Raw genomic sequence first — 224,449 nt, forward strand, 5'->3', positions numbered from 1 at the left:
GCGTCGCCGCCTTCGAGGCCCTCGCCGCGCTCTCGCTTCCCATCCTCGTCACCGCACTCGCGGGCGTCGTCGCCATGGTCGTGGCCGGCGTCATGGAACCGACCGAACTCTACGACGCCGTCGAGTGGGACGTGATCTTCCTCCTCGCGGGCGTCATCCCCCTCGGCATGGCGCTGGAACAGACCGGCGGGGCCGACCTCCTCGGCGCGCTCGTCGCCGCCACTGGCCTCTATCTTCCCGCTATCGGCGTTCTCTGGGTGTTCTACATCGCTACCGGCCTCATCACCGGCGTCATCTCGAACAACGCGAGCGTCGTGTTGATGCTCCCCGTCGCCGTCGAGGCCGCGACCCGCATCGGCGCCGACCCCTTCTCCTTCGTCCTCGCGGTGACCTTCGCGGCCTCCACGGCCTTCCTCACGCCCGTCGGCTACCAGACCAACCTCTTCGTCTACGGCCCCGGCGGCTACAAGTTCTCAGACTACGTCCGCGTCGGCGCGCCGCTTCAACTGTTCCTCTCCGTGGTGACCGTCGCGGGAATCGTGGCGCTCTGGGGGCTGTGAGTTTTTGCCCGCCGCACAGTCCGCCGACGCGCTGGTGAACGCCGCCGGGACGAGCCTCCGGATGGGGAGTGGCGTCACCGGCGCGTAGCGCCGGTTGCCAGAGTGATCTCCGATCCCCCACTGTCGCGGGAGCGCTCCGCCGTGGTGCCAACGGCCCGATCAACGAGGAAGCTATGTCGAAAGGCCCGGTCGACCTCGGCGCGTCGCCGCCGACGTTCGGGGCTGACCCGGCCCGATCACCGCACCGCGTCCGCGGCCTCGACCAGCCGTTCGACGCGCTCGACCGACACCGGATTCCCGACCTCACCACCCGCTTTCAGCGCACTCCCCACGATCACGCCGTCCGCCACCGAGAGCGCGTCGCCCACGGTGTCGGCGGTGACACCGCTCCCGACGAACACCGGCGCGTCGAGACCGCGGTCGTCGCGGGTTGCTACCGCCTCTCGCACCGTCTCGTGCTCCGTCGCGTCTCCGGTCCCCGCACCGCTCACGACCACGCCGTCCGCGAGGCCACGCTCGACGGCGTCACCGAGCATCCCCTCACCTCGTTCCCGCCCCAGCGGCACCGAGTGCTTCACGTCCACGTCCGCGAGCACCCGCACGTCCGCGTCGAGGCGCTCGCGCAGGCGCATCGTCTCGTGGGCATGCCCCTCCAGCATCCCCTGATCGGCCACCCGCGCCCCGACGTGGACGTTGACGCGGACGAACGCCGCCCCCGTCGCGGCCGCCACGGCCACCGCGCTCGGCCCGTCGTTGCGGAGGACGTTCACCCCGACCGGCCGATCCGTCGCGTCCCGCACCGTCCCGACGAGCGCCGTGAGGTCCGCGACGACGTGTCGGGGAACCGAGTCGGGATAGAACGGGGCGTCGCCGAAGTTCTCCACCAGCAGAGCGTCGACACCGCCGGCGTCGAGGCGTTCGGCGTCCCGCCGCGCCGCCGCGTGAATCGCCTCGCGACCCTCCTCGCCGTCGTATCCGGGTGCGCCGGGGAGCGCCGGCAGGTGGACCATCCCCACGACCGGCCGCTCGGCGCCGAAGACGGCCTGAACGTTCACGCTACACCAGCCCCGCCGGCTCCGCGTCCAGAATTGCCCACTCGTGGCCCGGCAGAATCCGATCCGCCCGATCCAGCACCTCGCCCGCGCTCTCCCACCACTCGAAGTCGTTCATCGCGATCCCTCTGATCCGCTCGCCGTCCGCGGGCACGTTGTCGAAGGTCGGCACCGCGTCGACGGCGACGACCGTCGTGCCGTCCGCGCTGTCGACGGCGACCGACTGGTGTCCCACCGTGTGCCCCGGCGTCGGAAACGCTGTGACGCCCGGGCAGAGTTCCGTCTCGCCGTCGAGTGGCGTCAGATCCACCGTCAGCCACGGCGGCTCCCGACCCAAGGACTTCGCCTCGTAGCGGTCCGCGTGCATCGGGTAGGGCGCGATGGCGTACTCCAGTTCCCGGCGCTGGACGTAGATGTCCGTCTCGCCCTCGTCGAAGGGGCCGAGGTTGTAGCAGTGATCCCAGTCGAGGTGGCTGAGGACGACGGCGTCGATATCGGCAGGGGCGTACCCCTCGCTGTCGAGGATGGATTCGAGATTCTGACCCGGTTCGCGGTGGCATTCGTAACTCGGGTGGCGGCGGTCCATCAACTCCACCGGGCCGAAGCCCGTGTCGACGAGGATGGTCTCCTCGGCCTCGATCAGGTAAGTGATCGAGGGCGCCTCGACGACGCCGCTCCGGGTCCCGACGAGGATGCGCTCGTCGACGAGGAAGGAGCCACAGCAGTGAGGGGTGACCGTCGGTGTCATGGTCGGTGGTGACGTGGGCGAGACATAAACGCCTCGTACGGATTATTGTAACTGTGTACCGGTGGGTCGCCGAGACGGGCCGGCGCGTCACCGGTACTGGCGTACGATAAACCGTATCACTCCCGCATCGGCGACTGTGAGAGCGCGAGGGTGTCGCCGTCCGACAGCGCCGCGTCGGCGTCGGCGTAGCTCCCGTTCACCAGCACGACGAGGCCGCCGGAGAACGACTCCGTCGCGATGGAGAGGGCCGCGCGAGCGTCGCCGACCGTCGCGTCGTCGGCCAGCGACAGGGTCCGGGTACGACCGCCGACCGCCGCCGCTACCTCGCCGTAACACCGAACCTCGATGCGCACGAGCGACGGTTGGACGCGGGACACAAAACCGCACCGGACGGACAGCTACAAGCCGCCGCGGCCGTCTTCTACCGACGATGGAGGTCCACTTCGACTTCTTCGGCCCGATGCGGGACGCTGTGGGACGAAAGCGCGTCACCCGGACGTTCGACGGGACGACGACGGTCGACGCCGCCCTCGAGTCGCTGTGTGCGGCGTTCGACGGCCTCACGGATCACCTCCGCGACGACGACGGTGGCTGGACTCGGCAGGTGACGGTGACGGTCGACGGAACGAACGTCCGGCAGTTGGACGGCTACGGGACGACGCTGTCCGACGGCGACGTGGTGCGTCTCGCCCCGCCGGTCGTCGGCGGCTGAGCCGTCGTACGGTTTGTTGTACGTCAGTACCGGTGGTTCGCCAAGACGGGTCGGCGAACCACCAGTAAACAGTTACAACGATCCGTATCAGTCGTCGGCGACGGCGTACTCGCCGACGGTGTCGTCGGAAACCGTTCCGTCCGCGTTCCACCCGCGCAGGGCGTAGTATTCGTCCAGCGCGTCCTCTATTCCCGGGAGGTCGTAGGGGAGCGTGTCGGCCTCGCGGTCCATCCCCCGCTTGTTGTTGAAGTGGCGTTCGAGTTCGACAGTCCGGGCACCGACCGCCTGCAGGTCCTCGTAGTCACACTCGAACAGCGCCTCCAGAGTCTCCTCGGTCACGTGATCGGTGCCGCCGGCGAAGGCACAGACGATCCCCGAGTCCCGGAAGGCGGCGTGATTCTCGCGTCGCATCACGAGTTCCGGCTTTCCCTCCAGCGTTTCGGGGTCGACCTCCCCGGCGTACTCGACGCGGAGCGTCGTGGAGTACATGTGGTCGCCGCCACGGTTGGCAACCGCGTAGCTGAGCCCCTGACCGTGGAGGACGCGACCGTCGTGGGCCGCGAACTCCATGTCCTTGACCGTGTAGTTCCGCACGCCGAGTTCGTCGGCGGCCCGCGAAATTCCCTCCGCGAGCAGGTCACCGACGCCCTCACGGGCCGCAATCTTCTCGACCGTCTCGTGGACCAGGTCGGCGTTGCCGAACTCGTCTTCCGACGCGAGATAGGCGGCGACCACGTTGCCACAGGAGATGGTGTCCAGCCCGTAGACGTCACAGAGCTCGTTCGACTTCATCACGTCGACGATGTCGCCGATTTCGCAGTTGCTTCCGAAGGAAAACACCGTCTCGAACTCCGGCCCCTCCGTCTCCAGCCCCGTCGCCTCGTCTCTCGTGGGCAGTTTACAGGCGAAGGCACACACCGAACACGACCCCTTCCGGTACTTCTTCTCCTCGACGGCGTCCCCGCCGATCGCGTCCGCGTGTTCGAAGCTGTACTTCTCGAAGTACCGCGTCGGTAGCGAGAAGTTGTCGTTGATGAACTCCGTCCCGCCAGTGGTCCCCTGTCGCCGCATCAGATCGTCGGACGTAGCCGCGGCGCTGTGGACCTCTCGCTGGACGTTTTCGGGAAGATCGAGATCCGGTGCGGCGTCGCCCTCGAAGGTGATCGCCTTCACGTTTTTCGACCCGAGGACGGCCCCCATCCCACCCCGGCCGAACGCCCGGCTCTCGTAAGTCATCACGCACGCGAACCGGACCTGGTTCTCGCCCGCCGGGCCGATACAGAGGACGTTTTCGGCGTCCAGATCCCGCTCTCGTTGCACGTACCCCGTCACCTCGGGCACCGTCGCGCCCCGGAGTTCGGGAGCCTCGACGAACTCGACGCCCTCGTCGGTCACGTGGATCACGAGTAACTCGTCGGCCGCGCCGACGACTTCGACCGCCGAATGCCCCGTGTCGACGAAGTTCCGCGAGAGATACCCGCCGGCGTTCGTCGAGAGGAGGCCGTCGGTCAGCGGCGACAGCCCCGTGCAGTTCATCCGACCGGTGAACGACATCCCCGACTGCTGGAGCGGGCCGGACGCGAAGTATATCCGATTTTCCGGACCCAGCGGGTCCGCATCGAACGGGATTCGATCGTGTGCGAGCTTCGTACAGAGCCCCCGGCCACCGACGAACGACCGTCGCTCCTCGGTCACGTCGACGGTCGTCGCCTTCCGGTCGCCTGCGTCTATCTCGAGCAGTGGCCCCTTGACGTGGTTCATCGCACCTCTCTACCGTCTCGGTGGTAAAAAGAGTGTTTCGACGGGAGGTGTGTGCCGGCGGGCGTGCGCCGCCGGCAATCGTCGGTGTGAGCGTTACTCGGAGCCGAACATCTGGCGCATCATCGGATGCATCTCCATCAACTGCTCTTCCGCAATCTCCTCGTACAGCTTGTACGTGATGGAGACGGTGAGCAGGAGGCCGGTCCCGGAGACCTGCCCGATGGTACCGAGCATGTTGGCGCCGACGGCGAGCAAGCCGACGAGGGCGCCGCCGATGACGGTCACTTGCGGGATGTACCGCTCCATGACCTTCTCGATCACCTGCGGGTTGCGCCGGAAGCCGGGGATCTGCATCCCGGAGTTCTGGATCTGCTGGGCGGTCGCTTCCGGGCCCATCCCGGTCGTCTCCACCCAGAAGATGGCGAAGATGGCGCCGCCGACGACCATGATGAACAGGTCGAGGCCGACCCGGATCATGATCTGCCACGGCTCGGCGGCGGTGCCAGCGAGCCACCACATCCAGTCGCCACGCGTCTGGATCGGGGCCAGATAGTAGAAGATCCCGGAGACGGGCTGGCCGTTACTGTACGTCCCCAGCCAGCCCGGCATCGCACTCCACGTGCTGTTGAGGATGCGCCCGGCGAACTGGATGTTCGCCTGCAGGGCGCGCACGAGGATCATGGGCAGGACGCTGGCGTAGATGAGCTTCACCGGGAAACGCCCTCGCGCACCCTTGACGCGGGCGTGCGAGAGCGGGATTTCGACCCGGACACTCTCGGCGTAGACGACGATGGCGAAGATGAGCACCGTCGTCACCAGCGCGAGCAACTGCCCCTGTCCGAGCAGGAGCGCCTGAAGCCCCTCGGCAGTGAGCGGCGAGGCAATCTCCTGTGCGCCGGTCAGGATGGCGAACCACGTCGGGAAGAAGCCGGCGGTACCGCCGAGGCCCTCCCACGCGAACAGCCCACCGACGAGCTGCTGGCTCACGCCAGCGATGATGAAGAGGCCGACACCGGAGCCGACACCCCACTTGCTGACGATCTCGTCCATGAACAGGATGAGGATACCGCCGACGGCGATCTGGAAGAACAGGAGGGACTGCACGCCCCTGAGCCCGATCCCCAGCGCCTCACCGACCGCCGTATCGGCCGGCAGGAAGTTCCCGGCGAACACCATCGGCAGCCCCGTCAGACAGATCATCACGACCACCAGCAGCTTCTGGAGGCCCTGATACAGCACCTGATCGCGGGGGTCGTTCGTGTCCAAGCCGAGCAGGTCGGCCCCGCCCAGCAGTTGCAGGACGATGCTCGCCGTGACGATGGGCCCGATCCCCAGCTGGAGGATCGATCCCTGCGATCCGGCGAGGATCGACCGGAAGCGACCGAACAGGTCGCTCTGCGTGCCGGCGTCCAGCCCGAACAGCTGGATGTTCGTCAGGAAGAAATACAACACGAGGACGCCTGCGGTCCAGCCGAGCTTGCGCCGGAAGGGGACGTGCCCCTCCGGCCGCGTGACTGACGGCATCCGCGTCAGCACCGGTTCGGCGGTCTCCTTCCATCCCATTGGTTTACTCCTCGGCCGACTCCTCGGTCTCGGATTCGTCCGCCTCGGACTCGGCCTCCTCGGCCCGTTCCGAGAGGTCGGCGCTGCCGCCGGCGGATTCGAGCTTTTCGACCGCGCTCGCGGTGAACGCGTCGGCGACGACGGTCAGTTCGTTGCGAACCTGCCCGTCGCCGAGCACCTTCACCACGTCCGCGTCGTAGCCGTCGTCGGCCACGTCTCGGGCGTCGATGCGGTAGCCGTCACCGGTCTCCTCGGCGAGTCCCTCCGCCACGTAGAGGGCGGCGTTCTCGTCGAGTTCCTGGACCGTCACCTCGCGCACCTCGTCCTGAACGGTCTCGGGGCGGTTGAAGCCGTGTTTGCCGAGCGGTTCGTAGTTGTGGAACTCGTGTTTGTCGCGTCCCGCGCGGCCGCGGCCGCCACGGTGACCGGCACCGCGCCGGTTCTTGTGCGTGCCGCCGCCGTGCGTGCGCGAGCCACGCTGTCGCTTTTTCTTGTTCGTCATCGCATTGCCTCCAGCAGTCGGTCGATCTCCTCGGTCGAGTGCTTGCCGAGCTGGCCGCTCTCGACGGTCGGGTGCTTGACGCCGTCGTGGCCGCCACGCGGCGGGTGGAGCCGGATCGACGGGGCGAGCCCCGCGTCGCGGAGCGTTGTCTCCTCGTCGACCAGCGCCTGCGCCAGTGCGTCCACGTCGGCGTAGTCCGTGTTGTCCGCGACCCACTCGTCGTCGACGTCGGCCGACCCCTCGAGGGGTTCGCCGCGGCGACGGACGAGCGTCGCGACCACGTCAGCCGACGGTTCGCCGTGGGCGACGTAGTCGTTGACCTTCGTGATCATGCCACGGTAGGTGTCCGTCTCGGGCACCAGCGTACACTGGTTGACGGCGTGCAGGTTGAGCATGTTGAGCGTGTCCTGCACGTCGCCGGCGATGTTCACCTCGCCGCGAATCTGGACGAGCGCTTCCATTACTCGTTCACCTCCGCTTCGTTCTCGCGTCGCTTGCGTCGCGCCCGCTGGGGCGTCCGCGACTGCGACGCGTTCTGGAGCGCGTTATACGTCGCTTTCGCGAGGTTGACCGTCGTCCGGGTGTTGCCGTTGGACTTCGTCCAGGCGTCCTGGACGCCCGCGAGTTCGAGGATGTTCCGAACCGTGGGCGCGGCCGCCAGTCCCAGCCCCTGCGGAGCGGGGATGATTTCGACCGTCACCGAACCGGCTTTCCCCGTCGCCTTCCGCGTCAGGGAGTTGACGCCGCCGGCGCGGTCCTCCCAGGACCCGGAGCCGCGGTCGACCTCGATGATGTTCAGTTTCGCCACGTCGATGGCCTTCTGGATGGCCGAGCCGACCTGATCGTCGCGGGCCTCGGCGTAGCCGAGGTAGCCGTCACGGTTCCCCACCGCGACGACACACCGGAACTTCACCCGGCGCCCGGAGTCGGTCATCCGCTGGACCATGTTGATGTCCAGCACCTCGTCGTCCAGCCCCGGGAGGAGCTGATCGACGATTTCGGCCTCCTTCAGCGGGAGGCCGGATTCGAGGGCCGCCTTCATCGACGTGATGTCGCCGTCCTGTACCTTGCGGCCGAGCCGCGTGCGCGGTTCCCAGCCGTCGCCGTAATCGTTACTGCTCATTGTCCTCCATCAGTCGTTCGCGCACTTCGTCGAAGTGCTCGGGGAGCTCCGTCGCGTCGAAGTCGCCGCCGTACAGCGGTTCGTCGAGCTGTTCGGCGTACTCGGCGATATGCTCGCCGCGGTTGCGCGACCAGTCCGCGAGGACGCTCTCGCTGTGCGGGATTTCGAGTCCCGCGTCGATTGCGCCTTCCTGTACTGCGAACACCTTGTTGCCCGGTGTCGCGGTGTTGAGCCCGATATCGAGGACGGCCTCCGTGAGGCCAGCCTCGAGCGCCCGCATCCCCGCGAGATACCCCGTGAGGTACGCGCTGGGGAGGTTGCCCGTGGGGGCGTCCCAGCCGTACTCCGCGAGGTCCTCGGAGGAGGCGGCCGCGTGCGTCTCGTCACCGTCGGGACCGGGGGTGATCAGCTGCGCCCTGACGTGCCGGTTGCTCACGCGAGCGACCAGGCGGGGCTTGCCGGATTTCAGCAGGCGCAACCTCTGGTGGTAGTCGGTTCGGTCCTCGCGGCGACGCCGCATCGGGACCTTGTATCGTGGGCCTGTTGCCATCAGTCGTTCACCTCCACGTCGTAGTTGTTCTCGATGTACGCTTCGAGTCGCGCCACGCTCTCGAACTCCCCACCGCCAGCCTTGTTGTAGAGCTCGCGGTACTGGGAGCGGTCGAGGGGGCCGTCGTCGCGCAACTCGCGCAGACGACGCCGCTGGGCGCGGATGCGACTCGTCCAGTTCTCCTTGCTGTTCTCGCGCGCACCGGCGGTCCCGCGACGGGAACCAGCGCCGGTCCGGTGGCCGTAGGCCTGTTTGTCGGCTCGTTCGCGAGCGCGACCGCGCGAGTTGTTCGAGGAACCCTTCTGCTGGATCGTGCCCTCGTCGACGAGGTCACGGATGTCCTCGCGCGTGATCGCTTCCGCGATCTCGCTCTGTGCTTCGGGGTCGAACCACACGCGGTCCTTGCCCACGTCGAGCACGTCGGCCGCGAGCCGTTTCTGAGCGCTCAGATCCGTCATGCTTCTTCCTCCACTTCGACCTCGATGTACGTCGGGTTGAGGACGCGAATCTCGCGGTCCTCACAGACGTCCTCGATGCGTTCGCGCTTGCGCGCGCCCACGCCGCTCGCGATGCGGACGGCCTGACTGTCGGGGTCGACCCCCTCCAGATCGTCCGTGTTGTGGACGCGCACTTCTTCGAAGCCGCTGGGGTGCAGGCCACGAGCGGCCGTGGGCGAGCGGTAGCCCGCCTCGACGGTCGCGCCCTTGCCTTTGATCCCTCGGCGCTGCTTCGAGAGCTGTCCTCGGGGCTTGCGCCACGAGGGGTCGACGCGCTTTTTCTTGTGGTGGTCCTGCCGGTTGAACTGCGGCTTGCCCTCCCGGCGCTTCTGGACGAGCGCACGGGCGGCCTCGTCGTCGAGGTCCGGCGTCTTGTCGGCGTGACCGCGCGGGCGGAGTTCCGTCTCCACCTCTTCGGTCTCCTCGGCTTCTTCCGGCTCTTCCTCTTCGACTTCGGCTTCCGTCTCCTCGCTGACTTCGAGGCCACCGACGTCGGCCTTGATTCGCGCGGCGAGCGCGTTGCCGATGCCGTCGATGTCGGCCAGTTCCGACTGGCTGGCGGCCTTGAGGTCCTCGATGGACTCGTAGCCGGCCTCGCGGAGCGCTTCCGCCTTCGACGGACCGACGCCACCGATGTCTTCGATCTCCTGAATTTCGTTCTCGTCTTCGTCGCTCATCTACGCCCCACCTGCCTGCGGTTTCTGTGTGATGTAGACGCCGTCCTGGAAGACGCGGGTGTCCTTGTCGGGCACGCGCGTCAACTGTTCGATGTCGGCGGCGGTCTGTCCGACGGCTTCCTTGTCGGGACCGGAGAGCGTGAGCTCCTCGCCGTCGACCTGTACCTCCGTGTCGCCGCGGATCTGCACTTTCCGCGGCGCGCGTTCGCCGAGGAAGTTCTCGATGACGACCTCGTCGCCCTCGACGGTGACCTGCATCGGGAAGTGGGCGTAGAAGATCTCCATCTGATACTCCCATCCCTCGGTCACGCCGTGGATCATGTTGTTGACGTGGCTCTCGAACGTGCCGAGCGTCGCGCGCGTGTTGGCGTCGTCGGCCTCGCTCTCGATCACCACGTGGTCGTCTGCCACGTCGACCGACACGTCGGGGTACCAGAGGCGTCGCGTGACGCTCCCGTTCGGTCCCTCGACGGTCAGATCGAGATGGTCCACCTCGGCGGACACGTCGTCCGGAATTTCGAGTTCTATTCGGTTCATGGTTCTAGTAGACGTACGCGATCACCTGGCCACCGATGCCCTGTTCGCGGGCCTCGTAGTGGCTCATGACGCCGTGACTGGTCGTGACGACGAGTGCCCCGTAGTCGCGGGCGGGGAGATACCGCTTCTCCCACTTTTCGAACTCGTCGGCGCCCGCGGAGTAGCGGGGCTTGACGACGCCACACTGGTTGATCGCACCTTTCAGTTCGATCTCGAAGCGACCGGCCTTACCGTCGTCGACGAACTCGAAGCCGTCGATGTACCCGCGGTCGTAGAAGACCTCGAGTACGGAGCCGATCACATTCGAGGCGGGCTGTACCGTGTGGGACAGATGTCCCACGCTCTCGGCGTTGTCGAGTCCCGAGAGCGCGTTCGAGAGGGGGTCGTTCCCTGCCATTGTTATCGATACTTCTTGAAGCCCATGTCGCGCGCGACCTCGCGGAAGCACTGCCGACACAGGAAGATGTCGTACTTGCCGACGAGTCCCTGCTTGCGCCCGCACCGACGACACTGGTGGCGGTCGTCGGTCCGCGGCGAGGCGTGCTCACCGGTCACGTCGCGCTCGTTCTGTGATTCACTTTCGCTCATTGCGTGACCTCCACGTCGAAGTTAGCTTCGAGGAAGGCAATCGCGTCCGCGGCGTCGAGGCGGTGCCCCGACGGGATCGACCGAGAGACCTTGTCGCGCTTGGCGACGCGGTAGCCCGGTCGGACCATGTTGACCGTCACGTCGAGCCCGTAGATGCCGACGTTCGGATCGTACTCCTGACTCGGGAACTCCGTGTGTTCCTCGATGCCGAAGCTGAAGTTGCCCGTCTCGTCGAACTGCGCGGCCGAGAGGTCGACCAGCGTGAGGGCGGTGTCGAGGAAGTCCGCGGCGTCGTCGCCGCGGAGCGTCACCTTCGCACCGATGGGATCGCCCTCGCGGATGTTGAACTCCTGAACCGTGCGCCGGGCCTGCGTCCGCACGCTCTGCTGCCCCGTCACGTCTTCCAGGATCTCCTCGGCGTCCGCGAGTTCGCGACCACCTTCGCCGACGCCCATGTGGACGACGACCTTCTCGATCCGCGGTTCGCGCATCTCGTGGAAGTCCGCCGATTCGGCGTCGCTCATTCGTCATCACTCTCCGTGAAGTTCTCGTCGATCACGACGACGTACTCCTCGATGGTCTCGAAGGCGCCGTCGTCCTGGGAGACGGTGACGACGTTGTCGCCGCTCCCCGGCGTGACCGTGATATCGTCGATCGTGCCGATCTCGCCGGCGTGGCTGCCGGCGACGGCCGTCACGAGCGCGCCCTCCTCGTAGACGAAGTGGGCGACGATGTCCTTGGTCTCGTTGTCGATGACGAGCGAGTCGCCGGTGGCGTACTCGGCGTCCGCGTCGACGCGAACGTTCGCGCCGTCGTGGAGCGTGAGCTGCACGTCGCCGCCGGTGACCTGCGTCTTGCGGACGATCTTGCCGAGGCGGCTCTCGGCCGCGTCGGCGTCGATGGGGGTCAGCGAGAGCCGACCGCCCTCGTCCGGGAACACCCGGTAGAACTCCTCGCGCTCGACGAAGGAGAGGATGTCGAACATCCCGATGGGGCGCTCGACGCTCGACGGGACGTCCCCGTTGACGAGCACGCCGTTCTGGTTCAGGGCGTAGTTGGCTTCCTTCCGCGAGTCGACGTAGCCGAGCACGTCCCGCAGGACGATGAGCAGGGGAACCCCTGCCTCGCCGTGCGGGCCGGCACCGGCTTTGACCGTCCACGTCGCAGTCTTCCGTTCGACCGGCCAGGACTTCGGTACCGAGAGTCGTTTCTGATGTCGCGTCATTCGCTATCCGCCTCCAGTCGCTCCTGCCGGCGGCCGTCTTCCAGATCGAGGTCCGTCACGCGGAGGTTGCTCGCGTCGAGTGGCCGCGGCACTTCTTCGCCGTCGGCCTTCTCGACGGTCACACCCTCGACGTGGACGACTTCGTCTTTGAGATCCACTGCGAGCACCTCGGCTTCCTCGCCGGCGTGGTCGCCGCGGAGCACTTCGACGGTGTCGCCCGCGTTGACGCGGACGCTCCGCTGGCCGTACTCCTCGCGGAGGTCGTCGGCCAGCGTGGCTCGAACCTGGTCGTGTCGCTCGTGCAGGGGCGCGTTCCGTTTCTGTGTGCGCTGTTTGCGTGGCTGTCGAGTCATACGATCATGGTCGCTGTCGATGCGATGCTCCCGAAGCGTTCGGCGACTTCACGCGCCACGGGACCCTTGATTTCGGTCCCGCGAGGCTCTTCCATGTCGTCGATGACGACGGCGGCGTTGTCCTCGAATTTGACGCGCGTGCCGTCGGGGCGGCGAATGGGCTTGCGCTGGCGGACGACGACCGCCTCCAGCACCTGCCGGCGCATTTCCGGCGTACCCTTGGTGACCGAGACGGTCACCTTGTCGCCGATTCCCGCTTTGGGGTGTCGATTCTTGGTTCCGGAGTAGCCCGCAACGCTGATGACCTTCAACTGACGTGCGCCGGTGTTGTCGGCGCAGTTGATCAGCGACCCCTTGGCGAGGCCACGGGTGATGTCGGCTTTCAGGGCCTCCATCACGCGTCACCTCCCACTTTCTCGACGACCACGTGTGATTTGGTCTTCGAGAGGGGTCGGGTCTCCGCGATGCGGACCGTGTCGCCTTCCTCGAGGCCCAGACACGGGGGTGCGTGGGCCGGGATGCGACTCCGGCGTTTCATGTATCGGTCGTACTTCGGAACGCGAACGTCGTACTCGCGTTCGACGACGACCGTCTTTTCCATTGCTGTGGAGGCGACGGTGCCCTCCAGCGTCTGGCCGCGCACGGATAACGATCCGTGGAACGGACAGTGCTGGTCGGAGCAGGCCTCCTCCGGTTCGGTTACGTTCAGTCCTATCGCCATGTGGATACACCTGCCTTCTCGGTTCGCAAGGCGGGTCGTGAGAGCAGTCGTGTGCCATCCACCGTAACGTAGGCCACGTCCTCGCAACCGTCAGACTGACCAGTTCGGCTGGCAGTTTCCGACGGAAGTTTGGGCGCGGTCCCCGACGCCTTCGCGGCGTCGGCGGCTTCATCTGTGCACGGAAGGGCAAATTCGACGGTCGTCCCCTGTTTGGGGAGTTGCCACACCCGATCCCCATCGCTCAGCGTCAGCGTCCGCATCGTCTCGCTAACGACGCGGCCGCTGATCCCGACGGCGTCGGGATTGGTCGACTCGACGACCCGCGCGTGCAGGCCGACGAGTTCGTGTCTGAGCAGGGTCTCGGGTGTGAGCGCCATCAGATATCGCCCTCTTCGCGCTGGATCGTCTTGATCCGCGCGATCGTCTTTTTCAGTTCGCCGACGCGCGACGGGTTCTCCGGCATCCCGCCAGCGGCCTGGACGGCCTTGGCGTTCAGCAGTTCCGTCTCGAGGTCCTCGAGTTCCGCCTCGCGTTCGGCGGGCGTCATGTCGCGGATCTCTTCGGTGTGCAGGATCGCCATCTACGCGTCCTCCTCTTCGTCGTCTTCGTCGGCGGCTTCCATCTCTTCGACGAGATCGGCCGCCTCGTCCATCGTCTCTTCGTCGACGTCCTCGTCGAGGTCCTCGGCCTCGTCCTCCTCGTCGGCCTCCGCGTCAGCCGCCGCCTCGGACGGACCGCCTTCCTCGTCGGGGAGTTCCTCCTCGACGACTTCCTCGACGATCTCCTCGTCGAGACTCTCCTCGATGTCTTCGGGCGTCTCGGTCGGCACTTCGACTTCCTCGCCCTCGCCGACGTCCGGGATCTCCTCCGGTTCCTCCTCGAGAAGTTCCTCGACGCCGCCGCCGGTCTCGGCCGCCTGCTCGACGGGTTCGACGTCGGCGTCCTCGGCGATCTCGAAGTCGTCCGGGAGTTCGGCGCCCGGCGGGATGATCTTCACCGTCACGCCGATGGTGCCGAGTTTCATCACGGCGACGCCCTGGCCCTCGTCCACGATGGACTCGGCGGGTTCGCCGTTGTGCTTGATGTAGCCCCGGTTGAACTTCTCGACGCGCGAACGCGCGCCGGTGACCTTCCCGGACAGGACGATCTCGGCGCCGAGGGCGCCGGCCTCCATGATCCGGTCGATGGTCGTGTGGCCCGCCTTGCGGAAGTACCAGCCACGCTCGAGGGCGTTGGCCAGTCGGTCCGCGACGATGCGGGCGTTCAGGTCCGGTTCGTCGACCTCCTGTACGTCGATCTGAGGGTCGTCGAGGTCGAAGCGCTCCTCGAGTTCGGTAGTCACCTTGCGGATGTTCTTCCCACCCTTGCCGATGACCATCCCGGGCTTCTCGGCCTTGAGGACGATCTGGGTCCCCATCGGGGTCTTGGCGACGTCCATGCCGCCGTAGCCCGCGCGGCCGAGTTCGTCCGCGAAGAACTCGTCGATCTGGGAGCGCTGAAGTCCGTTCTCGATGAACTGGTGTTCGTCAGCCATTATTCGTCACTCTCCTCGATGATGAGTTCCACGTCACAGAGCGTGGTGTTCCACGGGTCCGCGCGACCGAACGCACGGGGCTTGCGACCCTGCCGCTCGCCGACCTTGTGGGCGGCGACGTGCACGATCGTCATCGCCTCGCCCTCGAACCCCTGCTCGTCCGCGTTGTTGCGGGCGTTCTCGATGAGTTTGAGGAAGTCCTTGCTGGCCTTCTCGGGGTAGCGACCGGCGTCCCAGCCGTCGATGTCGCTCCGGTGACCGACGCCCGAGTTGTGCTGTTTGAACGGGACCGACTGCTTCTCGTCGATCACGTCGTTCAGGTACTCCTCGGCGTCGGCGACGGTCATGCCCTTGATCGCGCGGGCGATGGCCTTGCTGTGCTTGATGCTGATGGGCCGCTCTCGGAGCATCGCCTTGGCGGTCGTCTCCGGGTCGGCCTCGACGCTGTAGTTGATTCCCATGTGTTACTTGAGTGGCACGAACTTCGAGGACCGGGTCGCGCCGATGCCGGCCTGGCCGTGCTCGACCGAGTTTCGGGTGAGCTGGAACTCGCCGAGGTAGTGACCGATCATCTCAGGGTCGACCTCGACGCGGTTGAACTCCTGGCCGTTGTAGACCGAGAAGGTCAGCCCGACGAACTCGGGCACGATGGGCATGTCACGGAGGTGCGTCCGGATCGGGTCGTTCGCCGTCTCCTCCTCGCCCGCGTCACGCGCCTTCTCGAGCAGCTTCTCGTGTTCGACCGAGAGCCCTCGGGTGATGGTTCGCCGCATTCGAGCGGGGAGCAGTTCCGCGACCTCGTCGAGCGACAGGGACTGCAACTCGTCGAGCGTGTGACCGCGGTAGGTGAACTCACCCTCGCGGCCGGTTCGGTATTCCGAGCTCATTATTTGTTACCTCCGCGTCCGGTGCGTTTCGAGGCGATGTCACCCACCTTCCGTCCCGGCGGGGCGTTCCGCGAGACGGATTTGGGCTTGCCGGGGTGCTGACGGCCGCCGCCACCGAACGGGTGGTCGACGGCGTTCATGGCGACCCCACGGACCCGCGGCCACTTCGTGCCGCGCGCCTTCATCTTGTGGTGCTTGTTGCCGGCCTTGACGAACGGCTTCTCCGTTCGGCCGCCACCCGCGACCACGCCGACCGTGGCGCGACACTGCGGGTTGAGGCGCTTGACCTGCCCACTCGGCAGCTTCACGACCGCCACGCGCTTGTCGTGGGTCATGAGCTGGGCGCTCGTCCCCGACGCGCGGGCGAACTTGCCGCCGTCACCCGGGCTACTCTCGACGTTACAGACCGGGACCCCTTCCGGAATCTCGGCCAGCGGGAGCGTGTTGCCCGGCTTGATCTCGGCGGAGACGCCCACCTGGATCGTCTCGCCGACCGTCACGCCCTCGGGGGCGAGAACCAGCCGCTGGTCCCCATCCTCGAACTCCACCGCGGCGATCGGCGCCGAGCGAGCCGGGTCGTGTTCGATGTCGACGATCTCGCCGCTGATCGTATCGCGCTCTTCGTCCTTCTTGTGACTGAGTTCGGCCTTGTAGCGGTGGCTGGGGGCACGGAACGTCGGCCCACCGCGACCACGCCGCTGGCCCTGAATGCGTCGTCCCATCGTTAGAACACCCCGATTCGCGAGGCGATTTCCTGTGCGTCGTCGTCCGGCGACAGCGTCACGACCGCCTTCTTCTCGCCGCGGGCGGTGATCTGCGTGTTCACCTTCTCGATCGACACGTCGTAGCGCGACTCGATAGCGTCGGTGATCTCCGCCTTGGTGGCGTCGATGTCGACGATGAACTGGAGCTTGTTGTCGAAGTCCATCTGGTCCATCGCCTTCTCCGTCACCAGCGGGTGCTCGATGACCGAGCTCATCGCTCGTTCACCTCCGCGACCGCGCTCTCGGTCCAGATGGTCAGTCGACCGGCGTGCGTGCCGGGCGCCAGATCCTCGGCGTTGACCTCCGCGGCCGTCGTCACGTCCGCGCCGGCGAGGTTGCGCGCCGCCTTCGACGGCTCCTCGCTCGTCACGAACAGGATCGACTTCGGCTCGCGGTACTTCCGACCGCGGGTCTTGCCACGTCCGGCCTTCACCGATCGGCCGTCGTCGGCGCGTTCCACGTCGGCGTGGACGCCGAGCGCTTCGAGCAGATCGACAACCTCGCGGGTCTTGACCAGATCCTCGAAGTCGTCGCTGACGACCAGCGGAAGGTCGAGATCCTCGTCGAACTCGTGACCGCGCTCGGCCACGCGCTCGGCGTCGGTCGTCGCCGCGACGGCCGACCGGATCGCGAGTTTGCGCTCCTTGTCGTTGATTCCTTTCCCCTGGTCCTTCTCGGCTTTCGGCGGGTGCGCCTTGCGCCCGCCGACCGTCTGGGGCACGCGGCGGCCCTGCCCGTTCTCGCGGGGGACGTGGGCCATGCCGCGGCCGCTGCCGAAGGACTCCGCCGGGGTTCGCAGCCCGGCGTAGGGATCGGCACCGTACGCCTGCTTTCGGTTCGCCTGTGCGGCCAGGACGGCACGCTTGATGAGGTCCGGCCGGTAGGCCGTCTCGAAGACCTCGGGGAGGTCCACCGTGCCCGCATCCTCGCCGTTCAGATCGCGTACTGTTGCTTGCATTGGTTATCCCTGGTTGGATGCGGTGGAAACGTAGCGCACCTCGGGGTCGAGGCGCGGCTGGTCGGTCGGTCGGACGGCCGGACGGAAGCGCAGGAGGCGCTGGTCCGGGCCGGGCAGCGAGCCCTTGACGAGCGCGTACGGCCCGTCGACCTCGCCGTAGTTGACGAAGCCACCGTCGACGGTGGGCTCGTCGCCGTCGCCCATGTCGATCAGGCGCTTGTTGAGCTCCGTCCGCTGGTGGTAGCCCGTCTGGCCCTGCTGGGGGACGGTCGAGCGCACGCGGGACGGGTTCCACGGCCCGAGGTTCCCGATGCGTCGCCGCCAGCCCTGGCGGGCGTGCTTGCCTTTCCGCTTCTGGACGCCCCAGCGCTTGACGGGACCCTGGGTGCCCTTCCCCTTCGTGATGCCGCTCGCGTCCATGTACTCGCCGGCGCGGAACACGTCCGACATGGCGTGTTCGCCACCCTCCTCGAGGAGGTCGAGCGCGAAGTCGATGCGCTCGTCGAGCGAGCCACCGCCGACGCGCGTCTCCATCACGTCGGGCTTTTTCTTCGGGACGTTCGCCAGTTCGCTCGGCACCGTGTGGGTGATCATCCGCAGGTCGTCGACTTCACCGGCGTCGACGGCCTCGCGGAGCGCCTCGGCGTCCGCCTCGAAGCTGTCTTCCGCCGGCAGGTCGAGCGTGCGGTCGAGTTCCGGGTGGAACTCGTCGGTCCACACTTCGGTTGCCGGCTTCAGTCCGTACGACGTCTGTTCGTAGGCTCGCAGGGCGACTGCCCGCATCGGTGGCGTCTCGACGACGGTCACCGGAACCGACTCCTCCATTCCTTCGCGGGGGGAGTTGGCCTCGTCGTTGACCATGACGACGTGCGTCATGCCGGCCTTGTAGCCAGCGAAGCCCTGCAGCGCAGGGGCACCATCGTCGTCGGGCCACGAGCGGATACGCGGGACTTCACTGGCCGCGCGGGTGCGCGGGCCGAATCCCATCGAGCCTTTTCGTGGTCTGCTTGGTTGTGGCATGGATTTACTCCGTGAGTGTCAGGGGCGCGAGCGACGCGAACATCGCTTCCTCCGTTCGCACCGTCTCGCTTCCCTGTCGCGGAATCGTATTCAGCCAGAGGTCGAACCCCGGATCGGGTTCGACGCCCTCGCCGCCGCGTGCGGCTACGTCCTCGACAGCCACGTCGAGGATGGCCGGAAGGCCGCGCCCGGGCGCCCCAAAGGCGACCGTCAGATCGCCAGCGTCGTCGATCCGCCCGACCAGTTCGGTCAGGCGACCGACCGACAACTCCGTCCCGTGGACGGACGTGGCGATCCGAACCCCGGCGTCGGGGCGGGCCAGCGCTTCCGGCAGGTCCGCGCGTCGGATCTCGAACCCCGGCAGGGGTTCGTCGACGATCCGGGCGCGGACGGGTTCTCTCGAAGAGATCCTGATGGCGACGCGCTCCCCCTCCTCGGCCGACATTCCGTCGGGGACGAGGAGAGAGATTGGGTGTTGCAGTCCGCAATTGACCCGGACGCGGCCGTCAGGTCCGACCTCGGTCACGATTCCCTCTTGTAACGACCCCGGACGCTCGGGTCCGGAGCCGGTCCGTGACGAGACGCGAAGGGGCGGCAACACGCCGACGTACTCCAGTTCGTCCCGCGTGCCCCACACCTCGGTTTTGAGGTAGGGGGGCGTCGCGGCGTACCGCAGGACCGTCTCGACGAACCCGCCTCCCCATCGGCGCTCGCCTTCCGAATCGGGGAAGACGACCAGCCGATCCGCCCGGAACACTGTCGCCGCGCGGGCGACGTAGCCGAGTTTGCGAGTTGCCTCGCGTTTGTCCTCGGCTTCCCGGACGAGGGAAGACGGCACGAGCACGCTGAGCGTCATGCCGGGCCTTTCCGCGTCACGTCACTAGACTGTGCAAGTCGTACCGTATCCTCCGGTAAAAGGGTAGCGAAACTCGTGGCGGGCTGTGAGGGCCTGACACGCCGCAAAACGGCGTTTCGTGGGGACGAATCGCACGGCACTGATCCCCACGCGGGCAGCGAGTTGGCCTGGATTTCGGAACGCTTAATTATCCATCCCGGTTTGGTTAGGATGCGAAGGGCGCTGGTAGTGTAGTGGTATCACGTGACCTTGCCATGGTCACAACCTGGGTTCAAATCCCAGCCAGCGCATTTTCGGACTGATACAGAACGACGAGCGAAGCGAGTCGTTTCTGCAGTCCGAAAATCATCTTCTGTGGATTTGAACGAGAGAAGACGCAGCGTCGAGCGTAGCGAGACGACCGTCTTCACGTAGTTCAACATCCCAGCAACGCCGCAACCCGCCGATCACTGCGACGGATGCGCGATAATGTGGTCGCCCTCCGCGAACCCGACCCGGTAGTACGTCTCGCCCCGCCGGAGATACACCTCAAGCCCGCCGTCCGCGCGACGTTCGATCCGATCCCGGAGGGATTCGAGCGCCGGCGACGCCTCCTCACTGTCGACCGTGTACTCGCCGTCCTCGATCGCTGTCTCGACGATCTGCTGTTCCTCGGGAGGAAGATCCGCGAACACGATGGGGTCGATCTCCTCCCGCTCGGAGCTAGAGAGGTCGACACGTTCGAGCCAGAGTCGGGTCGGCAGGTCGGCGGTGCCGGGCGAGTCGCTGCCGCCGCTAGCGCCGAGACAGCCAGCCACGGAACCCACGAAAGCGACACCGGCGCCCACGAGGAGCCGGCGGCGAGCCGTCATGGCTCACGGCACGGCCGGTACCAGTAAAACGTCTTTGCCGTGTGAGCAGGCACAGGGTCTATGCCGCTTCTACTCGAAGCATCCCCCATGCCCCCCACCGTATCGCGCCGTCGACTGCTGGCGTCGAGTGCGGTCACGGTCGGGTCGCTCGCGGGATGCCTGTCAGCGTCGCCGGAGTCGGAGCCGACCACGTCACCGTCGCGCTCGCCGGACCGAACGCCGACCCGCACCGACACCGACGACGGCACGCTCCGAATCGACGCGCTGTCCGTCGCCGACTTCGTCGTGTACCCGCTCGCGGGCAACCACCCGCACGTCCACCGCCGAACGGGGACGCAGTACGTGATCGTTCGCGTCGCTACCTCGCTGGACGAGACGGCGGTCCGCGAGCGCCTGACGCTCGAACTCGACGGCGAGTCGGTGCCGCTGGCGGAACGCCAGCCCGTCCCCTGGGAGCGAGAGACGGTCGACCTCGCCTTCGCCGTCTCGAAGACGGCGACGGTCGACGAGGGGCGCGTGCTGTTCGACGGGACGGCAGTGCGGTCGCTCGCGGCCGCGACCGTCGAACGGCTGAACGACCCGCCGGTCTTCGAGGTGGCCGAGCCCTCGGTGTCGCCGACGGAGATCGAAGCGGGCCAGCGCGTCGACGCGACGGTGCGAGTCGACGTGACGAACACCGGCGGTGCCGGAACGTTCGGCGCCAGCCTCGGGAGTAGCTACCTCTCGGGATCGAAGACGCTGACGGCGACGCTCGATGCCGGCACGGAACGGGAACTGACGGGAGAGATCAGGATCGTCGGCGGGGACGACGCACCGACTGTCAGTCTGGACTGGGGCACGGACGAGTGGACGACGACGGTGCCGGTCGTGGGCACGGCGACCGCGGGGAGTCCCAGTCCGACGCCGACGCCGTGAATCGATTCTCTCACGGTTTCGCCTCGCGATCTGAGCTGCCACTCCAAAACCCCGACACGACGGCGAGACGCGGCGACCGTCGCTGTATGACGAACCCTTTTCATCCTGACTCCCTCACCGGAGGCCATGGATCGACGCGCGTTTCTGGCGGCCGCGGGCGCCAGTCTTTCGGGGCTCACTGGCTGTGGGTCGTCAGGGTCGTCTCCGTCGACTGACGAGGCGACGAGGACGGGAACGAAGACGGTGACGAGGACGGCGACACCGGAACCGACGCCCACGACCACGCCGTCGGACACGACGACGCCGTTGCCGACGCGGATACCGCCGGATCAGCGGTACCGGCCGCAGTTACTCGACGTGGTCCTCGTCTCGACGTGGTCGGAGCCGGGCGATCTGACTGCCAATCGGATCGAGCGCGTCCAACGCGGTCAGCCGGCCGTCGTCGCGTACCGATACCGGATGCGCATCCCGCAGGGGACGGTCAATCTCAAGGAGGGGATCGACGTGCTCGACGGCGACGACCGGATCGCCCGTCGATCCCGAGACATCGACCGGTACGTCGACTCGGCGGGACTCCACACGTGGGAGGACGCGATGACGTTCGAGACGGGAAACTGGCCGGCGGGCGAGTTGACGGCGACGGTGGCTATCGGCGAACTCCAGCTTCACCGCGTCTCCAACCGCGTGTCGACGACGTTCGAGGTTGCCGCGCCCTGAGCCTCGCCAGTCCCGACCACCGGTGCGCTTTTGCCCGAAGCTCACCCAGATTCGGTCGATGAAGAGATCGTCGGTGGTGCGAGATGACTGACGAGGGTGGTGGCGGCGACGGTGCCGATGGGAGCCGCCTCGAACACCTTCTCGACCGCATGACCGACGGGATCTTCGGCCTCGACGCCGACTGGCGATTCACGTATCTGAACGAGACGGGGCGGTCGGTCATCTGTGACGCCGCCGGCGAGACGTTCACGGCCGACGAACTCGTCGGGCAGAACATCTGGGACCTCTTGCCCGAGGCTCGCGAAACGACGTTCGAGGAGGAGTACCGCGAGGCGATGCGGACACAGGAGCAGACCGCGTTCGACGAGTACTACGAACCGCTCGACGTGTGGTTCGACGTGCGGGTGTACCCCTCTGAGACGGGGCTCTCGGTCTGTTTCCGCGACGTGACCGAACGTCGGCGGCAACGCGAACGGCTCCAGACCCGCGAGGCTGTGTTGCGGGAGATGTACGACGCCATCGCCGACCGCGACGCCGCGTTCGAGGAGCGGGTCGACGACCTCCTGCGGATCGGTCAGCGCGCCCTCGGAACGTCCTACGGGACGCTCTCGCGCGTCGAGGGCGACGAGTACGTCTTCGAAGTGGTTCGGTCGCCAGGCGACATCGAGGAAGGCGACGTGGTCGACCTGTCGGCGACGAACTGCGAACAGATCGTACTCGACGAGGAGACGCTCGTCCTCGAGAACGTCGCCGAGGACGCGCCGGATCTCACCGACAAAGCAGGGTACGAGGAGTGGGGCATCAGTTGCTATCTCGGCGCGCCAGTGATCGTCGACGACGAGGTGTACGGGACCTTCTGCTTCTACGACACCGAACCCCGGACGGAGCCGTTCTCAGACTGGGAGATCACGCTCGTCGACCTGATGGGTCGGTGGGTGAGCGTCGCGCTGGAGCGCAAACTCGCTCAGGAACGCCTCCGCCACCAGAACGACCGACTCGAAAAGTTCGCGACGCTTGTCTCGCACGACCTCCGGAACCCGCTCAACGTCGCGGACGGGTGGCTCGACATCGCCAGCGAGGACTGCGAGAGCGAGGCGATCGCGAAGATCGAGGCCTCTCACGACCGGATGCGGGCACTCATCGACGACGTACTGGCGCTGGCGCAGGCGGGGCGCACCGTCGACGAACCGACGGAACTCGACCTCGGACAGGTTGCAGCCGACGCCTGGCAGCAGGTCCGAACCGGGAACGCCACGCTCGCCGTCGACCTCGACCACACCGTCAGCGGCGACCGATCGCGGCTCCAGCAACTGTTCGAGAATCTGTTTCGGAACAGCGTGGAGCATGGCTCCACGACCGACCGACCGGCGACGAGCGGTATCGCCGTCGAAGTCGGCACGCTCCCCGGTGGCTTCTACGTCGAGGACGACGGCGTCGGCATCGACGCCGCCGACCACGAGCGCGTCCTCGAATTCGGCTTCTCGACGGCCGAGAACGGGACGGGTGTCGGCCTCGGCGTCGTCGAAGATATCGCCACCGCACACGGCTGGACGGTGGCCGTCACCGAGAGCGACGCGGGCGGCGCACGCTTCGAGTTCGCGAACATCACCTGACGACCGCGAACCGAAAAAGACGGATTTATCAATAGCCCCCCCTTCGTCGAAGATGCGGCGCTCGGTTGGTGTAGTCCGGCCAATCATGTTGGCCTTTCGAGCCGACGACCAGGGTTCAAATCCCTGACCGAGCACTACAGCGAGCGAACGTTAGTGAGCGATCGAAGCGCACAGGGAAGGGATTTGAAGTAGAGAAACGCGAGCGGCAGCGAGGTTTCGCGTGGTTCAACTCCCTGACCGAGTACGAGCGTCTGTCCGTGCGGCCGTCCGAGACGGCCGATTTCTCGTCTCAATTTTTTAACTCTGAAAATAAAGGCATGACTTTATCACCCGAACGGACGCAGTGCTTATCGAGTGGGTGGCCGGAGTGGCGCACCGGCCCGGTAGCGACCACGAAAGGGGGGCTCCGGACTGTCGGTCTCACTCTCGCGGCCATCGAGTCCACTGGCCAGACCAAACTCCATGTCGACCCAACGATCACGCTCCCACGACCGCTCGCCGCCGGAGCGGCTATCGAAAGATACGATCTTCTCGATGCTGAGCAACCAGCGACGGCGGTACGTGCTCTACCACCTCAACCGGGAGCCCGGACCGGTCGCCTTGCGCGACCTCGCCGAACAGATCGCGGCGTGGGAGAACGACGTGGACGTGGCGGATCTGGACTACAAACAGCGCAAGCGAGCCTACACCTCGCTCCACCAGACACACCTCCCGAAACTCGACGACGTGGGGATCGTCGACTACGACCGAGACGGCGGGACGATCACGCTCGCGGATCGGGCGAACGACCTCGATATCTACCTCGAACTCGTCGGCGAACACGACGTGCCGTGGTGTGACTTCTATCTCGGCCTGTCGGTGGTCGCGTCGCTGTTCGTTCTCGCGGCGTGGCTCGGCGTGTTTCCGTTCGTGCCGGAGTTGGCACTTGCGGGTGGGGTCGTCGTCGTCTTCGCCGCCGTCGCAGGCGTCCACTCCCATCTCGCCCGCCGAAACCACATCGGCGGCGACGACGCGCCCATCGAGGGCCCGGAGGATTAGGCCAGCCAGTCGTCCGGTTTCGTGTCGTAATCGATGTCGTTAGCCGCGATTCGCTCCTCCAGGTCGGGGTCGAGGTCGTGGGTCTCGAACCGCTCACCGTCGTAGCGGATGCGCTTGCCGACCTCCGTCGGCGTCGGTTCGCGGTTCCGCCGCCGTGCGATTTCCAGTTCGTGTTCGTCGTACTCCTTGACGATGGTCATGAGGTTGACCGGGCGCCCCCAGAGATTGTAGGTGCGTTCGAGCACGCGTTTCGCCTGCTCGATATCGAGGCTGATGCCGTTGTACTGGTGGCCCAGCAGGAGTTCGTTGCGGTTGTCGAAGTTGCCGTCGTACACCGCGACGGTGGGTTTGCCGAAGTTGGTGAACTGCAAGAGCAGTTTCTTCTTCACGTCGTCGGGGTCCTCGGAGGCGACACGGAAGTCGCCGGTCGCCTGTGAGAACTCGTAGGTGAAGTAGTCGTTCTCCTTCACGAACTCCTCGGAGAGGAAGGCGTCGATGAAGGTCACGTCGTTGTGGCTCTCGCGGAGTTCGCGCATCCGCCGCCAGCCCACGCCGTAGTCCACGTCGTCGATGGCGTCGGCAACGGTGTCGTATTTCGCGTCGTCGAACATGTACCGCGACAGGCGTTCGAGTTCCGACCGTCGGATGCGACGGAGGAAGCCGCGGTTCTGTGGCTTGCACAGCGAGAAGTGACGTTCGGTCAGGCCCTCGGTCGTGAGCACCTTCCACGGGTAGCGTGTCACGTCGACGTCGCCGTCCAGCGCGCGCTGTAGCGCCTCGGCGTCGACCCGCGGGTCGTCGGGGTCGAGGTCGTCGAGCGTCTCGGGCGTGATCGACGCGATGGCGGCGTCGGGGGCCAGTAGCTCCGCTACCTCGTCGAAGTCGATCACGTCGTGGAAGTTTCGCCACGAGATACCCTCGACGCGCAGGAGGTGGTCGGCCACTTCGCGCCGGTTGGTCACGTTCTCGATGTACTCCCAGAGTTCCATCCCGAGTTTGTAGGGGTTGAGCCCGGGCGAACCGAGCACGCGCGCCATGTGGTCGGCGTAGGTGACGAACTCGTCGTCCTCGGCGAAGTTCTCGTCGCTCATCATCAGCGACTCCCAGAAGGCCGCCCACCCCTCGTTCATCACCTTCGTCATCTTCTGGCCCGCGAAGTAGTAGGCCTCCGTCCGCAGGATTTCGAGTACGTCCTTCTGCCACGGTTCGAATGCCACCGCTTTCCCCGTCTCCTCGTCGTACTGTCGGCCGTGTTCGAGGAGGAAGGCCAGCACGTCGGTGTGGGGGTCTTCGAGGCGCGCCTTCGCCCGCTCCGATTCGGCGAGTTCGTCCAGCCACTCCTCGTCGAAGGCGTGCCGGCGCACGTCGTCGGACACGTCGAGTTCGTCCAGCCGCTCGCGGAGGTCGGACGGGGCGTCTCGCTCCCGGCGCTGGCCCGCGCGGGCGAACGCGCGGTGCTGGTCGATCGTGTCCTCCAGACAGAGGACGGCGTCGATGAACCGCTCGACCTCGTCGCGGTCGATTTCCGGGTCCTCGACGTACCCCTTGATCGTCTCGGCGTGGCGTTCGAGCATGGCCGCGGCGTCGAGGTCGGATCGATCGTCGCCCTGTCCGTCGCCGAACAACCCGAACCACTCGTTGTTGGCGAAGAAGTCGGCGTGGGCCTCGACGTGCGTGATGACCGCCTTCTGGTCGGCCAGCGAGTTCGATTCCTGCAGGAAGGCGTGGGAGGGGTTGTCGTTGTTGACGATCTCGAACGCCTTGCCCATGCCGAACTGGTCCTGTTTGCGCTGGCGGTCGTAGGCCATCCCCCACCGCCAGTGGGGGTAGCGCCGCTGGAACCCGCCGTAGGCGATGAGTTCGTTCATCTCGTCGTGGTCGACGATCCAGTAGTTGACCGGGTAGGGGTCGAGCCCCAGTTTCCGGGCCAGATTCCCCGCCTCCTCGACCGGTTCGGTGAGGCGCGTCGCTTCCTTCCGTGCGCCGATGCGGTCGTCTCTCATTCCTGATCCTCCGTGCTCAGAATCTCGTAGATGGCGTCGGTCACGTCCGCGGGGTCGGAGACGTAGGCGACGACGACGCCGTCGTGTTCCTCGAACGCCCGTTCCACTTCCTCGGCGTGGGTGGCGTTGATGGCCGTCCCGCCCGGTTGCGTCTCCACGTACGCGTGGAGGTTGGCCGGGATGGACTCCATCAGCGGCACCACGTTCTCGCGGGTGTCGTTACTCGAGTTCTCGCTGTCGCCCGCGGCGAAGACGTAGCGGTTCCACTCGCTCCAGGGGTACCGCTCCTCCAGAATCTCCGCGGCGAGTTCGTACGCCGAGGAGATTCGCGTGCCGCCGCCGGAGCGGATGCCGAAGAAGTCCCCGCGCTCGACTTCCCACGCTTCCGCGTCGTGGGCGATGTAGACGAACTCCGCGCGGTCGTACTTGCCAGTGAGATACCAGTCGAGCGGCGTGAACGTCCGCTCGACGAGTTCGCGTTTCTGCTCGCGCATGCTCCCCGACACGTCGCGGATGTTCACCACCACGACGTTTTTCTCCGTCTTCTCGACCACCTCGGGGTGGCGGTAGCGCTCGTCCTCGCGGCGGAAGGGCACCTCTCGCAGCCCTTCCCGACGGATGCGTTCGAGCGTCGTCGTCCGGTCGACGTTCTCGGCCATCTCCTCGAAGCTCTCCCAGCGACCCCGTTCGTCGTCGGGAATCGTGTCCCACTGGTCTTCGATCCACGCGCGCGAGACGAGAATGTTCTCCTCGCGACACCAGCGGAACACGTCGCCCGGCGTCGCGCCCGCGACCCGCATCGCCTCGCGGACGTACTCCTCGTCGAAATCCATCGCCAGCTTGCGCTTCAGCCCCTGCTTGAACAGGCGCTCGAAGTCGAGCGTGCTGTTCGGGCCGGCGCGGGTGAGTTCCGTGAAGTCGCCCTCGACTTCCTCGACGACTTCCTTCCCCTTCGGCTCCAGATCCAGCCCGAGTTCCTCGTCGAGTTCCTCCGCGAACTCCTCGGGGTCCATCTCGTAATACTCGTGCTCGCCAGCCTCGTCGCCGGGGTCGCCGTCCTCGTCGCCGTCGCCGTCGTCGGCGGGTTGGGGCGGGCCGACCGGCTGCCCCACGTCCGGCGTGCCGTCCTGTCCCTGACCGACGCCGCCGCGGTCCCGGGGGTCGTACGCGAACTCCGGCAGGTCGACCACCTTGATCGGCACCTGAATGCTGTCGGGGTCGCTCCCGCCGAGGTCACCGTAGCGGATGAACTCCTTCAGGTCTTCACGGCGCCGTTCGCCGACTTCGCGGAATCGGTCCAGATCTTCTCTCAGTCCCATCGGTAGCTCACCTCCCGCATCACTTTCCGGCTCGTCAGTTCGGCGGACGCCGGCGAGTAGCCCTGCGTCTGCAGGTGGTCGAGCGTCCGCTCCTTGCGGCGCTCGGTCTCCGTATCGGAGGGCGGGTCCGTCCACTGGGCGGGGTCGAACCCCTCGAACAGCCGCTTCACGTCGCCCCAGTCGTGGGCGTCGAGGACGGCCCGGATGACCGGAATGTCGCTCACGTCGACGTTCTCGATGGCGAAATCCTCGTCACGGTTCTCCCACGCGTAGCGGTTGATCGCCGTGATGACCTTCTCGCGGCGGAACTCTTCGACGCGTTCGGCGGGGTCGGCCCCGCTGTAAGCGTCCTCGCCGAACCGACCCAGATGCTCCGTCTCGAACACCTTCATCAGCAGGGGGTCGGGATCGACGGGGCCGCGGTCGGTGTCGATCTGATCCTCGTTCGCCCACGCGAAGACGTGTTCGACGTACTCCGCGACGGTCTCCTCGTCGACGCCCTTCTCGGCCAGTAGGGCGTCGAGGACGTCCGCCTCCTGCCGGTCGTAGATGTGGCTCTTGACGATGGCGAGGCGGTTCTCGTACTCCGCGGCCTCGGCGCGCGAGAAGACGGGCGCCTCGGTGAGTCCGTCGGCCATCGCGTCGAGTACGTCGTCGGGCATGACGACCCGTTCGACCGGCAGGTCGGGATGCTGGCGGTCGGCGTCGGTCTGGAGCAGGTCGGCGATCACGTCCCGGGTGTAGGTGACGGGGATGCCGTGGCTGCCGTCGTCGCCGTCGAAGTCGAACTCGTCGGCCTCGACGCGTTCGTCGCCCTCCTGTAAGTAGCCCTGATCGAACAGGAGCGCCTTCTCGACGAGGCCGTGATTCCCCGGCGTGTCCTCGCCGTCGAGGCGGGTGACGACGCTGTACAGCGCCGCCGCCTCGACGGTGTGGGGCGCGAGTTCCCGGTCGACGGCGCCGCCGCGCCCGTCACGCATCGACAGCGTCAGCCCCTCGCGAACCCGTGCTTCGAGGTCGGCGTAGCCCTCGGCCTCCCAGACGGCCGTCTCGCTCGTCAGTTCGCGGCGGATCAGTTCCGCCTCCAGCGAGAGGTTGGTCAGGTAGCCGAACTCGTGTTTGTCGAGGCGGCGCTTCAGCGCCTTCAGCGGGTCGCGCCCGTTGCGGTCGGCGTACTTGTCGAGTTCCACGTCGAGGTCGGGGTTCGAGATGATGAGCAGTTGGGTGTCGATATCCATCCCGATCCCCTTGTCCAGTTTCACGCGCCCCTCGTCGGGAACGTTCAGCAGTTTGCGGAGCAAATCGGCGTGCTGGGCCGCGTCCTCGACGATGGTCAACAGGCCGTTGCCCTGCGAGAGGACGCCGTCGTAGGAGAACGCCTGCGGATTCTTTCGCCCCCGCGAATCGAGTTCGCGGAGCATCCCCGGCATCCACGACCCGACCAGTCGCTCCTTGGGCGTGCCGTCGTCCTCCGAGTGGAGGATGCCGATGCCCCGCCCCACGTCGACGACGTAGTTTTTCACCCGGAGGTGGCGCGGATCGGTAATGGAGGAGAACAGGTTCGTCCCCCCGTTCCGTCGGTAGCGCTCCTCGAGAACGTCGTACGCCTCCCGACAGAACGGATCGAGGCTGGCTTCCACGCGCGTCGGCACGTGGTCGCCCTGATTGAGGTCGTCGAGGATGGCCGACCGGACGCCCTCGGGGAACACCGAGAGCGGATGTGACTGGACCGGACTCTCGTACCAGTCGTCTTCGCGGTCGATCTCGTCGCCGTAGCTCAGCCCGCGGTCTTCGGTCGCGCTGGCGACGTTCCACTCGACCGTGTAGCGCCGGCCCGCTTCGGTCTTCGAGTACTCTCGGAGGCCGTTGATGAGACACCGTTTGAGCTCCGACTTGCCCGTCGCCGTCGGCCCGTCGAACCAGATGATCTTCTCCCGTTTGCCCCGGTCCGCGGCGATGGTCCGGAGGTCGTCGACGAAGCCGTTCAACACGTCCGTGTTGCCGAGGATGGCGTGTTCGCCGCCGTTGGCAGGGTCGTCGAAGAAGCGGTAGCGCTCCCGCTTCTCGCCCTCCTCGACGACCGTCCGCGTCCCCATCGACTCGATGGCTTCGAGCAGGTACTTCGGGGCGTGGGAGGCGATCGAGGGGCGTTCGAGCGCCCGTTCGACGTACGCCTCCAGACTCATCGGCTCCTCGTACGCGCCGGAGAGTTCCTCGTCGCCGGCGCGGATGTAATCCGTCATCCTTCCAGTTCGCTCTTGGCGACCTCCGCCCCGGCGAACTCGAGGACCTCCTGGGCGCCCTCGCGGGAGTAGCCCTGTTCGATCAACGCGTCGACCCACGCGCTCCGCTCGTCGTCGTCGAGTTCGTTCGCCGACACCAGCGCGGAGAAGTTGATGTTGTGTTTCTTGTCCTCCCACAGTTTGCGTTCGAGGGCGCGGCGCAGGCGGTCGTTGTCCTGCGGGTCGAACCCTTCACCCTCGCGGGCGCGGCGGCTGACCCAGTTCGACACTTCCTGCCGGAAGTCGTCTTTCCGGTCGCTCGGAATCTCCAACTTCTCCTCGACCGAGCGCAGGAACGTCTCGTCCGGTTCCTGCTCCCGTCCGGTGAGTTCGTCCGTCACCGTCGCGTCGTCGATGTACGCCATCACGTGGTCCATGTACTTCTCGCCCTGCCGCTGGATCTCGTCCACGTCGTAGGCGAGGGCGTGGCGCACGTCCTCGATGGCGCGTTCCTTGTACTCCTCGCGCACGAGTTCGAGGTAGCGGTGGTAGCGGTCGACGTTCTCCTCGGGGATGGAGCCGTGATTCTCGAGGTTGCGCTCGAAGTGGGTGAACACCGAGAGCGGCGAGAGGTAGGCGCGGTCGCGGTGGGTGGCGTCCATGATCGCCTCCGCAATCTCGTCGCCGATGAACCGGGCAGAGACGCCGTCCATCCCCTCCGCGATGTCGGCGTTCTGCTCCCCCTCCTCCCGTAACTTCTTCACGTCGATATCGTCGGCCTCGTCTATCTCGCCGTTGTAGGCCTTGGCCTTCTGGACGAGCGTGACGTTCTCGCCGTTGGGCTCCGTGATGCGGGTGAGCACGCCGAACAGCCCCGCCATCTCCATCGCGTGCGGTTCGATGTGCATGTCCGGCACGTCCGCGTTCCGGAGCATCTTCCGGTAGATTTCCGCCTCCTCCGAGTATTCGAGGACGTACGGGAAGTCGATCCGTTTCGTCCGGTCGTTGAACGCCTCCATCTTCTCGTCGCCCTTCTTGTCCCGGTATTCGGGCATGTTGGTACGGCCGACGATCACCTGATCGATGTCGATGCGAGGGTTGTTCTTCGGCTTGATCGTCTGTTCCTGCGAGGCGTGCAGGAAGTCGTAGAGGAACTCCCGCTGGAGTTTCAGCAGTTCCTCGCCGCTGAACAGGCCGCGGTTGGCGTTACAGAAGGCGCCGGAGTAGTCGAACGCCCGGGGGTCCGACTCGCCGTAGATGGCGATTTTGGAGTAGTTGACGTCGCCGGTCAGTTCCGTCTCGTCCTGATTCTTCTTGTCCTTGGGCTCGAACGTCTCGATGCACTGGCGCTTGTTCTCGCTCGCGACGAGACGGACGATTTCGACGTGGTTGTCGAGGACGGCTTTCAGGTCGTCGTCGTAGTGGGCCAGCAGGCGATCCATGTAGAACTCGCTGGCGGGGTCGAGCGACTGCTCGTTGCGGACGGTGTAGGGCGCGTCGAGTTCGTCGTTCAACCGTTCGAGCACCCGGTCGCGCTGTTCCTGCGGGAGGAGAACGAGCGGGTCCTGACTCATCGGGGAGACGACGGTGTCGTCCGCGGGGTCCTGATCGCGGACGATGTCACAGAGGTTGGTCCACCGGAAGGTGTACATCCGGCCCTCGTCGCTCATGGTGTAATCCTCGAAGTACCGCCGGACCATCCAGTCGAAGTGTGACTTACCGGACCCGACGGGACCGAGCAGCAGTTTGATACGTTTCTCCGGGCCGAGTCCCCGGGCACCGCTTTTCACCTTGTTGACGAATTCGTGGATCGACTCGTGGACCTCGCGACCGTAGAAGGTGTTCTCCCCGTCGTGTAAGGGATCTTCCGAGGCCATGAGGTACTCGACGACGCCGGCATCTTCGTCGTACTCCGTCCCGTAGTAGTCGAACATGTCGGCGACGCGCTGGTGAGCGTTGCGGGCGATCCGCGGATCGTCGTACACCTCGTCCAGATACCAGTCGAAGCGCTTCGCTTCGCGGAGGTCCGCCGGAACCGATTCCTTGTAATGCTGGCTGAGGTCTTCGAGGGTTTCCTTCGTCATTGTCTCATCGGGGTCTCGGGCCCGAGCGCCGTCCGATCGCCCCGCCACCCGGTCGTCGCGTGGTGTGGGCACACGTACCACACCGCGGCTCTGACCGCGGGATCATCGTCGTGGGAACGGCGGAGGGGTGGCGGGGCGTTCGACCGACGGCTGCTCGGTCCGCTGGTAACCGAGACTATAAACACTGTCAGTAGTACATATACATAAGCCTTCCCCCAATGTCCACGGTAGGCACTCCTTACCCGATCCGACGAATTCCGCCGTTGGCAGCCGTTTCCGATCGTCGATAGGCCGATTCGACGAACCGCTAGAATGGGGACGAACGGTTAGGGAACGGACGCACGATACTCGGTGGGAGCCGTCGACGAGCGTGCGGCGTGTCTCGCCGCCGTCGGCCGCTGTGTCACGACGCACAGACTATAGGGCCGCCGTGCCGAGGGTCGGTATATGAGCTTCGACGACCTGCCGGACGGGTGGACCGTCTGGCACGAGGAGGCCGGCGGGCGAGCGATCCTCGCCTATCGGCCGGACGTGTTCGACACGGACGCGTTTCCGGCCGCCTGCATGCCCACCATCTACCTCTCGCCCGGATCGCCGCGGCGCCGTCCCGGCGCGCGTCGGGCCGACGGCTGGACGATCACGCTCTTTCTCGAACCGGAGATCGACGCACGCGTCGAGACGGCGGACACCCGCGAGGCGGGCGTCGAGGCGGCGCTCGATCTCGCCCACGCGTTCGCCGCCGGGAAAATCGACTACCGCGCCGCCTACCAGATTCCCCGCGAGGACTACTTCGACCGTCTCGACGAACTCGTCGGTCGCGAGGCTTAACCTCCCTGGCCGAGAACGGCTATCCATGTCCGAGGTCACGCTTATCGGGACGCGCCTCGCCGAAGTCGGTCGCGAGTTCGTCTTCCGGGGCGAATCCAGCGCGTGCGAGGGCTGTCCGTATCGCGGCCAGTGTCTCAATCTCTCACCAGGGACCCGCTACCGGATCACGGACGTGCGCGAGAACGCCCAGACGCTCGACTGTGCCGTCCACGACAGCGGCGTCCGCGCCGTCGAGGTCGAACCCGCGCCCATCCCCGCGAACGTTCCATCCAAGGTGGCGTACGCCGGGAGCAAGGCGAAACTCGCCGGCACGTGTCCGTACACCGACTGTCCGAGTCACGCCTACTGCGTCCCCGACGGCGTCGACTTCGACGCCGAGTACCGCATCGACGAGGTCCTCGGCGACCCGCCCCACGACTACTGTATGCTCGACCGTGACCTCACGCTGGTCGAACTCGCGCCGCGCGACGACTCCTCCTGATCGGTCTCGAAGTCCGCCAGCCGACCCACGCGCTCGCCCGCGTATCCAAACACGCCCTCGTAGCCCTCAGCCGACATCAGAATGGGATAGAAGGGCTCTTCGGCCACGTGCTCTACGCCGTCCGCCGAGGCGAAGGGAACGCCAGCTTCGACGCGTTCGAAGTTCTCGACGAACACCTCGTAGTCGTCTGCTGGCGCCTTCGACACCCGACCGGTGAGACGGAAGACGGGTGCGTCGGCCGCTTCGGGTTCGTCGGCCGCGGGCAAGACGCCCGTCGCCGCGAGGAACGCCCGCACGAGTTCCCGCGCGTTCTCCGCCGCCGTCTCCGACCACTGGAGCCCACACTCCACCTCGAATACGCCGGGGTAGTCGATCAGTCGCCCGCCGGCGTACACCGCCGTCTCGACGACGGCGTCGATCGGTAGCCGCGCACAGATATCCGCCGTCGTGGGGTCGACGGTGTCGACGAGCGCGAACGGGGACGCGTACGACTGCGTCGAGTGGAGCGCCAGCGTCGTACAGCCGTCGAGTTCGGCCAGCAACCGCTGGGCCAGTCGCCGTTCGTGACTCTCCGCCTCGGCGTCGCCGGGGAACGCGCGATTGAGGTCGTCGTCCAGATATCGGACGCCGCGTTCGAGCGCTTCCTCGTTGGCGATAACGAACTTCACCGGGTGCTGGAAGGTGGGTGGATCGTCGAGCAACGTCTCGACCGCGTCGGGCCCACAGGGCTCGTCCCCGTGGATCCCCGCGACGACCGCCACCTCGGGGTCGTCGCCGAACTCGCGAATTCTCATTGTCCGTGTCTAGCCGTCGGCGTTGAAGTGGGTTCCGTCCTCGCCTCGTTCCGCGAGCGCCGTGTAGAAGCGCTCGAAGTAGGCGTCGGTCGTCGGCACCGCGACGGCGACGGCGTCGTACGGCATCGTGACGGGACGCCGGTCGGCGTGCGACTGGCCGAATTTGAGACGGAGCGTTGCCTCGTCGGTCGTCAGTGCGTAGGCGTCGTACCCGTCCGGCAGGCCCGAGAACACGCTCCCGGGAAATCGCCGTTTGAGCGCCGCCAGATCGTCCGAAACGTAGCACGTCGCCGCGTGCAGTCGGTCGATACCACGTGCGAGGTCGGCGTACGTGTCTTCCGCGAGTTCGAGAGTGAGTGACTCGTCGTACCGACGACAGATCCGATCCAGTTCCGCGAACGCGGTGTCGACGGGACTACCCGTGATCGTCGCTCGGACCGTCGCCGGATCGGGGGCGTCCGGGGGCACGGGATGGCGGTACGCGTGGGCGGGACTTGGGGGTTTGGCCCCGATCCCCGTACCGAGTAAATCGACGCGAACCGCCGACCGACGTCCTCCCGCCGGCTACTGTGGAAGCTTGACGACCATGTTCAGCGCCTGGGGTAAGAGAACGCTGAGAAAGATCTGTGACCACATCGTGAACGTAGTCGGGTACGTCTTCGTCCGCTTGACCTGTTCGAGGCTCTCCTGTGCGTTGTCGTATTTGGCGCGGTCGTCGATGTTGGTCGGGGTCGCGTCGTACGGGTCCGCGAGTGCGTCCTTGATCTCGGCTTCGAGCGTTCGGAGCCGTGCCTCCTTTTTCGACTTCATCAGCCTGTGAATCCGGAACATCGAGTAGCCGATGGTCACCACACCTACGAACCAGATGCCGGAGAGGACGACCTGAAAGATCGGTCCGGGGGCCGGATACGGTGAGTCGACCACACTCGCCAGCAACACGGGTGCGTGTGTCTGAAGAAACCACAGCAGCAGGATCGCCGTGTAGATGTAGTACGAACGTTTGAGGAGTTCGCCGATCGGTTCGAATCCGCCGAGATTCCGAGGATCGTAGAAGAACAGCCCGAGATCGGCGTTTTTCAGCCGCCGCGGCACCAGAACGTGTACCGCGACGTAGGAAACGGCGAGTTCCGTGAGCACGGGAACGATGATGAGCGGAAACGTCACTAACTGGGCGTACAGCACGAGGCCGATACCACTAATTTCGACGAGTTCCGGAATGCCGAGGACGAGCGTGACGAACGCGTAGTAACAGACCAGTGCCAGAGCGTACGCGCCGAGGCGCACGCGGAACGAGACGAGTCCCTCGAAATTGCGTCGGACATCCCGATCCAGACCAACGTGTTCGTCCTCGATGCCGAGACTGACGACTGCCCTGGCGTACTCGTCGTGAATGTACCGCAGTCCGACGAGACCGAGAACGGTCATCGCCGGAATCGCCAACGCGTTCGGTGACGTGATGAACGAACTCTTCCCGGTGACGAGATAGTTGTACACGTCGAACAGTCCGTATTCGATCAAGAGGCCGACAGCGACGAACAGATAGGATCCGTACGCGGCCGACCCGAAGAGCCACGTTGCGAGGTGGTCGAATCCAGCCAACTCTGCGATGCGTTCGATAAGGAGCGTATCGCGGTACCGTCCTCGAACAGCCTCCGACATATCTGTTCGCACGCATACAGGCCCGTCTATTGGATGTGTCGCCTCGTGGAGACGACGTCGAGTGACGGGCCGCACGCACCGCAGACGTTACACCCGTGGGACGACTGACGACAGCCATGGACGACCACACCCGCGATTACACCGTCGGGCCGCCCACGTCCGGCGATCCGACCGGGTGGCAGGCCGACCGCGGCGAGTCCAACGGGTGGGAACACGGCACGCTCCGGCGGGCGGTGGTCCACGGCGTCCGCCTCTACAACGCGGGCGCATTCCACGAATCACACGACTGCTTCGAGGACGAGTGGTACAACTACGGGAGCGGGTCGACCGAGAGCGCCTTCCTCCACGGGATGGTGCAGGTCGCCGCCGGCGCGTACAAGCACTTCGACTTCGAGAACGACGACGGCATGCGCTCGCTGTTCGAGACGGCGCTCCAGTATCTCCACGGCGTCCCCGACGACTACTACGGGGTCGACCTCGTCGACGTGCGCACGACGCTCCGCGAGTCGCTCGACGATCCGACGGCGCTGCACGGCTGGGCCATCTCGCTCGACGGCGACCGCCACGAGGCCACCGACGCCGACTTTCGCTACGCCGAGCGACTCGACTGAGCGGAGCGATTACCTCGGCGCAAGATACAGCATCGGGCGGCCCGACGGAGTGTGTATGGACCGCCCCGACGCCGAGACCGACGCGAACGAGGACGACGAAGAGCGGATCAACGAGCGCCTCGACCGCCTCGTGAACTTCCTCGCGACGTACCTCCCCTAGACGCGTCGAGACGGGGATGCAGAGCTGGGAGGGTCGTGGCGGTCGGTCCCGACAGCACGATTGTACACGCCGAGCGACGAGCGTTACCGTCGGCGCCGCCGCGGGTACGGAAGTCGGGTGCGCAACAGCCAGCCGAGTGCGCCGAGGACGATCAATACGACGCCCGTCGCCACGAGGGCCAGCGCACCGTCGCGCCCGCCGTCGAGCAGGAGTCGCCACGCCGGACGGGCGACGCCAGCGGCCTTCGCCGCCGTCACCAGCGCGAGTACCGGCGGGACGACGTACCGGACGACGGGATAGAGGCGGCCCAGTTCCGCACGCACGGGAGCGAGGTCGGCGGCCCAGCCGAACACGAGTGCGATGCAGATGGCCGAGAGCGGGAGGGCGTACGTTCCCACGGACTCGTCGACGAGGTCGAGGACGGGCGTGCCGACGACGGTGAGGTCGAGGGGGCTGTAGCTCAACGCCGAGGGGACCCCGACCAGAAAGACGCCGGCCGTCAGGAGGTACGTCGCCCGCGTCCGCCCGAGTCGCGTCGTGTTCGTCGCGGCGGCGACGCCCACCTCCAGCAGCGAGACGGACGAACTCAGCGCCGCGAAAAAGAGGAGGCCGAAGAAGGCGACGGCGACGACCCGACCGAAGCCCATCGAGGCGAAGGCCGTCGGAAGGGTAGTGAAGGCGAGTTCCGTCCCGAGCGTCGGCTGGAGGCCGAAACTGAACACGATGGGGAAGATGACGAGGCCTGCGAGGAGCGCCGCCGAGATGTCGGAGACGGTGATCACGAGCGACGAGCGGAGCAGGTCCGTCTCCTCGTCGGTGTAGCTCCCGTAGGTCAGCATGATGCCCTGCCCGACCGAGAGCGAGAAGAACACCTGTCCGAAGGCGGCGCTCCAGAGCGCGGGATCGGTGAGCACCGAGAGGTCGGGCGTGAACAGGAACTCGACCGCCCGGCCCCATCCCGAGAAGGTGACGGCGTAGCCGGCGAGCGCGACGAGGAGGACGAACACCGTCGGCATCACGATTTTCGACATCCGCTCGATGCCGCCCCGAACGCCCCTGGCGACGACGGCGCCCGTGACGACCGTCGCGACGACGAAGTAGCCGACGGGCAACCACCCTTCGGTGAAGGTGGCGAACGTCGTCCCCGACCCGCCGAGCCACGAGAGGAGGAAGCCGAACACCCAGCCCGTGAGGACGAGGTAGTAGCTCAGGATGAGCAACACGCCGCCCACGACCAGCCAGCCGAGTGCCGTGTACGCCGTGTCGACGCTCCGGAACGCGGAGACCACGTCCGAGCGGAGCGTCCGCCCCACCGCCAGTTCGAGGACGAGCATCGGGACGGCGAGACTAAAGGCCGCGAGCAGGTAGGGGACGAGATACGCGCCGCCGCCGTTCGCGCCGAGGACCGCCGAAAATCGCCAGATGTTGCCCAGTCCCACCGCGGCGCCAGTCGTCGCCAGCAGGAAGCCGAGCCGCGACGACCATCGGTCGGAAGCCATGCAGGTCGTTGGACAGGTCAGCTACTTATAACGAGGCGGCTGGGCAGACGCGGGACGCCGATTGCCTCACCCCCGACGCCCACCAGTGTCGTTCGAGTGACAGGTCACTCACCGATGCCCTCCCTCTCCGTCTCCGGCCACGTCGCGCCGACCGACGCCGACGCTATCGAGGAGTTCGACCGGGTCGACGCGCCGACACCCACTCGGTCGCTCGAAGCTCGCGCCGCGTCGGCGGTGGAGACGGGATACTGGTCCCTCCGAGCGTTCGGCCGGGAACTGCGCGCCCACCCGCGGGCGACGACCGTGTTCGGCGCGTTCGTCCTCGTCGGCGGCGGGTGGCTGTGATCGTCCACAGCCGTTTTCCGTCGCTCCCGAGTGCTACCGAACGTCATGCCCTCCACGGACGGACACCGACCGCCGGACGCAGTCGCCATCGCCAGTCGGTATCGACGCCTCGAACGACCCCTCAGCGGCGCCGTCGCCCTCCTCGTCGGCGTCGCCGCCGCCGTCGCGATGCTGTCGTTTCCCCTCCTCGCAGCACTCGGCGTCGTCGCCGTCGTCGTCCTCGTAGTTCGGGCCCCCCTGTTCACGAGTCAAGGGACCGCCCGCCTCGCTACCGAGGCGAGCCCCGAGGCGGTGCGGGCGGACTTCGCCGGTCCGACGCCGCCGTCCCTCGCGTTCCAGTGGGGCGTCGCGGACGCCGTGCGCGAGACGGAGTCGGGGGCGACCTACGAGTTCTCCTCTCTCTTCGGCCTGCGGTCGACGACGATGGCCGTCGAGACGCACCGGGAGGCGGGCGGCGACGTACGACTGGTCGTGACCGCGGGCGGACGACCGTGGGCGACGTACGAGGTGACGGTCACGGGTGGAGGTGAGGATACCACCGTCGGCCTGACATGGTCGTCCGACCGCCGGTTCGGCCTCAACCGGCTGCCGCAGTGGGCGATTGCGGAGCGGTATCGTGCCGATGCGCTCGGTGCGCAGGGGTACACGGTCGTCGACCGGGAGGCGACGCTCTCGCTGTCGGGGTGATTCCCGACCGCCTCGACGCGCGACCACCGTTTTGATATACGCGCGGGAATTGGGTCGGGTATGGACGACGCCGACGACGTCAGCGACCAGTACGCCCCCGAGGACGTGGAGTCCTCGGTGAACGCGTACTGGGACGAACACGACGCCTACGAGGCGGCGAAGGAGGCCCACGCGGACGACCCGCCCTTCTTCTTCGTCGACGGCCCGCCGTACACGAGCGGCCAGATGCACCTCGGCACGGCGTGGAACAAGACGCTGAAAGACGCCATCCTCCGCTACAAGCGGATGTCGGGGTTCGACGTGACCGACCGCCCCGGCTACGACATGCACGGCCTCCCCATCGAGGTGAAAGTCGAGGAGGAACTCGGTTTCGACTCCAAGAAGGACATCGAGGAGTACGGGATGGAGGCGTTCATCGAGGAGTGCAAGTCGTTCGCCGAGGAAAATCGGGAGAAGATGGACGAGGACTTCCAATCCATCGGCGCGTGGATGGACTGGGACGACCCCTACCGCACGGTGTCGCCGGAGTACATGGAGGCGACGTGGTGGGCGTTCCAGCAGGTCCACGAGAACGGCCTCGTCGAACGCGGCAAGCGCGCCATCAACCAGTGTCCGCGGTGTGAGACGGCCATCGCCGACAACGAGGTCGAGTACCACGAAATCGAGTCCCCCTCCATCTACGTCAAGTTCTCCCTGCAGGACCGCGAGGGCTCGCTCGTCATCTGGACGACGACGCCGTGGACCATCCCGGCCAACGAGTTCGTCGCCGTCGACCCCGAGATGACGTATCAGGCCGTGGAAGCGACGAAGGACGGCGAGACGGAGACGCTCTACGTCGCCGAGCCCTGCGTCGAGGACGTCCTCCGCGAGGGCCGGTACGAGGACTACGAAGTCGCCGCGGAGTTCACGGGCGAGGAACTCGTGGGCTGGCAGTACGATCACCCGCTGGCCGACGAGGTGCCGGATCACGCCACCGGCGAGGGTGTCGGGCAGGTGTACGCCGCCGACTACGTCGAAGCCGACCGCACCGGTCTCGTCCACTCCGCACCCGGCCACGGGCAGGAAGACTTCGAACGCGGGCAGGAACTCGGTCTGCCCGTCTTCTCGCCCGTCGCCGGCGACGGCACCTTCACCGACGAGGCCGGGGCGTACGCCGGGCAGTTCGTCCGCGACGCCAACGACGACATCATCGCGGATCTGGAGGCGAACGGCCGCCTGCTGTCGTCGGGCACGCACTCTCATCGCTACGGACAGTGCTGGCGGTGCGATACGGACATCGTCTACCTCGCCACCGACCAGTGGTTCATCACCGTCACCGACGTGAAAGAAGAGCTGTTGGAAAACATCGAGGACAGCGAGTGGCACCCGCAGTGGGCACGGGACAACCGGTTCAAGAACTTCGTCGCGGACGCCCCGGACTGGAACGTCTCGCGCCAGCGCTACTGGGGGATTCCGCTGCCCGTCTGGGTGCCCGAGGACGACCCGAACCCGAGCGCGGAGGACATCCTCGTCGTCGGCACGCGCGAGGAACTCGCGGAGCGTGCGGATGGGGAGGTCGACCCCGAGACCATCGACCTGCATCGCCCGAGCGTCGACCCCATCACCATCACGGAGGACGGCACCACCTACGAGCGCGTGCCGGACGTGTTCGACGTGTGGATCGACTCCTCGGTGGCGACGTGGGGTACCCTCGACTATCCGGGTGAGACGGAGGCGTTCGACGACCTCTGGCCCGCCGATCTGATCGTCGAGGCCCACGACCAGACCCGCGGCTGGTTCTGGTCGCAGTTGGGCATGGGCACCGCCGCCCTCGGCCAGATTCCGTACGAGGAGGTCGTCATGCACGGCTTCGCCAACGACAGCGAGGGCCGGAAGATGTCGAAGTCGCTCGGCAACATCGTCACGCCACAGGAGGCCATCGACCGCTTCGGGCGTGACCCCCTGCGCGCCTACCTCATGAGCCACGATCAGCACGGCGTCGACCTCTCCTTCGAGTGGGAGGGGCTGGGCGAGATGCAGTCGACGCTCAACATCTTCTGGAACGTCTTCCGATTCCCCCTGCAGTACATGGCACTCGACGACTACGACCCCGCCGATGCCGACCTCTCCGATGGGGAACTGACCGTCGTCGACGAGTGGGTGCTCTCGCGCCTGCAGTCCGTCAAAGCTGAAGCCAGCGAGGCGTGGGACGACTACGCCGTCCACGACGCACTCAACGCCGTCCTCGAGTTCGTCACCGAGGACGTCTCCCGCTTCTACGTGAAGGCCATCCGGGAACGGATGTGGGAGGAGGCCGACTCGGCCTCGAAACGCGGCGCCTACGCCACGCTCGCGACGGTCCTCGACGAGACGATTCGCCTGCTGGCTCCCGTCACCCCCTACCTCGCGGAGGAGATGTACCAGATCCTCGACGGCGAGGCGACGACGGTCCACCAACTCGCCTATCCGACCGTCGACGACGACTGGCACGACCCCGACCTCGAAACCGACGTGGCCGTCCTCCGGGCGGTGGAGGAAGCGGCGGCGAACGCCCGCCAGCAGGGTGGTCGCAAGCTCCGCTGGCCCGTCCCGCGCGTGATCGTCGAGACCGAAGACGCCGACGTGGCCGACGCGGTGCAGTCACTCTCCGACCTGCTGGCCGACCGGGTGAACGCCCGCGCCATCGAGGTGGTCGACGCCTTCGACGAACTGGTCGAACGCGCCGAACCCGAGATGGGCGTGATCGGTCCCGCCTTCGGCGGCGACGCACAGGAGGTCATGGCGGCGGTCGAGGGTCTGCGCCGTGAGGACCTCGAAGCCGACGACTTCGTCGTCACCGTCGACGGCGAGGACTACGAGTTGACCGACGAGATGGTGTCGTTCCGCGCCGAACCGCCAGAGAACGTCGCCAGCGCCGACTTCGACCTGACCCTCGACGGCGACCGCACGGGCGGCACCGTCTACGTCGACACGTCGCTGACCGACGACATCGAGTCGGAGGGCTACGCTCGCGACGTGGTCCGGCGGATTCAGGAGATGCGCAAGCGACTGGAGCTGGACGTGGACGAGCGCATCCGCACGCGGGTCGACGTGGACGACGACCGGGTCGCCGGCTTCGTCGACGAACATCGCGACCTGATCGCCGAGGAGACGCGAACGGCCGAGTTCGCCGCCGACGCCGACGGCCTCGTCGAGGAGTGGGAGGTCGAAGGCGTCGGCGTCACCATCGGTATCGAGCGCTTGGAAGCGGAACAGCGGGCGGCCTGACTTCGTCGAGTCGAGGGTGATTCCGGCGGCCACCGCTTCGGACGTGGGTGGACGGTAAACGAGGAAGCGACAGCGAAGTGGTGCAAAAATCGGGTGAAGCGGTACGGCTCAGCGTGCCCGGTCGGACATCCGGGACACCTGCGGGGAGCCCTCGTGTCCGAGCGCCATCAGATTGTAGACGGGCGAGCGGGTGACCCACTCACCGACTCGGTCGACGATGTCGTCGCCGAGGTCCTCTCCGCTGACCTGAATGTCGATCCGGAGATCACCGTACATGTTCGTGGGGGTTCCGTCGGCGTCTCGGGGCGCTTCCAGACCGAGGAAGACCGACGGATCGAAGTCGACCGAAACCGTCGTCTCGAGTTCGTCGATGTCGACGCCGGCCTGTGCCGAACTCAGCGAGATTGCTCCGTTGATGCAGGCGGTCAGGGACGCCAGGGCGACCTCGATGGCCTCCTCTCTGTCGGTCGGATCGACGAATCCGACGGCCTCCTCGACTTCTTTGTGGCCGCCGAAGTGCTGGGTGTACCCGCGAGCGACGCGGTCGAACTCTTGACCGCCGAGCATGTACGACTGCGTCTGCGAGCGGGTGTGTAGCACGCGACCCTCGTCGGTACCAACCGCGCTCAGTACGAACTGGACGGCTTCCGGGTTCTCCTCGGCGTACGTGAGGAACTCCTCGTGGGCCGCCATATCGATGCCGTGGACTGGTCGCTTCGCTTGGGGTTGTGTGTTTGTTGACATTGTTCTCTCCATAGCTTCTCAAGGAATCGTCGCCCAGCCCCGCCAGCGGCTCCGAGGTGCGGTCCGCTGAGAATCGTATATATATATATATATATACGCGAGAAGAGTATATATACTCCTCTGACACACCTGCAGTACCCACGACACGTGCCGTCCGTGAGATTCGTTCGTATCCGGGTACTCCTCGAACGGAAGCCGACGTGGTGCGATGAACACGGCCGCCCCTAGTCATAGGGATTCTCGGAAGTCATCATAGAGTCTCGCCGGACCGACTCGGCGAGACTCTATGGACCGTTACGATACTCCCTATCAGCACGCGAATTGTGTCGGTTGTTGAGGATGTCACCGAGGAGGATTGCTGTATTGCCGGCACTACGTCGACCGTTCGGCGGCGCACCGGTACCGACCTCCAGCAGGGCCGACAACCGCTCCGCCTACCACGTCAGCCCTTCGTACGTGATGCCCTCCCGACGCTCGACGATCCGGCGGCCGTCGATCACGACCGAGTTCGACATCAGGTCGAACTCCCGATCCAGCTCGCCGAACTCCGGCCAGTCCGTGACGATCAGCGCGGCGTGGGCGCCCGACAGCGTCGGCGACGGCGAGGCGAGATACTCCACGTCGGGGAAGTGTTTGGCCATGTTGTCCCGCGCGGCGGGGTTGGGGTCGTAGGCGATGACGTCCGCGCCGCGTTCCTGTAGCCCTTCGATGATCGGAATGGCCCGCGAGTTGCGCACGTCGTCCGTCCCGGGTTTGAACGCGAGGCCGAGGACGGCCACCCGTTTCCCTTCTACGTCGACGTGGTCGTCCATCAGATCGAGCATGCGCTGGGGTTGGCGGTCGTTCACGTCGATGGCCGCCTGCAGGAGTTCGGGGTCGTACCCCTGCTCCCTGGCGGCGGCGACGATGGCGTTCACGTCCTTCGGGAAGCAACTGCCGCCCCAGCCGACACCGCTGCGGAGGAACTGCTCGCCGATGCGGTCGTCGAGGCCGATAGCGTCGGCCACCTCGTAGGCGTCGACGCCGTACTCCTTGCAGATGTTCCCGAGTTCGTTGATGAGGCTGACCTTCGCGGCGAGGAAGGCGTTGTTGGCGTACTTGATGATCTCGGCCTCGCGGAGGCCGGTCTCGACGACGGGCACGTCGTCGTCGTCGTCGAGGAGGGGTGCGTACACTGATTCGAGCGCCTCGCGGGCGCGATCGTCGTCGTCCGTCCCGAAGACGAGTTTGTCGGGGTCAGTGAAGTCGGACACGGCGCTGCCCTCACGCAGGAACTCGGGATTGACTGCGAGGCCGAAGTCGACGCCGATCCGGCCGCCGGATTCGAGTTCGAGCGCCGGCCCGATCACGTTCTCGGTCGTGCCGGGGACGACCGTACTCTTGACGACGACGGTGGGGTAGCCCTCGATGTCCGCGAGGACGCCACCGAGCGCCTCGGCGCCGGCTTCGATGGTCGACGTGTCGATGCTCCCGTCGTCGTTCGAGGGGGTGGGGAGCGCGAGAAAGATCACCTCGGGACGGAAGTCGACGAGGTCCTCGTACTCGGTCGTCGCGAACAGCGATTCGCCGGCGTACCGGCCGAGCAAGTCGTCGAGGTCGGGTTCGGATATCGGCGCCGCGCCGTCGTTCAACTTCGTGACGACCGCCTCGTCGACGTCGACGTTCATCACATCGTGGCCCAGATCGGCGAAACAGGCCGCGATGGTCGTTCCCACGTAGCCGCTTCCGACGATACCGATCTTCATCGTGTACGGATGGCGAGGCCGGCACAAAGAGGGTTCGGATGCCCACTCGGCCGAGACGGTGGCCGAATCCCCACGAGGGCTTATTAGTAGTCATTCCGAATACAGGTTCATGCAACTCGACTCCGCGGTCGTTCTCGCGGCCGGTGAGGGGACACGTCTCCGGCCGCTGACGAAACACCGGCCGAAGCCGTTGCTCCCCGCCGCGAACCGCCCGATTCTGGCGTACGTCCTCGACGCGTTGATCGACGCCGGAATCGACGACCTCCACCTCGTCGTCGGCTATCAGCGCGACCGGGTGCAGGATCACGTCGGACCGACCTACCGCGGCCGCACCGTCACCTACCACGTGCAGGAGAAGCAACTCGGCACCGGTCACGCGGTGTTGCAGGCCCGCGACGCCATCGACGCGGACTTCCTCGTCGTCAACGGCGACGAGGTGGTGACGGCGGCGATGGTGGAGGCGGTGATGGACGCCCACTCCAGAACCGACGCGGCGACGCTCGGCATCGTCGAGAGCGACCGCGCGGCGGAGTACGGCGCCGTCCGTCTCGACGGCGACCGGATCGTCGAACTCGTCGAGCGGCCACAAGACGACACCTACCGCCTGCTGAACGCCGGCATCTACGCCTGCGGCCCCTCGCTCCTCGCCGACATCGAGTCCACGGAACGCCGGGCGGGCGAACTCCACCTGACCGACGCCATCGCGGATCAGATCAGGGGGGGCAACGCCGTCCGTGGCGTCCGGATCGAGGGGCTGTGGTCCACCGCGACCTACCCGTGGGACCTGCTGACCGTGGCGCGCGACCTGCTGGCGATCGGCCACGTCGACGAACCCGAACGCTCGCGGGGCGTCTACGTCGACGAGACGGCGAGCGTCCACGACGACGCCACCCTCCGCCCGCCGGTCGTCGTCGGCCCGGACGCGGTGATCGGCCCCGGCGCCGTCGTCGGCCCGGACACCGCGCTGGGGCGGAACACGACCGTCGACGCCGGCGCCGTCGTCGAGGGGTCGGTCCTCGACATCGACAGTCGCGTCGGGTCGAACGCGACGGTCGTCGACGCCGTCACCGGGCAGGGCGTGACCGTCGGCCCCGGCGCGACCGTCCCCGGCGGCGACGCCGACGTGCGCGTCGGCACGACGATCCACGAGAACCGCCGACTCGGCTGTGTCGCCGCCGATCGTGCCGAAATCGGCGGCGGCGCCACCGTCGCCCCGGGGACGCTCATCGGCCCCGACGCGAGCGTGGGCACCGGCGCACACGCGAGCGACATCGTCCCCGGGAGCACGGAGGTGCGGCGATGACGCGACCACCGACGGTAGCGAGGAGGTGCCGCTGATGTGTGGCATCATCGGCTACGTCGGCGACGACGACGAGACGCTCTCGGTCCTGCTCGACGGCCTCTCGAATCTGGAGTACCGCGGCTACGACTCCGCCGGCGTCGCCGTCGGCGGCGACGGCCTCCGCGTCGAGAAGCGAGCGGGACAACTCGACGCGCTGGAGACGGCACTCGACGGGGACGGCGGCGCGTTCGCCGGTCCCGTCGGCATCGCGCACACCCGCTGGAGCACGCACGGCCCGCCGACGGACGCGAACGCCCACCCACACACCGACGCGTCGGGGCGGGTCGCCGTCGTCCACAACGGCATCATCGAGAACTACCGCGACCTCCGTGACGAACTCGAAGCCGACGGCGTGACGTTCGCCTCCGAGACGGACACCGAAGTCGTCCCGCACCTGGTGGCGCAGGAACTCCGACGTGGCCGCGACCCCGAAGCAGCGGTGCGGGCGACGACGGATCGGCTCGAGGGGAGTTACGCCCTCGCCGTCGTCGTTGCGGGGACAGACGCGCTGTTCGCCGTGCGCCACGACTCCCCCCTCGTCCTCGGCGTGGGCGACGGCGAGTGCTTCGTCGCCAGCGACGTGCCCGCCTTCCTCGAACGCACCCGCGACGTGGTGTATCTCGACGACGACGAGTTCGTCCGCCTCGACGCCGAAGGGTGGACGGTGACGGACGCCGAGGGTTCGGTGGTCGACAAAGACGTACGCACCGTCGAGTGGGAAGCCGAACAGACCGGCAAGAGCGGGTACGACCACTACATGCTCAAGGAGATTCACGAGCAGCCCCTCTCGCTCCGCCAGTGTCTCAGCGGCCGGATCGACGAACTCGACGGCCGGATCACGGTCGAGGAACTCGACGACCTGAGCGACCACGAGACGGTGCAGTTCGTCGCCTGCGGCACCTCCTACCACGCCGCACTCTACGGCGCGCAACTCCTGCGGGCGGCCGGCGTCGCCGCCAACGCCTACTACGCCCACGAGTACGCCACGTCGCCGGCGCCCGTCTCCACGGCGGACCTCGTGGTCGGCGTGACCCAGAGCGGCGAGACGGCGGACACGCTGAGCGCGCTCCGGGAGGCCAGCCGGCGGGGTGCCGAGACGCTCGCGCTCACGAACGTCGTCGGCAGCACCGCCGCCCGCGAGGCGGATCACGTCCTCTACATCCGCGCCGGCCCGGAGATCGGCGTCGCCGCGACCAAGACGTTCTCCTCGCAACTGATCGGCGTCAACCTGCTCACGTCCCATCTCACCGACCGCGGAGTGAAACGGCGGCGTGACTTCGTCGACGACCTGCGGGGGATCGCCAACGACGTGCAGGCCGTCCTCGACGAGTCCGAGGCGGCCGCCGTCGTGGAGGAGTTCGTCGACAGCGACGCCTTCTTCTTCCTCGGTCGGGGGCTTGACTACCCCGTCGCACTGGAGGGGGCGCTGAAGTTCAAGGAGATCACGTACGAACACGCGGAGGGGTTCGCAGCCGGCGAGTTGAAACACGGTCCGCTAGCGCTCGTCACCGCGAACACGCCAATCTTCGCCGTCATCACGGGCGAGGGCGAGGCGGCGAGAAAGACCATCGGCAACGTAAAAGAGGTGGAGGCGCGGGACGCGCCGGTCGTGGTGGTGACCGACGGCGTCGCGGAGGCGGGCCGGTACGCCGATCACGTCCTCGAAATCCCGACGACCGACGAACGGCTGGCGCCCCTGCTCGCGAACGTCCAGCTCCAGCTCGTCGCCTACCACATGGCCGCACACCTCGACCGGGAAATCGACAAGCCGCGGAATCTGGCCAAGAGCGTGACGGTGGAGTAGGGGCGGGAAACTCTCGACGGGGCCGGGACTCACGATACGGGCACAATCCCTTTGTCGGCCCTCGTTCTCTCCACGCCCATGCAGACCGTCGTCCTCGCGGCCGGGGAAGGAACGCGCATGCGTCCGCTCACCGACCGCCGTCCGAAACCCACCCTGCCCGTCGCGGATCGGACTCTCGTCGAACACGTCGTCGACGGCGCCGTCGACGCCGGCGCGAACCGTGTCGTCGTCGTCGTGGGCTACGCGGCCGACGCCGTCCGCGACGCCCTCGGTGACCGGGACGTGGCGTTCGCCGTTCAGGAGCGCCAGCGCGGCACGGCCGACGCCGTTCGCGCCGCTCGCGACGAACTCGACGACGCCCCCTTCGCCGTCCTGAACGGTGACGTGCTCTACGACCGCGACTCGCTGTCCCGCCTGTACGACGCCGGCCCCGCGGTGGGCGCGTACCGCGTCGACGACCCCGAAAACTACGGTGTGCTGGAGCTAGAGGACGACCGCGTGCGGGGTGTGATCGAGAAGCCCGCGAATCCGACCTCGAACCTCGTCAACGCCGGCGCGTACGTCTTTCCCGCGGTGGCCCGCGACTGGCTCGACGTGGCCGAGAGCGACCGCGGCGAGTACGAACTCACGGACGTGCTGACGCGCGCCTGCGAGACGGGTGAGGTGCGAGCGGTGCCCGTGGACCGCTGGCTCGACGTGGGACGGCCGTGGGAACTCCTCGCCGCCAACGAGTGGAAACTCGGTGATCTGGAGCGCCGGATCGCCGGCGACGTGCATCCCGACGCCGACCTCCGCGGGGCGGTCGTGGTCGAGGACGGGGCGACGGTGGACGCCGGCGTCGTGATCGAAGGCCCGGCGCTCGTCCGGTCGGGTGCGAGCGTCGGGCCGAACGCCTACGTTCGGGGCGCGACGCTGATCGGTGCGGGCGCGAAAGTCGGCCACGCAGTCGAGATCAAAAACAGTGTACTGATGGCGGGTGCGACGGTCGGCCACCTCTCCTACGTCGGTGACAGCGTGCTGGGACGCGACGTGAACTTCGGTGCCGGCACGACCGTCGCCAATCTCCGCCACGACGACGGCGACGTGATCGTCCGGGTGAAAGGCGATCCCACCTCGACGGGACGCCGCAAGTTCGGCGTCGTCTGCGGCGACGACGCAAAGACGGGCATCGACACGGCGCTGAACGCGGGCGTCGTCCTCGGGACCGAGGCACGGACGACACCGGGCGAGACGGTGACGCGGGATCGCGGCCGGTCGCCCTGACTCCGGACGAACGTTTTTGATAGTCGACCGATAACTCGGCGTGAGAGCCGACACGTCAGCGCATGGCACAGTACGAACCGTTCGAGGAGGGGGTCGAGGCCCGGGGGAGAGTCATCATCGCCATCGAGGAGGGACTCTCGCGGTTCCGCGAGACGTACCGGACACGGGTGCAGGCGGTGCTGTCCGAGAAAGATATCGACGATCCCAATCCGGACGACTGGTACGCGCAGACGGCCGAACTCGGCGTACTGGAGATGATCGCCGAGGAACTGGAGCCACACCTGCTGGATCGACTGGGCGAGCAGATTCCGGCGGTCGCCAAGTGGCCCGAAGGCGTCTCGGGCGTCGCGGACGGCCTGCGCTCCATCGACGACGCCTATCACCGCAATCACCGCGGCGGCGACATCGGTCACTACCACTTCGAGAAGATCGAGGACGGCCGCGGTCGAGTCGTCTGTCGGAACCCCTACCCCTGTCCGTTCGACCGCGGCCTGATCCGGGCGGTGGCGAAACGGTACTCGCCGGTCGAGTCCTTCGTCTTCGTCGAGGAGCGTGGCGAGACCTGTCGGCGCGAGGGCGGGGAGCGGTGTACGTACGTGGTTCACTGGTAAACGCGTCGGCTACCGCCCGTCCGCCGGCGCGTCGACGCCGAATTCGTCGAGTAGCCCGTCGAGTTCGGCGGGGTCGTCCGCGCCGGGAAGCGGCCGCTCCGCCGTCCGACAGGCCGCCGAGACGCCCAGTCGATCACACACCCGGTCGGCCGTCGCCTCGGCCATCCGCCGGTAGGTGGTGAGTTTGCCGCCGACGATGGTGTAGAGGCCGGCCGCACCCTCGTCGCGGTGGCCGAGCAGGGCGAAGTCACGCGAGATAGCGCGGGCATCGCCTCGCGCCGCTTCGTCCGGCGCGTAGAGCGGGCGGACGCCCCAGTAGGTACGCCGGACCGGGGCGTCGACGCCGGGACACATCGCCGCACACTCCGCGACCGTTCGCTCGACTTCCGCATCCGTCCGCTCGAAGTCGTCCGGATCGCCGACGGCGACGCTCGTGGTTCCGAGGACCGCCTCGTCGGCGCGTGGAACGACGATGTCGCCGTCCGCGGGCGGGCGACACCGGTTCAACACGGCGTCGACGCCGGGGTTCGGAACGGCGACCATCACGCCGCGGGTGGGGCGCATGGGCACCGAGACGCCGGCGAGCGCGGCACACTCCTCGGCCCACGGACCGGTGGCGTTGACGACGGTGTCGGCACGGATCGTCGCGTCGAGGCGCCCGCCCACGTCGACTCGGTCGATCTCGCCGCCGTCGACGTGGATGTCCTCGACCGGCGCGTGGGTGTGGAGCGTCGCGCCCGCGTCCCGGGCCGCGTGGGCGTTGGCGACGACCAGTCGTGCCGGGGAGACGACGGCGTCGGGGACGGCGAGAGCGCGCTCGACCGCCGGACTCGCCTCGGGCACGCGCTCACGGAACGCGGCGCCCGAGAGCGTCTCGACGGCCATCCCCAGTTCCTCGCAGGCCGTCCGCTTGCGCTCGAAGTAGTCCGGGTCGTCGCCGTCGAGGTGGAGGAAGTAGCCGCCCGTCTCCTCGATGCAAGCGGGGGCGATGTCGCGGAGAATCCGGTTCTCGGCGAGACAGGCCGCGGCGTCGTCGGAGTCGGTCTCGGCGTACCGAGCGCCGCTGTGGAGAACGCCGTGCGAGCGGCCGGTGGTGCCCGCGGCGAGGGCGCCGCGTTCGACGAGCGTCGTGTCGACGCCGCGGAGCGCGAGGTCACGGGCGACGCCGACGCCGGTCGCGCCGCCGCCGATCACGAGGGCGGTCGTCCGCATAGCTCCGAGTGTGCGAGCGGGTCACTTCACGGCGTCGGTTGCGGGGACGGGTGTGACGCTCGTCCCGTGACGCGGCGTTTATCACGCCCGACCCGCTGGATCGGGGTATGGTGCCGCCGCTCGTGCTCGACATCGACGGAACGCTGACCACGCCGACGGGCGGGATCGACCCCCGTGCCTTCGAGGCGTTGCCGGCGTGGGACGCCCCCATCGTCCTCGCGACGGGCAAGGCGTTTCCCTATCCGGTCGCGCTCTGTCACTTTCTCCAGATTCCCGAGCAGGTGATCGCGGAACACGGCGGCGTCGTCTACGCCGACGACGAGGTGCGGGTGACGGTCGACTCCGAGCGGCCGTGGCAGGCGGCGGAGGCGTTCGTCGACCGCGGCGGCGACCTCGGGTGGGGCGCCGCGGATACGGTCAACCGCTGGCGGGAGACGGAGGTGGCGGTCAACCTCGACGCCGACGAGGCGCTCCTCCGCGCCGTCGCCGAGGAGTTCGACCTCGACGTGGTCGATACGGGTTACGCCTACCACCTCGTGACGCCGGGCGTCGCGAAGGGTGACGGGCTCCGGTCAGTGGCGACGGCGCTCGGCCTCGACCCCGCCGACTTCGTCGCCGTCGGAGACAGCGAGAACGACGTGTCGACGTTCGAGGCGGCCGGCGAATCCTTCGCCGTCGCGAACGCGGACGACCGGGCGCGTGCCGCCGCCGACCACGTCACCGACGGGGCGCATATGGACGGCACGCTGGAGGTCCTCGCGGCGCTACAGTGATCAGTCGCCACCGCCTCGGGACGAGCTGCTACGCGGGCGTCCTGTTTACCGTCCTCGGCGCCGTCGCGTGGCTCAGCGGCCAGCCGTTCGTCTTCCCGAGTCTCGGCCCCTCGGCATTCCTGCTCGCCTTCGAGCGGCGGGGCGACCGAAGTCGGCTGTTTCGCGTCGTCGCCAGCCACGCCATCGGCGGCGTCGCCGGCCTCCTCGCGTACACCGCACTCGGCGCGGGCGCGACGCTCACCGCGACGCCGCCGGGGTCGGCCGCCGGCCTCCACCTCGTCGCCAGCGGCATCTGTTCCATCGTCCTCACCAGTTGGGGGATGATCGCCACCGACACGAACCACGCGCCGGCGTGTGCGACGACGCTCATCGTCTCGCTCGGCCTGCTGTCGACGCCGATGCAGGTGGCCACTATCGTCGTGAGCGTCGTCGTCCTCGTCGTCGTCCACGGCGCCGTCGTCGCGGGATTCGAACGCGTCGTCGGGGACACTCACCCGCGCTACGCGGACTAATCCGAGACGGCGTCCGCACACCACGCCGCGAACGGGTCGTGGGCGTCCGCGGCGTCGATCCGTTCGATACAGGGCACCCCGTGGGGATGCCACTCGACGATTCGGTCGGTCAGATCCGCGTAGCGCTCGGCCGTCGTCTTCGCCAGCAGAATCGACTCCGCGCCCTCGTGAACGGCGCCGTCCCAGCGGTAGGTAGAGGTGCAGTCGACGACGTTGACGCAGGCGGCGAGTCGCGCGTCGACGAGGCGGCGCGCGAGGTCGGCCGCGGCGTCGCGGGGAGCGGTAACGTAGGCCGTCACCGGCGCGTCCGCGTCGGCGCTTGCGTCGTCGGTCATCGCTCGGCTACGCGTCGGCGTCGGCCGCGTCCCCGTCCATCTCGATGGGGACGAACGTACCGTTGATGTCCCACTCGTGGATGCAGTACACGTTGCCGGCGATTCGCTCGCCGTCGTCGCGCGCGACGCGCCAGGTGCTCGTCGCGTCGTTCCAGACCTCCTTCCGCCCGCAGTCCTCACACTGCCGGGCGGTCGGCTTCCTGATAGTGACGCCCATGACTGGGAATAGCACCGGGTGGGGATTTAACGTTGTCTCAAGCGCGCGAGCCACTTATCACGGCTCGCCGGCACATCTCGGTATGGGCTTTCACACGTTCGACAGCGACCGGGCGGACGCCTTGGAAGACGCCGCCGAGCGGTATCGCTACTGCTCCCGCGAGGAACTCCACGGCCTCGTCGCGCCCCACGCGGAGATGCACCTCGCCGACATCGGGAGCGGCACCGGCTTCTACACCGACGATCTCGCCCCCCATGCCGGGACCGTCTACGCCGTCGACGTGCAGGCGACCATGCACGACCACTACCGCGAGAAAGGGGTGCCCGACAACGTCGAACTCGTCGAGGCCGACGCCACGGACCTCCCGTTCGCGGCGGACGAACTCGATACGGTCGTCTCGACGATGACGTTCCACGAGTTCGCGGACGAGGCGGCGTTGCGGGAGGTGGCCCGCGTCCTCCGCCCCGGCGGCCGACTCGTCACCGTCGACTGGGACCGCGACGGCGCCGGGGACGCCGGCCCGCCACGCGACGAGACGTACGGCCTCGACGACGCCGTATCCCTCCAGACCGACGCGGGCTTCGTCGTCGAACGCGCGGAACGCCGTCCGGAGACGTTCGTGACGGTGGGACGGCTCGACGAGTGATCGCCGTTCGTGCGGAACGCCGCCCGGAGACGTTCACGAGAGCGATGCTCTCGTGAGCCGACCAGAACGCGAAGCGTTCTGGTGCGGTTCGTGACGGTTGGGCGGCTCGACGGCTGAACAGGGTCACGCCGGTACGGATCCAGAAAGACCATATTCGAGGGTCGGTTCTACGGTACGTAGCATGGGCCTGGCTGACGGACTCTATCGCCGCATCCGGTCAGACGGCGTCGTCGGAGGGGTGAAGCGAGCGGTTGTCGACGGTGTGAACATCTACTCCGGGAAAGCTGGTCGACATATCAACTACGGCCAGCGACCACTCGACGAGGAGTGGGATATTCTCGTCTTACTCGACGCGTGTCGCTACGATCTGTTCACGGAGTTCGCACCGACACACGCGGTGCAGGAGCGATTCGAATCGGTCGACAGCGTGTATTCGTGTGCCAGTACGAGCAAGGAGTGGATGCGGAAAGTGTACGAGGAGGCAGAAGCCGAGACGTTGCAGGACATCCACCTCGTGAGCGCGAACGGTTGGGAGCCGAAGGAGGTCGACCTCTCGAAGTTCGGGGCGGTGACGCCGGTCTGGGAACACACGGATTTCGATATCGGGACCATCCGCCCACAGAAGGTGACGGATGCTGCCGTCCACGCCGGTCGTTCGTCGGACTGTGAGCGGTTCATCGTCCACTACATGCAACCACACGCCCCGTTCATTCACTGTGCGGGGAAATACGACAGTGTCAACGATCACCCCGGTCAGGGACGGAGTCAGAACGTGTGGGAAGGCCTCAAAGAAGGCAAATACGACAGGACAGAGGTGTGGAACGACTACGGGACGAATCTCCTATCGGTACTCGATCACGTCGAGACGCTCGCGGAGAACATGTCCGGCCGGATGGTCGTCTCCGCCGATCACGGCAACGCACTCGGGGAGTGGGGCATCTACGGCCACCCGGGCTACGTCCCACTGCCAGCACTGAAACGCGTTCCGTGGGCGACTATCGACGCGTCCGACGAACACACCTACGAACCGGACGATCCGCTCGAACCCGGGCTAGCCGAGTCCGATGTCGACGAGCATCTCCGGGCGCTCGGCTACAAGATGTGACGACAGGGCCGACGATCGTAGACCGAGCCACTCGATTTTGCGGCACCGAAACAGTCATCTATATGAACATTGTACGCACGTCACGAGTATGCGTCACAATCTCATAGATCCGTACAGTCCGGAGGGTGGGTACTACGAGTGCCGGTCCTGTGCGCACCGTGAGGCGAGCGACGAACGGGTGACCGCCTGTCCGGAGTGTGGGTCGGACGTGCGGAACCTCGCCGTCCCGCGGGAGTAACGCTACACCGACGAGATGGCGATACTGTCGGTGTAGTACTCGAGGAGGGCGACGGCGACGGCACCGACGACGGCCGCGAGTCCGAACGCCAGGAGTGCGTCGCCCGTCCACCCGGCAGCCAGATTCTCGCCCGCTTTCACTACCGGGGCACGTAGCGCACCCACGACCAGACTCACGAGGAAGGAGAGCGTCGCGTAGCGATACCGGACGAGCGCCCAGCGGACGGCGTGGGCGACGGTAAAGAGGCCGATCACGGCGCCGACGAGGAAGGCGATCACGGTCGTCGCCGGATCGAGGAGCGTCTCGGCCGAGCCGCCGACGAGGAGGCCGACGAGGCCGTCGACGAAGGCGGTCAGCCGGGCGACGAGGAACTGGTACTGCCCGAGGATGACGAGGATGAGCGATCCCGAGATGCCGGGGAGGACCATCGCGCTGATGGCGACGGCGCCGACGCCGACGGTGACGAGCGGCGAGGAGGGCAGGGCGGCGGCGGCGCGGCCGGCCGAGAGGTAGGCGAGGAGGAAGCCGGCGACGGCGGCGCCGACACGGCCCGGCGTGTCGAGCGACGCCTGCCGCGCGAGGACGACGGCCGACGCGGCGATGAGGCCGAAGAAGAATCCGAACGTGGCGACGGGTTCCGAGGCGAGCGCGACGTGGAGGATGCGCGTCACGACGAGGACGGCGGTGAGGATGCCGGTCCCGAGCGCGAGGAGGAAGGGACCGTCGACGGCGAAGAAGGCCTCGCGGGCGTCGTCGCAGTGTCCCGGAACCGGTGCGGCGAGCACCTGCACGATCCGCTCCGGCGTGACCGCGGTGATGGCGCCGATGAGGCGCTCGTAGATGCCGGTGATGAGCGCGATAGTGCCGCCAGAGACGCCGGGGACGGCGTCGGCGGCACCCATACAGACGCCTTTCAGGTAGACGACGAGCAGGGAGCGGAGGGCACGCATGCGGAGTTAGTTACGGGCGACTGCCGCGGCGGGGGCGCGAACGGCCGCCGTACCGTCGGCGACGGTCGCCCCCGACGAGGCGTCGTCGGTCGGCGTGGAGTCGGTTGTCGCGGAGTCCGTCGTGGGCTGGACCGGCTGGAGCGACTCCGACTGGTTACCACCACCGAGGGTCAGGTTCTGGAAGGGGTTGGTCCGGTTCAGCTCCACCTCGCGCTCGCCGGAGCTGTCGCCGTTGACCCGCCCCTCCTGAATCTGGATCTCGCCGCGGTACTGCACGAGCGTGTCGTTCTGGACGGCGAGCGCCGACTCGACGACGTAGGGGCCGGTCGCCCGAACGGCCACGTTCGTGTAGCCGTTCGACGGGCCGTACTCGTCGTACCCCGTCGTCGAGTAGGGGAGCGTCATCGTCAGTTCGCCGTCCTCGGTGGTTCGGGCCTCCTGCGTGTACGTGAACGTCTCGCCGGTCTCCGGAACCCGCATCGGCACGCGAGCGCGCACCGACGTGTTCGGCGGCAGGTCGTCGGCGGTGATGGTCGCGCCGGGCACCTTCTCGAAGGTCTTCACCCACGAGGGCTCGTAGAGGGTCTGACTCGACGGCGGCAGACCCGTGGCCGCGAAGGTTCGCCGCGCCGAGACGCGGTACTGCGAGGACTGATTGGCCGACGCCTCGCTCACCTTCACGAGCCGGTAATGTTCGAGCGCGGAGACCCGTTCGGCGGGGAACTGACCGATGCCACCGATCTGTGACGTGCTGTCGTTGGCGACGTACGCCCGCGCCGCGGACAGGTTGTCGAACTGCCGGACCATCCGGCCGTCCTGCGGGCCGGCGCGGATGGTGATCGTCTGCCCGCTCTGGGTCTGGGCCTGCCGGCGCTCCCAGTCGACGACGACCGGTTCCGGGGTCATCGCGCTCCCGTGGTAGGCGTACAGCCGCACCATCAGGCTCTCGTAGTAGCGCTGGTTTCGGAGCAGGAAGTTCGTCCGGAGGTTGCTGGTGTACACCGGATTGTAGAAGTCGGACTGCGTGACGTTCGCCCGGTCGTAGAAGACGGTCGGCGCGGCGAACTTCGCCCGCGGGTTGACCATCTGCCAGTCGACCATCACGTACCGTGTGCCCGCAGCCTCTTGGTCACGCTCACCGAGGGCGTTCTGGGCCGCGGACTCGTTGGGTGCGAGCAGGAAGTTCGCGGCGTCGGTCGACCCCTGCTGGAACGGGTTGGCGTTCGGAATACGGTGGCCACGCACCGTGATCCAGTGCCCGTAGTCCCACCACGACTGGACGCCGTAGGCACCGGCCGGGTAGTCGTAGTCCTGTGTCTGCTGGTACGTGCCGTAGTACTCCATCTCCTCCCCCGCGCCGCCGAGCGTGCCCGGCGCAGGCGTGTTCGACTCCATCCACTGGAGCGAGCCGTCCCACTCGGTGACCGCACCGGGCCCGGTCGACTCCGCGGACTCCCACGCCGTGTTACTCTGGTCGAAGGAGGGGTTGCCGCTGTTGCGGACGCTCATCGGGACGAGCAACACCGGCGTCACGATCAGCATGGCGGCGGCGAGGACGGCGAGCACCTGATACCCCTGTAGGTCGCGGACGGCTTCGATCGAGGCTCGATCCAAGTCGAGGTAGGCCAACACCTGCCCGAGCAGGTAGGCGTTGGCGATGGCGACGACCGGCGCGAGGTAGTAGTGGAACCGGATCTGTGTGAACGCCGCCATCGTCACGAACGCCGCCCACACCACGAACAGGAGTTTCTCCGCGTCGTAGTTGGTCTGGAGGACGGCGCCGAACAGGATGGCCGCGACCAACACGATGCCGATAATCTCCGAGACCACGCCGAAGGCGTCACCGATGGCTCGGAACGGTCCGGGCACGAGGAACAGGAAACCGAGGAGCGCGAGGCTCCCGACAGCGTAGCCGATCCGTTCGGTCTCGCCGTCACGCACCAGCGGTTTCGCGAGCATCCAGATGACGGCCGCCACGCCGGTAAAGAGCGTGAAGCCGTAATCGGAGAGGATGCGACCCGTGGCCGTCGTCAGGTTCTGCTGGAGGCTGGACGGCGAGAGGTAGGGCTGGGCCTCCGAAATCGTCCGCAGGCCGGCGGTGGCGCTGAATCCGACGAAGCTGAACACGTTCGACTGAATCGTCCCGAACAGCGACGGGAGAGCCACGGCGATGGCGCCGAGACCGACGAGAATCAGGCCGACGACGGCGACGGGATACAGCGAGCGGTCGAAATCCTGTCCGTCGAACAGCCGGGCGAGCCACGCCATGAACGCCGCGCCGGCGGCGACGGCGAGGGCGAGGACGGGCTGGAGGAGCGAGAAGTCGGTTGGCCCGAAGCTCATCGTGTCGAGCTGGAACAGCATGAGGAGGGCCGTGACGACCATCGAGACGACGCCGACGAAGGCGATGGGTTCGGGCGAGCCGCCGGTGACGTAGTCGCTGGAGAGCTGATAGACGAGGTAGACGCCGAAGATGCCGACGAGCAGGACGCCCGGCGGCCACACCCACATGTAGAGGGCGACCGCGACGCCGGCAACCCCGCTCCACAGCAGGGGATCACGGAGCGCGTCGATATCCCGGTCGAGGACGAGCTCCCACACCGGCGTCTCCCGCCGCGCGACCGCCAGCGCGACCATCAGGGCGAAGATAGCGATCACCTGGAAGAGCGGCTCGGCGATGTTGTGGTCGGCGAAGCCGACGAGGCCGCGCTGGAGGAACTGCCCCGGGAGGAGCAGGAGGACGACGGCACCGAAGAGGCCGGCGACGCGTCCGGCGAGGCGCTTGCCCACAGCGTACACCGGCACCGCGACGAGGGCGCCGAACACCGCCGGGGCAACCAGCAGCGTCTTCGCGACGGTGGTCGAGGAGGGACTGCCGAGGCCGACGACGAGCGCCGCCGTCGCGACCAGTTGGTCGTACAGCGTGCCGAACTGCCCGGCGTTCGTGCCGTACGGGAAGTTCGTCCACGGATCGTACGGCATCGTGAACGGCCAGTGTCGCACCGTGTACTCGACCTGTCGGAGGTGATACCAGGCGTCGTTGCCGGAGAAGTACACCATCCCGTTCTGGACGAAGTTGTCGTACGCCTGCAGACGGATGGCGAGCATCGCGGCAACGACGAGCACGAGCGCGGGGACGTGATACCAGTCGAAAAAGAGGTCTACGACCGACGAGGACCCCTGACTCTGATCGTCGCTCATTGGCCGAACGGACTGGGATTATGGGCATAAACCTTGTTATCTATCGATGGCCGGAACGGCTTTCCGGGCCGCGACGACGCCCAACGAAAACGCTTATTCGCGCCTCGGCGGAAGGTCGGAGCCATGCAGGTGTCGGTCGTCGTCTGTACGTACGCGATGGAACGATACGAGGCCTTCTCCGAAACCGTCGAGAGCGTCCTCGCCCAGACGTACGACCCGATGGAAGTCGTCCTCGTCGTCGACGGCAACGACGCCGTTTACGAGCGGGTACAGGAGGATTTCTGTCACATCGACCGCGTCGTCTGCCACAACAACGACGAGAACCGCGGCATCTCCTACAGCAGAACGAAAGGCGCCGAACTCGCCAGCGGCGACGTGGTGGCGATGATCGACGACGACGCCGTCGCCCACGCGGACTGGATCGAGAATCTGGTCGCGGTGTACGAGACGACGGACGCCGTCGCCGTCGGCGGCGACGTGCGCCCCGACTGGCAGACGGAGCGACCAACGTTCTTCCCCGAAGAGTTCTACTGGCTCGTTGGCTGCGTCGAACCCGGCTTCGCCGACGACGGCGAGGAGATTCGCAACGGCTACGGCTCGAACATCTCCTTTCGCCGCGACGCCTTCCTAGAGGCCGGCGGCTACGACACCCACACCGGCCGCCGCGGCGACAAACACATCCAGGCCCACGAGGCGCCGGTCTGCATCCGTATCCGCGAACAGACGGGCAAAGGCGTCATCTACACCGACGACGCCGTCGTCGATCACAAACTGTTCGACTACCGCGGCGACTTCGGCTGGCTCGTCGCTCGCTCGTTCTGGCAGGGGTATTCGAAGCGCGTGATGGCCCTACTCTACCCCGACGAGGACGGCGACGAGACGGACTACCTCCGATTTCTCTTTCTCGACCGAGTGCCGCGCCGGCTGAAAGGATGTGTGACCGCACCCTCTGTGGCTGCGGTCCTGCAGGTTCTGGCCATCGTCGTCTTCACCGGCGCCGTGGGGCTTGGCTATCTCTACGCACTCCTGACGCCAGGACTACTGGAGAAAGTGCAGACTGTCGAGGATCAGTAAGTCCGAACCCGGAGGTCCGGCACCGACTCGAATCGGAATCGCTGGTGACGAGTTTCTGTCCGTGTTCGAGAGCGGTTGCGGCAATCACGCAGTCGTTGAATCCGAGTGGTGACCCCGACTCCATCAGTTCCGCCTGAAGCCGACCCGCACGGCGAGCACACCCTCGACCGAACTCCAGCCACAGCAACGATTCGAGGAGTTCCTCGGTTCGACGGTACTCCTGAACCGAGCCCAGATTCGCCCCGATCCAGAGTTCTGCCGCGGTGACGGGAGCCACCGCGTGTCGCTCGGCTCGCTCGTCGAGATCGGTCATCACCGCTCTGGCCCCCTCATCGCCGTCGAGAACGTCGATCAGGAACGACGTGTCGAGACAGGCCCTCAGTCGTAGAGTCGGTCGAGTCGGTCGGCGTTCCGCTCGCGCCCCGCCTCGATGGCCGCTCGCGCTCGGTCTGTCGTCTCGGCGTTCCACGCACCCCAGAACTCCGACAGCCGTCGACGCCCCAGTAGCCGGTCGATGGCCTCACCGAAGCTCTCGTCTGGACGGCGTTCCTCCCGCAGTTTCTCGTACACGTCCTCGGGGATCGAGATGTTCTTGCTCCCCATACCTACCTGTGTGTGCTATGTGTGTAAAAATGTAGCCGCGCCGACCATCGTACTCGTCTGCTACAGCGACGGCGGCCCGTCCATCTCGGCGCCCGTCTCGGTAGGCGACAGCAGTTCCCGTGCGTACCCGCTCGCCCGCGCCGCCGTCATCGCCGTCCCGAGCGCCCCGAACGCGAGGCGGTCGGAGAGAGGGAGGTCCGGCGCGTCGGTGTCCAGCGGTTCGTGTCGTGGCGGGATCGGCGGCTCTCCGTACCGCTCCGGGTAGTACCGCTGGAGCTGGCAGTGGCCCCGGCCGACCCGGACGTTCTTGTCGTACAGGGATCGAAACGAGTCGCGGACGGGATGGGTGGCGACGGCGTCGGCGCAGTAGCCCAACTCGTAGCCCGCGGCGTCGACACGGTTGCCGAACTCCATGTCGCCGCCCGAAAGCAGGCGCGGGTCGAACAGGCCCACGTCCTCGAACACCTCGCGGCGGACGAGAAGCGAGCAGGTGGGGGCGTAGCGGTGGCGCTCGACGTACTGCTCGATGGGAAAGCCGGTGTGGGCGTTGTAGCGGGCGGTGAGGGTGCGGTCGCCTTCGATGGAGAGGTCGACGTGGCAGCCGAGGTAGTCGCAGTCGTCCAATCGCGCGAGCGCGCGGTCGAAGTAGTCCTCGGCGACCGTCACGTCCGCATCGACGAAGGCGAGCACGTCGGCGTCGTCGCTGGCGCGGATGCCCGCGTTCCGGGCGGCGTAGGAGGACTGGATCGCAGTCTCGGAGCGAAGCCGGACGTCGACGTGCGTCGGCTCGAACGCCTCGACGACGCGCCGGGTGTCGTCGGTGGAGGCGTTGTCGACGACGGTGACGGTCATGGGGCGTCCGGCCGCATCGAGGGAGCGAAGGGTCCGTGTGATCCCGTCCGGGTCGTTGTAGACGGGGACGACGACGGCGAGGGTCGCCTCCGATGGGGCGTCTTCGGGTTCGGATGGCGTCGTCTGGTCCATCAGTCGGAACTCGCTCCTCGATTCCGGCGAGACACTTATCACGTTGCTGGTCGACGGGCACGCCGGATTCCGTGCCTCGATGCCCGTCTCGGTGGACTTAAACGCCTCCTGGCGGCTACGTCACTACGATGGAACTCGGGAACGTCCCCGGTCGTGCGTACCGGAAGTTGCGGGCCGACGGCCCGGCCGCCCTCGCCCACGAGGGGCGGGAACTGCTCGTCACCGACCTCTGCTATCACTCGCTGTGGTACGACCGCTTTCTCCATGACCGACTCGACGTTCTCGACCGGGGCGAACTGCGATCCATGCCGACGACGCACACGTACGACCGGTTCGACGGATCGATCCGGTACAAAGGCCCGGGTTCGGTGCGACATCTGGACAACCCGGCGCGCTACGAACCCGGCGACCGATTCGTCGCCGACCTGCCGAACGCGACGATACTCGGTCCGGCGGGGCCGGGGCTGACGGCGGACGGGCGCATCGTCGGCGACACCGTCGGCATCCCGGCGCTGGTGCGGCGGCGAGCGGGTGCCGGCGTCGCCAAATCGATGGCGTCGAACGGGCCCGTGCGGACGATGCGCGCACTCCGCGGCGACGCCACGCCGGACGAGCGGTTCGGGACCGTCGCGCTCGCCGTCCCGACGTGGGGAAACTACTACCACTGGACCGTGGAGTGCCTGATCCGCATTCGACTGCTCGAACGCTACGGCGCGGAGACAGGAGAGTATCCGACGCTTGTAGTCCCCGCCGACCGTGCCTCGTGGATGGACGAATCGCTCGCAATGGCGGACTACGCCGGTCCGGTCGAGGGGTGGGACGGCGGTATCGCCCACGCCGACCGACTGCTCGTCCCCACCTTTCCCGACCCCATCCCCACCGAATGTCGGTGGCTCCACGACCGAATGCGGAAGGCAGCCGGGGTGATCGGTGAGGATGACGGCGACGGCGCCGACGAACGAATCTACGTCTCCCGGGCCGACGCGACGGTCCGTCGTGTCTCGAACTGGTCGGCCGTCCGTCGGGTACTTGGGGAGTTCGGAATCGAGCCGTACACACTGAGCGACCTGAACGTCAGGGAACAGATCACCCTGTTCTCCCGGGCCGAACTCGTCGTCGGCCCGCACGGTGCGGGGTTGACGAACGTCGTCTACGGCGACAACCTCGGAGTCGTCGAACTGTTCGGCTCGAAGCAGATGGCCACGTTCGACCGTCTCGCCGAACTGCTGGGGTATCGGTATACGGCCGTCCAGTGCCAGTCAGACGGTCTGGACGTGCGTGTCGATCCGGAACAGTTGCGCACTACGATCCGGGAGACGCTCGCCGCGCGGTGAGGGCGGTCACGCGATAGCGTCGAACAGCGTCTGCAGCCGTCTCACGTACCCGTGGTCCTCCCGGACGCGCTCGGTGTAGGTCCGGAACGTCTCCAGCGTGCCGTCCGGATCGGATAGAATCTCGTCCACGAAGTCTGCCGTCTCCTCGGCGTTCGACACCTGATACGGATACTCGAAGCCGAGGACGTCGTCGATGGTGGGATGTTCGGGGATGATCAACGGCGTCCCCGATGCCAGCGACTCGAACACCCGACTGTTCACGACGCCCCACCGTCGCTGCCCCTCCTTCGTCAGTCCGAAGGTGACCAGCCGCGTGTTGTACCAGAGGTTGAGTTCGTCGATGGTGGTGAAGTGATCGACCCACTCGAAGTCCTCCCGGTCGGCGTACGGCCCCATCAACATCGCCACCTTCTCGTCGTTCTTGTGGTTTTTCGACCCCGCGTAGCCCATCCCCGACCGCTCGACTCCAAGGGGTTCGTAGCCGTAGACACCGATGGGGAAATAGAGGGTGTCGTAGCCGGCCTGTCGCGCTTCCTCCTGGATGCGCTCCGATCCACAGAGGAGCAGGTCGAACTCCACGTCTGCGCAGGACTCCAGCACGTCGTCGAGGAATCGCTCCGGCGTGTCGTCCATGGGGCCGAACGAGTACCACCAGAAGACCGTCGTCTCACCCGCCTCGATGTCGCTGAGGGGCATGAAGCCGCCGGCGGAGAGGGAGACGATTCCTGCCTCCGGGTCGCCGTACTCGCGGAGGTACGCCCCGAACGCGGCGGCCATCTGACGGGCCATCATCACGTCGCCCAGCCCGTAGGCGTGGACGTTCAGCGTCGTCCGCGGGGCACAACACTGGATCGTCGTGTGCGAATCCTTGCCCAGAACCTCGCGCTCGATGGCCCGCTTCCGCTTCCGAAGCCGCAGTTGGGTCGCGGCGTCGATACCCGGAAAGATTCGCATCAGTCGAGTCGCTCCTCGTAGTACGAGAGCGTCTTCGCGAGGCCGTCGCGGTAGGGGATCGTCGGCTCCCATCCGAGTTGCTCTCGGGCCTTCGAGATGTCCGGCTTTCGACGCATGGGGTCGTCCTCCGGCAGCGGTTCGTAGGCGATGCCGCTCTCGGTGGCACACATGTCGAGAATCGTCTCGGCCAGCGTCTCGATGGTGATTTCGTTCTCCCGGCCGAGGTTGAACACCGACCCTTTCGTCCCCTCACTGTTCATGAGCGTGACGAGGCCGTCGACGAGGTCGTTCACGTAACAGAAACTCCGGGTCTGCGTGCCGTCGCCGTAGATGGTCAGGTCCTCGCCGCCGAGCGCCTGCCGGATGAACGTTGGGACGACGCGGCCGTCGTCCGGGCGCATCCGCGGGCCGTAGGTGTTGAAAATGCGCGCCGTCCGCACGTCCACGTCGTACTTCCGCTCGTAGGCGACGGTCAGCGTCTCGCCGAAGCGCTTCGATTCGTCGTAACAGCCGCGCGGCCCACGGATGTTGACGTTCCCGGTGTACGTCTCGGGCTGGGGGTGGACCTCCGGGTCGCCGTACACTTCACTCGTACTCGCGAAGACCATCTTCGCGTCGTAGTCCCGGGCGAAATCCAGCAGGTGGCGCGTCCCCTCCGTGTTCGTGAGCGCGATGCGGACGGGGAATTCGGTGAAGTCGGCGGGCGAGGCTCGGGAGGCGAGGTGAAACACCTCGTCCGTGGGCGGAAACTCCGGATTACTTCGGATGTCCCGTTCCATGAGCTGGAATTCATCGTCGTCGAGCAGATGGCGAATGTTCGACCGGCGGCCGCTTCCGAGGTTGTCGACACAGATCACCTGGTAGCCGTCCGACAGGAGTCGCTCACACAGATGACTGCCAAGGAAGCCGGCGCCACCGGCGACGAGGGCGGACCGTTGAGCCATGGCTACGCTGTGCGAGACGGCACAAGTTAGTCTATTGGATTCGATGGCGACAGGATGGAGCGATCACCTCATCTCCAGCGAGAATCTGTTCTACGATGGCGTCGTAGGGTTGGCTCCCAGGCTCGAGATCAGCGTGTTCGACGACGTTCGCCGACCGGCCACCGGGATCGGTGTCCTGGATCGAGAAATCGAGATGTTTGCAGGCGAAAAAGAAGTGGGCGTAGCGTTCGGCGCGGCGCTGTTTTTCGTCCGACAGCTCCAGTTCGTCGAGACGACCGAGGAGATTCCGATACGCCGGTTTGGAGTCCGAATCGTACGTGAAGCCGAATCCCAGATAGTGGGGATAGCCGGCGGTGACGACCGGCTTCCCCTCGAAAGCCATCTCAAGGCCGACCGTGGAGTTGAAGACGATGCCCACATCGAGCGTCTCGATCAGAGCGTAGGTATCGACATCCGTGTCGGGTAGTAGATGCGTGACGTTGTCCGGCAGTTGGTCGTACGTGTCCTGTAACCAACCCGAGACGCTCTCCCGTGTACCGAATTTGGCCTCGGCGGGATGGGTCTTGATCACGGCGTGGATGTCCGATTGTCCACCGAGTTCGGAAATCGTATCGGATAACCACTCGTACACGTCGTCGTACACCGCACCCTCGGGAATCAGCGATGCGTCCCAAAGGAGGTTCGTGAACACGCCGACGAGGGTGTCGGCATCGGGGTCGAGTGACTGGTTGGTTCCTGAGGAGTACCGCTGTCGGACGATACGCCCGGATTTTCGCCCCTCCATTACCGTCTCGATAGTCGCCCGTTCGTCGTCGGAGAGCGGCATCTCGAGAGCCGCCTCGACCACATCGGGATTGGTAAACTGTGGCATCGGCGACCGATTGTCTCCCCGTCCGAACATGATCGTAGCGTCGAAGTAGCCGTTCATCTGGCTGTAGCAGCCGATACCGGCCTGCCGGCCGGCGGCAATCGGGACCGCCCCCTGTAGATAGTAGGGTTCGTTGACAACGATCAGTTCGGGGTCAACCGTCTCAGCAAGTGCGTAGATGGCATCGGTGAGAACCATCGCATCGAGGAGGAAGTCCGTGTAAGCCGACCTTGCGTTCGGGTCCGACAGATCGAGCGTGTATCGCTTCAAATATTTCTTGACCGACGTTGTCGCGATTCTCGACACTGGTACACCGCGATACGTTGCTGACTCGATGTCATTCGGAAGCGACGGTTCCCGATACTCTGCCGGGAGCGCGTCACTGACCGAGACGGTATCGAGGCCGAACATCGACGAGACGCGCTTGGCCCGAAACCGGCACAGCTCCGTCGTCGTGCTTGGATGTGGGGAGTCGACTGTCAGTTCCGGGCTCGAACGGAGATCGTCGTCGTCGTAGAGAATCAGCGGTCGATGCCCCCGCGTTCGGAACGCGTGCCCGAGGGCGCCGAATCGATAGCAGAGCGTCGAGTAGCCAGGAATAAGCGGGAAGAGAACAGTTCCTGCGGAGTCGTTCTCAAGGGAGTAGGATGCAATGCTGTCGTCGACGCCGATACCGATCCCCGGCGCTTCGGCGACCCGGTCGTGCGCGGCGAGGGCGACCTGTCCGAGGCCGAATCTCGAGAGAGCCGCCAACACGCCGTGTTTCAACTCCATATGATGATCGGACGACGGTCAGCCGACATTAGTCTTGTGTGATGAGTGACGGCGATACTGCCTGGGCAGCGAGCAGGTCTATACGTCTCGGCTCACTACGTCGGTCTGGATGCACGTAGCGCTTCGAGCAGACGGGGGCAGCGACATCGGAATGGGCCATCTCGTTCGCGTCGCGACGCTCGCGACGGCGATGACCGACCGCGGTCACGACGCGATGCTACTCACCGAGACGCCCGAGGCGGCAGCGGCCGTGTCACCCGCGTCGCTTCCCATCGACACCGACATCGACGCCGCGCTGAAGACGACGGCGTTCGACGCACTGATCGTGGACTTGCCGGCCGAGTCGCGAAGCCCAACAGTCGAACTTGCGTCGCTCGACCTGTACGAACGGCTCGCGGCCCGTGTTCCGGCGCTCGTCGTAATCGAAGACTACGTCGACCGGACGGTCCACGCCGACCTGCTGATCAACGGCCACATCTACGCTCATCGAGCCGGATATCGGTGGACGGGTACGGAGCCGAAGTGGTTGCTCGGCGGTAACTACGTGATCCTGGACGAGGAGATACGGACCCTCGCTGCACGGACGCCACCGTGGCGTGACCCACCCGAGCGCTGTCTCGTCTCGATGGGTGGCTCCGACGTAGCGTCCGTCACGCCGACGGCGATGCGTGCGTTCGGTGGCCGGAGCGTTTCGGTCGACGTCATCGTCGGGCCGGGGTTCGACGAGGCAACTCGGGAGACCATCGAGGAGGCCGCCAAGGCGGTCGATTGCCAGTTCACCCTCCACGAGGATCCGGAGGACCTCGCGACTCTGATGTTCGACGCCGACATCGCCGTCTCTGCGCTCGGTCTCATGACGTACGAATTTCTCGCGCTCGGGACGCCGATAGTCGGCGCCGTGACCGCCCCGGACCAGCGCCCGAAGGCACGTGCGTTGCGCGACGACGACGCCGGTGTCGTCGTTGACGACCTCGAGGCGTCGTCGTTTCGTGACGCCCTCGATTCGTTGCTGTTGGACGCGGATCGGCGGCGAACCGTTCGGGACCGAGGCCGAGAACTCGTCGACCCCGACGGAGTCAAACGGATCGTCGACACGATAGCGGACCTACCGGACTAGCCCGAGTCGGTCGCCGCGCGTTGTTCGACGTGCTCGTTGATCGACGCCAGTTCGTGGCTGTCGATGTAGTCGACAGCGTCGCGGAGTGCGATGATTCCCTCGAAGTCGAGTTCGTCGTACACGCGGCGGAAGAGTTCGTAGTCCGCGGCCTCGTCTAGCGTCAGTCGAAGGCCCGGCCGATCCACCAGCGTGTCGTCGTCGAACACGTTCGCGGACGTAACCGTCTCGAGGTCGAACTCGGACGAGTGTTCGCGGTAGTAGACGGTGACGTGTTCTCGCTGGTGCGGTTGGTCGGCACGGTCGGCGACCTGCTCGAAACTCCGAGCCGAGAACGCCTCCACGTCGAGGCCGCGGGGGAACGTCCGCGGCTCCATAGTGTAGACGTAGTCGGCGTCGGTCGCCCATAGCCGTTCGACGACGGCGTCGACGACGGCGGGCGAAAGGAGGGGCGTATCCCCACAGATTCGGACGATATCGTCGGCACCGGCGTCGACGGCCGCGTCGTAGATGCGGGCGAGGACATCCTGCTCGCTCCCACGGAAAGTGGTGACACTGAGGTCGTGGAGTGTCGTCTTGAGGACATCGTCCGACGGATGTTCGGAGATGGCGACGACGAGTTCGTCGAGCGTCTCGGCACGCTGAACACGGCGGACGACGTGTTCGACCACGGGGCGACAGGCGAGCGGATACATCATCTTACCGGGCAGACGCGACGATCCCATCCGCGCCTGCAAGACACCGACAGTCGTCATATCCGCCACTCCTCGCGCCCGCGACTTATGTTAGTCGGTGACGAATCGGGTCATCCGAATCGCCGTAACTGTTTCTCGTCCGTCGCCGACCACGGGGGTGGCGACGGCCGGAACTGACGTACAACAGTCCGTATCAGTCGCGGAGTTTCTCCCACGTCAGCGGCTCGCCGGCGTCGAGGGCCGTCGCCGTCGTCCGACCGATAACATCATCGTAGAACGACGGGTCCAGTCCCCGCTCCCGCTGACCAGGTCGTCGAACCGCGATATCCGTTGTGTCGAGTGTCGTGTCCGCGGGCACGTCCCGAACGACGTGAATCCCGCGTTTCGCGACCGACACCACGTCCTGTTCTACGTCCAAAACTCGCTTTTCGGGCGAGCCAAGCGCCTGTTCCGTCTTCCGGATGGCATCGACCATCGCTTCGAGTTCGTCCGGTTCGAGCGCGAAGCTGTGATCCGGCCCCTCCATCGAGTTGTCGAGCGTGAAGTGTTTCTCGACGATAGTGGCACCGAGCGAGACGGCTACGGTGGGAGCAGTGGTCGGGTCGAGGGTATGATCCGACAGCCCGGCGAGACAGTCGAACTCCTCACGGAGCGTCTCGACGACGCGAACGTTGCTTCGATCCAGCGGTGCGGGATACGCAGCAACACACTGGAGGAGAACGTATTCGGACACGTTCGCGTCGTCGAGTGTCTCGACGGCCGTCGCGATGTCAGTGAATTCGTGGCCACCCGTCGAGAGCACGAGGGGCACGTCGAACTCGCCCAGCGACCGCAGGAAGGGAAGATTCGACATCGACATCGAGGCAATCTTGAACGCGGGAACGTGCTCCGCGAGTTCCGCGGCCGACTGTTCGTCGAATGGTGTCGAGAGGAACTGGACGCCGCTTTCACGGCAGTAATCGGCAAGAATCGGAATCCAGTCGTACGGCATCTCCAGCGACTCGAACTGTTCGAGCAGGTCGTCGGACTCCTCGTCCTGCTCGGCGTACATGCTGTCGACCCGAAAGGTTTGGAATTTCACGGCATCGGCACCGGCGTCGGCCGCAGCGTCGACAAGCGACTTCGCAGTTTCGAAGTCGCCGTTGTGATTCGACCCCGCCTCCGCGATGACGAACGTCTCGTGGCCGGGGCCGATCGGACGGTCCCCAATGTCGAAAGTCTCCATGGCCGCACATCGAGTGGGCGGATTAAAGGCGTTCCGTGCGGGCGTTCACGTCCAAATCCACTTATATCCCCGCGACGTGCCAGCGGTATGGAACAACTGGCTCGTGACGGCGGCGACGCCGTCCGTCCGGACGGCATCGCGCTGTCGAAGCCGGTGGTCGGCGACGAAGAGATCGACCGCGTGGGCGACGTACTCCGGTCGGGGTGGGTCACGACCGGCGACGAGACGGAGGCGTTCGAAGCGGCGATTGCGGATCGTCTCGGAACCGATCACGCCATCGGGACGACCAACTGTTCGAGCGCACTGGAGATCACCTACCGGGCGCTGGAACTCGACGGGGACGTACTCACAACGCCGATGACGTTCGCGACGACCGTCTCCGGCCTCGTTCGCGCGGGGGCGAATCCCATTCTCTGTGACGTGCGTGCCGATACCTTCACGCTGGACATCGAGTCGGTGAAGGAGGCGATTACGCCCCAGACGACAGCCATCGTCCCGGTCCACTTCGCGGGGCAGGGCGTCGAGATGGATGCGATCCTCGATCTCGCAGCCGATCACGATCTGACCGTCGTCGAGGACGCTGCCCACGGTCTGGGTGCGTCGTACGAGGGGACGCCACTCGGGACACTCGGCGATGTCGGCTGTTTCTCCTTCCACGCGACCAAGTCGATCACGACAGGTGAAGGAGGGATGCTCGTGACCGCCGACGAGGCGGTCGCGGAACTAACCCGACGGCTCCGGTTGGCCGGCGTCGACAAGGACGCCACCGCACGAAGCGACGGGGAGGCCCCGAACTGGGCGTACGACGTGACGGCCGTCGCCGGGAAATGCAACATGAACGACGTGCGGGCGGCAATCGGGATCGAACAGCTCTCGAAACTCGACGACTTCGTCGCCGCCAGATGCACTGTCGCGGCCGCGCTGGACGATGGACTGACCGACGTGCCGGGGGTGACGCCGTTGACCGTCCGCGACCCGAGCGAACACGCCCGCCACCTGTACCCGGTTCTGCTTGACGAGGAAACGCTCGGCGTGGATCGTCGGACCTTCGAAACGGCGCTGAACGCGGAGGGCATCGCCACCGGCGTTTACTACATCCCGATCCACCATCACTCGGCGTTTGACGACATCGACCGGATGGACCTCTCGACGACCGAGGACGTGGCGAGTCGGACGCTCTGTCTTCCGATCCACCCGGGGATGGACAAGAGAGACGCAGCGGACGTGATCCGAGCGGTCGAGAAGGTCGTCGACCTGCTCTAGAGGAGGCGGACGTTGTCGGCGTCGATGCCGTCGGTCGCGTTTCGGGTGTCGAACACGAGCGACGCGTGTTCGACGACGAACTCCATGTCGTACTCGGAGTGATCGGTGACGACGAGTACGCAGTCGGCATCGGCCAGGCGCTCGGCGGTGAGAGGTTCGGACGTGTACGTGCCGTTGTCCGGCGTCTCGAATACCTCGACGTACGGATCGTGGTAGGAGACGGTTGCGTTACGCTGTTCGAGTTGGTCGATGATGTCGATGGCAGGGGAGTTGCGCACGTCGGGCACGTCGGGCTTGTAGGCGACACCGAGAATGAGAATGTCCGCGTTCGGGAGTGGTACGCGACGCTCGTTGAGGTGTTCGGTCGTCCGCAAGACGATATACTCGGACATCTCGCGATTCGTCGAATCCGCCAGATCGATCAGCGGCGTGTTCAGCCCATCTTGCCGGGCCTTCCAGGAGAGATACAGCGGGTCGACGGGAATGCAGTGCCCGCCCAGTCCCGGACCGGGATAGAACGGCATGAAACCGTACGGTTTCGTCTTCGCCGCGTCGATGATGCGCCAGAAGTTGATGTCGAAGTTGTTCGCAACTTTGACCAGTTCGTTCACCAGCGCGATGTTGACGTTACGGAACGTGTTCTCGAGAATCTTCGCCATTTCGGCCTCGGTGGCGGAGTCGACGCGGACGAGCGACTCGAATACGTCACCGTACAGCGCTTCGACGTTGTCAGCGCACTGCTCGGTGACGCCGCCGACCACCTTCGGAATCTCGGTGAGGTGGTAGTCCTCGTTCCCCGGATCGACGCGCTCGGGCGAACTCGCCAAAAAGATGTCTTCGCCGACGATGAATCCGTGTGTCTCGAACACTTCGGCGATCACGTCCTCCGTCGCGGTCGGATAGACCGTACTCTCGATGATGATCGTACACTCCGGCCCGACGCGTTCTGCGAGGCTCTCGGCGGCAGCGAGCACGTACGAGATGTCCGGCTGTCCGGATTTCTGGAGCGGCGTTGGGACACAGATGGCGACGTGTGAGACGTCGTCCAGTTCGTCGTAGGTCGCGTGGGCTTCGAACCCGGCGTCGCGGAGCGTCGCGATATCGGCGTCCGGAATGTCACTGATGTACGACTCGCCCTGCTCAAGTTGTGCGACGCGCTCTTCATCCACGTCGATGCCGACCACGTCGACGCCAGCGTCGGCAAACGAGATGGCGAGTCGAAGTCCGACTTCACCGAGACCAACGACACAGAGGGACCGCTCGGAGTTCATTACTCACCGCTCCGAAGCCCAGCGTGAAATACGAACTGTTTCGAGTCGTGTGTCGAGTGGGTTGCGGCGTGGTGGAACCCGAGAGTGCTGCACACCGAACAGTAAGCCTTTATCCGCGGTGTGTGGAACGTGCGGGTGATCGAAACAATGGGCGAGCACATTCTAGTCACGGGCGCATCCGGATTCGTCGGCCAGCACCTCGTGCGCCGACTGGTAGCCGACGGTCACGACGTGACCGCCGTCGACATTCGGAATCAGCCGCCGGAGTCGTTCGCGGAATACGTCGGTGACGAGGTAGACTACTATCACGGAAGCGTCATCCATGAGGACTTCGTGGAGAACGTCCTGTTTCCGACGCCGAACACGTACGACCGCATTTTCCACCTCGCGGCAGTCGTCGGCGTCGACAACTACATCGAGACGACGGAACCGCTCTACCCCTACGAAGTCAACTTCAACGGGACGAAGTACCTGCTCGAACAGATTCACGGGTCGCGGACTAGGTTCGTCTACACGAGTACGAGCGAAGTGTACGGGAAGAATCCCGAGGTGCCGTGGGCCGAAGACGACAATCAAGTTCTCGGACCGCCGACCACGCCACGCTGGAGTTACGCGGTGTCGAAGAGTCTCTGTGAGCACATGATCCACCAGTTCAGCGAGGTGGACCTCGGCGCCTCGTCGGCCGTCGTCCGCCCGTTCAACCTCTACGGTCCGTATCAGCGCCCCGACTTCGTCATCCCCAAGTTCATCGAGATGGTGCTCGACGGCGAGGCGCCGACAGTCTACGACGACGGGACACAGAGTCGCTGTTTCACCTACATCGACGACTTCGTCGAGGGCATCGTCAGAGCATCCGAGGCGGAGCACGACGGCAGTGCGGTCTACAACCTCGGTGGGACGGACGAGATTCAGATCAAGGAACTGGCGAACCGCATCATCGACATCGCCGACGAAGACGTTGACGAACCGCGGTTCGTCAGCCGCGAGCAGGCGACCGGCCGCGACTTCGACGACATCGAGACCCGCATCCCCGACGTGTCTCGTGCGAAGCGGGAACTAGACTGGGAAGCAACGACGCCGCTGACGGAAGGGATCGAAGAGACGATCGAGTGGATGCGCGAGACGGAGTCGTAACGCTGGCCGAGACACGGCCATTCAGTGGACGAACACCTTCAGATATCGACCGTCGACGACGCTCCCGTCCGTCGCGAACTCGATGGCGAGCGTGTGGCTGCCAGGGTCGGTCGGGTCGTACGTAATCAGACATGACTCCCACCCCGTCGTCGACACGCGGTCGCCGAAGATCCGGTCTCCATCCAGAGTCACCATCACGTCGACCGCGCGGTCGGCACCGCCGGATCCGACGACGGCACGGATGGTTCCCGTCTCTCCGACGGCGAGATTGGTCGCACTGGTGAAGTCAGTGCCTCCGTCACGGTCGCGAATGCCGGTGTACCGCCACGACGGGGGTGCGTGGTGGCGACCGAATGTGTCGCCGACGGCGACGCCGAATCGGTCGGTGAAGGCATCCGCCCACATCCGCGGCCGGTCGCGGGGCTGGACGCGTTCCACGCGGAGGACGCCCTCGGCCGTCGCAACGTCGATTCCGTCGCCGGGGTGGACGGCGACGACCGTGCCGGGATCGGCGCCGACCGACTGGGTCGCCACGGCGCGTGCGGTCCAGATAGTCAGCCTTCTGCCGTCGACAAAGGTGTACGCCCCCGGATACGGGTCCGTCTGGGCGCGAACCCAGTCGCTGAGGGCGACGGCCGAGCGTGTCCAGTCGACGAGTCCGTCCTGTGGCTGTCGGCGGGGCCGATACGTAGCGTCGGCCACCGACTGCGGTGTCGGATCGAGAGTTCCGTCCTCGAAGTCGGTCCGAACGGAGTCGAGTGCGTCACAGGCCGCGACGGCGAGCTTGTCGAGGATGGTCTGTACGTCGTCACGTTCCTCGACGACGACGGACTCCCGGACGACGATATCGCCGCCATCGACGGCAGGCACGTACCGAAACAGACAGATCGGCACGCGGTCGTCGCCGTGAATGAGGCTCCAGTTGATCGGTGCCCCGCCACGACCACGGGGCAGGTCGCTCGAATGGAATCCGAGGAATGCCTGGGTAGGAATCTTCAGGACTGACTCGTCGATGACCTGATGCCATCCAGGACAGATGCAGTACGCTGGGTTCAGTTCTGCCAATCGGTCCCTAACCGACGGGGCGTGAATGTCCGCAGCTTCGATCAACGCGATGTCGTGGGCGTCGGTTATCGCGTCGAACGGTTCGAAGCCGGCCTGCTTGCGGGCCTGCTCGCCAGTCGTGGCGACAGCACCGACAACGTTCCAACCCGTTTCGAGCAGGTGGAGGAGGACGTGGCGGGCGAGCGCGCGGTTCCCGACGAGGACGACCCGTGGACCGTCGGCAGTCACGCAACCACCTCGGCGATCATTGGCTGTCGCCCACGTACGCGTAGACGTACCAGTCGTCCTCACGATTGGTTCGTTCGAATCCACAGCGTTCGAAGAGCCGCTGGGATCGCTCGTTGTTGGCGTGAATCTCGGCCTGCAGATCACGCATCGAGTGGAAACGGGTAGTGAGCCAGTCAAGCAGTCGTGTGGCGAGGCCCTCGCCCCACAGAGTCAACTCGGCGATGTAGATGGAGACGAAATCCGACGCGTCGACGGCGACGACGCCAATACGCCGACCGTCGTAGCTGGCGACGTAGTCGCGGCGGGTGGGGGGACGACTCTCGAACCAGTCGACGTGATCCGCCCACTGGATCGGACCGTCCTGTTCGGCGAAATGCTCGTAAATAACGGGGTTGTTTCGCCACGCGAGGACGAGTTCCAGATCCGCCCGTTGTATCGGGCCGACGGTCAAGCTGGCGGCGTCAGTCGACGGTTCGGCCAACTCGTAACACGCCGGGCACACGGGCGACGACGCCCCGTCGAGCGATAACAGTTCGTCCGGTGAGAACGTACCGGAACAGAACGCACACGAACTGGACATGCGCCCCATTTTCAGTTGAGGCTTAAGAACGTTAGCGTCGCTCCCGGAGCAGTTCGAACGCCTCGGCGGCGGTCATTCCGCTCTTGTGCCCCCAGAGACGGGCGTTCCCTTCGAGGGCGTCCACGGATCGAGGATGTGGCGGGTCACGCACCTCGTCGGCGTACGCCTCCATCGCCGCCACCTTCGTCTCCAGCGTATCGCCGATGTCGACGAACGTGGTCGGCTGGAACACTGCATCGACCGAGGGAACGCTCCACTCGGTGGCGGAAAGGGTTTCGAACGCTAGGATTTCGTCAACAGGCGAGTCGGACAGTGGCCGGGCGGCGGTCATCGTCGCCCGGCACGTGCGCTCGTGGTCGACGTTCAAGTCACCGTAGTGGTGCGTGTACAGCGTGACGGGATCGTGCCGGTCGAGGGCCGTCTCGACGCGTTGGGTCAACTCGAGGAGCGGAAGCGAATCGAAGGCGTTGTCCGGGAAGTCGTCGAACGTAATCGAGTCGACGCCCAGCGTTTCGGCCGCCGAGCGCGCCCGGTCGCGCCGGCGTTCGATCTCTGCCTCGGCGGCCGGCGTTCGCTCGTCGTATCGTGAGGTCACGCCATCGCCGAGAACGAGGATGTGGACATCGTCGCCAGCGGCGGCGTGTCGGGCGAGGGTCCCGCCAGCGCCGATGGTTTCGTCGTCGGGATGGGCAACCACAGCGAGAACCGTCGACATGGGCGGTAGTTGTGTCTCTAGGAATTAAATGTAGCAGGTGGCGTGGTTCGACATCAAGCGCGGTAATTTACACGAAGTCTTAATACCTTCCCTGAGATTATTCCGCCCGAAGCGGAGCAATCACGAACATATCGATCCGATGAAACAATTAACACGGCGGGCTCTACTGGCAACGAGACGGGCGTACGGCGACCGGATAAGACGAACGATGGAGCGGCTAGGTCTTCAACAGCACGTCACGGGTCTCTACGACCGGCTCGACCGTGCGACACAGCCCGACACGTACACGAAAGAGTTTCAGGGAGTCGAGGCCACCTTCCATACGGCGACGCGGCTCCAGTACCGACGGGCGACATCGATCAAAACGGAGTTGATGTCGTCGTTGTTCGACGAAATACGGCCTGACGACGTCTTCTACGATATCGGTGCGAACGTCGGTAGCGTCTCCTGTCTGGTCGGACAGACACTCTCGACCGGAGAAATCATTTCATTCGAACCCCTGCCGGTCAACGCCGACGCGCTCCGGGCAAATCTGGAACTGAACGACATCTCAGGAATGGTCCTCGAGTACGCGCTCTCGGACGAGAACGGAGAGATCGAATTCCGAGTTCCGGTGGACGAGGTGGAGGCCGGATCATCGAACGCCATCGCGCCAGAGAACGAAGCCTCCAGATTTTGGGAGGAGCGCCAAGAGCGCGTCATGGTCAAAACACGACGAGGTGACGAACTGATCGAAGAAGACGACCTTCCAATCCCGAACGTCGTCAAATTCGACATCGAAGGTGCAGAGTTGAAAGCGATTCAGGGGCTCAAGGAGACGCTGTCCCATCCGGAGTGCCGGACCGTCATCTGCGAAGTCCACGCGTACTTGTTGGAGGATTTCGGCGGCTCGGCCAACGAACTGGAAGCCGAGTTGCAGGAGTGCGGTTTCGAACTAGAGCGGTTCGACGAACGGAAATACGAAAAGCGGGGTGAGTCAGTCCACCTCTACCGGCTGAAGGCAACGAAATAAACAATGCTCTCGACAGCACAGAAAGTCGTCAACGACCCTATGAGCGTCGTCCGCTTCGCGCGAACCATGACCAAGCGTGCCGATTACCGCCTCGGGCGCGACGTGTTCGGCCACTCGAACAAACTATCGAGTTCACTCGCTGGCAACCTCGCGATCAAGCGAGCGCAGCTATCGGGGTCAAACGGCCAGTCGTCGATCCAGTCGGAAGCACGGAGGCTCCGAGAGGCAGGGATCGCCGAACTCGGGCAACCGTACGATCAGTCGACGATCAGCGAAATAAAGTCTCGATTCGACGAAATTATCGGCGAAAAATCGTACACGTACACTCGGGGCGCGAACGGCACCGACTACTCGTTCGGTATCGACAGTACGACGTTCGATCTCGCCGAGGAGTTTCCGGCAGTGGCGAACGTCGTCACATCGGACATCCTTGAGGTTCTCCACGGCTACTACGGCACGTGGACCAAGCCTATTCGCGTCAACATGTGGCGAAACCACCACGTTCCTCCCGAAGTCGTCGAGTCGTCGGAGGTGTTCTCCAACTACTGGCACACCGATCCCCACACCACGGATCACGTCAAACTGTTCGTCTACTTGACCGACGTCGACGAGAATAACGGGCCGTTCCACGCGGTGTCGACGGCCGACTCGCTCAGCATCACGAATGACTACAAGCGGAGTCGTGACGGCGTCCCGAACGGACGGGTGCGAGCCGAAGCGAGAGAGATTCACAAGTTTACCGGGCCGGCCGGAAGCGCCGCGCTCTGTAACACGAACACGAACCTCCATCGGGCCGGCATCCCGGCCGAGGGAAACCACCGCGACCTGCTCCAAGTCGTGTTCGCTCCTTCGTCGGAACCCCTTGGCGACGATTGGATCGAAGACCGAGAAAGCTACGCATTCGAGGGAAGCGACCACGACGGGCTTCGGAGATTGTTCCGCTATTGACGGCGCGACCGCCACTCACCGAAGCGTCCCGCGATACCGTTCGCGGAGCCCGGTCAGTAGATCACCGCTACGAGTTTTGCCGGCAGGTTGTCTCGGATCGTGGAGCGGAACTCCGCCGAGATACCGAACAGCACCGCGAAATACGCGCCTGCACCGAGACAGACCAGCAGGAGGACGAGCGCAAAGTTGTGCTGGAGGAGTTTGTAGGTCTCCTCGATCCAGAGGCCACCGTACGCGACGGCCCCACACACCGCCGCGGCGACGACCTGTTTTCCGATCGTACGGTAGGGAAAGTCGAAGTCGATCAGCCGCATGACGTACTGGTACGCGAGTAACGTCCCGATGCCGGCCGAGAGGGCGGTGGCGACCGCGGCGCCGACCCATCCGTAGAGATACACGAGCCCCAGATTCAACAGCGTGTTCGTGCCGATGAAGGCTGCATTGACGTTGAACGTGAGGTCGGGGCGGTCGATGGCACCGAGCGTCGTGATGAGTTGTTTCTGGTATGAGCGGAGCAACACGGCTGCGACGAGCAGTGTCAACACCGTCTCACCGACGGTGAATTCGGTGCCGTAGATGCGGAGGATTCGGGAACCGAGAATGACCGTCCCGACGAGACCGGGAATGAGTATCAGGCCGGCGTAACGCAGAGAGTCTTCGAGAATCGGCGCGGCGGCCTGGTTCGCGGCGTCGGCAGTAGTGTTGCTGATCTCGGGGAACGTCGCGCTACTGATCGAGGTGCCGAACGTGAGCAGGAAGGTGCTGATCGTCCACGCGACGGAGTAGACACCGATGAGGTCGGAGGTGACGAACAGGCCCAACACCGCGACGTCGACCCAGCCGAACGTCCGCCGTTCGACCGAGCCGAGCCACGCGAACTTGGCGTACGAGAACAGTTCGGCGAAATGATGTCGGGCGGGAAGCCGGAGCGACGGACGGGCGAGCCAGACACCCACAGCCCCGATGAGTGCGTAGCCAACCGCGTGACCGGCGAGCATTCCGGTCAGCCCAAGGCCGAGAAACACCAGTCCGATCTGCGTGAGGCTCCGGACCGTCATCCGGACCGGCGTCAGCACGCCCTGCACGTGGACGAGATGACTGCCGGCGAGCGTCGCTCCGCTCATCGAATTCAGGAGCGTGGCGAACAGGATGAGGACGACGAACCCGGTCACTGGCTCTCCGATGTACATCGCCACCGGGTTACGGAGGAGATACAGGACCAGCGACAGCACCGCGAACATTCCGATCATCAAACACAGGCCGGCAGTGAAGAACTCGGCCTGATCCTCGCCCTCGCTCATCCGCTTTCGAATGGCGGCGGTGACACCCACTTTCCCGCCGATCCCGACCCACGCCACCACCGCGAGCACCAGCGAGTAGGTGCCGAGAACGCCAGCACCGAGTTCGCGGGCGAAGTAGAGCGTCGCGACGAAACCCGCGATCGACCCGGCGATCTTCGAGACGAAGACTATCAGCGAGGTTTGGCCGATTCTCATTGGTGTCGCTGCCTCCCGCTCGGTCGGACAGGGTGGCGAATCGTTCGGATCACGGCGTCCGGGCTACACGTACCCCAAGTCCCGCAACTGTTGTTCCACGTCGCCGGACAGATCGCTCTCTACGTCACCTTGGACTGCCGGGAACCGCGATACTGCGTCCTCACAGGCGGCGCGCAGGTCGGCGGGGGCGGCCGCCACGTCTGCCGGGTCCGACCCCCGATACGCGTCCACTTCGCCCCGCGAGTCCGCGACGACCTTCCACTCCCCGTCGAACCCCATCACAGTGTGCGTCAGCGACTCCCGTTCGACGAACCAGTCCTCGAAATGGTCGTAGTTCCGCATCGACTCCTCGTGGTAGGGGTTCGCCGGAAGTTCGAAGAACACGGGGTCGTCGTCGAAGTAGTCGGCCCACATGGCGCCGCCGGCGTCGACGAACGTACCCAAGTCGCCTGTGAGCAGATCGTAGAGCGCGCGGAGCGACACCCGATCCTCGACGGTTCGGGCCTCGATGTCTGGGTGTGCCACGATCAGCGGCACCGTCCAGAGGTGTTCGTTCAGGGCGTCCAGATGGCCCATGCTCCGCTCGCCGCGCAGGTCGGTCTCGCCCAGGCCCTCGCCGTGGTCGGACGTGATGACGACGACCGTCTCGTCGCGGATGCCTGCGTCTTCGAGCGCTCGGAGCAGGTGGGCGATCTGTTCGTCGACGCTCCGAACCTCGGCGCGGTAAGCGGCACGCACGAGTTCGACGGCTTCCTCGTCGACCTCGCCGGCGAAGAAAGCGTTCCGGAACTGCCGAGCGTTCGAGAAGTTCGGCGACATGGTTCGCAGGTCGTCGAGGGTCCACCGGCCGTCCGTCACCGCCCGGAAATGCGCTTCGGGCGGTTCGTAGGGGTAGTGGGGGTCCATGTAGTTCGCGAACGCGAACAGCGGGGCGTCGCGGTCGGCGGTCCGCGCGAACTCGTCGGCGAGGAGGTCGGTCGACCGGTCCGACGCCCGCGTCAGGAAGCCGTAGGAGTCGGTGTCGACGAACGGGAGGTGGTCGCTGTATGCGTACCGCCGGTCGAGTTCGAGCGCGACGGCGCGGGCGAAGTTGTCGAGGCTGGCAAGCGGCCGGTCGTGGGTCGCGGCGTCGACGAGGGTCTGCACGTAGTCCCGCGGGCGGGGCGTGCGGTCCTCCTGAAGCTCCCGGACGTTCGCGAAGGGATTGAGACCGCACGGATTCAGGGGGCGGCGCGTCTCGTAGAAGCGGTCGAAGCCGTGGTCGAACCCGTGGGAACTGGAGGCGTAGATGTTGGCGGTGACGCCGACGGTGTCGTAGCCGTCGGCGGTCAGCGATTCGATCAGCGGCAGGTGATCGAGGTGGTGTTCGCGATGGTAGTAGCCGTGATCGTGGGGCCACTCGCCGGTGAAAAGCGAGGCGTGCGCCGGAAGCGACCAGTTCGCGGGGGTGACACAGGCGTCGAAGGAGAGGTTCTCCTCGGCGAGGGCGTGGATAGTGGGGGCATCGGCCTCGGTGATCGCGTCGAGTCGCAGGCAGTCGAGGACGAGACACAGGACGTTCGGGTTCCCCATCTCGCCTACACCCACCGCCGTCGGCTTCAAATACGTATCGTTTGGGACTAGAGATAGCCTAACTCTTTCAGGTGGCTCTGTACGTCCGCGTCGAGGTCGCGATTCCCCGCCGCGACGGTCGGATCGGGCTCGATAGCGTCGAACACCTCGCTCGTCACGTCCTCGTCGCGTTCGATCACCTGCCGTTCGAGCGCATTCGGAATCACCTGCGTCAGCGCGCTGTCGCCCCGCCGGGAGAACTTCCACACCGCGCCGTCGCGCCACTCGTAGACGGCGCGCCACGGGCCGGCGTACCGCTCGGGGTTCGGGCAGGCGTCGGGGAGTTCCTCGCTCGGCGACGTGACGCGCTCCGTCGAGACGAGGACGGGGCCGTCGGGGGCGAACGAGCGGTCGCCGTCGGTCGCGTCCGCTTCCGCCGCACCCTCACCGTCGACGGCGGCCCGCACCACCGCCGGGAACCGCGTCAGTGTGGCCGGGCGGTCGACCGTCCGGCCCTCGGTTTGGCCGGGATACTTGACTACCAGCGGGACGTGCGTCACCTCCTCGGAAATTCCCCAGCTATGATCGACGAGTTCGACCGTCGGCTCCAGTTCGCTCGGCTCGCCGAACCCTTCGCCGTGGTCGCTGGTGACGACGACGAGCGTGTCGTCCAACTCGCCCCGCTCTCTCAGCGCCCCGAGCAGGCGGTCGACGTGTGCGTCGGCCTGTCGGATCGCGCCGTCGTACAGCGCCTCGAACGCGCGGAGTTTCCAGAGATACTCGCCCGAGAGAAAGGTCGTGGAGTAGGGACCGCGAGTCTCGCGGTGGAGGCGCTGAAGGTACGATCCGCCCCAGCGGTCGTGTTCGTCGTCCGGGACGTACGGGTAGTGAGCGTCCATCAGGTTCAGACAGGCCGCCCATGGCCCCGAACGATCGGCGTGCCAGTCGAGGAATTCGGGAACGTACGTCGCCCCGGATTCGTCGACAGCGAAGCGATCCAGCCGGTCGTAGGCGAGTTCGGCGGCGCCATTTACGAGCGAGCGAATCGGTCGGCCGCTCGTGAGCGACAGGCGGAGGTAGTCGACGTAGGACGTGTCGTTGATGTTCTCGACGGTCGAGGGCGAGAGCGCGTCGGGGAAGGGTGCAGACTGGCGTTCTTTCGGCCCGACGACGGTGTCGAACGCGTCGCCGAAGTTCGAGGAGCGCGTGACGACGGCGTTGGGGGTGAAAAAGCCGGTGTCGTAGCCGCGGTCGGCGAGGTCGGCCCAGACGGTTCGGCCGGGATCGATCTGCGCGCCGTGGCTCGTCAGGCCGTGGGCCGCGACGTGGGCGCCCGAAAAGATGCTGGCGTGACTGGCGAGGCTGTGGATGCCCGGCGCCCGCGCCTGCCTATACGTAGTCGCCCGATCCGCGAACGCGTCGAGTCGCGGGGTGGTCTCCCGTCGGTAGCCGTGGAGGCTCGTGTTCCGGGCACGAACGCTGTCGAGGACGACCAACAGGACGTTCGGATTCGCCGTCGCCATCTCGCCTACACCCTCCGCCGTCGGCTTCAAATACGTATCGTTCCCCGGGTCGGGTGGGACCGTCCGGTCCGGCGAGCGCCAGTAATCGAACGAGAGAACCGGAGCCGAAAGTATTTGGCTCCGCGGCGGTCACTGCCGAATCATGAAAGCCGTCATCCTCGCCGCCGGCAAGGGCACCCGTCTCCGCCCGCTGACGGAGGACAAACCGAAGGTGCTCGTCGATGTGGACGACAAACCACTCATCGAGTACGCCTTCGACGCCCTGATCGACATCGGCGTCGACGAGTTCGTCGTCGTCGTCGGCTACAAGAAAGAACAGCTCATGGAGCGCTACGACGACGCGTACCGCGACGTGCCGATCACGTACGCCCACCAGCGCGAGCAGTTGGGGCTCGCCCACGCGCTCCTGACGGCGGAGCCGTACATCGACGACGACTTCATGCTCATGCTCGGCGACAACGTCTTCGACGCGAACCTCGGCGACGTGGTGAACCGACAGGCCGAGGAGCGCGCCGACGCCGCCTTCCTCGTCGAGGAGGTGCCGTGGGACGAGGCGTCCCGGTACGGCGTCTGTGACACCAACGAGTACGGCGAGATCACACGTGTCGTCGAGAAGCCCGACGATCCGCCCTCCAACCTGGTGATGACCGGGTTCTACACGTTCACGCCGGCCATCTTCCACGCCTGCCACCTCGTCCAGCCCTCCGACCGCGGCGAGTACGAACTCCCGGACGCCATCGACCTGCTGATCCAGAGCGGACGCACCATCGACGCCATCCGGATGGACGGCTGGCGCATCGACGTGGGCTACCCCGAGGACCGCGAGGAGGCCGAACGGCGGATTACGGACAGAGATGGCGGAGTGGAAACAGCCGACGGGACGAGTGCTGAAACGGGAACGCAGGGATAACTGACTCTGGCAGTATACCAACTATAGAGCAACGTACAGCCCGAAGTGAAGTACCTCGGGGTCAAGCCCCGAGGCACTCGCCTTACCCGGTTGTAGACAAGCATTCCAGCACTGTCTCTCGTCAGTGACTGCCGAATTGTGTTCATAATTGGAGAGACAGTCTGAGATGGCATGATAGAATCTCTAGTGCGTAGAGAACACGTTTAGGAAGATTCCTGATCGAGATCGATCCCGCAAGTTGGTGGAAAGATGGATCACAGATGCAGATATGAGGGCGTGATCGGCAGGACGACACCAATCGAGAGATGAAACACCACGAGCATGGCGATCTCCACTGATTAGCGGGGGCACCTGCTCAGATCGCACTCGGCCAGCGATGTCGCCAACGGTTCATAATCGGATCCAGTCTGCCGATTAGAGATAGGCGCTGTGACAATACTGATCAAATGGGCTGTACGATGGGACTGTCTCAACCGTCTTCTGAAGGCTGTGAGACTGTATCAGGCGTTTCGCGCCGAATCAGACACGGTACACAGCCCCCCTCACCATCTGCCCGGGTCTGATGGACGAGTTTGTAGCCTCGCAATGTCCGTGACATCCTCCCGCGCCTAAAGGCGCGGGCCTCCCACCCGGTGTTGGCCGGGCAGGTCAATCCTGAACGTTGGGGGTCTAAGGTTTGCGGGACAGTCAGCCAGTGGCTCTGCCACGAAGCCGTTACTCGTACCCTGTGAAGGGCTTCGAGGTACCTGATTGTTTAACGACTGTCGGCGTGGTCGGCTTACCTTTTGGTTTCGGCTACGAACCGTGGCAAACACCGAGTCAACTGCCAGTTCCCCACGCACAGTGTGTACTACCGTGGTTTGTGAGTTAAAATGTCGGATTCATCTGGTGGCTTTAGCCACCAGTATTCTCCTTGAATCTCTATAACCATCCAAAACGACGATCGATCTACTTCTTGCGGGCATTCAGACCAATTATGAAAAGATAATAACGCGCTCTCGCAGGCCTAGCGAGTGCCTCAACCACAGAGGACGAGTCATTTTCAGTATGAAATTCTCAAAGTAGAATTTTCCGCTCGTATCTGTCCGAATCAAGCCACGCAGGGATATCGAAGCGTCGCTACCCGCTTGGAAGAAGACCGACGCGACAAGACGGGATAGGAACGACTTTCCCGCTCCCCCGGCGAGGGGGCTGTATGTCCGGGTCCGACGACGTCTGCGTCCTCGTCCCCACGCTCGACGAGGGGGAGACCATCGGCGACGTGGTCCGTGACTTCCGCGACGCGGGCTTCGCGGACGTGCTCGTCGTCGACGGGGGGTCGACGGACGACACCCAGGCCGTCGCCCGCGAGGCGGGCGCGCGTGTCGTCGAACAGACGGGCACCGGAAAGGGGCAGGCGGTCCGGGAGGCGGTGAGAGAACACGTCGACGCCGCGTACGTCCTCATGCTCGACGGCGACGGCACGTATCACGCCGACGACGCCGAGGCGATGCTCGAACCCCTCCGCACCGGTGAGGCGGCGCACGTCATCGGTGATCGCTTCGCCGACATGCGATCCGGCGCGATGACGTTTCTCAACCGGGTCGGCAACCGCCTCATCAACGCCGCCTTCGGCGTCATTCACCACGAGTCGTTCGGCGACATCCTCTCGGGCTACCGGGCGTTTACCCGCGAGTCGTTCGACCGGATGCATCTCACGGCCGACGGCTTCGGCATCGAGACGGAGATGGCCGTCGAGTGTGCCAAACGCGACATTCCGACGACGGTCGTTCCCATCACCTACTACCCCCGGCCCGCGGGGTCGAACACGAACCTCCACCCCATCCGCGACGGCGGGATCATCTTCCTCGAACTCTACCGGCGGGCGAAGACCAACAACCCCCTCTTCTACTTCGGGAGTCTGGGCACGGTGTCGACGGCGACGGGCTTTCTGGTCGCCCTCTACGTCGGCGTCGAGTGGGTGACCCAGCGCGTCTCCCACGAAGTGCTCGCCGTCGTCGCCGCGTTCGCCATCCTCGTCGGCGTCCAACTGCTGATGTTCGGCATGCTCGCGGATCTGATCCTCTCTCTGCACCGTGAGCAGTTGCGGGAGCGGGAGTGAGACAACCCGGTAAGGTGTCCATACTGCCACTTAACCCGGATTAAGCGAGCTGACTCGGCTTTCACGTCGACGCGATTGATTACGTGGCGCGGTGTAGTGAGCATGCCGTCCACCATGGAACCGCACACGCTCCTGATGGTCGGCTTCGTGGTACTCGCCGGCGCGGTGTTCGTGACGGCGCGTGTTGGTGCAGCCGCCGTCGGCGTACTCCCCGCTTCGGGTGCCGGTGGCGCGGACGAACGCGATACGGAGCCGGACACCGCAAACGAGACCGACGAGGGGATATCGGCCGCCCGCGACGACATCGAATGGGGGGCGTCGCGGATTACGGCCGACGACCGCGAGCGAATGCGGAAACACCTGGAGAAAGACCCCCTCCATCGGAGTCCGGACGACCTCCTGCCGTCGGACGCCGACGACGACGACGGGTCGTGACCGGCGAGTCCCCGTATTTTCACGCGACGTAGCCCACGCTGGCGGCGACCGGTTGCTCCGAACGTTGATTACGGTGCCGGCCCACGCCCCGAGCGATGCCGGACTCCGACGAGACGACGGGCGTGCCGTGGCGCTCCCCACGACTGTATCTCCTCGTCGCGATGGCGGCAGTGGCACCGCTCGACGTGAACATCATCGGGCCGGCGCTCCCGGCCATCGCGGACGCCTTCGACGTGTCGAGCGCGCGCAGCGGCCTCGTCATCACCGCCTTCGCCGCGCCGGGGGCGTTCCTCGCGCCCATCGTGGGGATGTACGCCGACCGCTTCGGCCGCCGACGAATCGTCGTTCCCTGTCTCCTCATCTACGGCGTCGCCGGTGTGGCCGTGACGCTCGTGACCGAACTGTGGATGGTCCTCGTCCTCCGGGCGGTGCAAGGGAGCGTCGGCGGGAGCATCCTCGCCTCGCTGTCGCTCGCGCTCGTCGGCGACTACTACGACGGCCCGCGGCGCAACGCAGTGATGGGCGTCGTCAGCGCGAGCATCTCCTTCAGTGCCGCCGCTGGGCCGGTCCTCGGGGGCGTCCTCGCCGCGCGCTCGTGGGATGCGCCCTTCTACCTCTACGGGTCGAGCGTCGTCGTCGCGGGGCTGGTGTACTACTACCTCGACGCGCCGGCGGTGGAGGCGGAGGGAACATCGAGCGATGGCCGCGACGGCTCGTACATCCGGGCCGCCATCGCCTCGCTCCCCACCCGTCAGGCACTCGTCGTCTACGGCGCGACGCTCGCGGGCTTCACCCTCTTTTTCGGCGGCGTCCTCACCGCCGTCCCCTTCCTGCTGGAGGAGACGTACGGGCTGGAGTCGGGTCGGGTCGGCGCCCTCGTGACGGGGGCGATGATGGTCGCCGCGGTGGTCGCAGTGTTCAACGGCCGGTTCGCGCGCTACCTGTCGAACCTCGGCATGGTCACCATCGGCTTCGGCTTCTACGCTCTCGGCCTCGTCGGCGTGTGGGCCGCCGGGTCCGCGACGGGTGTCCTCCTCGCCCTCGGCGTCTTCGGCATCGGCCACGGCCTCCTGCTTCCCTCCGTCGCGTCGGCGCTGTCGGCGCTCGCCGGCCCCGAGTTCCGCGGCGGCGTCATGAGCCTGCGGACGAGCGTCATCCTCGGGGCACAGGCCATCGGCCCGCCGCTGTTCACCCTGCCGGCGACGCGACTGGATGTGGGCTACGAACTGCCGCTGGCCGTCGCTGGCGTGGGTGCGGCGCTGTTCGCCGTCGGCCTGTTCGCCGCCGCTGGCGGGCGGACGGGACTCGTCGTCGGGGCAGCGGAGTCGTAGCGGAGAGCGGAAGGGGAGCAAAAGGGCAACGTTTAGGCCGATTCCGTGGGGTGCATCGACCATGTCAGAGACAGTGCTCCTCGTCGGCGGCGGCGGACGAGAACACGCCATCGCCCGCGCCGTCGCGCCGGACTGTGACCTCTACGCCTGCGCGAGCAACCGCAACCCGGGCATCGCGGCGCTGGCCGAGGAGATGCGGGCCATCGACGAACGGGAGGCGGAGGAAATCGTCGCCTTCGCGGACGACGTGGACGCGACGCTCGCGGTGATCGGCCCCGAGTCGGCGCTCGCGGCGGGAGTCGCGGACGCTCTCGACGACGCCGGCGTCTACACCTTCGGCCCCGGTGCCGACGAGGCCCGCATCGAGACGGACAAGGCCTATCAACGGCGGTTCATGGAATCGGAGGGGATTCCGGGCTGTCCCGACTTCGAGACGTTCGACGACATGGACGCCGCCTGCGACTACATCGACGCCTACGACGGCGACCTGGCGGTCAAGCCCGCCGGCCTGACGGGCGGGAAGGGCGTCCGCGTCACGGGGGACCAGGTGACGAAGGAAGAGGCCAAAGCGTACCTCCGCGAGTCCGACTACGAGCGAGTCGTCCTCGAAGAACGCCTCGTCGGCGAGGAGTTCACCGTGCAGGCGTTCGTCGCCAACGGGGACGTACGGACGACCCCCGCCGTCCAAGACCACAAGCGCGCCTACGAGGGCGACGAAGGGCCGAACACAGGAGGGATGGGAAGTTACAGCGATGCCGATCCGACGCTGCCGTTCATGGACGCGTCGGATTACGCGGAGGCGGTCGACGTACTGGAGGCCACCGTCGACGCCCTCCCCGACTACAAGGGCATCCTCTACGGCCAGTTCATGCTCACCGCCGAGGGCGTCCGGGTGGTGGAGTTCAACGCCCGCTTCGGCGACCCCGAGGCGATGAACACGCTGCCGGTCCTCGAGACACCCTTCCTCGACGTGCTGACGGCGGCGCGCGACGGCGACCCGCTTCCCGACCTCTCCTTCGCCCCGCGGGCGACCGTCTGCAAGTACGCGGTGCCGGCGGGCTACCCGACCGAACCCGAATCCGGCGCGCTGATCGAGGTGGACGAGGAGAGCGTGGCGGCCGCCGCCGAGGGCGACGGGGACGCCCTCCTCTTCTACGCCAGCGTCGACGCTCGCGAGGACGGCCTCTACACCACCACCTCGCGAGCGTTCGCGGTTGTCGGCATCGCGGCGACGATCACGGACGCGGAGGCCATCGCGGAGGATGCCCTCGCTGCTGCGGGCGACGGTCTGCGGATCCGACACGACATCGGCAAACCCGACCTGGTCCAGCAACGGATCGACCACGTCGAGCGCCTGCGCGAGTAACGGGTCGAGGAACGCATGACAGGCGTGTGACGGGCCATAAACCTTTATTTCGCCGCGTCTCGTCCGTCCGCTAATGGCGACGTTACGCGATTCTCTCGGTGACCTCGTGGACGACGTCGACGGACTGTTCCTGTTTGCCCCGTCGGCGGCGTTCTACGAGCGGTTCGCGGACGTGGACGTAGACCTGGTGGTGATCGCCGACGAGAACGGCGTGGGCGCGGACGCCTTCGTCGAACTCCCACTCGATTTCGACAACGTCCGCGACCGGATCAAGTTCGGCGTTGAGGGCGCGATGGAAAACGACTTCGCCGCCGAGGGCGACACCGTCGCCTGCACCGTCGCGATGTTCGGTGACGACATCGACGCCGACTCGCTGGTCCGGGTGCGCGTCGACGAGTCGATGCGCTCCGGCATCTACGACCTCTTCACCGACTCCCGGGCCGAACCCGGCGTCATCCGCGACGTGTTCGAAGTCGCCATCGACCTCGGGAAGAAAGGACAGAAGGGCAAGCCGGTGGGCGCCCTGTTCGTCGTCGGCGACGCGGGCAAGGTGATGAACAAGTCCCGGCCGCTCAGCTACAACCCCTTCGAGAAGAGCCACGTCCACGTCGGCGACCCCATCGTGAACGTGATGCTGAAGGAGTTCTCGCGGCTGGACGGCGCGTTCGTCGTCTCAGACTCGGGGAAAATCGTCTCCGCGTACCGCTACCTCGAACCCTCGGCCGAGGGCGTCGACATTCCCAAAGGACTGGGCGCGCGCCACATGGCCGGCGGCGCGATCACGCGGGACACGAACGCCATCGCCATCGTCCTCTCCGAATCCGACGGAATGGTCCGGGCGTTCAAGGGCGGCGATCTAATTTTGGAGATCGATCCGGAGGAGTACTGAAATGCAGGGCGGCACGATCCGCGAACTCGTCGAGACCGTGCCGATCCGGTTCTGGCTCGCCTTCGCGACCCTCTTTTTCGGCCTCATTCTCGGGTGGCTGACGCGCATCCTCGCCCGGCGGGTCCTCGAGCGGATCGGTGTCCCCGGCGCCATCGAGGGGACGGCCTTCGAGCGCACCGCCCGCGAGTTCGGCACCTCGACGGTCGACATCCTCGCCGCTATCGCGGGCTATTTCGTGTTCGGACTGGCCGTCTTCGCCGCCGTCGCCGTCGCCGAAATCCAGTACGTCGCGCAGTTCTGGAACGCCGTCGCCGGCTTCCTGCCACAGCTCTTTTTCGCCGTCATCGTCCTCATCGTCGGCGTCCTGCTCGGCGACAAGGTGGAACTGGTCGTCTCCGAGCGCTTCCGCGGCGTGAAGATTCCACAGATCGGCGTCCTTCCCCTGATGGCGAAATACAGCGTGTTCTATCTGGCCGCGCTGATCGCCCTCGGACAGGTAGGCGTCGCCACGGACGCACTGATCGTCCTGCTCGCCGCCTACGTCTTCGCCATCGTCTTCCTCGGTGGCATCGCCTTCCGCCAGCTGCTCTCCGCGGGCGCCGTCGGTACCTACCTCCTGCTCAACCAGCCCTACACCATCGGCGACGAGATTCGCGTCGGCGACGTGCGCGGCATCGTACAGGAGATGGACCTGTTCGTCACGCACGTCGAAACCGACGGCGAGGAGTACGTCTTCCCGAACAGCAAGGTGTTCGCGGACGGCTTCGTGCGGATTCGGTCGTGACGGGACGGCGATTCGATCCGCGTGGGGTCGCGGCGGTCAGTCGCCCGCCGTCGAACGATGGCTGTTGTTTCGCACCGACAGGACGACACTGCCCGCGTTCGTCCGCACGGAGCGGTTCGTCGACCCGAAGATGAACTGGCGGAGGCGCCCCTTGGTCGGGGCGCCGATGATCGTGAGCCCGTAGTAGCGGGACTGCTCGATGATCGCGTCCGCGACGTCGTCGGCCTCTAGAATCCACGTCGTCGTCGTTTCGAGACGGCCGATGCGGTGATAGACATCGTCGACGAGTTCCGTCGCTGCGTCGCGTCGCCGCGTGGACACGTCTTCGTCCACGACGTGCAGAATGTCGACCCACGCGTCACAGTCGGCCGCGACGGCCTGGGCGAGGTCGGCGGCGAATCCCGAGTGTGGACCGCCAGCGACCGGCAACAGGATCGACGGCACCTGCTCGTATCCGGGCTGGCCGTTCACGACGACGACATCGCAGTCGGCATGCACCGCGATGCGCTCGACGACCCCCTTGCGGAGGCGGGGACTGCGGGACCGACTCGGCAGCACGAGCGTGTCGACATCGTTCGCACGAACGGTCCGGAGAACGCCCGTGACCACGTTCCGGGTGTGGAGGAAGTCGCCGTCGAGTTGTGGCGTCGAATCGGCTGCTTGGTCGAACACCCAGTTCAGAAGCGCGTCGTCCGTCGCGTCGCTGGCCGCGCCGCCGAGCGTCCTCGGTGTCTGTTCGGGGACGGTGACGGGGTTGATCACGGAGAGCGCGGCGCCGGTCGCCCGCGCGAGCGTCGTGGCGATCTTGAGCTGGTCGGTGAGGGCCGGCACCTCGGCCGTGAGGAGCGGAACCAGGATGTGGTTGCCGTCGAAGCGCCCCGCGATACCGGGGATGCCCTCGGGTGCGTCGTCGCCCAGGAACTCCCCCAACGACGTGAGGCTCATGCACGGTGTGACGGTCCCTGTTCACAAAAAACCGGAAGATGATCGCGGTCATACCCCGGCAGGCGGGCGTCAATCGTCGTCCTCGACTGCGCCCACGCCCCCCTCGACCGGCGTCGCCGGCACCCCTACCACCGTCGTCCCCGGCGGCACGTCCTCGGTCACCAGCGAGTTGGCTGCCACCTTCGCGTCGGCGCCGATTTCGACGCCGGGGAGGACGACTGCGCCCGCGCCGATCAGCGCACGCTCTCCGATCACTACCTCCCCCGTCCGGTACTCCTCGGTCAGGAACTCGTGACAGAGGAGCGTCGCGTCGTAGCCGACGATGGCGTCGGCGTGGATCGTGATGAGTTCGGGCCAGAACACGTCCGGCGTCGCTTCGAGACCGAACGCGACGCCGGGGCCGACGGTCGCGCCGAGGCGACGGAGGAGCCAGTTTTTTGCCCGCAGGCTGGGCGAGACGCGGATCAGCCAGACCGCGAGGTAGTTCACGACGATCCGGAGGGGGTGTTTGGCGTCCGTCCAGTGCCACAGGGAGTTGCGCGGGCCGGCGGTTGGATGACGGTCGAGGGCGTCGTGTCGGCGGCCATCCTCCGAGTCCGAGTCGGTCACGGTCGCCCTACGCGAGCGGTCGTCTTGAAATGCCCTGCCGGCGGCAGAGGTCACGCCCGCAGGCCGGCCAGCAGGTACGCCGCCGGGAACGAGGCGGCGAGGGCGCCGACGGCGACGACGATGCGGGCGTAGATATTCGGTGGCGCGAGCGCGACGGCGACGGCGGTGGGGACGGCCGCGATGACGAGCGCCCAGAGGATGCGTTCGGACGACACGCTCACTCCAGTCGCTTCGAGACGTACGGGCCGTCCTGGAAGTACCCGAGTTTCTCGCGGTAGTACTGCCGGACGCCGATGCCGCTGATGACGCTCACCTTGTCGTAGCCCGCCTCGGCGGCGAGGTCCTCCGCGCGTTCGAGGAGGCGGCGGCCGTAGCCCCGGTGTTGCCAGTCGGCGTCCGTCTCGTCACGGATTCCGACCTCGCTCCCGTAGACGTGGAGTTCGCGCACCAGCGCGGCGTTCGCCAGTTCGCGGCGCACGGGGTCGTTCGGGAAGCGCAGGCGGCAGAAGCCGATCAGCAGGTCGGCCACGGGGTCCTCGAAACTGATGAAATGTTCCGTCCCGCCGCCGGCCTCGTAGGTGAGCACGTCGAGTTCGATCCGGTCGGGGTCCGGGTCGGCGTCGTTGTGTCCCACCTCGCGGGCGCGGATGTCCCGCGGCGTGATGCCCATCTCCTCGGCACGCTGGGTCGCTAGCTGCCGCAAGTTGGACTTCCAGACCCCGGCGTCGATGTGGTCGGCGGGGATGTCCCGCTGGACGCGCTGGAGGCGGGTGTACTTCGGGATGACGTCCATCACTTCCGCGACGAGTTCGGCGGCCTCCTCGTTGTCGAGGGGTTCGAAGTCGTCACGGCGCCACATGTCGTAGGTGCGGGTGCCGCGGACGACGAGCGTCGGATAGATCTTCAGGTAGTCCGGCCGCCAGCGCGGATCTTCGAACAACTGGCGGAAGTCCTCCAGACACATCTCGTAGGTCATGCCGGGCTGGCCGGGCATCATGTGGAAGCCGACCTTGAACGCGGCGTCACGGAGGCGACGGTTGGCGTCGATGGAGGCCTGCACACCGTGACCGCGGTGCATCTCGCGGTTGATCCGCTCGTAGGTGGTCTGGACGCCCACCTCGACTTTCGTGCCGCCGAGGTTCAACATCCGGTCGATCTGTTCCGGGCCGCACCAGTCGGGCTTGGTCTCGAACGTGGTGCCGACGTTGCGCACGTCGGCCGTCTCGTTCTCGGCGATCACGTCCTCCAGATACCGGAACTCGGGGTCCTCTTCCGCGAAGCTCCGTCCCTCCGCCGGGTTCGGCGTCGCGTCCGTGTCGTAGTCGTTGAGTGCCTCCAGCGCCCGCTTGACGAACCACTCCTGATAGTCGTGGCTCCGGGCGGTCATCGTCCCGCCCATCAGAATGAGTTCCACCTTGTCGACCGGGTGGCCGATGTGGCGGAGCTGTTCGAGGCGAAGGGTCACCTGCCCGTACGGGTCGTAATCGTTCTGCTCGCCGCGGGCCGCCGCGGGTTCGTGGCCCGTATAGCTCTGGGCGCTCCCGAACTCCGAAGCGGGGCCGCCGGGACAGTAGAGGCACTTCCCGTGCGGGCACATGTGCGGCGAGGTCATGATGGCGACGGGGGAGACGCCCGAGGCGGTGCGGACGGGCTTGCGCTGGACGACCGCCTGCACCTCGTCGCGGCGCTCGTCCGGGGCGTGGTGGAGGATGTCGGCGTTTTTCGGCACCTTCGCCGCCGAGTGTTCGGAACAGGCGTCGAGTTTGGCCGATTCGAGACCGTCGCGGTCGAGGTCGTCGTCGAGGATGCGCTCGACCAGATCCTCGCAGACGCGCTCAAACGCGTCGCTCTCGCTGGCGTCGGCGTCCGTGCTCACGATCCGGCCCTCCGGCTTGTCATCGTCTGCGTGTCGTCGGGTCGTGGGGTTAAGGATGTCGCTCGCTCACGCCACCACCTTCGAGACGCGGAGCCGATAGAGCTGGCCGTCGTACCGGACGTACGCCGTTCGGCCCGACGGCGAGTGGTCGTATATCCACGTCTCGGCGGCCCGGTAACGCGGCGGCGCCGTCTCGGTTCCCTCCCACGAGACGCGTTCGCCCGAAAGCGCCGCGAAGACGACACTGGCCGCCGGATCCGGGACGCTCCCGTTCGTCCGCACGACCGGCGTCACCAGCGAGTCGCGGCGCGTGTCGACGAACGCCGCCGCCGAGTCGGCGACCTGCCGGAGACTGTACTCGACGCGATATCTGACGGCCGGCTGGCCGCGTCGCTCGCCTTCGATCCGAAAGAGGTCGCCGTCGTATCTGACGTAGTGAGGGTCGCCGTCGGTCAGGACGGAGTCGGACGGGGCCGCGTCGGCGGGGAACACCCACGTGTACCCCGCGCTGACGACGCCGCTGTCACGCGCTCGTGGCGGCGGCAAGGCGTACGTAAAGACGCGCCGGTCGACCGAGGAGAGGGCAGAGAGGTTCACGGCTTCGCGGTCAGCGCGGGCGTACGCCTCGCGCCCCTCACGGATCGGGCCGTGGAGACGCATCTCGTAGGCCGGCCCCTCGTGGCGACCGACCACCCGCTTCGCCATCTCGGAGTACGTCCCGTTCGAACGGACGACGGTCCCGTTCTCGAACGGGCCGGGCGTCGCTTCCGGGGTCGGGTCGTCGATGGCGACCCGGACCGCGCGCCCGTCGGCGAACAGGTCACGGGTGAAGGACGCCGCCCGCCACGCCACGTCGGCTTCGACCTCCGCCGGCGAACGAGCCACCTCGCGGGCCATCGTGGCGTCGGTGATGGGCGTGGCCTCGTACTCGTAGGCCCGGTAGTGACTGACGTACGTCGTCGGGGGTGGGGTCGGCGTCGTGTCGGCGTGTGTCGTGATCGTTCCGGGGTCGTCGGTGGCCGTCGGCGTTGCCGTCTCCGACGGAGTCCCGGCACAGCCGGCGACGAGGACGAGGAGGGCCACCAGGAGGGCGGTATGACGGAGCACGTCACGGCGACACACGGCCGAGGAGAATGTGTTTTGTGGACGTTACAGCCGTTCGGCGGCCGCGGCGACGACGGCGTCGACGGCGGCGTCGCGGCGACCGGAGAGGAACTCGATGCGGCCGTCGCGGATGCTCGCAGCGGTGATGCCGGCGTCACCGACGCGTTCGGCGGCGTCACTGGCGACACCGCGCACGTCGAGGTCACCGGCCGCACGGAGGTAACACTCGTCGGTGCCGACGCCGACGATCAGGTCGGCGTCGCGGCGGCGGTGGAGTTCGTCGAGCAGGAGGCCCGTCGGCGGGAAGTCGAAGCGGTGGGTGTAGGCGTCGGTGTCGAGCACCTCGACCGTCAGGCCGTCCTCGTCGCGGGCGTCGATGTTGGCCGTCGCCGTGTCGACTTCGGCGTCGAGTTTCTGGCGGAACTGCTCGCTGACGTGCCCGGCGAGGCCGCCGGCGTCGTCGTCGAACAGGAGGTCGGTGATGAGTTCGCGCTTGTCCTCGTAGGACTGGTAGTACGCCTCCAGCGCGATGGCTTCGCGGAGTTCGCGCGTGCGGTCGGCGTCGTAGCCCGCGTCGGCCGCGAGGTCGACGTACGCCTCCGGGGCGTCGCCCCAGTAGGAGACGGCGGGGAGGTGTGCGAGGTCGTCGCTGACCTCGGGGTCGACCGTGGCGGCGAGCGTGGCCGCGAGCGTCCCCGTCGAGAGGTCGGTGGCGTCGGCGCCGGCGAGGCCGGGGTTGACGATGGCGTCGCAGTCCTCGGCCACCGCGGCGTCGGCCACCTCGGCGTCGATGACGACGCGGCGAGCGCCGTAGATGCCGAGCAGTCCGAGCCCGTCACTGGATTCGACCGTACTGCCCGTGCCGACGAGGAGGACGAGTGGCAGTTTCTCGTCGTGACGGTCGCGGTCCTGGAGCATCCGCGTCACGTCGTTGGTCGCGTCGTCCATGTCGTAGACCGACTCCTCGAGCGGTCGACGCGTGAAGTAGTGGTACTCGGCGTCGGCGGCGGCGTGCTCCTCGCGGATCAGCGGGAGGACGGCGCGCTCGATGGCCGCGCCGGCGACGTAGCCGTCGGCGGTCGCGGCGTGGCGGACGACCACGGGCCGCGATTCGAGGACGGCCCGTCGGATCGTCTCCGCGGCGTCGACGAGGTCGTCGGCCACGGCGCCGATGGCGTCGTGATCGACGAGCGCCGTCACGGAGTCGGGGCGGGCCTCGGCGGTCAGCGCGTCGGCCAGTCGGCGTTCGACGGCCGCGGCCTCGTCGTCCTCCAGAATGGTGAGCGATTCGGTCTCGACCTGCAGTTCGTCGTAGCGGCGTTCGACCTCGCCGTCCAGTCGGACGACGCTGCCGACTTCGACGTCGGGGTAGGCGCGGACGCCCGCCTCGACGAAGGCCGCACAGTCGACGACGCCGGAGGCGTCGCGGAGTTCGAACACCGTCGGGCCGCTGGTCTGGCGGACACCGACGATCTCGCCTTCCAGACGAACGGTGTCGCCGACGCAGTCGTCGAGCGCGTCGATATCGACGCGTTCGCGGTCGGCAGTCGGTTCGGCTTCGTCGGCCCGGGACTCGGTCGTCTCCGTGTCCGTTTCCGTCTGCGGTTCGGTCTCCGATTCGGCCGCGCTCTCGCCACCGCGGGTCAGCGATTCGGCGTCGCCGTTCGTCGCCTCCTCGCTGTGGTCCGGGGTCGGCGTCTGTCGCACGGGACCGGACGATTCGCTCTCGTCGGCGTCGTCCGAATCGGACTCGATGGACTCGCCGTCGGCGTCGCCCTCGGGGTCGTGAATCTGTGCGCCGCGGAACTCGTCGCCGGACTGTCGTTTCGACCACGCGAGGTCGACGTTGCCGTTGTCGCGGACGTTTTTCACCTGGACGAACACGGTGTCTCCGGGTTCCCAGTCGAGACTTTCGAGGCGACGGTCGAGTTCGCTCCGGTGGAGCAGCCCCGTCACGCCGGGGGAGAGGTCGACGAACACGCCGAAGTCGGCGAAGCCGTCGACCGTCCCCTTGTAGTATCGGCCCGAGACCAGTTGGTCCGGTCGGGAACCGCGGAAATCAAACCAGACGTCTTCTTCGTGGGTGATCCAATCCATTGATCGAATCGAACAGGCCCACCCTAAAACGATTGTCGAAACTCCTCCACCGCCGACACGCCGACAGCGGCCGCTCGCCCTGTATCAGTGTCGGTGAGCACCGTCCCGGCTCAGATGATGTACCAGACCCGCAGGAGCGTGACGAACGCGTCGAAGCCGCCGAAGCCGACGCCGAAGAGGATGGCGGCGGGCAACGCGGCGGCGAGGGCGGCCCGGCCGGTCGTCGTCTCGTGGACGGTCGAGAGGCCGACGACGAGCAACGCGAACGCGTACAGACAGCAGGAGACACGAAGGCCGGCGTTCGGCACCGCGGCCAGCGGACACGGCGCGGCGGCGTAGGCGATCACCTGCACCGTCTCGCTGACGCCCGCCCGGTCGCGAACGGCGGCCATCAGACACAGCGTCTGGAGCGCCGCGAGGAGGTGGAGGACGGCCGGCGCGACCAGGAGGGCGACGAGCAACACGACCACCGCGGCCCGGAGCGGGCCGGACGCGGGGAAGCGAAGCGGGTCGAACAGGGCGAGAAGGAGGGCGTAGCTGACGGCCATCACGACCGCGAAGACGAGACCCGGCGCCTGATCGCCCGGAGCGACGCCGTTCTCGAAGAACCGGCGCGGGCGGATCAGCACCTCGATCCACGCGCGGGCGATGCCGCGCGGTCCGCGGTCCCGGCCACCGCGGGGGTTCTCGACCCACGTCGTCACGAACGATTCTGGGACGCCGGCCGGCAAAGGGATTCTGGTCCGGTCCGATCCGGTCTACCCACCCACGTTCTGGTCGCTCTCGAACGTCGCGGGGTCGGGTTCGATATTGGCGTACTCGACGACGCGGCGGCCGAGCGTGGCGACCCGAGCGTCGAGGCGGTCGTCAACCAGCGAGTCGTCGTCGAACGCCGACGACGCGTGCGGGATGGCCGCCTGATGGGGGAGCACCCACGCGTCGAGGGCGCGACAGACCGAGCGCAGGTGTTCGAGCGCGGTAATGGGAAAGGCGCCGCCGGCGACGCCCAGCAAGCCGACGGTCTTGCCCTCGAACTCGTCGAACCCACAGTGATCGAGGGCGTTCTTCAGGACCCCGGAGTAGGAGCCGTGGTACATGGGCGTCCCGAGCAACACGGCGTCGGCTTCACGGACCCGTCGGGTGAAGGCCGCGCTGTCGCCCTGATCGTCCACGTCGGGGTTCAGTGGCGGCAGGTCGAACGATCGAAGGTCGAGGAGATCGGTCTCGGCGCCGGCGTCCGCGGCGGCGTCGAGAGCGCGCCGGAGCGCGAGTCGCGTGTAACTGTGTGCCCGGAGGCTGCCCGAAATGGCGACGACGGTTACCATGCGTGCTGTCCGATGATCGACCCCGCCCTCACCACTCCAGCCCGCCGTTGACGCCGAGGACCTGTCCGGTCATGTAGCTGGCGTGGTCGCTGGCGAGGAAGCGGACTATTCCGACGATATCCTCGGGGTCGGCGAAGCGGTCGAGCGGGATCTTGGCCCGGATCTTGTCCTGAACGCGTTCGGGCACCTTCTCCAGCATGTCCGTCTTGACGAACCCCGGGGCGACGCAGTTGGCGGTGGAACCGGAGGCGGCGAGTTCGAGCGCGAGCGTCCGCGTGAACGCGAACATCCCGCCTTTCGAGGTGGCGTAGTTGGCCTGCCCGTAGTTGCCTTGCTGGCCGACCACGCTGGAGATGTTGATGAGACGGCCGTGGTCGGCGTCGCGGATGTCGTCGAAAAACGCCTTGGTGCAGTTGAACGTGCCGCCGAGGTTGACGTCGATGACCGTCTGCCAGTCCTCGTAGGTCATCTCCTCGAACTTGCGGTCGATGGTGATGCCGGCGTTGTTGACCAGTACGTCCACCGCACCGAGTTCGTCGTGAATCTCGGTCGCCATCCGTTCGACCTCGTCCGGTTTCGCCACGTCGGCCTGCGCACACATCGCCGTCTCGCCGTTCGCCTCGATGATCTCCTCGACCTCGCGGGCCGCCTCGTCGGAACTCCGGTAGTTCACGACCACGTCCGCGCCACAGCGCGCGAATTCGAGCGCGATAGAGCGACCGATGCCACGCGAGGATCCCGTGACGAGGCAGGTTCGGTCGGCGAGCGGACGCGGATTCAGTGGTTCCAGCCGAGTGGTCGTTTCGGACATACACCTACCAATGCGTGTCACCGATTGTTAATTATTCGCGCCCTATGGCCGAGTCGGCGGCGTGGCCGGGCGATAGGTTTTATTGTGGTGGGTGGTAACATGGTGCCACCTTTACGCCGGGAAGCGACTCGTGATCAACCGCAGGTGGGGACAGAGGTGCCGCGACCGCAACCATGACTGACCGAATCGATCTGGACGACATCGACACGGACGACGGCGAACCGGACGACGAACCGAACCGGGGCGACTGGTTCTGGCAGGGTGAAGGCGACCCTGCCGACGAACCGGACGACTCCTTTGGGACACAGCGTGCACGAGAGACGATCAGTGACGAGACCGCAAGCAGCGATGACGGGGGCGGTCACGCCGCGACGCCACGCGTCCCCCGACAGGGCGACGACAAACCCGTCGGCATCCCCGTCGAGGGCGGTGGCGCGGGGAGTTCGCCCGCCAGTGATCGGGCGGCCGTGGAGGGAGGCGTCCCGGACGACGGCACGGCCGACGCGGACGGGACGACCACACAGCACGACGCGACGGGCGCGGCCCCCCACGGCGAGGACGCCGACGACATGACGATGGCGCTGACGTACAAGGCGGCCAAACGGCTCGCGTATCCGGCGTCGGCGTTCGCCGACGCGGAGTCGTGGGCGGACTGGGTCGGCATCGTCGGCCACGTAGACACACCGGTCATCAATCGGTTTCAGCGGCAGAACGGCGTCGACGCCGACTTCTTCAGCGGCACGGGTACCGGCCCGGGCGAGCGCCTCGCCGAGGTCGGTCCGCGGTCCATGTTCTACGCGAAGCGGATGGTCGTCGTCGGCATCGCAGGCGAGGACGAACGCGTCGCCGCCGAGGCCGACTGGGAGTTCGTCCCGCTCTCGGAGGCCGCGGAGAAGGCCGACTGGGAGCTGAACGAGGAGTAAATTTTTATGACAAACCCGCCAAGTATGTGTTGAGCTACCATGGGTGTTAGAACCGCGTTCACACAGGCACGAATCGTCACACTCGGCGTCTTTTTCGCCGCCATCTGGCTCGTACTGACGATCCTACAGGTGTACGGCCGGATGGGACCGCTGTCGAGCGGTGGCGTCGGGCAGACGCCGATTTCGGGGCTCCTCGGCATCTTCGTGATGGGTGGAGTGCTGGCGCTCCTGCTCGTGCTCTACGGCGAATTGGGTGAGGAAGAACCGGCACCCGAACCGTGGGAGTGAGCGATGCAGTACGAGTGTAGCGAGTGCGGGCACTTCACTCGCCTCGGGCTCGTCGACAGCGAAGCCGTCGTCCAGACCTGTCCGGCCTGCGGGGAGTCCGCGCGGTTCGAACCGGCGTTCCAAGGGGAAGGGGTCTCCTTCTGAGCCTCACAATCGACCTGACGGAGCGGTTCGTCGCCGCCGCGGACGAGTGGGCCGAAGCCCGGCTGGAGGAGCGGGAAACCGCCCTCGAGACGAAAGCCGAACAGGCCCTGCTGGAGATCGAGTATCTCGTCTCCGGCCGGACGGAGGTGTCGTTCGACGTGGACGCCGAGGCCGGTCGGATCGACTACGCTCCGAGCGACGAACTCTCGCGGCTCCTGTCCGCGCAGGCCGACGACACCGGTCTCGACGAAGCGACCATCCTCCGACTCCACGTCGACCTCTTCGTCGGCGCCTTCCCCGGCGACGACGACCGGCCGCCGAACGCGCCGCCGGTCTGAGCGGCGGGCGACGAGCCATCCCGTCAGATCGGCGAAGGATTTAGTAGCCACGACGTGAAACCGTGATAGTGCATGACAAAGAAGGACCTCGACTGGCGCCCGAAGACGGGTAGTGGGACGTACAGGGGCAAAGAAGTCTGGGAGTACAACATCGCTCCGCACGAACTCAACGAGGGCGAAATCGACGGCGAGATCCGTGCCGAGGACATCAGCGGCTCCGACGATCTGGACTCGGTCATCGAAGACGTAGAGTAATCAGTTTTCAGTACAGCGGGAACGCGCGCTTGTCACGGGGCGGCACGTAGAAGTTCGCCCGCGACTGCACGTCGATGAAGTTGAGGATGCCGTTGTTCTCCCGGTCGGTGATCGCCGGACTATCGTCGCGCACGTACCAGCCGTTCATGGCGCGACGGGTCGCCCGGAAGTGCTGGAGTCGCTGCTGGAAGGAGAGGAAGTGAACTCCGGCGTGGTCGCCGTCGGTCGTGTTGAAGTCGCGGCGGAGGATGAGCGGCTTGCCGTCGCGTCGCACCTGCGCGACCTTCTCGTGGTGGCCAACGACATCGAACTCCCTGGCGTGGTCGCGGACGGCGTCGCTGAAGGGGACGTTGGACTCGAAGTTCGGGATGTCGGACGGGTCGAACTCCGGTGAGAACATCCGGGCGACGCGGCCGGCGTCGTCCAGTCCCTCCCACCACGTATCGAGATTCTGCGTCAGGTGGGCGGCGTGGAGCGTCGTGCCGCCCGCGAACTTGCCGTCCGGGATGGTCACGAAGTCCTCGCTCGCCTGCGTCCCCTGCCGATCCGAGAAAAAGCCCATGAAGGTGGGGTCGTCCTGCGAGAGGGCGCCGGCGGGGATGCCCTCGACGTCCGCGTGCTGCGCCGGGAGTCCCTCCCCGAGAAAGCCCGTCCGAACCTCCGCGATGGAGAACACGTCTCCGAGCGAGTGCTCGACCGGTTCGCCGTTCAGCGTCCCGCCGGCCCGCGAACGGAACATGGCGTTCTCGATGGCCGTCAACTGGGACGGAACGTCGCTTTCGAGGACCAGGACGGCGTCGAACTCGAGGAGGTCCGGGTTGTCCGTCCGCGAGAGCACCTGCGGTTTCGAGATGGGGGCCTCGGTCAGTTTGCCGAGTCGACGGAAGTAGGCGGTCCCCCAGCCGAGGACGTGAAAGACCCCCTCCGTACTCCAGTCGTAGGCCGCCTCGATGGTCCGCATGCCGCGCTCGACGGTTCGGGCGGCCTCGGTCGACGGGTCGACGTCGAGATTCAGAAACAGGAGGCGGCGGTAGCGTGCCTGGAGGTCGTTCCCGGCGGCGTTCGTGGGCAGGTACTCGGTCTGGGCGAACTGTCGGTTGGGGAGGTCGGCAGCGTGGGGGTTGGGCGGCAGGTCGGTCCCGCTGTCGCTGGCCGACTCGAGAAACTGCGCGCACCCGGAGAGGCCGATGGCGCCGGCGACCCCTCCGAGACGTGCGAGCGCCGACCGTCGGGATGTCATCGTCTTGCTCGTCCGAAGGCTGCGAAGATAATAAGCATCTCGCCAAGCCGGGCGAGCGGCCCTCGACGCACCGAACTGACCAGAGAGTATATGTCCCTGAGCGCCCCAATGAGAGACAACGAGGAAACTCATGCACCAGAGCTTCGGGGCCACGTATGGACCGCTCCCGATCCGTCTCGCCGTCCCGTTGTTACTCGTCGGTGCCGTCGTCGCAGCGTTCGTCGTCTACGATATGTACCGAACGTACGCGCCATCAGCCGACGGTGGAAACGATGGCTGAGGCAGAGTCGAACGAGCGGGAAGCCGTCACAGCGGCGGGGGGCGAGTCGGACCCGTCGACGCCCGCTCGCGTGCTCGGATACCTGCAGGGGACGACGTACGTGTTGGGCTCGCTACTCGTGCTAGCGCTGTTGGCGGTCGGCACCGTCGGAATCATCGCCGAAATCAAGGGGACCTGGCACTGGGCCATCCACCTCGAATCGACGGTCAGCTACATCGGCGTGTTCGTCGCGGGCGTCCTGCTCCTGTTACTCCCGACGGCAGCACTGTTGCTGATCGGACGGGTGATCGTCGATGAGTGATCTGCCGAGTCCGTCGAGGCTCTTTCGCGGCCTGACGCTCCTGTCGGTCGGTGGGCTCGTACTCGTCGTTCTCGGCGCCGCGACGGTGGCCATCCTCGCGGAGTTCGCCAAGACGTGGCGGTGGTACTTCCGGATGGAACAGGCGATGGCGCTGGCGACGCCGGTGACGCTCGTTCTCCTCGGCCTCTCGCTCGTCGGCCTGATCGGGGTCGTCGCCCTCGCCGACCGAACCTAGATCATCTGCGCGACGAGTTCGTCCTCGAACTCGAGGACGCCCTCGTAGATGTACGCGACAGCGACGTACAGCCGACTATCCGTCTCTTGCCGAAGGTCGGTGGTGAACGGGTCCACCCACGTCAGCGCGTGTTCGTCGAGGAAGACGCGTTCGAAGCCGACCGCCACCTCGGCACCACGGCGTTGCCGGTCGATCAGGTTGCGGAGGAAGGCGAGTTCGACGGCGACGAAGTCGTTCTCCTCCGGGTACTCCTCCGGCGGCGCCCAGCCGGCGGCGCTGTAACTCGCCTCCAGTTCGGCCAGCCCCTCGCCGAGGTAGTCGGCGTCCTCGCGGTAGTACGTCTCGTGGGCGACGACCGGCGGTCGCGGGCCGACGAGGAGCCGCGTGTACTCCTGTTCGAGTACTTCCTGTACGACGTCGAGGTCGTACTCCTGATGCTCGTCGATGAACGTGCGGAGTTCGTCGAACCCACGGTCGAGGGGTTCGTTCACCTCGCCCTCGGGGATTCGGATGTCGCCGGAGAGCAGCGTCTCGACGAACTCCTCGTCGGGCACGTCGTGGAGCGCTTCGATGAGGAAGTCGACGAGTTCGAGACGCGACTCGTAGAGGGCCTGTTCGTCCATCATCGACCCCCCTCCTCGAAGAGGAGATAGGCACGACAGTCGGCACAGTACTCGAAGATGCTGTGTTCGGCTTTGGGTGCGACGCCTTCGACCAGTTCACCGACCTCGCCCGCGATGTGTTCGGCGGTGCCTTCGCTGGCGAACGCCTTGCCACAGCGGACGCAGTTTCGCATCTCGCCCTCGTACACCGTCTCCCAGCGTTCCCCGTCGCGGTTCTCGGGGAGTTTCGAGAGGTCGAGGCCGTCGTGCATGGTGATGGCTATCTCGGGACACCCTTCCTCGCAGAGGCCGCAGTTGACGCAGTCCTCGTGGTTGAACTGGAGGTCGGCGTCGTCGGTCCGGCGGATGGCATCGGTCGGACACATCGTCGAGCAGGTGGGGGTGAGGTTGCAGGCGTCGGACACCTCCATCCAGCCGAAGTCCTTCAGGCCGCGGATCATCTCCCGTGGTGGGTCGACGTGTTCGAGGACGGCACGGACGCTCTCCAGCGTCCAGTCGTGGCTGTTGAAGGGCGGGTTCGGCTTGTCGTCTCGAACCGTGCCGGTCGCTTCGTGGTCGCCGGCCGGGACGGGCGTCGGATCGAGTTCGACGACGAACTGGGAGAGTTCCTCGACGAACGCCTTCGGCTCCTGTGGGTCGGGCGCGAGGAACGTGACGCGTTCGCCGAGGCCGAGGTCGGTCGTCGCCCGGTCGAGTCGGCGGACGAGTTCCGCCTTCGGATCGGGACCGGAGTGGAGGCAGGAGCCGCCACAGCCGACGATGGCCACGCCGTCGGCGCCCGCGGCGAGGGCGTGCATGACGTGTGCTTCACCGACCGTGTCGGTGCAGTTGACCCGGACGGGGAGGACGGGCGGGTAGCGCAGGTCGTCGTCCTCGCGGGCGAGGCGTCCGTAGCGCCGGAGAGCGTCGTCCGCCCGCTCGGAACAGACGAAGGCGACGACTGGCGTCTCGATGCCGTCGTTGCCGCGAAGCCCGCCGAGGAGACCGTCGTCCTCACCGGGGTCGAGGAGCGTCTCCACCTCGCGCGCGATGCGTTCGTTCGAGGGGTCGCGGAGGGTCGTCGCGCCGGTCGGACAGGCGCTCGTACACGCGCCGCAGTCCTGACAGGCCACGAGGTCGAACGACACCTCGTCGACGTGCGGCCGGTCGACGGCGCCGTGCGGACAGGCGTCGACACAGGCGTTACAGCCGGGCTGGCTCGACTCGCCGGCGGCGCACACGTCCATGTCGAGGTCGAGGTGTTTCGGTTTCTCGATGCCGCCGAGGAGGTCCTCGACGGCCGCGATGGTCGCCCCGTCGACCGGGCCGGTGTAGAGGCCGATCTGGCCGCTCTTTGCCGTGCCGGTCGCCGCGGGGAAGATCACCTGATCCGCCTCCAGCGTCCGCTCGACGCCGTCGAGGTCGATGGCATCGACCGGACAGCAGTCGGCCCACTCGCCGTCCGGGGCCGCCGGATCGATGTCCACGGGCGCGCGAGTCACCATCCCGTCCGGCCCCTCGTGGACGCAGTCCATACACGAGATGCAGTCCTCGGTGACCCGGGCGCGGAGTTCGACCTCGAAGTTCCCGTACTCGCCGACCACGTCGACGACGCGGCCGCGGGCGAGCGTCACGTCGTCGAGGTCGGCGTCGACGGCGTCGAAATCCTGCCCGTTGGCGATCAGCGTCACGTCGGCGGTGTCCGCGAGCGCCGCCGCCGTCTCGGGGTCGCCGACGACGGCGACAGCCTCGCCCGCGTCCCGGGAGACGGTCCGGGATATCGGTTCGTGGCCGAGACCCGTCCGACGGGCGTTGAGCAGGCGAGCGGTCTTGGCGGTGGCCGCGTCGCGGTCGTGAATCCACGCGGCCCCCTCGCGGTGGTCGACGAAGGCCGTCGCGTCGGGGTGAAGTCCCCGTTCTATCGCAACCTCCCGAATGGCGTCCTGACACCGCGGTTCGGGCGTGGTCACGAGGAGTTGGTCCAGATCGTACTCTTCGATGAGGTGGGCCATGGCCGGGAGGCCATCGTCACAGAGGTGTGAGGAACTCGCAACGACCTCGACGTCTCTGACGCCGTCTCGGACGCCTTCGAGATCGATGTCGCAAGTGTTTGCACAGGAACACACGAACGCGCCGACGTTCATACCAGTGGTAAATGCTACCATTCGTATAAGAGTTGCTGCGGGCTAACGGATTTCAGTTTCAAATGGGGGAGGGAGGAACGAAAGTCATTGAAATTAGGTCAACCTAAACACATTAATTTATATAATGTCGGTCCATTTGCCTATTATATGCGCGTGCGAGCGAATGACACGCGCATGTCGAGGGGACAACACACACCATGAGTACAGAACCAGTCTCGATAGACCTTGACAGGCGCTCGTTCATGAAGGCGAGCGCGTTGGCGGGCGCCGTCGCCCTTGGTGGTGGCGGTGCGGGTCAAGCGCTCGCCCAGACGGGTGAGGCGGAGGTATCGGCTGCTGACACAGAGGGAGAGCGTACGAAGACGATCTGTAATTACTGTTCTGTCGGTTGTGGGTTCCACGGTGAACGCGTCGGCGACTCCTTCGTCGGCATGGAACCGTGGGAGGACCACCCGATAAACCAAGGGTCGCTCTGTTCGAAGGGTGCTGGGATCTACGAGACCGAACACTCGGAGAAACGGGTTCGACACCCGATGGTTCGGGAGAACGGCGCTTGGCGAAAGCTGTCGTGGGATTCGGCCTACGACCGGCTGGCGACCGACATTCGTGCGCTGTGGCCGGATTCGAACGTCTCGCCGGATCAGGCCGTCGACGTAAGTGAGGAGGCCAGCCGCGAGAGCGTCATGCTCCTCGGGAGTGCCCACCACTCCAACGAGGAGTCCTACGCCATCCGAAAGCTCGCGGCGTTCATGGGCACGAACAACGTCGACCATCAGGCGCGGATCTGTCACTCCACGACGGTCGCGGGCCTCGCGAACACGTGGGGCTATGGGGCGATGACGAACACGCTGCAGGACTACCGCAACTACGACCTGCTGGTCGTCATCGGGCAGAACCCGGCGGAGGCCCACCCCATCGCGATGCAGCACATCCTCGAGGGGCAGAAACGTGGCGGGACGCTTCTGACGCTCGATCCGCGGTTCACGAAGACCGCGGCCCACGCCGACGAGTTCATGCGGTTCCGGCCCGGGACCGACGTGGCGCTGATGATGGGGATCATCAAGGAGCTCCGCGACGAGTACGGGCTGGCGTTGGACCCGGACGCGGACGATACGGGCCAGAACATGCTCACCGACCGCGTCCAGGGCTGGGAAGACATCGAGGACGACCTCGACAAGTACGACAAGGAGACCGTTTCAGAGATCACGTGGCTCTCGGTCGAAGAGATCGAGCGCCTCGCCGAGCTGTTCAACGAGAACCGCCCACACATCCAGATCGAGTGGGCGATGGGCGGCACCCAGCACAACAACGGGACCCAGAACATCCGGTCCTACGCCGCCGCGAGCCTCGCGTCAGGGAGTGCGGCCCGCAGTGGCGGTGGTCTCCAGGTCATGCGTGGCCACGCCAACGTCCAGGGGGCGACCGACCTCGCAGTCGCGAGCCACATCCTCCCGGGGTACTACGGGCTGTCACCCGGTGGCTGGTCGTGGTGGGCGGACGTCTGGGACATGAACCCGTACACGAGCGGGTCCACCTCGTTCGCGGACATGTACAACCGATTCGAGGTAATGCCGCCGGATAAGTACGTCCGGGCGACCGACGCGGAGGACCCCGACGAGTTCCCGGGAAGTAGTGGCGAGGGTCAGTACGGCCCCAACAATCCGGCGCCGAACTCGATGATGTTCCAGAGCGGGCTGACCGTCGCCCGCTGGTTCGAAGCCGCGCTCGATCAGGAGGATCGGATGCAGCAGACGCCGATCTACCAGCCCGATCAGGTGAAGATTGCCGTCTTCTGGGGTCACTCCTCGAACTCCATCAGCGAGATGGAGAAGATGAAAGAGGGGATGCAGAACCTCGACTTGCTCGTGGTCATCGACGTGTTCCCGTCGGTCGCGAGCGTCCTCCCCGACTTCGACGAGGGGCCGCCGGTGATGGTCCTCCCGGCGTCGAGTCAGTACGAGCACTACCGCTCGCTGACGAACACGCACCGCTCGATCCAGTGGTCGGAGCCGGTGCGTCCCCCGTCCCACAACTCGAAGCCCGACCTGCAGATCATGCAGGAACTGGCGGACCACCTCGGCTTCGGTGAACACTTCGACTGGGGAACTGGCCCGGAGATTCACAACGGGAAATCGAGCTACGAGAACGTCATCCGGGAGTTCAACCTCGGGACGAACACCATCGGATACCGCCAGACCCCGGAACGCCTCCAGCAACACCTCGAGTACGACTACGCGTTCTCCCACGAGACGCTCCAGGCCTCGGAAGGGTCGCCCGTCGAGGGCGAGTACTGGGGCCTCCCCTGGCCGTGCTGGGGTGAAGGACACCCCGGGACGCCGATCATCTGGAACGACGACATGAACCCCAACAACGGGGGACAGGACTTCCGGACGCGGTGGGGCGTCCAGGCACCGAGCCCCGAAGAGTGGGAGCAGATGAACACCGACAAGGAGTACCCGTTCCAGGCGACGATCGACGCCGTCGGGGACCGGTACGACAGCGTCGAGGACGCCCTCGACCTGACGCGAGCGCCGTACAACCCCGACTGGGCGTCGGCAGCCGACACGGCCAGCGACGGGCTGATCCACGGGATTCCGGAGTATCCGGGCTGGAAGACGACGCCACCGAAGAGCCTCGTCGATCCGACTCAGAGGACCCAGTCCGACGAACTCACCATCCCGCAGCAACACGCGCTCGACAACCAGCGGTCGGTGTACACCGCCGCGCAGGCGCTCAACAACCCGAACACCGGGAGCCCCGAGTTCGACCAGTACATCTCGGAGACCCAGAACATCGACCCGGCGTTCTACGAACAGTACGACTACAGGCAGCCCGACGCGCCGACGGGGCGCGGACGGGCGCGTGCCGTCGTCTGGAACTTCATCGACACGACGCCGGTGCACCGCGAACCGCTGGAGAGCCCGCATCCGGAACTCGTCGAGGAGTGGCCGGCGAACGGCCAGCAACGGAACTTCTACCGCCTCGACCAGAACAACGCGGTAGAACAGGAGAAGGCGATGCAGATCATCCACGGCGACGGCGACGGGCCGGCGCTCGACACCATCATGACGACGGGCCGGCAGGTCGAACACCAGGGCGGCGGCTCGGAGACACGGAGCAACATCCACACCGCCGACCTTCAGCCGCACATGTACGCCGAGATTACGCCGAACAAGGCCGAGAACCTCGGCGTCGACGGGGGTGATCTGATCGTCATCTCCTCGACCGACCGCGGATCGGTCCTCGTGAAAGCGAGGGTGACCGACCGGCCGAACGACGACGAGGTGTTCCTGCCATTCCACTGGGGTGGCGTCTTCAAGGGACAGAGCCTGGAGGACAAGTACCCGCCAGGCACCGTTCCGTACGCCATCGGCGACTCGGCGAACGCCATCACGTCGCGAGGCTACGACGTCGAGACCCAGATGCAGGAGACAAAAGTGTCGATGGTGGCGATCCGCCCGGCCACACAGAGCCTCCTCGAGGAACTCAATATGGACGTCGACCTCGAGTTCCCGCAGGACCGTGACGGTATCGGCCAGCAGAAAGACTTCGATGTCCGTGATCACAACACGGTCCAATAGGAGGTGGTGAATATGTCAAGCAACAAAGAGATAATGCGGCAGGGGGTCATCAGCACTGGGGGCGAAGACACCCGGATCTTCCCCGACGTAGAGGCCTGTATCGACTGTGGCGGGTGTGTCGTGGCCTGCAAACGCACGTGGGACTCGTCGGTCGACGAACAGCGAATCAGCATCTCGACGATGCTGGAGGGCCAAGAAGGCGCGCAGGGGCTGAACGCCCACAGCGCGAGGGCCCTCGGACAGGGCGAGTCGCCCGGCGAGACAGCAGTTCCGATGCAGTGTTACCACTGCGAGAACGCGCCGTGTGTGTCCGTCTGTCCGACCGACTCGCTGATGAAACAGGAAGACGGCTTCGTGCAGGTGCGCGACGACCTCTGTGTCGGCTGTCAGTACTGCCTGTCGGCGTGTCCGTTCGGGGCGCCGCAGTTCCCCGACTCCGACGACGCGTCGGCGCAGCTGTTCGGCACCGGCGGGACGATGGACAAGTGTACCATGTGCGAGGAACGGCAGGACGTCGGCAAGGGGCCGGCGTGCGCCGAGGAGTGCGCGACGGACGCGATTCTCGTCGGCAACGCCGAGGAGATTTCGTCCGAACTGGAGCGTCGTGACAGTGGCACGTTCTTCAACGACGTCGCCATGGAGATCATCTTCGGTGAAGAGGAGGCACAGGTGTTCTAAATGAGCTACCAAGAAGACCTTCCGGAAACCAGCGGTTACAGCAAAGTTTCGGTGGTGATCAGCGCCATCGTCGGCATCGTCCTCGCCGTCGTCGCCGTCTGGTGGGCCGCCGGAACGGCCGTCTTCTACGAGGGCCTGTTCCGCGTCGCGCCGACGGTCGAGGGTGGCGGCATCGGGGCCGACTGGGTCGCCGGCAACACGGTGCCGTGGCTTGACTTCCTCGTGGCCGTCGTCCACGCGGCGGACGTGATCATGGGGCTGTTCATCCTCCTGATGGTGTTCATCCACTGGGCGGCGTTCCGTCGCCTCGCGGGGCAGATGCAGGGCCCCGACGAAGGGAGTCAACAGGCCGTCGCGACCGACGGAGGTGAGACCGAATGACGAGTCTCGACCACGGTAAGTTCACGCGGGTCACGACGACGTTCCACTCGTTGCTGGCCCTCGACGTGTTCGCCCTGTTCTTCACGGGGTACAGCCTGACGTTCAACGACGAACTCTGGTGGCTGCTGTCGCTGATGGGTGGGCCGGAGAGCGTCACCGCGCTCCACCGCGCCGCCGGCTTCGGGCTCATCGCCCTCATCGGCTTCTGGGCCACACTCATGGTCACGAGCGAAACCGGCCGGAGCAACTTCCAGGATGTCATGCCCACCGGCGAAGACATCAAGGCGTTCATCCAGGACGTGCAGTTCGCCCTCGGGAACGCCGACGAGCGTCACCCGGCCGCAAAACAGTTCGCCGGCGGCGACACCGACGACGTCCCACTGCTCTCCTACATCGGCAAGGGCGTCGTGTTCATCTTCGCGGTCGAACTGTTCCTGCTGACGGTCAGCGGACTGCTCATCTGGAGCAAGACCGGCCTGATGCAGTACTTCAACACGAAGACGGCCGCGATGGGCTTCGTGATCTTCCACGGCCTGCTGGGCGTCATCATGCTGATGGGGGTCATGTTCCACATCTTCGAACACGGGTTCCACCCCGCCTTCTACCCGGTCGAACCGAAGGCGTTCATCCCCCGAGAGCTGATCCCGGAGACCCACGCCGACGGCGGGATCAGTGATCTCAGCCTCGCTCCGTCGTGGAGCACGGTGAGCACGGTCATGGGTGTGCTCACCGTCGTCGGTATCGTCAGCGTCATGGTCGGCTCCATCTTCGACGAGGGGTATCCGGTGCCACGCGAACTGACGGTGGGCGGGGGGCCAGAGAGCCTCCTGCTCACCATCGGCATCAACGCCGGCATCTTCGTGTTGTTCGTCGGCCTCGTCCTCTCGATGTACGGTAACCTCCTGCGCGTGCGGTGGGAGCGCCGACTCGAAGAGGACCGTCGCCAGCCGGCGGCGACCGACGGCGGTCACCCCGACGACGACTGACCGGCGAACCGTCCCCTCCTCCCGAATCGTTTTATCTCGCGGCGCCGACCTATGAACGAGATGTCACGGAAGGCCATCCTCGCCCTCCTGCTCGCCGCCCTCACGCTCACTGCCGGCTGTTCTTTCCTCGCGCCGAACCCCGAGAGCTACTCCAGCACCTACGACTACAGCGTGGGCGTCGACGCGACAGGCACGCTGGAGGACGTGACGATTCGCGTCCCGCTTCCGCAGGTCGACGGCGAGACAGTCGTCGACGCGGACGTCGTCGCGCCCAACGGCACGGTCGAGGCGTTCGACGCGACAGTCGTGGAAACGGCGTACGGCCCGATGCTCGAACTCACCGCCGACGAGTTCGTCGTCGAGACGCGTTACTACCGGTTCGTCGAGGAGGACGGCCTGGGGCGCCGCGAGGAGATCTCCGAATCCGAGTACGACCCCTCGAATCCGAACCACCAGAGGGTCGACCAGCGGACGGTGCGCGTACACGTCACGCAGGAGGCGACCTACCCCATCGAGACGCGGACCCCCGTGGGTGAGTCGCCGACGTTCTACCCGGCGGCGACACGCGAACTCGCGGACTGCCGGGTTCCGTATCAGGACGAAACGGCGTGTTTCGACTACGACGCCCCCGTCTACCTCTCGTACGACGCGCCCGCAGACGCACGAGTCAGCGGCAGTATCATGCTCACCGGGTCGAACGAGTGGTTCGCCGGCGGGTGGACCGGCAACAGCTACACCGACCACGTGACCTTCCGCGTAACCGGTCCCCGTGACGGCTGGATCGTCGCCAACGGAACGACCGAGACCGGTCGGGGCAACTACCCCTCACCCGAGCCCTAGGCCGACAGCAACTCGGCGCCCTCGGCCGACAGTTCGACCGTCACGTCCTGCCGGGTCTGCTCGCTCATCTGGTCGATGTTGCGCGTGAGGACTTCGAGGATATCCTTCGGTTCGGGGTAGACGAGGAAGTTGCCGTCGTCGTCCTCCATCACCAGTTGCGTATCGGAGAGGGAGATCTGATCCCCCTCGATGCTGGCGACGACGACCGGGAGCGCCTCGGCGCCGCCGGGGTCGCCCTCCGTGACCATCGTGATGTGGAGTTCGTCGAGGCCGATGAGGTCCTTGTACTCCCGGACGCGACGCGCACAGCGGACCATATCACGCGTCACGGCCGTCTTCTGCTCGTTGCCGTGTTCCCCTTCGTGGCAGAGCTTGCACACCCGGAGTTCCATGCGCATAGTACACACCTAACGGGGAGGGAGGTGGTTAAATCCTCGGCGGCCGTCACAGCAACACGTCGCCGTTCCCGAGGCCGGCTGCTGACGACGAATATCAGAGCTGATATATTTGTGAAAAGTCATTTAACTCCGATCCTGCTCCGTAGGTCCATGACACGGGGCCTCCAGAAAGAGGGGTGGGAGGAGTGGCTACGCGAACAGCGATCGAAGATGGAAGATGTCTACCGGCGTGATCCGGATCGGATATTTTCGGACTACACTCGCGAGGCCGAAGCCGTTCGAGGCTACTCCGGGCGTGGAATGCTCGAACTGATACAGAACGCCGACGACGCCGGCCGAGACTACGCAGAGCCCGTGGACCTGCTGATCGAATTGACCGATCAAGGGCTGTTCGTCGCGAACACGGGCGCTGCGTTCACACCGGAGGGCGTGAGTTCTCTTATATTGAGTGACAACAGCCCAAAACAATTCCGGAAGGACTGCATCGGCTACAAGGGTCTGGGATTCCGTTCGGTTCTGAACTGGGCATCACGTGTCGTCGTTCATAGCGGCGATGTTTCGATCGGCTTCTCCGAGGCGTTCGCGTCTGCGCAACTCGAACGTCTTCGGGAAGACGACGAGATAGATGCGAAGGCGAGACGGTTCGAAAAACGGGGGATTGCGACCCCGATCGCGACGTTGAGTACGCCGCATCTGCTGTCGAACGGCAAGGTCGACGATCCGAAGTTGAGAGAGGTGTACAACCGAGGGTGTCAGCTCAGAACGAACGGCTACGACACTGTCATCGGCGTTCCGCTTCCGGAAGCCGAACAGCGGGCAAAGGTACAGCGAGAGATCGACGCGCTGTTCGAGGAGATCACGCTCTTCCTTCGCAATATTGGTCGAATCCGGATTCGAAGCGACGAGCGCGACGAAGAGTGGCGAGTGAATCGAACCGAGAACGCGGTGACGATCCACCGAGAAGACGGAGACTCGGTTAGCTGGCAACTGTTCGAGGAATCCGGAGAGATCCCGTCGGCGTACCGGCGACCGTCACAGACGGAGGACAAGTACGAAATAAAGATCGCCGTACCTGAGGATCTCGACAGGCTCGAATCGACATCGAACCTATTCGTCTTCTTCCCGACGAAGGTCTCCTTCCCGTTTCCGATGTTGGCGCACGCGACGTTCGAAGTGACTGAGAACCGAGACCACCTGACGAACAGCGAGACGAACCGATTCGTCGCGACTAAACTGGCGTCGTTGATGGTGAACGCTGCCGAGGAAAAGAAGTCGATCGAAGATCCGTGGGCGGCGCTTCGGACAGTTTCCTCGAGCGGCGAGATCGGAAGCACGCTCGAAGAACTCGAGTCGATCGACGGGAGCGACACGTTCGACGAGATGCTCCGGATGGAGGCGTCGTCTCGAGCGCTGATTCCCGTGCAGAATGGGACGTTCACGACGCCCGACTGTGCCTACCGGATCAGTGGAAACTTCGACGACTTGCTGCACGGCGAGCGGTTCGACGATATCTGTCTCCACGTCAACAACGCGGAGGTGGACACCCAACTCGAGAAACTGGATGTCCAGTCCATCGGATACGACGACCTGAAACGGCGGATCAACGAGATAGCGAGCGACCTCTCGCTGGAGACACGGGCCACACTCATCGCGAGACTCGTCGACGAGGATATCATCGAAGACGAGTCTCCACCCGCTCTGTTGATCGACTCGGACCGAGCCACCGTCGACGCTGGAACGACCGTGTTTCTCCCACCGCAAGATGACGCCGTCACTCTCCCCGAGTGGATTCCACAGCGGATTCTCCACCCCGAACTCGCGGCCGAGTTACGGGAACGGTGGAACCTGAGAGCCATTCGAGACCTCCGGATGAAACTGAGTGCATTCGGCGTCAGGGAGTACAACCTCTCGGGGCTGGTCCAGTCCGTCTCCGCGGAGGCGAACAGACGAGTCAAGGACGACCCCGATGCCGAACTCGAGTGGCGTATGGAGATGCTGGAGGTGCTATGGAAGCTGTATCAACTCGGCGTAGACGGGGTCAATCTGTCGAATATCCCGATCGAGATACCGACGCGGACGGGAACAGTCGAGCGGGCCGACTCGCTCTACCTCACCGCGGAGTATCCAAACGGGGACCTCGTGGAACAACTGTACGGACCGGTCGATCCAAGTTCGTTCGTGGCTGATCCCGAACAACTACCATTCAGTGACGATCGAGAGCGACTGGAAGACTTTCTGTGTTGGCTGGGCGTCGCTCACGAACCGAGAATCGAGCGCGTGCGACCCGACGACCCGGCGTACCACGACTACGTGGTCGATTCGCTCGAGTATCCCGCGAGGTTCGAAGCACTCACCAAGGAATCCGCGGAGCGCGTGAGCGGAACGCGGTCCCGGCTCACGGAGGTACAGACGGTCGATCGCCTCGCCGAGGTTCTCACCCACGCCGACCCACACGCCATCCTCGCGTGGTTGACGACGATCGGCCGGACGCTCGACGAGTGGCGGCAGGAGGGCGACATCGACGGAGCCTTCGAAATCAAGCCACAGTACAAGCAGTACTGGCGAACCCTGAGCGGACAGTCGATCCCATCTCACCCGCTGTGGCTCCTCAAGACATCGGCGTGGCTCCCGACCGAGAACGGCGAACCACAGCCCCCACAAACGTGTTCGACGGCCGAGTTCGCACGGGAGATCTCACCACTCATCGGCTACCCGACCATCGAGATGGCTCATCCACTCCTCGAGGGGTCCGGAATCGACGAAACGGCGGTCGTGACTACCCTCCGAAAGATCGGCGTGACGAGCACGATTACCGATCTCTCTTGGGATGCGTTCTACCGAATACTGTCGGAGTTGCCGGAGCGTGATCCCGCCGGAGAGGTGGCGCCACGCGTATATCGAACCCTCTACGCGAATAAGGACGGGACGCCACCAGCCGAACTCTACGGTGAGTTCGTCGACGGTGGCGAGATGCTCGGAATCGACGACGGAACATCCAACTACTACCCAGTCACCGAACTTCGGTACGCCGACAGCGAATCAATTCCGACACCGATCACCGACGAATATCCGCTATTAGCCCTCGACAAACGACGCGGCGTCTCGAAGGTGGAACAGCTATTCGGTGTGAAAGGACTCTCCACCAGCAGTATCGACATCTCGAATATCAGGGACGAACCCCACCCGCAGAAGGAGAACTTCGAGGCATGGATAGACGACCTGAAGCCATTCGTGTACGCGCTTCGCGTCGACAGCGACGACGACCTCACGGAGCGAAACACGATCCGTGACCTCGAGATCGTCCTCTGTCGGTCGGTGACTGCGACGGCCTCGGTCGGCGGTGACGAGTTCGAAATCACCCTGTCCGAAGGTGAGTTCCTGCCGGACGGGTCGAGGGTCTTTTTGATCCCCGAATCGGTCGACAGCTATCAGCGACTCCGAGACGACCGACTAGCTCGACTGATCGGCGACGTCTTCGCGGACATCTTGGACGTCGACATCGGACGCGAAATACTCTACCTAACGACCGCGAACGACAGGGTAGACCGACTCGGTGTCTTGCTGGGTGACGACGCTGCCACCGAGCGACTACGAAACGCGGTGGAGCGACTGGACCGAGAGGTCAGGAAAGACACGTTCCCGGAACCGACAGCCCCCGATCCGGAGCCGGTGCCGGAACCAGAACAGACACAGAACGTCACGGAAGAACAGGAGACGGAGGCTGGCGACGACGGCGATAACCGACAGGCTGAGCCGAACCGGATAACGGGAATTACTGCCGAGGAAGGTCAACTGGACCCAATATCTGGACAAACCATCTCGATCAGGCGAGTCGGGACGGGAACACAGGAGCAGTCCTCAGGCGGCTCGCGTCGAACGGCGAATCCGGGCCGTGCAGAGACCATCGCGGCCCGGTTCGAGGAACACGAGAATCGGTTCCCACTCCCCGTCGCACACATCCAAGGCAATCGGGGTTACGGCTGTGATGTGCTGAGCTTCGAGAGCCAAGAGGATCGATCGGCGTTCAAATCCGATCCAGACGTTCAGCTGATCGACAGACATATCGAGGTCAAAGGGAGTACGAGCCGGAAAGGAGCAGTCACGCTCTCGGATAACGAACTCGCGAAGGCTCGCGAGCAAGGTGACGACTACTACCTGTACCGGGTGTACGAGGGAAGCACCGATTCCGAGGGATTCGAACTGGTTATCCTCCGGAATCCCCTCGCCCACGGCGACGCAGTCGAGACGAAAGTGGAGGTGAATCCACATCGTACGGACCAGGGCACCCTCTACCGTCTCGATGTCACTGCCGACGGCGACGACGAAGAGCGGACGAAATAACATCGCATCGCACGGTCGAGTTACGCTTGGAGACGAGCGACCGTCGTCGTCTCCTGCTCCTCCAGTTGGATCAACCCGTCGTCGGACAGATCCGACAGGAGCCCACGAAGCCACTCCCGACCGTACTTCCCCTCGGGCGCGTAGTCCACCCGCACTCGCGGCCCCAACTCGTCCAGCGCGAGTTCGTCGTACTCCTTCAGCGCCGAAATCACCCGCCCACGCATCTGCCGCCGACTCCCCTCGAAACTCGGCTGGGTCGGCACGTCGGGCGCGGTGAAATCGCCCGTCTCGTAGGCGCGACACCACTCCCGCCACGGACAGCCTGCCTCGTCACACCGGGGACGCTGCTGGCAGGCCACGCCGCCGAGTTCCATGATCGCGTTGTTCCAGACCCGGGACTCGCCGGCGGGCATGAGAGTCTGGGCGGCACGGTCGAAGGTAGAATCGTCGTCCGGAACCTCGAAGGCGCGGTAGAGTACCCGCTTGACGTTCGTGTCGACAACGGCATCCCCATTGTTGAACGCGAAACTGGCGACGGCGTTGGCGGTGTAGGGGCCGACGCCCATCAGTTCCTGTAGCTCGCTCGGCGTCTCGGGAAACTCGCCGCCGTAGTCGTCGACGACCTGTCCCGCCGCCTCGTGGAGGTAGCGCGCGCGGTTGTTGTAGCCGAGGCGCTGGTCGGACCAGAACGCGACCACGTCGCTCCGGTCGGCGGAAGCGAGTGCCTCGACGGTCGGCCACCGGTCGAGGAAGGCGTCCCACGCCTCGACCACCCGATCTAGCTGAGTCTGCTGGCTCATCACCTCTGAGACGAGGATGGCGTAGGGATCGTCGGTCCGTCGCCACGGGTAGTCGCGGTGATCGGCCTCGTACCACTCGATCAAGGCCGTGCGGACGGCGTCGAGGTCGTCGGGGAGCGCGGCGTCCTCGCGCTCGGTTCCGGTCATCGTCGGCAGGTAGGGACGGGGTGGGTTAGACGTGATGGTTCGAGGGCGGTGATGACCGTCTCGGAACGGTGGCCAGCATCAGTCGAAAGCCGTATTCGGCGGCCACTCGTTGCCACCGCTATGAGTCTCGACGACCTGAACGCGGACGTGAAAGCTGCCTACAGCGACCTCGGTGACGAGGTGCGTGTCGATCTGGATCGGGAGACGCGCAACGAACTCGCGATGTTGCTGGCGGCGTTCGACGGAAATCGGGAGGAACTCGTTCGGCGAGCGATCCACGCTCTCTATCGCTCGACGGTCGACACCGGCGACCTCGATTTCCACCTCCGGCAGGGGTACGACGTGACCTACGACGAGTATCTCTCGGGAATGACGTACGACGAGATGAGCGGCAACAGCGTCTCACAGTTCGATCAGAGCGACGAGCGACGATACCAGCAGTAGTCGAAAGCGCGGCTCGCGCCGGACCAATCTCACCGGAATCCGAGCCGACCACGCGGATACGCAAGTGGTTTGTGAGGGTGTTTGCAAGGTCGAGTTACGATGGACATCGAGATCGTCTGGGGTACCGGAGAGGGCAAGACCACCCTGAGTGCGTTCGACAAGGCGTTGAGCGAGGGTGGCATCCACAACTACAATCTGGTCACGCTCTCGTCGGTGATCCCCGAGGGCGCGACCGTGGTCGAGCAAGGAACCCACGAACAACGGTGGGACGTGGGGGAACTCGTCGCCGTCATCCTCGCCGAGAACGAGTCGCTGGTGCAGGACGAAACCATCGCGGCGGGGCTCGGCTGGGCGACCGCGGAGGAGGGCGGTGTCTTCTTCGAAGGGAGCGGCGAGAGCGCGTCGAACGTCGAAAAGCGGATCACTCGCGGGATCGAGACCGCCAAGGAGACCCGTGATTCGTGGACGTGGCACGACGGCATCGAGATGAAAGTCGTCGAGCACACCGTCGAACAGGCGGGCGCCGTCGTCGTCTCTGCCGTCCATCGGCCGGTGTAGAGCGCGGTCGTCTTCTCCGCTCGCCCGTCTCGCAGTAGCGGACGGTTTTTGTGCCGCGGCCGCCCCGGATACGGTATGGACACCGCGGACGTCGAACGTCTGATCGAGGAAGGTATCGAGGACGCCGAGGCGACGGTCACCAAACCCCGCGTGCCGGACGAGGACCACGAGGACGCCCACTTCGCCGCGGTCGTTATCTCGCCCGCCTTCGAGGGCGTACCCCTCGTCCAGCAACACCAGATGGTGTACGACGCGCTGGAGGGACACATGACGACGGATATCCACGCGATGGAGATGAAGACGTACACGCCGGAGGCGTACGAGGAACACGGACCCGACGCGTAGCGGGCGCGTAGCGGTACCTTTTACGACGCGGCCGCCGTTCGCTCGCGCATGAGCGACGATAGCGGTGAGGACGGATTCCGCGTCGAACGGGACAGCCTCGGCGAGATTCGCGTGCCCGCCGACGCCTACTGGGGAGCCCAGACCCAGCGCGCGGTGGAAAATTTCCCGATCAGCGACGCGCGGTTCGGGCGGCGATTCGTTCGCGCGCTCGGCGTCGTCAAGAAATCGGCGGCGCGGGCCAACCGTGATCTGGGCCTCGTCGACGACGAGATCGCGACGGCCATCGTCGACGCCGCGGACGAGGTGATCGCTGGCGAGCACGACGACCAGTTCCCGGTCGACGTGTTCCAGACCGGATCGGGCACCTCCTCGAACATGAATGCCAACGAGGTGATCGCCAACCGCGCGGCGGAACTGATGGGCTCGGAGGTGGGCGACCGGGTGGTCCACCCCAACGACCACGTCAACTTCGGACAGTCCTCGAACGACGTGATCCCCACCGCGATGCACGTCGCGGCGCTGGAGGCGGTGGAGAAGGATCTCGTGCCCGCGCTGGAGACGCTCGCCGCGGCGCTCGACGAGAAAGCCGAGGCGTTCGACGGCGTCGTCAAGACCGGCCGCACCCACCTGCAGGACGCCACCCCCGTCCGCCTCGGGCAGGAGTTCGGCGGCTACCGCACGCAGGTCGAGAAGGGCATCGAGCGCTGTGAGTCGGTCCAGCCCCGACTCGCGGAACTCGCCCTCGGTGGGACAGCGACGGGGACGGGGCTGAACACCCACCCCGAGTTCCCCGAACGCGCGGCGGCGTACATCGCCGAGGAGACGGACCTCCCCTTCCGCGAGGCGGACGACCACTTCGAGGCGCAGGCCGCCCACGACGCCATGGGCGAGGCCCACGGCGCCCTGCGGACGGTCGCGGGCTCGCTGAACAAGATCGCCAACGACCTCCGACTGCTCGCCTCCGGCCCGCGCAACGGGCTGGGCGAAATCGAACAGCCCGAGAACCAGCCGGGATCGTCGATCATGCCCGGCAAAATAAATCCGGTCGTCGCCGAGGCGGTCAATCAGGTCCACACGCAGGTCGTGGGCAACGACGCCGCCGTCTCCGCCGGCGCGGCGGGCGGTCAACTCGACCTCAACCTCTACAAACCCGTCGTCGCGTACAACTTCCTCCAGTCGGCCGACCTCCTCGCGAACGCCGCCGAGACGTTCGCGGAGAAATTCGTGGCGAAACTGGAGGCGAACGAGGACCACTGTGCCGACGCCGTCGAGCGGTCGATGGCGCTGGCGACGGCGCTCAACCCCGCCATCGGCTACGACAAGGCGTCGGAAGTCGCCAAGGCGGCGCTGAAAGAGGGCAAGACCGTCCGCGAGGTGGCGGTGGCGAAAGGCTACCTCACCGAGGCGGAAGCGGACGAGGTACTCGATCCCGAGCGGATGACTCACCGGGGGATTCTGAGCGGCGACGGCGACGAGTAGGTCGGGAATCCGACGGGCGGGAATCGACCGAATGATCGGCTCTCGTCGGGCTGTGCGGTGAGACACACGTTAGCATGGAACCGAAACGACACGTTGATGTAGGATGCTGTCAATTCTCCGATTATGCCGCAGATGCACGTCTCTACCCGCCGGGATCTGCTCGTGTGCCGAAAATGTGATGCCGAGTTCCCGGAGGGTCGTGCGACCAAGGACGGGTGGACGTACGAGTGCCCGGAGTGCGGCGAGGCGACCGGTCTGGGTGAGGGCCTGCGGCGCGTCTAAACCGTCTCGTCTCTTACTGTCGACGTAGCCCGACTCCGAGCGCCGCGAGTGCGACGACGACTGCGACCACACCGAATCCGGGCGCCGATCCCTGCGTCCCGGCCGGTGCTGGCGTCGTCCCGTCGTCGGTGTTCGTGGCGTCCGTTCCCGTTTCCGCTTCCTCCTGCAATCGTTCCGTCGCCGCCCCTTCGACGAACGGGTGCCGCCCGGCGTCGAGTTCCGCGCCGCTCGCCATCCCATCCCCGTCCGGATCGAGCGATGGCTCGGCGACGTAGTACCGGGGGTCCTCCGGCAGCGGCGGCAGGTCGTCCGTGGTCGCGTAGCGGTCCAGCCACGAACCGATCGACTCGTCACCCGTCACCTCCACCACTGCGGCGCGGAAGGCGCGATAGTTGCGGAACGGCTCCGTCCGCCCAGCGAACACGTCACGGAGCGTATGCTCGCCGTCCGTCCGGCGCTGAATCTCCGCGTCGAGCGCCGCGAGGACGTGCGCGCCCTTGGCGTAGTGGGCCTTCGTCCCCCGCCACGTCTCCGAATCGGTGAGCACGACGGGCCGGCTGTCGGGCGTGTACTGCGTCGCGCGGAGGCCGTCGAGGAAGGAGTCGTACGTGCCGACGCCGTCGTTGAAGGCGAACAGGCGGCCGTAGTACTCGGCCGTCGCCTCGGTCAGCCACGTCGCGTCCTCCCGGCCGACCGTGCTCAGTCGCGTGTGGACGTACTCGTGCGTGAACACCGACCCCGTCGAGTCCAGGCGGAGGCCCGTACTCCCCACCCAGAACGCGGTGTCGACCGTCGCGGCCTGCACCGGTCCTTCCTCCAGTCCGCTCAGCGGGAGGACGAACACCGTGATCGTGTCGCGTTGCACCCCGAGGTCGAAGTGTTCGTTCGCGGTGCGCAGGAAGGCGATGGCCCGGTCGGGAGTCGCGCTCTCGGCGCCGAGGACGAACGTCGCACGCTCGTCGGCGACGGTCACGTTCCGGCGTTCGTGGGGGCCGAGATACGCCAGGTGGCTCCGCGCGAAGCCCTGTTCGCCCGCAGCCACGTCGAAGGAGGTGGTCTGGAGGGGCTGTGCGTCGGTCCGCACCTGAATACGCGTCTGGGGTTCGGAGACGAGCGCCCAGTCGTCGCGTTCGATCCCCCGGACGCCCGAGGCGAGCGAGTCACTCACCGCCATACGGATCGAGATGGTCGGCCGCTCGGTCTCGCCGTCCCAGAGGAAGTAGCCGCGTTCGGTGCGCTCGAAGCCGTCCATCCCGGCGAGGCTGATACCGTCGAGGCCCACGACGGGCACGGCGACCCGGAGGCCCGTGACGGCCGACGGCACGTCGTACGCGAAGGTGAGGGTCACACTCCCCGGCTCGGGGTTGCGGGAGGCGATGGCACGCTGGTGGAGGATCGCCTCCTCGCTCGGCGTCCCCGTCGAACCACCCTCGTGCGTGGGCAGGGTCGTCCACTCGGCGGCATCCGGGTCGCTATCTACCGTCGCGACGGCGGGTGCGACGCCCGCGACGACGAGTGAGCCGACGACGACGAGGAGTACGAGCGTCCGAGACAGGCGAGAGGTCATGGCGCGCATTGGAAACGGTGGCTCAAGAATCTGTGGCCGGATCGACGCGGCCGTGAGCCTGCCGAGCGGGGCGATTGATCGTGGATGTGCGACCCACGTCTACACTATTACATCGCCGATAGTGATCCGACACAATCAAGAATCGTCGGCTCGGATGTGGGCCAGTGCGACGGAAAAACAAGCTCCTCGTCACGATTGTGGGGGTAGTGGTGCTTCTCGGCGTGCTCGGTGTGTCGAGCATGAACGCCTCTGCTGCGTTCGTGAGTCCAACACAACTGTCCGACGACGACTACGACGGCGAGTGGGTGAATCTCGAGGGGTCGGTGCAGAACCTCGACACGCAAGGGCAGCGGGCGACGTTCGAGGTGACCGACGGCAACCACTCGACACGCGTCGTCTACGAGGGGACGCTCCCCGAGACGATGGGCGAGAATCGCATCGTCGTCGCCAAAGGGCGAGTCGAGGGCGACACGCTCGTCGCCAAGCAGCTCTCCGTCCGTGCCCACGAGGGGTCCGAACGGCCCGCCGAGGCGCGATGACGGAGACGGCGATTCGGGTAGCCGACGTGACGAAGGCGTACGGCCGCGTCACCGCCGTCGACGGCCTCTCCTTCGCCGTCGAGGACGGCGAGACGGTCGGGCTGTTCGGGCCGAACGGGGCCGGCAAGACCACGCTCTTGCGGATGCTCGCGGGACTCGTCCGTCCGACCGGCGGGACGATCACCCTCGGCGCGTCGGAACTGACGCCGGACGACCACGCCGTCTACCGCCGGCTCGGCGTCGTGACCCACGATACGATGCTGTACGACGCCCTCACCGCCCGCGAGAACCTCCGGGTCCACGCCGACCTCCACGGCCTCGACGACCCGGCGGCACGCTGCGAGACGGTGCTGGACACCGTGGGCCTGCGCGAGCGAGCGAGCCAGCGGCCCGAGGCGTTCTCCCACGGCCTCTGCAAGCGACTGTCGCTCGCCCGCGCGCTCCTGCACCGGCCGGACGTGTTGCTCCTCGACGAACCCTACACCGGACTCGATCAGCGGTCGGTCGCCGATCTGGAGGCCGTCCTCGACGGCTTCGACGACCGGACCGTCGTCCTGACGACCCACGACATCGACCGCGGGGTCGACCGGTGTGACCGGGCGCTGGTGCTCGACCGGGGCGAACTCCGCGCCGACGTCTCCCTCGACGGATCCGTCGCCGACTTCGACGCCACGTATCGCCGCGCGATCGGACTGAACGAATCGGAGCGTGGCCGCGACGTATGAGGGCCTTTCTCGTCGCCGTGTTCCGCATCGTCAGGAAGGATCTGCGCGTCGAGAGTCGGACGAAAGGCATCACGACGACGACGGCGGTGTTCGCGCTCCTCGTCGTCCTCGCCTTCGCGTTCAGTTTCGTCAAGACGTTCCGGGAGCCGGCAGTGCTCGGCCGCGGGGCGCTCTGGATCGCGTTCGTCTTCGGGGGCACCCTCGGGGTGACGAAGGCGGCGGCCATCGAGGATCGGAACGCCGCCCTCGACGGCCTGCTGGTGGCACCGGTCGACCGCTCGGCCGTCTACCTCGGGAAGGTGACGAGCACGGCACTGTTCGTCTTCGTCGTGAACGTGGTGACGCTCGGGGTGACGACGGTGTTCCTCGGCTACGCGCCGACGCCGCGGACGGCGCTCGCCGTCGTCGGGATTCTCGCCATCGCCGCCGTCGGATTCGCCGCCGTGGGCGTCGTCGTCGCGACGCTGACCTATCGCTCCGGCCTCGACGAACTCGCGCTCCCGCTGTTGCTCGTCCCTCTCGTCGTGCCCGTGTTGCTGGCGGGCGTCGAACTCACGGCGGCGCTCACTGCAGGCGCCCCACTGGGATCGTGGCTCCGCCTCCTCTGTCTCTACACGGGCGTCCTCTTGCTCGCGGGCGTGGCGACGTTCGAGTTCGTCGTAGAGGAGTAGCGCTTAGCGCGCGTCGTTCAACTGGCGTTCGAGACGACCCAGTCGACGCTGCAGGTACGTCACGTACCCGAAGAGGGCGACGAACAGCGCCGTGTAGCCGAACAGGAGCAGTGGTTCCATGATTCTCACCTCCGTTGCGTGTGGAGTCGGCGAATGCGGTCTTCGACTTCGTGCACCTGGATACGAAGCCCCAGCAGGTAGACGTACAGGAACGTCGCCGCGACGACGGTCACGACCAGCGTCGTGGGATCGATGTTGGCGCTGACCTGCGGGTTCCCCATCGTCGTCTCGTGGAACGTCGGCGTCCACAGCCGAGTGGAGGCGTACGAGATCGGCACGGTGACGAAGCCGATGACGCCGTACACCGCGACGTACCGATCACCCGCTCCCGGGTCCGTCGCGGCCGACACCACGAGATAGCCCGCGTAGATGAACCACACGATGAGGAAGGTGACGAGGCGCACGTCCGTCCACTCCCACCACGAGTTCCAGATGACCTTCCCCCACGCGCTTCCGAACAGGAGCGTCAGCGTCGCGAAGAGGAAGCCAAGTTCGCCCGAACTGTGGGCGAGGCGGCTCCAGAACGGCCCGCGGTAACGGAGATAGAGCGCGCTCCCGACGAACGTGGTGCCGAGTGCCGCGGCGGCCACCCACGCGAGGGCGATGTGCCAGTATGCCAGCAGGTTGCCGCCGTGTTCGATGCCGTACATCGTCTTCGAGGCGGTGCCGAACACGAGCGCCAGCGAGAGCGTGCCGAACACGAGCGTCCCCCATTTCACCGCGCGACTTCGCGTCACGCGGTGGAGGATACCCGTTATCCGTCCGACGATGCGAGCGGCGCTGAAGCGATTCGACCGTGTGCGTTCCGTTCGTTCGTATTCGTCTGTCGTCATGTGTGTCAGCTCAAGTTGGTGACCGACGCGAGTGCGAGTTTGTCCACGTCGAACAGCACCGCGAGGCCGAGGAGGACGAAGGCGTAGCCGGTCGCAGTTCGGAAGCTAGCGGTGGACGCGGAGTCGACGAGGCGGTGGCCACCGATCCGACCCGCGTATGCCACGCCGAGGAGGGGAATGGAAAAGCCGACGCCGTAGGTAAACAGGAGGGCGGCCCCGCCGGCGACGCTCGCCGACGACCCGACGTACGCGAGGACGCCGCCGAGGATGGGGCCGACGCAGGGCAACCAGATGATGCCGAGGAGCAACCCGACGACGAAGGCGTTCGCGATGGGGTGGCGGTCCTCGTCGACACGGCCCGTCAGCGCCGTCGCCCGGCCCGCCAGTCGGGACGCGTACGTCGTGTAGAGGTCGTTCACGTCATCGTCGGCCAGTACGACGCCGAACACGAGCATGAGGACCGCGAACGGGGCCCGAATCGTCTCCGGCGTAACGGCACCGAGCGACGCCGTGAGCGTCCCCAGCGCCGTGAACGTCAGCGTGCTCCCGGCGACGATGGCGACCGGGCGGAGTCGGTGGCCGTTCGCCCCCACGACGAGAACGGGAATCATCGGCAGGCAACACGGTGTCAGGATAGTCACCACTCCCGCGAGAAAGACCGCGACCGTGGAGGGTGTCTCTATCATTCAGTCGTCGGAGGGGAGGCAGGCGTCAGCCTGCGGTGTCCGCTCGCGTCTCGGCCGATTCACCGTCCCGCATCGCCGACGATACCGCGGCCTGCGGTTCGAGTGCCGACTGGTTCGACGCGGTGGCGTTGCTCGCGGATTCGTTGCCCACGTTCTCGTAGGTGCGAATCCACGTCGTCTGCCACGACCCGTCGACCGATTCGTTGCGGAGAGGCTGTTCGTACCGGCTCGTGTCCTCCGGGATCATCTCCTGGGTGACTTCGGAGTCGTCGATGGGGATGCCGGCGAGCATGAGCTTCTTCGTCATCGGATTCATGTCGTAGCCGAGCCGCTGCTGGGTTCGGTTGTAGTAGATGCCCTCGTCCGGCGCACCGGCCACGGCCCAGTCTTTGGGCTGGCGCGGCAGGTGCGGCCGTTTGTGGGCGTTCATGAATCCGGCGACGTCCTGCACGTCCTCCCAGTTGGAGAACGTGTGGCCCGCGCCGTAGGGCATGGACTCGCGGATGAAGCCGGCGGAGGTGTACATCCGACCCATCCCCGCGCCGTCGTTGAAGGAGTCCTCACCCCAGAGCGGCGGGTACTGACCCTCGACACCCTGCCCGTTCGCGCCGTGACAGGACGCACAGTTCTCGAGGTAGAGTTCGGCCCCGCGGACCGGGTTGACCTCGGAGACGGGGACCTTCTCGTCACCTTCCGGCTTCTCGATGTGGCGCCAGTAGGGGACCCGCTCGCTCGGGGTGCCCTTGTTCAGCCAGACCATGTACGACTCCATAGCCTGAATCTCGCGGCTGTCGTACGCCGGGACGCCCTCCTCGCTGCCGGGGGCGTTCATGCTTCGGAGGAAACAACCCATGATACGCTGTCGCATGTCGCGCATACGCTGGGTCCGACCCGTCCACTCGGGGTAGCCGGCGGCGGTGCCGACCAGCGGAATCATGTCGATATCCTGCCCAACCATGCCGGTGGTCGTCGGGAGCGACCCGCCGCCGTGGCAGTTCGCACACGACAGGTCGTTACCGACGTGCTCCGGCATCTCGTTCGACGTGTTGGCGAACAGTTTGCGCCCTTCTCGGACGAGTTCGCGCCGGTTCTCGTTTTCCGGCAACGTCGAGTTGTTCATCTTCTTCGGCTGGAACTGCACCTCGGACCCAGCCTTCGGATCTTTGTACTTGAACTCCTGCTCTCGCAGGTCCTCGTTGTACCACTTGCTCCCGCTCCAGTCCCCGGGAAGCTTCTGAACGCTTCCCTCGGCGGCCGCGGTGCCTCCACCGCCCGTGTCTGCCCCCTGTGGCGTCGCCGTCGCGCCGGTCGCGCCGGCCCCGCCGGCCTGCGGGCCAGCGGGACCGACCGCACCGGTGCCGAGGTACGCGAGCACCCCGTTGAGGGCGAACACGAGGATGATCGCCGCGAACACCGTCCCGGCGAGGAGGAGTGCGGGTTTGAGCAGGAGCGTCGAATCGCCCTGACTCATGTCTGCTCCGTCGTTCCGTTCGAGTTACCTATCATAGCTGTGTGTCAGAGTCGTTCGCAGTAGTTCGCATAATTTACACAGGCCATATAAAACTTCCTCCAGAACTGTCGAGTGAATTTGAGCCGTAAAATAGTTTGATTGCCCGAGCACGAGACCGATCGCGACCGAATCCGCTCGTCACACCAGACCTACCGCCACAACCGCTGAAACGCCCCTTTAGACCCATTACAGCCGAAATCAGTCTCATCGGCTGGAACAGCGCCGTCCCGAGACAGTACATTTTACTAGGGGAAGCTGTTACAGGGGGTCACTGATGAAGCCCCGAAAGGCGATGACCCTCGCCTTCTTCGTAGTCTTGCTTAGTATTGGGTATTTTTCGATGAATGCAGCACCCACGCTGAGCGACGAGAACTACTCGTATCACGGAGATACACGGTGGCAGACCAACGTCTCGGCGGCGGAGGCGACGGCGGCCGCCGAGGACAAGCCGATCATCGTCTACTTCTGGACGACGTGGTGTACGTACTGTGAGGATTACAACCGCGAGGTGTACGCCGACCCAGCGGTGCAGTCGGAACTGGACGACTTCGTGAAAGTGGCGGTGAATCTCGACAGCGACGCACCGGCGGGGAACCGGTTACAGCGGAAGTACAACGTCGACTACCCGCCACAGCACGTCATCATCAGGCCGGACGGTGAGGTGCTCGTCCGCATCAACGGCTACGCCGGGAAGAGCGACTTCCTCTCCTATCTCGACGCGGCGAAAAGCGAGTACGCGCGGGGCAAGCGTCAATGACGCCGACCGTCGGCACGGCGTTGCTCGCCCTCGCGTTCGCCGCGTCGCTCTCGGCGACGGCCATCCTCGCTCGCGCCTACCTCGTCGACGACGACGCCTATCTCGACTACGTGTCGAAACTCACCACAGCGGCCGCGGTCCTGCTCCTCTCCGCGCTGCTCCAGCTGACCTACCAGTTCGTCGTCACCGACTACACGAACGCCTACGTCTGGGAGAACACCGCGTCGTATCTCCCCCTGCTGTACCGGGTGACGGGCGTCTACGCCGCCAACGAGGGCTCCGTGTTGCTGTGGGCGGTCATCGTCGCCATCGTCGCTCTGGTGGCCGGCGCCGTCCGCGGCATTCCGGACCGGCACGCCAAACTCGTCCACGCGCTCACCCTCGGCCTCGTCGCGTACTTCACGGGGATGTTGCTGCTCCAGAGCCCGTTCGCGTCGATTCGGACCGAGTTCCCGCAGGCGCCGCCGGGCTTCGTCCCCACGACCGGACAGGGGCTGAATCCGCTGCTGGTGGATCCGTACATGGCGATTCACCCGCCAGTGATGTTCACCGCCTACGCTCTCTTGGCGATGCCCTTCGCCATCGGTGCGGCCCACTTCGTCTCGCTGTTCCGGGGCAACGGCGGCGTCTTTCCGACGTGGCACGGCAGCGTCACCCGGTGGCTGCGGCTGAGCTGGCTGTTTCTGACCGCCGCCGTCGCGCTCGGCGGCCTCTGGTCGTACACCGTCCTCGGCTGGGGCGGTATCTGGGCGTGGGATCCCGTCGAGACGGCGATTCTGATCCCGTGGCTCTTCCTCACCGCGACGCTCCACGCCGTCACCGCCTACGAACCGACGGGTCGGTACCGGATCCTCGCTCCCGCGATGACCGCCAGCGTGTTCGCACTCGCCGTCTACACCACGTCCGTCGTGCGTAGCGGCGTCTTCCGGAGCGTCCACTCCTTCGCCGACGGCGGCATCGGCGCCGCCTTCATCGTCCTCATGGCGGTGACCGCCGGCCTCGGTGTCGTCGCTCCGCTCGCGTACTGGTTGCTCGAAACCGAGGACGACGACGAGGACTCGACCACCGACGGCTGGCTCCGTCAGTCGAACCTCCTCCACCTCGCCGTCCTCGGATTCGGCCTCCTCACGTTCGTCTCGCTGTGGGGGCTCACCTTCCCCCTCCTCCGCGACGCCGTCACCGGCCTCGAAGTCTCCGTCGAGTCGCGGTACTACAACCTGTGGAGCTATCCGCTCGTCCTCGGCATCCTCCTCCTCCTCGGCTTCTACATGGACTACGACCACGAGCGGAGTCGGCGGAGCGTCGTCGGCCTCGGCGTGTTCGCCGCCGCGACGCTCGTCGGCGCCGCCGTGGCACCGACCGAGACGTGGCAGTTGGCGTCCCCCCGACCCGGCGACGCCCTCGTCTACCGGGTCGTGGGGAGTGCGAGCCTCCTCTCGGTGCTTCCGCCGGTGGCCTACGCCATCATGGGCACGGTGAAACGCGCCAGCGGCCGGATTCGAGCGGCGACGACCCGCGACGCGAAACTGAAGGAGACGGGCATCACCTTCGTCCACGTCGGGGCCGCGCTGCTCGTCCTCTCGTTACCCTTCATGTACGCCTTCGCCGGGCAGGCGTCCGTCATGGCGACCGGTGTCGGCACGGGATCGGTCGACCGGTCACAGCAGGCGATTCCCGGCACGGAGTACTCGATTCGCATCCTCGGTCACTCCCGAACCGAGTTCCCCACCGATCCGGCCGCGGAGTCGTACGCGCTCTCGACCGAGCAGGTGATAGCGCGGGGGCCCGCACTGAACGGCTCCGTCCAGACAGTCCACGGCACCGTCACCGACGTGCGAAACGGGCCGCGGGCGACGGTGGTCCAACTCGACGACTCCCGAGTCTGGATCGGCCTCCCCGACGAGGAGACGAACGCCTCGCTCGCCACCGGCCAACACCTCGTGGCGCGCGGGCAACTGATGTGGGACTTCGTCCCGAGCGCCGACGCCGTCGTTCTCGCCGGGCCGCAAACGGTCGGCCCCGCGTCGGATCCGCCGGAGTCCGTCGCCCCGACCCGCGTCGTCGCCGAAGGCGTCTCGCTCGCGGTGTACGACGGCGACCGCCTCGTCACCTCGGGAATCGCCGGCCAGCGTCGGTACCCCAAACAGGGAGGGATGCAGATTCGGGACGTGCTCATCGACCGAGGGCTCCTCGTCGACACCTACGTCATCGCGGGCGTCAGCGACGGGACGGCCTCGATCACCGTCAAGCGCATTCCCTTCGTCACGCTGATGCGACTCAGCATCCTCTCGTTGCTCGTCGGAATGGCGCTCGTCGCGCTGTTCGACCCGCGACACGGCGTGACGACCGGGACGGGCATTCACTCGACCCGTGACACGAACCCGGAGGTTGCAGACTGACATGAAACGCCTACTCGCTCTCCTCGTCGTCCTCAGTTGTCTCGCTACCGTCCCGACTGCCACGGCCGCCACGTCGGTATCCGGAACCGTCACCGTCGAGAACGGCACCGCGGACGGGGCGCGTGTGACCGTCGTGCCCGTCACGCAGACCCTCCAGCGCGCCGGCGAGTCCGCCCAGACGCGAGTGGACAGATCGACGTTCTCGGTGTCGGCGCCCGACGCGCCGCGCTACGCCGTCCGCGTCCGGTACGAGGGCACGACCCACTACGAAGTGTTGCGGAACACGACCCACGCGGAGTTCTCCCTCGGCGGCGCCGTCGAGGGCCGCGTCGTCGACGAGGATGGAACGCCGCTGTCCGGCGTCGCCGTCGACGTGGTCGACGATCAGGGCTTCGTCGTGACGACGGTCGAGACGGACGCCGACGGCCGTGTCGCCGTCGGCCCCGTCGAATCCAACGAGACGTATCACCTCCGCGCGACGGTCGACGGCGTGCCGTATCGGCAGTCCGTGACCGCCTCGGCGGATCAGCCAGCCACGCTGACGGTGCAACCACCGACGTCGAACGCGTCCGCCCTGCGGGTCGCAGCCGACACCCGACCGGCGTACGTCCTGCAGGTGGTGCCGCCGAAAAACGAGTCGGGCGTGCCGAGCGTCATCCAGACGATCACGCTTCGGAACACCGCCGATCGGCCGTTCGCGGGATCGGTCACGCTCCCCCTGCCGACGGATGCGAGTCCGTACGCGGGGATGGTCGACAACCGTGAGGCCGAGTATCGTCGCACCGACGCCGGCGTCCGTCTCAACGTGACCGCCCCTGCCAACGGCACGGTACGAGTCGGGGCGGCCTACGATCTGTCAGGGTCGACGCTGACGACGACGCCACGCCGCGACGTGCCGTCGCTCACCGTCGTCGTCCAGGGGTACGACCCGAGCACTGTCGACCACTCCGCGAACCTGCGCGTCGGCGACGCACCGGTCGCTCTCCTCGTCAGCGACGGATCTATCGGAGCGGGCGAGTCGATTCGACTCGACCTGCGCGGGGCGCGGCGCCAGGAGAGTCAGTCCGCGGCGACGAACGATGCGGGGAGCGCCGGCGCCGCGAGTGACACGGGCGCCGACGAGACCGGTACGGACCCCGCAAGAAGCAACACCATCCCGCCGTTCCCCGGCGCCGCGATTCTCGGCGCCATCGGAAGTATGGTGCTCGTCGGCCTCGTGGGGTACCGGTTCGCGCCCGACGACTGAGGTGAGGAGAAGCGCTACTTATTCTAGCCGTTCCGCGGCGTCCCGCTCCAGCAACGGTTCGGCGTTCGGCGTCGGGAGCGTCACCACGTCCTCGCTCGCGAGGTCGTACTCGCGTTCGTCGACGCCGAAGATTTCGCCCACGTCGCGCGTGATCCGCAGGGTGGTTCGGTCAGTCTCCGTGTCGGGGGTGGTGTCGGGGTCGGTCCCACTCCCGCCGGTAGGCGACGCGACGGCGTCGCCGCCGTCCGGCGTGGGTGACTCGTCCGGCGGGACGGGCGTCTCGGTCGATGGCGACGTGTCCGCCGCCTCGACCGACGACGCATCGCCACCCATCGCCTCCGCGAGCAAGTCGTCCGGGGCGGGCGCTCGGCCCGGCACCTCGTCGCTCGCGCCCGCTTCGGACTCGGTTGGCAGGGTCGGCTCGGGATCTGGCGCTGGCTCCGGGTCGACCCGTCCGGTCTCGTCTGGCGTCGGCGTGTCGGCCGCCGTTCCCTCGTCGTCGCCGATCTCACCCGCGAGCGTGTCGAGTACCGTCTCGCGGTTCCGTTCGATCCGGGCGACGAGATCGTCGAAGAGGTCGCGCTCCTCGCTGGTGAGGCCTTCGTCCTCGGCGGCCATGCCCGCCGCGGCGAAGGTCGCGCGCTTGACGATCTTGCCGATGCGACGCTCGTAGATGCTCTCGACCACCTCCTCGGCTGTCTCGATTTCGTCCGTGAGACGGGTCACTTCCGGCGAGGAGAAAGGGTCGTCGGCCTCGGCGGCCACGCGTTCGCGTTCGGCCTTGCGCTCGGCGACGTACTCCGCTACGTCGCGGTAAAACGAGTCCCGGAGGTGTTGGAGGCTGTCTTTCTGCCGTTCGGTGCGCTGGACGGAGCGCAGTTCCTCCACGTTCATTCTTTGATCTTCCGGGCTCGGTCGCGCGTCATCAGGAACACCCCGACGCACTCCGGTACCGAATGCTCACCAGCATCGAGTGTAAAACTGTCGCCGTCGAGTTCGACCGTGCCGGGGTCGGTCACCTCGACGCGGATCGACCGCCCGGTGAAGCGGTCGGGGACGGCGTCGACCAGCGGGTCGAAGTCGTCGAGGTCCGACCGGTCGATGGAGCGGACGACGAGGCCGCTCCCGCCGTGGAGGCTCCCCGGGAGGCGGATCAGCCGGTGGGTGTCCGTCGTCACCGGTTCGTCGATGGGCGCCGTCTCGGCCTCGACCGCCTCGCTGGCGAGTGCCTCGACCAGCAACCGCGCGCCCGGGCCGCCGGCCTCGACGTTCCCCTGCGCGACCGCCTCGCTGTCGACGAAGGCGTCGAGCAGGGTGTCCGCCCGCCCCTCGCCGATGCCGTCGAACGCGGTCAGGCGCTCTCTGGCGTCGGCCTCGTCCAGATCGCGCAACTCGTCGATGAACGCTTCGAGGCGGCGGTGTGTGCGCCGGCCCCACCCACCCCCCGTCCGGAGTTCGCGCCGGGTCGTCCCGCCGACCGCGCGGGTGCGGACCAATCCCTCGATGTCGAGGTCGACCGCGCGGACGTAGTCGACGATTTCGCGGCGGGCCTCCGAATCTAGGTCGGCGAGGCCGTCGTCGCGGACGTGGACGTGGTAGCCGCGGCCACCGGAGAACACCACGGTCAGGTCGTCGAAGCCGAAGTCGTCTTCGAGCAGATCGAGCAGGCGATAGAGGGCGTCCTTGCAGGCGTCGAGCATCTCGGCGTAGGTGGCCATCTCGGGATCGACGCTCGGGAGGTGGTCGGCGTCGAGGTCGAAAACGAGGTCGGCGCCGCACCACCCCTTCTCGTCCATCGACTTCGCGCCGGGGTCGTCGTAGCGCGCGGCCGAGAAGTAGACGTGCCGCGGCGCCTCGCGCGCGAGGAAGTCACCCACGTCGCCGAGGTCGTAGATGGACTGATGGCGGACCATCGTCGTCGACTCGCCGCGCGTCCACGGGATGTGACCCCACTCGCGGGCGTCCGGATCGGGGGGAAGCGTCGGGTCGGCACGCCGGTAGTAGTCACCGAAGCGCCCCGAGAGGTACTCGCGTGTCCGTCGGTCCATTCGTCTCCCCCCTGCGTCGCGGACGATTTAGTAGCTTCCGAACGGCGACGGCGTCGGCGTGGAAACCCTTTTTTTCGGTGGCGGAGAGACACATCCATGGACATCGGGGCGGTCGCGCAAACCGGGACGCCGACACCGACGGGCCCGCCGGGGGAACTCGTGCCGCTGCTGAAGTGGCTGTGGGGCGCCGCGGCCGTTCGGGTCATCGTCGCCATACTCGTCGTCGGCATCGGCGTCGTTCTCTCGAAGTTCCTCGTTCGCCTGCTCGGCCGGCCGGTCGCCCGCCGCTTCAAACGCCAGAGCGTCGCCCAGACCGTCCTCGGCCTGCTCCGCGTCTCGACCGTCGTCGTCGCCACGTTCGTCGCCGGGAGCATCGTCGGCCTCGGTATCGGCGACATCGTCCTCTCCGTCACCGTCTTCTCTGCCGTCCTCGGTATCGTCCTCGCGCCCATCGTCGGGAGCATCATCAACGGCGTGTTCGTCCTCGCGGACAACCCATACGAGATCGGTGACATGATCGAACTGGAGAACGGGCGCCGCGGCTTCGTCGACGACATCACCCTCCGGTACACCAAGATCTTCACCCTCGAGAACACCTTCCTCGTCGTCCCGAACTCCTCGATGCGCGAACGGGACGTGACCAACTACTCCGCGGAGGACGAACGGACGCGGCTGTCGATCCCCCTGCTCGTCACCTACGAGGGGGATCTGGAGGAAGCGCGACAGCTCATGGAACGCGCCGCCCGCAACGTCGAGGGCGTGATCGAGGGTGGACCGGACATCCGCATCGGGAGCGCGCGCTACCCCGCGAAGCCGACCACGCTGATCGACGCCTACGCCGACAGCGGCGTCCGGTTGAACCTCCGTTTCTGGGCGCGGACGCCCTACAAGATCCCGCGGATCGAGTCGACCGTCCGCGAGCGTATCTGGGCGGGGCTGGAGGACGCGGACGTGGAGATCGCCTACCCCCACCAGCACCTCCTGTTCGACGAGAACAGCGGACGCGCTCGGGTCGCCGTCGAGGACGGGAGCGACCTGCCGCCGCCCGGCGCCGAGGACGCGAGCGGCGTGACCGAACGGGAACCGATGGAGAGCGACGACGACGGCGACGGCGAGTGACGTTACTCCGCGCTGACGGTGATCACGTCGCAGTCGAGTTTCTCACGCAGGAATTGGTCGATGTTGGGGTCGTCGAGAAAGCGGCTGAAGGTGCGTCGCCACCGGCTGACCTGTTTCGACCCGATGACGACCGCGTCGGCGTTCTCCGCCGCCACCTCGTCGAGGATGGTCTCCTCGACCAGAAAGCCCCGGCGGACGACGTAGCGGGCGCGGTCGATCCGGCCGAACTCCGCTTCGACCGCCCGCTTGAGTTCCGTTCGGGTCACTTCCCGACCCTCCTGATAGAGGTCGACGTGGAGGATGGTCAGGTCGGCGTCGCGCTCGTCGGCGATGCGAATCGCCTCCGCGAGCGTCGCCCGGGAGTGTCTGCTGAGCGGGTAGCGGACCGGCACGACCACCAGGGTCATGTCGACACAGAGGATTCGGGGGCGTTTCAATCTATTCGATTCGACCGAACGGCGCCGCCGCTCCGGCGCGCGATACGAAAAAACCGAACGCTGGCGTCAGCCTTCGAGTTCGAACGCCACCGTCACTTCCGCCTGGTACTCGCGGTTCTCGACGCTCGCAATCTCGACGCCGAGTTCGTCGACTTCGATCCACTTCACGTTGTCCAGCGTCTGCTCGGCGCGGTCGATGGCGTCGTCGGCTGCCGCGTCGAAGCTCTCCGGACTCGTCCCGATCAGGGTGATTTTCTTGAATACCATGTGTAACCGGACCTCCTCGTCTCGGCACCGTACCTAACGGGCCGTCGTCTCAAAAAGCTAGTCACCTGACGTGTCGTCGCCGGCCGCGATTCGGGCGTTCCGCTTCTCGGTGCTCATCGTGAGTTTCTGGTAGGAGTCCACCGCGGCGTCCAGCGCCCGCTTGCCGAAGACGAGGTAGCCCCCGGCCACGGCAAAGAGGAAAAAGAACGTATCGAGGGCCGCCTGCTGGACTCCCGTCGGAGAGACGATGTCGGGCCGCGTCACCGACAGGCTCCACGCGAACAGGACGGCCACCACGTACGCGATGGCGATGCTCTCCCGAACCACCCGCCGAACGACCGCACGTTTCCCATCCCCCATCATGTTAACATGTTAACACCCCGGCACCTTGAGAGTACTGCACACACGCGGCGCCGCGCACCCCGCGCCGAACGTTATGTGCGTGGTCGTCCAATAGGGAGCGTGTCATGGCCGAACTCGACCCGCAGGTGGAAGCCTACCTGCACGACCTCTCCGCGGAGGGCATCCCGCCGCTGTACACGCTCGGCGTGTCGGAGGCCCGCGAGACGTACCGGCGGCTCTGTGTAGTGGACGGGGCGACGGAGACGGGTGTCGAGACGACGGATCGGCGCGTGCCGGGGCCGGCCGGGCCGATTCCGATCCGGACGTACGATCCCAGCGACGCCGTCGGGCCCGTCGTGGCGTTCTTCCACGGCGGCGGGTGGATGCTCGGCGGCCTCGACACCCACGACGCCCTCTGTCGCGCCCTCGGAGCGGCGGCCGAATCCGTCGTCGTCGCCGTCGACTACCGTCGCGCGCCCGAACACCGATTCCCGGCGCCGCTGGCCGACTGCTACGCGGCGACCGAGTGGATCGATGCGGAGGTGGCCGACGACGGCCTCGTCCTCGTCGGCGACAGCGCTGGCGGCAACCTCGCGGCGGGCGTTTCCCTCCTCGCCGCCCGGCGCGGTGGACCGACCGTCGACCGGCAGGTGCTCGCCTACCCCGTCACGAACCACGCCTTCGACACCAACTCGTACACCGAGAACGCGCAGGGCTACTTCCTCACCCGCAAGGACATGGAGCGGTTCTGGAACGCCTACCTCCGGAGTGACGCGGACGGACGCCATCCCCACGCCTCGCCGCTTCGCACCGAGACGCCGTCGGCCTTCCCGCCGACGACCGTCCTGACCTGTGGGTTCGATCCCCTCCGCGACGAGGGACGAGCCTACGCCGACCGACTGGACGCAGCGGGCGTTCCGACCACCCACCGGTCGTACGACGACGTGATCCACGGCTTCCTGACGATGCTCGACGATCCCGACCTGGATCGGGCACGGGATGCCATCGACGACATCGCCGCGGACGTTCGGCAGTAAGCCGGATTCTACCCGAACGACCGTTATCTTTAATCTTGTGTCAATTGACAACACACACCGTAGTATGTCAGGGTACGATCTCGAGTCAGTAGACGGGCGTATCGAAGCACTGCGCCGGATGCTCACGATCCGAGTGTTCGACGAGACGGCGGGGGACCGGTTCGCCGACGGGGAGATTCCCGGATTCGTCCACCTCTATATCGGCGAGGAGGCCGTCGGGGTCGGCACCTGCGCGGCGCTTGCCGAGGACGATTACATCGCCAGCACGCACCGCGGCCACGGTCACTGTATCGCGAAGGGGCTGGACCCCGAGCACATGATGGCCGAACTGTACGGCAAGGCGGACGGCTACTGCAACGGCAAGGGTGGCTCGATGCACATCGCCGACGTGGACGCGGGGATGCTCGGCGCGAACGGCATCGTCGGCGCCGGGCCGCCGATGGCGACGGGCGCGGCCCTCTCCATCGACTATCAGGACCGCGAACAGGTGGCAGTCGGCTTCCTCGGCGACGGTGCCGTCGCGCAGGGACAGGTCCACGAGGCGGTCAACCTCGCGTCGACGTGGGATCTGCCGGCCATCTTCGTCATCGAGAACAACCAGTACGGCGAGGGGACGCCCGTCGGCAAACAGCACAACGTCGACAACCTGAGCGACACCGCGGCCGCCCACGACATCCCGGGCATCACGGTGGACGGGATGGACGTGACGGCCGTCGCGGAGGCGGTCGGCGAAGCCCGTGAACGCGCCCGTGCCGGCGACGGGCCGACCATCGTCGAGGCCGAGACGTATCGCTTCCGCGGCCACTACGAGGGCGACGAACAGGTGTACCGCGACGACGAGGAGGTCGAGCGGTGGCGGCAGCGCGACCCCATCACGTCGTTCAAAGAGCGGCTGATCGACCGCGGCGAACTCACCGAGGACGAGTTCGAGGAGATGGAAGCCGAGGTGGAGGCGACCATCGCGGACGCACTGGAGTACGCCAAGGAGGCGCCGTACCCCGAGCCGAGCGAAGCGTACGACGACATGTTCGGGGAGCCGGTGCCCGAAATCGAGGAGTTCGCGCGACAGGCACAGGCCCAGACCGACGGGGGTGAGCGCTGATGGCGCAAGCCGGCGTCGAGCAGACGGAGACGATGACGGTCCGGGAGGCCATCCGGCAGGGCCTCCGCGAGGAACTCGAACGCGACGACGACGTGTACATGATGGGCGAGGACATCGGCGACATGGGCGGCGTCCTCGCGGTGACGGGCGACCTGATCGACGAGTTCGGCGAGGAGCGCGTCCGCGACACGCCCATCAGTGAGGCGGGGTTCGTCGGCGCCGCGACCGGTGCCGCGGCGACCGGCACCCGGCCCGTGGTCGAACTCATGTTCTCCGACTTCATGGGCGTCTCGATGGAACAGATCATGAACCAGATGGCGAAGATGCGCTACATGTTCGGCGGGAAGACGGAGATGCCCGTCACCGTCCGGACCACCGAGGGCGGCGGGATGGGCGCCGCGAGCCAGCACTCCGGCACCGTCCACACGTGGATCGCACACTTCCCCGGCCTCAAGGCCGTCGCGCCCGGCACCGCCGAGAGCGCCAAGGGGCTGACCAAGGCCGCCATCCGCTCGGACGACCCCGTGTTCGTCTTCGAGAACAAGATGATCTACGAGCAACAGGGCGAGGTGCCGACCGATCCCGACTTCACCGTCCCCATCGGCGAGGCGGCGATCGAACGTGAGGGATCGGACGTGACCGTCGTCGCCACCCAGCGACTCGTCGGGGAGTCGCTGGACGTGGCCGAGGACCTCGCCGGATCGACGAGCGTCGAGGTGATCGACGCGCGGTCACTCTACCCCCTCGACACCGACACCATCGTCGAGAGCGTCGAGAAGACGGGACGCCTCGTCGTCGCGGACGAGAGTCCGCTCTCCTACGGCATCCACGCCGAGGTGGCTACCCGTGCCATGGAGAACGCGTTCTTCAGCCTCGACGCGCCCATCCAGCGGGTCGGCACGCCGGACACGCACGTTCCGTTCAGCCCGCCACTGGAGGACGAAGTCGTCCCCGACGGCGACGACGTGCGCGACGCCATCGACCGGATCGCATAGTGGCCCGCGTCGGACTCGTCGTCAACCCCGAGGCCGGGCGGGACATCCGTCGGCTGACCGGGGGCGCGAGCGTCGTCGACAACCACGCCAAACGGCGGGTCGCCGCCTGCCTGCTCGACGGCCTGACCGCCGTTCCCGACCCGCCCGCGGTGTCGATCCTGCCCGACCGCGCCGGCATCGCCGCGAACGTTGTCGAGGACGCACCCGACGGGGTCGCCGTCGACCGCCTCGACATCACGGTCGAAGGATCGGCGGCCGACACCCGTCGCGCAGCGGCACGCTTCCGCGAGACGGCGGATGTCATCGTCGTCCTCGGCGGCGACGGCACGACCCGCGACGCCGCGATGGAGTCAGGCGACATCCCGCTCCTCGCCGTCTCGACGGGCACGAACAACGTCGTCCCGACACCGGTCGACGGCACTATCGCGGGCGTCGCCGCGGCCGTCGTCGCCACCGAGCGCGTCGACGCCGACGCTGTGACCCGCCGCCACGGCACCGTCGAGGCCCGCGCCGAGACGCCGACGAGCGAGAAACGCGTGACCGGCCTCGCCTCCGTCGAGGTGTCCGACCGTTCGTTCGTGGGCACGCGCGCGCTGATCGATCCCGCGGATCTCGTGGGCGGCGTCGTCAGCCGCGCGCACCCGACCGAAATCGGCCTCAGCGGCGTCGCCGGCTGTCTCGACCCGTTCGATCCGGGGACGGGCGGCGGCGCCGCCCTCCATCTGTGCGATCCGGGCGAGGCGGATCGATCCGTGCGGACGGTCGTCGCACCGGGCGTGACCGCGACGGTCGGCGTGGAACGACACCGCCGACTCGACGCCGACGACCCCGCACGCTTCGACGTGCCGGACGGCGTCGTCGGCGCGGACGGCGAACGCGAACTCGAACTCGTCGACGCGACGGTCGAAATCGCCCCTCGCGAGGAGGGGCCCCGCCTCGTCGACGTGCGCGCCGCGCTCGACCGGGCGGCGCGAGCGGGCGTGTTCAGTCCAGATACGACTCGGTGACCAGCGCCGGGGCGCGGCCGGCCGCCTCGGCGACGGCGTCGAGGAACGCGCGGGCGTCGGTCGCGTCGAGGGCGCGCGTGTCGTACGTGACGTGCAGGGTGACGAGTCGGTCCAGTCGGACGCCGTCGTCGGTCGGTGTCGCACGCTGACCGACGGGGTCGAACGAGAGCGCCGCGACGGCGGGCGGGTTGACGACGCGCCCGACACCCGCATCGTCGTCTCCCGCCGCCGCGTTCGACAGCGTGAACGTCGGCGTCGGCGCGTCGTCCGGCACCTCCTCCCCACGCCGTTCGATCACCTCTGAGAGCGACCGCGTCGCCGCCTCCGCGACGACGGACGTGCCCGCCTCGTCGAGAACGGCGACGTGTTGTCCCTCGTGAATCTGGTGGGTGGCGTCGGCGTAGGTGGCGTTGAACCGCTGACACGCCGAGAGCGCCGCGGAGGCGACGAGAAAGACCACGTCGGTCACCGAAGCGTCCGCGTCGACGGCGTCGCGGGCGGCGGTGGTCGCGTCGAACAGCGCGTCGGCGTTGGCGGCGTCGAGGACGGCCGTCTCCCGCCGATACCGTTCCGCCGCCGACGGTTCGAGGCGCGTCGGTTCGGGCGACGGTTCGGCGGCCGCCGCCTCCACGTCGTCTTCGGTGATCGAATCCTGTGGCCCCGTCCCCTCGACGGTCGTCAGATCGACGCCCAGTTCCTCCGCTCGCTTGCGTGCCCGCGGCGACGCCTTCACCTCCTCGGCGGAATCGTCCTCGTCGGCACGCTCCGCGGCCGCCTCCACGTCGTCTTCGGTGATCGAGTCCTGCGGCCCCGTCCCCTCGACGGTCGTCAGATCGACGCCCAGCTCCTCCGCTCGCTTGCGTGCCCGCGGCGACGCCTTCACCTCCTCGGTCGTGGCCGCTCCGTCGTCCGCGGCCGTCGCGCCGGCGTCCGCTTCGTCCGTCGTCTCCGTCGCCGCGTCCGCGGCCGTCGACTCCGACACCTCGTCGCTCAGATCCGCTTCGGCCTCGGCTTCGAGATCCGAGATGTCCGCGTCGGCCGCCGCCACGATGCCGATGGGCGTCCCCGGCGGCACGGCGCCGCCCACGTCGAGGTAGGTGCGGCGGAGGACGCCGTCCTCGCGAGCGTCGATCTCGCCGATGCTCTTCTCCGACTCAATTTCGGCGACGAGATCACCCTCGGACACCGGATCGCCAGTGCCGACGGCCCACTCCAGTAGCGTCCCCTGTTCCATCTCGAGGCCGAGTTTTGGCATCCTGACGACGTATCCCATGGTGCGTGTACACTATCGCCAGGAAAAAATAGCCTCGCCCGACGACGCCATGGCACTCGCGTCCGACACCGAATCGCCGGCCGTCAACCCACCGGAACCGGCACGGGACACGTCGGCCATAACATATAACCGAGTGTTAGCGGAACAGTATCGAGTGGACCGTGCATCCCCCGTCCCGACCGCGAGTGAAGCCGTTCGGTGGAGCCGATGCACGGAGTCGCCCCGTGTAAAAAGGAACACTGTTATCAGCGCCGTGCCGAGCGAAGCGGGTGTGCCGTGCCCGGCACGGAGCCCGATCACCGATACAGGACGGTCAGCGTGACGAATGGTTCCACAACTCAGCGCTTCAACGGCGGACGAACTCTCCCGCGACGACCTGTTTTCGATGTTGCGGAACGAACGGCGCCGGGAGGTCATCCACTACCTGCACGAACACGACGGGCCGGTCGATCTGCGCGACCTGAGTGAGTACATCGCCGCGCTGGAGAACGACTGCGAGCCGAGCGAGGTGACGTACAAACAGCGCAAGCGGGTCCAGACCGCCCTCTATCAGATGCACCTGCCCAAACTCGCCGACCAGGAGATCGTCGCGTACGACCGGCGGGCAGGACGGGTCGAACTCGCGCCGGGTGCCGAGAACTGTCTCCCCTACCTCGAAGCGGATCGGGATCGCCCCCATCGTCGCTGGTGGCAATGGTATCTCGTCGTCGCCGCCGTCGTTGCGGTCCCGATCGGGCTGGCGTCGGTGGGCATCTCGCCGTTCGCGTCAGTCCCCGGACTGGGCTACGCGGTCGTCGCCTGCGCGGCATTCATCCTCATCTCCGTCGCGCAGGTCGCACGAGAACGCGGCGTCTAATAGGGATTATCGTAACTGTCCAGAGAGTCTCGCTGGACCGCCCCGGCGAGACTCTCTGATGACTTCCGAGAACCCCTATGACCTACGCCATCCGATCGAGTCGCGCCGCGATGGCGCCGGTCACGTCCGTCAGATGGGCCGTCCCCCACACCGCAACCACGACGCCGCCGAGCGTGTCGAACAGCAGGTCGAGCATCGTGTCGTCGAGGCCGTACTGCGTGAGGACGCTCTGGGTTCCCGAAAGGGCGGCGAGCCCCGCCACGCCGAACTCGATGACTTCCCAGAAGACGCCGAACGCGAGGACGAACAGGAGGATAAACACGAACATGAACCGGCCGGGGAGGGAGACGGCGTCGGAGTGGAGTTCGACGGCGCGCGCGGTGGCGTAGCCCGCCGCGGCGACGATAGAAGACGAGAGCGTGTGGGTCAGGTGATCCCACCACGGGATGCTCCGGTAGAAGTTGGTCTCCGATCCGGGTAGGCCGGCGGTACCCAGCGCGTGGAGGAAGACGGCGATGGTGATCCAGAGCGTCAGCGCCGGGTCCATCGGAATGTGGTAGTCGCGTTCGAGGACCGCCGGAAGCCCGGTCACCCCGAGACCGATGGTGGCGTTGACGACGATACCGAGGTTACCGCGCTCGAGGCCGAGGCCGACCATCACGACGAGTAATACCTGCATCACCCGCGTGAGTTGGCGCTGACGGCGGTCGGTGAAGCCGATCCGGTCACGCAGGCGCATCAGGACTCACCCTCCCGTCGCTTCCCGTCGGAGGTGACCGGATACCGCGGCGTGGTGTTGGCGTATCGACGGAAGTACAGTTCGAAGAGGATGCCGGCGAGGACGCCCGCGACGGTCGCGGCGACGAAGTCCCACATGAGCGCCGTCTCGATGACGTGCTCCGGACGACCGTCGAGCATGAGGCTGGTCCCGAGGAAGATATCCGAGAGCCACCGGGCTTCGGCCCACAGGCCCGCGGCGGCGACGGTGGCGATGGTGACGAACAGCACCGCGAAGGAGTCGCTCATCCGGACGGGCGTGAACACGTCGAGTTCGACCGCGAGGATAAGTGCCGCGGCCGCGACGGCGACGTACGTGGTGATACGGCCGGTGAGGGTGACGCCGCCGACGGTCTGTCCGGCGACCAGAAGCCGCCCCAGCGAAGGGACCGACGCGAGCGCCAGCACTTCCCACGGGAGCATCGCGTCGAGTTGGCGAGACGCGACCGCCGGCAAGACGGCGAGAACGACGAGCGCCAGCGTGAATCCCGACCAGAGCGGGTGGCCGTTGAGAGCCGCGGCCACACCGATCAGACAGAGCACGCTCACGAACGTCCACCCGAGGGCGGCGTTGAGTCGGCGCTGTTCGACCAGCCGACGAAGCCCGGCTCCGGATTCCGCAGTCGGCATGGGGTCCGTTCGACACGAATCGTCAAAACGCTTCGGCACGCAGGGGCGAAGATACAAGCCAGTGTCGTCACTTGTAGTAGCTGATGTCGAACGATCCGTCCGGACGACCCACCGCCGGTGAGGGGCAGACGTGGCTGGACGTCGTCGACGACGTCCTCGATACGGCCATCGACCGTGAGGAGGATCTGGAGTGTACGTTCGAAGACGTGACCGTGGACGTGCCCTTGCGGATGGACTCGGAGTCAGAGTTCGCCCGCTGGCATCTCGACGGGACCGTCCGCGTCCACGTCGAGGGGATGCGCGGCCCGCTAGCCGACTGGCTCCGCTGGTGGTCCAGACAGCTCTCTTGAATGATTCGATGACCACCGAGACGACGTTTCGGGTGATCGAGACCGGCGACGAGACGTTCCAGTGGCATCTCCGAGCCGACGACGGATCGACCCTCGCGACCAGTGACGGCGTCTACGAGACCAAGCAGGCAGCGATGCGCGACATCCAGCGACTCAAGCGCGTGGCGCCCGACGCTGGCGTCGAATCGGTCGACACCGGAACCCCGTGAACGCCCGCCACACCGCGATCTACCACCCCTCGAACTTGTCGCGACGGTAGACGTCGATCTCGTGGACGGTCGAGTGGTCCTGGGCGGCCGCGAAGCCGATGGCGTCCGCGATCTCCTCGGGTTCGCTCACCTCGCCCGGCTCGAACCGCTCGGCGAAGGAACTGCCGCTCTCGCTGGCGAACTCCGTCCGCACCTCCGTCGGGTTGACGACCGTGACGCCGACGCCGTCCGGCCCGGACTGTCCCTCGACGCCGTGGGCGAAGCCCCGAACCCACCACTTCGTCGCCGAGTAGACGGGATTGCCGGGGCGGGGGTACTGCCCCGCGAAACTCCCGACGAAGATGAGGTTGCCGTCCGACGCCTCCAGATGCGGGAGGGCCGCCCGCGTCGCGAAGAAGACGCCGTCGACGTTCGTGTCCATCATCGCCCGGTAGTCCTCCGTCGAGAGGTCGGCCACGTCGCCCCCGCGGCCCAGCCCCGCGTTGTTGACCAGTACGTCGAGGCCGCCGAACTCGTCGACGACGGTGGTGATCAGATCCTCCACCGCGGCCTCCTCGCGTACGTCCGTCGGAACGACGAGCGTCTCCGCACCGTACTCGGTTTCGAGGTCGGCGGCGATGGCGGCCAACCGATCCTCGCTCCGCGCGGCGAGGGCGACGCGCGCGCCCTGACTCGCGAACTCGTGCGCCGTTGCCTCACCGATACCGGAACTCGCGCCCGTGACGAGGGTCGCGTTGTTGTCGAGACTCATGGTCGTTCGCCCCGACGGTCCCGAGCCCCTTGATAGTAGCTCTCGTGCATCCGGGCGCCGGCGCGAATCGGCTCCGGGCGGCGATTCGATACCCGTCGACCGAGATAGTGGAGTTTAAATATTGGCACCCCTTCGGATTTGATGTGATCGACGCACGGTGCGTCGAGTAAGCTCCGATAGTGTAGTCCGGCCAATCATATTGCCCTCTCACGGCAATGACCAGGGTTCGAATCCCTGTCGGAGCATTTTCCGACCGTAGTGAGGAACTGTGGAGAGGGGAATTCGAACCACGCGAGACGAGCAGCGAGGAACCTCCGGTTCCTCGGGCAGTCGGCGCTTCGCGCCGACGACGAAGCGAGTCTCGCAATCGGGGTCGACCCCCCATCGGAGCATCCTCCGACGATTTTTCGGGGTGATTAGATCACCTGTGTGTCAACGATCTCTGGGACGATTTCCGCGTCCACGAGTGGCGTGATGTTGAGTTCGACGCCGTGTTTGTGGTTCGGCTGATATCCGTCGGTCGTAATCTCGGAGAGCGCACGCTCTTCCCAGTCGGACGGTATCGCCCGTGTGATCTCCTCACACGCGTCGTCGATCTCCGCAGCGAGTCGTTTGTACTCGTCGACGCCGCTCGCCAGTTGAGAGACGAGCTGCTGACACTCGTTGGACTCCTGGCCACCGAGTTGGGACTGATCAGCCTCCTCGAACTGCTCGTAATAGTACGTTGTGAAGAGAATGCCGTTGCTCGCGTAGTGTGCGGACCCGATGAGGTCGTCGTAATACGCGAAGAAGTCATAGAGATGCGGTTCGATCGGCGTCTCCCCGTCTTCGGTGTATGCCTCAAACGCATCTTCGAGGTCTTCGAGTGCATCCAGCCACTCCTCGCGATGTTCGTCGACCGTGTCGTAGAACGAGGGACTGAACAGCTCCGCCATATCGACGTCGTCGCAGTTCGCGAGCTCGTCGAGAACATCGAGACGGTGGGCGGTCCGCTCACGGAATTCGGCGACGCGGTCGACCATCGAACCGGCGAGCTCCCGCTCTTCAGCGGGCCACTCACGCGGAGCGGACTGTGCGAGTGCTGTGAAGCGTTCTTCGAGGACAGAAATCTGTTCGAGACCGCTCTCACAACGCGCGTACTCCTCGGCAGCCACGGCTTGCTCGCTGGCGGAGAGGGAACTGTCGCTCCGTCGGCGGTTTGCGACCGAGCGTCGCTCCCGCAGCAGTGCTTTCCGTGGTTCTAGATAGCGGTTCGTCAGCCGGTCGAACAGCCCGCCGTCCATCTGGTGGTAGTCGACGAGACACGCGAAACCCTCGCCCTCGGGGTCGGAAACGAGGCGCTCGCTCGTCAACTGCCAGAGGATCGGCGTTCGGTCGAACGTCGAGATGTGGTAGTCGAAGAGATCGTCTTCGAGCCACGTGCGGAGATTCGGGTACGCTTCCTCGTCTGCTGTCTTCGAGCCGAGTACGCGATCCACTTCTGCGAGACGATCGGCCGCATCGTCTCCCCAGACGCGTTCGAACTCGGTCTCTATTCGGGCCAGGAGGTTATCCTCGCCGTCGACACGGGAAATCGGGACGATGCCGTCATCGTCGTCGTGGATCACCTGAAGTGCGAAGTGAAGGAGCAGGTCTTTCACCTGCTTCGGGAACTCTTCGGAGGGTTCACTGATCGATTCCGGATCGTACGTCTCACGTTCGCGCGGGTCTTCGTTCGTGCGGAGTGCGATCTCTTGAAGCACCGTCTCACACTGATCGTCGCTGATATCGAAGCAGTCGAAGACGGCATCGTCGATGGCCTCCGCACAGGCTTGGAGGTTGGAGTCGACAGATTCGAGATGTCGTGCTGCTGCGGTTCCAAGGTCTTCTATAGACGCTGACTCGTCGACTGTACGAGTAGGCTCCACCAGCGTGAGATCGTCGCGAAGTTCTCGGTGAGGGTGATCGTACTGTGGAAGCGATTCTCCAGCCCCGAGAACGTCGAGCAGTATTGGCCCGTCGTAGTGTGGCGAATTGAAATCGTACTGCCGCTTCGAGACGAGATATCCAACTGCCTCACGAGCGAGGGCCTCGAGTTGCTGTTGGGTCTCGAGTTCGCTCATCCACGGTACTTTCGAGACCAAGCCAATCTCCCACATACGTTCGGTCGTCTGCGCAAGCATCAGGTAGGTGAAAAGATGGCTGTTCGTGTACGACAGCGCGTTCCAGATACATCGATCCGGGATGAGGACCGATCCTTTGTGGCTGAAGATCGAACTCGAATGCAGATACCCGAATCGACGGCCGGACTCCTTGGCGACCGTGTAGGACAGTGCTTCACTGAAATAGTTATCAACGTTCTGTACCCGTCCGCCCGGTTGGCTCTCCATCTCCCGAGGGGCCCAATTCACGGAGTGGGTCACACGTGGAAGGAGCCACGCATCTTCGCCTCCCTTGGCGAACGGGACCCACGAAGCGTCGCCGTTGACCTCCCAAAACTTTCGGACGAAGCGTCCGTCATCGCCGGTACAAAGGCCAGCACTAACTTCTCCAAGACTATCGCCGTCGACGTGACCTTTGTCGGCATCGAGGAAACTCTGCGAGTCGTAAAGGGATCGGAGTGACCGTGGGACCCAGTAGGAGAGCGGCATCCCGGGGATCAGTTCGAACTCGTCGATATCTCTGGTATAAATGCGTTGTACCCCATCATCGACGGGATCGACAAAGGCGGATCTGAGGAACGCGTGTTCTTTCGCGCTTTTGTCGACGTCTTCGAGGCGGATGAACGTTCCTTCCTGTCTCCCCGAAACACCGGAGCGAACGACCGTCCCCGCAGTCCGAACTGTCGCGTTGTCGAGTATATCGATGCCGTACTCGGCGAGGAAGTCGAACGTTCCGCGCCCACCGACGAAGTCCTCTCGGAAATCACGGAACGACGTGAGAAACATGAACGATCGAGGGACCAGCATGCCAATCCGTCCGTTGGTCCGTACGAATCGATCGCAGGCCTCGAAGAAATTGATGTAGTATTCTGTCTTGTAATCGAAATGTTCCTCGACGTACTCCTGAACGTCGGCAGGCATCCGACCACCCGACCCGTACGGCGGGTTCATCAGTGCAACATCGTAGTCTTGAGTCAAGACCACGAGCAGGTTGAGAAAGCTCCGCAGATTCTGTTCGCCGAACGAGTCCGAGGTCCGCTCTTCGACGGCCGTCTCGAGACGTTTGAGGAATCCGTTGAGTGTCTTCGGAGCGTCTCCTCCCCACCCCATAATGTCGGTCTGGCCGCTCTCGAACTCCGCATCGAGTGTGCCCTGCACGTCCAGTAGACTGCCCAGTGCTTCCGTCGTTTGAAAGTCGTCGATTACGTCGTCGAGCGCGTCGCGCACATCCGTTCCGTCACCGGTGATCGTATCGAGGACACCGATAGCCTCTTCGACATCTGCGACGCGAGCGTCTGCGGTGACGATGCCGAGACTCGGCATCTCGAATCCCGTGTTACCTTCGGATTCGGCCCGAGTACGGGCTTTCAGGTAGAGGTTGAACGCGGAGAGCTGGCAGGAGCGCAGATCGATGTCGACCCCGTAGAGATTGTGTTTCAGAATTTGTTCGGGAACCTCTCCACGGTCGAGGTCGGTTTCGGCCCACCAGATGCGCTCGAGAACGTCGAACGCGTAGAGGAGGAAGTGGCCACTCCCACAGGCTGGATCGATGATGCGAAGTTCCCGTGGATGATCGAAGTCGGGTGCGTCGTGGTTGTCGTCGTCCGGGATCAGGTACGTGCAGAGTTCGGGGACACTCGGAGCGTCTTCGGGTGTGACCAGGCGGTTTTTCCGCTCGTCCGGTGAGAGTGCCTTCGCGTCCGGGACAGTGTCCGCCTGACCAGTCGCTTCGAGATAGAGCTTCCCGAGGCTGTTATCGGTTAGCATTCGAACGACCCAGTGAGGCGTGTAGAACTGATTAGCAGGCCCGACGTCCTCCGGCTCGAGCGTGTTCTTTGCGTCGAGGGCTTCAACGACGGGGCGATTGTAATACTCGTAGATCCACCCGAGGACGTCGTCTGCTCGCCACACCGCGTCGGGAATGTCGTCGAGCATCCTGCAGAGTTCCTCGAACGTGTCGTCGTCGGGATCGATCAGGCTGTAGGTGGACGAACGATCGAAGAGGATCTCGATTTCGTCGGCGAGTTCGTCACAGGAATTGTGATACGCCGCGAGAATCGCTTCGTCTTCCAGCAAAAACTCCTCGTGGACGAGCGTCTCGGCAGCGGGTGTCAGGCCGTTCTCCTTGAAGACGGTGACTTCCTCGTCGATGAAGTCACGAACCTCCATACACCGCAGCGCCGCGAGTCGATTGACGATAGTATACCCAACGCCCGCAATATACTTCTCGAACGCCTCTTCCCAGGTGTGACCGTCGGCCCCCTCTATCTCGATGGCTTCGACGAGCTGTTCGATTTCTTCGTCTAGTGGCTCCCCGTCTTCTGGCTCGTCGTCCAGTCCGTGTTGCGTGAGTTGGAACCGCACGTTGTCTTCGACACGGCTCCGAAGCTCCTCGACGACATCTTCGAGATGCTCTCGTTCGGTCTTGTCCAGCTGCGCCTTCTGTCGAGAGAGAGAATTATGTTCCATGCGAAGATGTCCTGTATGCACCGTCCCACTGACAGCAGTGACTTCAATGTTGCCGACGCCGGCGTCGAGGAACGCTTCGAGCGGGAGGCAGACGAACTGGCAGAGAGAGTCCCGAGGAGACGACCGCTTCGCCACAACGAGGGAGGGCTCAGTCGAGAGAGCGCTCGATGACGAACAGGCGTTCGTTGTTCGCCGCGTAGAGGGAATCGTCGCCGGCGACGACCGACCCGACGCGGTCGCCCGTCGTCACGTACCGATACAGCGCCGTCCGGACGACGGCCGTAACCGTCTGTGACCCCGTCGGCGGCTACAACTGCGCTCGGCTACGTCCAGAGCGAGTCGCCTTTCGCGTGTTCGGCGGCCACGTCCTCGTCGAGTTCGACACCGAGGCCCGGCGTCTCGGGCACGGCGATGCGACCGTCCTGAATGAGCGGGTCGTCCCGGACGAGCAAGTCGTCCCACCAGTCCACCTCCAGCGCGTGGTATTCGAGGTAGCCGAAGTTGGCGACGGACGCACCGAGGTGGACACAGGCCATCGTTCCCACGGGACTGCAGACGTTGTGCGGCGAGAAGGTGATGTAGTTCTCCTCGGCTCGGTTGGCGATGGCTCGTGACTCGGCGAGGCCGCCACACGTGGTGGGGTCGGGCGTCACCACGTCCACCGCGAAGTCGTAGAGCAGGTCGGAGAACTCGTGGACGCGGAATCGGTTCTCGCCCGTCGCCAGGGGCGTCGACGTCGAGCGAGCCACCTCGCGCTGGGCGTCGACGTTCTCCGGCGGCAGTACGTCTTCGAGCCACAGCAGGTCGTAGGGTTCCAGCGCGCGAGCGAGGCGCTTCGCGCTGTCGATGGAGTAGTCCCAGTGACAGTCGAACGCGACTTCGGCGTCGTCGCCGACCGTCTCGTGGACGCGTTCGACGATGTCGCGTTTGGCCGCCACGTCCGCCGCCGAGAGGCGGCCGTTGAAGGGGTCGGGGTCGTTGTCCGTGGGCGTATCGAGGTCGAACTTGATGGCGTCGAAGCCCATCTCGACGGCCGCCGCGGCCGTCTCGGCATACGCGTCGGGCTGGTAGGACTCCGCCTCGCCGTACTCGGTGTAGCCGGTGTCGACGGCGTAGGCCTCCCCCGCGTGGAGGTCACAGTAGATGCGCACGTCGTCGCGATACTTGCCGCCGAGCAACTGGTAGGTGGGCACGTCGAGGAGTTTGCCGGCCAGATCCCAGAGGGCGATTTCGATGCCCGAGGCCGCCGTCACGACTTTCCCCGTCGTGCCACCGTGGCCGGACGTCTCCTGCACCATCCGGCGGAAGAGTCGCTCCACGTCGAGGGGGTTCTCCCCGACGAGGAAGTCGGCCATGTACGCCATGATGTCCGTGACCGTCCCGCCGCGGTAGGATTCGCCGAGGCCGGTGACGCCGGCGTCGGTGTGAATCCGCACGAGATTCCAGTCGAAGTTCCCCTCGATAACCGCCGTCTCGATGTCGGTGATCGTCACGTCCCGCGCGTCGGCCCGACGCGTCGTCTGGTTACTGTAATCGCGCATCAGACACGCACCTCCGCGACGGTGTGTGTCGCGACGGCGACGGGCACGCCAAGCGGAATCGACACTGCGAAGCGCTCGCTGTCTGTGGCTTCCATGCCCGAACCGTTCGCCGGGCGAGCCTAAAGGTCTATGCGAACGCGAACCACACCGCCGGCGCCGACAAGGTTTACACGCCGTTCGCGCTATCCACTACCATGCAATTTCCGGACGGGGCCGTCGTCGACGAGGTACTCACGTTGCCCACCCTGCCACGGTTCGCGGCGGTGCGGTACGACCCCGAGACGCCGGAACTCGACGACGTGGCCGGCACGACCCGGGCGGAACTCGACCGACTGCCACTCGCCGACTTGCCCGACGGCGCCACGGTAGCCGTCGGCCTCGGGAGTCGCGGCATCCACGACATCGTGACCGTCGCCCGCACTGTCGTCGACGAACTCCGCGACCGGGGGTTCGACCCCGTCGTGGTGCCGGCGATGGGGAGTCACGGCGGGGCGACCGCCGAGGGCCAACGCGAGACGCTGGCCGGTATCGGCCTCACCGAGGACGCACTCGGCTGTCCCATCGACGCCCGGATGGACACGACGGTACTCGGTGAGTCGGAGGTCGGCGCGCCGGTTCCCTTCTCGGCGGCGGCGCTCGACGCCGACGGCATCCTCGTCGTCAACCGTGTGAAGGCACACACGAACTTCACGGGGCGCTTCGAGAGCGGGTTGGCGAAGATGACGGCCATCGGCCTCGGGAAGCAAGCCGGGGCACAGGCGGCGCACGAACACGCCCTCGACCGGGGGTACGTCCCGGTCATCGAGGCGGCCTTCGAGGTGATCCGCGAGGCGGCGCCGCTGCTCGGCGGGGTCGCCATCGTCGAGAACTTCCACGATCGCACGGCGACCGTCGAGGCCGTCCCCGCCGCCGCCCTCCCCGACGCCGAGGAACCGCTGAAGGAAGCGGCCGACGCGTACATGCCGACACTTCCGTACGACGACATCGACGTCCTCGTCGTCGACCGCATCGGCAAGGACGTCTCGGGCGCGGGCATGGACACCAACGTGATCGGTCGCTATCGGGTGTTGAACGCGGACGACCCGGATTCGCCGGCCATCGACCGCATCGTCGTCCGTGGCCTCACCGAAGCCACCCACGGCAACGGCAACGGCATCGGGCTAGCGGACGTGACGACACGGGCAGTCGTGGACGAACTCGACCTCGATCAGGTCTACACCAACGCCCTCACCAGCAACTCCTTGAGCAAGGCCGTGATTCCGGTCGTCCTCCCGGACGACGAACGCGCAATTTCGGCGGCACTCTCGACCATCGGCACCTACGATCCGGAGACGGTGCGGATCGTGTGGATCCGCGATACGGGTCATCTCGGCGAGTTCCGCGTCTCCGAGGCGCTGGCACGGGACGCACCCGACGCTGTCGAGGTCGAACAGTGGCTAGAGCTGTCGTTCGATGACGGCGAGCCGACGTTCTCGGCGAACGGGGAGTGAGGACGACGAACTTAGCGAACCACGTCCGCCTCGACGGCGCCGAACGCGTCGATTTCGGCCCTGACGTGATCGCCGGGGTCGATTGGTTCCGCGCCGGGCGTGCCGGTCGAGATGACGTCACCGGGTTCGAGCGTCATCACGTCCGAGTGGAACGCGACGAGTTCGCGGGGCGAGAAGTGCATATTGTCGACGACGTTGCGCGCCGTCACCTCGCCGTTTACGACGGTTCGGACCTCGATATCGGCGAGATCCATCCCGGGCCTGGGAACCGCGAGGTGCGGGCCGAGGACGATGAAGGAGTCGAAGCTCTTCGACCGGGTGAGAAATCGCGGGTTGCGCTGGAGGATGTCCTCGGCGGTCATGTCGATGACGGGCATGTAGCCCGCGATGACCTCGTCGGCTTCCTCGACCGAGACGTTTCGACAGGTCTTGCCGACGACGACGGCGAGTTCGGCCTCCGCCGTGACGCGGTCGGAGATGTCGGCTGGCGGGAGGCGGATGGGCCCGCCCGGCCCCGTCGCGGCGGTGCTCGGTTTGAAGAAACTGGCCGGTTCGTCCGGCGCCTCCTCCGAGAGGTCGGCGGCGTGTTCCGCGTAGTTGAGGCCGATGCCGAAGAGTTTGCCCGGGTCCGGTAGCACCGACCCGAGGGAGAGGTTCTTGCGGGGCACGCGACCGGCCGGCGCCTCGGCCGGGTCGACGAGGCCGCCGGGCGCCTCGGGGAGGGCGTCGCGGACGCTCGTCGCGTCGGGATAGGCCGCGGAGAGCGGGACGAACCCCTCGTCGTCACCGAGTTGCGGAACGCCGGTCGCGGTGCAGGCGAGATACCGCATCTACGCCGCCCTCCGCCCCGAATGGGATGTCGTCGTCTCGGCCGCACCGATATCGTGAGTGGTGATATCCATGGACACATCCCGGCGTTCGGCTCTAATCAACGTTGGCACTGTGTGGCGTCGCGCCGAACGGCGACCGGTCGGCGGGAGCGAAGGGTAAAGGCCCGGCCGACCCTACGGCCGACGATGAACGAGCGCGGCGGCATCGAACTCACGGTTCGGAGCGCGGAGAAACGGGACGCGGGCCGTGGCATCGCCCGTCTCCCGGAGGCCGCCCGGAAGCGACTCGGCGTGTTGAGCGGCGACGCAGTCACCATCGAGGGCGAACGCGAGACGGTCGCGAAACTCTGGCCGGCACGGGCCGGCGTGCCCGGTGACGCCATCATGATCGACGCGGGGACGCGTGCGGACGCCGGCGTGGCCGTCGGCGACACCGTCCGCGTGCGACGCGCGAGCGTCGCCGACGCCGATTCCATCACGCTCTCGGCGCCCGAGGGAATCGACGCCGACCGCGAGTCGGTGCGGCGCGAACTCCGGCGGACCATCGAGAGCCGCCCGCTCCGCGACGGCGACCGTGTCCGGGTCGACAGCCTCGGTGCCGATCCGTTCGTGGTCGTCGAGACACGTCCCGAAGGTGCCGTTCGAACGACCGACGGAACCGAGGTGCGACTGGTCGGTGGCAACGGGAGCGGTGCGGACCGAGCATCCGCCTCGAGCGGTGAGCCGGTCGACGTGAGCGACGAGGGATCGGCCACGACGCCCCCGACGCTCGGAGGTGGCGAGGCTGCCGGCCGCCCGGCGACGGGCGTCACCTACGAGGATATCGGCGGCCTCGACGACGAACTCGACCTCGTACGGGAGATGATCGAACTCCCGCTGGCGGAGCCGGAACTGTTCGTCCGCCTCGGTGTCTCCCCGCCGAAGGGCGTCCTGCTCTACGGCCCGCCGGGGACGGGCAAGACGCTGATCGCCAAGGCGGTCGCCAACGAGGTAGATGCCACTTTCATCTCCGTCTCCGGCCCCGAAATCGTCTCGAAGTACAAGGGCGACAGCGAGGAGCGCCTGCGGACGGTGTTCGAACGCGCCCGCGAGGAGGCGCCGACCATCGTCTTCTTCGACGAAATCGACTCCGTCGCGCCGAAACGCGAGGACGGCGGCGGGATGGAGGATCGGATCGTCGGCCAACTCCTCTCCCTGATGGACGGCCTCGAAGCCCGGGGCGAGGTGATCGTCATCGGGGCGACTAACCGCATCGACGACCTCGATCCCGCCCTCCGTCGCGGCGGCCGGTTCGACCGCGAGATCGAGATCGGCGTGCCCGGCGTCGCCGGCCGCCGAGAGATTCTCGACGTACACACGCGCCGCGTGCCGATGACCGACGACGTGAATCTGGACCGCCTCGCCAGCCACACCCACGGGTTCGTCGGCGCCGACCTCGAATCGCTCGTGACCGAAGCCGCGATGTCGGCCCTCCGCCGCGCCAAACGCGAGGGGACGCAGACGGCCGACATCCAGGTGACCCGCGACGACTTCGAGACGGCGATGGCGAGCGTCGACCCCAGCGCCATGCGCGAGTACGTCTCCGAGGCGCCGACCGAAGGGTTCGAGTCGGTCGGCGGCCTCGACGAGGCGAAAGCCACCCTCGAACGCGCCGTGACGTGGCCGCTCACCTACGGTCCCCTGTTCGAGGCGGCGGACGCCGACCCGCCCTCGGGCGTCCTGCTCTACGGCCCGCCGGGGACGGGCAAGACCCTCCTCGCCCGCGCCATCGCCGCCGAGAGCGAGGTGAACTTCGTCCGCGTGCAGGGGCCCGAGTTGCTGGATCGCTACGTCGGCGAGAGCGAGAAAGCCGTGCGGGAAGTGTTCGCCCGCGCCCGTCAGACCGCGCCAGCCATCGTCTTCTTCGACGAAATCGACGCCGTGGCGACGGACCGCGACCGCGCCGGCAACGAGGTGACCGAGCGCGTCGTCTCCCAGTTGCTGACGGAGTTCGACGCCGTCGCGGACAACCCCAACCTGATCGTCCTCGCGGCGACGAACCGGAAGGACGCACTCGATCCCGCACTCCTGCGCGCCGGGCGTCTGGAGTCCCACGTCGAGGTACCGGCGCCGGACGAACCCGCCCGCCGTGCCATCCTCGACGTTCACACCCGTGCCAAGCCACTTACCGACGACGTGGACCTCGACGACCTCGCCGCTCGCACGGCGGGGTACTCGGGTGCCGACCTCGCGGCCGTCTGCCGGGAGGCGGCCATGCTCGCGGTGCGGGCCGTGGCCGACGCCTACCCCGGCCCCGAGGCCAACGAACACGCGGACGAGGTGTCGCTGACGGCCGCACACTTCGCGGCCGCGCTGGAGAGCGTGTCGCCGTCGCTCGACTAGCCGACAGACCAAACCCGCTCGCGGCCCTACCCCCACCCATGCGCTCGCTCCTCTCGATGCGCTGGGACGACGTCCTCTTCGCCCACTGGCCAGTCGATCCGGGCGTCGTCGCGCCGACGCTCCCCGACGGCCTCGACGTGGACACCCACGATGGCGACGCCTACCTCGGTATCGTCGGATTTCGGATGCGGTCGATCCGGCCGCGGGGCGTGCCGGTCGGCCTCTCCTTTCCCGAACTGAACCTTCGAACGTACGTCCGGTCGGCGGCGGGGCCGGGCGTCTACTTCTACAACCTCGACGCCGCCGACCCCATCGGCGTGACGCTGGCCCGCGGTCTGTTCCGACTCCCGTACTACCGCGCGAAGATGCAAGTCGAGGACCGCCCGGACGGGATTCGGTTCCGGAGTCGGCGCACCCACCGCGGCGCGTCGTCGGCACGGTTCGACGCCACGTACCGGCCGGCGGGCGCGGCAGACACCGTCGACTCGGACTCGCTCGACGCCTTCCTCACCGAGCGCTACCGCTTCTACACGGAGAGCGACGGCGGCCGCCTCTACCGTGGCGAGGTCGACCACCCGCCGTGGGAGTTGCGCGACGCGACGCTCACGATTCGGGAGAACACGCTCTTCGAGGCGAACGGGTTCGACCGTCCCGAGGGCGACCCGCGCGTTCGGTACAGTCCCGGGAGCGACGTGACCGCGGGGCGAATCTGCCGAGTGCCGTGAGGATCGCAACCCGGCCCGACGGCCTAATCACTTAGGTCGACTGTCGAAGTGGGGCGTGCCCAAACTGGAAGCGAGGACGACCCCGATGGCAAGTAAAACCCGACAGACGACCACGACGACCGAATACTGCGACGAGTGCGGGAAAGCACAGCCGATCGAGGTCTCGATATCGATTCTCACGGAGAGTCCCACACGGGAGAATTCGGCGTTTTCGCGGGAACCCTATCGGATCGTGGAGTGCCGGGTCTGTGGCGAGGTCACGAAAACGCGGATGAACGACGTCTAGTCCCAGAACGACTGCGTCCGAGCGTACTGGCGCTCTTGTTCGAGAATATCGCGGTAGAAGTCGGCCTCGTTTTCGCGGAGTTTGGCGATGATCCTGGCGGCGTTGTGGGGGCCGACGCCCCGGGCGGCCATGGCGACGACCGCCTGCTTGCCGTGGCTCTGCACCAGATTGGCCGAGCGGTAGGCCCGCTCAGTCATCCGTTCCTGTTCGTCGTCCTTCTCGTTTGCGCGCACGGCCTTGACCACCTCCTCGTCCCACGGATTGAGCGCGGCGATACGCGTCGACTCACACTCCGGACACCGGGGCTGGTCGGGGACGCGTTTCACTTTCGTCTTCCGCGTCCACTCCGTACAGTGGAGGCAAGCGAGGATCACCCGATCCTCGTGGATGCGCTCTTTCAGCGTCCCGACGACGCTCGCGTCCGCGTTCTCGGGGACGAGGAGTTCGCGCCCGCTCGACCGTCCGCCGGTGCCGATGGGCGTCAACTCCCGCGCCGTGACTAGGTCGATGTCGCCGGACTGGATACGCGCTAACACGTCGGCCGCCTCGTCGACGGCGAGGTCGGTGTGGAACACCTCGCGGACCGCCTCGTCGTAGACAGGCGTGTCCTCCAAGGCGGCCAGCAGGCGGTCGGCGCCGAAGCGACCCTGTCCCTGATACCGCTTGAGCGCGCCGAACTTCGCGGCCACCTGCGCGAGCGTGAACTTCAGCGTCCCCGAGTTCTTCAGGGCGAGTTCGAGGAGGCCTTCGACGTGAGCGGGATCGGTCGACTCCAGTACGCCGATCACGTCGCTCGGCCCCGTCCGCCCGGGGACTTCCAGTTCGATCCGGTAGGGGTCGACCTCCATGCCCACGGAGGACCCGGTGCGCTGGCCGACGAGGGCGGAGCAGAGCCGCCCGAGCGTCTCGTTCACCTCGTGGCCGAACGCGGCGTTGACGACGACGGTCCGACCCTGCCCCTCGACGACGATGCGGTCGTCCGTCGGCGTCGGGGCGTCCGTCTCGACCTGTCGCTCGACGGGGGCGAGTGCCTCACTCACGGTGCGCTCGTCACCCGGATATCGGGGCAGGAACTCGCGGGCGACGGCCGCGCGGTCGGCGCCGCGGTCGAACTGCCCGGTTGCGACGCCGCGCATCTGCCCCACCTCGCCAGCGACGGCGGCCGGGACCGGAATCTCCGATCCCGTCCACGACGGCACCTCGCCTGCGGGGTCCTCGATTGGCGTCACGTCGACTTTGGTCTCCTCCTCGTCGACTTCCGTGATGCGCCACATCTCGCCCCGCTGGATGAACACCTCGCCCGGCGTCGCGAAGTTGAGGACGAACTTCTCGTCGAGCGTCCCGATGGTCTCCCGTGAGGAGAGGTCGTACACCTCGTAGGTCTCCTCGTCGGGGATCATCGAGAGGTTGGCGTAGAAGTACCGCCACGTGCCGCCCGACTTCTCCAGCCGGTCGGCGTCCTCCTCTAACCACAGGAGGCGGTTGCCCGACAGCTCCCGCACCACCTCGCGGAACTGGGATTCGGAGAGGTCGCGGAAGGGATACGCCCGCGTCAGCGTCTCGTAGGCCTCGCGGGCACTGACCTCGCCGTGATCCATCACGCAGCCGACGATCTGATTGGCGACCACGTCGAGGCTGCCGTGGTGGATCGCGGCGGGTTCGACCTCCCCCGCTACCGCCCGGCGAGCGATGGCGAGGGCTTCGAAGGTGTCGTCCGGGTGATCGACGAGGATCGTCCCCTCCGATACCGCGTCGCGGCGGTGGCCGGCGCGGCCGACCCGCTGCAGCAAACGCGCCACCTCCCGGGGACTCCCGTACTGGACGACGTGGTCCACCCGCCCCACGTCGATGCCGAGTTCCATGGAGGAGGTACAGACGAGACCGTCGATCTCGCCCGTCTTGAACGCCTCCTCGACCTCGATCCGGGCCTCCTTCGAGAGCGACCCGTGGTGGACGCCGATAGGTGCGTCGAGGCGCTTGAACCGCGAGCCCAGCGCTTCGGCGGTCTGGCGCGTGTTGACGAACACCAGCGTCGACTGGTTCTCGGCGACGATGTCACGTATCGCTCGGACGTGGCTGGCGATGTCCACGTCGGTGGCGAGTTCGCCGGCGAGGCGTTCGTCCTCGTCGGTCGGCTCCGGGTTCCGAACCCGGAACTCGACGTTGGTGCCGGCGTCGACTTCGACGAGCGTACAGCCCCGGTCGCCGGTCAGGAACTTGCCCACTTCCGCCGGTGAGCCGACCGTCGCGGAGAGGCCGATGCGCTGGAAGGGGCCGGCCAGATTCCGGAGGCGCTCCAACCCCACCGTCAACTGCGCGCCCCGCTTCGACGACGCGAGTTCGTGGACCTCGTCGACGATCACGTGTTCCACGTCTTCGAGCGCTTTCCGCAACTTCTCGCCGGTCAGCATCGCCTGCAACGTCTCGGGGGTCGTCACCAACACGTCCGGCGGGTCGTCGGCCTGCTTGCCCCGCTGGTACTGCGTGGTGTCGCCGTGGCGTACGTCCACTTCCACGTCGAGGTACTCGCCCCACCAGTCGAGGCGTTCGCGCATATCGCGGTTGAGCGCGCGGAGGGGCGTGACGTAGAGCGCGGAGATGCCGAAGCGGTCCTCGGCGCGGTGGATGGCGTCGAACACCGGCAGCATCGCCGTCTCCGTCTTCCCCGTCCCCGTCGGCGCGAGGACGAGGGCATTCTCGCCAGCCGCGAGGGGAGGAATCGCCCGGCGCTGTGGCTCCGTGGGTGTCGAGAACCCCCGCTCGGAGAGCGCCGACCGGACCCGCTCGCCGAGGTGGGTGAAGGCGTCCATCCCGTCGAGCGTCGCGTCTGCCATTCGACCTTCTGTACTGGTGCGAGCCGATTAAGGTCACCGTTCGTGGGGCGGACGACGCGTTCGGCCCCCAGAGATTAGTCGGTGGCCAACCGACCGACATCCATGCCCATTCCGTTCGTCGGGTCGCTCGTCGCGTTCGTCGTCGCCTTGCTGGTCGGCGGCTTCGCCATCTACGTCAGCGCACGTGTCGTCGCGGACGTGGACGACTACAGCCGGGCCGTCGTCACCGCACTCCTCGGCGCCATCGGCTGGGCAGTCGTCTCGTGGATTCCGCTGATCGGCTCGATCATCGCACTGATCGTCTGGATCGGCGTCCTGAAATGGCGGTATCCCGGCGGCTGGGGGACGGCCGCGACGATGGGGCTCGTCGCGTGGGTCGCCGCCCTCCTCGTCCTCTTCGTCGTGAACGCCGTCCTCGATATCGGCATCGGCGCGTTCGGCGTGCCTGGAGCGTGACGCTGGGCGCCGACACGCCCCTCAGACCCGCCGATACGCGCCCAATCGCGTCCCGTCGAGCAGGTACGCCTCCGCGTCGTCGTCGAGCGCCTCGGGCAGAAACGGCGAGAGGAACGACTGGCCTTCGACGTTGATCCACGTCCCCCCCGACCGGTCGTTGAACGCGGGGAAGACGACGAGTTCCGGCCGCCCCCAGCCGAGCGACGCGGGCGCCACGTCGAAGTGGTCGGCGAAGGGGTCGAGACGGAGCGGGCCCCGGAGCCACGCCTTCTCCGCCCGGCCGCCACCCACCTCGTCTTCCAGCCGAACTTGCGGGTGTTCGTGCCCCATACAGACCGTCCGCGCGCCGAGGACGGCCCGGTCGGGCCACGTGTGCCCGTGGACGAAGCCCACGTCGCCGAGGCGCAGGCCGCCGGCGTCGGCCACGTCCAGCCGCTCGTCGTAGGCGTCCGCCACGCCCCCGTCGTGGTTGCCGGGGACGAGCGTCAGCGGTACGTTCCGGGCGTCGAGGGCATCGAGCAGGGCGCCCACCTCGTCGCGTTCGCCCCGTCCCGGGTCGCCGATCCGGTGGACGAGGTCGCCGAGGACGACCACGCGGTCCGGCGCAGTGCGGTCACAGAGCGAGCAGAGCCGCTCCCGACGCGCGTCGGCGTCGCTGGGGAGTTCGACCCCGCGCTCGTACCGGAGGCCAATCTCGATGCCGGCGTGGTAGTCCGCGACGACGAGCGCGCGTTCGGCACCGCAGTCCGCGACGGCGGCCGGTTCGCCGGGTACCGGCTCGACGAGCGACATCGACTAAATCGCCTTCAACCGATCCTCGCTCGGTTCGTAGCACTTCCCGCTCATGAGGGCGTCGTCGATGGCGTCCGCGACGGCGCCCGGATCGGCACCGTACTCCTCGACCACCGCGGCGACGACTTCGTCGTGGGGCGCACCGTCGCCGTCGTCGAGGTCGGCCATGGCGTCGACCGCCGCGGCTTCGAGGTCCACGTCGGCCGGAGTCTCGTCGCTCGCCTCCTCTGTCTCGCTCGGCTCGTCGTCTGCCGCCGACTCGGCGTCGGCGTCCACCTCGTCGAAGTCCTCCTCCAACTCCTCCGGGCCCGGCACGTCGATGTCGGCTTCGCCCGGGTCGTCGACCTCGGCGCCGCTCTCGAAGCCCACGTCGAACTCCTCCTCGACCTCGCGGCGCTCCTCGTCGTCGAGTTCGTAGAGGTCGCCGTCGTCGAAGTCGCCGAGTTCGCCGGGGGTGTCGTCGGTCGTCGGCTCCGACTCCGGTTCGGGTTCCGGTTCAGGCTCCGGCTCGGGGTCGGGTTCCGGTTCAGGCTCCGACTCCGGTTCAGGTTCCGGTTCAGGCTCCGACTCCGGTTCAGGCTCCGGCTCGGGGTCGGGTTCCAGTTCAGGCTCCGACTCCGGTTCAGGTTCCGGTTCAGGCTCCGACTCCGGTTCGGGTTCCGGTTCCGGTTCCGGCTCGGATTCCGGCTCCGTCGTCGAGGCTGGTTCCGCCGACACCGCTTCCGCGTCACCTCCGGATTCGGCTGTCGCCTCGGCCGACACCGACGCCGGCTCGGATACGGGGTCGGCTGCCGATTCGGCCGCCGTGTCGTCGCTCGTCGATACCGCGTCGGCGTTCGCTTCCCCGGCGCCCGACTCGGCTGTCGTGGTGGCACTCGTCCCGTCGTCGGGCGCCGGCGCCGCGTCCGTGACTGGCTCCCGACGCACCGCTTCGGGCAGCGGGCCGAGCGACGTGGTGCCCGCGTCGTCCGGCGCCACGTCGAGCGCGCGGACCTCGTCACGGTCGCCCGCGACGACTTCCAGCGCATCGAGCGCGACTTCGCGGACGGCGTCGAGATACGCGACCGTCGTTCCGTAGCGGTCGAGGGCGATGGGGATGCCCGCCGCCAGCGATTCGTCGTAGCCGCGGTCCAGCAGGGCCGCGCGCAGGTCGTCGCCCCGCACGTCCATCGACAGGGCGTCGGCCATCGCCGCGACGCGGCGGAGCGTCGCCTCGGCGGCCGAGACGGTCCAACGGTCGCGCGTCTCGGCGTCGACTTCCGAGACGCTCTCCGGACGAACCGACGTGTACACCCGGTCGCTGTCTTCGGGTTCGAACGTCCGGGCCTTGCCCGTGAGCGCGACGAACGTCGGCGGCCCCGTCCGTTCGAAGAACGCGGCGGCGTCGGGCTGGTACTGTCCAGCGTAGGAGACGAACGCCCCCGTGGGGTCGACCACCCGCGCTCGGAGGACGTCCTCGTTGACCGACTCGACCTCCGTGAGAACCCCCACGGCGAACATCCGGTTCACCCGCGCGCCGGTGGGCGTGACGACGTACTTCGGCGCGCGCTCCTCGTCGCTCTCGGCGTAAGAGACGGTGGCATCGTCGAACTCCGCGGCGAACAGGCGGTGAGCCACCTCGCGGCGGCCGGGGCCGGAGTCGTCGTTCGCGCTCATCGCGCCACCCCCGCGAGGAGTTCGCTGGCACGGTCAGCCGGGTCGTCTGCGCTCTCCGCGAACTCGTCGGCGTCGAGGTTGGCGCCGTACTCGTCCACCGAGAGCGACCCGCGGACGCGGTACTCGCGGCCGACGATCCGGTCGCGGATTTCGTCGGCGACGACTTCCTTGTCCATCGCGTCCCGGGCCGCCTGCTTCGCGTCCTCGATGTCGCCGCCGTACACCGCGGCGGTCAGGTCGGTGTCGAGGACGGCCGTCACCGTCCCCGTGCCGTCGTCGAGGATGGCCTTCACGCGCAGGTCGTCCTCGCCCTCCACGTCGCCGTGGGCGCGGCACTGGCCGTTCTGGACGACGCGGCCACACTCCGGACACCGCTCGATCAGGCCGGAGCCGTCACGCACCTCGATGACGTTGCCGACGAGTTCCACGTCGAACAGGCCGCCGCTCGTGACGGCCTCGCCGATGCCCATCCGCGGGGCCGTCGACGGCGCGGAAACCTCGCGGTCCAGCCGCTCGACCGTCGAGAACTCGGTGACGTTCACCTGCGGCACGCCGCGGTACTCTCGAACGTACACGTCTTCGAGGCGGACGGACGCGCCCTCCTCGATGTCGGCGTGCGGGTCCCAGTCCGTGAGAGGGAGCCGTGCCGTCTCGTCCGCGACGACGCCCGACAGAATCTCCGTCTCGCCGTCGCGGCCGTCGATGGTCCGGCGGTCGAGTTCCTGCACGACCACCTCGACCGCCCGGCCACGGTCGCCGGGTTCGAGGTCGATCAGGTCGCGGTCGCCGCCCACGTCGTACGGCGTCTCGACCGGCTCCGAGGCCGTCGCGACGGTGGTGTTCGTCCCGAGGTTGAGTTCGGGCTTGCCTTCCCACTCGCGGACGTTCGCGTTGCCGACGGTGATGGAGTCACCGGGTTCGAAGTCGAACTCCTCCCACGCGGTGTAGGAGATGCGGCCCGTGTCGTCCGCGAACTCGCCCTCGCGGATGATCTGATCCTCGCCCTGATACCGGATGGAGCGGGTGCCCTTGGTCAACACCCGGACCGTCGCGGTGACGGAGCCGTCCTCCGGCGTCACGTCGGCCAGCGATTTGGCCGTCGGCGCCGACGCCGACGAACTACTGTCGCCGCCGTGTTTCCGGCGGATGCTCGCCTTGGCTTCCTCGACCGGTACGTTGTACTCCAGCAGGCTCTCCAGATCGTCTTTGACCTCCGCTTTGTCTACGCCGAGGTTGGAGGCGAGTTCCTCGGCATGATCGTCGAGTTGCATCGGGCCGAAGTTGGGCGTCCGATCTTAAAAAACGACCTTTTACTGCGGTCACTCACGCTGTTCGTTCCCTTGCAAAAGCTCGATTAAAAGCCTACGTCCCTTCCTCCGCGAGACGGCAAGCCGTCTCGCTCCGGTCGGTCCTCGGCCCGCTCGCTCCCTGCGGTCGCTCGCGGTCGATACGCTCGACGACCGGCGTCACCCCGAAGTCACTCCGGTTCGAACTCACCCCGTGCCACCCATCCTCACCGTCACCGGGCGCGACGTGTTGTTCGCCCACTGGCCCCTCGATCCGGCGACCGTCGAGTCGCACGTTCCGGACGCGCTCGACGTGGCGACGTTCGACGGATCGGCGTGGGTGAGCGCGCTCGCACTGGAGAATCGGGGCTTCGGCCCGGGGACGATCCGACCCCCGCCGTGGCTGGAGCGGGGGATGCCACAACTCAACCTGCGGACGTACGTGACGCTCGATGGCCAGTCGGGCGTCTACTTCCTCTCGCTCGACGCCGGGGAGCGACTGGCCGCGTGGGTCGGCCGGCGGGCCTTCGGCCTCCCCTTCCACCGCGCGTCGATGCGGCTGACACGCCGTGGCGATACGGTGACGTTTCGGAGCCGACGCGACGGGGAGCCGTCGACGGTCTTTCAGGCGCGGTATCGACCGACAGGGGAGGCGTACCAAGCCGATCCGGACTCCATCGAGTCGTTCTGTATCGAGCATCTCCGGTACTTCCTGCCGGAGAGCGAGAGTCGGCACATCGGAAACGCGGGGCGCGGGCGCGTGTGGGTCGGCGAACTCGACCGGGAGCCGTGGACGCTCCGGCCGGTCGACGCGACCATCCGACGGAACACGCTCTTCGAGGCGGTCGGCCTGCCGACGCCGACCACCGATCCGGTCGTGCAGTACAGTCCGGGGTTCGAGATGGAGTTGGCGCGCCCCGTCGCGCGGTCGGTATCGTAGTTGCCGACCGCCCACCGAAAGCGGTTTGCGCCCCGACGCGAAGTGACGGGTATGGAAGTCGTCGTCAACGCGGCGACGAGCGTGGACGGGAAACTGTCGACGCGCGAGCGCCGACAGGTCCGCATCTCCGGCGACGAGGATTTCGACCGCGTGGACCGCCTCCGTGCGGCCGCCGACGCCGTCCTCGTCGGCGTCGGGACGGTCCTCGCGGACGACCCCCACCTCGGCGTCAAGTCGGAGGATCGGCGTGTCCAGCGCCTGCGCAACGGGCGCTCGGCGAATCCGGCCCGAGTCGTCGCGGACTCCCGCGCCCGCACGCCGCCGGACGCGACGCTGTTGAACGACGACGCCGAGACGTACCTCCTCGTCTCGGAGGCGGCACCTCCGGAGCGGCTGGCGACCCTGCGTGACGCGGGCGCGACGGTGATCGAAGCCGGCGAGGAGCAGGTGAATCTCTCGGCCGCGTTCGACCAGTTGGAGACGGAGGGCGTCGACCGCTTGCTCGTCGAGGGCGGCGGCAAAGTCATCTTCTCGCTGTTCGAGGCGGGCCTCGTCGACGAACTCAGCGTGTTCGTCGGGTCGCTCGTTCTCGGCGGCCGCGAGGCGCCGACGCTCGCGGACGGCGAGGGGTTCGTCGAGGACTTCCCGGCGCTCGAACTGGTCGGCGTCGACCGCCTCGACGACGGCGTCGTGCTGGAGTACCGGGTCGAGTCGTGACGTGACGGTCGTGCGTCCGGATGCCAGAACGACTCAATCGTTAAGGGGATCGGGTGGCTACGGGGGTGTATGAGCAAGTCGACTGCGGAGCAGGAGCCCATTCACGTCGAAGACGCCGACCACCTGAGCGAACTCGTCGAGGAGCACGCCGTCGTCCTCGTCGACTACTACGCCGACTGGTGTGGCCCCTGCAAGATGCTGGAGCCGACGGTCGAAGAAATCGCCGCCGAAACCGACGCCGTCGTCCTGAAAGTCGATATCGACGAACTGCAGGAACTCGCCCAGGAGCGGGGTATCCAGAGCGTCCCGACGCTGGAGTTCTACGCCAACGGCGAACAGGCCGAGCGGCTCATCGGCGTGCAGGACAAGGCGAATCTGGTCGAAATCATCGAGAACCTCTCCTAATCGCGCGCGCGCGGTTTCCGTCTATCTGCCACGTGAAGAGCGCCCGCAACACGATCATGAGGCCGTTCGCCGCGCCCGACCCCCCGTGGCCGTCTCGTCGAGCGGTTCGGGCGGGTGGTCGCCTGACCGTCGACGAGGACGCTCACGAGCGTCCGCTCCCGATCCACCATCAGGAGTCGGCCGGCCGGGGTATCCGACCAGTTCCACATCGACTCGAACGTCGTCGCGTCCGGGGCACGTCGACCACGTCGCTCACCTCCTGTGCCGTGCCGTCGCCGAGGACGGTCAGCGCCACGAACGTCCGCGCGGCGTAGGTATTCGACCCGAGCGTCGTCAGGTTCTCGACGGCTGCGGATCGTGGCTCGTCGTCGGACATAATCTCGTCTCAGAAATCTCCCGGGGGGGAGAGTGGCGCACGACGACAGAACGGTTGGGACCCAGTCTGTGACCGCGCGCCATCGAGAACGTTGGACGGGTGCCGGTATATTCTTGTTGTGATTAATCGAGTTACTTCGAAGTTCCCGCCCCCGAGATCTTACAAATCAATAATATTATATTTCCGGCGCAAGAGGCGTGAAAACGGGCCAGATAGTCGTTTTCCTTCGCTAGCACCGAAGAGAAGCCGATCCGTTCTCGGGATAGACTGTGATTTGGTGAAGAAACGCCTTTGCGTGTGGCGCACAATATTTCACTAAGGCCGTCGGATGGTCGGCGGTTGGGTTGGGACCCATGAACGAGATATCGAATCACCAGCAGGCGATCGAACTTCTGCAGGAGTTTGGACTCAAAGAGTACGAGGCAGGATGTTTCGTGGCACTCTCGCGGCGGCCACAGGGGACGGCCAAGGATATCAGCGAAACGTCCGAGGTGCCGCGCACGCGTGTCTACGACGCGATTCGGGTGCTGGAGGCGAAGGGGCTGGTCGAGATTCAGCACTCGAACCCCAAACAGTTTCGTGCCGTCCCCATCGACGAGGCAATCGAAACGCTCCGCACCGAGTACGAGGAGCGGGCCGAAAAACTCCGACAGGTACTCGACGGCCTCGAACCGGAACAACCCGCGGGAGAGATAGATGTCACCCACGAGGTCTGGGCGCTCTCCAGCACACCCGGCATCGAGAGTCGCGTCCAGCAACTGATCGACGAGGCCGAGGAGGAGATAATCATCGTCGTCGGGGACGCGGAGATTCTCACCGAGAAGCTGATCGACCACCTCGCGGATGCCGTGGACCGGGGCGTCAACGTCGTCGTCGGCGCGGAGGACGCGGCGGTGCTCGAAGGGGCCGAACCGAGGCTCCCCGAAGTCGAGACGTTCGTCTCGGGCATCGAGTGGCTGGGCCACTCGGCGTTCCCGAACGACGACACGGAGATCGGCCGCCTCTTGCTGGTCGATCAGTCGTCGATCCTCGTGAGTTCGTTCACCCGCGACGGTAGCGGCGAGCGATACCACGAGCAGGCGGTGTTCGGCCGCGGATTCGACAACGGCCTCGTGGCCGTCGTGCGTCGGCTGGTGGCGAGTGGCTTCCTCTCGACGGCCGAGGCCACAGTGGAGTAGGCGCTCGCTCTGTCTACCGTTCGCGCCGACGGCCGAGACTATATACTCCCGGAGAGTCTACCTCGGCGTATGATTTCGCTGGACGAGGCCGTCACCGCACGCCTCGAATCCCACGGCGAGCGTTTCGAGGTACTGATCGACCCCGACGCGGCCCTCGCCATCAAACGCGGCGAGTTCGAGGGAGACCTGGAAGACGTGATCGCCGCCGAGGACGTGTTCGAGGACGCCTCCCGCGGAGACCGCCCTGCCGAGAACGACCTCGAAGAGGTGTTCGGTACGACCGATCCCCTCGAAATCATCCCCGAAGTCGTCAAGCGCGGCGAGATCCAGATCACGGCCGAGCAGCGCCGCGAGATGCAAGAACAGAAGCGCAAGCAGTTGATCAACCGGATCGCGCGCAACGCGGTCAACCCGCAGATGGACGACGCGCCCCATCCCCCCGAACGCATCGAGCGAGCGCTGGAGGAGGCGGGATTCCGGGTCGACCCTATGGAACGGGTCGAGACGCAGGTCGACGACGCTCTCGACGCGCTTCGCCCCGTCATCCCCATCCGCTTCGCGGAGGTGACCGTCGCAGTGCAGGTGCCCGCCGACAAGGCCGGGAGCGCGCAGTCGAAGATCCGACAGTTCGGTGACCTGGACCGGGAGGAGTGGCAGGCCGACGGCTCGTGGATCGGCGTGCTCACCTTCCCCGCGGGGATGCAGAACGACTTCTACGACCTGGTGAACGAGGTGACGAGCGGCGAGGCGGAGACGCGGATCGTCAAGGACGAAGACGACCTCAACGTGCGGTAGTCGGCGACTATCCCCGCCGGAAGCCGAGCAGGAACCCGCCGGTGAAGCCGACGGAGACGGAGAGCGTCGAAAGGATGGTCGACATCCAACTCGGCGGCCCGGCCGCCGCGCTCTCGCCAGTTTTCAGGATGCCGGCCGACAGCGCCGCCCAGTCGACGGTAAGGATGTCACGCGACTCCAGAAACTTGAACAGCGCGAGTTCGAGGCCGATGATGATGGCGATGATCTTGGCGACCTTTTTCGCCGCGAAGCCGATGATCCCACCGATCACGGCGCCGCTCCCGAACTCCAGTCCCAACTGCTGCGGGTCGATCCCCAGTTGTAACGCGATTAGAACCCCGTCCATACCACCAGTGGGCCGTTCGCAGTTAAGTCGTTTGTGGCGCAGGGTCAGTCGCGCGCCGGCAATACGTCGCCGAGGCTGTCGAGGAGCGATCAGTCCTCGACGATGACGGCCCCCCGCATACCGGCTTCGTTGATCACCTCCTGGAACGGGACGCCGGGAGACGAGTGGTGGAAGTGCGGGCTGCCGTGGGGTTCACAGAAGTAGAGGTGGACCCCCGGATCGGTGAACGTGTGGCTGAAGTCGGACGCCGTCGCCGCAGGCACTGGCGGGCCGCTACTGTACGATCCGTCCAGCGCGACGACGTTGTGTGGGATCCCGTTGAAGATGTCGGGGAACGGGTCGGAGTACGTCTGCCACTGCCACGTCACGGTCGTTCCGGTCGAGACCCGAACCACTCGCGGGTCGAACGAGAGCGGCAACGTCTGCGGTGGCGATCCGAAGAGCGGCTCGTCCGGGAAGTTCACCTCGGTCAGGGCGTTGTTCATCACCACGATTTCGTCCTCGCCGGTCCGGTCGGCGACGACTCCGTCCCACGGTTGCTCGTTGAGCGGCGCGTCGTCGTTCACGAAGGCCGTGAGCGGGTCGCCGGTGCCGTCGTTGTGGCGGCACTGCTCGGTGTAGAAGGTCAGCGAGAACGTCACTGAGTCGGTCTGGATTTCGTTGGCGTGGTCGACCGGCAGCCACCACACGAACCCGATCGAGTGCTGTCCGGCGGAGAAACACCCCTGTTCGCCCGTGCCGCCGCCTTGCTCGGCAGGAATGTCGCCCTCGAGCGCCGCGCCGATCCCCGAGAGTTCCCCGAGAATCTCCCGGAGCGAGCCCTGCGACTGGAACGCCTCGTCGCCGTTCACGTAGTTGTTGCCGTCGTCGATCCAGTAGGCGGCCTGCACGGCGTCGAGAAGTTCCACGTGGAGATCCATCGGCGGTTCGCCGGGGAGCGTTTCGACGCCGGATTCGTCGGGGTCGTCTCGTTCCGGCTCCGTGTACCCGTTCTCGGACACCGTGGCGTCGGCGACCTGCAGCCAGATGTACCCCGGATTGTCACACAGCGCGAGGTCGAACGTGACCTCGCCGTGGTCGCCGGGCTTGACGTCGTCCAGTTCGATGACCGGCTGTTCGAGGTCGTCGGCGTCGGTCCCGTCCGGACAGGACGCGTCGCCGTCCTCGTTCACCAGCGTGTTCTCGAGGAACTGCTGTAAATCGCTCTCGCTCGCGAACTCGATACCGGGCACCCTCGTCGGACCCGGATCGAATTCGGCCTCGTGGTCGGTCATGGTGACGTCGTCCTCGTCGATACCCGCCAGTTCGTCCGCGGACCAGTCCGAGTAGTGGACCGAGTAGGCCGCCTTCAAATCGAGGGTCCCGGCCACGAGCGAGTTGTTCTCGAACGTTTCCTGATCGCTGAAGTAGGCACTCGTCCCCAGTCCGGCCCCTGCCGACGCCGCCCCCACGGTCCCCAACGCCGCGAGCGCCTTCCGTCGTGACAGTGTGAACTCCTTCGACATGGTGTCTCCCCTCCCGGGGAGGTCCCACCGATGGAGTCGAACCATCGTTCGGTGCCGCGAGCGACCCGTGCAGGACGGCATTCACGTTGTTCGCGCAGCGTGATAGCTAATGACGTGTTAACTCCCTGTCACCGGAGCACGTGGTCAGTACCGTCGGAAAATCCGTGGCGAGCGGAGTTTAAGTGGTTCGAGCGTCTACCTCGAGAGGAAACGTGCAGGGAATCCACACGATTCGGACGGTGGACCGATGAAGGCGGTCGTCGCCAAGCGTGTCGAGCGTGGGGACGCGGATCTGAGCGAGATTCGGGACCTCGCGCGCGCCGCGGGCTACGAGGTGGTTGGCGAACTCACCCAGACCCGCGAGGAGGACGCCGCCTACGCCTTCGGGGAGGGGAAAGTCGAGGAACTGGCGGTGCTCACACACGAAGTGGACGCCGACGCCGTAATTGTCGACAACCGCCTCGGGCCCTACCAGACGTACAACATCGGCGGCAAGTTGCCCGAAGGCGTCGAGGTGGTCGACCGCTTCACCCTCATCCTCGACATCTTCGGGCAGCGCGCCCAGACGCGCAAGGCGCAGTTGCAGGTCGAACTCGCGGAACTCCGGTACGAACTCCCGCGCGCCGAGGCCAAGACCAGCCTCGCCAAACGCGACGAGCGCCCCGGCTTCATGGGTCTCGGCGAGTACGACGAGAGCCGCGAGCGCGACATCAAAAATCAGATCGCGGATATCAAACGCGAACTCGACGCCATCGCGGAGAAGGCGGAGACACGCCGCGAACAGCGCCGCGAATCCGGGTTCGACCTCGTCGCCCTCGCGGGCTACACCAACGCCGGGAAGTCGACGCTGATGCGCCGCCTCGCCGCCGAACTCGACGTGGACGAGAACGAGGACCGCCACCCCGATCTAGACACCACCGCGGAGAGCGAGGACCGCCTCTTTACCACGCTGGGCACCACCACCCGCCGCGCCGACACGGGTCGCCGGGACGTACTCCTGACCGACACCGTCGGGTTCGTCTCCGACCTCCCCCACTGGCTCGTGGAGTCGTTCGAGTCCACTCTCGACTCCGTCTACCACGCCGACCTCGTCCTTCTCGTCGTCGACGCCAGCGAACCCATCGAGGAGATGCGTGAGAAACTCGTCACCTGCCACGACACGCTGTACGAACGCAACGAGGCACCCATCGTGACGGTGCTGAACAAGATCGACCGCGTCGACGAGGCCGAACTCGCGGAGAAGCGGGAGGCGCTCTCCGCCCTCGCCCCGAACCCCGTCGCCGTCTCCGGCCTCACGGGCGAACGCGTCGACGAACTCCGCGACCGGATCGAGCGCGAACTCCCCGACTGGCAGTTCGAACGGCTCGTCCTCCCCCTCGCCGACGACACCATGAGCCTCGTCTCGTGGGTCCACGACCACGCGAACGTCGAGGCCGAGGAGTACGAGGGCGAACAGGTCGTCCTCGAGTTCGAGGCGCGGCCCTCCATCGTCGAACGCGCCCGTGCCAAGGCGAGCGACCTCGCGGCCGTCGAATCGGCCTGAGAGCGGCTGACACACGCTATCACGGTTGATACTCGGGGGAGAACGGTTTTGAGCACCGTATGTGAGTGACGCACATGCAACGGGGAGACGCGCCGAGTCCGTGGCAACGCGCCCACGTGATCGGCATGGTTCTCGCGCTACTGGTGGCACCGACGATACCCGCGGGGGCCGCGACGGCACCGATGGACGACACGACGGCCGCAATCGGGGGCACGACCGCGGCCGAACTGACCGGCTTCTCGCCGGCGCCGTGGGTGAACAAATCGGACACGAGCCACGATCCGACCACGACCACCTCGCTCTCGGTCGCGTACAACGCCACCGGACAGGTGGGATCGACCTCCGACGTGGCCGTCGAACTGTACAACGCCAGCGACGGGTCGTTCGTCACGGCCAACGCCTCCCTCCCCGCCACCGAGGGCTTCGCGATGCTCTCGGTGCCGGCGGGGGCGTTCTCTGGCGATCAGTCCGTCGCGTACCGCCTGAACGACACCAGCAGTGGGACCATTCTCGCCACCGACGGGTCGATGCTCTTGGCGGGGAGCGGTGGCGGCGGTGACGGCGGCAGTGCGCAGATCACCATCGACTCGGTGACGCTCTCGAAGACGATGGTCGCCCCGGGCACGAACGTCGACATGGACGTGGTGCTCAACAACACCGGCGGGAGTTCGGGGTCGACGACGCTGCAGGTGTTCAAACTCGGAACGACCGACTCCATCACCGAACTCGCGAGCCGGTCGGTGAGCGTCGGCACCAGTACGACGACGACCGAGACCGTCACCCTGAGCCTCTCCGACGGCGGCCTCTCGGATCTGTACACGGTCGCCGGAGCCAGCTTCGAGCGCTCGCAACTGCTCGTTCAGCCGTCGAATTCGCTGTCTATCGGGAGTTTCTCGCTTTCGAAGACGACCGTCGACCAGAACGAGGACCTCGACGTGACGGCGACGGTGTCGAACTCGGGGTCGAGCGACGACTGGATGCTCGTTCCCCTCTATCAGGACGGGAGCGTGGCACAGGTCACGAACGTGACCGTGCCCGCCGACGGGCAGAAGCAGGTCACGATCACGACGACGTTCGCGACGGCCGGGAGCCACACCGTCGCGGTCGGTAGCCAGCCCGGACAGAGTGTCACCGTCGAGACCCGAGGATCGCCCTCGGTGGTCGACTCCTCGGTTCGAGTCGTCGACGGCACCGAACCCACCGGCGACGTGATCGTCGGGACGACCGTCTCGAACGGCAAACTCGACGTGCGCCTGAAAGCGCAAGGCGTCCAGAACGGCGAGGCCGACCTCGCGAACGTCGGCGCCGACGCGACCACTCGCTTCGAGGTCGAACTCGAACTGAAGGACTTCACCCCGCGGATGATGATGGGCACCGGCGGCAACGTCTCGTGGTCGGTCGGACCGGGGTCGACGGCCGACACGTCGAACCTGACGCTCTACATCGAACCCCGCGAGAACCAGCGGTTCTACTACCAGGACAGCACCCAGCCGACCTACAACAACTGGCCGAGCGAGAACAAACAGGCGACGACGATGCGGGAGGCACAGGCGCTGGTCTCCTTCTACAACATGGCGAACGCGCCCGTCCGCTTCCGCACGACGCTCACCGGCGGGACCATCGTCACGGACGCCCAGTCGTTCTCGCCGCCGGTGTACCGGCAGGGGTCGAGTTCGCAGAAGCCGCGACTCGAAGTGCAGGTCGCCGGTCCCCACTACACCGTCGACGGGAGCCAGAACGAGGGGTACTACGAGGCGCTCATCCCCGACGGCATCCTCGAACAGTGGGGCGTCACCTCGGCGGGCCAGCTCCGCGCCGCCTACGGCGGGAGCCAGACGCAGGCGACGTTCACGGAGACCTCGAACGGGATCAAGATGAAACTCGACACCCACTACTCCGCGGAGACGGCCGAAATCAGGCCCGGCGGATCGGACACCACCGCCCCGACGGCCGACGCGGGCAGCGACACCACGATCACCGCGGGGTCGAGTGTCACCCTCGACGCCTCCCAGACGACCGACAACGTCGGCATCAAACAGTACGAGTGGGACGTTGACGGCGACGGCACCTACGACGAGACCACCTCGTCCGAGACGCTGTCGCACACGTACGACTCGGCGGGGACCGTCACCGCGACGCTCCGGGTCACCGACGGCGCGGGCAACACCGACACCGACACGGTGACGATTACGGTCGAAGCGGCGTCGAGCGGTAGCGGTGGTGGCAGTAGTAGTGGCGGTGGCAGTAGCGGCGGTGGCAGCAGTAGTAGCGGCGGCGGCGGTGGCGGCGGCCTCAGCGTCGCCGACATGACTGGCCCCTCGGTCGACGTGTCCGCCACGGCCGGCACGGCGTCCGTCAGCGTCACCGGCGCGGACGGTGACGCCCCCGTCGCCGTCGACTTCACGACCCCACCGGCGGGGTCGCGCGTCACCCTCGACGCGATGAGCGTCACCGCCGGCGGCGACTTCGACCTCTCGGTCGACGTGACCGACGACACGTCGTCGCTCTCCGAGGAGGTGCCCGCGCTCCCCGCCACCTCCGCCGACGCCCCGTCGCGGGCCGTCGGCTACGTCTCCGTCGAACACCCGTCGCTCGACGACGGAGACATCGCGGGCGCGACGTTCGACCTGACCGTCGAGGCGTCGACTCTCGACGACCGCAGCGTCACGCCCGAGGACGTGGTCGTCTACCGCTACCACGACGGGGCGTGGACGGCGCTGGACACCACGCTCGCGGAGACGGCGGACGGAACCCATCGCTACACCGTCGACTCCCCCGGTCTGTCGGTGTTCGCCGTCGCCGCCGGGGCGCCCGCGTTCGACGTGTCGGCGGCGTCGGTATCGCGAACCGACCTCGCACCCGGCGGGTCGACGACGGTGACCGCGACCGTCGAGAACGTCGGCAGCGCGGCCGGCAGTCACACCGTCGAACTCCGACTCGACGACGAGACGGCGGCGACACGGGTCGTCGACCTCGACGCTGGCGAGCGGACGGAGATCACGTTCACCGTCGCTCCCGACGCGACCGGAACCCACACGCTCCGCGTCGACGGCGCGTCGGCGGGGCAGGTGACGGTCGACGCCGGGACGGCCACGGCCGCGCCCACCGTGACGCCCGCGTCGACCGCGACGCCGGAACCGACCGAGACGCCCGCGGTCACGACGGCCGAGACGCCGACGAGCGACACGAGCGCTCCCGGCTTCGGCGCCGTCGTCGCACTGCTCGCGCTCCTCGTCGCGGGACTGCTCGCCGGTCGGCGCGACTAGAGCGTCCGTTTCGTCTTCTCGATCACCCGCACGTCCCGAATCGCCGTGTCGGGGTACTCGCCGTCCGCGTCCTTCTCCGCCGCCTTCACCATGTCCCAGACGACGTTGAGGCCGGTCGTCACGCCTTCGAGCGCCTCCATCTCGCACCCCGTCTTCCCGGTCGTCTCGACGGCGACGGTGAGCGTGACCAGATCCTCGCCCACGTCGAACTCCGTCTCGACGTTCGTGATCGGGATCTGGTGGCACATGGGGATGGTCTCCCACGTGTGCTTGACCGCCTGCACGGCGCCGACGCGAGCGGTCGCCAACACGTCACCCTTCCCGATTTCGTCGTCGCGGATGGCCGCGATAGTGGAGGGCTGGAGGTGAATCTCGCCGCGCGCGACCGCCCGTCGCGACGTGTCGGGTTTGTCGCCCACGTCGACCATCTGGACGTTGCCAGACTCGTCTGTGTGGGTCAGGTCGTCGGATTCGTCACTCATCGTACCCACCCCACAGTGCCCGGGGCACTTCAGGTAACAGATCGCTCGCCAGCAGACCGTACCCCTGCCGGTCGACGATGCGGTCCCCCGCGAGGCCGTTGGCGTAGGCCGCGAGCGTCCCGGCGTCGAGGGGGTCCTGCGTGGCCAGCAGTGCCCCCGCGATTCCCGCGAGCACGTCGCCGGTGCCGCCGACGGTCATCCCGGGGTTGCCGGTTCGATTCGCCCGCGCGTCCGTGCCGTCCGAGATTACGTCGTAGGCGCCCTTGACCAGCAACGTGTGACCGAGTTCGGCGGCGAAGTCGGAAACGGCGTCGAGTCGGTCGCGCCAGTCGTCGGCGCTCGGGCCGCCCATCGCCCGGAGTTCGCCCTGATGTGGGGTGCAGAGGAGCGTCGCCTCCGTCTCCACCTCGGGCACGACCTGCAGGGCGTCGGCGTCGATCACCGCCCGGCCGTCGTAGTCGGCGAGGAAGTCACGGACAGCCGTGAGCGTCGCCGCGTCGTCGCCGAGGCCGGGACCGAACACCACGGTGTCGTGGTCGGCCGCGAGGGCGTGAACGTGGTCGAGGTGGTCGGTCGTGAGGTGGTCGCCGTCGAAGGGGCGGAGAATGAGGCCCTCCTCGAAGCTCTGCACCTCGCGGGCGACGGCGCGGGGACAGGCCACGCGGACGAGGTCGGCGCCGGCGCGCATCGCCGCCTGCGCGGAGAGGGCGGGCGCGCCGGTGTACGGCCCGCCGCCGACGATCAGCACCTCACCGAACGCGCCCTTGTGGGCGTCGCTGGGGCGGGAGAGGAGGCGTCGGTCGCCCGGCCCGGCGAACAGTTCCGCCGTTTCGGGGATGCCGATATCCGCGACGGTCACTGTGGCATCCAGCGAATCGAGGCCGGGTTTGTCGTCGTGGAAGGTGACGACCCGGTCGGCGTCGACGGCGACACCCGCCGCCTCGCCCGTGTCGGCGTCGACGCCGGAGGGCACGTCCACCGCGATGACGGTCGCGTCCGTCCCGTTGATTTCCGCCGCGGCCGAGCGCTCGGGTTCGCGGAGCGCACCCGTCACGCCCGTGCCGAGCATCGCGTCGACGACCACGTCGGGGTCGCCGAGGTCGAAATCGCGGGAGTCGCGGACGACACGGGTGTCGTACTCGGCCCGTTCCAGTGCCGCCCAGTTCTCGCGGGCGATGTCCGTCGAGATGGTTTCGGGGCGACCGAGCAGGTGGATGGGGGGGTCGTAGTCGTCGAGAAAGCGCGCGGCGACGAAGGCGTCGCCGCCGTTGTTGCCGCGGCCACAGACGAGTGCGACGGCGTCGCCGGGGGCGGCGGCCTCGCGCACCGCCGCGGCGACGGCGTTTCCGCTCGACTCCATCAACTGCTTGCGCGGGACGCCGAGGGCGGCCGCGTTCTCGTCCACCGCGGCCATGCGTTCGGCAGTGATCATACAGGGCCGTCGCTCCCACGGCCGTTATAGTATTCGCCACGGCGACGCGGAACGCAACCCTTGTGGCGACCCCCGATGAACCCTCTCCCGTGACCCGTCGGCTCTTCGGCACCCTCTGTGGCCTCGTGTTCTGTGCCAACTTCGGCCGCGTCGCCTTCGCGCCCCTCCTCGAAACCTTCCGGGTGACGTTCGAGGTGGGGACGGCCGGGCTGGGGCTGGTGACGACACTCGTCTGGGTCGGCACGGCCGTCCCCCGCATCCCCGTGGGCTACCTCGTCACGCGCGTCCGCCGGGGCCGCATCGTCCTCGGCGCGGGCGCCCTCCTCACCGCCGCGGCGGCGCTGACCGCGGTGGCCACCTCTATCCCGCTCTTGCAGGTCGGCGCGTTCGCCCTCGGCGTCGCCTCCGGCGCGTACTACGCCGCCGCAGTCCCGCTCATCGGCGACCTCTACCCCGACGCCGTGGGGCGGGCGGTGGGCGTCCACGGCGTCGCCGCCCAGACGGCGGCCGTCGTCGCCCCCACGCTCACCGTCGCCCTCGTCGCCGCCGTCTCGTGGCGGGCAGTCTTCTGGTTGCTCGCGGCGCTCGGCGCCACGCTGACGCTCGGCCTCGTCGCCGTCGCCCGGCGGCGCGAGGGCGGCGTGCCACAGGGTGCCGACCGCGACTTCCGGGCCGCGCTCTCCCACTGGCGGATCATCCTCGCCGCCGTCGTGATGATCGGCGGCGCCGGCTTCGTCTGGCAGGGTGTGTTCAACTTCTACGTCACCTACCTCGTGGCGAGCAAGGGACTGACGGCGGGACGGGCGGGCACGCTCCTGACGGTGGCCTTCGCGGCCGGCCTCCCGGCGTTCTGGCTGGGTGGCCGCCTCGCCGACCGCCTGCCACACGTCCCCTACATCCTGACGCTCGGCGCGGGCGTCGCCCTCGGCGTGGCGGCGCTGACCGTCGCGGACACGCTTCTCGCCATCGCCGCGGTGAGCGTCGCCCTCGGCCTCGCCGCACACAGCCTCTTTCCCGCCCTCGACGCGTACGTCCTAGAGGCGATTCCGGACAATCGCGGGAGCGCCTACGCGGTGTACGGCGGCCTCGCCCTCCTCGTCCAGGCCACCGGCAGCGGCGTCGTCGGCGTCCTCGGGGAACGGTTCGCGTTCGACACCGTCTTCCTCGCCTTTGCCGCCGCGCTCCTTGGCCTCGTGGGGCTGCTCGCCGCCCTCTATCTGGCCGGCGGCTTTCCGGCGACCGACGGGAGCGAATAATATCAGTTACGTTACCGAACGAAATTCTGGCGAAGGATTTTTTACTTGGATTCGAAACGCACGGACTGATGTCAGGGCTCTTACCCTCCCATCTAGAGCGGGACGTGACGCCCGAGGGGGACGGCGAACTCCGCGTCCTGTCCCTGACGGACGACGATGCGGAACGCCTCATCGGGTCGGTGTCGTCGGAGACGGCCCGGTCCATCTTGACGGCGCTGGAAGAACGCCCCGCGACGGCCTCGGAGCTCGCGGACTCCGTGTCGACCTCCCTCCAGAACGTCCGACACCACCTCGGCAATCTACAGGAAGCCGGCCTCGTCGAAGTCGCCGGCACGCGCTACTCGGTGAAGGGGCGCGAGATGAAGGTGTACGCGCCGAGTCAGGACTCGCTGGTCGTCGTCGGCTCCGACGCCGACAAGGAGCGATTTCTGGACTCGCTGGATCGGGTGATCGGCATCCTCGCCGTCCTCGCCGTGGGCGCGTTCGCGATCCAGCGCGCGTTCGGCGCGGGCGTCGTCGACCTCGGGGGTCCCGGGACGGCACCGCGCGTCGGGGACGGGGTCGGAAGCGCGACCGGACCGATCCTCGGCCTCGTACCGCCGGGTGTCGCCTTCCTCGCCGGCGGCCTCCTCGTCGTCGCCCTCCTCGCCGTCTGGAACCGATACACCGACTGACCGCCAATGCCCTCCACACCGCGTCGTCGTGTCGTCTGCCTCACGCTCCTCGTCGTTCTCGCGGTCGTTCAGCCGACGCTGGCGGGTGCGGAGTCCGAGCCACGCGCCGAGACGGCCGGCGTCGGCGACGTGGGCGTCACGGTCGGTGCCGCCATCGAGCGCCACCCGTCGAGCGCCGGCGCGACGGCCGAAGCGCTCCGCGCGGTCCGGGCCGACGCCGTCCACGAACGCGGACACACGGGTGCGGGCGTCTCCGTCGGCGTCATCGGGCAAGGATTCGACACGAGCGGCGCCCTCGGCCCCCACGTCGCCGGGTGGCGACAGGTCGGCGACTCCCCGCACTCGACGACCCACGACACCGCCGTCGCGGAGGTGGTGTCGGAGACGGCGCCCGACGCGAACCTCTATCTCGCGGGCGTCGGGCGGACGCCAACACCGGCGGAGTACGCGGCGGCCGTCGAGTGGCTGACCGCCCGCGGCGCCGACATCATCGTCGACTCGGGGAGTTACTTCCCGAGCGTCGCGGCCGACGAACGGCGGATCACCGCCGCCGCCGAACGGGCGACCGAACGGGGCGCCGTCTTCGTCACCTCCGCCGGCAACTACGCCAACCGCCACTGGGCGGGCGAGGGGACGGCCGACGGCTGGGTCGCCTTCGCCGAGGACGACGCCGCGAACGCCCTCGCGGACGGCGACCCGCTTCGAGGGCGGGTGACCGTCCGCCTGCGCTGGCACGCCGCCGTCGACTACGACCTCTATCTCTACCGTCGTCTTCCGAGCGGGGCTGACCGCGTCGTCGCCAAATCCACGGCCGACGAGACGGGGCCGGGACTCACCGTCGAGAGCATCGACGTGGCCGTGCCGAAGGGGCGGTACTACGTCGCCGTCTACGCCGATAGCGGCGTGGGCGACGCCTCGGCGGCACCCGGCCGCGTACAGGTGTTCGCCGCTCGGCACGAACTCGAACACACGACCGCCCGGGGGAGCATGGTCGCACCGGCGACGAGCGACCGCATCGTCGCCGTCGGTGCGGTCACGGACGGCGAGCGCCGGGCGTTCAGTTCGCTCTCTAACGCCGGCGCGGTCGATCTGACCGCGCCCGCTGGCGCCCGGACGCGCGCCGACCCCCACTTCGTCGGCACGTCGGCCGCCGCGCCCTACGTCGCCGGCACCGCGGCGCTCGTGGAAGCGGCCGGCGGCAATCCCTCGCCCACCCGCGTCGAGACCATCCTCGAACGCACCGCCGACGGCGGCGGTGACACGGTCGACGCGCTAGCCGCCGTCGAAGCCGCGAAGGCGGACGGGATGACGACGACCGACGGGGCGACACCGGCAGACGCTCGTGCGGACCGACCGACGACCGCGTCGGCCGACGGTGACACGGGGATGGTGACCGACCCGGATCACGCCGATCGGGAGTCGACCGACGCCGCCACCGCGGCGACGGAGCGATCCGAATCGACGAACGCGGCTGACCGCACCGCGGGCAACGTCACGCGGACCGGAGCAGAGACGGACGGGCGCGATGGGACGGACGAAGCCGACGACGGGACGACGGAAGTTGGCGATGGAACGACCGGACGGACGGATCAGTCGCCGGAGCGAAACCGGGATGATGGTGCGGACCGAAGTCGGGAGCGTGATCGTGCCGGCGCCGACGATACGAGTGGGTCCGACGACCGACGGCGACGTAACGGGGCGACCGGCAGCGACGACCCACGGGAGCGATAGGTCGTGACCTCGGGTATCGCGGACGCGCAGATCGAGGAGTACTGGGACTGGATCGCCGTCGCGCTCTTTCTCCTCCTCGCGGTCGACCTGCTGACGACGCTCGCGGCAGCCCGGATGGTCGGCACCGGCGCCGAGAGCAACCCGCTGATGCGCTGGCTGCTCGGCCGGAGCATCCTCGTCGTGATCGGCGCGCATCTCGCCGTCGTGGTGCTCGTCACCGGCTGTTTCCGCCTCCTCGTCGACCGCCTCCGGCAGACGCCGCCACCGGCGAACTACTACTTCGCCCTCGCGGTCGAGGCGTGGCTGGGCTTTCTCGTCGCCGTCGGTCTCGGCGTCTTCGCCAACAACCTCGCGGTGATCGTGCTAGGGGGCAGTCTGCTGTGAGTGGCGCGAGCCGAGCTTTTTATCCGAAGACGCCGCCAGCCTCCGGGTGATGGGTGAGACGTGGCGGGCGGTGTTCGGCCACGACGAACCGTACCCCGAACAGGCCGACGGCATCGAGACAGCTATCGAGACGGCCGAACGGGACGGGTTCGCGGTGATCGAAGGCGCCTGCGGCACCGGGAAGACGATGCTGGCGCTGACGGCGGGCATCGACCGCGTACGCGACCCCGACTCGTCGTTCGAGCGGGTGGTCGTCCTCACGAGCGTCAAACAGCAACTCCGGCAGTTCGAGGCCGACGTGCGCACGATCAACGAGAACCTGCCCGACGACTGGCGGCCCGTCTCGGCGTTGACGCTCGTCGGCAAGGCCGACGTGTGCCCGTACAGCCGCGAACGCGTCGGGAACATCGACGAGTCGACCGTCTACGACCGGTGTGAAGGGCTTCGGGAGCGGACGCGCAACCTGACCGGCTCCGAGGGCCCGACGACGGCCGCGACGCTGGCGTCCGAGGCGCGACAGGCCCAGACGGGACTGCTCGACTCGGGCGGCGCCGCGTCCGCCGGCCCCGACTATCTGGAGACGGCGGGCGAACCCACGCCGTACCTCCCCGACACCGCCGAGTACGGGGACACCGAATACTGCCCCTTCTACGCGCAGTACCTCGACGACCTGCCGGAGGACGGCGACCCCGTCGAAGCCGTCCCTTTCGACTTCGAGGACGCCGGCCTCCTCGACACCGAGGACCTCGTCGGCCTCGCGGCGGGCCACGGCACCTGCCCCCACTCGATGCTCGGGGCGCTCCTCCCGCACGTCGAAGTCGTGATCGGCAACTACTATCACGCGTTCGACCCGCGGACGGTCGACTCCTTCACGGGCGCCCTGCTCGACGAGTCGACGTTCGTCGTCTGCGACGAGGCGCACATGCTCGAACCGCGGGTGCGCGACCTGGTGAGCGACGGCGTGGCCGACGCGACGCTCCGAGACGCCGAGTCGGAGCTGACGCGAGTGATTCAGCCGCTGGAATTCGACCCAGATTCGCGGGACAGCGCCCTCGTCCGTGGCGAACTGGAGGAGACCGAGGTGAGCCTCACGGAACTGAAGGAGACGCGGGCGTTCGTCCGCGACCTGCGCGAGGAACTCGACCGCCGGGTACGCGCCCACCTCGACCGGGAGCATCCGGCGTGGCGGACGGCGCTCGACGACCTGCCGGACGACGAGATTCCGCTCCGCGATCCGGAGACACCGGAACCCGATGCCATCACGGAGTGGGCCGAGGGACGGTACGGCGACGACGTGTGGGTGCGCGCCGAGACGGTCGCCGCCGTCGTCGCACGCGTCCTGAACGAACTGGAGGAGGAGGACCGCGAACGCGCCGCCCCGACGGTCGGGCGGGTGCTGGGGGCGTGGTACCGCGCGGATCACGGTCGCTACTTCCGCGCTATCGACCTCTCGCGGACGTGGAACGAGTCGGAGCCCGCGGACTCGTGGCGGCGGGCCTACAACGCGCGCCTCTCCCTCCATAACTGCGTCCCCGGCGACGCCATCGCGAGTCGACTGGGCGATTTCGGCGGCGGCGTGTTGATGTCTGCGACGCTCGAACCGCTGGACGTGTTCCGGACGGTCACGGGCCTCGACGATCTGGAAGACGCCGGTCGGCCCGTCGTCGAGCGAACCTACGGCCTCACCTTCCCCGCCGAGAACCGCGCGAGTTTCGCCGTCGACGCGCCGGCCTTTACCCACGAGAACCGCGGCGCGCCGGGGTCGGCGAGCGAGGCGCGGCAGGTGTACGTCGACGCCGTCGCGGAGGTGGCGGGCCGCGAGGGGAACGTCCTCGTCGGGATGCCCAACTACGCGGAGGCGGAGTGGATGGCCGGCGAGTTGGAGGCGCGTCTCGACACCCCCGTTCTGCTCGACGAGTCGAGCGACGACGGCGCGACCGAGGCGCTGAAAAGCGACTTCTTCGCGGGGGGATCGAAGACCCTCGTCACCAGCCTCCGGGGAACGCTCACGGAGGGAGTGGACTACCGCGGCGACCGCCTGCACGCGGCGGTCGTCTGCGGGGTGCCGCTGGTGGATACGACCCGACCGCGGACGCGTGCGGTCGTGACGGCGTACGACCGGGCGTTCGGGTCCGACGGCCGCGGCGGCCGGAGCGGCTTCGAGACGGCGCTGACAGTGCCCGCCGTTCGGAAGGCACGGCAGGCGGTCGGGCGAGTGATCCGTGGCCCCGACGAACGCGGGGTTCGCGTCCTCGTCGACGCGCGCTACGCTCGCGACCGCTGGAACGGAGTCCGCGAGTACTTCCCCGAGTGGGAGCGCGAGGAGTTCCAGCCCGTCAGTCCGGATATGCTGTCGCTGGGGCTGGATCGGTTCGAGTAACTATCGCGGCCGACGCCCGCTCCACGCTTCGCGGCACTCGTCGTCACAGAAGTGGAGATGTTCAGCTTCGCTCTCCTCGATCCAGGAGACGACCCGATGGTCCGGCTCCTGAACGATTTTCTTCCCACACGTATGGCAGGTTGGTGCAGTGCTCTCGTCGACGTCCTCCCCAATATCGGATGTGGGGTCGATCATCTTTCCAGTCAGTAACGGAGAACCCGTCTTAAATCCCGCTAAGTCGGGCCGCGGACCGGGTCATCCTCCGGGATGCGGACACGTAATCGTCTCACACGGCGTGGGATCGGAGACGGTCCGTTCGCGGCCGTCGGGCCACTGGACGACGAGTTCGCGCGGCGTCGACGAGCCGAGACCGAAGTGGGCGACGGGTTCCATCTGGCAGAGATAGCCGCTCCCGGCGTCGATCAAGCGGGTCTGTCGCCCCTCGTCGGTCGTCAGGTCGACGCGCGCGCCGCGGGCGGGTGCGCCGTCGGCCGTGAGGGGCCGCACCCGGAGCCAGTCGCCGTCGTTGGGAGCGGTAAAGAGCGAGAGGGGTTGGGCCTCGGCTTCGCCGTGGACGACGAGGAGTTCGAGCGTCCCGTCGCCGTCGAGGTCAGCGACGGCAGCACCGGTGCCCATTCCCTCGGATTCGAGGGCGTCGCCGACGCTCGTCTGTGTCCACTCGCCGTCGTATTCGAGCAGGCGGTTCGGAGCGCCCAGACAGTTGACGAACAGTTCCTGCCGGCCGTCGTTGTCGAAGTCGGCGGCGACGACAGTGCGGACGCGGGCCGGGCGGGCGAGGGCAGGCGGCGCGGCGTCACGGAAGGTACCGTTCTCGCGGGCGAACAGCCGGTTCGCGCCGTTCCAGTTGCCACAGACGATGTCGGGTGTCGACGCCCCGTCGGGGGCGACCAGCGCCGCCCCGCGGGCGTTCTCCTCGGCGTCGGTGACGCCGTACTCCCGCGCCACGTCGACGAACGTCCCGCCGACGTTGCGGAGCAGGAGATTGGGGCCGCGCTCGGCGCCGACGAACAGGTCCGTCCGATCGGAGAGGATGGGGCCGGCGGCGACCGAGCGCCCGCCGGTCACCACATCCAGCCCCACCGCGTCCGCGAGGTCGGTGATACCGCCGTCGTCGCCCACCTCGTAGAAGCGCGCGGGGGCGCCGTAGCCGGTGACGAACATGCCGTAGCGGCCGGTGCCGAGGCGGTCGACGGCGGCGACCGAGCGACCGACGCGGTAGTTCTCCCGCCCACGGTTCACCGGATCGGCAAAGAGGTCGCGCCACTTCCCGTCGGCCGTCGGATCGAGGAGGAGGTCGGCTTCGGCCGAGGTGCCGCCGAACGCGGCGACGTTGTGGACGTACACCTCCTCGCGGCCGTCGGCATCCAGGTCGGCGGCGGCGACGCCGATTGCGTGGCGCCCTTCGTCCGCGAGGACGCCACAGGCCGCGTCGACGACCTCGCCCGAGCGCCATCGGAGGACGCGGTTGGCGTTCCCGAACCCGGCGACGAACACGCACGGACCGTCGGGACCGACGCTCACCGCCGCGCCGTACCCTCGAAATGGGGGATTGTCCGCGAGGCATCCCGACCGGTCCACGAACATATTTCCCCCAGACGATGCGGGGTTAAGAGTCGCACGCTCCGTGAGTTACTCCTCCCACACGTCCGAGAGCGTCCGCTGGACCGCCTCCTCGCCCACCGCGGCGGCGAGATGTTCGAACCCCTGTCGCTCGCGGCGGTCGCTCGCGTTGGCGACGAGGCGAGAGACGATGAACTCCGGCGTCGACTTGCCGACGGTGCCGAACCGGGGCTGGTAATCCACTCGGAGGTCCAACTCCTGTGTCAGCCCCTCGGCGAAGATGCCGTCGATGCGGGCGGCCGGCGGGAGCGGACTCAGGTCGTCCGCGAGGTGGGTGACGTAGACGCCGAGAGCGCCCCGTTCGACCGTCAGATCGACCAGCCCGTTCAGCAGGTCGGCGGCACGGCCGGGTTCGGTGATCGCCTCGAACTCGTCGACGAGCATGAGCGTCCGGCCGCCGTCGGTCAGCGGCGGGACGATGGATTTCAGCGTCGACTCCAGCACCCCCGCGTTGAAACTCGCGTGCCGGCGGTGGAAGACGATGGCGTCGAAGCTCCCGACTGCGGCACGGTCGGCGGGGACGGGCAGGCCCATCGCGGCCAGCAGCGCGACCGAACAGCAGGTCTCCAGCAGGGTCGTCTTCCCGCCGCTGTTCGCGCCCGTCAGCACGGCCACGCGGTCGCCAGTGGGCGGTGACAGATCGTGATCCCCGACCGCGTAGTCGACGGGATCGGGATCGTCGAGAAAGAGGTTGCGCGCCCCCTCGACGGCGAGGCCGTCGCCGCCGAGCGTCGGACGGGTGAGGGCGTGTGCCTCGGCGAAGCGCGCGAGCGAGAGGTCGACGGCCACGTCGTCGACGGCGGCGACCGCGCGGTCCACGTCCGCGCGGGCGTCGGCAATCGAGGCCCGGAGGTCGTCCTCGACCTGCGTCTCCCGTTCCGTCACCCGGCGTTCGAGGTCGTCGACCAGCGCCCGGAGCGCCGTGCTCACGAAGTCGGCGGCGTCGTGGGCCTCGTCCGGCGCGTTCTCCTCGATGGCCGACCGGGAGAGGCGCGTCTCGCGGTCGACGTAGTCCGCGAAGGCTCCGCGGAAGTCCGCCAGATCCCTGACGCCCGTCTCGCGAATGCGCTCCAGCACGTCGAACGCGGAGTTCTCCAGTTCGCGGGCGTCGTCGAGGCGGGCGCGGAGGTCGTCGAGTCGGTCGTCCGCGCCCGCGGCGACGCCGTCCGGCGTCACGTACTGCAGGGCGTCGGCCGCCTCCCGAACCGCGTCGGGATCGATCGCCCCGAGAGCGTCGAACGTCGACCCGTCTAACCCCGCCTCGCGGAGGGCGAGAACGGCGTCGACGGCCGCGCGTTCGGTTCCCTCGGCAGCGTCGTAGGCGTCGAAGGCGGCCACGACCGCCTCACGGCTCTCGTCATCGAGGTCGGCCCACGCCTCGCGGGCGGCGTCGACGGCGTCCAATCGGCCGACCACGGCGTCTGGCGAGGAGAGCGGCGTCAACACCCGAATGCGGTCGGCCGCGTGCCGGGTGAGGGCGTACTCGCTCGCCAGCGCCAACAGGTCGTCGTACACGTCGCGGGTGTCGCGGGTCGCGAGGGCGTCCATCCCTGCCTCGTCGTTCGCGCGGCGGAGGATGCGCGTCGCGCGGCCCCGCGTGATCCCCGCGTCGGTCAGCGCCCGTACGTCCGCGGATTCGATGGCCTCGACGGCCGCCTCCTCTCCGAGCGTCTCGCGGAGGCGCTCGCTCGTCTTCGGCCCCACACCCCAGTAATCCTCCAGTCGCATACCGGAGCCAGTCGCGCGGGGCGTATAGTGGTTACTTCGAGCTATCGACCGCCGAACGCCGTACGGACTCCGACAACTGGAGACGACCCCGTCGTCGGAATGGAGCCAGCCCATTCGTAGTCAAGGGCCATCGTTCGGCGGGGACAATAATTATATGAATACTGTTATTAAACTATTTTTATATATTTCTTGTCCTTATTTTTCAGAATTCCTGCGGTGAGCTACGAAAGTCGATAAAGACGTTTTAGAGCTGTTTTAGAGCGTCCAAGATTTTGATTTTTTTCTCTCTGTACCGCCGTGGCAGTGAAGCCACAAATACTCCCGATTTATGCCGCAAGTGGGATCTGAGTGGAGTTTTTCGGGATATTTCCATCCGTACGGCGTTTCGAGAATTGTATACTTTGAAGTATGTATTTTTAACTGATAAATGTTGAGGGCCAGCGACGAGACTGCAGGGAATGAGCCGCGCTGCGACGGCATCGAACAACTACTTAGGGGCTGTTACGGCTGTCTCGCTCGACCGTCGCGGCCGGCGGCGTCGACGATCACCGGGCCAGCGACCCGCGTACGGATGAAACAATCACTGAGGCGTTGTCAAGCTGTGAGCTGGCCGGTCCCGGAAACGCCGACTGTTTCCGGTGTCCATATTACAGTCAGCGCCGTTGCACGACTGTGATCGGACCCTCGTCGTGGCACGTTCGACCGCCGTCCCGTGGAGATGTCGCATGCTAGGCACAGACAGACGTGTCGTGGCACTCGGCCTCGCCCGGATGGCCGACGCGCTCGGTAACTCCTTTCTTATCATCGTCCTCCCACTGTACATCGCCAGCGGACAGGTGTCGCTGACCGGCCTCGTCGGCGCGAACCTGTTCGGTTTCGTCGTCGGCAAGGAGTTTCTCATCGGGGTCGTGCTCTCCCTGTTCGGCTTTCTGAACAGTTTCGGCCAGCCGTTCACCGGCCGACTGTCGGACCGGGTCGGTCGGCGCAAGGTGTTCGTCCTGTTCGGCCTGTGTCTGTTCGGTATCGGGAGCGCGGCGTACCCGTTCCTGACCGGCTACTGGTGGATCGTCGTCGCCCGCGCGCTTCAGGGAATCGGCGCGGCCTTCACCGTCCCGGCGACGGTGGCGCTCGTCAACGACTTCGCTCGCTCGAACAGCGAGCGCGGGAGCAACTTCGGCGTGTTCAACACGTTCAGGCTCGTCGGCTTCGGCTTCGGCCCCATCGTCGCCGGCGCGGTCATCCGGTTCGGGCCCTACGCCACGCCGGCCGGCCGCCTCTCCGGCTTCGACGCTGCGTTCGGCATCGCCGTTCTCGGCGCCGTCGTGAGTTTCGCGCTGGTGACCGTGCTGGTGTCCGACCCGCCGTCGCTCGACGCCGAGTCGGGCGAGACGCTCTCCGTCGCCGTGCTTGATCGGCGGGGGTCGACGCTCCTCGATTCGGTGTTCGTCCTCGGTGTCGGCACCTTCTTCATGGCGACGACCATCGCGCTGTTCGCGACGCTCGAAGGCCCGATCCGGGCGCGACTCGACGAGGGAACCTTCCTGTTCAGCGTCCAGTTCGCCGCCGTCGTCATCGCGAACGTCGTCCTGCAGGTGCCGGTGGGGCGAGCCAGCGACACGTACGGCCGACGGCCCTTCCTGCTCGCCGGATTCGTCGTTCTCGTGCCCGCCGTCTTCGCACAGGGCGCCCTCACTGACCCGTATCTCATGCTGGGGGCGCGCCTCCTGCAGGGCGTCGCCGTCGCGTTCGTCTTCGCACCGGCACTCGCCCTCGCCGGTGACCTCGCCGGCGAGGGGCAGTCCGGCACCACGCTCTCCGTCCTGACGATGGCGTTCGGCCTCGGCGTCGCCGTCGGCCCGCTCGCCTCGGGCTTTCTCTACAACGTCGGACAGTTCAGCACCCCCTTCACCTTCGGAACGATCCTGTCGCTCGCGGCGCTGGTACTCGTCTACACGCAGGTCGAGGAGTCGCTGCGCAGCGAGGGTGACGCCGAAGCCGGGGTGGAGGCCGACGCCACCGGATGAGGATCACGACACCACGAGCTACCCAAGCACCTCGGTTACTGGGCTGCGCTGGTGTCGGCGCCGTGGGAGACGACATCCCACTCCGCCGGCGACAGTTCGTGGCCTTCGAACCAGTCGTGTTCGGGGTACGCGGTGAGGACGAGATACGGGGCACGGTCGCGCAGATACTCGACCAGGACACGGAGATTGTCGCTCGCGAGGCCACCGAGGCCGTCGAGCAACAGGACGGGCACTCGGTCGCTCACGTCGAACGCCTCGTGGCCGGCGAGCGCGGCCACGAGACCGAGAAGTTCCCGTTCCCCTTCGCTGAGCGCGTCGATCTGAGCTTCCCGGCCCCCGCGGGCGACGACGAGATCGAACGTGCCCGTGAGCCGAGCCGTCTCGAAGCCCGTATCGAACCGGTCGAGAAGGTCTTCGAGCGCGGCGGTGAACGATTCCCGAACCTGCCGTTTCACGTCGTCTTTCCGGTTCCGGAGGTCGGTGAGTTCCTCGCTCACGGTGTCGTACTCGTCCTCCAGCATCGAGCGCTTGTCGGCCCGGCTTTCCACCGTCTCGAGTTCGTCACGCGCGTCCGCCAGCTCCGCTTCGAGGTACTTGATCTCGCTCTCCAGATCGGTCCGTCGGTCCTGTGCCGTGCCGACGTCGGCGGCGAGGTCGTCGATACGGGACTCGAGGTCGGCCCGGGTCTCGCGGGCGGCGTCGAGGCTCTCCTCGGTCTCGGCGAGACGCGATTCGAGGTCGGCGATTCGGTCGGTCAGATCCGACTCGCGGCGCCGGGCGGTCCGAATCTCGTCCCGTGTCGCCTCCAGCTCCGATACGAGTTCGCGACGGGCCTCCGCGCGGTCACGCAACTCGGTGATCCGCTGGTCGAGCGCCGCCAGTTGCGCCTCGATGTCGTCGCAGGAGGTCTGCTCCCCGCAGAGCCAGCAGGCGACGGAGTCCGAGAGCATCTCGTGGGAGACGTCCGTCAGCAACTCGACGCGATCCTCGTCGAGGACGCGCTTGTTCGCCTCGTAAACCGCGCGCAGTAGTTCCAGATCCCGTTCGATGTCGCGGAGGTCGTCGTGGACGGTTTCGAGTTCCGCCTCGGCGTCGGTGTCCGACGGCACGGTGAGCGCGTCGAGTTCGGACCGTTTCTCCGCGAGCGTCTCGCGAATCCGCTCGGCCGTCGTTTCGAGCCGCTCGATCCGGTCTTCCTCCCGATCTCGCTTGGCTCGCAGTTCGCTCAGTTCCTGCCGAGCGTCGGTGTCGGCAGCCTCCGTCTCGAGGTCGGCGCGCGCCTCCCGCAACGAGTCGAGTTCGGCTTCGAGATCCGTCACCCGCTGCTGGAGCTGAGGGAGGCGATCCGCCGCCTCCTCGGCCCGCTCCAGTTCCCGTTCGATCTGCTCGCGTTCGGTGCGTAACGCCGCGATCTGTTCGTCGATGTTCTCGAAATCGAGCGGTCGGGTCAGTACCGCCTCCAGATCGTCGCCGTTCCGCACCGCTCGCCGAACGTCGTTGTCCTCGCCCAGAAACGCGAACTGTGCCGCGCGGACCCGGTCGTACTCGGTCGTCAGATACGGGGAGCCCGAACGCGACACCGTCCCGTCGGTCCGTTCGAGTTCGACCGTGTACGTCTCGTCGTCCGTCTCCAACCGGACGCGACCGGTTTCCTGCCCCTCGGTCAGCGGCGTCGCCGTGCCGAACACGGTTTCGATGCTGGCGAGAAAGCTGGATTTGCCCTGCCAGTTGCTCGCGCGGACGGCGTTGACGCCGGGTTCGAGGGTGGCGTCCCCCGATCTGATCCCGGCGACGTTCTCGATTGAGAGTTGCCAGCGCATGCTCAGAGGACGGAGCACGCGATGGTTTCGACGAGATACGGCTGGTCGAGAAAGAGCGTCTGGACCGTCTCGGTGAGGCCGAACGGGAGCGCGACGACGGACAGGTCGTTGCGAAGTCGCTCCGGAACCGTCTCGGTGTCCGACTGCGTGTGAGCCTCACAGACGAAGCCGCGTTCCACCGCGTTCTCGAACGGGACGCGCACGGAGCAGTCCGGACAGCTCAGTTTGACCTGTACCTCGACATCCGCCCGCTCCGCGCCGGGCAGTCGACCCGTCGAATCGAGCGACGAGAGCACCGACCGAGCCTTCTCCGCCGTTCGTTCCTTGGCCATCGTGACGGTGTTCAGTTGCCAGTCCGTCGTGGCCGTGTCGGGCTCTTTCTCCGCGTCCAGACACCCTTTGAGGTGGTGTCGCATCGTGCTCCACGAGATCAACTGCTCGTCGATCTCCGCGACGTCGAGGCCGTCCGTGGCGAGGTCGGCCGCCAGTTCGTCGCGCTCGATCGTCTCGTCGCCGGTGATCACTTCGTACTCACGTTCGAGATGGAGGCTCACCGTGTCGCGACTGTGACGCTCGTAGATGCGCCGCAACAGACGCTTGTTGAACCACTCGGTGAGCGACTTGTACCCGTCGGCGGAGCGACCGTCGTCGCCGGTCCAGCGTGTCACCAGAAACTCGTCGACCGAGTCGTAGTCCGGATCGGGGACGGTCAACCCGTAGCGCTCGATGAGGGTGTCGACCTTGCATCCCATCTGTCGTTCTACGCGGATAGTGGGACTACCTGATAATAAACGTGATTACCGCCGGATCGACGTGGAACTGCCGGCCACTGGCGCGTCGGTCGGCGAGAGGACAGCACGACCGCCCCCACGAGAAACGTCGCGATGGTCGCGAGCATGAACGGCACGCCGAGGATCGCCCCGACGCCGATGATCGGCGGCGTCGATCCGTCCGGTCGCCATGCCGTGAACGATCGCGAGCGCCGAAATCGTCGGTATTTTCTTGACAGAATTTTTGTGGTAATAAGATAATATCAGTTTTATGAATATATTTGCAGTGAGCCATCCGTAGAGCAACGGAGGAACGACCGAGTGCGTTTGTTGGGTGAAAAATCCGGTATTATCCGCCAGAGCCCCAATTATAGCCGAACGCCGAACGGATCGGTATGGATAGTTTATTCAGCCGTTCTACACAGTCAATAACTATTCTCGAATATTTTGCGGCACTTGTAGGTCGACAGCTACCCGGACCCTTCACGATTCGTCTACGGGTCCATATATGAATATATAATACGAAAATATAGTATTGAATACTGATAGTTTTTGCGTGAGGTGGCGACCCCCACCCGCGGGGAGCCACGCACCGCACAACGACACGCCTTTTCGGCCGGCCCGAAAAGAGAGGCTATGGACGCGAAGCGGGAACTGACGAGCGTCGACCTCGCCGCTCTCGTCACCGAATTGAACCGGTACGAGGGCGCGAAAGTCGACAAGGCCTACCTCTACGACGACGACCTCTTGCGATTCCGTATGCGGGATTTCGACCGCGGCCGCGTCGAACTGCTGATCGAGGTGGGCGACGTGAAACGCGCACACGTCGCCGACCCGGACCACGTCGCGGACGCGCCGGGGCGCCCCCCCAACTTCGCGATGATGCTCCGGAATCGGCTCAGCGGCGCCGACTTCGCCGGCGTCGAACAGTACGAGTTCGACCGCATCCTCGTCTTCGAGTTCGAACGCGAGGACGCGAACACGCGCATCGTCGCGGAACTGTTCGGACAGGGGAACGTCGCGGTACTGGACGAAAGTGGGGAAGTGATCCGAAGCCTGGAGACCGTGCGGCTGAAATCGCGGACGGTCGCCCCGGGGTCGCAGTACGGCTTCCCCGAGTCACGGCTCCATCCCCTGAACGTCGGCTACGACGCCTTCGTCCGCCGGATGGAGGAGTCGGACACGGACGTGGTTCGCACACTCGCCACCCAACTCAACTTCGGTGGTCTCTACGGCGAGGAGATCTGTTCCCGCGCCGGCGTGGACAAGGCCCTCGACATCGCGGACGCCGACGACGAGGCGTATCGGGCGCTCTACGACGCCATCGGCCGACTGGCCGAGCGGCTCCGCGAGGGCGACTTCGATCCGCGCATCTATCTCGAAGACGACCGCGTCGTCGACGTGACGCCGTTCCCCCTGCACGAGCGGGAAGGATTGGACGAGGAGGCGTACGACTCCTTCAACGCCGCCGTCGACGACTACTTCTACCGCTTCGAACGCGAACCCGAGGAGGAGAAGACGGGAACGGAGCGCCCCGACTTCGAGGCGGAGATCGCCAAACAGGAGCGCATCATCGAACAGCAAGAGGGGGCGATAGAAGGGTTCGAGGAGGAAGCCGAGGCGGAACGGGAACGCGCCGAGGCGCTCTACGCCAACTACGACCTGGTCGACGAAATCATCTCGACGGTCCGGGACGCCCGCGAGGCGGGACACGGCTGGGACGCTATCGAGGAGACGTTGGCCGAGGGCGCCGAGCGTGGCATTCCGGCGGCCGAGGCGGTCGTCGATATGAACCCCAAGGAGGGGATGGTGACCATCGACCTCGACGGGACGCGCGTCCCGGTCGACCCGTCGATGGGCGTCGAGAAGAACGCGGACCGGCGCTATCAGGAGGCGAAACGCGTCGAGGAGAAGAAAGAGGGGGCGCTGGCAGCCATCGAGAACACCCGCGAGGAGCTGGAGGCGGCCAAGCGCCGGCGCGAGGAGTGGGAGGCCGGCGACGAGGGCGAGGGCGAGGACGAAGACGAATCCGAGGAGCCACGCGACGTGGACTGGCTCTCGATGTCGTCGGTGCCGATCAAACAGCCCGAACACTGGTACGAGGACTTCCGATGGTTCCACACGAGCGATGGCTTCCTCGTCGTCGGCGGGCGCAATGCCGACGAGAACGAGGCGCTGGTCAAGAAGTACATGGAGGGCAACGACCGCTTCTTCCACGCGCAGGCTCACGGCGGCCCAGTGACGGTGCTGAAGGCGACGGGGCCGAGCGAGAAGGCACGGGACGTGGACTTTCCGCAGTCGTCGCTGGACGAAGCGGCGCAGTTCGCCGTCGCCTACTCCTCGGTGTGGAAGGACGGCCGGTTCGCGGGCGACGCGTACATGGTCGAACCGGATCAGGTGTCGAAGACGCCCGAGAGCGGCGAGTACATCGAGAAAGGCGGGTTCGTCATCCGCGGCGACCGAACCTACTTCCGCGACGTGAGCGCGAGCGTCGCGGTGGGAATCCAGTGTGAACCCGAGACGCGCGTGATCGGTGGCCCACCCTCGGCCGTCGAACCGCAGGCGGCCGCGTCGCTCCGACTCGAACCCGGCAAGTTCGCGCAGAACGACGCCGCGAAGATGTGTTACCGCAAGTTCAAAGAGCGCTTCGCGGACGACTCGTTCGTCCGAAAGATCGCCAGCCCCGACAGGATTCAGGAGTTCCTGCCGCCGGGCGGAAGCGACATCGTCGACGAGTAGGGCGAGCGAGAGAGTGTCAGTCTACATATCTTTAATACCGGGCCCAGCGTCCTAGTACTGAGCACACTGGACCGACCCGTTGCGCTCGACTTACCATGATTTCCGAATCCCTCAGCTACCTGCGAACGAGCGACGACTGGGTGAAGACGGTCGTAATCGGCGGCCTTCTCACACTCCTCGGCTTCCTCGTAGTGCCGACGATCCTAGTCGCGGGCTATCTGGTCCGCGTCCTCCGGGCGACGATGCACGGCGACGAGACGCCGCCGCGATTCGACGACTGGGGCGACCTCGCGGGCGACGGCGTCCGCGCGTTCGTCATCGCGGTCGTGTACGGACTGGTACCCGCCGTTCTGATCGGCGTGACGGCCGCGTTCGCGGGACTCGCCGCGGGACCCGGTCCCCGGAGCGGGCTGATCGTCGGCGGCGTGGCGTTCGTGGGCGGCCTCCTCGCCCTCGTGGTTGGCCTGCTGGCGGCGTACATCATCCCTGCCGCGCTCGCCAACTACGCCGAACAGGGATCGGTGCGGGCCGGCTTCGCGGTCGGTGACCTGCGCCCCATCCTCACCTCGGGCACGTACGCGACGGCGTGGGTGATGGGCTTCGCCGTCGTCTTCGTGGCCGCCGTCGTCACCGCCCTCCTCAACGTGGTGCCCCTGCTCGGCACCGTCGTCGGAGCGTTCGTGAGCTTCTACGCCATCACCGCAGCGTACTACATCGTCGGGCACGCGTGGGGTGACCTCCGGGGACTCGACCTCCACGACGACGAGGGTGAGATGGGCGCGGAGCGGCCGGCAGTCTGAGCGGCCGGCGCTTCGAACGGTCCGGTTTTTGCGGCGTCGAATGACAAGGTATGTTGCCGTGGATGCCGACCCTCCGGTATGCGAATCCAGAGCCGTGGTCGCGGCGAGGAGGGGCGCACGCGGCTGACCGTCGTCCCCGAGAACGTCGACGACCTCTGGCACCTATCATACGTTCTGGAACCCGGCGACAACGTGGAGGGTGACACCAGCCGCCGCATCCAGCGCGACGACGACCAGATGCGCGACACCGGCGGCGAACGCGAACACATCCACGTCACGCTGGAGGTGGAGGACGTGGAGTTCGCCCGCTTCGCCAACCGCCTGCGCGTCGGCGGCGTCATCGTCGGCGCGTCCCGCGAGGACCAGTTGGGCCACCACCACACCCTCAACGTCGAGGAACACGACGAGATCACCATCGAGAAATACTTCAAACCCGATCAGATGGAGCGTATCGAGGAGGCCGAGGCCGCGGCCGAGAACCCCGATGTCGCCATCGCGACGGTCGAAGAGGGCGAGGCGCACGTCCACACCGTCGCCCAGTACGGCACCGAGGAGTACGCCTCCTTCACGCGCCCGACGGGGAAAGGCGAGTACGCCCGGCCACGGGACGAACTCTTTCAGGAACTGGGCGACGCGCTCGGCCACCTCGACCCCGACGCGGTGATTCTGGCGGGGCCGGGCTTCACGAAACAGGATGCACTGGACCATCTGGAGGAGGAACACCCGGACATCGCGAAGAAGACGACGACGGTCGACACCTCGGGCGTCGGCGACCGTGGCGTCCACGAGGTGCTCAAACGCGGCGCTCTCGAAGACGTGCAGACCGAGACGCGCATCGCACGCGAGGCGGAACTCATCGACGAGTTGACCGAGGAGATGGCGACGGGCGAGAAGGCGACGTACGGTCCGGAGGCGGTGGCGGAAGCGGCGGAGTACGGCGCCGTCGAGACCCTCCTCGTCCTCGACGACCGGTTGCGCGAGGAGCGTCAAGGCGCCGGCGAGTGGGACGTGGACGCCGACGACATCATCACGTCCGTCGAGCGTCAGGGCGGCGACGTGGTCGTCTTCTCCGGCGAGTTCGAACCCGGACAGCGCCTGAAGAATCTGGGTGGCATCGCCGCGCTGTTGCGGTACCGACTGGAGTAACATGCGCACGCAGGTCGGACACGTACTGATCGGAATCGCCTGTGCCCTGTTCGTCGGCGGGGCGGTCGGCCTCTTCCTCGGCATCGTCGGCGCCGACGCAGTGACGCCGCTCGGGGTGGCGGCGCTCGCCTGTCTCGCCGTCGGGGGCGCTTTCTCCCTGCCGCACGATAGTAACGACTGAAACTGTTTGCACGTCTGATCGTACGCCGCACTGCGATCAGATGTGTCCCGACGTTCAATCGCTACTATAGTCCCGCCCCGTCAGCGCGTCGCTGGCGGGGGCGAAATCGAGCGCCTGCCCGAGTCCTTCCTCGATAGCTTTCTCGTAGAGCATCGCGGCCGCCGCCGTCGTCTCGATACCCGTACCGCCGCTGTCGAAGACGGTGATCTCGTCAGGGTCGGTTCGGCCCTCGGCGACCCCGGCGACCACCTCCCCGAGTTCGGCGTGGCAGTGATCCGCGTCGATGGCGCCCTCGTCGAGGGCCTGCATGTACGCCCCGGCGTCCTGGTCGAGGCGGCCACGCAGGTCGATCACGTATGTCGACCGCGCGACTGCCGTCGCGTCGAGTTCGCGTTTCTTGGGGTGGTACTGCCCCATCGCGGTGACGTGGGTGCCGGGTTCGAGCAGGTCGCCGTCGAACACCGGTTCGGGCGAGTCGGTGGCGGTAACCACGATGTCGGCCCCCTCGACGGCGGCGGCGCTGGAGGAGACGGCAGCGACACTGGCGTCGAGGCGGCGGTCCATCTCGCCGGCGAAGGACTCGCGGCTCGATTTGGTGGGCGAGTACACCCACACCGTCTCCACGTCGCGGACGGCCGCGATGGCACGGAGTTGGCCGCGGGCCTGCGCGCCCGATCCGAAGACGCCGACGGCCGAGGCGTCGGGACGGGCGAGGGCGTCGACGCCGACGGCACCCGCCGCGCCCGTCTTGAACGGGTTCATGCTCGCGCCGTCGACGATGGCGAGGGGTTCGCCCGAGTCGGCGTTGAACAGCGGCGTGACGAACCACGCATCCGTCTCGCCAAAGCCGGCCGAGTACATGTACCCGCCCATCACTCCGGTGTCGGGGAGGACAGCGGCGTAGGAGGTAAAGAGGCCCGGCGGGTCGTCGTTGTAGAGGGCGGTCCGGGGTTCGGCAGGCGCGCCCGCACCGCGCTGACGGTAGCCCTCCCGGACGGCGTCGACGTACTCCGCGGGGGTCGCCAGCCCCGCGACGTCACCACTCGTCAAAAACAGCGTCTCGGTCATACCACTCCTGCGGGCGGCTGACGGATATACCTCACTCCAGTCCGAGGCGGTCGGTCAGCGTCGGTCGTCGAACTCCGGCGGTTCGCGCTCGACCGGTGCGGCCCGACGGCGTCGGTCGGAGCGATACAGGCGCAGGATCTCTTCGAGAAGGATGGCGTGGCGGTCGCCGGCCGCGTACTGGTGGTCGATGAAGTCCTCCGCGTCGTTGAACTTCCCGCGGAGGGCGAGTTTCCGGACGAACGACACCGACTCCAGAAACGGCGGTCCCTCGTCGTCCCGTTCGGTCCCCAGCGTCTGCTCCCGTTCCGGCATCACTTCGGCTTTGATCTCACGGTAGTCGATGGTTTCCGGTTCGTAGTCGTCGAGCACCTGGTTCAGGACGTAGTCCGTAGAGAACCGGTAGAACTCGGACTTGCTCTCGAATCGGCCGTCCTCGACCAGTGACTCGATTTCGCCGACGACCGATTCGGGAAACCGAACTGTGCTCTTTACCATGCCCTATGACGCGGGCCTGAAGGATAATATACCTTTGTCAGACGTTTCTTCCGATCCCCGAGGAGCCGAAAGTGGGACGAGCGCCCCTCAATCGGCGTTGATCGGCGTCTGTCTCGTCGACGACCGGGCCGGCGCGTCGTCGGGCGCGTCGGCCGGCCGGACGACGGGCCCGTTGACGAAGAGGGCGTGGCCGACGGCGAGGCCGGCCACGGTCGCGCCGACCGGAACGGCGAGCAGGGTATCTACGCCGATGGCGCTCAGGACGGCGGTGATTCCCACGAGGGCGAGGGGAACGAACCCGAGCACGTAGTCGTAGTAATCGATCATGTGATCCACCCACATGATAATTCTTCGAGGTATCATATAATTCTTTCCCGTAGGCGCTGAAAATCCCGTTCAGCACATCCCAAAAACTGACTCATAAGTTTTGCATTATCGACGACGATACAGATGAGCATTGAAGATGATTATATTTCAAAATCATCGTAGAAGGAATTAAACTGCTCGACCGCGTGAGAACGACCATGAACGGAAACGACCGGTCGATCGTCGGGCTCGTAATGTTGGCCCATGGGATGGTCCACACGTTCGAGCTGTCGATCCCTATTTTCGTCTCTATCTGGCTGGCGGAGTTCGACGTACTCCGGGTTGCGGGGATGGAAGTGGCGGTCACGCAGGCGACGCTGGGCCTGCTCGTCACCGCGGGCTACGCGCTGTTCGGTCTCGGTGCGCTCCCCGGCGGCATCGTCGTCGACCGGGTGGGGTCACGGCGCCTCATCGCCGCCTGTCTGTTCGGGATGAGTGGTGCCTTCCTCCTGCTCGGCACTGCGCCGAACCTCCTCGTGGTCGCACTCGCGCTCCTCCTCTGGGGCACGGCGGCCAGCGTCTACCATCCCGCGGGGCTGACGCTCATCAGCAAGGGCGTCAGCGACCGAGGGACAGGATTCGCCTACCACGGCGTCGCGGGCAACCTCGGCATCGGACTGGGGCCACTCCTCACGACGATCCTTCTCATCGTCTTCGACTGGACGACCGTGGCACTCGTCCTCGCCGTGCCCGCCGTCGTCGCCGGCCTGTACGCCCTCCGTGCGGAGTTCGACGAGACGGCCGCCGTCGACGGCGTGGAACGTGGTTCCACGAGCAGTCGGCCAACGGCCGACGACGAGGTTGCCACCGACGGCGGCGGCGCGAAGGCGGGGAGCGGCGTCGATTCGCTCTCCGAACTCGCCACGGCGTCGAAACAGCTGTTCGTCGGCGCCTTCGCCGTCGTCTTCGTCATCGTCATGGCCAACGGCCTCTACTACCGCGGGGTGTTGACGTTCCTCCCGAACCTGCTCTCGGGACTGCCCGGCTTCGAACCTATCGCGCTGTCGACGCTCGTACCCGGCCTCGACGGCGGCCGGACGCTCAACCCCGAGCGCTACTTCTACGCCGGCCTGTTGCTCGTCGGCGTCGCCGGCCAGTACGTCGGCGGCAAACTCACCGACCGGATGCCGCCGGAGTACGGCATCGCCGCCGTCTTCGCCGTCCTCGCCGTCCTCGCACTCGCGTTCCTCCCCGTTGCCGCGATGGGGATCGGCCCACTGCTCGTTCTCGGGGCGCTGTTCGGCGTGACGCTCTTTACCGCCCAGCCGCTGTACCAGGCGGCCGTCGCGGACTACACGCCCGCGGGACGACGGGGGCTCTCCTACGGCTACACGTATCTGGGTACCTTCGGCGTCGGCGCCCTCGGCGGCGCCCTTGCAGGCGCCATCCTCACCTACGCCGACGCTGGCGTCCTCTTCGCCACGCTCGCCGGCCTCGCCGTCGTCGCGTCGACGTGCGCGTTCGCGCTGGTTCGCCGCGGCCGCCGCGACGCTACCGAAGCTTGAAAAAGAGCGTGCGCCAGAGGGCGAGGCCGAGGAGGCCGACGCCGAGCGAGATGGCGACGAAGGACAACTGCACGCCGCCGTGGACGAACGGCGTGGCTCGAATCCCCAGCGCGATGGCGTCGGCCAGAATCCACGACCGGAGCGCCAGCGGCACCGCGGCTTTCGCCGACTCCGCCGCCCCCGGCGAGTAGGCGCCGAGCAGTGGGGCGGCGATCACCCACCCGATCAGGAAGGGAGCGATCGTAACCGCGAGATAGCCGGGGTTCGACGCGACGAAACTGATGCCGTTGTGGTGGATCGTCCCTCCACTGAACAGGACGGCGACGACGAGCAGATCACCGATCGCCAGCGGCGCCGTCCGGCCGTCGAGACGACGGTCGAAGAAGGCAGCGACTGCGTTGGCCATATCCGCGCTTTCGCCCGGGGCCTAATGGCTCTCCCGCTTTTTCCCGACGACCGTGAACGCGAAGCCGCGGTCGAGGACCGTCGGTACCAATCCCGCGTCGTCGACCGCCGCCGCCCACGCGTCCGGCCCCCAAAACGTCGAGTCGAAGCCGACGGCGCGTTCGGCCGCGACCAGCGCCCTCCCGCGGAGCGTCCCCGGATCGTACTCGCGGATCACGAGGACGCCACCGGGGCGCAGCACTCGCGCCGCTTCCGCGAGGGCCGCCGCCTGGTCCGGCAGGTGATGGAGGGCGTCGAGAACGACGACGGCGTCGGTCGCGGCGTCACGAACCGGGAGCCGTCCGGCGTCACCCTGCACCGCCGTCGTCCCGCGGTCGGCGGCGTGGGTGAGCATGCGCCGCGAGGCGTCGACGACGACCGTCTCGGGCGTTCGGGCCGTGCCGACCGGGGCCGCGATTGCGCGAGCGGCCCGCCCCGTGCCGCCAGCGAGGTCTAACACGCGCTCGACGGGGCGGTCGGCCCGCGCCAGCCCCGCCCAGATCGGTTCGGGATCGGTCGGGGGTGCGAAGCGGTCGTAGAGCCGCGCCACACGGTCGAAGAAGCGAACGTCGCCGGGGCCGTGCATAGCGGCTATGGGTGGCCGAGCGTCAACGGTTTTGCGGCCGGCGGCGTAGCTCGCCCATGGAGTTCGCCCTCCTCGGGTGGCCGCCGGACGCCCCGACCCTCCGGCTGGACTATCGGCGCTTCGCCTACGCCGGCAAGTTCGTCCTCGGCTCGACGGGGAAGGCGGTGGTGGCCGATGGCGAGAACGGCGACACCGAGTACGACGACCACATCCTCGCCGCCGCGTCGTTCAGCCCCGACCGCACCGACGACGACCGTCTCTGTATCCGCTACGTGACCGTCCGCGAGGACCGACAGGGCGAGGGCCTCGGCGCCCGCCTGCTCGCGTTCGTCGCCGCCCACGCCGCCGACCGGTACGACCGCGTCCGCATCGCCGTCAACAACCCTGCCGCCTACGTTGCCGCCCACCGCGCTGGCTTCGCGTTCACCGGCCGGGAGACGGGGCTGGCGGAACTCGTCTGCGAGCGACCGACCGCCCGGCCCGCCGCCCGCGACGCGGATACCTACTGTGCGGGGCTGGATCGCTACCGGGAGCGTGACCTCGACGCCGACGCCATGACCCGTCTCGACGAGAAACGCGCGGCCGGGCCGCCCTCGGTGGTCGATGCGCCCGCGGGTGTCGGCGGCGACGAGGGGAGTGAGGGCGAACCCGGGAGTTGAAAGTCGATGGCGTCGTAGCACCCGCCGATGGGCAACGCAGACCTCCGGCAACTCGCCGCGCTCTCCGAGGTGACGTGGGACGAGGTGGCGGGCAGCGTCGTCGCCGTCGACGCGCACAACTGGCTGTACCGCTATCTCACCACGACGGTCAAGTGGACGAACGACGCGGTGTACACCACCAGCGAGGGCGAGGAAGTGGCGAACCTCGTGGGCGTCGTCCAGGGCCTCCCCAAGTTCTTCGAACACGACCTGACGCCCGTCTTCGTCTTCGACGGCGGCGTCACGGAGTTGAAGGAAGCGGAGGTGTCCGAACGACGCGAGAAGCGCGAACGCGCGGAGGAACGACTGGCCGAGGCCGAGGAGCGCGGCGACGCCATCGAGGCCGCTCGCCTCGAGGCCCGCACCCAGCGCCTGACCGACGTAATCTTGGAGACGACGCGCGAACTCCTCGCCCTCCTCGACGTGCCCGTCGTCGACGCGCCAGCGGAGGGGGAAGCGCAGGCGGCGTACATGGCTCGGCGGGGCGACGCCGACTACGCTGGGAGCGAGGACTACGACACCCTCCTCTTCGGTGCGCCGCTGACTCTCCGCCAACTGACGAGCAAGGGCGCACCCGAACTGATGGATCTCGACGCGACGCTCGACCGGCACGGCATCTCGCTGGAGCAACTGATCGACGTGGCGATCCTCTGTGGCACGGACTTCAACCCCGGCGTCGACGGCGTCGGTCCGAAGACGGCGCTGAAAGCGATCACCGACCACGGCGACCTCTGGGGCGCTATCGAGGCCGAGGGGTGGCAGGTGCCGAACGCCGACCGAGTACGCGACCTCTTCCGCGATCCGCCCGTGACCGACGACTACACCGTCGACACCGACATCGATCCGGACGTTGCGGCCGCTCGCGAGTACGTGATCGAGGAGTGGGAGGTCGAGGCCGACGAGGTCGACCGCGGATTCGAGCGGATCGAGGAGTCGCTGGTCCAGACCGGGCTGGATCGGTGGACCTGATCCGCTCGGCCGACGCCGTAGGCGGCGTGGGGCCGCGTCGGTGACGGCCACCGACCGTCGACGGCGCGGCAGGTTTTTTCATCCGGCCTGCGTGTGTCGTCACCATGCCGTCCCTCCAGCTGTCCCGCTATCGGCTCGGATGGTGGAGCTTCGGACTCGCCCTCGGGGCCGCGCTGATGTACGTCGTCTACGCCTTCATCGGGACGTTCGTCTTCGGCGTGTTCATCTACTACGCCACCCGTCCGATCTACAAGCGGCTGAAAAAGCGGATTCGGCCGCCGAGTCTCGCCGCCGCCATCTCGCTGTTCGCGCTCGCCCTGCCCGCCCTCGTCCTCGTCGCGTACGCGCTGAGTATCGCGTTCGGAGAACTCCTGAAATACATCAACGGTGGAGCGCTCGACCCGTCGCGGTGGCCCCTCGTCAACCCGGAGTTACTGGACAGCATCGCCGATCCGGCCACCCTCCTCGAACTCGGCCCGGAGCAGTATCTCACAGCCGAGGGTATCCGCTCACTCGTCACCTCGCTGGGCTCGGCCGCCGACACCGTGGCGTTCGTCGGCATCGGTGCCATCCACCTGTTCGTGATGCTGGCGCTCGCCTTCTACCTGCTCCGGGACGGCGCTCGGCTCTCGAAGTGGGCGGTCAAGGAGTTCGGTGACGACCGCGGCGTCCTGAAAGCCTACGGGCAGGCGGTCGACCGCGACTTCAAAGGTATCTTCTTCGGCAACATTCTCAACGCGGTGCTGACGGGGACCATCGGCGTTCTCACGTACTCGATACTGAACATCTACGCGCCGCCGGGACTGGCGATTCCCGCGGCGCCGCTCGTTGGCCTGCTCGCCGGCGTCGCCAGTCTGATCCCCATCGTCGGCATGAAACTCGTCTACATCCCCGTCGGGCTCTATCTCGCGAGCATCGGCATCCTGACCGATCCGCGGACGCTCTGGTTCGTCGCCGTCTTCGCGCTCATCTCGTTCGTCATCGTCGACGTCATCCCCGACCTGGTACTCCGCCCGTACGTCTCCGGTCGGAGCCTCCACGTCGGGAGCCTGATGATCGCCTACACCTTCGGGCCGCTCCTCTTTGGCTGGTACGGCATCTTCCTCGCGCCCATGCTCCTCGTGTTGGTCGTCCACTTCGCGCGGCTAGTCCTCCCCGAACTCCTCGACGGCGAACCGCTCCGGCCGTACGCGGTCGATCCGGGTACGTTCGCCGCCGAGGAGGCCGCCAGCGCCAGTGGCGACGCGGTCGACGTGGGCGACGCTGACGGCGTCGTCGAGGCGACGGATATCAGCGATGCTGACGACGACGCCGAGTCGAGAACGGACCCGTAGACTCGTCACTGGTCGACGTGAGTGCAAAAGGAAGCAAGCCACGCGAAAATCGCGTGGATGCTTGCCGCCCTGAATTGGTCCCCGCTGACGCTTCGGCCCTCCAAGCGAAGCGTCATCAGCTACTGGGTGATCCCCCGACATAAAGATACCGCCTTACCGCTACATATGTTCCTCTTCCAATACCCAACCGAGTGCGCGCTTGTAGTACGAAAACATCTGCCTGACACCTTCGTGGCGCATCTCGTCGTCGTCGAGTTGCTCCCGGAGGAACTCGTACTGCTCACGAACCTCGTCTTCGTCGCGCATACCTGCGTGTAGGTCGTCGGACTCCTTCGGAGCATCGGCCTTTTGTCGCCGCTCGGCCAACGGTCGGTATGAAAGTACGCGGCCAGCGGGAGTGTCAGGCCTGTGGACACCAGTGGTCGTACTACGAGACGGGGAGCGTCGCGTGTCCGGCCTGTGAGAGCCTCCGGAGCGTCGGTGTCGACGACCGGACGCTCCACACGGACGCGCCGGCGACGCTCGATCTGTCCCCCTATCGCGCGGCGTGGGCCGACGACACGCTCGCGGACCACGTCGACGACTGCAAGTCGGACCTACGGGAGTATCTCCGCCAGCGGGGGTTCGTCGACGGCGGCGACCTCCGACTGCTCGACGACACCGTCCTCGCGGCCAGCGAACTTCTGCAGGTGATCGACCTGTTCGGTCGGGAACGCGACCCGACCGACGCCGACGAGAGCTACCTCCTCGCCTTGCTCCGCGGCGCCGACGAGGGCGAGCGTCCGCCGCCGGAGACGGTGTCGGCGGCGTGGTCACGGGCCCGCGGTCTCGGCTACGCGAACGCCGTCGACGACTACCGCCGGGACGTGATCGACTGGCTGGAGGAACATCCCGACGAGGAGGCCCGCAAGACGCTCGGTACGATCCGCGAACGGGTCAAGCGGATGCAGGCGCTCCAGGGCGACGTATCGCCGGCTGAGGTGGAGTCGCTGGTGCACGCGACCCGCGAAGTGGGGGAGTATCTGATGGATGGGGAGGAATCGTCGCTGGCGAGCGCGCGAGAGCGGTTGCGTGATCGCTGACCGGTCGCCAGCGACGATGTGGACGCTGGCGAGCGCGCGAGAACGATTACGTGATCGCTGACCGGTCGCCAGCGACGATGTGGACGCTGGCGAGCGCGCGAGAGCGGTTGCGTGATCGCTGACCGGTCGCCAGCGACGATGTGGACGCTGGCGAGCGCGCGAGAGCGGTTGCGGTAACTATTCGAGGTCGACCGGCACGTCTTCCTGCCGACTCGCCGCTTTCACCGTGTTGTAGAGGAGCATCGCACGCGTCATCGGCCCGACGCCGCCGGGGACGGGCGTGATGGCGCTCGCTTTCGGCTTCGCGCTCTCGAAGTCCACGTCGCCGACGAGCGTCGACTCGCCGTCGCGTTCGACCCGGTTGACGCCCACGTCGATGACGACGGTGCCGTCGGAGATCATCGACCCGTCGACGAGTTCGGGGACGCCGACGGCGGCGACCACAACGTCCGCGCGCCGGGTCTTCTCGGCGAGGTCGTCGGTCCGGGAGTGACAGACCGTCACCGTCGCGTTGCCGTAGTCCGCCTTCTGGATCAGGAGGTTGGCGAGGGGTTTGCCGACGATGTTGGAGCGGCCGACGACGGCCACGTCCGCGCCCTCGGTCTCCACGTCGGCCGCGTCGAGGAGTTTGAGGACGCCGTGGGGCGTACACGGCTTGAAGATGGGGTCGCCGGCGACGAGACGGCCGACGTTCTCGGGGTGGAAGCCGTCCACGTCCTTCGTAGGGTCGATGGCGCGGATCACGTCGCGGTCCTCGATGTGGTCCGGCACGGGCATCTGGACGAGGATGCCGTTCACGTTCGGGTCGTCGTTCAGATCCGCGACGGTGTCGAACAGTTCCTCGGCGGGTGCGTCGGGGTCGATCTCTACGTCGAGGGCTTCGATCCCGACCTCCTCGCAGTCCTGCTGTTTCATGGAGACGTACGTCTGGCTCGCGGGGTCGTCGCTCATGAGGACCGTCGCGAGCGTGGGCGTGACGCCGGCGTCGTCCAACGTGTCGATGGCGTCTGCCAGTCCGTCACGAACCTCGGCGGCGACGGCGTTGCCGTCGATGATGTCGGTCATGCCCGAACGGGGTTGCCGTGTACTCTTCAAGCCTCCGTTTGGCGCAGTATCGACCCGCGAGAACTACCACCGGCGTTTTTCACCGAACGTGTCGAACGGGCGGGTATGTACGACGACATCCTGCTTGCCACCGACGGGACGATTGCCTCCGAGAACGCGACGGCCCACGCCGTCGGTCTGGCGTCGCTCCACGACGCCATGCTCCACGCCATCTTCGTCGTCGACAGCGACGTGTACTCCGCGTACAGCGGCGACGAGTACGTCGACGAGCGCGAGGGACCGGAACACGGTCTCGAAGAGGTGGGCGAGGACGCCCTCGCCGAAGTGCGAACACGGGCAGCGAACCACGACGTCGAAGTGATCGAGGAACTCAGACACGGCCACCCCCACGAGGAGATCGTCGAGTACGCCGACGAGAACGACATCGACCTGATCGTCCTCGGCACCCGGCGCCACCCCGAGGAGTACCGGAGTCTGCTCGGGAGCGTCACCGACCGCGTGGTTCGGCTGGCGGATCAGGCGGTGACGGTCGTGAAGACCGAAGTCTAGTAGCGACACGGAGCAGACGCCGCCGAGTCCTCGAAGGGCTTCGAATCACGGCCCAAGCCGCACGGAATCGCGCGTCTCCATCGTTCGCGTACCGTCGACCCGACACGGTAGGCGGCACATTACTTAGAAATTATTCGTTCGATACTATCGAGAGTCGGCGGTGATCGACTCGCGGAGAAATCAAAGATGACCGACTCGAAACTCTCCCGACGAACGATGTTGAAAGCCGGCCTCGCCGTGGGAGCGGCGTCGGCACTACCGTTCGAAGCGGAACTCGCAACAGCACAGCCATCACCCACACTCGAGAGGTACGTGACGACGATGCCGGTGCCGACGGTTCGAGCGCCGGATGGCAAGCGACAGGGGGCCGACTACCACGAGATTCCGATGCAACAGGGGAGCCACGAGTTCCACCCGACGCTCGGGGCGACACAGATCTGGGGCTACGACGGGCAGTTCCCCGGCAAAACCATCGAGGCGCGACGCAACGAGCGCCTGAATGTCAAGTGGATCAACGACCTGCCGCCCACGCACCTACTCCCCGTCGACGACACCATTCACGGCGCGGCGGGCAACCCCGGGGTTCGGACGGTCACGCACGTCCACGGCCTCCACGCCGAGTCGGCGAGCGACGGCCTCCCCGAGGCGTGGTTCACGAAGGACTACGCGGAGACAGGCGATCACTTCGTCAAAGAGGTGTACGAGTACGAAAACGGTCAACCCGGCGCGACGCTCTGGTACCACGACCACGCACTCGGCATCACGCGCCTGAACGTCTACGCCGGTCTCGCCGGGTTCTACATCCTCCGAGACGACTACGAGCGACGGCTGAACCTCCCGAGCGGCGACTACGAGGTGCCCATCCTCCTGCAGGACCGGACGTTCACCGAGGAGGGAGAACTGTTCTACCCCGACGAGGAGATCGCGGGCGTCGAACCGAGCATCGTCCCCGAGTTCTTCGGTGACACGGCCGTCGTCAACGGCAAGGTCTGGCCACGGTTCGAGGTCGAACCCCGGAAGTACCGGTTCCGCGTCCTCAACGGCTGTAACTCCCGATTCATCAATCCCAGACTGTTCGAGGTGGACGGGGACAACGTGGAAGTCGACGGCGGCGCCGTCCCGCCGGTCTACCAGATCGGCACCGACCTCGGCGACGAACAGGATCCGACCGACGACACGCTCGATCCGATAGAGAGCTACTACACCGGCGACCCGACGCCGCCGGAACCGAACGAACACGGGAACAAGGACACGGTGCAGGTCCACCCGGGCACGATCACGCGGATCAAGACCCGCTTCGGCAGTCACACCGGCCGGTACGTCTGGCACTGCCACATCCTCGAACACGAGGACCACGAGATGATGCGACCGTTCGAAGTCGTCACCGGACCGAAGTAGGGGACGCCTACTCGTACAGCGGGTGGGCCGCACACAGTTCGTCCACCCGCTCGCTCACCGCGGCGAGCGTCTCCTCGTCCTCGGGCGCGTCGAGCACCTGCGCGATCAGGTCACCAACCTCGCGGATCGCGTCCTCCTCGAAGCCGCGGGTGGTGAGCGCCGCCGTCCCGGCGCGGATGCCGCTCGGGTCGAACGGTGACCGCGTCTCGCCAGGGACGGTGTTTCCGTTGAGGACGATGCCCGTCGAATCGAGGGCGTCCTCCGCGTCGCCACCCGAGAGGTCCGGGTGCGAGTCGCGCAGGTCCACGAGGACGAGGTGGGTGTCGGTGCCACCGGAGACGAGCGAGAGGCCGTGATCGGCGAGCTGGTCGCCCAGCGCGCGGGCGTTCGCCACCACCTGCTCGGCGTAGTCGGTGAAGGAGGGATCGAGGGCTTCCCCGAACCCCACCGCTTTGCCCGCAATGTTGTGCATCAGCGGCCCGCCCTGCACGCCGGGGAAGACGGCGTTGTCGATGGCGTCGGCGTGTTCCTCGCCGCACATGACGATCCCGCCACGACCGGCGCGGATGGTCTTGTGCGTACTGCCGGTGACGAAATCGGCGATGCCGACGGGTGAGGGGTGGACGCCCGCGGCGACGAGGCCGGTGATGTGGGCGATGTCCGCGACGTGAATGGCGTCGACGGCGTCGGCGACGGCGTCGATGCGCTCCCAGTCGACCTGTCGGGGGTAGGCGGAGAAGCCGGAGACGATGGCGTCGGGGTCGAACTCGTCGGCGGTGGCGGCCAGTTGCTCGTAGTCGAGATAGCCCGTCTCGGGGTCGACGCGGTAATGTTCCACGTCGTACAGTTGGCCAGCGAAGTTGGCGGGATGGCCGTGGCTGAGGTGGCCGCCGTGTTCGAGTTCGAGCGAGAGAATCCGGTCGCCGGGCGAGAGCATCGCGAAGTAGACGGCCATGTTGGCCTGCGATCCGCTGTGAGGCTGGACGTTGACGTGTTCGGCCCCCCACAGCTCTTTCGCGCGCTCGATGGCGAGTTCCTCGACGACATCGGCGTACTGACAACCGGCGTAGTAGCGCTCGCCGGGGTAGCCCTCGGCGTACTTGTTGGTGAAGACGCTCCCCTGTGCCTCGATGACCGCCGCACTCGCGTGGTTCTCCGACGCGATCATCGAGAGCGTGGTTCGCTGGCGATCGGTCTCGTCGACGATAGCGTCCGCCACCGCGGGATCGGTCGCGCGAACGTGACTGTAGTCCATGTGTACCCGCGTGCCAAGCGAGCCATAAAGCTGTCTGTCCGCCAAGTCGACGGGACGGCCGACGGCCAGCGCGACGACCGCGATCGGGCGCCAACGATCGAACGGTCGACAGTTACGGTATTTAACGACCAGTAGAAAATTAAACTATTCCGGTCTCCGAAAATACTCTGTTGCAGACATTACTGGTCGTTAAAATTAAATACGGAAGTGGCAATATTGAGTCCATGGTCGCCGGGGAGAATCTACATGGGGAGAGCTTCGAGGAGATATTGGAGACGGTGTTCGACTCGACGGACACGCTGTTGCTGGTCGATCCGACGGGAGAAGCGATCGAAGCGCTGACGACCGTGACGGCGGCCGCCTCGAATCCACCGTCGGTCCGGGTGCTGGCCGAGGAGACGCTCCTGAAAGACGTGATGGACGACTTCGTCGTGGCGAGCAACGCCGCCGATCACGTGGTGTCGGGCACGCTCTCGATTCGGAGCGGACACAGCGCCGCCAACGCGCTCCTGATCACGGACGCAGCGGTGTGGGCGCTGGTCGACGTGCCCGACCACGTCGCCGCGCTCGGCACGGACGACGACGACTTCGTCGAGACGGTTCGCGAGACGTACGAGGCCCAGTGGGAGACGGCGGCCCCGTTCGACCTTCGGACGCCACCGCTCTCGCGCGTCCGCGAGACGCTCGGTGAGGAGATCGGACAGGACACCCGCGTCGACTTCGACGCCACCCTCGACGCCCTCCAGTCCGCCCGCGAGGCCACTGGCGAGTTCGACGAGGTGACGCTCACCCTCCTCGTCGCCGCCCGCAACGACGTGTTGCTCTACGACATCAGCAAGTGGGGCGAGGACGTGGGCATCGCGAGCAAGGCGACGTTCTCGCGCACCAAGACGACGCTGGAGGAGGAAGACCTCATCAAGACGGAGAAGGTGCCCATCGACGTGGGACGGCCCCGGCTTCGGCTGAAACTCAACGAGGACCGCTTCGACGAGGCGACGCCGAGCGAACTCGCCGCGGTGACGCTCAACCAGTCGGTCTGATCGCGGATCACTTTTCCTGCCGGAGCGCGTCGGCCGAGCCATGCAGATCGGTATCGCGGGGAGCGGGCCGGCGGCCGAGTCGGTCCGCGCCGCGCTGGACGACATCGACGCGACGGCGACGGCGACGGCACCAGATGACCTCGGGTCGTACCCCCTCGGCATCGTGATCGCGCCGGCCGGCGCGCCTGCGTTCGAGGCGGCGGACGCCGCGGCAGACCGCTGGCTCGCCGTCGAAATCGGCGGCCTCGGCGGCCACACCTTCGACCTCGACGCCGCGGTGACGATCTTCGACGACGGCGTCGACTACCGCGACCTGCGAGACCGGGTCACCTCGGCAGTCGACGAGGAGAGCGAGGGCGACCCGACCGGCGGTCGGAGCGCCGTCCGTCTCGCGGGCGCTATCGCCGGCCACCGCGCTATCTCCCTCCTGAGCGGCGCGGAACTGGCTGGAACGGTGATCGAAGTGCCCGGCGGCGAGCGACGGGTCCTCCCCGTACCCCGTGCCGAGACACGCGACCGAACGCTCCGACGCACCCATCGCGAGGCCACGCTCGACGACGCCGTCGGGCGCGCGGAGCGAGCGGTCGACGACCGGGTCGGCCTCCTGACGCAGGTCGGGGAACGCGAGTCGTTCCCGGCGCCGTACTACCTCGCAGCCACCGCCGACACGACCGTCTTCAGCGACGTGCGAGCCGCCCCCTTCACTGCCGGCGTCGACGACGACTGGGACCGTGCGTTCATGAAGGCACTCGGGGAGGGGCTGGAGCGGTACTGTGCCGGCGTCTACAGGGAGACGGCGTCCACCGAGGCCGCGCAGTCGGCCGACACGGTAGCCGGGGGGCGAGCCATCTCGCCAGCGGCGTTCGTCGGCGTGGACGACGCGACCGACGACCCGATTTCGTGGGTGCCGGGCGAGGAACTGGCGACCGGCGACGCCGTGTCCCTCCCCGCGGAGTTCGTCCACTACCCGCCGCCCGCCGAGCACCACCGGCCGGCGATCACCACGGGCCTCGGCCTCGGGAACTCGGGCGTCGACGCCCTGCTGTCCGGCCTGTACGAGGTGGTCGAACGCGACGCGACGATGCTCGCGTGGTACTCGACGTACGAACCGCTGGAACTCGCCGTCGACGACGAGGGATTCGATGCGCTCGTGGACCGCGCCCGCGCCGAACGACTCTCCGTGACGCCCCTCCTCCTCACCGCGGACGTGGACGTCCCGGTCGTCGCCGTCGCCGTCCACCGCGAGGAGGAGTGGCCCCGCTTCGCCGTCGGCTCCGGGGCGAACCTCGACGCGGCGGCGGCGGCGCGGTCGGCGCTCGCGGAGGCACTCCAGAACTGGATGGAACTGCGGGCGATGGGGCCGGAGCAGTCGAAGGCGGAAGACGGCGCCATCGGACACTACGCCGACTTCCCGGACGCGGCAGCGTCGTTCATCGATGCCGACGGTACCGTGCCGGCGGCCGGCGTCGGCCCCGATCCGGTCCCGACGGGCGAGGCAGAACTCGAGGCCCTGATCGACCGGGTGCGTGACGCCGGGCTCGCTCCCTACGCCGCCCGGATCACGACGCCGGACGTGGCCGCGCTCGGGTTCGAGGCGGTGCGCGTCCTGCTTCCGACCGCACAGCCGCTGTTCGTCGACGAGCCCTACTTCGGCGAGCGTGCGGAGACGGTCCCACTGGAACTGGGCTACGAGCCCCGACTGGATCGACCGTTCCACCCCTTCCCGTAGCCGTCACCGCTAGACGCCGATCGTCGCCCGCAACATGTCGCGGGTGCCGGGGCCCAGTCCCACCGCGAGGATGGCGATCATGAGCAGGATGGCGTACTGCGGGCTCTCCTCGAAGATTTGCTCGTCGAACAGCCAGACGACGAGCGTCGCGGCGACGAGTTTCACGACGAGGAATGGCCAGGTGTCGCCGGTCAGAGCGAGGACTGACTGGGGGAGCGTCGATGCGGTAATCTCGACGATGGCACGGTTGACCGGGTGTTTGGGAACGAGATTCGGGCCGGCGCCGAGCGCGACCATCCAGTCGAGGCCGACGACGTTGGCGACGCCGTCGACGGCGTGCCCCCAGATGACGACGAAGCCGAGACGACCGGTGCCGGCGTTGATCCCCGGTGCGTACTGTTCGATCAGCACCCACGTGCCGGCGGCGGACGCCGTCGCGCCGACGAGGATGACGACCAGCACCTGCGGGTAGAAGGTGCCGGGGCCGTCCGGCGCGATGGCGCTCCAGAGGAGAAAGAGGAGCGTGACGACGAGGACCAGCGTCCCGCCCGCGGCGAGCGGCCGCGTGTAGCGGTCGATGACGCCCTGGCGGGCGAGGGAGACGCTCGCCAGGAGGACGAGGAGGGTGATCGCGAAGACGGTGAAGTAGATGACCGGGCTGATGATGAGCGTGTTCAGCGGGTAGCCGATCAGCGGATCGGCGGCCGCGTCGGTCACGTCCTCGACGACTCGGAGCGCCCCGCCGAAGAAGACGAACGGCAGGAGCGAGAAGAAGAGGTCGCGGTCGGAGCCGATGCCGAGGCGCCGGAGCAGGAAGACGAGACCGGAGAGGGCGACCAGCAGGATGACGACGTAGCCCACCTCCGAGACGAGCGTGTAGCCGGGATACGCGACCGGCTCCGCGGCCGCCGAACACGCCGCGGCGTCGTAGAGATAGCGAGTGGTACCGCCTTGCCGGACGGCGCAGACGGCGGCGTTGGCGTCCGCCTGCACCGGGCCCCAGAAGAAGTGCCAGACGAACCCGTCGTAGACGGTGCGTGGGAACAGGAGCGATCCGCCGATCAGGGCGACGAGGAGGGCGAGAACCGATCCAGCCCAGAGTCGCGCCGGATCGACGTCGAGACGTTCCGCGACCGTGGCCATACTCCTACGCCGACGGCGCCGCGTTTCAGGGTTGTGGTTGTGGGCGATCAGCGGGTCAGGCGATAGCCGGATCGGGCTCGGTGTCCGTCCCACCGAGTCCCGTCGCGTCGCCGAAGCCCTTGCCCCAGACCCAGCCAGCCGCAACCTGCCCGTAGAACGTGACGAACACGCCGGCAATCGCGCCGACGATGGGGACGACCCCGAGGATGCTCGCGACGACCACCGCGCCGATCAGGATGCCGACGCCGTAGAGCCACGGAATCGCGTAGTCGCCGTCGACCGCGACGGACCGGATCACGTCGAAATCGAAGGCGGAGCCGAACGTGCCCTCGTGGGCGTAGTTGGCGAGACCGATCAGGGTGACGTAGCCGAAGATCAGCGCGAGCAACGTCGAGAGGGCCAGCCCCCCGAACAGACCGACGATACCGACGCCTGCGCCGGCTTCCGTCCCCGACGCCATCGCCGCGATCGACCCGCCGACGGTCACCGCCATGACGATCAGGGGGATCAACTGGTAGATGAGCACGACGACGAAGGCGATCACGCCCTCTTTCAACAGGGTTCCCCAGTCGTCGAAGACGGGCGGTTCCTCCGCGCCGTCCATCCCCGCACGCAGGACGCGCAGGACGTATCCGTACACCAGAAACGCCGGGACGATGAGGATGGACAGCAGGGTCAATCCTCCGCCGATGAGGATGGTCCTGATCCAGTCGTCCGAGTTCATCGGGTACTTGACGACCCAGCCGAGATCTATCGTCATACCGACGTATCCACACGTCGAAAGGTAAGTCTTTACCCGACGGCGGGGTCGTCGCTACGGCTTGACGGGAGTGTCCGTCTCCGACAGCGCCGCGGCCAGACCGGTCGTCGTCAGGATGCCCAAGCCGTTGCCGTCGGCGTCGGTCACCGGGACGGTGTCGGCCGCCACCCGGATGGTGTCCGTCGACGTGAGGACTGGCCAGCGTATCTGTCACACGTTGTCGTTGCTCATGGACGAGGGCGGGATACGACTCCGAAAAACCGAGACACATTTCAAGGAAGTATCACAACACGAGACTGATGCCCTCCATCACTCGCAGGACGTTTCTCGGGACGCTCGCGGCCAGTGCGTCCGTCGGCGTCGCCGGCTGTTCGTCGTCGTGTCCGGACAGTGACGCGCCGGAGCCGTCGGTCGTCGTCGGGACTGGCGAGGCCGGATCGGGATTCGAGACGCTCCCGGGCGGCGCGTGGCCGTCACCCCGCTTCGACGCCGGCAACACGGGCCACCCCCCGTCGCGTCGGCCGCCGACCGATCCGTCGCTCCGCTGGCGCACCACGCTCCCCGCCCCGCGGGTCGACGACGCCCGCGCGGACGCGAGTGCGCCGACCGTCGCCGACGGACAGGTGTATCTCACTACCGGGGCCGGCGCGTTCGCGCTCGCCCTCCGGGACGGCGCGGAACGCTGGCACGTGGACGACCTCACGCCGGCGACGACGGATCACTACGGGAACGAACTCGTTCCCCCGGTCGTCGACGACGGTCGGGTGTATGTGGCGACCGGCGCGGGCGTCGTCGCCCTGCACGCCGACGACGGGACGACGGCGTGGCGGAACACGGACGCCGCCGCGGCGGGCGTGCCGACCGTGAGTGGGGACACGCTGTTCGTCCCGACGGCGGATGGCCTGATCGGCCTCGCGACCGACGACGGAAGTCGGCGCTGGGCGGTCGACGGCGTGAACACGTCCCTCCCCGCCGTGGCGGACGGCACGGTCGTCGTGGGCGGCGAGGAGACGGTCGCGCTGGACGCCGCGACCGGCGACCGCCGCTGGTCGGCGCCGGTCCGGCCCGAAGCCCACCCCGTCGTCGCCGACGGCACCGTCTACCTCGGGACGTACGAGGGACTCGTCGGCCTCCGCCTCGACGACGGGAGCGAACGGTGGCGTGTCGACCGTGGCTCGGGGCGGACCTTCTCCGCGCCGGTCGTCACGCCGGAAACCATCTACGCCGTCGAGCGCCCCGGCGAAGCGCCGGACGCGACGTTCGCACTCGACCGCGGCGGCGACGGCCCCCCGGACCCGCGGTGGTGCTCGTACGTCGGTGACGGCGCCGTCGCGGCCGCCGCCGGCGGACACGCGTTCGCCCTCCAGTCCGGATCGAGCGACCAGCGACCGCCACCGCAGCTGGTCGCGTTCACGGCACGCTTCGGCGAGGCGACGTGGGGGTACGCCACCGCGGAACGGCCGCTACCACCGGCGCTCCTCGATGGCGCCCTCGTGAGCGTGACCGACCGCGGCACCGCCGTCGCCTTCGGAGGTGCGTAACCGTGTGGACACCATCCGACCGCGTCGTCGGCGCCGTGACGGCACTCGGCGGCCTCCTCGCCATCGTCGCGACCGTTCCCACGCGCTGGTACGGGCCGCGACCGACGGACTCCTACGTCTTCGATCCCCCCCGATTCAGCGCGCTGTGGGTGGAGCGCACGGTCGTCCCCGTCCTCGCGGTGGCCGCGGCGCTCCTGATTCTGACGGGGCTGCTCTGGGTGTTCCGGCGCGACCGGGCGCGGATGGCCCGCTGGCAACGCTGGTTCGCCGTCGTCTGCGTGATCGGCGCGGCCGTCGGCACGCTGTCGACGATGCTCTTTGCGTCGGTCGGGGGACGAGCGCTCGCCGACCCGACCGCGGCGCTGAACGCGCTCCTCGGCGTGGGACTCGCGCTCCTCGCACTGCTCCTCCTGTTCCCCGGCCTGCTGGCGTGGGGCGCAGGCTACTTGCGTTCGGGACGCCAGCGACTCGGCGCGGCGCTCGTCGGCGGCCCCGTCGTCGCCGTCGCCGTCGTGGCCGCGAGCATCGCGCTCGATTTCGGTGCCGACTCGGTCGGTGCCCTGCCGGTCGTGGTGCCGGTCGGCGTGGCGGTGGTGGTCGTCGGGTACGATCTGTGGGCGCGAGAGGACGCGGGCGTGTGAGCGGACAGTGACGCCTGCGCGACGGGTGCCGCCGATCAACATCCACGGAGGAAATCCGGAGACGCCGTCACCACTGGCCGAGGTGGCCGAGTGCGCCTGCCGATCCACTTAGGCTCGCCGTTTAACGGATTCTGGCGCGTACGGCCAGCCGTGTTAGTTCACCTCCACCAATACAGCGAGACCGACGCCAACGATGTCGTGCGGTCGGGAACGGACGTCGACCCGGAGACGGACAAGCAGTCGTACTTCAACGCCGACGACCTCGAACTCGACGAGTGGGAGCGTGTAGAGCGGGACGACGACGTGATCCTCCGTCGGATGCTCACGTACGAGGACGTCACGGCCGTGTCCGCACCTCAGGAGGGCGACTCGCCCGGCGACCCCGACCTCCCGGGGCAGACGCTCCAGTTGCGGATGGCCGACAGTGAAACCGGCTACATCGAGAACTCGACGCTCGTTGAAGCGCAGGATCGGGACGTCTGACGGATCGGCGGACACCGACGCGGCTCTCGTGTCGTTCGATCGTTCCTCGTCCTGCCGAACGAAGCGCGGCGGGAACGCCTGCCTGCTCCGGCGTTGAATGAGCGCCCACAGGGTTATACTCGCTCGCACACATTTTGATCCATGCCCGACACGAAGGAGGGACGGGAGCGCCAGGCGCAGCGAGCGGAGCAACGACAGCACGAGTGGGATATCCGCGAGGCCCGCGAACGTGGCGACGAACCCGAACCGCCGGCCGAGGACATCCCGCCGACGTGTCACCGGCGTGGCTGTAACGAACCGGCTGCGTTCCGCGTCCTCGAACGATACCAAGAGGAGACCGGTCACGGGGCGGTCGAGGCCGTGGCCAACCTCTGTGAGACCCACACTGCCGAGGAAGCCCCAACGCGTCTCGAACACGCCTACGAGGACTACGTGTTCCGCGTCGATCCCATCCAGTTGCCCGACTCGGAGTGAGCGGCCGAAAAGCGAATGGGATGGGGCAGATTCGAACCGCGAGGACTTCGCTTCGCTCGTCCTCTGGGCTCGAATCGCGCCGTCGTCGGTTCGACGACACGGACCGCTCGCTACGCTCACGGTTGCGGTGTCGTCAGAAATGGGTTGGGGCGGATTCGAACGCTGGCGGACTCCCTTCGGTCGTCCGCTGCTCCGTCTAACTAACCAAGAACGAGTGGGTTGGGGCAGATTCGAACCTCGCCGAGACGTGCTCGCTCACTTCGTTCGCTGCGCGCGCCTCGTCTGGTTCGGAATCGTGCCGTCGCCATTCTCGTGGCACGGACTCCTCGCTGGCTCACGGCTCCGCCGTTCGCCACACCGAGACACTCACTTCGTTCGCGTCTCGCTTCGCTCGTCGCGTTGTGGCACGAGAATGGGTTGGGGCAGATTCGAACTGCCGACCTGCTCCGTGTGAAGGAGCCGTCATAACCGGACTAGACCACCAACCCGGCAGTACGAGGGTACTGGCGAGGTGGACTTAAGGGTTGTCTTATAGCGCGTCACGGAGGCCGCGATGTGCCGACCGCGGGCTCACTCGGCCGACTCGCCGCTACGGTACCGCCGGATGCGCTCTCGCGCGTCCGAGATGGCGGTTTTCGTCTCACCCTCCGCCCGGGCCTCCAGTTCCTTCAGTTCGTCCTGCAGTTTCTCCAGTCGCGACGGTTCGGGCTCTTCCTCCTTCCCTGTCAGTTCGCGGAAGCGCTCCTCGAGGGGACCGAGTTCCTCCATAACGCCTTCCTTCGCGTGTTCGCCGGCTCGTCCGATGTAGTACAGCGCATCCTCGAAGTGCTTGTTCATATATGACCAAACGGGGACGACAAATATAGCTCTTGTGGGCGGGGTCACCGGATTCGACGGCGGGCGAACCCCCAGCCTACGGCCAGCGAGAGTGTCGTCGCGACGACGCCGAACCCCGGACCGGACGCGCCGGTGGTTGGAGAACGGGTCGGCGAGGGGCGCGTCGGCGAGCGTGTCGGAGGCGTTGGCGACGGCGACGGGGTTGCCGTCGGTTCGGGCGTCGCCGTCGGGGTAGCTGTCACCGTCGGCGTCGGCAGACGGAGCGCCACGGCGACAGTCTCGCCGTCCACGGTGTAGGCGCCGAGACGCCGGTCGGGCGTGCCGACGACGGCGACGGCAGTGAACGACGACGTGCCGGTATCGACGGGGACGCTGACGCCGGTGTGAGAGCCCGGCGAGAGATACGACGAGACGCCGACGACGGTCCCGCCGTCGCGGAGTTCGACGTAGCCGCCGTCGGGAAGCGTGGCGTCGACGACGACGGCGGTCCGCGACACGGGCCGCACCGTCAGCGTCGCGCGTTTCTCCGTCACTACCTCGAACGACTGGTAGTCGGTGTCGCCGTCGGCGCGTGCCCGGAGCGTGTAGGTGCCGGGGGTCGCGTCGGCGGGGACCGACAGCCGGGCCGTCCAGACGCCGTCGTACGCCCACGTCTCGACGACTGCGAAGCCGAAGCGGTCGGCGTCGGGCCCCTCGACCACGTCCACGTCGATGGCGGTGCGGTCCGGCCGGCGGTTGGTCGTCCCGCGAACGAGTAGCGTCGACCCCGCCTCGATAGTGCGGACGCCGGTGAGCGCCGAGCGGTTGTCGGGCACCACGTCGACGATACGGACGCTCCGGAGCAGATCGGACGCGTCGTCGGTAGCGAGGAGGGCACCCGAGGCCGCCACGCTGGACGCGGCTGCCGGACCGACCACCAGCGACAGCACGAGGCCGAGGACGGCGACGCGGTGCATCCCTCAGTACGTGGGTCGATCCTCGTGCACGCCCTCACGCTCGTTGACGAGGCGGGCGAAGGTAAAGAGGGCGTCCGAGAGGCGGTTGAGGTAGGCGATGGCCTCGGCGTTGACGGGATCGGTGCCGGCGAGGTCGACGGCCCGGCGCTCGGCTCGACGGACGACCGTCCGAGCGTGGTGGAGAGCGGCACCGGCCTCACACCCCGTCGGGAGGACGAACGACTCCAGGGGCGCCAGTTCTTCGTCCGCCGCGTCGATCCACTCCTCCAACTGTTCGGTGTGTTCCTCGCGGACGACGGGGTCGTCCTCGTCGGGATTGGGGTTGGCGAAGTCCGCCTGCACGACGTGGAGGTGGTTCTGGACGCGTTCGAGATACTCGTCCACGTCGGCGTGGCCCGTCGGGCGGATGGTCCCGATGAGCGCGTTGGCCTCGTCGACGGTGCCGTAGGCCTCGATCCGGGGACTGGTCTTCGAGACGCGGGACATGTCCCGCAGGTCGGTCATGCCCTCGTCGCCCCGGCCGGTGTAGATCTTCATGCGAGCGTCCGGTCGACGTACTGCAGGATGTTGGTGCTCTCGGGCATCGTGACGCCGTGGTCGTCGTCGACGAGAACGGGTACGGCGCGCTGGCCGCTGACGCGTTTCACCTCGTTGCGCTGCGAGTGGAGCGCCTCGACCCAGATGGTCTCGTAGTCGATGTCGTGGTCCTGGAGCGCGTCGTGAACCTTCTCACAGTGTGGACAGCCGTCGAGCGCGTAGAGTGTGATCGACATACTCCACGTTGGGTTGCGGACGGCAAGTAGCTTGGCCCGCCCGTCGGAAGGGTCGCGACCCAATCGGTAGCGCCGAAAACGAGCGTTCGTCCCGTTCAGTCCAGATTCGAAATCGCTTCGTCGATATCGAACTCCAGCGTGGTTTCGGACCCCTCCTCGCTTCGGTCGACTTTCTCCTGGTCCTCGTCGATCTCGACTTCCGGCCCTTCCTCCTCGGTGAACTCCGTGTTGACTCCCCACGGCATGCTATCGGTCCTCGGCCAGCACGTCCCGCGTTCTCGATTTCGCGATCCGATGGTCCATTCGACCTTCGTACCGGACGTGCCGATATAGGTGTTGGGTTCTTGCAGGCGTGTCTGGAACGGGACGCGAATCTATAACACGGAGGCGAAAGCAGGGTGATATAAGAATCCATCGGCCCGGCGAGGATTCTGAGTCAAAATAGCGTTCGAAGGGGTGCTTTAGAATCAAATTTGAGAATGTAACCGGAAAATTTTTGAGAAAGAGAGATAGCTACCGGGGCATGAATTTACTGTCGAGTATCGTCGGGACGGTGTCCCAGGAGGCGAGTACCGTCGAAACGGCTGCCGATCGAGACGACGGCGAGACGCCGGATGTATCGATCGAGTCAGAGACGGACACGGGCCTCGGGTTCGGCGCGAACTTCCACACGATTCTGAACCACCTCAACACTCCCATCTTCATTCTCGACGCGGACGGCGATCTCGTCGTATGGAATCGGGCGCTCGAAGAGCTGACCCAGGAGTCCGAAGCGGGAGCGAAAGAACTCACCCGGGAACACGGCGTTACCGGTCCAGCCTTCTACCCCGACGGGCGACGGTCGAAAACGCTCGCCGACAAGGTCGTCGACGCGCCCGAACGGACCCACGAAGAGTACGACGTGCCGCGGATCACGGACGTCGACTACACACTCTACGGCGACGAGAGCGTGATGACCGACGCCAACGGCAACGAGCGCCACATCGAGTTCACCGCCGCGCCCCTCTACGACGAAGACGACGAGTTCGTCGGGGTGGTCGAGATGATCCAGGACCGGACGGAGGACGCGCTCAAACAGCAGGAACTCGAGAGGCTCGTCGACGAACTGCAGTCGACGATGTACGCGATCGAGAACGGGAATCTCGGCGCCCGTGCCACGCTCGGGGACGTAGAACACATCGACACGGAACTCCTCGAGGTCACGGAGAGCCTCAACGATATGGCGATCAAGTTGGAGGGGATGATCGACGAGGTCATCGACATCGCGGATACGGTGTCGGAAACGAGTGAGGATCTGAGTAGCACCAGCGAGGAGGTGACCAGTTCGATCAAAGAGATCGAGACGTCCAGTGGGGAGATCGTCGACGGGGCAGACAACCTCGCCGAACAGGTCGAGGAAGCGGATACGAGTATCTCGAACCTCTCGGCGTCGATCGAGGAGATCACGGCGACGGCAAACGAGGTCAACGGGCAGTCGGAACAAGCGGCGGAACTGGCGACCGACGGCGTCGACGAGGCAACCGACGCGATCGAGCAGATCCAGAACGCCGTCGAAGCCGCCAACGAGATCGAGGACGACATCGACACCCTGGAACAGCAGATGGACGAGATCGGTGAGATCACGGATCTGATCTCGGACATCACCGACGAGACGAACCTGCTCGCACTGAACGCGAACATCGAGGCGGCTCGGTCCGCAAACGGGAGCGACGGGTTCGGCGTCGTCGCGAACGAGATCAAGTCGCTCGCGGAGGAATCGCAGGAGGCCACGGAGGAAATCGAGAACATCATCGAAGAGACACAGGAGCAGACGGCGGACGTGACGGACCAGATCGACGCCGCGACGGCGGAGATCACGGGAGGGGCGAACGCCGTCGAAGAGCTGGTCACGGTCTTCGAGGAGATCGACGACGCGGTCTCTGACGCCAGTAATGGGGTTGCAGAGATCGCCGAAGCTGTCGAATCGCAGGCGGACGAAGCCGACCAGGTGAGTCACGTCGTGAAAGAGACGTCGACGATGTCCCAGCAGATTGCGGGGTCGATCCAGCAGATTTCGACGGGGGTCGAACAGCAGTCGACGGCGATGTCCGAGACCGCGGAGATGGCCCAGGAGTTGAGCCACTCCAGTCGCCAGCTCCACGAGCAGGTCGCCCGGTTCGACACCGAGCAGGGGCAGACCGAACGGAACGCCGCATCGACCAGTTAGCGGGTCCGCCCCCGATCCGACGACGAGATACTGGCCCGTCGGTCGACAGGGTACGTGGAGGACGAGGCCCGCGAACAGTGGTATGCGGTGTGTCGTTCAGTCGACGTGGTGATCGGTCAGTGGGGAAGATACTATGGGCATAAACATCTACTTGTATGAGAACAGCCATGGGACGCTCTTACGGTAGCACATCTCTCTCAAGACCACTAGCTGAGGAACCAATTTCGGTCCTTCACGTCGATGATGAACCCGATTTCGCCGAGACGGCCGCTGATTTCTTTGAACAGAGGCAAGCCAGAATCGACATCACTGCGGTAGGCAGTGCTACTGAGGGGCTTGAGTACCTCTCGGAGGCGGACGTCGATTGTATCGTCAGCGATTACCGGATGGCTGGGATGGACGGCCTCGAATTTCTGGAGGCTGTGCGCGAGGAGTATCCCGATCTGCCGTATATTCTACTCACCGGCAAGGGGAACGAGGACGTCGCCAGCGCCGCCATCTCGAAAGGCGTTACCGAGTACCTCCAAAAGAAGCCCGGCGCGGACCAGTTTTCCGTCTTAGCCAATCGCATCGAAAACGTGGTCGATCAGACGCGGGCAGAACGTCGCCTCGAAGAGAGCCAACGACGCTTCCAGACGCTACTGGACAACGTTCCGGGCATCGTCTATCGCGGTCACAACGACCGGGGCTGGCCGATGCGCTTTCTCAGCGACGACTGCGTCGAACTGACCGGATACGAGCCGTCGGCACTGGTCGACGGCGACGTTAGTTACGGTCGGGACATCATACACGAAGACGACCGCGACCGAGTCTGGGAAGTCGTCCAAGACGCTCTTTCGTCCCACGACCCCTTCCGCATCGAATATCGTATCCGGACTGCCGACGGCACGGAGAAGTGGGTCAGGGAGCAGGGACAGGGCGTCTTCGAAGACGGCGACGTCGTGGCTCTCGAAGGCTTCATCACGGACGTAACGGCTCGAAAGCAGTCGCAGAGACAACGCGAGTTCCAGTCTTCGTTGTTGGAAGCAAAGATGGAGGCCACTATCGATGGGCTACTCGTCATCGACGAGGATCGAACCGTCGCCTCCTACAACGACCAGTTCGTCGAGATGTGGGAGGTTCCGGATGAAGTAATCGAGACGAAATCGGACGAAGCGCTGCTGGACTGGGCCGTCGATAACAAGCTTGCAGAACCCGAGGATTTCCTGACGCTGGTCGAAGACCTCTACGACCACCCCGACAGAACGAGTCGTGACGAAGTCCGACTCACGGACGGTCGCGTCTTCGACCGGTATTCGGCCCCGGTCGTCGGCGACGACGGGACCAACTACGGTCGCCTCTGGGTGTTTCGGGACATCACCGAGCGCACGGAATACGAGCGGGAACTCGAACGGCAAGAATTCCTGTTCAGCCGAGTGCAGGAGATCGCGTCCATCGGCATCTGGGAGTACGATCCACAGTCGGGTGAGCTGATCTGGTCCGACGGCATTCGTCGCATTCACGGCGTCGACGACGACTACGAACCGACGTTAGCGGAGGGGATCGACTTCTATCACCCCGACGACCGTGACGAAATCGAAGCCACCGTCACCCGCGCAATCGAGGAGTGCGAGGGGTTCAATCGCGAACTGCGTATCGTCCGGCCGGACGGAGACGTCCGAAACGTTCGGACGTGGGGAGAAGTCAGCACGGACGAACACGGCGCGACGGAGGTCATTCGGGGGGTGTTTCAGGACATCACCGACCGCAAGGAGCGCGAAGAGCAACTCCAGACCTACGAGTACGTGTTCGAATCCGCCCTCAGCGCCCTCGCTATCGCGGGCCTCGATGGCGAATTGCGGTCGGTCAACGCCGCCTTCTGTGAGATGTGGGGATACGAGGACTGCGAGGATCTCCTGAGCCAGTCAGTCACCGACTTCTGGACGGAGCCCGAGGCGGCGGCGAACGTCGTCGACGCGATTCGAGAGACGGGCCGTTGGGAGGGTGGACTCCAAGGGGTTCGCGAGGACGGAACCACGTTCGACACCTACTGTTCCGCGAGTACGGTGACCGACGACGACGGCGACCCGATTGCGCTGATGTCGTCGTTCGTCGACGTCACCGAGCGCAACCGACACGAGCAGAAACTCGCCGAGGAGCGCGAGAAATACGCGACGCTGGTCGAACAGAGCCACGATGGGATCGCGATCATCCAAGACGGAGCGTTCGTCTTCGTCAACTCCCGACTGTCGGACATCGTCGGCTACGAAGAATCCGACCTCCTCGGGATGCCTATCATCGACCTGATCACGCCGAAGAGCCGAGAACTGGTCCAGAAGCGCCACGAGCAACGGCTGGACCCGGGCGCCGACGACCCACCCTCGCAGTACACCCTGACGTTCGAGACGGCTGATGGACGCGAAAGAGTCGGGGAGGTCAGTGCCGCCGTGATTCAGTACGAGGGTGCGCCGGCGGTGTTGACGTCGGTTCGGGACGTGACCGAACGACAGCAATACGAAGACGAGTTGGAGCGGGTCAACGAGGAACTGGAAGTGTTGAATCGGGTCGTTCGCCACGACATCCGCAACGACATGACGGTCATCCTCGGCTGGGCCGAAATGCTCGGAGAGCACGTCGACGACGACGGAAAGGAGCGTCTCGAAACGATTCTCACGGGCGGCAAACACGTCGTCGAACTCACGGAAATCGCTCGCGACTACGTCGAGACGCTAACGGGTGACGGCGCGGTCGACGTCAAACCCGTGCAATTGGATCCGATGCTCAGGAACGAGATCATGCTCCGTCGAGAGGCGTACCCCGACGCGGA

At 66.6% G+C, this 224,449-nt stretch carries 225 protein-coding genes, 4 tRNA genes and 1 pseudogene (2 of these 230 cut by a window edge); 108 read left to right on the forward strand and 122 right to left on the reverse strand.

Translation table 11 applies throughout. The features are described 5' to 3' along the window. Positions 1-560 carry the 3' end of an SLC13 family permease gene (locus DU502_RS13135; RefSeq protein WP_241966807.1) on the forward strand. 1,366 nt of this gene lie to the left of the window's left edge, so 560 of the gene's 1,926 nt are visible here — the last part of the coding sequence; its start codon lies off the left edge, out of view; the stop codon is at positions 558-560. A gap of 4 nt (positions 561-564) precedes the next feature. Further along, positions 565-775, forward strand: a pseudogene (locus DU502_RS19115) (hypothetical protein); the annotation flags it as partial. Positions 776-796: 21 nt separating this feature from the next. Here the strand turns inward: DU502_RS19115 and DU502_RS13145 are convergent. From DU502_RS13145 to DU502_RS13155, 3 genes are all read right to left on the reverse strand, one after another. Then, entirely contained in the window at positions 797-1,570 is a 774-nt protein-coding gene (locus DU502_RS13145) for a BtpA/SgcQ family protein (protein ID WP_394338930.1), read from the reverse strand. Between the two features lie 46 nt (positions 1,571-1,616). Next, positions 1,617-2,360 (reverse strand): N-acyl homoserine lactonase family protein, encoded by a 744-nt coding sequence (locus DU502_RS13150; RefSeq protein WP_121920387.1) that lies wholly within the window; start codon positions 2,358-2,360, stop codon positions 1,617-1,619. 116 nt (positions 2,361-2,476) lie between these two features. After that, positions 2,477-2,713: a MoaD/ThiS family protein gene (locus tag DU502_RS13155; protein WP_158601167.1), complete on the reverse strand. Its 237-nt coding sequence runs from the start codon at positions 2,711-2,713 to the stop codon at positions 2,477-2,479. A 77-nt stretch (positions 2,714-2,790) separates the two neighbouring features. Here DU502_RS13155 and DU502_RS13160 point away from each other — a divergent pair, with 77 nt between their 5' ends. Continuing rightward, positions 2,791-3,072 (forward strand): ubiquitin-like small modifier protein 1, encoded by a 282-nt coding sequence (locus tag DU502_RS13160; protein ID WP_121920385.1) that lies wholly within the window; start codon positions 2,791-2,793, stop codon positions 3,070-3,072. 87 nt (positions 3,073-3,159) lie between these two features. Here the strand turns inward: DU502_RS13160 and DU502_RS13165 are convergent, their stop codons facing one another. The 26 genes from DU502_RS13165 to DU502_RS13290 form a co-directional block, all read right to left on the reverse strand. Further along, the gene (locus DU502_RS13165) at positions 3,160-4,833 is read right to left on the reverse strand and encodes an aldehyde ferredoxin oxidoreductase family protein (RefSeq protein ID WP_121920384.1); all 1,674 of its coding nucleotides are present in this window, start codon (positions 4,831-4,833) and stop codon (positions 3,160-3,162) included. A gap of 93 nt (positions 4,834-4,926) precedes the next feature. Beyond that, complete coding sequence (gene secY / locus DU502_RS13170) at positions 4,927-6,396, reverse strand: preprotein translocase subunit SecY (protein ID WP_121920383.1); 1,470 nt, start codon at positions 6,394-6,396, stop codon at positions 4,927-4,929. Positions 6,397-6,400: 4 nt separating this feature from the next. After that, positions 6,401-6,898, reverse strand: a complete 498-nt coding sequence (locus DU502_RS13175) for an uL15m family ribosomal protein (protein ID WP_121920382.1) — start codon at positions 6,896-6,898, stop codon at positions 6,401-6,403. Further along, positions 6,895-7,359, reverse strand: a complete 465-nt coding sequence (gene rpmD / locus DU502_RS13180) for a 50S ribosomal protein L30 (protein ID WP_121920381.1) — start codon at positions 7,357-7,359, stop codon at positions 6,895-6,897. Before rpmD ends, DU502_RS13175 begins: the two co-directional genes overlap by 4 nt. Further along, positions 7,359-8,021 (reverse strand): 30S ribosomal protein S5, encoded by a 663-nt coding sequence (locus DU502_RS13185; RefSeq protein WP_121920380.1) that lies wholly within the window; start codon positions 8,019-8,021, stop codon positions 7,359-7,361. Before DU502_RS13185 ends, rpmD begins: the two co-directional genes overlap by 1 nt. Next, complete coding sequence (locus DU502_RS13190; protein ID WP_121920379.1) at positions 8,011-8,571, reverse strand: 50S ribosomal protein L18; 561 nt, start codon at positions 8,569-8,571, stop codon at positions 8,011-8,013. Before DU502_RS13190 ends, DU502_RS13185 begins: the two co-directional genes overlap by 11 nt. Beyond that, positions 8,571-9,029: a 50S ribosomal protein L19e gene (locus tag DU502_RS13195; protein WP_121920378.1), complete on the reverse strand. Its 459-nt coding sequence runs from the start codon at positions 9,027-9,029 to the stop codon at positions 8,571-8,573. Before DU502_RS13195 ends, DU502_RS13190 begins: the two co-directional genes overlap by 1 nt. Further along, positions 9,026-9,745 (reverse strand): 50S ribosomal protein L32e, encoded by a 720-nt coding sequence (locus DU502_RS13200; RefSeq protein WP_121920377.1) that lies wholly within the window; start codon positions 9,743-9,745, stop codon positions 9,026-9,028. The genes DU502_RS13195 and DU502_RS13200 overlap by 4 nt, the downstream gene beginning before the upstream one ends. Then, positions 9,746-10,282, reverse strand: a complete 537-nt coding sequence (locus tag DU502_RS13205) for a 50S ribosomal protein L6 (RefSeq protein ID WP_121920376.1) — start codon at positions 10,280-10,282, stop codon at positions 9,746-9,748. Between the two features lie 4 nt (positions 10,283-10,286). Then, entirely contained in the window at positions 10,287-10,679 is a 393-nt protein-coding gene (locus DU502_RS13210; RefSeq protein ID WP_121920375.1) for a 30S ribosomal protein S8, read from the reverse strand. Positions 10,680-10,681: 2 nt separating this feature from the next. Continuing rightward, positions 10,682-10,870 (reverse strand): 30S ribosomal protein S14, encoded by a 189-nt coding sequence (locus tag DU502_RS13215; RefSeq protein ID WP_121920374.1) that lies wholly within the window; start codon positions 10,868-10,870, stop codon positions 10,682-10,684. Further along, positions 10,867-11,394 carry a 50S ribosomal protein L5 gene (locus tag DU502_RS13220; RefSeq protein ID WP_121920373.1) on the reverse strand — a complete coding sequence of 176 codons (528 nt, stop codon included), beginning with the start codon at positions 11,392-11,394 and terminating at the stop codon, positions 10,867-10,869. Before DU502_RS13220 ends, DU502_RS13215 begins: the two co-directional genes overlap by 4 nt. Further along, entirely contained in the window at positions 11,391-12,095 is a 705-nt protein-coding gene (locus tag DU502_RS13225; protein ID WP_121920372.1) for a 30S ribosomal protein S4e, read from the reverse strand. The genes DU502_RS13220 and DU502_RS13225 overlap by 4 nt, the downstream gene beginning before the upstream one ends. Continuing rightward, positions 12,092-12,448, reverse strand: coding sequence for a 50S ribosomal protein L24 (gene rplX, locus DU502_RS13230; RefSeq protein WP_121920371.1), 357 nt, complete (start codon positions 12,446-12,448; stop codon positions 12,092-12,094). The genes DU502_RS13225 and rplX overlap by 4 nt, the downstream gene beginning before the upstream one ends. Continuing rightward, positions 12,445-12,843, reverse strand: a complete 399-nt coding sequence (locus DU502_RS13235) for a 50S ribosomal protein L14 (protein WP_121920370.1) — start codon at positions 12,841-12,843, stop codon at positions 12,445-12,447. The genes rplX and DU502_RS13235 overlap by 4 nt, the downstream gene beginning before the upstream one ends. Further along, on the reverse strand, positions 12,843-13,169 hold the full coding sequence (locus tag DU502_RS13240) for a 30S ribosomal protein S17 (RefSeq protein WP_121920369.1): 327 nt from the start codon (positions 13,167-13,169) through the stop codon (positions 12,843-12,845). Before DU502_RS13240 ends, DU502_RS13235 begins: the two co-directional genes overlap by 1 nt. Beyond that, the gene (locus DU502_RS13245) at positions 13,160-13,546 is read right to left on the reverse strand and encodes a ribonuclease P protein component 1 (RefSeq protein ID WP_121920368.1); all 387 of its coding nucleotides are present in this window, start codon (positions 13,544-13,546) and stop codon (positions 13,160-13,162) included. The genes DU502_RS13240 and DU502_RS13245 overlap by 10 nt, the downstream gene beginning before the upstream one ends. After that, positions 13,546-13,749 carry a 50S ribosomal protein L29 gene (gene rpmC / locus DU502_RS13250; protein WP_114449709.1) on the reverse strand — a complete coding sequence of 68 codons (204 nt, stop codon included), beginning with the start codon at positions 13,747-13,749 and terminating at the stop codon, positions 13,546-13,548. The genes DU502_RS13245 and rpmC overlap by 1 nt, the downstream gene beginning before the upstream one ends. After that, positions 13,750-14,703: a 30S ribosomal protein S3 gene (locus DU502_RS13255; protein WP_121920367.1), complete on the reverse strand. Its 954-nt coding sequence runs from the start codon at positions 14,701-14,703 to the stop codon at positions 13,750-13,752. Beyond that, positions 14,703-15,164, reverse strand: coding sequence for a 50S ribosomal protein L22 (locus DU502_RS13260; RefSeq protein WP_121920366.1), 462 nt, complete (start codon positions 15,162-15,164; stop codon positions 14,703-14,705). The genes DU502_RS13255 and DU502_RS13260 overlap by 1 nt, the downstream gene beginning before the upstream one ends. A gap of 3 nt (positions 15,165-15,167) precedes the next feature. Next, entirely contained in the window at positions 15,168-15,590 is a 423-nt protein-coding gene (locus DU502_RS13265; RefSeq protein ID WP_121920365.1) for a 30S ribosomal protein S19, read from the reverse strand. Continuing rightward, the gene (locus tag DU502_RS13270; protein ID WP_121920364.1) at positions 15,590-16,312 is read right to left on the reverse strand and encodes a 50S ribosomal protein L2; all 723 of its coding nucleotides are present in this window, start codon (positions 16,310-16,312) and stop codon (positions 15,590-15,592) included. The genes DU502_RS13265 and DU502_RS13270 overlap by 1 nt, the downstream gene beginning before the upstream one ends. A 2-nt stretch (positions 16,313-16,314) precedes the next feature. Further along, on the reverse strand, positions 16,315-16,569 hold the full coding sequence (locus DU502_RS13275) for a 50S ribosomal protein L23 (RefSeq protein ID WP_121920363.1): 255 nt from the start codon (positions 16,567-16,569) through the stop codon (positions 16,315-16,317). Then, positions 16,566-17,312, reverse strand: coding sequence for a 50S ribosomal protein L4 (gene rpl4p / locus DU502_RS13280; RefSeq protein ID WP_121920362.1), 747 nt, complete (start codon positions 17,310-17,312; stop codon positions 16,566-16,568). The genes DU502_RS13275 and rpl4p overlap by 4 nt, the downstream gene beginning before the upstream one ends. Positions 17,313-17,315: 3 nt before the next feature. Next, positions 17,316-18,332 carry a 50S ribosomal protein L3 gene (locus DU502_RS13285; protein ID WP_121920361.1) on the reverse strand — a complete coding sequence of 339 codons (1,017 nt, stop codon included), beginning with the start codon at positions 18,330-18,332 and terminating at the stop codon, positions 17,316-17,318. Between the two features lie 4 nt (positions 18,333-18,336). Further along, positions 18,337-19,188, reverse strand: coding sequence for a putative RNA uridine N3 methyltransferase (locus tag DU502_RS13290; RefSeq protein WP_121920360.1), 852 nt, complete (start codon positions 19,186-19,188; stop codon positions 18,337-18,339). Between the two features lie 219 nt (positions 19,189-19,407). On the opposite strand from DU502_RS13290, the gene DU502_RS13295 reads away from it, so the two are divergent. Beyond that, a tRNA-Gly gene (locus DU502_RS13295) sits at positions 19,408-19,478 on the forward strand. Positions 19,479-19,634: 156 nt separating this feature from the next. On the opposite strand, the gene DU502_RS13300 is transcribed toward DU502_RS13295, so the two are convergent. After that, entirely contained in the window at positions 19,635-20,039 is a 405-nt protein-coding gene (locus tag DU502_RS13300; RefSeq protein ID WP_121920359.1) for a hypothetical protein, read from the reverse strand. An 87-nt stretch (positions 20,040-20,126) separates the two neighbouring features. On the opposite strand from DU502_RS13300, the gene DU502_RS13305 reads away from it, so the two are divergent. The 5 genes from DU502_RS13305 (at position 20,127) to DU502_RS13325 (ending at position 24,322) form a co-directional block, all read left to right on the forward strand. Next, positions 20,127-20,954 carry a hypothetical protein gene (locus tag DU502_RS13305; RefSeq protein ID WP_121920358.1) on the forward strand — a complete coding sequence of 276 codons (828 nt, stop codon included), beginning with the start codon at positions 20,127-20,129 and terminating at the stop codon, positions 20,952-20,954. Between the two features lie 126 nt (positions 20,955-21,080). Next, positions 21,081-21,671, forward strand: a complete 591-nt coding sequence (locus DU502_RS13310; RefSeq protein ID WP_121920357.1) for a hypothetical protein — start codon at positions 21,081-21,083, stop codon at positions 21,669-21,671. 83 nt (positions 21,672-21,754) lie between these two features. Continuing rightward, the gene (locus tag DU502_RS13315) at positions 21,755-23,284 is read left to right on the forward strand and encodes a sensor histidine kinase (RefSeq protein ID WP_121920356.1); all 1,530 of its coding nucleotides are present in this window, start codon (positions 21,755-21,757) and stop codon (positions 23,282-23,284) included. A gap of 59 nt (positions 23,285-23,343) precedes the next feature. Further along, positions 23,344-23,418 (forward strand) — tRNA-Glu (locus tag DU502_RS13320). Between the two features lie 328 nt (positions 23,419-23,746). Beyond that, the gene (locus tag DU502_RS13325) at positions 23,747-24,322 is read left to right on the forward strand and encodes a DUF7344 domain-containing protein (protein WP_124897083.1); all 576 of its coding nucleotides are present in this window, start codon (positions 23,747-23,749) and stop codon (positions 24,320-24,322) included. Here DU502_RS13325 and DU502_RS13330 read toward each other — a convergent pair. Genes DU502_RS13330 through DU502_RS13345 form a run of 4 tightly spaced genes read right to left on the reverse strand, consistent with a single transcriptional unit; the run spans position 24,319 to position 31,950 of the window. After that, the gene (locus tag DU502_RS13330) at positions 24,319-26,325 is read right to left on the reverse strand and encodes a SpoVR family protein (RefSeq protein WP_121920354.1); all 2,007 of its coding nucleotides are present in this window, start codon (positions 26,323-26,325) and stop codon (positions 24,319-24,321) included. The genes DU502_RS13325 and DU502_RS13330 overlap by 4 nt on opposite strands. Further along, complete coding sequence (locus tag DU502_RS13335; RefSeq protein WP_121920353.1) at positions 26,322-27,644, reverse strand: YeaH/YhbH family protein; 1,323 nt, start codon at positions 27,642-27,644, stop codon at positions 26,322-26,324. The genes DU502_RS13330 and DU502_RS13335 overlap by 4 nt, the downstream gene beginning before the upstream one ends. Beyond that, a complete protein-coding gene (locus DU502_RS13340) occupies positions 27,635-29,887 on the reverse strand; it encodes a PrkA family serine protein kinase (protein WP_121920352.1) in 2,253 nt (750 codons plus the stop codon). The genes DU502_RS13335 and DU502_RS13340 overlap by 10 nt, the downstream gene beginning before the upstream one ends. After that, complete coding sequence (locus DU502_RS13345) at positions 29,884-31,950, reverse strand: PrkA family serine protein kinase (protein WP_121920351.1); 2,067 nt, start codon at positions 31,948-31,950, stop codon at positions 29,884-29,886. Before DU502_RS13345 ends, DU502_RS13340 begins: the two co-directional genes overlap by 4 nt. Positions 31,951-32,397: 447 nt before the next feature. Between DU502_RS13345 and DU502_RS13350 the strand changes: the two genes are divergently transcribed. Both DU502_RS13350 and DU502_RS13355 read left to right on the forward strand, forming a co-directional pair. Beyond that, positions 32,398-32,778 carry a DUF5820 family protein gene (locus DU502_RS13350; protein WP_121920350.1) on the forward strand — a complete coding sequence of 127 codons (381 nt, stop codon included), beginning with the start codon at positions 32,398-32,400 and terminating at the stop codon, positions 32,776-32,778. Between the two features lie 25 nt (positions 32,779-32,803). Beyond that, positions 32,804-33,259, forward strand: a complete 456-nt coding sequence (locus DU502_RS13355; protein ID WP_121920349.1) for a UPF0179 family protein — start codon at positions 32,804-32,806, stop codon at positions 33,257-33,259. Here DU502_RS13355 and DU502_RS13360 read toward each other — a convergent pair. The 3 genes from DU502_RS13360 to DU502_RS13370 all read right to left on the reverse strand — a co-directional run bounded on the left by DU502_RS13360 (position 33,196) and on the right by DU502_RS13370 (position 35,712). After that, entirely contained in the window at positions 33,196-34,053 is an 858-nt protein-coding gene (locus DU502_RS13360; RefSeq protein ID WP_121920348.1) for a M14 family metallopeptidase, read from the reverse strand. The genes DU502_RS13355 and DU502_RS13360 overlap by 64 nt on opposite strands. A 9-nt stretch (positions 34,054-34,062) precedes the next feature. Then, positions 34,063-34,521, reverse strand: a complete 459-nt coding sequence (locus DU502_RS13365) for a hypothetical protein (protein ID WP_121920347.1) — start codon at positions 34,519-34,521, stop codon at positions 34,063-34,065. Positions 34,522-34,617: 96 nt separating this feature from the next. Continuing rightward, positions 34,618-35,712 (reverse strand): hypothetical protein, encoded by a 1,095-nt coding sequence (locus DU502_RS13370; protein WP_121920346.1) that lies wholly within the window; start codon positions 35,710-35,712, stop codon positions 34,618-34,620. A 116-nt stretch (positions 35,713-35,828) separates the two neighbouring features. Between DU502_RS13370 and DU502_RS13375 the strand changes: the two genes are divergently transcribed. Then, a complete protein-coding gene (locus tag DU502_RS13375) occupies positions 35,829-36,323 on the forward strand; it encodes a DUF309 domain-containing protein (RefSeq protein WP_121920345.1) in 495 nt (164 codons plus the stop codon). Between the two features lie 243 nt (positions 36,324-36,566). Here the strand turns inward: DU502_RS13375 and DU502_RS13380 are convergent, their stop codons facing one another. After that, a complete protein-coding gene (locus DU502_RS13380; RefSeq protein WP_121920344.1) occupies positions 36,567-37,982 on the reverse strand; it encodes a sodium-dependent transporter in 1,416 nt (471 codons plus the stop codon). Positions 37,983-38,096: 114 nt separating this feature from the next. On the opposite strand from DU502_RS13380, the gene DU502_RS13385 reads away from it, so the two are divergent. Genes DU502_RS13385 through ileS form a run of 3 tightly spaced genes read left to right on the forward strand, consistent with a single transcriptional unit; the run spans position 38,097 to position 42,260 of the window. Beyond that, the gene (locus DU502_RS13385; RefSeq protein ID WP_121920343.1) at positions 38,097-38,327 is read left to right on the forward strand and encodes a hypothetical protein; all 231 of its coding nucleotides are present in this window, start codon (positions 38,097-38,099) and stop codon (positions 38,325-38,327) included. Between the two features lie 45 nt (positions 38,328-38,372). Next, positions 38,373-39,014 (forward strand): hypothetical protein, encoded by a 642-nt coding sequence (locus DU502_RS13390; protein ID WP_121920342.1) that lies wholly within the window; start codon positions 38,373-38,375, stop codon positions 39,012-39,014. Between the two features lie 60 nt (positions 39,015-39,074). Next, positions 39,075-42,260, forward strand: a complete 3,186-nt coding sequence (gene ileS, locus DU502_RS13395; protein WP_121920341.1) for an isoleucine--tRNA ligase — start codon at positions 39,075-39,077, stop codon at positions 42,258-42,260. A gap of 108 nt (positions 42,261-42,368) precedes the next feature. Here ileS and DU502_RS13400 read toward each other — a convergent pair whose 3' ends face one another. Then, entirely contained in the window at positions 42,369-43,004 is a 636-nt protein-coding gene (locus DU502_RS13400; protein WP_158601166.1) for an OsmC family protein, read from the reverse strand. Between the two features lie 434 nt (positions 43,005-43,438). After that, positions 43,439-44,749 carry a UDP-glucose 6-dehydrogenase AglM gene (gene aglM, locus DU502_RS13405; RefSeq protein ID WP_121920339.1) on the reverse strand — a complete coding sequence of 437 codons (1,311 nt, stop codon included), beginning with the start codon at positions 44,747-44,749 and terminating at the stop codon, positions 43,439-43,441. Positions 44,750-44,858: 109 nt separating this feature from the next. Between aglM and DU502_RS13410 the strand changes: the two genes are divergently transcribed. From DU502_RS13410 to DU502_RS13425, 4 genes are all read left to right on the forward strand, one after another. Beyond that, on the forward strand, positions 44,859-46,052 hold the full coding sequence (locus DU502_RS13410) for a sugar phosphate nucleotidyltransferase (protein WP_121920338.1): 1,194 nt from the start codon (positions 44,859-44,861) through the stop codon (positions 46,050-46,052). Positions 46,053-46,086: 34 nt separating this feature from the next. Continuing rightward, positions 46,087-47,895, forward strand: coding sequence for a glutamine--fructose-6-phosphate transaminase (isomerizing) (gene glmS / locus DU502_RS13415; protein WP_121920597.1), 1,809 nt, complete (start codon positions 46,087-46,089; stop codon positions 47,893-47,895). 78 nt (positions 47,896-47,973) lie between these two features. After that, complete coding sequence (glmU, locus tag DU502_RS13420; protein ID WP_121920337.1) at positions 47,974-49,158, forward strand: bifunctional sugar-1-phosphate nucleotidylyltransferase/acetyltransferase; 1,185 nt, start codon at positions 47,974-47,976, stop codon at positions 49,156-49,158. A 62-nt stretch (positions 49,159-49,220) separates the two neighbouring features. Further along, positions 49,221-49,769: a hypothetical protein gene (locus tag DU502_RS13425; RefSeq protein ID WP_121920336.1), complete on the forward strand. Its 549-nt coding sequence runs from the start codon at positions 49,221-49,223 to the stop codon at positions 49,767-49,769. Between the two features lie 9 nt (positions 49,770-49,778). Here DU502_RS13425 and DU502_RS13430 read toward each other — a convergent pair whose 3' ends face one another. Further along, positions 49,779-50,981, reverse strand: a complete 1,203-nt coding sequence (locus tag DU502_RS13430; protein WP_121920335.1) for an FAD-dependent oxidoreductase — start codon at positions 50,979-50,981, stop codon at positions 49,779-49,781. A 107-nt stretch (positions 50,982-51,088) separates the two neighbouring features. On the opposite strand from DU502_RS13430, the gene DU502_RS13435 reads away from it, so the two are divergent. After that, positions 51,089-51,754: a phosphoglycolate phosphatase gene (locus DU502_RS13435; protein WP_121920334.1), complete on the forward strand. Its 666-nt coding sequence runs from the start codon at positions 51,089-51,091 to the stop codon at positions 51,752-51,754. Continuing rightward, positions 51,754-52,266, forward strand: a complete 513-nt coding sequence (locus tag DU502_RS13440) for an HPP family protein (protein WP_121920596.1) — start codon at positions 51,754-51,756, stop codon at positions 52,264-52,266. The genes DU502_RS13435 and DU502_RS13440 overlap by 1 nt, the downstream gene beginning before the upstream one ends. On the opposite strand, the gene cutA is transcribed toward DU502_RS13440, so the two are convergent. Both cutA and DU502_RS13450 read right to left on the reverse strand, forming a co-directional pair. Further along, positions 52,263-52,601, reverse strand: a complete 339-nt coding sequence (cutA, locus tag DU502_RS13445; protein ID WP_121920333.1) for a divalent-cation tolerance protein CutA — start codon at positions 52,599-52,601, stop codon at positions 52,263-52,265. The genes DU502_RS13440 and cutA overlap by 4 nt on opposite strands. Positions 52,602-52,608: 7 nt before the next feature. Next, on the reverse strand, positions 52,609-52,818 hold the full coding sequence (locus DU502_RS13450; protein WP_121920332.1) for an HEWD family protein: 210 nt from the start codon (positions 52,816-52,818) through the stop codon (positions 52,609-52,611). A gap of 82 nt (positions 52,819-52,900) precedes the next feature. Here DU502_RS13450 and DU502_RS13455 point away from each other — a divergent pair, with 82 nt between their 5' ends. The 3 genes from DU502_RS13455 (at position 52,901) to DU502_RS13465 (ending at position 54,807) form a co-directional block, all read left to right on the forward strand. Continuing rightward, entirely contained in the window at positions 52,901-53,464 is a 564-nt protein-coding gene (locus tag DU502_RS13455) for a class I SAM-dependent methyltransferase (RefSeq protein ID WP_121920331.1), read from the forward strand. A 181-nt stretch (positions 53,465-53,645) separates the two neighbouring features. Next, positions 53,646-54,569, forward strand: a complete 924-nt coding sequence (locus DU502_RS13460; RefSeq protein WP_121920330.1) for an alkaline phosphatase family protein — start codon at positions 53,646-53,648, stop codon at positions 54,567-54,569. An 88-nt stretch (positions 54,570-54,657) separates the two neighbouring features. Then, positions 54,658-54,807, forward strand: a complete 150-nt coding sequence (locus DU502_RS13465; protein WP_121920329.1) for a rubrerythrin-like domain-containing protein — start codon at positions 54,658-54,660, stop codon at positions 54,805-54,807. A 2-nt stretch (positions 54,808-54,809) separates the two neighbouring features. Here the strand turns inward: DU502_RS13465 and DU502_RS13470 are convergent, their stop codons facing one another. After that, the gene (locus tag DU502_RS13470; protein ID WP_121920328.1) at positions 54,810-55,757 is read right to left on the reverse strand and encodes a DUF368 domain-containing protein; all 948 of its coding nucleotides are present in this window, start codon (positions 55,755-55,757) and stop codon (positions 54,810-54,812) included. Between the two features lie 6 nt (positions 55,758-55,763). Next, positions 55,764-58,958 (reverse strand): oligosaccharyl transferase, archaeosortase A system-associated, encoded by a 3,195-nt coding sequence (locus tag DU502_RS13475; RefSeq protein ID WP_121920327.1) that lies wholly within the window; start codon positions 58,956-58,958, stop codon positions 55,764-55,766. A gap of 123 nt (positions 58,959-59,081) precedes the next feature. Between DU502_RS13475 and aglG the strand changes: the two genes are divergently transcribed. Further along, positions 59,082-60,032, forward strand: a complete 951-nt coding sequence (gene aglG / locus DU502_RS13480; RefSeq protein ID WP_121920326.1) for a glucosyl-dolichyl phosphate glucuronosyltransferase — start codon at positions 59,082-59,084, stop codon at positions 60,030-60,032. Here aglG and DU502_RS19120 read toward each other — a convergent pair. From DU502_RS19120 to DU502_RS13495, 3 genes are read right to left on the reverse strand one after another with little or no spacing between them, the layout of a single operon-like run. Beyond that, complete coding sequence (locus DU502_RS19120; RefSeq protein WP_158601165.1) at positions 59,947-60,501, reverse strand: PIN domain-containing protein; 555 nt, start codon at positions 60,499-60,501, stop codon at positions 59,947-59,949. The two genes, aglG and DU502_RS19120, sit on opposite strands and share 86 nt — an antisense overlap. Further along, complete coding sequence (locus DU502_RS13490) at positions 60,411-60,635, reverse strand: antitoxin VapB family protein (RefSeq protein WP_121920324.1); 225 nt, start codon at positions 60,633-60,635, stop codon at positions 60,411-60,413. The genes DU502_RS19120 and DU502_RS13490 overlap by 91 nt, the downstream gene beginning before the upstream one ends. Positions 60,636-60,695: 60 nt before the next feature. Continuing rightward, the gene (locus tag DU502_RS13495; protein WP_121920323.1) at positions 60,696-61,619 is read right to left on the reverse strand and encodes a glycosyltransferase; all 924 of its coding nucleotides are present in this window, start codon (positions 61,617-61,619) and stop codon (positions 60,696-60,698) included. 128 nt (positions 61,620-61,747) lie between these two features. On the opposite strand from DU502_RS13495, the gene DU502_RS13500 reads away from it, so the two are divergent. Then, on the forward strand, positions 61,748-62,953 hold the full coding sequence (locus DU502_RS13500; RefSeq protein ID WP_121920322.1) for a glycosyltransferase family 61 protein: 1,206 nt from the start codon (positions 61,748-61,750) through the stop codon (positions 62,951-62,953). Between the two features lie 6 nt (positions 62,954-62,959). Here DU502_RS13500 and DU502_RS13505 read toward each other — a convergent pair whose 3' ends face one another. Genes DU502_RS13505 through DU502_RS13515 form a run of 3 tightly spaced genes read right to left on the reverse strand, consistent with a single transcriptional unit; the run spans position 62,960 to position 66,493 of the window. Further along, complete coding sequence (locus DU502_RS13505; protein ID WP_158601164.1) at positions 62,960-63,907, reverse strand: glycosyltransferase family protein; 948 nt, start codon at positions 63,905-63,907, stop codon at positions 62,960-62,962. Next, entirely contained in the window at positions 63,907-64,851 is a 945-nt protein-coding gene (locus DU502_RS13510) for a UDP-glucuronic acid decarboxylase family protein (RefSeq protein WP_121920320.1), read from the reverse strand. Before DU502_RS13510 ends, DU502_RS13505 begins: the two co-directional genes overlap by 1 nt. A gap of 31 nt (positions 64,852-64,882) precedes the next feature. Continuing rightward, entirely contained in the window at positions 64,883-66,493 is a 1,611-nt protein-coding gene (locus DU502_RS13515; RefSeq protein ID WP_121920319.1) for a capsular polysaccharide export protein, LipB/KpsS family, read from the reverse strand. Between the two features lie 109 nt (positions 66,494-66,602). On the opposite strand from DU502_RS13515, the gene DU502_RS13520 reads away from it, so the two are divergent. Continuing rightward, the gene (locus DU502_RS13520; RefSeq protein WP_121920318.1) at positions 66,603-67,610 is read left to right on the forward strand and encodes a PseG/SpsG family protein; all 1,008 of its coding nucleotides are present in this window, start codon (positions 66,603-66,605) and stop codon (positions 67,608-67,610) included. On the opposite strand, the gene DU502_RS13525 is transcribed toward DU502_RS13520, so the two are convergent. Together DU502_RS13525 and DU502_RS13530 are read right to left on the reverse strand one after the other, a co-directional pair. Further along, positions 67,607-68,362, reverse strand: a complete 756-nt coding sequence (locus DU502_RS13525; RefSeq protein WP_121920317.1) for a cytidylyltransferase domain-containing protein — start codon at positions 68,360-68,362, stop codon at positions 67,607-67,609. The two genes, DU502_RS13520 and DU502_RS13525, sit on opposite strands and share 4 nt — an antisense overlap. A 133-nt stretch (positions 68,363-68,495) precedes the next feature. Then, a complete protein-coding gene (locus DU502_RS13530) occupies positions 68,496-69,527 on the reverse strand; it encodes an N-acetylneuraminate synthase family protein (protein ID WP_121920316.1) in 1,032 nt (343 codons plus the stop codon). 87 nt (positions 69,528-69,614) lie between these two features. Between DU502_RS13530 and DU502_RS13535 the strand changes: the two genes are divergently transcribed. Beyond that, positions 69,615-70,790 carry a DegT/DnrJ/EryC1/StrS family aminotransferase gene (locus DU502_RS13535; RefSeq protein ID WP_121920315.1) on the forward strand — a complete coding sequence of 392 codons (1,176 nt, stop codon included), beginning with the start codon at positions 69,615-69,617 and terminating at the stop codon, positions 70,788-70,790. On the opposite strand, the gene DU502_RS13540 is transcribed toward DU502_RS13535, so the two are convergent. Further along, complete coding sequence (locus DU502_RS13540) at positions 70,787-72,061, reverse strand: nucleotide sugar dehydrogenase (protein ID WP_121920314.1); 1,275 nt, start codon at positions 72,059-72,061, stop codon at positions 70,787-70,789. The genes DU502_RS13535 and DU502_RS13540 overlap by 4 nt on opposite strands. A gap of 147 nt (positions 72,062-72,208) precedes the next feature. On the opposite strand from DU502_RS13540, the gene DU502_RS13545 reads away from it, so the two are divergent. Beyond that, on the forward strand, positions 72,209-73,195 hold the full coding sequence (locus DU502_RS13545; protein ID WP_121920313.1) for an NAD-dependent epimerase/dehydratase family protein: 987 nt from the start codon (positions 72,209-72,211) through the stop codon (positions 73,193-73,195). Between the two features lie 21 nt (positions 73,196-73,216). Here the strand turns inward: DU502_RS13545 and DU502_RS13550 are convergent, their stop codons facing one another. The 3 genes from DU502_RS13550 to DU502_RS13560 are packed head-to-tail and all read right to left on the reverse strand — an operon-like array spanning position 73,217 to position 75,783. Continuing rightward, on the reverse strand, positions 73,217-74,488 hold the full coding sequence (locus DU502_RS13550) for a methionyl-tRNA formyltransferase (RefSeq protein WP_158601163.1): 1,272 nt from the start codon (positions 74,486-74,488) through the stop codon (positions 73,217-73,219). Between the two features lie 16 nt (positions 74,489-74,504). Next, positions 74,505-75,068: a GNAT family N-acetyltransferase gene (locus DU502_RS13555; RefSeq protein WP_158601162.1), complete on the reverse strand. Its 564-nt coding sequence runs from the start codon at positions 75,066-75,068 to the stop codon at positions 74,505-74,507. 31 nt (positions 75,069-75,099) lie between these two features. Then, positions 75,100-75,783 carry a PIG-L deacetylase family protein gene (locus DU502_RS13560; RefSeq protein WP_121920310.1) on the reverse strand — a complete coding sequence of 228 codons (684 nt, stop codon included), beginning with the start codon at positions 75,781-75,783 and terminating at the stop codon, positions 75,100-75,102. 37 nt (positions 75,784-75,820) lie between these two features. Here DU502_RS13560 and DU502_RS13565 point away from each other — a divergent pair, with 37 nt between their 5' ends. After that, positions 75,821-76,795 carry an FkbM family methyltransferase gene (locus DU502_RS13565; RefSeq protein ID WP_124897084.1) on the forward strand — a complete coding sequence of 325 codons (975 nt, stop codon included), beginning with the start codon at positions 75,821-75,823 and terminating at the stop codon, positions 76,793-76,795. 3 nt (positions 76,796-76,798) lie between these two features. After that, a complete protein-coding gene (locus DU502_RS13570; protein ID WP_121920308.1) occupies positions 76,799-77,743 on the forward strand; it encodes a phytanoyl-CoA dioxygenase family protein in 945 nt (314 codons plus the stop codon). Between the two features lie 53 nt (positions 77,744-77,796). Here the strand turns inward: DU502_RS13570 and DU502_RS13575 are convergent, their stop codons facing one another. The 3 genes from DU502_RS13575 to DU502_RS13585 all read right to left on the reverse strand — a co-directional run bounded on the left by DU502_RS13575 (position 77,797) and on the right by DU502_RS13585 (position 82,313). Next, positions 77,797-79,239: an oligosaccharide flippase family protein gene (locus DU502_RS13575; RefSeq protein WP_121920307.1), complete on the reverse strand. Its 1,443-nt coding sequence runs from the start codon at positions 79,237-79,239 to the stop codon at positions 77,797-77,799. A 63-nt stretch (positions 79,240-79,302) separates the two neighbouring features. Next, positions 79,303-80,811 (reverse strand): sulfatase-like hydrolase/transferase, encoded by a 1,509-nt coding sequence (locus DU502_RS13580; RefSeq protein WP_121920306.1) that lies wholly within the window; start codon positions 80,809-80,811, stop codon positions 79,303-79,305. 47 nt (positions 80,812-80,858) lie between these two features. Next, positions 80,859-82,313: a sulfatase gene (locus DU502_RS13585; RefSeq protein WP_121920305.1), complete on the reverse strand. Its 1,455-nt coding sequence runs from the start codon at positions 82,311-82,313 to the stop codon at positions 80,859-80,861. 142 nt (positions 82,314-82,455) lie between these two features. Between DU502_RS13585 and aglF the strand changes: the two genes are divergently transcribed. The 7 genes from aglF (at position 82,456) to DU502_RS13620 (ending at position 90,129) form a co-directional block, all read left to right on the forward strand. Next, the gene (gene aglF / locus DU502_RS13590) at positions 82,456-83,223 is read left to right on the forward strand and encodes a UTP--glucose-1-phosphate uridylyltransferase AglF (protein WP_121920304.1); all 768 of its coding nucleotides are present in this window, start codon (positions 82,456-82,458) and stop codon (positions 83,221-83,223) included. 1,195 nt (positions 83,224-84,418) lie between these two features. Continuing rightward, positions 84,419-85,324, forward strand: a complete 906-nt coding sequence (gene aglJ, locus DU502_RS13595; RefSeq protein WP_121920303.1) for an S-layer glycoprotein N-glycosyltransferase AglJ — start codon at positions 84,419-84,421, stop codon at positions 85,322-85,324. Positions 85,325-85,426: 102 nt separating this feature from the next. Then, positions 85,427-85,759 (forward strand): hypothetical protein, encoded by a 333-nt coding sequence (locus DU502_RS13600; RefSeq protein WP_121920302.1) that lies wholly within the window; start codon positions 85,427-85,429, stop codon positions 85,757-85,759. 95 nt (positions 85,760-85,854) lie between these two features. After that, a complete protein-coding gene (locus DU502_RS13605) occupies positions 85,855-87,090 on the forward strand; it encodes an MFS transporter (protein ID WP_121920301.1) in 1,236 nt (411 codons plus the stop codon). A 61-nt stretch (positions 87,091-87,151) separates the two neighbouring features. Further along, positions 87,152-88,456 carry a phosphoribosylamine--glycine ligase gene (gene purD / locus DU502_RS13610; protein WP_121920300.1) on the forward strand — a complete coding sequence of 435 codons (1,305 nt, stop codon included), beginning with the start codon at positions 87,152-87,154 and terminating at the stop codon, positions 88,454-88,456. 73 nt (positions 88,457-88,529) lie between these two features. After that, complete coding sequence (gene dacZ / locus DU502_RS13615; RefSeq protein ID WP_121920299.1) at positions 88,530-89,345, forward strand: diadenylate cyclase; 816 nt, start codon at positions 88,530-88,532, stop codon at positions 89,343-89,345. 1 nt (position 89,346) lies between these two features. Beyond that, positions 89,347-90,129: a mechanosensitive ion channel domain-containing protein gene (locus DU502_RS13620; protein WP_121920298.1), complete on the forward strand. Its 783-nt coding sequence runs from the start codon at positions 89,347-89,349 to the stop codon at positions 90,127-90,129. 36 nt (positions 90,130-90,165) lie between these two features. Here the strand turns inward: DU502_RS13620 and DU502_RS13625 are convergent, their stop codons facing one another. From DU502_RS13625 to DU502_RS13660, 9 genes are all read right to left on the reverse strand, one after another. Beyond that, positions 90,166-91,074, reverse strand: a complete 909-nt coding sequence (locus tag DU502_RS13625; protein WP_121920297.1) for a universal stress protein — start codon at positions 91,072-91,074, stop codon at positions 90,166-90,168. A gap of 69 nt (positions 91,075-91,143) precedes the next feature. Further along, the gene (locus DU502_RS13630) at positions 91,144-91,683 is read right to left on the reverse strand and encodes an acyltransferase (protein WP_121920296.1); all 540 of its coding nucleotides are present in this window, start codon (positions 91,681-91,683) and stop codon (positions 91,144-91,146) included. Positions 91,684-91,733: 50 nt separating this feature from the next. Then, complete coding sequence (locus tag DU502_RS18360; RefSeq protein WP_166033682.1) at positions 91,734-91,898, reverse strand: hypothetical protein; 165 nt, start codon at positions 91,896-91,898, stop codon at positions 91,734-91,736. Between the two features lie 2 nt (positions 91,899-91,900). After that, positions 91,901-93,559: a tRNA uridine(34) 5-carboxymethylaminomethyl modification radical SAM/GNAT enzyme Elp3 gene (locus tag DU502_RS13635; protein WP_121920295.1), complete on the reverse strand. Its 1,659-nt coding sequence runs from the start codon at positions 93,557-93,559 to the stop codon at positions 91,901-91,903. Positions 93,560-93,625: 66 nt separating this feature from the next. Further along, positions 93,626-94,666: a hypothetical protein gene (locus DU502_RS13640; protein ID WP_121920294.1), complete on the reverse strand. Its 1,041-nt coding sequence runs from the start codon at positions 94,664-94,666 to the stop codon at positions 93,626-93,628. Between the two features lie 42 nt (positions 94,667-94,708). Further along, positions 94,709-96,760: a DHH family phosphoesterase gene (locus tag DU502_RS13645; RefSeq protein ID WP_121920293.1), complete on the reverse strand. Its 2,052-nt coding sequence runs from the start codon at positions 96,758-96,760 to the stop codon at positions 94,709-94,711. A 110-nt stretch (positions 96,761-96,870) separates the two neighbouring features. Next, a complete protein-coding gene (locus tag DU502_RS13650; RefSeq protein ID WP_121920292.1) occupies positions 96,871-97,464 on the reverse strand; it encodes a YIP1 family protein in 594 nt (197 codons plus the stop codon). Positions 97,465-97,518: 54 nt separating this feature from the next. Then, on the reverse strand, positions 97,519-98,085 hold the full coding sequence (locus tag DU502_RS13655; protein WP_121920291.1) for an NADPH-dependent FMN reductase: 567 nt from the start codon (positions 98,083-98,085) through the stop codon (positions 97,519-97,521). Positions 98,086-98,113: 28 nt separating this feature from the next. Further along, positions 98,114-98,896, reverse strand: coding sequence for a beta-ketoacyl-ACP reductase (locus DU502_RS13660; protein WP_121920290.1), 783 nt, complete (start codon positions 98,894-98,896; stop codon positions 98,114-98,116). A 173-nt stretch (positions 98,897-99,069) separates the two neighbouring features. Here DU502_RS13660 and DU502_RS13665 point away from each other — a divergent pair, with 173 nt between their 5' ends. The 4 genes from DU502_RS13665 to DU502_RS13680 all read left to right on the forward strand — a co-directional run bounded on the left by DU502_RS13665 (position 99,070) and on the right by DU502_RS13680 (position 100,844). Next, a complete protein-coding gene (locus DU502_RS13665; RefSeq protein ID WP_121920289.1) occupies positions 99,070-99,819 on the forward strand; it encodes a DUF7124 domain-containing protein in 750 nt (249 codons plus the stop codon). Between the two features lie 39 nt (positions 99,820-99,858). Continuing rightward, positions 99,859-100,107, forward strand: a complete 249-nt coding sequence (locus DU502_RS13670) for a hypothetical protein (RefSeq protein ID WP_121920288.1) — start codon at positions 99,859-99,861, stop codon at positions 100,105-100,107. Positions 100,108-100,130: 23 nt separating this feature from the next. Further along, positions 100,131-100,589 carry a hypothetical protein gene (locus DU502_RS13675; RefSeq protein ID WP_241966797.1) on the forward strand — a complete coding sequence of 153 codons (459 nt, stop codon included), beginning with the start codon at positions 100,131-100,133 and terminating at the stop codon, positions 100,587-100,589. A gap of 72 nt (positions 100,590-100,661) precedes the next feature. After that, on the forward strand, positions 100,662-100,844 hold the full coding sequence (locus tag DU502_RS13680) for a hypothetical protein (RefSeq protein WP_121920287.1): 183 nt from the start codon (positions 100,662-100,664) through the stop codon (positions 100,842-100,844). A 7-nt stretch (positions 100,845-100,851) separates the two neighbouring features. On the opposite strand, the gene DU502_RS13685 is transcribed toward DU502_RS13680, so the two are convergent. Next, positions 100,852-102,084 carry a DUF7405 family protein gene (locus tag DU502_RS13685; protein ID WP_121920286.1) on the reverse strand — a complete coding sequence of 411 codons (1,233 nt, stop codon included), beginning with the start codon at positions 102,082-102,084 and terminating at the stop codon, positions 100,852-100,854. 130 nt (positions 102,085-102,214) lie between these two features. Between DU502_RS13685 and DU502_RS18365 the strand changes: the two genes are divergently transcribed. Genes DU502_RS18365 through DU502_RS13695 form a run of 3 tightly spaced genes read left to right on the forward strand, consistent with a single transcriptional unit; the run spans position 102,215 to position 102,900 of the window. After that, on the forward strand, positions 102,215-102,364 hold the full coding sequence (locus DU502_RS18365) for a hypothetical protein (RefSeq protein ID WP_158601160.1): 150 nt from the start codon (positions 102,215-102,217) through the stop codon (positions 102,362-102,364). After that, complete coding sequence (locus DU502_RS13690; protein ID WP_199722707.1) at positions 102,357-102,665, forward strand: hypothetical protein; 309 nt, start codon at positions 102,357-102,359, stop codon at positions 102,663-102,665. The genes DU502_RS18365 and DU502_RS13690 overlap by 8 nt, the downstream gene beginning before the upstream one ends. Further along, positions 102,658-102,900 carry a hypothetical protein gene (locus tag DU502_RS13695; protein WP_121920285.1) on the forward strand — a complete coding sequence of 81 codons (243 nt, stop codon included), beginning with the start codon at positions 102,658-102,660 and terminating at the stop codon, positions 102,898-102,900. The genes DU502_RS13690 and DU502_RS13695 overlap by 8 nt, the downstream gene beginning before the upstream one ends. On the opposite strand, the gene DU502_RS13700 is transcribed toward DU502_RS13695, so the two are convergent. Both DU502_RS13700 and DU502_RS13705 read right to left on the reverse strand, forming a co-directional pair. Further along, positions 102,897-103,523 carry a TorD/DmsD family molecular chaperone gene (locus tag DU502_RS13700; protein ID WP_121920284.1) on the reverse strand — a complete coding sequence of 209 codons (627 nt, stop codon included), beginning with the start codon at positions 103,521-103,523 and terminating at the stop codon, positions 102,897-102,899. The two genes, DU502_RS13695 and DU502_RS13700, sit on opposite strands and share 4 nt — an antisense overlap. Further along, positions 103,523-105,646: a hydrogenase iron-sulfur subunit gene (locus DU502_RS13705; RefSeq protein ID WP_121920283.1), complete on the reverse strand. Its 2,124-nt coding sequence runs from the start codon at positions 105,644-105,646 to the stop codon at positions 103,523-103,525. The genes DU502_RS13700 and DU502_RS13705 overlap by 1 nt, the downstream gene beginning before the upstream one ends. 197 nt (positions 105,647-105,843) lie before the next feature. On the opposite strand from DU502_RS13705, the gene DU502_RS13710 reads away from it, so the two are divergent. From DU502_RS13710 to DU502_RS13730, 5 genes are read left to right on the forward strand one after another with little or no spacing between them, the layout of a single operon-like run. Next, a complete protein-coding gene (locus DU502_RS13710; RefSeq protein WP_121920282.1) occupies positions 105,844-109,227 on the forward strand; it encodes a formate dehydrogenase subunit alpha in 3,384 nt (1,127 codons plus the stop codon). A gap of 12 nt (positions 109,228-109,239) precedes the next feature. Further along, complete coding sequence (locus DU502_RS13715; protein ID WP_121920593.1) at positions 109,240-109,905, forward strand: 4Fe-4S dicluster domain-containing protein; 666 nt, start codon at positions 109,240-109,242, stop codon at positions 109,903-109,905. Next, positions 109,906-110,286 (forward strand): hypothetical protein, encoded by a 381-nt coding sequence (locus DU502_RS13720; protein ID WP_121920281.1) that lies wholly within the window; start codon positions 109,906-109,908, stop codon positions 110,284-110,286. Further along, positions 110,283-111,272, forward strand: coding sequence for a cytochrome b/b6 domain-containing protein (locus DU502_RS13725; RefSeq protein ID WP_121920280.1), 990 nt, complete (start codon positions 110,283-110,285; stop codon positions 111,270-111,272). Before DU502_RS13720 ends, DU502_RS13725 begins: the two co-directional genes overlap by 4 nt. Before the next feature lie 60 nt (positions 111,273-111,332). Further along, positions 111,333-112,112, forward strand: coding sequence for a hypothetical protein (locus tag DU502_RS13730; RefSeq protein ID WP_124897085.1), 780 nt, complete (start codon positions 111,333-111,335; stop codon positions 112,110-112,112). On the opposite strand, the gene DU502_RS13735 is transcribed toward DU502_RS13730, so the two are convergent. Beyond that, positions 112,109-112,510 carry a hypothetical protein gene (locus DU502_RS13735; RefSeq protein WP_121920278.1) on the reverse strand — a complete coding sequence of 134 codons (402 nt, stop codon included), beginning with the start codon at positions 112,508-112,510 and terminating at the stop codon, positions 112,109-112,111. The genes DU502_RS13730 and DU502_RS13735 overlap by 4 nt on opposite strands. A 150-nt stretch (positions 112,511-112,660) precedes the next feature. Between DU502_RS13735 and DU502_RS13740 the strand changes: the two genes are divergently transcribed. After that, on the forward strand, positions 112,661-116,851 hold the full coding sequence (locus DU502_RS13740) for a DUF3883 domain-containing protein (protein ID WP_121920277.1): 4,191 nt from the start codon (positions 112,661-112,663) through the stop codon (positions 116,849-116,851). A gap of 20 nt (positions 116,852-116,871) precedes the next feature. Here DU502_RS13740 and DU502_RS13745 read toward each other — a convergent pair whose 3' ends face one another. Then, positions 116,872-117,798 carry an HhH-GPD family protein gene (locus DU502_RS13745; protein ID WP_121920276.1) on the reverse strand — a complete coding sequence of 309 codons (927 nt, stop codon included), beginning with the start codon at positions 117,796-117,798 and terminating at the stop codon, positions 116,872-116,874. A 120-nt stretch (positions 117,799-117,918) separates the two neighbouring features. Here DU502_RS13745 and DU502_RS13750 point away from each other — a divergent pair, with 120 nt between their 5' ends. The 5 genes from DU502_RS13750 (at position 117,919) to DU502_RS18370 (ending at position 120,906) form a co-directional block, all read left to right on the forward strand. Then, complete coding sequence (locus DU502_RS13750) at positions 117,919-118,242, forward strand: hypothetical protein (protein ID WP_121920275.1); 324 nt, start codon at positions 117,919-117,921, stop codon at positions 118,240-118,242. 99 nt (positions 118,243-118,341) lie between these two features. Further along, positions 118,342-118,800 (forward strand): pyruvoyl-dependent arginine decarboxylase, encoded by a 459-nt coding sequence (locus tag DU502_RS13755; protein WP_121920274.1) that lies wholly within the window; start codon positions 118,342-118,344, stop codon positions 118,798-118,800. 75 nt (positions 118,801-118,875) lie between these two features. Continuing rightward, the gene (locus DU502_RS13760; RefSeq protein WP_121920273.1) at positions 118,876-119,145 is read left to right on the forward strand and encodes a BolA family protein; all 270 of its coding nucleotides are present in this window, start codon (positions 118,876-118,878) and stop codon (positions 119,143-119,145) included. 48 nt (positions 119,146-119,193) lie between these two features. Further along, the gene (locus DU502_RS13765) at positions 119,194-120,624 is read left to right on the forward strand and encodes a class II fumarate hydratase (RefSeq protein WP_121920272.1); all 1,431 of its coding nucleotides are present in this window, start codon (positions 119,194-119,196) and stop codon (positions 120,622-120,624) included. A gap of 123 nt (positions 120,625-120,747) precedes the next feature. After that, the gene (locus DU502_RS18370; protein WP_166033685.1) at positions 120,748-120,906 is read left to right on the forward strand and encodes an HVO_2901 family zinc finger protein; all 159 of its coding nucleotides are present in this window, start codon (positions 120,748-120,750) and stop codon (positions 120,904-120,906) included. A gap of 13 nt (positions 120,907-120,919) precedes the next feature. Here DU502_RS18370 and DU502_RS13770 read toward each other — a convergent pair whose 3' ends face one another. Next, on the reverse strand, positions 120,920-122,473 hold the full coding sequence (locus DU502_RS13770) for a M61 metallopeptidase family protein (RefSeq protein ID WP_121920271.1): 1,554 nt from the start codon (positions 122,471-122,473) through the stop codon (positions 120,920-120,922). Positions 122,474-122,712: 239 nt separating this feature from the next. Here DU502_RS13770 and DU502_RS13775 point away from each other — a divergent pair, with 239 nt between their 5' ends. The 3 genes from DU502_RS13775 to DU502_RS13785 are packed head-to-tail and all read left to right on the forward strand — an operon-like array spanning position 122,713 to position 124,408. Further along, positions 122,713-123,012 (forward strand): cytochrome c maturation protein CcmE domain-containing protein, encoded by a 300-nt coding sequence (locus DU502_RS13775; RefSeq protein WP_449271742.1) that lies wholly within the window; start codon positions 122,713-122,715, stop codon positions 123,010-123,012. After that, positions 123,009-123,737: an ABC transporter ATP-binding protein gene (locus tag DU502_RS13780; RefSeq protein ID WP_121920269.1), complete on the forward strand. Its 729-nt coding sequence runs from the start codon at positions 123,009-123,011 to the stop codon at positions 123,735-123,737. Before DU502_RS13775 ends, DU502_RS13780 begins: the two co-directional genes overlap by 4 nt. Beyond that, positions 123,734-124,408 (forward strand): heme exporter protein CcmB, encoded by a 675-nt coding sequence (locus DU502_RS13785; protein WP_121920268.1) that lies wholly within the window; start codon positions 123,734-123,736, stop codon positions 124,406-124,408. The genes DU502_RS13780 and DU502_RS13785 overlap by 4 nt, the downstream gene beginning before the upstream one ends. Positions 124,409-124,411: 3 nt before the next feature. Here DU502_RS13785 and DU502_RS13790 read toward each other — a convergent pair whose 3' ends face one another. Genes DU502_RS13790 through DU502_RS13805 form a run of 4 tightly spaced genes read right to left on the reverse strand, consistent with a single transcriptional unit; the run spans position 124,412 to position 127,458 of the window. Next, positions 124,412-124,528, reverse strand: a complete 117-nt coding sequence (locus tag DU502_RS13790; RefSeq protein WP_114587297.1) for a CcmD family protein — start codon at positions 124,526-124,528, stop codon at positions 124,412-124,414. Between the two features lie 5 nt (positions 124,529-124,533). Further along, positions 124,534-125,301, reverse strand: coding sequence for a cytochrome c biogenesis protein (locus DU502_RS13795; RefSeq protein ID WP_121920267.1), 768 nt, complete (start codon positions 125,299-125,301; stop codon positions 124,534-124,536). A 5-nt stretch (positions 125,302-125,306) separates the two neighbouring features. Then, the gene (locus DU502_RS13800) at positions 125,307-125,987 is read right to left on the reverse strand and encodes a cytochrome c biogenesis CcdA family protein (RefSeq protein WP_121920266.1); all 681 of its coding nucleotides are present in this window, start codon (positions 125,985-125,987) and stop codon (positions 125,307-125,309) included. Positions 125,988-126,012: 25 nt separating this feature from the next. Continuing rightward, a complete protein-coding gene (locus tag DU502_RS13805) occupies positions 126,013-127,458 on the reverse strand; it encodes a c-type cytochrome (RefSeq protein ID WP_199722705.1) in 1,446 nt (481 codons plus the stop codon). A gap of 379 nt (positions 127,459-127,837) precedes the next feature. Here DU502_RS13805 and DU502_RS13810 point away from each other — a divergent pair, with 379 nt between their 5' ends. From DU502_RS13810 to DU502_RS13820, 3 genes are read left to right on the forward strand one after another with little or no spacing between them, the layout of a single operon-like run. Beyond that, positions 127,838-128,254: a thioredoxin family protein gene (locus tag DU502_RS13810; protein WP_121920265.1), complete on the forward strand. Its 417-nt coding sequence runs from the start codon at positions 127,838-127,840 to the stop codon at positions 128,252-128,254. Beyond that, the gene (gene ccsA / locus DU502_RS13815; RefSeq protein ID WP_121920264.1) at positions 128,251-130,653 is read left to right on the forward strand and encodes a cytochrome c biogenesis protein CcsA; all 2,403 of its coding nucleotides are present in this window, start codon (positions 128,251-128,253) and stop codon (positions 130,651-130,653) included. Before DU502_RS13810 ends, ccsA begins: the two co-directional genes overlap by 4 nt. Position 130,654: 1 nt before the next feature. After that, on the forward strand, positions 130,655-131,899 hold the full coding sequence (locus DU502_RS13820) for a carboxypeptidase-like regulatory domain-containing protein (protein WP_121920263.1): 1,245 nt from the start codon (positions 130,655-130,657) through the stop codon (positions 131,897-131,899). Between the two features lie 18 nt (positions 131,900-131,917). Here the strand turns inward: DU502_RS13820 and DU502_RS13825 are convergent, their stop codons facing one another. Further along, positions 131,918-132,793 (reverse strand): hypothetical protein, encoded by an 876-nt coding sequence (locus tag DU502_RS13825; RefSeq protein ID WP_121920262.1) that lies wholly within the window; start codon positions 132,791-132,793, stop codon positions 131,918-131,920. Then, positions 132,790-133,947, reverse strand: coding sequence for a DNA primase small subunit PriS (priS, locus tag DU502_RS13830; protein ID WP_121920261.1), 1,158 nt, complete (start codon positions 133,945-133,947; stop codon positions 132,790-132,792). Before priS ends, DU502_RS13825 begins: the two co-directional genes overlap by 4 nt. A 96-nt stretch (positions 133,948-134,043) precedes the next feature. On the opposite strand from priS, the gene DU502_RS13835 reads away from it, so the two are divergent. Next, the gene (locus DU502_RS13835; RefSeq protein ID WP_121920260.1) at positions 134,044-135,066 is read left to right on the forward strand and encodes a mechanosensitive ion channel family protein; all 1,023 of its coding nucleotides are present in this window, start codon (positions 134,044-134,046) and stop codon (positions 135,064-135,066) included. A 2-nt stretch (positions 135,067-135,068) separates the two neighbouring features. On the opposite strand, the gene DU502_RS13840 is transcribed toward DU502_RS13835, so the two are convergent. The 3 genes from DU502_RS13840 to DU502_RS13850 all read right to left on the reverse strand — a co-directional run bounded on the left by DU502_RS13840 (position 135,069) and on the right by DU502_RS13850 (position 136,133). After that, positions 135,069-135,473: a universal stress protein gene (locus DU502_RS13840; RefSeq protein ID WP_121920259.1), complete on the reverse strand. Its 405-nt coding sequence runs from the start codon at positions 135,471-135,473 to the stop codon at positions 135,069-135,071. A gap of 96 nt (positions 135,474-135,569) precedes the next feature. Then, complete coding sequence (locus tag DU502_RS13845) at positions 135,570-135,770, reverse strand: dodecin (RefSeq protein ID WP_121920258.1); 201 nt, start codon at positions 135,768-135,770, stop codon at positions 135,570-135,572. Positions 135,771-135,827: 57 nt separating this feature from the next. Further along, entirely contained in the window at positions 135,828-136,133 is a 306-nt protein-coding gene (locus DU502_RS13850) for a hypothetical protein (protein WP_121920257.1), read from the reverse strand. Between the two features lie 104 nt (positions 136,134-136,237). On the opposite strand from DU502_RS13850, the gene DU502_RS13855 reads away from it, so the two are divergent. The 4 genes from DU502_RS13855 to DU502_RS13870 all read left to right on the forward strand — a co-directional run bounded on the left by DU502_RS13855 (position 136,238) and on the right by DU502_RS13870 (position 140,253). Next, positions 136,238-137,149 (forward strand): alpha/beta hydrolase, encoded by a 912-nt coding sequence (locus DU502_RS13855; RefSeq protein ID WP_121920256.1) that lies wholly within the window; start codon positions 136,238-136,240, stop codon positions 137,147-137,149. Between the two features lie 64 nt (positions 137,150-137,213). Then, positions 137,214-138,251 carry a thiamine pyrophosphate-dependent dehydrogenase E1 component subunit alpha gene (locus DU502_RS13860; protein ID WP_121920255.1) on the forward strand — a complete coding sequence of 346 codons (1,038 nt, stop codon included), beginning with the start codon at positions 137,214-137,216 and terminating at the stop codon, positions 138,249-138,251. Then, complete coding sequence (locus DU502_RS13865) at positions 138,251-139,246, forward strand: alpha-ketoacid dehydrogenase subunit beta (protein ID WP_121920254.1); 996 nt, start codon at positions 138,251-138,253, stop codon at positions 139,244-139,246. Before DU502_RS13860 ends, DU502_RS13865 begins: the two co-directional genes overlap by 1 nt. After that, positions 139,246-140,253, forward strand: a complete 1,008-nt coding sequence (locus tag DU502_RS13870; RefSeq protein ID WP_121920253.1) for an NAD(+)/NADH kinase — start codon at positions 139,246-139,248, stop codon at positions 140,251-140,253. The genes DU502_RS13865 and DU502_RS13870 overlap by 1 nt, the downstream gene beginning before the upstream one ends. Here DU502_RS13870 and DU502_RS13875 read toward each other — a convergent pair. Continuing rightward, positions 140,231-141,526, reverse strand: coding sequence for an E3 binding domain-containing protein (locus DU502_RS13875; protein WP_121920252.1), 1,296 nt, complete (start codon positions 141,524-141,526; stop codon positions 140,231-140,233). The genes DU502_RS13870 and DU502_RS13875 overlap by 23 nt on opposite strands. Positions 141,527-141,851: 325 nt before the next feature. Between DU502_RS13875 and DU502_RS13880 the strand changes: the two genes are divergently transcribed. Then, positions 141,852-142,382: a DUF7344 domain-containing protein gene (locus tag DU502_RS13880; protein WP_121920251.1), complete on the forward strand. Its 531-nt coding sequence runs from the start codon at positions 141,852-141,854 to the stop codon at positions 142,380-142,382. A gap of 82 nt (positions 142,383-142,464) precedes the next feature. Here the strand turns inward: DU502_RS13880 and DU502_RS13885 are convergent, their stop codons facing one another. Both DU502_RS13885 and DU502_RS13890 read right to left on the reverse strand, forming a co-directional pair. Next, positions 142,465-143,121: a hypothetical protein gene (locus tag DU502_RS13885; protein WP_121920250.1), complete on the reverse strand. Its 657-nt coding sequence runs from the start codon at positions 143,119-143,121 to the stop codon at positions 142,465-142,467. Continuing rightward, the gene (locus tag DU502_RS13890) at positions 143,121-143,789 is read right to left on the reverse strand and encodes a hypothetical protein (protein WP_121920249.1); all 669 of its coding nucleotides are present in this window, start codon (positions 143,787-143,789) and stop codon (positions 143,121-143,123) included. Before DU502_RS13890 ends, DU502_RS13885 begins: the two co-directional genes overlap by 1 nt. Positions 143,790-143,872: 83 nt before the next feature. Between DU502_RS13890 and DU502_RS13895 the strand changes: the two genes are divergently transcribed. Both DU502_RS13895 and DU502_RS13900 read left to right on the forward strand, forming a co-directional pair. Then, positions 143,873-144,139 (forward strand): hypothetical protein, encoded by a 267-nt coding sequence (locus DU502_RS13895; RefSeq protein ID WP_121920248.1) that lies wholly within the window; start codon positions 143,873-143,875, stop codon positions 144,137-144,139. 8 nt (positions 144,140-144,147) lie between these two features. Beyond that, complete coding sequence (locus DU502_RS13900) at positions 144,148-144,348, forward strand: YegP family protein (RefSeq protein ID WP_121920247.1); 201 nt, start codon at positions 144,148-144,150, stop codon at positions 144,346-144,348. A 19-nt stretch (positions 144,349-144,367) separates the two neighbouring features. Here the strand turns inward: DU502_RS13900 and DU502_RS13905 are convergent, their stop codons facing one another. Further along, the gene (locus DU502_RS13905) at positions 144,368-145,099 is read right to left on the reverse strand and encodes an SDR family oxidoreductase (RefSeq protein WP_121920246.1); all 732 of its coding nucleotides are present in this window, start codon (positions 145,097-145,099) and stop codon (positions 144,368-144,370) included. Between the two features lie 170 nt (positions 145,100-145,269). Here DU502_RS13905 and DU502_RS13910 point away from each other — a divergent pair. After that, positions 145,270-145,344: transfer RNA gene (locus DU502_RS13910), tRNA-Glu, on the forward strand. Positions 145,345-145,515: 171 nt separating this feature from the next. On the opposite strand, the gene pglX is transcribed toward DU502_RS13910, so the two are convergent. Together pglX and DU502_RS13920 are read right to left on the reverse strand one after the other, a co-directional pair. After that, on the reverse strand, positions 145,516-149,709 hold the full coding sequence (gene pglX / locus DU502_RS13915; protein WP_121920245.1) for a BREX-5 system adenine-specific DNA-methyltransferase PglX: 4,194 nt from the start codon (positions 149,707-149,709) through the stop codon (positions 145,516-145,518). A gap of 323 nt (positions 149,710-150,032) precedes the next feature. Further along, positions 150,033-151,250 carry a mandelate racemase/muconate lactonizing enzyme family protein gene (locus DU502_RS13920; RefSeq protein ID WP_121920244.1) on the reverse strand — a complete coding sequence of 406 codons (1,218 nt, stop codon included), beginning with the start codon at positions 151,248-151,250 and terminating at the stop codon, positions 150,033-150,035. A 194-nt stretch (positions 151,251-151,444) separates the two neighbouring features. Between DU502_RS13920 and DU502_RS13925 the strand changes: the two genes are divergently transcribed. Next, entirely contained in the window at positions 151,445-152,740 is a 1,296-nt protein-coding gene (locus DU502_RS13925) for a lactate racemase domain-containing protein (protein WP_121920243.1), read from the forward strand. Between the two features lie 11 nt (positions 152,741-152,751). On the opposite strand, the gene DU502_RS13930 is transcribed toward DU502_RS13925, so the two are convergent. Further along, a complete protein-coding gene (locus DU502_RS13930) occupies positions 152,752-153,570 on the reverse strand; it encodes a fumarylacetoacetate hydrolase family protein (protein WP_121920242.1) in 819 nt (272 codons plus the stop codon). A 186-nt stretch (positions 153,571-153,756) separates the two neighbouring features. Between DU502_RS13930 and DU502_RS13935 the strand changes: the two genes are divergently transcribed. From DU502_RS13935 to DU502_RS19220, 3 genes are all read left to right on the forward strand, one after another. Further along, positions 153,757-155,952, forward strand: coding sequence for an AAA family ATPase (locus DU502_RS13935; RefSeq protein ID WP_121920241.1), 2,196 nt, complete (start codon positions 153,757-153,759; stop codon positions 155,950-155,952). 38 nt (positions 155,953-155,990) lie between these two features. Continuing rightward, the gene (locus DU502_RS13940; RefSeq protein ID WP_121920240.1) at positions 155,991-156,677 is read left to right on the forward strand and encodes a YqjF family protein; all 687 of its coding nucleotides are present in this window, start codon (positions 155,991-155,993) and stop codon (positions 156,675-156,677) included. Positions 156,678-156,762: 85 nt separating this feature from the next. Next, positions 156,763-156,963 carry a DUF7835 family putative zinc beta-ribbon protein gene (locus tag DU502_RS19220; protein WP_121920591.1) on the forward strand — a complete coding sequence of 67 codons (201 nt, stop codon included), beginning with the start codon at positions 156,763-156,765 and terminating at the stop codon, positions 156,961-156,963. Here the strand turns inward: DU502_RS19220 and DU502_RS13950 are convergent. After that, complete coding sequence (locus DU502_RS13950; RefSeq protein ID WP_121920239.1) at positions 156,960-159,797, reverse strand: DEAD/DEAH box helicase; 2,838 nt, start codon at positions 159,795-159,797, stop codon at positions 156,960-156,962. The genes DU502_RS19220 and DU502_RS13950 overlap by 4 nt on opposite strands. A gap of 102 nt (positions 159,798-159,899) precedes the next feature. Here DU502_RS13950 and DU502_RS13955 point away from each other — a divergent pair, with 102 nt between their 5' ends. Continuing rightward, positions 159,900-160,253: a hypothetical protein gene (locus DU502_RS13955; RefSeq protein WP_121920238.1), complete on the forward strand. Its 354-nt coding sequence runs from the start codon at positions 159,900-159,902 to the stop codon at positions 160,251-160,253. Positions 160,254-160,274: 21 nt separating this feature from the next. Here DU502_RS13955 and DU502_RS13960 read toward each other — a convergent pair whose 3' ends face one another. The 4 genes from DU502_RS13960 to DU502_RS18915 all read right to left on the reverse strand — a co-directional run bounded on the left by DU502_RS13960 (position 160,275) and on the right by DU502_RS18915 (position 164,198). Then, entirely contained in the window at positions 160,275-161,045 is a 771-nt protein-coding gene (locus DU502_RS13960) for a metallophosphoesterase (protein WP_121920237.1), read from the reverse strand. 3 nt (positions 161,046-161,048) lie between these two features. Continuing rightward, positions 161,049-162,701 (reverse strand): RPA family protein, encoded by a 1,653-nt coding sequence (locus DU502_RS13965; protein ID WP_124897086.1) that lies wholly within the window; start codon positions 162,699-162,701, stop codon positions 161,049-161,051. Next, the gene (locus DU502_RS13970; protein WP_121920236.1) at positions 162,698-163,972 is read right to left on the reverse strand and encodes a Single-stranded DNA binding protein; all 1,275 of its coding nucleotides are present in this window, start codon (positions 163,970-163,972) and stop codon (positions 162,698-162,700) included. Before DU502_RS13970 ends, DU502_RS13965 begins: the two co-directional genes overlap by 4 nt. A gap of 91 nt (positions 163,973-164,063) precedes the next feature. After that, positions 164,064-164,198 (reverse strand): hypothetical protein, encoded by a 135-nt coding sequence (locus DU502_RS18915; RefSeq protein ID WP_277872143.1) that lies wholly within the window; start codon positions 164,196-164,198, stop codon positions 164,064-164,066. Positions 164,199-164,201: 3 nt separating this feature from the next. Here DU502_RS18915 and DU502_RS13975 point away from each other — a divergent pair, with 3 nt between their 5' ends. The 3 genes from DU502_RS13975 to trxA all read left to right on the forward strand — a co-directional run bounded on the left by DU502_RS13975 (position 164,202) and on the right by trxA (position 166,049). After that, positions 164,202-164,927 carry a YqjF family protein gene (locus tag DU502_RS13975; protein ID WP_158601158.1) on the forward strand — a complete coding sequence of 242 codons (726 nt, stop codon included), beginning with the start codon at positions 164,202-164,204 and terminating at the stop codon, positions 164,925-164,927. Positions 164,928-164,978: 51 nt separating this feature from the next. Beyond that, entirely contained in the window at positions 164,979-165,644 is a 666-nt protein-coding gene (locus tag DU502_RS13980) for a 2,5-diamino-6-(ribosylamino)-4(3H)-pyrimidinone 5'-phosphate reductase (RefSeq protein ID WP_121920234.1), read from the forward strand. A 69-nt stretch (positions 165,645-165,713) separates the two neighbouring features. Then, positions 165,714-166,049 carry a thioredoxin gene (trxA, locus tag DU502_RS13985; protein ID WP_121920233.1) on the forward strand — a complete coding sequence of 112 codons (336 nt, stop codon included), beginning with the start codon at positions 165,714-165,716 and terminating at the stop codon, positions 166,047-166,049. A 169-nt stretch (positions 166,050-166,218) separates the two neighbouring features. Here the strand turns inward: trxA and DU502_RS13990 are convergent, their stop codons facing one another. Next, positions 166,219-166,425: a hypothetical protein gene (locus DU502_RS13990; RefSeq protein WP_121920232.1), complete on the reverse strand. Its 207-nt coding sequence runs from the start codon at positions 166,423-166,425 to the stop codon at positions 166,219-166,221. Between the two features lie 353 nt (positions 166,426-166,778). Between DU502_RS13990 and DU502_RS13995 the strand changes: the two genes are divergently transcribed. Together DU502_RS13995 and DU502_RS14000 are read left to right on the forward strand one after the other, a co-directional pair. Continuing rightward, positions 166,779-167,603, forward strand: a complete 825-nt coding sequence (locus DU502_RS13995) for a TrmB family transcriptional regulator (RefSeq protein WP_121920231.1) — start codon at positions 166,779-166,781, stop codon at positions 167,601-167,603. Positions 167,604-167,672: 69 nt separating this feature from the next. Beyond that, entirely contained in the window at positions 167,673-168,398 is a 726-nt protein-coding gene (locus tag DU502_RS14000) for a ribosome assembly factor SBDS (RefSeq protein ID WP_121920230.1), read from the forward strand. Between the two features lie 7 nt (positions 168,399-168,405). Here DU502_RS14000 and DU502_RS14005 read toward each other — a convergent pair whose 3' ends face one another. Together DU502_RS14005 and DU502_RS14010 are read right to left on the reverse strand one after the other, a co-directional pair. Beyond that, the gene (locus tag DU502_RS14005) at positions 168,406-168,744 is read right to left on the reverse strand and encodes an FUN14 domain-containing protein (protein ID WP_121920229.1); all 339 of its coding nucleotides are present in this window, start codon (positions 168,742-168,744) and stop codon (positions 168,406-168,408) included. Positions 168,745-168,833: 89 nt separating this feature from the next. Continuing rightward, positions 168,834-170,249: a plastocyanin/azurin family copper-binding protein gene (locus DU502_RS14010; RefSeq protein ID WP_121920228.1), complete on the reverse strand. Its 1,416-nt coding sequence runs from the start codon at positions 170,247-170,249 to the stop codon at positions 168,834-168,836. Between the two features lie 247 nt (positions 170,250-170,496). On the opposite strand from DU502_RS14010, the gene hflX reads away from it, so the two are divergent. Together hflX and DU502_RS14020 are read left to right on the forward strand one after the other, a co-directional pair. Further along, positions 170,497-171,792 carry a GTPase HflX gene (gene hflX, locus DU502_RS14015; RefSeq protein ID WP_121920227.1) on the forward strand — a complete coding sequence of 432 codons (1,296 nt, stop codon included), beginning with the start codon at positions 170,497-170,499 and terminating at the stop codon, positions 171,790-171,792. Positions 171,793-171,866: 74 nt separating this feature from the next. Then, positions 171,867-175,058: a PKD domain-containing protein gene (locus tag DU502_RS14020; RefSeq protein WP_158601157.1), complete on the forward strand. Its 3,192-nt coding sequence runs from the start codon at positions 171,867-171,869 to the stop codon at positions 175,056-175,058. Here the strand turns inward: DU502_RS14020 and moaC are convergent. Next, entirely contained in the window at positions 175,055-175,540 is a 486-nt protein-coding gene (gene moaC, locus DU502_RS14025; protein ID WP_121920224.1) for a cyclic pyranopterin monophosphate synthase MoaC, read from the reverse strand. The two genes, DU502_RS14020 and moaC, sit on opposite strands and share 4 nt — an antisense overlap. Continuing rightward, positions 175,533-176,972 (reverse strand): NAD(P)H-hydrate dehydratase, encoded by a 1,440-nt coding sequence (locus DU502_RS14030; RefSeq protein WP_121920223.1) that lies wholly within the window; start codon positions 176,970-176,972, stop codon positions 175,533-175,535. The genes moaC and DU502_RS14030 overlap by 8 nt, the downstream gene beginning before the upstream one ends. Before the next feature lie 89 nt (positions 176,973-177,061). Here DU502_RS14030 and DU502_RS14035 point away from each other — a divergent pair, with 89 nt between their 5' ends. From DU502_RS14035 to DU502_RS14055, 5 genes are all read left to right on the forward strand, one after another. Further along, positions 177,062-178,228 (forward strand): MFS transporter, encoded by a 1,167-nt coding sequence (locus tag DU502_RS14035; RefSeq protein ID WP_121920590.1) that lies wholly within the window; start codon positions 177,062-177,064, stop codon positions 178,226-178,228. 68 nt (positions 178,229-178,296) lie between these two features. Then, positions 178,297-178,902 (forward strand): ArsR/SmtB family transcription factor, encoded by a 606-nt coding sequence (locus DU502_RS14040; RefSeq protein WP_121920222.1) that lies wholly within the window; start codon positions 178,297-178,299, stop codon positions 178,900-178,902. A 6-nt stretch (positions 178,903-178,908) separates the two neighbouring features. Further along, the gene (locus DU502_RS14045) at positions 178,909-180,633 is read left to right on the forward strand and encodes a S8 family serine peptidase (protein WP_121920221.1); all 1,725 of its coding nucleotides are present in this window, start codon (positions 178,909-178,911) and stop codon (positions 180,631-180,633) included. 3 nt (positions 180,634-180,636) lie between these two features. Then, complete coding sequence (locus DU502_RS14050; RefSeq protein ID WP_121920220.1) at positions 180,637-181,017, forward strand: DUF5658 family protein; 381 nt, start codon at positions 180,637-180,639, stop codon at positions 181,015-181,017. A 49-nt stretch (positions 181,018-181,066) separates the two neighbouring features. After that, positions 181,067-183,397 (forward strand): ATP-dependent DNA helicase, encoded by a 2,331-nt coding sequence (locus tag DU502_RS14055; protein ID WP_121920219.1) that lies wholly within the window; start codon positions 181,067-181,069, stop codon positions 183,395-183,397. Here the strand turns inward: DU502_RS14055 and DU502_RS14060 are convergent, their stop codons facing one another. The 3 genes from DU502_RS14060 to DU502_RS14070 all read right to left on the reverse strand — a co-directional run bounded on the left by DU502_RS14060 (position 183,398) and on the right by DU502_RS14070 (position 186,766). Continuing rightward, on the reverse strand, positions 183,398-183,592 hold the full coding sequence (locus DU502_RS14060; RefSeq protein ID WP_121920218.1) for a DUF7576 family protein: 195 nt from the start codon (positions 183,590-183,592) through the stop codon (positions 183,398-183,400). It abuts the gene before it with no gap. Between the two features lie 60 nt (positions 183,593-183,652). Beyond that, on the reverse strand, positions 183,653-184,939 hold the full coding sequence (locus DU502_RS14065) for a CRTAC1 family protein (protein ID WP_241966796.1): 1,287 nt from the start codon (positions 184,937-184,939) through the stop codon (positions 183,653-183,655). Between the two features lie 108 nt (positions 184,940-185,047). Continuing rightward, the gene (locus tag DU502_RS14070; RefSeq protein ID WP_121920216.1) at positions 185,048-186,766 is read right to left on the reverse strand and encodes a DNA mismatch repair protein; all 1,719 of its coding nucleotides are present in this window, start codon (positions 186,764-186,766) and stop codon (positions 185,048-185,050) included. Between the two features lie 725 nt (positions 186,767-187,491). Here DU502_RS14070 and DU502_RS14075 point away from each other — a divergent pair. Continuing rightward, a complete protein-coding gene (locus tag DU502_RS14075; RefSeq protein WP_121920215.1) occupies positions 187,492-188,790 on the forward strand; it encodes an MFS transporter in 1,299 nt (432 codons plus the stop codon). 35 nt (positions 188,791-188,825) lie between these two features. Here the strand turns inward: DU502_RS14075 and DU502_RS14080 are convergent, their stop codons facing one another. Together DU502_RS14080 and rdfA are read right to left on the reverse strand one after the other, a co-directional pair. Beyond that, entirely contained in the window at positions 188,826-190,610 is a 1,785-nt protein-coding gene (locus DU502_RS14080) for an archaea-specific SMC-related protein (RefSeq protein ID WP_121920214.1), read from the reverse strand. A 2-nt stretch (positions 190,611-190,612) separates the two neighbouring features. Next, complete coding sequence (gene rdfA / locus DU502_RS14085; protein WP_121920213.1) at positions 190,613-191,362, reverse strand: rod-determining factor RdfA; 750 nt, start codon at positions 191,360-191,362, stop codon at positions 190,613-190,615. Between the two features lie 654 nt (positions 191,363-192,016). On the opposite strand from rdfA, the gene rqcH reads away from it, so the two are divergent. The 4 genes from rqcH (at position 192,017) to DU502_RS14105 (ending at position 196,246) form a co-directional block, all read left to right on the forward strand. Further along, positions 192,017-194,119: a ribosome rescue protein RqcH gene (rqcH, locus tag DU502_RS14090; RefSeq protein ID WP_121920212.1), complete on the forward strand. Its 2,103-nt coding sequence runs from the start codon at positions 192,017-192,019 to the stop codon at positions 194,117-194,119. A gap of 95 nt (positions 194,120-194,214) precedes the next feature. Next, complete coding sequence (locus tag DU502_RS14095) at positions 194,215-194,919, forward strand: DUF4013 domain-containing protein (protein WP_121920211.1); 705 nt, start codon at positions 194,215-194,217, stop codon at positions 194,917-194,919. Positions 194,920-194,997: 78 nt separating this feature from the next. Beyond that, positions 194,998-196,065: an mRNA surveillance protein pelota gene (locus DU502_RS14100; protein ID WP_121920210.1), complete on the forward strand. Its 1,068-nt coding sequence runs from the start codon at positions 194,998-195,000 to the stop codon at positions 196,063-196,065. A 1-nt stretch (position 196,066) separates the two neighbouring features. Further along, positions 196,067-196,246: a hypothetical protein gene (locus tag DU502_RS14105; RefSeq protein WP_121920209.1), complete on the forward strand. Its 180-nt coding sequence runs from the start codon at positions 196,067-196,069 to the stop codon at positions 196,244-196,246. A 54-nt stretch (positions 196,247-196,300) separates the two neighbouring features. Here DU502_RS14105 and DU502_RS14110 read toward each other — a convergent pair whose 3' ends face one another. The 3 genes from DU502_RS14110 to DU502_RS14120 all read right to left on the reverse strand — a co-directional run bounded on the left by DU502_RS14110 (position 196,301) and on the right by DU502_RS14120 (position 198,136). After that, positions 196,301-197,314, reverse strand: coding sequence for an ornithine cyclodeaminase family protein (locus DU502_RS14110; RefSeq protein WP_121920208.1), 1,014 nt, complete (start codon positions 197,312-197,314; stop codon positions 196,301-196,303). A gap of 54 nt (positions 197,315-197,368) precedes the next feature. Further along, positions 197,369-197,809, reverse strand: a complete 441-nt coding sequence (locus DU502_RS14115; protein WP_121920207.1) for a hypothetical protein — start codon at positions 197,807-197,809, stop codon at positions 197,369-197,371. An 87-nt stretch (positions 197,810-197,896) separates the two neighbouring features. Beyond that, complete coding sequence (locus tag DU502_RS14120; RefSeq protein WP_121920589.1) at positions 197,897-198,136, reverse strand: hypothetical protein; 240 nt, start codon at positions 198,134-198,136, stop codon at positions 197,897-197,899. A 197-nt stretch (positions 198,137-198,333) separates the two neighbouring features. Here DU502_RS14120 and DU502_RS14125 point away from each other — a divergent pair, with 197 nt between their 5' ends. Further along, on the forward strand, positions 198,334-199,680 hold the full coding sequence (locus tag DU502_RS14125) for an MFS transporter (RefSeq protein WP_121920206.1): 1,347 nt from the start codon (positions 198,334-198,336) through the stop codon (positions 199,678-199,680). Here DU502_RS14125 and DU502_RS14130 read toward each other — a convergent pair. Both DU502_RS14130 and DU502_RS14135 read right to left on the reverse strand, forming a co-directional pair. Further along, complete coding sequence (locus tag DU502_RS14130) at positions 199,667-200,086, reverse strand: DUF3054 domain-containing protein (RefSeq protein ID WP_121920205.1); 420 nt, start codon at positions 200,084-200,086, stop codon at positions 199,667-199,669. The genes DU502_RS14125 and DU502_RS14130 overlap by 14 nt on opposite strands. Positions 200,087-200,107: 21 nt before the next feature. Then, positions 200,108-200,710 carry a class I SAM-dependent methyltransferase gene (locus tag DU502_RS14135; RefSeq protein WP_121920204.1) on the reverse strand — a complete coding sequence of 201 codons (603 nt, stop codon included), beginning with the start codon at positions 200,708-200,710 and terminating at the stop codon, positions 200,108-200,110. A gap of 56 nt (positions 200,711-200,766) precedes the next feature. On the opposite strand from DU502_RS14135, the gene DU502_RS14140 reads away from it, so the two are divergent. From DU502_RS14140 to DU502_RS14150, 3 genes are all read left to right on the forward strand, one after another. Then, on the forward strand, positions 200,767-201,369 hold the full coding sequence (locus DU502_RS14140) for a GNAT family N-acetyltransferase (RefSeq protein WP_121920203.1): 603 nt from the start codon (positions 200,767-200,769) through the stop codon (positions 201,367-201,369). Between the two features lie 27 nt (positions 201,370-201,396). Then, positions 201,397-202,377, forward strand: a complete 981-nt coding sequence (gene fen / locus DU502_RS14145) for a flap endonuclease-1 (RefSeq protein WP_121920202.1) — start codon at positions 201,397-201,399, stop codon at positions 202,375-202,377. 104 nt (positions 202,378-202,481) lie between these two features. Further along, positions 202,482-203,711 carry an AI-2E family transporter gene (locus tag DU502_RS14150; protein WP_121920201.1) on the forward strand — a complete coding sequence of 410 codons (1,230 nt, stop codon included), beginning with the start codon at positions 202,482-202,484 and terminating at the stop codon, positions 203,709-203,711. A gap of 159 nt (positions 203,712-203,870) precedes the next feature. Here DU502_RS14150 and DU502_RS18375 read toward each other — a convergent pair whose 3' ends face one another. After that, positions 203,871-204,017 (reverse strand): hypothetical protein, encoded by a 147-nt coding sequence (locus tag DU502_RS18375; RefSeq protein WP_166033687.1) that lies wholly within the window; start codon positions 204,015-204,017, stop codon positions 203,871-203,873. A 68-nt stretch (positions 204,018-204,085) separates the two neighbouring features. On the opposite strand from DU502_RS18375, the gene DU502_RS14155 reads away from it, so the two are divergent. Next, the gene (locus DU502_RS14155) at positions 204,086-204,793 is read left to right on the forward strand and encodes a DUF7117 family protein (protein WP_121920200.1); all 708 of its coding nucleotides are present in this window, start codon (positions 204,086-204,088) and stop codon (positions 204,791-204,793) included. Positions 204,794-204,970: 177 nt separating this feature from the next. On the opposite strand, the gene DU502_RS14160 is transcribed toward DU502_RS14155, so the two are convergent. After that, the gene (locus DU502_RS14160; RefSeq protein ID WP_121920199.1) at positions 204,971-205,858 is read right to left on the reverse strand and encodes a tetrahydrofolate dehydrogenase/cyclohydrolase catalytic domain-containing protein; all 888 of its coding nucleotides are present in this window, start codon (positions 205,856-205,858) and stop codon (positions 204,971-204,973) included. Between the two features lie 105 nt (positions 205,859-205,963). Here DU502_RS14160 and DU502_RS14165 point away from each other — a divergent pair, with 105 nt between their 5' ends. After that, positions 205,964-206,407, forward strand: a complete 444-nt coding sequence (locus DU502_RS14165; RefSeq protein ID WP_121920198.1) for a universal stress protein — start codon at positions 205,964-205,966, stop codon at positions 206,405-206,407. A 186-nt stretch (positions 206,408-206,593) separates the two neighbouring features. Continuing rightward, positions 206,594-207,805 carry a multicopper oxidase domain-containing protein gene (locus DU502_RS14170; RefSeq protein ID WP_121920197.1) on the forward strand — a complete coding sequence of 404 codons (1,212 nt, stop codon included), beginning with the start codon at positions 206,594-206,596 and terminating at the stop codon, positions 207,803-207,805. A 7-nt stretch (positions 207,806-207,812) separates the two neighbouring features. On the opposite strand, the gene DU502_RS14175 is transcribed toward DU502_RS14170, so the two are convergent. After that, positions 207,813-209,060 (reverse strand): serine hydroxymethyltransferase, encoded by a 1,248-nt coding sequence (locus DU502_RS14175; protein WP_121920196.1) that lies wholly within the window; start codon positions 209,058-209,060, stop codon positions 207,813-207,815. A gap of 224 nt (positions 209,061-209,284) precedes the next feature. On the opposite strand from DU502_RS14175, the gene tbsP reads away from it, so the two are divergent. Continuing rightward, positions 209,285-210,100: a transcriptional regulator TbsP gene (gene tbsP, locus DU502_RS14180; RefSeq protein ID WP_121920195.1), complete on the forward strand. Its 816-nt coding sequence runs from the start codon at positions 209,285-209,287 to the stop codon at positions 210,098-210,100. Positions 210,101-210,140: 40 nt separating this feature from the next. Further along, the gene (locus DU502_RS14185) at positions 210,141-211,829 is read left to right on the forward strand and encodes a YcaO-like family protein (RefSeq protein ID WP_121920194.1); all 1,689 of its coding nucleotides are present in this window, start codon (positions 210,141-210,143) and stop codon (positions 211,827-211,829) included. Positions 211,830-211,838: 9 nt separating this feature from the next. Here DU502_RS14185 and DU502_RS14190 read toward each other — a convergent pair whose 3' ends face one another. Together DU502_RS14190 and DU502_RS14195 are read right to left on the reverse strand one after the other, a co-directional pair. After that, positions 211,839-212,972 carry a DUF63 family protein gene (locus DU502_RS14190; RefSeq protein ID WP_121920193.1) on the reverse strand — a complete coding sequence of 378 codons (1,134 nt, stop codon included), beginning with the start codon at positions 212,970-212,972 and terminating at the stop codon, positions 211,839-211,841. A 55-nt stretch (positions 212,973-213,027) separates the two neighbouring features. Beyond that, positions 213,028-213,732, reverse strand: a complete 705-nt coding sequence (locus tag DU502_RS14195) for a DUF4013 domain-containing protein (RefSeq protein ID WP_121920192.1) — start codon at positions 213,730-213,732, stop codon at positions 213,028-213,030. A 299-nt stretch (positions 213,733-214,031) separates the two neighbouring features. On the opposite strand from DU502_RS14195, the gene DU502_RS14200 reads away from it, so the two are divergent. The 4 genes from DU502_RS14200 to DU502_RS14215 all read left to right on the forward strand — a co-directional run bounded on the left by DU502_RS14200 (position 214,032) and on the right by DU502_RS14215 (position 216,871). Beyond that, positions 214,032-215,273 carry an outer membrane protein assembly factor BamB family protein gene (locus DU502_RS14200; RefSeq protein ID WP_121920191.1) on the forward strand — a complete coding sequence of 414 codons (1,242 nt, stop codon included), beginning with the start codon at positions 214,032-214,034 and terminating at the stop codon, positions 215,271-215,273. Between the two features lie 2 nt (positions 215,274-215,275). Continuing rightward, positions 215,276-215,914, forward strand: a complete 639-nt coding sequence (locus DU502_RS14205) for a hypothetical protein (protein WP_121920190.1) — start codon at positions 215,276-215,278, stop codon at positions 215,912-215,914. Positions 215,915-216,064: 150 nt separating this feature from the next. Then, positions 216,065-216,397, forward strand: a complete 333-nt coding sequence (locus tag DU502_RS14210; RefSeq protein ID WP_121920189.1) for a hypothetical protein — start codon at positions 216,065-216,067, stop codon at positions 216,395-216,397. A 141-nt stretch (positions 216,398-216,538) separates the two neighbouring features. After that, entirely contained in the window at positions 216,539-216,871 is a 333-nt protein-coding gene (locus DU502_RS14215; RefSeq protein WP_121920188.1) for a hypothetical protein, read from the forward strand. A 413-nt stretch (positions 216,872-217,284) separates the two neighbouring features. On the opposite strand, the gene DU502_RS14220 is transcribed toward DU502_RS14215, so the two are convergent. The 6 genes from DU502_RS14220 to DU502_RS18380 all read right to left on the reverse strand — a co-directional run bounded on the left by DU502_RS14220 (position 217,285) and on the right by DU502_RS18380 (position 219,682). Beyond that, positions 217,285-217,359, reverse strand: a tRNA-Val gene (locus DU502_RS14220). An 82-nt stretch (positions 217,360-217,441) separates the two neighbouring features. Further along, positions 217,442-217,708 carry a DUF7553 family protein gene (locus tag DU502_RS14225; protein WP_121920187.1) on the reverse strand — a complete coding sequence of 89 codons (267 nt, stop codon included), beginning with the start codon at positions 217,706-217,708 and terminating at the stop codon, positions 217,442-217,444. Positions 217,709-217,752: 44 nt separating this feature from the next. Further along, positions 217,753-218,664: a DUF7282 domain-containing protein gene (locus DU502_RS14230; RefSeq protein ID WP_124897088.1), complete on the reverse strand. Its 912-nt coding sequence runs from the start codon at positions 218,662-218,664 to the stop codon at positions 217,753-217,755. 3 nt (positions 218,665-218,667) lie between these two features. Then, complete coding sequence (locus DU502_RS14235) at positions 218,668-219,201, reverse strand: cob(I)yrinic acid a,c-diamide adenosyltransferase (protein ID WP_121920185.1); 534 nt, start codon at positions 219,199-219,201, stop codon at positions 218,668-218,670. Continuing rightward, the gene (locus tag DU502_RS14240; protein ID WP_121920184.1) at positions 219,198-219,437 is read right to left on the reverse strand and encodes a glutaredoxin family protein; all 240 of its coding nucleotides are present in this window, start codon (positions 219,435-219,437) and stop codon (positions 219,198-219,200) included. The genes DU502_RS14235 and DU502_RS14240 overlap by 4 nt, the downstream gene beginning before the upstream one ends. A gap of 95 nt (positions 219,438-219,532) precedes the next feature. Next, complete coding sequence (locus DU502_RS18380) at positions 219,533-219,682, reverse strand: hypothetical protein (protein WP_158601156.1); 150 nt, start codon at positions 219,680-219,682, stop codon at positions 219,533-219,535. 278 nt (positions 219,683-219,960) lie between these two features. On the opposite strand from DU502_RS18380, the gene DU502_RS14245 reads away from it, so the two are divergent. Continuing rightward, positions 219,961-221,643: a methyl-accepting chemotaxis protein gene (locus DU502_RS14245; protein ID WP_121920183.1), complete on the forward strand. Its 1,683-nt coding sequence runs from the start codon at positions 219,961-219,963 to the stop codon at positions 221,641-221,643. A 167-nt stretch (positions 221,644-221,810) separates the two neighbouring features. Beyond that, positions 221,811-224,449 carry the 5' portion of a PAS domain S-box protein gene (locus DU502_RS14250; RefSeq protein WP_158601155.1) on the forward strand. 367 nt of this gene lie beyond the right edge of the window, so 2,639 of the gene's 3,006 nt are visible here — the first part of the coding sequence; its start codon is at positions 221,811-221,813; its stop codon lies off the right edge, out of view.

This window comes from Haloplanus aerogenes, assembly GCF_003856835.1.
Lineage (GTDB): Archaea > Halobacteriota > Halobacteria > Halobacteriales > Haloferacaceae > Haloplanus > Haloplanus aerogenes.

Coding starts and splice junctions, on each gene's coding strand:
- DU502_RS13215 (WP_121920374.1), bottom strand. CDS start 10,870: ATGAGCGAAAGTGAATCACAGAACGAGCGCGACGTGACCGGTGAGCAC.
- DU502_RS18365 (WP_158601160.1), top strand. CDS start 102,215: ATGCACCAGAGCTTCGGGGCCACGTATGGACCGCTCCCGATCCGTCTC.
- DU502_RS13450 (WP_121920332.1), bottom strand. CDS start 52,818: ATGGGCGTCACTATCAGGAAGCCGACCGCCCGGCAGTGTGAGGACTGC.
- DU502_RS13660 (WP_121920290.1), bottom strand. CDS start 98,896: ATGTCCGAAACGACCACTCGGCTGGAACCACTGAATCCGCGTCCGCTC.
- DU502_RS13645 (WP_121920293.1), bottom strand. CDS start 96,760: ATGGATTGGATCACCCACGAAGAAGACGTCTGGTTTGATTTCCGCGGT.
- rdfA (WP_121920213.1), bottom strand. CDS start 191,362: ATGGGATGCAAGGTCGACACCCTCATCGAGCGCTACGGGTTGACCGTC.
- priS (WP_121920261.1), bottom strand. CDS start 133,947: ATGGACCGACGGACACGCGAGTACCTCTCGGGGCGCTTCGGTGACTAC.
- DU502_RS13335 (WP_121920353.1), bottom strand. CDS start 27,644: ATGGGACTGAGAGAAGATCTGGACCGATTCCGCGAAGTCGGCGAACGG.
- DU502_RS14200 (WP_121920191.1), top strand. CDS start 214,032: ATGCCCTCCATCACTCGCAGGACGTTTCTCGGGACGCTCGCGGCCAGT.
- DU502_RS13355 (WP_121920349.1), top strand. CDS start 32,804: ATGTCCGAGGTCACGCTTATCGGGACGCGCCTCGCCGAAGTCGGTCGC.
- DU502_RS13165 (WP_121920384.1), bottom strand. CDS start 4,833: ATGAACCACGTCAAGGGGCCACTGCTCGAGATAGACGCAGGCGACCGG.
- trxA (WP_121920233.1), top strand. CDS start 165,714: ATGAGCAAGTCGACTGCGGAGCAGGAGCCCATTCACGTCGAAGACGCC.
- DU502_RS13510 (WP_121920320.1), bottom strand. CDS start 64,851: ATGGCTCAACGGTCCGCCCTCGTCGCCGGTGGCGCCGGCTTCCTTGGC.
- DU502_RS13205 (WP_121920376.1), bottom strand. CDS start 10,282: ATGAACCGAATAGAACTCGAAATTCCGGACGACGTGTCCGCCGAGGTG.
- DU502_RS13625 (WP_121920297.1), bottom strand. CDS start 91,074: ATGAGCCTCACGTCGTTGGGGGAGTTCCTGGGCGACGACGCACCCGAG.
- DU502_RS14070 (WP_121920216.1), bottom strand. CDS start 186,766: ATGCGACTGGAGGATTACTGGGGTGTGGGGCCGAAGACGAGCGAGCGC.
- DU502_RS13545 (WP_121920313.1), top strand. CDS start 72,209: ATGGGCGAGCACATTCTAGTCACGGGCGCATCCGGATTCGTCGGCCAG.
- DU502_RS13425 (WP_121920336.1), top strand. CDS start 49,221: ATGGCACAGTACGAACCGTTCGAGGAGGGGGTCGAGGCCCGGGGGAGA.
- rpmD (WP_121920381.1), bottom strand. CDS start 7,359: ATGGAAGCGCTCGTCCAGATTCGCGGCGAGGTGAACATCGCCGGCGAC.
- DU502_RS13940 (WP_121920240.1), top strand. CDS start 155,991: ATGCGCTCGCTCCTCTCGATGCGCTGGGACGACGTCCTCTTCGCCCAC.
- DU502_RS13695 (WP_121920285.1), top strand. CDS start 102,658: ATGAGTGATCTGCCGAGTCCGTCGAGGCTCTTTCGCGGCCTGACGCTC.
- DU502_RS13950 (WP_121920239.1), bottom strand. CDS start 159,797: ATGGCAGACGCGACGCTCGACGGGATGGACGCCTTCACCCACCTCGGC.
- DU502_RS14010 (WP_121920228.1), bottom strand. CDS start 170,249: ATGTCGAAGGAGTTCACACTGTCACGACGGAAGGCGCTCGCGGCGTTG.
- DU502_RS13460 (WP_121920330.1), top strand. CDS start 53,646: ATGGGCCTGGCTGACGGACTCTATCGCCGCATCCGGTCAGACGGCGTC.
- DU502_RS13980 (WP_121920234.1), top strand. CDS start 164,979: ATGGAAGTCGTCGTCAACGCGGCGACGAGCGTGGACGGGAAACTGTCG.
- DU502_RS13785 (WP_121920268.1), top strand. CDS start 123,734: ATGAGGGCCTTTCTCGTCGCCGTGTTCCGCATCGTCAGGAAGGATCTG.
- DU502_RS13920 (WP_121920244.1), bottom strand. CDS start 151,250: ATGCGCGATTACAGTAACCAGACGACGCGTCGGGCCGACGCGCGGGAC.
- DU502_RS13715 (WP_121920593.1), top strand. CDS start 109,240: ATGTCAAGCAACAAAGAGATAATGCGGCAGGGGGTCATCAGCACTGGG.
- DU502_RS13200 (WP_121920377.1), bottom strand. CDS start 9,745: ATGAGCGACGAAGACGAGAACGAAATTCAGGAGATCGAAGACATCGGT.
- DU502_RS13220 (WP_121920373.1), bottom strand. CDS start 11,394: ATGAGCGACGCCGAATCGGCGGACTTCCACGAGATGCGCGAACCGCGG.
- DU502_RS13805 (WP_199722705.1), bottom strand. CDS start 127,458: ATGAGTCAGGGCGATTCGACGCTCCTGCTCAAACCCGCACTCCTCCTC.
- DU502_RS14005 (WP_121920229.1), bottom strand. CDS start 168,744: ATGGACGGGGTTCTAATCGCGTTACAACTGGGGATCGACCCGCAGCAG.
- ccsA (WP_121920264.1), top strand. CDS start 128,251: ATGACGCCGACCGTCGGCACGGCGTTGCTCGCCCTCGCGTTCGCCGCG.
- DU502_RS14075 (WP_121920215.1), top strand. CDS start 187,492: ATGCTAGGCACAGACAGACGTGTCGTGGCACTCGGCCTCGCCCGGATG.
- DU502_RS13860 (WP_121920255.1), top strand. CDS start 137,214: ATGTCAGGGTACGATCTCGAGTCAGTAGACGGGCGTATCGAAGCACTG.
- DU502_RS14240 (WP_121920184.1), bottom strand. CDS start 219,437: ATGTCGATCACACTCTACGCGCTCGACGGCTGTCCACACTGTGAGAAG.
- DU502_RS13580 (WP_121920306.1), bottom strand. CDS start 80,811: ATGGGGAACCCGAACGTCCTGTGTCTCGTCCTCGACTGCCTGCGACTC.
- DU502_RS13325 (WP_124897083.1), top strand. CDS start 23,747: ATGTCGACCCAACGATCACGCTCCCACGACCGCTCGCCGCCGGAGCGG.
- DU502_RS13735 (WP_121920278.1), bottom strand. CDS start 112,510: ATGCGCATGGAACTCCGGGTGTGCAAGCTCTGCCACGAAGGGGAACAC.
- DU502_RS13905 (WP_121920246.1), bottom strand. CDS start 145,099: ATGAGTCTCGACAACAACGCGACCCTCGTCACGGGCGCGAGTTCCGGT.
- DU502_RS14060 (WP_121920218.1), bottom strand. CDS start 183,592: ATGATCGACCCCACATCCGATATTGGGGAGGACGTCGACGAGAGCACT.
- DU502_RS14020 (WP_158601157.1), top strand. CDS start 171,867: ATGCAACGGGGAGACGCGCCGAGTCCGTGGCAACGCGCCCACGTGATC.
- DU502_RS13330 (WP_121920354.1), bottom strand. CDS start 26,325: ATGAGAGACGACCGCATCGGCGCACGGAAGGAAGCGACGCGCCTCACC.
- glmU (WP_121920337.1), top strand. CDS start 47,974: ATGCAGACCGTCGTCCTCGCGGCCGGGGAAGGAACGCGCATGCGTCCG.
- DU502_RS13555 (WP_158601162.1), bottom strand. CDS start 75,068: ATGTCCAGTTCGTGTGCGTTCTGTTCCGGTACGTTCTCACCGGACGAA.
- DU502_RS13930 (WP_121920242.1), bottom strand. CDS start 153,570: ATGCGGTATCTCGCCTGCACCGCGACCGGCGTTCCGCAACTCGGTGAC.
- DU502_RS14150 (WP_121920201.1), top strand. CDS start 202,482: ATGCCGTCCCTCCAGCTGTCCCGCTATCGGCTCGGATGGTGGAGCTTC.
- DU502_RS14245 (WP_121920183.1), top strand. CDS start 219,961: ATGAATTTACTGTCGAGTATCGTCGGGACGGTGTCCCAGGAGGCGAGT.
- DU502_RS13190 (WP_121920379.1), bottom strand. CDS start 8,571: ATGGCAACAGGCCCACGATACAAGGTCCCGATGCGGCGTCGCCGCGAG.
- DU502_RS13770 (WP_121920271.1), bottom strand. CDS start 122,473: ATGACCTCTCGCCTGTCTCGGACGCTCGTACTCCTCGTCGTCGTCGGC.
- DU502_RS13300 (WP_121920359.1), bottom strand. CDS start 20,039: ATGACGGCTCGCCGCCGGCTCCTCGTGGGCGCCGGTGTCGCTTTCGTG.
- DU502_RS13880 (WP_121920251.1), top strand. CDS start 141,852: ATGGTTCCACAACTCAGCGCTTCAACGGCGGACGAACTCTCCCGCGAC.
- DU502_RS14040 (WP_121920222.1), top strand. CDS start 178,297: ATGTCAGGGCTCTTACCCTCCCATCTAGAGCGGGACGTGACGCCCGAG.
- DU502_RS14000 (WP_121920230.1), top strand. CDS start 167,673: ATGATTTCGCTGGACGAGGCCGTCACCGCACGCCTCGAATCCCACGGC.
- DU502_RS13495 (WP_121920323.1), bottom strand. CDS start 61,619: ATGGACCAGACGACGCCATCCGAACCCGAAGACGCCCCATCGGAGGCG.
- DU502_RS13760 (WP_121920273.1), top strand. CDS start 118,876: ATGGACACCGCGGACGTCGAACGTCTGATCGAGGAAGGTATCGAGGAC.
- DU502_RS13800 (WP_121920266.1), bottom strand. CDS start 125,987: ATGATAGAGACACCCTCCACGGTCGCGGTCTTTCTCGCGGGAGTGGTG.
- rqcH (WP_121920212.1), top strand. CDS start 192,017: ATGGACGCGAAGCGGGAACTGACGAGCGTCGACCTCGCCGCTCTCGTC.
- DU502_RS13490 (WP_121920324.1), bottom strand. CDS start 60,635: ATGGGGAGCAAGAACATCTCGATCCCCGAGGACGTGTACGAGAAACTG.
- DU502_RS13835 (WP_121920260.1), top strand. CDS start 134,044: ATGGACATCGGGGCGGTCGCGCAAACCGGGACGCCGACACCGACGGGC.
- DU502_RS13820 (WP_121920263.1), top strand. CDS start 130,655: ATGAAACGCCTACTCGCTCTCCTCGTCGTCCTCAGTTGTCTCGCTACC.
- DU502_RS14110 (WP_121920208.1), bottom strand. CDS start 197,314: ATGACCGAGACGCTGTTTTTGACGAGTGGTGACGTCGCGGGGCTGGCG.
- DU502_RS13765 (WP_121920272.1), top strand. CDS start 119,194: ATGAGCGACGATAGCGGTGAGGACGGATTCCGCGTCGAACGGGACAGC.
- DU502_RS13305 (WP_121920358.1), top strand. CDS start 20,127: ATGCCCCCCACCGTATCGCGCCGTCGACTGCTGGCGTCGAGTGCGGTC.
- DU502_RS14045 (WP_121920221.1), top strand. CDS start 178,909: ATGCCCTCCACACCGCGTCGTCGTGTCGTCTGCCTCACGCTCCTCGTC.
- tbsP (WP_121920195.1), top strand. CDS start 209,285: ATGGTCGCCGGGGAGAATCTACATGGGGAGAGCTTCGAGGAGATATTG.
- DU502_RS13410 (WP_121920338.1), top strand. CDS start 44,859: ATGCAACTCGACTCCGCGGTCGTTCTCGCGGCCGGTGAGGGGACACGT.
- DU502_RS13710 (WP_121920282.1), top strand. CDS start 105,844: ATGAGTACAGAACCAGTCTCGATAGACCTTGACAGGCGCTCGTTCATG.
- DU502_RS14170 (WP_121920197.1), top strand. CDS start 206,594: ATGACCGACTCGAAACTCTCCCGACGAACGATGTTGAAAGCCGGCCTC.
- DU502_RS13265 (WP_121920365.1), bottom strand. CDS start 15,590: ATGAGCTCGGAATACCGAACCGGCCGCGAGGGTGAGTTCACCTACCGC.
- DU502_RS13430 (WP_121920335.1), bottom strand. CDS start 50,981: ATGCGGACGACCGCCCTCGTGATCGGCGGCGGCGCGACCGGCGTCGGC.
- DU502_RS13185 (WP_121920380.1), bottom strand. CDS start 8,021: ATGAGCAGTAACGATTACGGCGACGGCTGGGAACCGCGCACGCGGCTC.
- DU502_RS13690 (WP_199722707.1), top strand. CDS start 102,357: ATGGCTGAGGCAGAGTCGAACGAGCGGGAAGCCGTCACAGCGGCGGGG.
- DU502_RS18380 (WP_158601156.1), bottom strand. CDS start 219,682: ATGCCGTGGGGAGTCAACACGGAGTTCACCGAGGAGGAAGGGCCGGAA.
- DU502_RS14115 (WP_121920207.1), bottom strand. CDS start 197,809: ATGGTAAAGAGCACAGTTCGGTTTCCCGAATCGGTCGTCGGCGAAATC.
- DU502_RS13360 (WP_121920348.1), bottom strand. CDS start 34,053: ATGAGAATTCGCGAGTTCGGCGACGACCCCGAGGTGGCGGTCGTCGCG.
- DU502_RS13725 (WP_121920280.1), top strand. CDS start 110,283: ATGACGAGTCTCGACCACGGTAAGTTCACGCGGGTCACGACGACGTTC.
- DU502_RS13810 (WP_121920265.1), top strand. CDS start 127,838: ATGAATGCAGCACCCACGCTGAGCGACGAGAACTACTCGTATCACGGA.
- DU502_RS14030 (WP_121920223.1), bottom strand. CDS start 176,972: ATGATCACTGCCGAACGCATGGCCGCGGTGGACGAGAACGCGGCCGCC.
- DU502_RS13750 (WP_121920275.1), top strand. CDS start 117,919: ATGAGTCTCGACGACCTGAACGCGGACGTGAAAGCTGCCTACAGCGAC.
- DU502_RS13245 (WP_121920368.1), bottom strand. CDS start 13,546: ATGGCGCTCACACCCGAGACCCTGCTCAGACACGAACTCGTCGGCCTG.
- DU502_RS13850 (WP_121920257.1), bottom strand. CDS start 136,133: ATGATGGGGGATGGGAAACGTGCGGTCGTTCGGCGGGTGGTTCGGGAG.
- pglX (WP_121920245.1), bottom strand. CDS start 149,709: ATGGAACATAATTCTCTCTCTCGACAGAAGGCGCAGCTGGACAAGACC.
- DU502_RS13195 (WP_121920378.1), bottom strand. CDS start 9,029: ATGACGGATCTGAGCGCTCAGAAACGGCTCGCGGCCGACGTGCTCGAC.
- DU502_RS13570 (WP_121920308.1), top strand. CDS start 76,799: ATGCTCTCGACAGCACAGAAAGTCGTCAACGACCCTATGAGCGTCGTC.
- DU502_RS13670 (WP_121920288.1), top strand. CDS start 99,859: ATGGGTGTTAGAACCGCGTTCACACAGGCACGAATCGTCACACTCGGC.
- DU502_RS13795 (WP_121920267.1), bottom strand. CDS start 125,301: ATGACGACAGACGAATACGAACGAACGGAACGCACACGGTCGAATCGC.
- glmS (WP_121920597.1), top strand. CDS start 46,087: ATGTGTGGCATCATCGGCTACGTCGGCGACGACGACGAGACGCTCTCG.
- DU502_RS14105 (WP_121920209.1), top strand. CDS start 196,067: ATGCGCACGCAGGTCGGACACGTACTGATCGGAATCGCCTGTGCCCTG.
- DU502_RS13825 (WP_121920262.1), bottom strand. CDS start 132,793: ATGAACGTGGAGGAACTGCGCTCCGTCCAGCGCACCGAACGGCAGAAA.
- aglJ (WP_121920303.1), top strand. CDS start 84,419: ATGTCCGGGTCCGACGACGTCTGCGTCCTCGTCCCCACGCTCGACGAG.
- DU502_RS14055 (WP_121920219.1), top strand. CDS start 181,067: ATGGGTGAGACGTGGCGGGCGGTGTTCGGCCACGACGAACCGTACCCC.
- DU502_RS13730 (WP_124897085.1), top strand. CDS start 111,333: ATGTCACGGAAGGCCATCCTCGCCCTCCTGCTCGCCGCCCTCACGCTC.
- DU502_RS13535 (WP_121920315.1), top strand. CDS start 69,615: ATGGAACAACTGGCTCGTGACGGCGGCGACGCCGTCCGTCCGGACGGC.
- DU502_RS14215 (WP_121920188.1), top strand. CDS start 216,539: ATGCCCGACACGAAGGAGGGACGGGAGCGCCAGGCGCAGCGAGCGGAG.
- DU502_RS14100 (WP_121920210.1), top strand. CDS start 194,998: ATGCGAATCCAGAGCCGTGGTCGCGGCGAGGAGGGGCGCACGCGGCTG.
- DU502_RS13260 (WP_121920366.1), bottom strand. CDS start 15,164: ATGGGAATCAACTACAGCGTCGAGGCCGACCCGGAGACGACCGCCAAG.
- DU502_RS14185 (WP_121920194.1), top strand. CDS start 210,141: ATGCAGATCGGTATCGCGGGGAGCGGGCCGGCGGCCGAGTCGGTCCGC.
- DU502_RS13290 (WP_121920360.1), bottom strand. CDS start 19,188: ATGACGCTCAGCGTGCTCGTGCCGTCTTCCCTCGTCCGGGAAGCCGAG.
- DU502_RS13865 (WP_121920254.1), top strand. CDS start 138,251: ATGGCGCAAGCCGGCGTCGAGCAGACGGAGACGATGACGGTCCGGGAG.
- DU502_RS13775 (WP_449271742.1), top strand. CDS start 122,713: ATGAACGCCTCTGCTGCGTTCGTGAGTCCAACACAACTGTCCGACGAC.
- DU502_RS13435 (WP_121920334.1), top strand. CDS start 51,089: ATGGTGCCGCCGCTCGTGCTCGACATCGACGGAACGCTGACCACGCCG.
- DU502_RS13620 (WP_121920298.1), top strand. CDS start 89,347: ATGCAGGGCGGCACGATCCGCGAACTCGTCGAGACCGTGCCGATCCGG.
- DU502_RS13995 (WP_121920231.1), top strand. CDS start 166,779: ATGAACGAGATATCGAATCACCAGCAGGCGATCGAACTTCTGCAGGAG.
- moaC (WP_121920224.1), bottom strand. CDS start 175,540: ATGAGTGACGAATCCGACGACCTGACCCACACAGACGAGTCTGGCAAC.
- DU502_RS13575 (WP_121920307.1), bottom strand. CDS start 79,239: ATGAGAATCGGCCAAACCTCGCTGATAGTCTTCGTCTCGAAGATCGCC.
- DU502_RS14195 (WP_121920192.1), bottom strand. CDS start 213,732: ATGACGATAGATCTCGGCTGGGTCGTCAAGTACCCGATGAACTCGGAC.
- DU502_RS13605 (WP_121920301.1), top strand. CDS start 85,855: ATGCCGGACTCCGACGAGACGACGGGCGTGCCGTGGCGCTCCCCACGA.
- DU502_RS13925 (WP_121920243.1), top strand. CDS start 151,445: ATGCAATTTCCGGACGGGGCCGTCGTCGACGAGGTACTCACGTTGCCC.
- DU502_RS13780 (WP_121920269.1), top strand. CDS start 123,009: ATGACGGAGACGGCGATTCGGGTAGCCGACGTGACGAAGGCGTACGGC.
- DU502_RS19220 (WP_121920591.1), top strand. CDS start 156,763: ATGGCAAGTAAAACCCGACAGACGACCACGACGACCGAATACTGCGAC.
- DU502_RS13350 (WP_121920350.1), top strand. CDS start 32,398: ATGAGCTTCGACGACCTGCCGGACGGGTGGACCGTCTGGCACGAGGAG.
- DU502_RS13965 (WP_124897086.1), bottom strand. CDS start 162,701: ATGAGCGCGAACGACGACTCCGGCCCCGGCCGCCGCGAGGTGGCTCAC.
- secY (WP_121920383.1), bottom strand. CDS start 6,396: ATGGGATGGAAGGAGACCGCCGAACCGGTGCTGACGCGGATGCCGTCA.
- DU502_RS13530 (WP_121920316.1), bottom strand. CDS start 69,527: ATGGAGACTTTCGACATTGGGGACCGTCCGATCGGCCCCGGCCACGAG.
- DU502_RS13745 (WP_121920276.1), bottom strand. CDS start 117,798: ATGACCGGAACCGAGCGCGAGGACGCCGCGCTCCCCGACGACCTCGAC.
- fen (WP_121920202.1), top strand. CDS start 201,397: ATGGGCAACGCAGACCTCCGGCAACTCGCCGCGCTCTCCGAGGTGACG.
- DU502_RS13705 (WP_121920283.1), bottom strand. CDS start 105,646: ATGAACGTCGGCGCGTTCGTGTGTTCCTGTGCAAACACTTGCGACATC.
- DU502_RS13700 (WP_121920284.1), bottom strand. CDS start 103,523: ATGGACGAACAGGCCCTCTACGAGTCGCGTCTCGAACTCGTCGACTTC.
- DU502_RS13685 (WP_121920286.1), bottom strand. CDS start 102,084: ATGACATCCCGACGGTCGGCGCTCGCACGTCTCGGAGGGGTCGCCGGC.
- DU502_RS13955 (WP_121920238.1), top strand. CDS start 159,900: ATGCCCATTCCGTTCGTCGGGTCGCTCGTCGCGTTCGTCGTCGCCTTG.
- DU502_RS13875 (WP_121920252.1), bottom strand. CDS start 141,526: ATGGGATACGTCGTCAGGATGCCAAAACTCGGCCTCGAGATGGAACAG.
- DU502_RS13885 (WP_121920250.1), bottom strand. CDS start 143,121: ATGCGCCTGCGTGACCGGATCGGCTTCACCGACCGCCGTCAGCGCCAA.
- DU502_RS14140 (WP_121920203.1), top strand. CDS start 200,767: ATGGAGTTCGCCCTCCTCGGGTGGCCGCCGGACGCCCCGACCCTCCGG.
- DU502_RS13655 (WP_121920291.1), bottom strand. CDS start 98,085: ATGGTAACCGTCGTCGCCATTTCGGGCAGCCTCCGGGCACACAGTTAC.
- DU502_RS13345 (WP_121920351.1), bottom strand. CDS start 31,950: ATGACGAAGGAAACCCTCGAAGACCTCAGCCAGCATTACAAGGAATCG.
- DU502_RS13145 (WP_394338930.1), bottom strand. CDS start 1,570: ATGGTCCACCTGCCGGCGCTCCCCGGCGCACCCGGATACGACGGCGAG.
- DU502_RS14175 (WP_121920196.1), bottom strand. CDS start 209,060: ATGGACTACAGTCACGTTCGCGCGACCGATCCCGCGGTGGCGGACGCT.
- DU502_RS13790 (WP_114587297.1), bottom strand. CDS start 124,528: ATGGAACCACTGCTCCTGTTCGGCTACACGGCGCTGTTCGTCGCCCTC.
- DU502_RS13385 (WP_121920343.1), top strand. CDS start 38,097: ATGCCCTCCCTCTCCGTCTCCGGCCACGTCGCGCCGACCGACGCCGAC.
- DU502_RS13310 (WP_121920357.1), top strand. CDS start 21,081: ATGGATCGACGCGCGTTTCTGGCGGCCGCGGGCGCCAGTCTTTCGGGG.
- DU502_RS13465 (WP_121920329.1), top strand. CDS start 54,658: ATGCGTCACAATCTCATAGATCCGTACAGTCCGGAGGGTGGGTACTAC.
- rpmC (WP_114449709.1), bottom strand. CDS start 13,749: ATGGCGATCCTGCACACCGAAGAGATCCGCGACATGACGCCCGCCGAA.
- DU502_RS14130 (WP_121920205.1), bottom strand. CDS start 200,086: ATGGCCAACGCAGTCGCTGCCTTCTTCGACCGTCGTCTCGACGGCCGG.
- DU502_RS13990 (WP_121920232.1), bottom strand. CDS start 166,425: ATGTCCGACGACGAGCCACGATCCGCAGCCGTCGAGAACCTGACGACG.
- DU502_RS14135 (WP_121920204.1), bottom strand. CDS start 200,710: ATGCACGGCCCCGGCGACGTTCGCTTCTTCGACCGTGTGGCGCGGCTC.
- DU502_RS13255 (WP_121920367.1), bottom strand. CDS start 14,703: ATGGCTGACGAACACCAGTTCATCGAGAACGGACTTCAGCGCTCCCAG.
- DU502_RS13315 (WP_121920356.1), top strand. CDS start 21,755: ATGACTGACGAGGGTGGTGGCGGCGACGGTGCCGATGGGAGCCGCCTC.
- DU502_RS18375 (WP_166033687.1), bottom strand. CDS start 204,017: ATGCGCGACGAAGACGAGGTTCGTGAGCAGTACGAGTTCCTCCGGGAG.
- DU502_RS14080 (WP_121920214.1), bottom strand. CDS start 190,610: ATGCGCTGGCAACTCTCAATCGAGAACGTCGCCGGGATCAGATCGGGG.
- DU502_RS13855 (WP_121920256.1), top strand. CDS start 136,238: ATGGCCGAACTCGACCCGCAGGTGGAAGCCTACCTGCACGACCTCTCC.
- DU502_RS13895 (WP_121920248.1), top strand. CDS start 143,873: ATGTCGAACGATCCGTCCGGACGACCCACCGCCGGTGAGGGGCAGACG.
- DU502_RS14165 (WP_121920198.1), top strand. CDS start 205,964: ATGTACGACGACATCCTGCTTGCCACCGACGGGACGATTGCCTCCGAG.
- DU502_RS14125 (WP_121920206.1), top strand. CDS start 198,334: ATGAACGGAAACGACCGGTCGATCGTCGGGCTCGTAATGTTGGCCCAT.
- DU502_RS13600 (WP_121920302.1), top strand. CDS start 85,427: ATGCCGTCCACCATGGAACCGCACACGCTCCTGATGGTCGGCTTCGTG.
- DU502_RS13175 (WP_121920382.1), bottom strand. CDS start 6,898: ATGACGAACAAGAAAAAGCGACAGCGTGGCTCGCGCACGCACGGCGGC.
- DU502_RS13375 (WP_121920345.1), top strand. CDS start 35,829: ATGGACGACCACACCCGCGATTACACCGTCGGGCCGCCCACGTCCGGC.
- DU502_RS13585 (WP_121920305.1), bottom strand. CDS start 82,313: ATGGCGACGGCGAATCCGAACGTCCTGTTGGTCGTCCTCGACAGCGTT.
- DU502_RS13240 (WP_121920369.1), bottom strand. CDS start 13,169: ATGGCGATAGGACTGAACGTAACCGAACCGGAGGAGGCCTGCTCCGAC.
- DU502_RS13235 (WP_121920370.1), bottom strand. CDS start 12,843: ATGGAGGCCCTGAAAGCCGACATCACCCGTGGCCTCGCCAAGGGGTCG.
- DU502_RS13665 (WP_121920289.1), top strand. CDS start 99,070: ATGACTGACCGAATCGATCTGGACGACATCGACACGGACGACGGCGAA.
- hflX (WP_121920227.1), top strand. CDS start 170,497: ATGAAGGCGGTCGTCGCCAAGCGTGTCGAGCGTGGGGACGCGGATCTG.
- purD (WP_121920300.1), top strand. CDS start 87,152: ATGTCAGAGACAGTGCTCCTCGTCGGCGGCGGCGGACGAGAACACGCC.
- dacZ (WP_121920299.1), top strand. CDS start 88,530: ATGGCGACGTTACGCGATTCTCTCGGTGACCTCGTGGACGACGTCGAC.
- DU502_RS13285 (WP_121920361.1), bottom strand. CDS start 18,332: ATGCCACAACCAAGCAGACCACGAAAAGGCTCGATGGGATTCGGCCCG.
- DU502_RS13390 (WP_121920342.1), top strand. CDS start 38,373: ATGCCCTCCACGGACGGACACCGACCGCCGGACGCAGTCGCCATCGCC.
- DU502_RS13840 (WP_121920259.1), bottom strand. CDS start 135,473: ATGACCCTGGTGGTCGTGCCGGTCCGCTACCCGCTCAGCAGACACTCC.
- cutA (WP_121920333.1), bottom strand. CDS start 52,601: ATGACCGACGACGCAAGCGCCGACGCGGACGCGCCGGTGACGGCCTAC.
- DU502_RS13475 (WP_121920327.1), bottom strand. CDS start 58,958: ATGAGCGACGATCAGAGTCAGGGGTCCTCGTCGGTCGTAGACCTCTTT.
- DU502_RS13340 (WP_121920352.1), bottom strand. CDS start 29,887: ATGACGGATTACATCCGCGCCGGCGACGAGGAACTCTCCGGCGCGTAC.
- aglM (WP_121920339.1), bottom strand. CDS start 44,749: ATGAAGATCGGTATCGTCGGAAGCGGCTACGTGGGAACGACCATCGCG.
- DU502_RS14160 (WP_121920199.1), bottom strand. CDS start 205,858: ATGACCGACATCATCGACGGCAACGCCGTCGCCGCCGAGGTTCGTGAC.
- DU502_RS13680 (WP_121920287.1), top strand. CDS start 100,662: ATGACAAAGAAGGACCTCGACTGGCGCCCGAAGACGGGTAGTGGGACG.
- DU502_RS13960 (WP_121920237.1), bottom strand. CDS start 161,045: ATGTCGCTCGTCGAGCCGGTACCCGGCGAACCGGCCGCCGTCGCGGAC.
- DU502_RS13540 (WP_121920314.1), bottom strand. CDS start 72,061: ATGAACTCCGAGCGGTCCCTCTGTGTCGTTGGTCTCGGTGAAGTCGGA.
- DU502_RS13470 (WP_121920328.1), bottom strand. CDS start 55,757: ATGCGTGCCCTCCGCTCCCTGCTCGTCGTCTACCTGAAAGGCGTCTGT.
- DU502_RS13455 (WP_121920331.1), top strand. CDS start 52,901: ATGGGCTTTCACACGTTCGACAGCGACCGGGCGGACGCCTTGGAAGAC.
- DU502_RS14230 (WP_124897088.1), bottom strand. CDS start 218,664: ATGCACCGCGTCGCCGTCCTCGGCCTCGTGCTGTCGCTGGTGGTCGGT.
- DU502_RS14225 (WP_121920187.1), bottom strand. CDS start 217,708: ATGAACAAGCACTTCGAGGATGCGCTGTACTACATCGGACGAGCCGGC.
- DU502_RS13755 (WP_121920274.1), top strand. CDS start 118,342: ATGGACATCGAGATCGTCTGGGGTACCGGAGAGGGCAAGACCACCCTG.
- DU502_RS13275 (WP_121920363.1), bottom strand. CDS start 16,569: ATGAGCTCGGTCATCGAGCACCCGCTGGTGACGGAGAAGGCGATGGAC.
- rpl4p (WP_121920362.1), bottom strand. CDS start 17,312: ATGCAAGCAACAGTACGCGATCTGAACGGCGAGGATGCGGGCACGGTG.
- DU502_RS18370 (WP_166033685.1), top strand. CDS start 120,748: ATGCCGCAGATGCACGTCTCTACCCGCCGGGATCTGCTCGTGTGCCGA.
- DU502_RS13740 (WP_121920277.1), top strand. CDS start 112,661: ATGACACGGGGCCTCCAGAAAGAGGGGTGGGAGGAGTGGCTACGCGAA.
- DU502_RS13890 (WP_121920249.1), bottom strand. CDS start 143,789: ATGCCGACTGCGGAATCCGGAGCCGGGCTTCGTCGGCTGGTCGAACAG.
- DU502_RS14190 (WP_121920193.1), bottom strand. CDS start 212,972: ATGGCCACGGTCGCGGAACGTCTCGACGTCGATCCGGCGCGACTCTGG.
- DU502_RS13370 (WP_121920346.1), bottom strand. CDS start 35,712: ATGTCGGAGGCTGTTCGAGGACGGTACCGCGATACGCTCCTTATCGAA.
- DU502_RS13900 (WP_121920247.1), top strand. CDS start 144,148: ATGACCACCGAGACGACGTTTCGGGTGATCGAGACCGGCGACGAGACG.
- DU502_RS13970 (WP_121920236.1), bottom strand. CDS start 163,972: ATGCAACTCGACGATCATGCCGAGGAACTCGCCTCCAACCTCGGCGTA.
- DU502_RS13225 (WP_121920372.1), bottom strand. CDS start 12,095: ATGACGCGACATCAGAAACGACTCTCGGTACCGAAGTCCTGGCCGGTC.
- aglF (WP_121920304.1), top strand. CDS start 82,456: ATGAAAGCCGTCATCCTCGCCGCCGGCAAGGGCACCCGTCTCCGCCCG.
- DU502_RS14235 (WP_121920185.1), bottom strand. CDS start 219,201: ATGAAGATCTACACCGGCCGGGGCGACGAGGGCATGACCGACCTGCGG.
- DU502_RS13150 (WP_121920387.1), bottom strand. CDS start 2,360: ATGACACCGACGGTCACCCCTCACTGCTGTGGCTCCTTCCTCGTCGAC.
- rplX (WP_121920371.1), bottom strand. CDS start 12,448: ATGACTCGACAGCCACGCAAACAGCGCACACAGAAACGGAACGCGCCC.
- DU502_RS13935 (WP_121920241.1), top strand. CDS start 153,757: ATGAACGAGCGCGGCGGCATCGAACTCACGGTTCGGAGCGCGGAGAAA.
- aglG (WP_121920326.1), top strand. CDS start 59,082: ATGCAGGTGTCGGTCGTCGTCTGTACGTACGCGATGGAACGATACGAG.
- DU502_RS13400 (WP_158601166.1), bottom strand. CDS start 43,004: ATGTCAACAAACACACAACCCCAAGCGAAGCGACCAGTCCACGGCATC.
- DU502_RS13505 (WP_158601164.1), bottom strand. CDS start 63,907: ATGCGAATCTTTCCGGGTATCGACGCCGCGACCCAACTGCGGCTTCGG.
- DU502_RS13525 (WP_121920317.1), bottom strand. CDS start 68,362: ATGACGACTGTCGGTGTCTTGCAGGCGCGGATGGGATCGTCGCGTCTG.
- DU502_RS14120 (WP_121920589.1), bottom strand. CDS start 198,136: ATGATCGATTACTACGACTACGTGCTCGGGTTCGTTCCCCTCGCCCTC.
- DU502_RS13520 (WP_121920318.1), top strand. CDS start 66,603: ATGCACGTAGCGCTTCGAGCAGACGGGGGCAGCGACATCGGAATGGGC.
- DU502_RS14155 (WP_121920200.1), top strand. CDS start 204,086: ATGAAAGTACGCGGCCAGCGGGAGTGTCAGGCCTGTGGACACCAGTGG.
- DU502_RS13845 (WP_121920258.1), bottom strand. CDS start 135,770: ATGGTATTCAAGAAAATCACCCTGATCGGGACGAGTCCGGAGAGCTTC.
- ileS (WP_121920341.1), top strand. CDS start 39,075: ATGGACGACGCCGACGACGTCAGCGACCAGTACGCCCCCGAGGACGTG.
- DU502_RS13380 (WP_121920344.1), bottom strand. CDS start 37,982: ATGGCTTCCGACCGATGGTCGTCGCGGCTCGGCTTCCTGCTGGCGACG.
- DU502_RS13210 (WP_121920375.1), bottom strand. CDS start 10,679: ATGGCAGGGAACGACCCCCTCTCGAACGCGCTCTCGGGACTCGACAAC.
- DU502_RS13270 (WP_121920364.1), bottom strand. CDS start 16,312: ATGGGACGACGCATTCAGGGCCAGCGGCGTGGTCGCGGTGGGCCGACG.
- DU502_RS13560 (WP_121920310.1), bottom strand. CDS start 75,783: ATGTCGACGGTTCTCGCTGTGGTTGCCCATCCCGACGACGAAACCATC.
- DU502_RS13500 (WP_121920322.1), top strand. CDS start 61,748: ATGGAACTCGGGAACGTCCCCGGTCGTGCGTACCGGAAGTTGCGGGCC.
- DU502_RS13515 (WP_121920319.1), bottom strand. CDS start 66,493: ATGGAGTTGAAACACGGCGTGTTGGCGGCTCTCTCGAGATTCGGCCTC.
- DU502_RS13160 (WP_121920385.1), top strand. CDS start 2,791: ATGGAGGTCCACTTCGACTTCTTCGGCCCGATGCGGGACGCTGTGGGA.
- DU502_RS13720 (WP_121920281.1), top strand. CDS start 109,906: ATGAGCTACCAAGAAGACCTTCCGGAAACCAGCGGTTACAGCAAAGTT.
- DU502_RS14095 (WP_121920211.1), top strand. CDS start 194,215: ATGATTTCCGAATCCCTCAGCTACCTGCGAACGAGCGACGACTGGGTG.